The sequence below is a fragment of the Streptomyces sp. SAI-127 genome (genome assembly GCF_029894425.1).
Classification (GTDB): Bacteria; Actinomycetota; Actinomycetes; order Streptomycetales; family Streptomycetaceae; genus Streptomyces.
In genome coordinates this window covers 3,025,195-3,255,880 of the sequence record NZ_JARXYJ010000001.1, presented here as the reverse complement: position 1 = coordinate 3,255,880, position 230,686 = coordinate 3,025,195, and the positions used below count along the sequence as shown (strand labels likewise).

Annotated in this window: 186 protein-coding genes, 1 tRNA gene, 3 rRNA genes, 1 pseudogene and 1 riboswitch (2 of these 192 running past the window's edge); of the genes and pseudogenes, 134 read left to right on the top strand and 57 right to left on the bottom strand. The window is 69.5% G+C overall.

The features are described from left to right. The 4 genes from dxr to ispG all read left to right on the top strand — a co-directional run. Positions 1-488, top strand: the final stretch of a protein-coding gene (gene dxr, locus M2157_RS14715) for a 1-deoxy-D-xylulose-5-phosphate reductoisomerase (RefSeq protein ID WP_280865459.1). The gene continues 970 nt to the left of window position 1, outside the view; the window shows 488 of its 1,458 coding nt (coding positions 971-1,458); its start codon lies beyond the left edge, outside the window; the stop codon is at positions 486-488. Positions 489-496: 8 nt separating this feature from the next. After that, positions 497-1,789, top strand: a complete 1,293-nt coding sequence (locus M2157_RS14710) for a site-2 protease family protein (RefSeq protein WP_280868204.1) — start codon at positions 497-499, stop codon at positions 1,787-1,789. Between the two features lie 183 nt (positions 1,790-1,972). Further along, positions 1,973-3,928 carry a recombinase family protein gene (locus tag M2157_RS14705; protein ID WP_280865458.1) on the top strand — a complete coding sequence of 652 codons (1,956 nt, stop codon included), beginning with the start codon at positions 1,973-1,975 and terminating at the stop codon, positions 3,926-3,928. Positions 3,929-4,098: 170 nt separating this feature from the next. Next, complete coding sequence (gene ispG / locus M2157_RS14700) at positions 4,099-5,256, top strand: flavodoxin-dependent (E)-4-hydroxy-3-methylbut-2-enyl-diphosphate synthase (RefSeq protein ID WP_266527724.1); 1,158 nt, start codon at positions 4,099-4,101, stop codon at positions 5,254-5,256. A gap of 10 nt (positions 5,257-5,266) precedes the next feature. Here ispG and M2157_RS14695 read toward each other — a convergent pair whose 3' ends face one another. Further along, a complete protein-coding gene (locus tag M2157_RS14695) occupies positions 5,267-6,004 on the bottom strand; it encodes a GNAT family N-acetyltransferase (RefSeq protein WP_280865457.1) in 738 nt (245 codons plus the stop codon). A 125-nt stretch (positions 6,005-6,129) separates the two neighbouring features. On the opposite strand from M2157_RS14695, the gene M2157_RS14690 reads away from it, so the two are divergent. From M2157_RS14690 to M2157_RS14680, 3 genes are all read left to right on the top strand, one after another. Further along, complete coding sequence (locus M2157_RS14690; RefSeq protein ID WP_280862310.1) at positions 6,130-6,978, top strand: GNAT family N-acetyltransferase; 849 nt, start codon at positions 6,130-6,132, stop codon at positions 6,976-6,978. Between the two features lie 49 nt (positions 6,979-7,027). Beyond that, positions 7,028-7,558 carry a GNAT family N-acetyltransferase gene (locus M2157_RS14685; protein ID WP_280862309.1) on the top strand — a complete coding sequence of 177 codons (531 nt, stop codon included), beginning with the start codon at positions 7,028-7,030 and terminating at the stop codon, positions 7,556-7,558. Between the two features lie 73 nt (positions 7,559-7,631). Next, entirely contained in the window at positions 7,632-9,335 is a 1,704-nt protein-coding gene (locus tag M2157_RS14680; RefSeq protein WP_280862308.1) for a proline--tRNA ligase, read from the top strand. Between the two features lie 48 nt (positions 9,336-9,383). Here M2157_RS14680 and M2157_RS14675 read toward each other — a convergent pair whose 3' ends face one another. The 3 genes from M2157_RS14675 to M2157_RS14665 are packed head-to-tail and all read right to left on the bottom strand — an operon-like array spanning position 9,384 to position 11,306. Beyond that, complete coding sequence (locus tag M2157_RS14675) at positions 9,384-10,274, bottom strand: aminoglycoside phosphotransferase family protein (RefSeq protein WP_266558915.1); 891 nt, start codon at positions 10,272-10,274, stop codon at positions 9,384-9,386. Between the two features lie 28 nt (positions 10,275-10,302). Next, positions 10,303-10,788, bottom strand: a complete 486-nt coding sequence (locus tag M2157_RS14670; RefSeq protein WP_280862307.1) for a ferritin-like domain-containing protein — start codon at positions 10,786-10,788, stop codon at positions 10,303-10,305. Then, positions 10,785-11,306, bottom strand: a complete 522-nt coding sequence (locus tag M2157_RS14665; protein ID WP_280862306.1) for a hypothetical protein — start codon at positions 11,304-11,306, stop codon at positions 10,785-10,787. The genes M2157_RS14670 and M2157_RS14665 overlap by 4 nt, the downstream gene beginning before the upstream one ends. A gap of 174 nt (positions 11,307-11,480) precedes the next feature. On the opposite strand from M2157_RS14665, the gene rimP reads away from it, so the two are divergent. From rimP to M2157_RS14620, 9 genes are all read left to right on the top strand, one after another. After that, positions 11,481-11,993: a ribosome maturation factor RimP gene (gene rimP / locus M2157_RS14660; protein ID WP_280865456.1), complete on the top strand. Its 513-nt coding sequence runs from the start codon at positions 11,481-11,483 to the stop codon at positions 11,991-11,993. Positions 11,994-11,995: 2 nt separating this feature from the next. Then, on the top strand, positions 11,996-12,982 hold the full coding sequence (nusA, locus tag M2157_RS14655; protein WP_057616701.1) for a transcription termination factor NusA: 987 nt from the start codon (positions 11,996-11,998) through the stop codon (positions 12,980-12,982). 129 nt (positions 12,983-13,111) lie between these two features. Beyond that, positions 13,112-13,393, top strand: a complete 282-nt coding sequence (locus tag M2157_RS14650; protein WP_079072482.1) for a YlxR family protein — start codon at positions 13,112-13,114, stop codon at positions 13,391-13,393. Between the two features lie 162 nt (positions 13,394-13,555). Next, positions 13,556-16,702 carry a translation initiation factor IF-2 gene (infB, locus tag M2157_RS14645; protein WP_280865455.1) on the top strand — a complete coding sequence of 1,049 codons (3,147 nt, stop codon included), beginning with the start codon at positions 13,556-13,558 and terminating at the stop codon, positions 16,700-16,702. Positions 16,703-16,841: 139 nt separating this feature from the next. After that, the gene (locus M2157_RS14640; RefSeq protein ID WP_020122665.1) at positions 16,842-17,135 is read left to right on the top strand and encodes a DUF503 domain-containing protein; all 294 of its coding nucleotides are present in this window, start codon (positions 16,842-16,844) and stop codon (positions 17,133-17,135) included. 36 nt (positions 17,136-17,171) lie between these two features. Further along, positions 17,172-17,624 (top strand): 30S ribosome-binding factor RbfA, encoded by a 453-nt coding sequence (gene rbfA / locus M2157_RS14635; RefSeq protein ID WP_266558903.1) that lies wholly within the window; start codon positions 17,172-17,174, stop codon positions 17,622-17,624. Continuing rightward, positions 17,621-18,526 (top strand): tRNA pseudouridine(55) synthase TruB, encoded by a 906-nt coding sequence (truB, locus tag M2157_RS14630; RefSeq protein ID WP_280862304.1) that lies wholly within the window; start codon positions 17,621-17,623, stop codon positions 18,524-18,526. Before rbfA ends, truB begins: the two co-directional genes overlap by 4 nt. Before the next feature lie 243 nt (positions 18,527-18,769). Continuing rightward, positions 18,770-22,279: a trypsin-like peptidase domain-containing protein gene (locus tag M2157_RS14625; RefSeq protein ID WP_280865454.1), complete on the top strand. Its 3,510-nt coding sequence runs from the start codon at positions 18,770-18,772 to the stop codon at positions 22,277-22,279. Between the two features lie 124 nt (positions 22,280-22,403). Continuing rightward, positions 22,404-23,354, top strand: a complete 951-nt coding sequence (locus M2157_RS14620; protein ID WP_280862302.1) for a bifunctional riboflavin kinase/FAD synthetase — start codon at positions 22,404-22,406, stop codon at positions 23,352-23,354. A gap of 70 nt (positions 23,355-23,424) precedes the next feature. Here the strand turns inward: M2157_RS14620 and M2157_RS14615 are convergent, their stop codons facing one another. The 4 genes from M2157_RS14615 to eccE form a co-directional block, all read right to left on the bottom strand. After that, complete coding sequence (locus M2157_RS14615; RefSeq protein ID WP_280865453.1) at positions 23,425-26,496, bottom strand: SCO5717 family growth-regulating ATPase; 3,072 nt, start codon at positions 26,494-26,496, stop codon at positions 23,425-23,427. A gap of 305 nt (positions 26,497-26,801) precedes the next feature. Beyond that, complete coding sequence (locus M2157_RS14610) at positions 26,802-27,128, bottom strand: DUF397 domain-containing protein (protein ID WP_266568565.1); 327 nt, start codon at positions 27,126-27,128, stop codon at positions 26,802-26,804. Between the two features lie 137 nt (positions 27,129-27,265). After that, the gene (locus M2157_RS14605; protein WP_280865452.1) at positions 27,266-28,093 is read right to left on the bottom strand and encodes a hypothetical protein; all 828 of its coding nucleotides are present in this window, start codon (positions 28,091-28,093) and stop codon (positions 27,266-27,268) included. After that, positions 28,093-29,280, bottom strand: a complete 1,188-nt coding sequence (eccE, locus tag M2157_RS14600) for a type VII secretion protein EccE (RefSeq protein ID WP_280868203.1) — start codon at positions 29,278-29,280, stop codon at positions 28,093-28,095. Before eccE ends, M2157_RS14605 begins: the two co-directional genes overlap by 1 nt. A gap of 334 nt (positions 29,281-29,614) precedes the next feature. Between eccE and eccB the strand changes: the two genes are divergently transcribed. The 21 genes and pseudogenes from eccB to M2157_RS14495 all read left to right on the top strand — a co-directional run bounded on the left by eccB (position 29,615) and on the right by M2157_RS14495 (position 50,664). Continuing rightward, on the top strand, positions 29,615-31,180 hold the full coding sequence (gene eccB / locus M2157_RS14595; protein WP_280865451.1) for a type VII secretion protein EccB: 1,566 nt from the start codon (positions 29,615-29,617) through the stop codon (positions 31,178-31,180). 326 nt (positions 31,181-31,506) lie between these two features. Then, positions 31,507-31,827: a WXG100 family type VII secretion target gene (locus M2157_RS14590; protein ID WP_007385064.1), complete on the top strand. Its 321-nt coding sequence runs from the start codon at positions 31,507-31,509 to the stop codon at positions 31,825-31,827. Between the two features lie 67 nt (positions 31,828-31,894). Then, entirely contained in the window at positions 31,895-32,188 is a 294-nt protein-coding gene (locus M2157_RS14585) for a WXG100 family type VII secretion target (protein WP_007385065.1), read from the top strand. A gap of 250 nt (positions 32,189-32,438) precedes the next feature. After that, positions 32,439-33,617, top strand: a complete 1,179-nt coding sequence (mycP, locus tag M2157_RS14580) for a type VII secretion-associated serine protease mycosin (protein WP_280865450.1) — start codon at positions 32,439-32,441, stop codon at positions 33,615-33,617. A gap of 2 nt (positions 33,618-33,619) precedes the next feature. After that, entirely contained in the window at positions 33,620-33,943 is a 324-nt protein-coding gene (locus tag M2157_RS14575) for a hypothetical protein (protein ID WP_280865449.1), read from the top strand. Between the two features lie 52 nt (positions 33,944-33,995). Next, positions 33,996-35,402 (top strand): hypothetical protein, encoded by a 1,407-nt coding sequence (locus tag M2157_RS14570; RefSeq protein ID WP_280865448.1) that lies wholly within the window; start codon positions 33,996-33,998, stop codon positions 35,400-35,402. An 89-nt stretch (positions 35,403-35,491) separates the two neighbouring features. Further along, entirely contained in the window at positions 35,492-36,805 is a 1,314-nt protein-coding gene (locus M2157_RS14565; protein ID WP_280862295.1) for a S8 family serine peptidase, read from the top strand. Between the two features lie 139 nt (positions 36,806-36,944). Beyond that, positions 36,945-37,802, top strand: a complete 858-nt coding sequence (locus tag M2157_RS14560; RefSeq protein ID WP_280865447.1) for a hypothetical protein — start codon at positions 36,945-36,947, stop codon at positions 37,800-37,802. Next, positions 37,799-39,058 carry a S8 family serine peptidase gene (locus tag M2157_RS14555; RefSeq protein WP_280865446.1) on the top strand — a complete coding sequence of 420 codons (1,260 nt, stop codon included), beginning with the start codon at positions 37,799-37,801 and terminating at the stop codon, positions 39,056-39,058. The genes M2157_RS14560 and M2157_RS14555 overlap by 4 nt, the downstream gene beginning before the upstream one ends. A gap of 103 nt (positions 39,059-39,161) precedes the next feature. After that, positions 39,162-39,487, top strand: a pseudogene (locus M2157_RS14550) (hypothetical protein); the annotation flags it as partial. Between the two features lie 326 nt (positions 39,488-39,813). Beyond that, positions 39,814-40,122 carry a hypothetical protein gene (locus tag M2157_RS14545; RefSeq protein WP_280862293.1) on the top strand — a complete coding sequence of 103 codons (309 nt, stop codon included), beginning with the start codon at positions 39,814-39,816 and terminating at the stop codon, positions 40,120-40,122. Next, entirely contained in the window at positions 40,119-40,856 is a 738-nt protein-coding gene (locus M2157_RS14540; protein WP_280862292.1) for a hypothetical protein, read from the top strand. Before M2157_RS14545 ends, M2157_RS14540 begins: the two co-directional genes overlap by 4 nt. Before the next feature lie 24 nt (positions 40,857-40,880). Next, on the top strand, positions 40,881-42,320 hold the full coding sequence (locus M2157_RS14535; protein WP_280865445.1) for a putative T7SS-secreted protein: 1,440 nt from the start codon (positions 40,881-40,883) through the stop codon (positions 42,318-42,320). After that, positions 42,317-42,826, top strand: a complete 510-nt coding sequence (locus tag M2157_RS14530; RefSeq protein WP_280862290.1) for a hypothetical protein — start codon at positions 42,317-42,319, stop codon at positions 42,824-42,826. Before M2157_RS14535 ends, M2157_RS14530 begins: the two co-directional genes overlap by 4 nt. Positions 42,827-43,131: 305 nt before the next feature. Beyond that, positions 43,132-43,371, top strand: a complete 240-nt coding sequence (locus tag M2157_RS14525) for a hypothetical protein (protein WP_280862289.1) — start codon at positions 43,132-43,134, stop codon at positions 43,369-43,371. 303 nt (positions 43,372-43,674) lie between these two features. Further along, positions 43,675-43,986, top strand: coding sequence for a hypothetical protein (locus M2157_RS14520; protein WP_280862288.1), 312 nt, complete (start codon positions 43,675-43,677; stop codon positions 43,984-43,986). A gap of 381 nt (positions 43,987-44,367) precedes the next feature. Beyond that, the gene (locus tag M2157_RS14515; RefSeq protein WP_280862287.1) at positions 44,368-44,802 is read left to right on the top strand and encodes a hypothetical protein; all 435 of its coding nucleotides are present in this window, start codon (positions 44,368-44,370) and stop codon (positions 44,800-44,802) included. Between the two features lie 86 nt (positions 44,803-44,888). Beyond that, complete coding sequence (locus M2157_RS14510) at positions 44,889-47,126, top strand: hypothetical protein (protein ID WP_280865444.1); 2,238 nt, start codon at positions 44,889-44,891, stop codon at positions 47,124-47,126. Between the two features lie 83 nt (positions 47,127-47,209). Further along, positions 47,210-48,268, top strand: coding sequence for a hypothetical protein (locus M2157_RS14505; protein WP_280865443.1), 1,059 nt, complete (start codon positions 47,210-47,212; stop codon positions 48,266-48,268). A gap of 174 nt (positions 48,269-48,442) precedes the next feature. Then, positions 48,443-49,561, top strand: coding sequence for a hypothetical protein (locus M2157_RS14500; RefSeq protein WP_280865442.1), 1,119 nt, complete (start codon positions 48,443-48,445; stop codon positions 49,559-49,561). Further along, positions 49,552-50,664: a hypothetical protein gene (locus M2157_RS14495; RefSeq protein WP_280862282.1), complete on the top strand. Its 1,113-nt coding sequence runs from the start codon at positions 49,552-49,554 to the stop codon at positions 50,662-50,664. Before M2157_RS14500 ends, M2157_RS14495 begins: the two co-directional genes overlap by 10 nt. 25 nt (positions 50,665-50,689) lie before the next feature. Here the strand turns inward: M2157_RS14495 and M2157_RS14490 are convergent, their stop codons facing one another. Beyond that, the gene (locus tag M2157_RS14490) at positions 50,690-50,938 is read right to left on the bottom strand and encodes a hypothetical protein (RefSeq protein WP_280862281.1); all 249 of its coding nucleotides are present in this window, start codon (positions 50,936-50,938) and stop codon (positions 50,690-50,692) included. Positions 50,939-51,182: 244 nt separating this feature from the next. Here M2157_RS14490 and M2157_RS14485 point away from each other — a divergent pair, with 244 nt between their 5' ends. From M2157_RS14485 to M2157_RS14475, 3 genes are all read left to right on the top strand, one after another. Beyond that, on the top strand, positions 51,183-51,506 hold the full coding sequence (locus tag M2157_RS14485; protein WP_280862280.1) for a hypothetical protein: 324 nt from the start codon (positions 51,183-51,185) through the stop codon (positions 51,504-51,506). After that, entirely contained in the window at positions 51,503-52,633 is a 1,131-nt protein-coding gene (locus M2157_RS14480) for a WXG100 family type VII secretion target (RefSeq protein WP_280865441.1), read from the top strand. The genes M2157_RS14485 and M2157_RS14480 overlap by 4 nt, the downstream gene beginning before the upstream one ends. Positions 52,634-52,944: 311 nt before the next feature. Next, positions 52,945-54,081 (top strand): hypothetical protein, encoded by a 1,137-nt coding sequence (locus tag M2157_RS14475; protein ID WP_280865440.1) that lies wholly within the window; start codon positions 52,945-52,947, stop codon positions 54,079-54,081. A 157-nt stretch (positions 54,082-54,238) separates the two neighbouring features. On the opposite strand, the gene M2157_RS14470 is transcribed toward M2157_RS14475, so the two are convergent. Beyond that, positions 54,239-54,910 carry a hypothetical protein gene (locus tag M2157_RS14470; RefSeq protein WP_280865439.1) on the bottom strand — a complete coding sequence of 224 codons (672 nt, stop codon included), beginning with the start codon at positions 54,908-54,910 and terminating at the stop codon, positions 54,239-54,241. A 160-nt stretch (positions 54,911-55,070) separates the two neighbouring features. Here M2157_RS14470 and M2157_RS14465 point away from each other — a divergent pair, with 160 nt between their 5' ends. The 3 genes from M2157_RS14465 to M2157_RS14455 are packed head-to-tail and all read left to right on the top strand — an operon-like array spanning position 55,071 to position 57,057. Next, entirely contained in the window at positions 55,071-55,433 is a 363-nt protein-coding gene (locus M2157_RS14465) for a type VII secretion target (RefSeq protein ID WP_280865438.1), read from the top strand. Between the two features lie 2 nt (positions 55,434-55,435). Further along, complete coding sequence (locus M2157_RS14460; protein WP_280865437.1) at positions 55,436-56,695, top strand: amidase domain-containing protein; 1,260 nt, start codon at positions 55,436-55,438, stop codon at positions 56,693-56,695. Then, positions 56,695-57,057, top strand: a complete 363-nt coding sequence (locus tag M2157_RS14455; RefSeq protein ID WP_280862275.1) for a hypothetical protein — start codon at positions 56,695-56,697, stop codon at positions 57,055-57,057. The genes M2157_RS14460 and M2157_RS14455 overlap by 1 nt, the downstream gene beginning before the upstream one ends. Positions 57,058-57,123: 66 nt before the next feature. On the opposite strand, the gene M2157_RS14450 is transcribed toward M2157_RS14455, so the two are convergent. Both M2157_RS14450 and M2157_RS14445 read right to left on the bottom strand, forming a co-directional pair. After that, entirely contained in the window at positions 57,124-58,839 is a 1,716-nt protein-coding gene (locus M2157_RS14450) for a PQQ-binding-like beta-propeller repeat protein (protein ID WP_280865436.1), read from the bottom strand. Next, positions 58,839-60,266 carry a hypothetical protein gene (locus tag M2157_RS14445; RefSeq protein ID WP_280865435.1) on the bottom strand — a complete coding sequence of 476 codons (1,428 nt, stop codon included), beginning with the start codon at positions 60,264-60,266 and terminating at the stop codon, positions 58,839-58,841. Before M2157_RS14445 ends, M2157_RS14450 begins: the two co-directional genes overlap by 1 nt. A gap of 588 nt (positions 60,267-60,854) precedes the next feature. Between M2157_RS14445 and M2157_RS14440 the strand changes: the two genes are divergently transcribed. From M2157_RS14440 to M2157_RS14425, 4 genes are read left to right on the top strand one after another with little or no spacing between them, the layout of a single operon-like run. Next, a complete protein-coding gene (locus tag M2157_RS14440; RefSeq protein ID WP_266530446.1) occupies positions 60,855-61,199 on the top strand; it encodes a hypothetical protein in 345 nt (114 codons plus the stop codon). 30 nt (positions 61,200-61,229) lie between these two features. Then, a complete protein-coding gene (locus M2157_RS14435) occupies positions 61,230-61,544 on the top strand; it encodes a hypothetical protein (protein WP_280862272.1) in 315 nt (104 codons plus the stop codon). Beyond that, entirely contained in the window at positions 61,541-62,842 is a 1,302-nt protein-coding gene (locus M2157_RS14430; protein WP_280865434.1) for a hypothetical protein, read from the top strand. The genes M2157_RS14435 and M2157_RS14430 overlap by 4 nt, the downstream gene beginning before the upstream one ends. Next, positions 62,839-63,513 (top strand): hypothetical protein, encoded by a 675-nt coding sequence (locus M2157_RS14425; RefSeq protein ID WP_280865433.1) that lies wholly within the window; start codon positions 62,839-62,841, stop codon positions 63,511-63,513. The genes M2157_RS14430 and M2157_RS14425 overlap by 4 nt, the downstream gene beginning before the upstream one ends. A 13-nt stretch (positions 63,514-63,526) precedes the next feature. On the opposite strand, the gene M2157_RS14420 is transcribed toward M2157_RS14425, so the two are convergent. Genes M2157_RS14420 through M2157_RS14400 form a run of 5 tightly spaced genes read right to left on the bottom strand, consistent with a single transcriptional unit; the run spans position 63,527 to position 69,075 of the window. Further along, a complete protein-coding gene (locus M2157_RS14420) occupies positions 63,527-65,332 on the bottom strand; it encodes a hypothetical protein (protein ID WP_280862269.1) in 1,806 nt (601 codons plus the stop codon). Positions 65,333-65,356: 24 nt separating this feature from the next. Then, entirely contained in the window at positions 65,357-66,133 is a 777-nt protein-coding gene (locus M2157_RS14415; RefSeq protein ID WP_280862268.1) for a nucleic acid/nucleotide deaminase domain-containing protein, read from the bottom strand. A 5-nt stretch (positions 66,134-66,138) separates the two neighbouring features. After that, positions 66,139-66,702, bottom strand: coding sequence for an SUKH-4 family immunity protein (locus M2157_RS14410; RefSeq protein ID WP_280865432.1), 564 nt, complete (start codon positions 66,700-66,702; stop codon positions 66,139-66,141). Positions 66,703-66,714: 12 nt separating this feature from the next. Next, positions 66,715-67,347: an SUKH-4 family immunity protein gene (locus M2157_RS14405; RefSeq protein WP_280865431.1), complete on the bottom strand. Its 633-nt coding sequence runs from the start codon at positions 67,345-67,347 to the stop codon at positions 66,715-66,717. Positions 67,348-67,356: 9 nt separating this feature from the next. After that, positions 67,357-69,075, bottom strand: a complete 1,719-nt coding sequence (locus M2157_RS14400; RefSeq protein ID WP_280865430.1) for a nucleic acid/nucleotide deaminase domain-containing protein — start codon at positions 69,073-69,075, stop codon at positions 67,357-67,359. Positions 69,076-69,280: 205 nt separating this feature from the next. On the opposite strand from M2157_RS14400, the gene M2157_RS14395 reads away from it, so the two are divergent. From M2157_RS14395 to M2157_RS14370, 6 genes are all read left to right on the top strand, one after another. After that, the gene (locus M2157_RS14395) at positions 69,281-70,000 is read left to right on the top strand and encodes a DinB family protein (protein WP_280865428.1); all 720 of its coding nucleotides are present in this window, start codon (positions 69,281-69,283) and stop codon (positions 69,998-70,000) included. 503 nt (positions 70,001-70,503) lie between these two features. Beyond that, a complete protein-coding gene (locus M2157_RS14390; protein ID WP_280865427.1) occupies positions 70,504-71,280 on the top strand; it encodes a hypothetical protein in 777 nt (258 codons plus the stop codon). A gap of 110 nt (positions 71,281-71,390) precedes the next feature. After that, positions 71,391-71,678, top strand: coding sequence for a hypothetical protein (locus M2157_RS14385; RefSeq protein WP_280862262.1), 288 nt, complete (start codon positions 71,391-71,393; stop codon positions 71,676-71,678). Positions 71,679-71,732: 54 nt separating this feature from the next. Beyond that, on the top strand, positions 71,733-72,986 hold the full coding sequence (locus tag M2157_RS14380) for a putative T7SS-secreted protein (RefSeq protein ID WP_280865426.1): 1,254 nt from the start codon (positions 71,733-71,735) through the stop codon (positions 72,984-72,986). Between the two features lie 5 nt (positions 72,987-72,991). Continuing rightward, positions 72,992-74,113 carry a hypothetical protein gene (locus M2157_RS14375; RefSeq protein ID WP_280865425.1) on the top strand — a complete coding sequence of 374 codons (1,122 nt, stop codon included), beginning with the start codon at positions 72,992-72,994 and terminating at the stop codon, positions 74,111-74,113. A gap of 27 nt (positions 74,114-74,140) precedes the next feature. Continuing rightward, a complete protein-coding gene (locus M2157_RS14370) occupies positions 74,141-75,010 on the top strand; it encodes a hypothetical protein (RefSeq protein ID WP_280865424.1) in 870 nt (289 codons plus the stop codon). A 75-nt stretch (positions 75,011-75,085) separates the two neighbouring features. Here M2157_RS14370 and M2157_RS14365 read toward each other — a convergent pair whose 3' ends face one another. Then, positions 75,086-75,682, bottom strand: a complete 597-nt coding sequence (locus M2157_RS14365; protein WP_280865423.1) for a hypothetical protein — start codon at positions 75,680-75,682, stop codon at positions 75,086-75,088. Between the two features lie 54 nt (positions 75,683-75,736). Next, the gene (gene eccCa, locus M2157_RS14360) at positions 75,737-79,675 is read right to left on the bottom strand and encodes a type VII secretion protein EccCa (RefSeq protein ID WP_280862257.1); all 3,939 of its coding nucleotides are present in this window, start codon (positions 79,673-79,675) and stop codon (positions 75,737-75,739) included. 260 nt (positions 79,676-79,935) lie between these two features. Between eccCa and eccD the strand changes: the two genes are divergently transcribed. The 6 genes from eccD to M2157_RS14330 all read left to right on the top strand — a co-directional run bounded on the left by eccD (position 79,936) and on the right by M2157_RS14330 (position 87,089). Continuing rightward, positions 79,936-81,399: a type VII secretion integral membrane protein EccD gene (gene eccD, locus M2157_RS14355; RefSeq protein ID WP_280865422.1), complete on the top strand. Its 1,464-nt coding sequence runs from the start codon at positions 79,936-79,938 to the stop codon at positions 81,397-81,399. 253 nt (positions 81,400-81,652) lie between these two features. After that, positions 81,653-81,940, top strand: a complete 288-nt coding sequence (gene rpsO, locus M2157_RS14350; protein ID WP_005479656.1) for a 30S ribosomal protein S15 — start codon at positions 81,653-81,655, stop codon at positions 81,938-81,940. A 314-nt stretch (positions 81,941-82,254) separates the two neighbouring features. Next, positions 82,255-84,471 (top strand): polyribonucleotide nucleotidyltransferase, encoded by a 2,217-nt coding sequence (locus M2157_RS14345; protein WP_280862255.1) that lies wholly within the window; start codon positions 82,255-82,257, stop codon positions 84,469-84,471. Further along, positions 84,468-85,847 (top strand): pitrilysin family protein, encoded by a 1,380-nt coding sequence (locus tag M2157_RS14340; RefSeq protein WP_280862254.1) that lies wholly within the window; start codon positions 84,468-84,470, stop codon positions 85,845-85,847. Before M2157_RS14345 ends, M2157_RS14340 begins: the two co-directional genes overlap by 4 nt. A gap of 34 nt (positions 85,848-85,881) precedes the next feature. Then, positions 85,882-86,634, top strand: coding sequence for a 4-hydroxy-tetrahydrodipicolinate reductase (gene dapB / locus M2157_RS14335; protein WP_280862253.1), 753 nt, complete (start codon positions 85,882-85,884; stop codon positions 86,632-86,634). After that, positions 86,634-87,089 (top strand): hypothetical protein, encoded by a 456-nt coding sequence (locus tag M2157_RS14330; protein WP_280862252.1) that lies wholly within the window; start codon positions 86,634-86,636, stop codon positions 87,087-87,089. The genes dapB and M2157_RS14330 overlap by 1 nt, the downstream gene beginning before the upstream one ends. 72 nt (positions 87,090-87,161) lie before the next feature. Here M2157_RS14330 and M2157_RS14325 read toward each other — a convergent pair whose 3' ends face one another. Beyond that, on the bottom strand, positions 87,162-87,716 hold the full coding sequence (locus tag M2157_RS14325) for a hypothetical protein (protein ID WP_280862251.1): 555 nt from the start codon (positions 87,714-87,716) through the stop codon (positions 87,162-87,164). A 122-nt stretch (positions 87,717-87,838) separates the two neighbouring features. Next, complete coding sequence (locus tag M2157_RS14320) at positions 87,839-88,078, bottom strand: hypothetical protein (RefSeq protein ID WP_280868202.1); 240 nt, start codon at positions 88,076-88,078, stop codon at positions 87,839-87,841. 178 nt (positions 88,079-88,256) lie between these two features. Between M2157_RS14320 and thyX the strand changes: the two genes are divergently transcribed. The 8 genes from thyX to M2157_RS14280 all read left to right on the top strand — a co-directional run bounded on the left by thyX (position 88,257) and on the right by M2157_RS14280 (position 98,514). Beyond that, the gene (gene thyX, locus M2157_RS14315) at positions 88,257-88,997 is read left to right on the top strand and encodes an FAD-dependent thymidylate synthase (RefSeq protein WP_280862250.1); all 741 of its coding nucleotides are present in this window, start codon (positions 88,257-88,259) and stop codon (positions 88,995-88,997) included. Positions 88,998-89,208: 211 nt separating this feature from the next. Further along, positions 89,209-90,108: a 4-hydroxy-tetrahydrodipicolinate synthase gene (dapA, locus tag M2157_RS14310; RefSeq protein WP_280862249.1), complete on the top strand. Its 900-nt coding sequence runs from the start codon at positions 89,209-89,211 to the stop codon at positions 90,106-90,108. A gap of 153 nt (positions 90,109-90,261) precedes the next feature. Further along, positions 90,262-91,947, top strand: a complete 1,686-nt coding sequence (locus M2157_RS14305) for a ribonuclease J (RefSeq protein ID WP_280862248.1) — start codon at positions 90,262-90,264, stop codon at positions 91,945-91,947. A 497-nt stretch (positions 91,948-92,444) separates the two neighbouring features. Continuing rightward, positions 92,445-93,970 (top strand): 16S ribosomal RNA (locus M2157_RS14300). A 305-nt stretch (positions 93,971-94,275) separates the two neighbouring features. Beyond that, positions 94,276-97,398 (top strand): 23S ribosomal RNA (locus tag M2157_RS14295). A 71-nt stretch (positions 97,399-97,469) separates the two neighbouring features. Next, positions 97,470-97,586: ribosomal RNA gene (gene rrf / locus M2157_RS14290) — 5S ribosomal RNA — on the top strand. The 16S, 23S and 5S rRNA genes sit together here, the layout of an rRNA operon. 116 nt (positions 97,587-97,702) lie before the next feature. Continuing rightward, positions 97,703-98,365, top strand: a complete 663-nt coding sequence (locus tag M2157_RS14285) for a DegT/DnrJ/EryC1/StrS family aminotransferase (RefSeq protein WP_280868201.1) — start codon at positions 97,703-97,705, stop codon at positions 98,363-98,365. A 73-nt stretch (positions 98,366-98,438) separates the two neighbouring features. Further along, positions 98,439-98,514 (top strand) — tRNA-Thr (locus M2157_RS14280). 46 nt (positions 98,515-98,560) lie between these two features. Here M2157_RS14280 and M2157_RS14275 read toward each other — a convergent pair. Further along, positions 98,561-101,314, bottom strand: a complete 2,754-nt coding sequence (locus tag M2157_RS14275) for a SpoIIE family protein phosphatase (protein ID WP_280862247.1) — start codon at positions 101,312-101,314, stop codon at positions 98,561-98,563. A 396-nt stretch (positions 101,315-101,710) separates the two neighbouring features. Between M2157_RS14275 and M2157_RS14270 the strand changes: the two genes are divergently transcribed. From M2157_RS14270 to M2157_RS14235, 8 genes are all read left to right on the top strand, one after another. Then, positions 101,711-107,182, top strand: a complete 5,472-nt coding sequence (locus tag M2157_RS14270; protein ID WP_280862246.1) for a HAMP domain-containing protein — start codon at positions 101,711-101,713, stop codon at positions 107,180-107,182. A 244-nt stretch (positions 107,183-107,426) separates the two neighbouring features. Continuing rightward, complete coding sequence (locus M2157_RS14265) at positions 107,427-108,110, top strand: response regulator (RefSeq protein ID WP_030326935.1); 684 nt, start codon at positions 107,427-107,429, stop codon at positions 108,108-108,110. A 118-nt stretch (positions 108,111-108,228) separates the two neighbouring features. Further along, entirely contained in the window at positions 108,229-110,952 is a 2,724-nt protein-coding gene (locus M2157_RS14260; RefSeq protein WP_280862245.1) for a DNA translocase FtsK, read from the top strand. Positions 110,953-111,198: 246 nt separating this feature from the next. Next, the gene (locus tag M2157_RS14255) at positions 111,199-112,041 is read left to right on the top strand and encodes a helix-turn-helix domain-containing protein (RefSeq protein WP_280862244.1); all 843 of its coding nucleotides are present in this window, start codon (positions 111,199-111,201) and stop codon (positions 112,039-112,041) included. Between the two features lie 90 nt (positions 112,042-112,131). Then, complete coding sequence (gene rimO, locus M2157_RS14250) at positions 112,132-113,628, top strand: 30S ribosomal protein S12 methylthiotransferase RimO (RefSeq protein WP_280862243.1); 1,497 nt, start codon at positions 112,132-112,134, stop codon at positions 113,626-113,628. Then, positions 113,625-114,464, top strand: a complete 840-nt coding sequence (gene pgsA, locus M2157_RS14245) for a CDP-diacylglycerol--glycerol-3-phosphate 3-phosphatidyltransferase (RefSeq protein ID WP_280862242.1) — start codon at positions 113,625-113,627, stop codon at positions 114,462-114,464. Before rimO ends, pgsA begins: the two co-directional genes overlap by 4 nt. Then, positions 114,461-115,006 carry a CinA family protein gene (locus M2157_RS14240; RefSeq protein WP_280862241.1) on the top strand — a complete coding sequence of 182 codons (546 nt, stop codon included), beginning with the start codon at positions 114,461-114,463 and terminating at the stop codon, positions 115,004-115,006. Before pgsA ends, M2157_RS14240 begins: the two co-directional genes overlap by 4 nt. Positions 115,007-115,115: 109 nt before the next feature. Further along, the gene (locus tag M2157_RS14235) at positions 115,116-115,496 is read left to right on the top strand and encodes a helix-turn-helix transcriptional regulator (protein WP_280862240.1); all 381 of its coding nucleotides are present in this window, start codon (positions 115,116-115,118) and stop codon (positions 115,494-115,496) included. Between the two features lie 447 nt (positions 115,497-115,943). On the opposite strand, the gene M2157_RS14230 is transcribed toward M2157_RS14235, so the two are convergent. The 3 genes from M2157_RS14230 to M2157_RS14220 form a co-directional block, all read right to left on the bottom strand. Next, a complete protein-coding gene (locus M2157_RS14230; RefSeq protein ID WP_280865421.1) occupies positions 115,944-116,708 on the bottom strand; it encodes an SDR family NAD(P)-dependent oxidoreductase in 765 nt (254 codons plus the stop codon). 32 nt (positions 116,709-116,740) lie between these two features. Next, positions 116,741-117,595, bottom strand: coding sequence for a DNA-formamidopyrimidine glycosylase family protein (locus tag M2157_RS14225; RefSeq protein ID WP_280862239.1), 855 nt, complete (start codon positions 117,593-117,595; stop codon positions 116,741-116,743). Positions 117,596-117,959: 364 nt separating this feature from the next. Continuing rightward, complete coding sequence (locus M2157_RS14220) at positions 117,960-122,900, bottom strand: ATP-dependent helicase (protein ID WP_280865420.1); 4,941 nt, start codon at positions 122,898-122,900, stop codon at positions 117,960-117,962. A 175-nt stretch (positions 122,901-123,075) separates the two neighbouring features. Between M2157_RS14220 and M2157_RS14215 the strand changes: the two genes are divergently transcribed. Genes M2157_RS14215 through M2157_RS14205 form a run of 3 tightly spaced genes read left to right on the top strand, consistent with a single transcriptional unit; the run spans position 123,076 to position 124,978 of the window. Continuing rightward, positions 123,076-123,963 carry an AraC family transcriptional regulator gene (locus tag M2157_RS14215; protein WP_280862237.1) on the top strand — a complete coding sequence of 296 codons (888 nt, stop codon included), beginning with the start codon at positions 123,076-123,078 and terminating at the stop codon, positions 123,961-123,963. Then, entirely contained in the window at positions 123,939-124,673 is a 735-nt protein-coding gene (locus M2157_RS14210; protein ID WP_280862236.1) for an AzlC family ABC transporter permease, read from the top strand. Before M2157_RS14215 ends, M2157_RS14210 begins: the two co-directional genes overlap by 25 nt. Continuing rightward, positions 124,670-124,978, top strand: a complete 309-nt coding sequence (locus tag M2157_RS14205; RefSeq protein WP_280862235.1) for an AzlD domain-containing protein — start codon at positions 124,670-124,672, stop codon at positions 124,976-124,978. The genes M2157_RS14210 and M2157_RS14205 overlap by 4 nt, the downstream gene beginning before the upstream one ends. A 310-nt stretch (positions 124,979-125,288) precedes the next feature. On the opposite strand, the gene M2157_RS14200 is transcribed toward M2157_RS14205, so the two are convergent. Continuing rightward, a complete protein-coding gene (locus tag M2157_RS14200) occupies positions 125,289-126,233 on the bottom strand; it encodes a hypothetical protein (RefSeq protein WP_280862234.1) in 945 nt (314 codons plus the stop codon). 80 nt (positions 126,234-126,313) lie between these two features. Here M2157_RS14200 and M2157_RS14195 point away from each other — a divergent pair, with 80 nt between their 5' ends. Further along, positions 126,314-126,508 (top strand): DUF3046 domain-containing protein, encoded by a 195-nt coding sequence (locus M2157_RS14195; protein ID WP_059207275.1) that lies wholly within the window; start codon positions 126,314-126,316, stop codon positions 126,506-126,508. A 125-nt stretch (positions 126,509-126,633) separates the two neighbouring features. Beyond that, on the top strand, positions 126,634-127,893 hold the full coding sequence (locus M2157_RS14190) for an AI-2E family transporter (protein WP_280865419.1): 1,260 nt from the start codon (positions 126,634-126,636) through the stop codon (positions 127,891-127,893). Positions 127,894-127,904: 11 nt separating this feature from the next. Here M2157_RS14190 and M2157_RS14185 read toward each other — a convergent pair whose 3' ends face one another. Both M2157_RS14185 and M2157_RS14180 read right to left on the bottom strand, forming a co-directional pair. Then, complete coding sequence (locus tag M2157_RS14185) at positions 127,905-128,705, bottom strand: hypothetical protein (RefSeq protein ID WP_280865418.1); 801 nt, start codon at positions 128,703-128,705, stop codon at positions 127,905-127,907. Next, the gene (locus M2157_RS14180) at positions 128,705-129,109 is read right to left on the bottom strand and encodes a hypothetical protein (RefSeq protein WP_266529229.1); all 405 of its coding nucleotides are present in this window, start codon (positions 129,107-129,109) and stop codon (positions 128,705-128,707) included. Before M2157_RS14180 ends, M2157_RS14185 begins: the two co-directional genes overlap by 1 nt. Positions 129,110-129,441: 332 nt before the next feature. Between M2157_RS14180 and recA the strand changes: the two genes are divergently transcribed. After that, complete coding sequence (recA, locus tag M2157_RS14175) at positions 129,442-130,566, top strand: recombinase RecA (protein WP_280865417.1); 1,125 nt, start codon at positions 129,442-129,444, stop codon at positions 130,564-130,566. A 4-nt stretch (positions 130,567-130,570) separates the two neighbouring features. Next, positions 130,571-131,530, top strand: coding sequence for a recombination regulator RecX (gene recX / locus M2157_RS14170; protein WP_280865416.1), 960 nt, complete (start codon positions 130,571-130,573; stop codon positions 131,528-131,530). A gap of 123 nt (positions 131,531-131,653) precedes the next feature. On the opposite strand, the gene M2157_RS14165 is transcribed toward recX, so the two are convergent. The 7 genes from M2157_RS14165 to M2157_RS14135 all read right to left on the bottom strand — a co-directional run bounded on the left by M2157_RS14165 (position 131,654) and on the right by M2157_RS14135 (position 138,053). Then, positions 131,654-132,130, bottom strand: coding sequence for a rhodanese-like domain-containing protein (locus tag M2157_RS14165; RefSeq protein WP_280865415.1), 477 nt, complete (start codon positions 132,128-132,130; stop codon positions 131,654-131,656). Further along, entirely contained in the window at positions 132,127-132,660 is a 534-nt protein-coding gene (locus M2157_RS14160; RefSeq protein ID WP_280865414.1) for a cysteine dioxygenase, read from the bottom strand. The genes M2157_RS14165 and M2157_RS14160 overlap by 4 nt, the downstream gene beginning before the upstream one ends. Positions 132,661-132,900: 240 nt before the next feature. After that, positions 132,901-134,505, bottom strand: a complete 1,605-nt coding sequence (locus M2157_RS14155) for an FAD-dependent monooxygenase (protein WP_280865413.1) — start codon at positions 134,503-134,505, stop codon at positions 132,901-132,903. A gap of 188 nt (positions 134,506-134,693) precedes the next feature. Beyond that, positions 134,694-135,605 carry an amino acid ABC transporter permease gene (locus tag M2157_RS14150; protein ID WP_280862227.1) on the bottom strand — a complete coding sequence of 304 codons (912 nt, stop codon included), beginning with the start codon at positions 135,603-135,605 and terminating at the stop codon, positions 134,694-134,696. After that, positions 135,602-136,270 carry an amino acid ABC transporter permease gene (locus tag M2157_RS14145; RefSeq protein ID WP_280862226.1) on the bottom strand — a complete coding sequence of 223 codons (669 nt, stop codon included), beginning with the start codon at positions 136,268-136,270 and terminating at the stop codon, positions 135,602-135,604. Before M2157_RS14145 ends, M2157_RS14150 begins: the two co-directional genes overlap by 4 nt. A 96-nt stretch (positions 136,271-136,366) precedes the next feature. Beyond that, positions 136,367-137,215, bottom strand: coding sequence for a glutamate ABC transporter substrate-binding protein (locus tag M2157_RS14140; protein WP_280862225.1), 849 nt, complete (start codon positions 137,213-137,215; stop codon positions 136,367-136,369). A 61-nt stretch (positions 137,216-137,276) separates the two neighbouring features. Further along, positions 137,277-138,053 (bottom strand): amino acid ABC transporter ATP-binding protein, encoded by a 777-nt coding sequence (locus M2157_RS14135; protein ID WP_057613299.1) that lies wholly within the window; start codon positions 138,051-138,053, stop codon positions 137,277-137,279. A gap of 301 nt (positions 138,054-138,354) precedes the next feature. On the opposite strand from M2157_RS14135, the gene M2157_RS14130 reads away from it, so the two are divergent. Continuing rightward, positions 138,355-139,041, top strand: a complete 687-nt coding sequence (locus tag M2157_RS14130) for a response regulator transcription factor (protein WP_069761570.1) — start codon at positions 138,355-138,357, stop codon at positions 139,039-139,041. Positions 139,042-140,058: 1,017 nt separating this feature from the next. Then, positions 140,059-141,441 carry a HAMP domain-containing sensor histidine kinase gene (locus tag M2157_RS14125; RefSeq protein WP_280865412.1) on the top strand — a complete coding sequence of 461 codons (1,383 nt, stop codon included), beginning with the start codon at positions 140,059-140,061 and terminating at the stop codon, positions 141,439-141,441. Here M2157_RS14125 and M2157_RS14120 read toward each other — a convergent pair. The 3 genes from M2157_RS14120 to M2157_RS14110 form a co-directional block, all read right to left on the bottom strand. Further along, positions 141,431-142,426: a TAXI family TRAP transporter solute-binding subunit gene (locus tag M2157_RS14120; RefSeq protein ID WP_280862224.1), complete on the bottom strand. Its 996-nt coding sequence runs from the start codon at positions 142,424-142,426 to the stop codon at positions 141,431-141,433. The genes M2157_RS14125 and M2157_RS14120 overlap by 11 nt on opposite strands. Before the next feature lie 644 nt (positions 142,427-143,070). Beyond that, positions 143,071-144,297 (bottom strand): cation:proton antiporter, encoded by a 1,227-nt coding sequence (locus M2157_RS14115; protein ID WP_280862223.1) that lies wholly within the window; start codon positions 144,295-144,297, stop codon positions 143,071-143,073. A 4-nt stretch (positions 144,298-144,301) separates the two neighbouring features. Further along, positions 144,302-144,787, bottom strand: a complete 486-nt coding sequence (locus M2157_RS14110) for a TrkA C-terminal domain-containing protein (protein WP_280862222.1) — start codon at positions 144,785-144,787, stop codon at positions 144,302-144,304. 161 nt (positions 144,788-144,948) lie between these two features. Between M2157_RS14110 and M2157_RS14105 the strand changes: the two genes are divergently transcribed. Together M2157_RS14105 and M2157_RS14100 are read left to right on the top strand one after the other, a co-directional pair. Continuing rightward, positions 144,949-145,896 carry a HAMP domain-containing sensor histidine kinase gene (locus M2157_RS14105; protein WP_280862221.1) on the top strand — a complete coding sequence of 316 codons (948 nt, stop codon included), beginning with the start codon at positions 144,949-144,951 and terminating at the stop codon, positions 145,894-145,896. Continuing rightward, the gene (locus M2157_RS14100) at positions 145,896-146,549 is read left to right on the top strand and encodes a response regulator transcription factor (RefSeq protein ID WP_280862220.1); all 654 of its coding nucleotides are present in this window, start codon (positions 145,896-145,898) and stop codon (positions 146,547-146,549) included. Before M2157_RS14105 ends, M2157_RS14100 begins: the two co-directional genes overlap by 1 nt. Here M2157_RS14100 and M2157_RS14095 read toward each other — a convergent pair. Together M2157_RS14095 and M2157_RS14090 are read right to left on the bottom strand one after the other, a co-directional pair. Beyond that, positions 146,536-146,988, bottom strand: coding sequence for a hypothetical protein (locus M2157_RS14095; RefSeq protein ID WP_280862219.1), 453 nt, complete (start codon positions 146,986-146,988; stop codon positions 146,536-146,538). The two genes, M2157_RS14100 and M2157_RS14095, sit on opposite strands and share 14 nt — an antisense overlap. A gap of 101 nt (positions 146,989-147,089) precedes the next feature. After that, positions 147,090-149,978: a SpoIIE family protein phosphatase gene (locus M2157_RS14090; protein WP_280862218.1), complete on the bottom strand. Its 2,889-nt coding sequence runs from the start codon at positions 149,976-149,978 to the stop codon at positions 147,090-147,092. 169 nt (positions 149,979-150,147) lie between these two features. On the opposite strand from M2157_RS14090, the gene rutA reads away from it, so the two are divergent. After that, positions 150,148-151,221: a pyrimidine utilization protein A gene (gene rutA, locus M2157_RS14085; RefSeq protein ID WP_280862217.1), complete on the top strand. Its 1,074-nt coding sequence runs from the start codon at positions 150,148-150,150 to the stop codon at positions 151,219-151,221. A gap of 74 nt (positions 151,222-151,295) precedes the next feature. Here rutA and argG read toward each other — a convergent pair whose 3' ends face one another. After that, complete coding sequence (gene argG / locus M2157_RS14080) at positions 151,296-152,750, bottom strand: argininosuccinate synthase (protein WP_062035887.1); 1,455 nt, start codon at positions 152,748-152,750, stop codon at positions 151,296-151,298. Positions 152,751-153,254: 504 nt separating this feature from the next. On the opposite strand from argG, the gene M2157_RS14075 reads away from it, so the two are divergent. The 5 genes from M2157_RS14075 (at position 153,255) to M2157_RS14055 (ending at position 156,565) form a co-directional block, all read left to right on the top strand. Further along, on the top strand, positions 153,255-153,404 hold the full coding sequence (locus M2157_RS14075) for a hypothetical protein (protein ID WP_280862216.1): 150 nt from the start codon (positions 153,255-153,257) through the stop codon (positions 153,402-153,404). A 149-nt stretch (positions 153,405-153,553) separates the two neighbouring features. Further along, positions 153,554-153,922 carry a hypothetical protein gene (locus tag M2157_RS14070; RefSeq protein WP_280865411.1) on the top strand — a complete coding sequence of 123 codons (369 nt, stop codon included), beginning with the start codon at positions 153,554-153,556 and terminating at the stop codon, positions 153,920-153,922. 56 nt (positions 153,923-153,978) lie between these two features. Further along, positions 153,979-155,505 carry a tRNA (N6-isopentenyl adenosine(37)-C2)-methylthiotransferase MiaB gene (miaB, locus tag M2157_RS14065; protein WP_280862214.1) on the top strand — a complete coding sequence of 509 codons (1,527 nt, stop codon included), beginning with the start codon at positions 153,979-153,981 and terminating at the stop codon, positions 155,503-155,505. A gap of 39 nt (positions 155,506-155,544) precedes the next feature. Further along, positions 155,545-155,841, top strand: a complete 297-nt coding sequence (locus tag M2157_RS14060) for a hypothetical protein (protein ID WP_266529324.1) — start codon at positions 155,545-155,547, stop codon at positions 155,839-155,841. A gap of 10 nt (positions 155,842-155,851) precedes the next feature. Then, positions 155,852-156,565 (top strand): class III extradiol dioxygenase subunit B-like domain-containing protein, encoded by a 714-nt coding sequence (locus M2157_RS14055; protein ID WP_280862213.1) that lies wholly within the window; start codon positions 155,852-155,854, stop codon positions 156,563-156,565. A 105-nt stretch (positions 156,566-156,670) separates the two neighbouring features. On the opposite strand, the gene M2157_RS14050 is transcribed toward M2157_RS14055, so the two are convergent. Together M2157_RS14050 and M2157_RS14045 are read right to left on the bottom strand one after the other, a co-directional pair. After that, positions 156,671-156,943: an antitoxin gene (locus M2157_RS14050; RefSeq protein ID WP_280862212.1), complete on the bottom strand. Its 273-nt coding sequence runs from the start codon at positions 156,941-156,943 to the stop codon at positions 156,671-156,673. A gap of 24 nt (positions 156,944-156,967) precedes the next feature. After that, complete coding sequence (locus tag M2157_RS14045) at positions 156,968-157,309, bottom strand: hypothetical protein (protein WP_280862211.1); 342 nt, start codon at positions 157,307-157,309, stop codon at positions 156,968-156,970. 183 nt (positions 157,310-157,492) lie between these two features. Between M2157_RS14045 and miaA the strand changes: the two genes are divergently transcribed. The 6 genes from miaA to hflX all read left to right on the top strand — a co-directional run bounded on the left by miaA (position 157,493) and on the right by hflX (position 166,174). Further along, a complete protein-coding gene (miaA, locus tag M2157_RS14040; RefSeq protein WP_280865410.1) occupies positions 157,493-158,431 on the top strand; it encodes a tRNA (adenosine(37)-N6)-dimethylallyltransferase MiaA in 939 nt (312 codons plus the stop codon). Between the two features lie 108 nt (positions 158,432-158,539). After that, positions 158,540-159,043 (top strand): hypothetical protein, encoded by a 504-nt coding sequence (locus M2157_RS14035; RefSeq protein ID WP_280863769.1) that lies wholly within the window; start codon positions 158,540-158,542, stop codon positions 159,041-159,043. Between the two features lie 90 nt (positions 159,044-159,133). Further along, a complete protein-coding gene (gene dapF, locus M2157_RS14030) occupies positions 159,134-160,003 on the top strand; it encodes a diaminopimelate epimerase (protein WP_280865409.1) in 870 nt (289 codons plus the stop codon). A gap of 285 nt (positions 160,004-160,288) precedes the next feature. Continuing rightward, positions 160,289-162,541 (top strand): HD domain-containing protein, encoded by a 2,253-nt coding sequence (locus tag M2157_RS14025; RefSeq protein WP_280865408.1) that lies wholly within the window; start codon positions 160,289-160,291, stop codon positions 162,539-162,541. 475 nt (positions 162,542-163,016) lie between these two features. Then, on the top strand, positions 163,017-164,543 hold the full coding sequence (locus M2157_RS14020) for a M1 family metallopeptidase (protein ID WP_280865407.1): 1,527 nt from the start codon (positions 163,017-163,019) through the stop codon (positions 164,541-164,543). 134 nt (positions 164,544-164,677) lie between these two features. Further along, positions 164,678-166,174, top strand: coding sequence for a GTPase HflX (hflX, locus tag M2157_RS14015; RefSeq protein ID WP_280862206.1), 1,497 nt, complete (start codon positions 164,678-164,680; stop codon positions 166,172-166,174). 89 nt (positions 166,175-166,263) lie between these two features. On the opposite strand, the gene M2157_RS14010 is transcribed toward hflX, so the two are convergent. Continuing rightward, on the bottom strand, positions 166,264-167,493 hold the full coding sequence (locus tag M2157_RS14010) for a hypothetical protein (protein ID WP_280865406.1): 1,230 nt from the start codon (positions 167,491-167,493) through the stop codon (positions 166,264-166,266). 434 nt (positions 167,494-167,927) lie between these two features. Here M2157_RS14010 and M2157_RS14005 point away from each other — a divergent pair, with 434 nt between their 5' ends. The 4 genes from M2157_RS14005 to M2157_RS13990 all read left to right on the top strand — a co-directional run bounded on the left by M2157_RS14005 (position 167,928) and on the right by M2157_RS13990 (position 175,378). Beyond that, positions 167,928-169,514 carry a diaminobutyrate--2-oxoglutarate transaminase family protein gene (locus M2157_RS14005; protein WP_280868200.1) on the top strand — a complete coding sequence of 529 codons (1,587 nt, stop codon included), beginning with the start codon at positions 167,928-167,930 and terminating at the stop codon, positions 169,512-169,514. 696 nt (positions 169,515-170,210) lie between these two features. Continuing rightward, positions 170,211-172,040 carry an IucA/IucC family protein gene (locus M2157_RS14000; protein ID WP_280868199.1) on the top strand — a complete coding sequence of 610 codons (1,830 nt, stop codon included), beginning with the start codon at positions 170,211-170,213 and terminating at the stop codon, positions 172,038-172,040. 37 nt (positions 172,041-172,077) lie between these two features. Continuing rightward, positions 172,078-172,962: a GNAT family N-acetyltransferase gene (locus M2157_RS13995; protein ID WP_280862204.1), complete on the top strand. Its 885-nt coding sequence runs from the start codon at positions 172,078-172,080 to the stop codon at positions 172,960-172,962. A gap of 397 nt (positions 172,963-173,359) precedes the next feature. After that, positions 173,360-175,378, top strand: a complete 2,019-nt coding sequence (locus M2157_RS13990; protein WP_280862203.1) for an ATP-dependent DNA helicase — start codon at positions 173,360-173,362, stop codon at positions 175,376-175,378. Between the two features lie 142 nt (positions 175,379-175,520). Here M2157_RS13990 and lexA read toward each other — a convergent pair whose 3' ends face one another. Continuing rightward, positions 175,521-176,300, bottom strand: a complete 780-nt coding sequence (gene lexA, locus M2157_RS13985; RefSeq protein WP_057613273.1) for a transcriptional repressor LexA — start codon at positions 176,298-176,300, stop codon at positions 175,521-175,523. Between the two features lie 561 nt (positions 176,301-176,861). On the opposite strand from lexA, the gene nrdR reads away from it, so the two are divergent. From nrdR to M2157_RS13970, 3 genes are all read left to right on the top strand, one after another. After that, positions 176,862-177,437 (top strand): transcriptional regulator NrdR, encoded by a 576-nt coding sequence (gene nrdR, locus M2157_RS13980; RefSeq protein WP_280862202.1) that lies wholly within the window; start codon positions 176,862-176,864, stop codon positions 177,435-177,437. 162 nt (positions 177,438-177,599) lie between these two features. After that, positions 177,600-180,500 carry a vitamin B12-dependent ribonucleotide reductase gene (locus M2157_RS13975; protein ID WP_280862201.1) on the top strand — a complete coding sequence of 967 codons (2,901 nt, stop codon included), beginning with the start codon at positions 177,600-177,602 and terminating at the stop codon, positions 180,498-180,500. A 138-nt stretch (positions 180,501-180,638) separates the two neighbouring features. Continuing rightward, on the top strand, positions 180,639-181,346 hold the full coding sequence (locus M2157_RS13970; protein WP_280865405.1) for a DUF6215 domain-containing protein: 708 nt from the start codon (positions 180,639-180,641) through the stop codon (positions 181,344-181,346). Positions 181,347-181,350: 4 nt separating this feature from the next. Here M2157_RS13970 and M2157_RS13965 read toward each other — a convergent pair whose 3' ends face one another. Further along, positions 181,351-181,875, bottom strand: coding sequence for a TerD family protein (locus M2157_RS13965; protein ID WP_348541791.1), 525 nt, complete (start codon positions 181,873-181,875; stop codon positions 181,351-181,353). A 148-nt stretch (positions 181,876-182,023) separates the two neighbouring features. Between M2157_RS13965 and M2157_RS13960 the strand changes: the two genes are divergently transcribed. From M2157_RS13960 to M2157_RS13950, 3 genes are all read left to right on the top strand, one after another. Next, entirely contained in the window at positions 182,024-182,629 is a 606-nt protein-coding gene (locus M2157_RS13960; RefSeq protein WP_266529371.1) for a YdbC family protein, read from the top strand. Positions 182,630-182,748: 119 nt separating this feature from the next. After that, positions 182,749-183,408, top strand: coding sequence for a histidine phosphatase family protein (locus tag M2157_RS13955; RefSeq protein ID WP_280862198.1), 660 nt, complete (start codon positions 182,749-182,751; stop codon positions 183,406-183,408). 12 nt (positions 183,409-183,420) lie between these two features. Next, the gene (locus tag M2157_RS13950) at positions 183,421-184,326 is read left to right on the top strand and encodes an ADP-ribosylglycohydrolase family protein (RefSeq protein WP_280862197.1); all 906 of its coding nucleotides are present in this window, start codon (positions 183,421-183,423) and stop codon (positions 184,324-184,326) included. A 276-nt stretch (positions 184,327-184,602) separates the two neighbouring features. Here M2157_RS13950 and M2157_RS13945 read toward each other — a convergent pair whose 3' ends face one another. Then, complete coding sequence (locus M2157_RS13945) at positions 184,603-186,150, bottom strand: MFS transporter (protein ID WP_280862196.1); 1,548 nt, start codon at positions 186,148-186,150, stop codon at positions 184,603-184,605. A gap of 187 nt (positions 186,151-186,337) precedes the next feature. On the opposite strand from M2157_RS13945, the gene M2157_RS13940 reads away from it, so the two are divergent. The 3 genes from M2157_RS13940 to M2157_RS13930 all read left to right on the top strand — a co-directional run bounded on the left by M2157_RS13940 (position 186,338) and on the right by M2157_RS13930 (position 188,466). Next, the gene (locus M2157_RS13940) at positions 186,338-186,961 is read left to right on the top strand and encodes a TetR/AcrR family transcriptional regulator (protein WP_280862195.1); all 624 of its coding nucleotides are present in this window, start codon (positions 186,338-186,340) and stop codon (positions 186,959-186,961) included. 81 nt (positions 186,962-187,042) lie between these two features. Then, the gene (locus M2157_RS13935; RefSeq protein WP_280865403.1) at positions 187,043-187,744 is read left to right on the top strand and encodes a ribonuclease HII; all 702 of its coding nucleotides are present in this window, start codon (positions 187,043-187,045) and stop codon (positions 187,742-187,744) included. Positions 187,745-187,812: 68 nt separating this feature from the next. Continuing rightward, on the top strand, positions 187,813-188,466 hold the full coding sequence (locus tag M2157_RS13930) for a hypothetical protein (protein ID WP_280862193.1): 654 nt from the start codon (positions 187,813-187,815) through the stop codon (positions 188,464-188,466). Between the two features lie 229 nt (positions 188,467-188,695). Here M2157_RS13930 and M2157_RS13925 read toward each other — a convergent pair whose 3' ends face one another. Then, positions 188,696-189,328 carry a hypothetical protein gene (locus tag M2157_RS13925; RefSeq protein WP_069761604.1) on the bottom strand — a complete coding sequence of 211 codons (633 nt, stop codon included), beginning with the start codon at positions 189,326-189,328 and terminating at the stop codon, positions 188,696-188,698. A gap of 293 nt (positions 189,329-189,621) precedes the next feature. After that, positions 189,622-191,793, bottom strand: coding sequence for a RecQ family ATP-dependent DNA helicase (locus M2157_RS13920; RefSeq protein ID WP_280862192.1), 2,172 nt, complete (start codon positions 191,791-191,793; stop codon positions 189,622-189,624). Positions 191,794-191,932: 139 nt separating this feature from the next. On the opposite strand from M2157_RS13920, the gene M2157_RS13915 reads away from it, so the two are divergent. The 7 genes from M2157_RS13915 (at position 191,933) to M2157_RS13885 (ending at position 203,129) form a co-directional block, all read left to right on the top strand. Continuing rightward, positions 191,933-193,636 (top strand): DUF4192 domain-containing protein, encoded by a 1,704-nt coding sequence (locus tag M2157_RS13915; RefSeq protein ID WP_280865402.1) that lies wholly within the window; start codon positions 191,933-191,935, stop codon positions 193,634-193,636. 662 nt (positions 193,637-194,298) lie between these two features. Then, positions 194,299-196,209, top strand: a complete 1,911-nt coding sequence (locus M2157_RS13910) for a glycogen debranching N-terminal domain-containing protein (RefSeq protein ID WP_280865401.1) — start codon at positions 194,299-194,301, stop codon at positions 196,207-196,209. Between the two features lie 131 nt (positions 196,210-196,340). After that, positions 196,341-197,099, top strand: coding sequence for an NUDIX hydrolase (locus M2157_RS13905; RefSeq protein ID WP_280862189.1), 759 nt, complete (start codon positions 196,341-196,343; stop codon positions 197,097-197,099). 40 nt (positions 197,100-197,139) lie between these two features. Then, entirely contained in the window at positions 197,140-199,134 is a 1,995-nt protein-coding gene (locus M2157_RS13900; RefSeq protein ID WP_280865400.1) for an ABC transporter ATP-binding protein, read from the top strand. Positions 199,135-199,296: 162 nt separating this feature from the next. Beyond that, positions 199,297-200,184 (top strand): FadR/GntR family transcriptional regulator, encoded by an 888-nt coding sequence (locus M2157_RS13895; RefSeq protein ID WP_280862187.1) that lies wholly within the window; start codon positions 199,297-199,299, stop codon positions 200,182-200,184. 427 nt (positions 200,185-200,611) lie between these two features. Beyond that, a complete protein-coding gene (locus M2157_RS13890) occupies positions 200,612-202,147 on the top strand; it encodes an RNA polymerase sigma factor (protein WP_280865399.1) in 1,536 nt (511 codons plus the stop codon). Between the two features lie 121 nt (positions 202,148-202,268). Next, on the top strand, positions 202,269-203,129 hold the full coding sequence (locus M2157_RS13885) for a serine protease (RefSeq protein ID WP_280862185.1): 861 nt from the start codon (positions 202,269-202,271) through the stop codon (positions 203,127-203,129). Between the two features lie 125 nt (positions 203,130-203,254). On the opposite strand, the gene M2157_RS13880 is transcribed toward M2157_RS13885, so the two are convergent. Further along, a complete protein-coding gene (locus M2157_RS13880; RefSeq protein WP_057611313.1) occupies positions 203,255-203,485 on the bottom strand; it encodes a hypothetical protein in 231 nt (76 codons plus the stop codon). 442 nt (positions 203,486-203,927) lie between these two features. Between M2157_RS13880 and M2157_RS13875 the strand changes: the two genes are divergently transcribed. From M2157_RS13875 to M2157_RS13850, 6 genes are all read left to right on the top strand, one after another. Next, complete coding sequence (locus M2157_RS13875) at positions 203,928-206,051, top strand: DNA topoisomerase IV subunit B (RefSeq protein WP_280862184.1); 2,124 nt, start codon at positions 203,928-203,930, stop codon at positions 206,049-206,051. A gap of 314 nt (positions 206,052-206,365) precedes the next feature. Further along, positions 206,366-206,890, top strand: coding sequence for a DUF1453 domain-containing protein (locus tag M2157_RS13870; protein WP_280865398.1), 525 nt, complete (start codon positions 206,366-206,368; stop codon positions 206,888-206,890). After that, positions 206,887-208,038 carry a histidine kinase gene (locus tag M2157_RS13865; RefSeq protein WP_280862182.1) on the top strand — a complete coding sequence of 384 codons (1,152 nt, stop codon included), beginning with the start codon at positions 206,887-206,889 and terminating at the stop codon, positions 208,036-208,038. Before M2157_RS13870 ends, M2157_RS13865 begins: the two co-directional genes overlap by 4 nt. After that, a complete protein-coding gene (locus tag M2157_RS13860) occupies positions 208,035-208,727 on the top strand; it encodes a response regulator transcription factor (protein WP_280862181.1) in 693 nt (230 codons plus the stop codon). Before M2157_RS13865 ends, M2157_RS13860 begins: the two co-directional genes overlap by 4 nt. Before the next feature lie 60 nt (positions 208,728-208,787). Beyond that, positions 208,788-209,351: a DUF485 domain-containing protein gene (locus tag M2157_RS13855; protein ID WP_280865397.1), complete on the top strand. Its 564-nt coding sequence runs from the start codon at positions 208,788-208,790 to the stop codon at positions 209,349-209,351. Further along, a complete protein-coding gene (locus M2157_RS13850) occupies positions 209,348-210,940 on the top strand; it encodes a cation acetate symporter (protein WP_280865396.1) in 1,593 nt (530 codons plus the stop codon). Before M2157_RS13855 ends, M2157_RS13850 begins: the two co-directional genes overlap by 4 nt. A gap of 94 nt (positions 210,941-211,034) precedes the next feature. On the opposite strand, the gene M2157_RS13845 is transcribed toward M2157_RS13850, so the two are convergent. Then, complete coding sequence (locus tag M2157_RS13845; RefSeq protein ID WP_280865395.1) at positions 211,035-211,727, bottom strand: response regulator; 693 nt, start codon at positions 211,725-211,727, stop codon at positions 211,035-211,037. Between the two features lie 161 nt (positions 211,728-211,888). On the opposite strand from M2157_RS13845, the gene M2157_RS13840 reads away from it, so the two are divergent. The 3 genes from M2157_RS13840 (at position 211,889) to M2157_RS13830 (ending at position 214,734) form a co-directional block, all read left to right on the top strand. Then, positions 211,889-212,704, top strand: a complete 816-nt coding sequence (locus tag M2157_RS13840) for an ABC transporter ATP-binding protein (protein WP_280865394.1) — start codon at positions 211,889-211,891, stop codon at positions 212,702-212,704. Then, positions 212,694-213,572, top strand: coding sequence for an ABC transporter permease (locus M2157_RS13835; protein ID WP_280865393.1), 879 nt, complete (start codon positions 212,694-212,696; stop codon positions 213,570-213,572). Before M2157_RS13840 ends, M2157_RS13835 begins: the two co-directional genes overlap by 11 nt. Before the next feature lie 91 nt (positions 213,573-213,663). Beyond that, positions 213,664-214,734 (top strand): ABC transporter substrate-binding protein, encoded by a 1,071-nt coding sequence (locus M2157_RS13830; RefSeq protein WP_280862175.1) that lies wholly within the window; start codon positions 213,664-213,666, stop codon positions 214,732-214,734. 6 nt (positions 214,735-214,740) lie between these two features. Here the strand turns inward: M2157_RS13830 and M2157_RS13825 are convergent, their stop codons facing one another. From M2157_RS13825 to M2157_RS13810, 4 genes are all read right to left on the bottom strand, one after another. Beyond that, positions 214,741-215,421, bottom strand: a complete 681-nt coding sequence (locus M2157_RS13825; RefSeq protein ID WP_280862174.1) for a response regulator — start codon at positions 215,419-215,421, stop codon at positions 214,741-214,743. Continuing rightward, the gene (locus tag M2157_RS13820) at positions 215,421-217,088 is read right to left on the bottom strand and encodes a sensor histidine kinase (RefSeq protein ID WP_280862173.1); all 1,668 of its coding nucleotides are present in this window, start codon (positions 217,086-217,088) and stop codon (positions 215,421-215,423) included. Before M2157_RS13820 ends, M2157_RS13825 begins: the two co-directional genes overlap by 1 nt. A 90-nt stretch (positions 217,089-217,178) precedes the next feature. Further along, positions 217,179-218,123 (bottom strand): sucrase ferredoxin, encoded by a 945-nt coding sequence (locus M2157_RS13815; protein WP_280862172.1) that lies wholly within the window; start codon positions 218,121-218,123, stop codon positions 217,179-217,181. 53 nt (positions 218,124-218,176) lie between these two features. After that, positions 218,177-219,442, bottom strand: a complete 1,266-nt coding sequence (locus M2157_RS13810) for a citrate synthase (protein ID WP_280862171.1) — start codon at positions 219,440-219,442, stop codon at positions 218,177-218,179. Positions 219,443-219,554: 112 nt separating this feature from the next. Here M2157_RS13810 and M2157_RS13805 point away from each other — a divergent pair, with 112 nt between their 5' ends. Both M2157_RS13805 and M2157_RS13800 read left to right on the top strand, forming a co-directional pair. Continuing rightward, positions 219,555-220,721 (top strand): citrate synthase/methylcitrate synthase, encoded by a 1,167-nt coding sequence (locus M2157_RS13805; RefSeq protein WP_280862170.1) that lies wholly within the window; start codon positions 219,555-219,557, stop codon positions 220,719-220,721. 350 nt (positions 220,722-221,071) lie between these two features. Beyond that, a complete protein-coding gene (locus M2157_RS13800) occupies positions 221,072-221,308 on the top strand; it encodes a hypothetical protein (RefSeq protein ID WP_266529456.1) in 237 nt (78 codons plus the stop codon). Positions 221,309-221,338: 30 nt separating this feature from the next. On the opposite strand, the gene M2157_RS13795 is transcribed toward M2157_RS13800, so the two are convergent. Next, a complete protein-coding gene (locus M2157_RS13795) occupies positions 221,339-221,791 on the bottom strand; it encodes a DUF6082 family protein (protein WP_348541790.1) in 453 nt (150 codons plus the stop codon). Between the two features lie 376 nt (positions 221,792-222,167). On the opposite strand from M2157_RS13795, the gene M2157_RS13790 reads away from it, so the two are divergent. Then, positions 222,168-223,280, top strand: a complete 1,113-nt coding sequence (locus tag M2157_RS13790; RefSeq protein WP_280865392.1) for a GTP-binding protein — start codon at positions 222,168-222,170, stop codon at positions 223,278-223,280. Here M2157_RS13790 and M2157_RS13785 read toward each other — a convergent pair. Then, positions 223,277-225,736 carry a DNA topoisomerase IV subunit A gene (locus M2157_RS13785; protein ID WP_280862167.1) on the bottom strand — a complete coding sequence of 820 codons (2,460 nt, stop codon included), beginning with the start codon at positions 225,734-225,736 and terminating at the stop codon, positions 223,277-223,279. The genes M2157_RS13790 and M2157_RS13785 overlap by 4 nt on opposite strands. Positions 225,737-226,060: 324 nt before the next feature. Between M2157_RS13785 and M2157_RS13780 the strand changes: the two genes are divergently transcribed. The 4 genes from M2157_RS13780 to M2157_RS13765 form a co-directional block, all read left to right on the top strand. Beyond that, positions 226,061-227,461 carry a pitrilysin family protein gene (locus tag M2157_RS13780; protein ID WP_280863766.1) on the top strand — a complete coding sequence of 467 codons (1,401 nt, stop codon included), beginning with the start codon at positions 226,061-226,063 and terminating at the stop codon, positions 227,459-227,461. Further along, complete coding sequence (locus tag M2157_RS13775) at positions 227,458-228,846, top strand: pitrilysin family protein (protein ID WP_266558605.1); 1,389 nt, start codon at positions 227,458-227,460, stop codon at positions 228,844-228,846. Before M2157_RS13780 ends, M2157_RS13775 begins: the two co-directional genes overlap by 4 nt. Positions 228,847-229,037: 191 nt before the next feature. Next, positions 229,038-229,204: riboswitch (cyclic di-AMP (ydaO/yuaA leader) on the top strand. Between the two features lie 13 nt (positions 229,205-229,217). Beyond that, positions 229,218-229,970 carry a M23 family metallopeptidase gene (locus tag M2157_RS13770; RefSeq protein WP_280862166.1) on the top strand — a complete coding sequence of 251 codons (753 nt, stop codon included), beginning with the start codon at positions 229,218-229,220 and terminating at the stop codon, positions 229,968-229,970. Between the two features lie 188 nt (positions 229,971-230,158). Beyond that, positions 230,159-230,686: the 5' portion of a GntR family transcriptional regulator gene (locus M2157_RS13765; protein WP_280862165.1), read on the top strand. 168 nt of this gene lie beyond the right edge of the window; 528 of the gene's 696 nt are visible here — the first part of the coding sequence; its start codon is at positions 230,159-230,161; its stop codon lies off the right edge, out of view.

Here is a 230,686-nt window from a genome sequence, read left to right as displayed (position 1 = left end):
TCGACCGCATTGAGGTGGTCGTGCATCCCCAGTCGTATGTCCACTCGATGGTTGAGTTCACGGACGGATCCACGATCGCGCAGGCGACGCCCCCCGACATGCGCGGGCCGATCGCCATCGGCCTGGGCTGGCCCGAGCGCGTCCCCGACGCGGCGCCCGCCTTCGACTGGAGCAAGGCGTCGACCTGGGAGTTCTTCCCTCTCGACAACGACGCGTTTCCTTCGGTCAACCTTGCGAGACACGTGGGACAGCTCGCGGGCACGGCCCCGGCGGTGTTCAATGCCGCCAACGAGGAGTGCGTGGAGGCCTTCCGGGCCGGCGCGCTGCCGTTCAACGGGATCATGGAGACCGTGACCCGGGTGGTGGACGAGCACGGCACCCCGCGCGGGGGAACCTCGCTCACCGTCGCGGACGTCCTCGAAGCGGAGACCTGGGCGCGGACCCGGGCCCGGGAACTGACGGCACAGACGGCGGAGGCCCGTGCATGACGACCCTGATGTTCATCCTCGGCATAGGGCTCTTCGCCTTCGGCCTTCTGGTGTCGATCGCGTGGCACGAGCTGGGGCACCTGTCCTTCGCCAAGCTCTTCGGCATCCGCGTGCCGCAGTACATGGTCGGCTTCGGGCCGACCGTGTTCTCGCGCAAGAAGGGCGAGACGGAGTACGGCATCAAGGCCATCCCCTTCGGCGGCTACATCCGCATGATCGGCATGTTCCCGCCCGGCGACGACGGCCGTATCAGCGCCCGCTCCACCTCCCCCTGGCGCGGCATGATCGAGGACGCCCGCTCGGCCGCCTTCGAGGAGCTCCAGCCCGGCGACGAGAAACGCCTCTTCTACACCCGTAAGCCCTGGAAACGCGTCATCGTGATGTTCGCGGGCCCCTTCGCGAACCTCATCCTCGCGGTGGCGCTGTTCCTCACGGTCCTCATGGGCTTCGGCATCTCCCAGCAGACCAACACGGTCAGCTCCGTCTCCAAGTGCGTGATCTCGCAGAGCCAGAACCGCCAGACCTGCAAGGCCTCCGACCCCGCGTCCCCGGCCGCGGCGGCCGGCCTCAAGGCGGGCGACAAGATCCTGGCGTTCAACGGGGTACGGACGGACGACTGGAACAAGCTCTCCGACCTCATCCGCGCCAACCCCGACAAGACGGTCCCGATCGTCGTCGAGCGCGACGGCAAGGACGTCACCCTCACCGCGAAGATCGCCTCCAACCAGGTCGCCAAGAAGGACTCCAGCGGCCAGTACGTCCCCGGCGAGTACGTCACCGCCGGCTTCCTCGGCTTCAGCGCCGCCACCGGCATCGTCAAGCAGGACTTCGGCGACTCCGTGGTCTGGATGGGCGAGCGCGTCGGCGACGCCGTCGACTCCCTCGCCGCCCTGCCCGGCAAGATCCCGGCCCTGTGGAACGCGGCCTTCGACGACGCCCCGCGCGAGCCGGACTCCCCGATGGGCGTGGTCGGCGCGGCGAGGGTGGGCGGCGAGATCTTCACGCTCGACATTCCCCCGACCCAGCAGCTCGCCATGGCGCTGATGCTGGTCGCGGGCTTCAACCTCTCCCTGTTCCTCTTCAACATGCTGCCGCTGCTGCCCCTGGACGGCGGCCACATCGCGGGCGCCCTGTGGGAGTCCCTGCGCCGCAACCTGGCGAAGGTCCTCAAGCGTCCGGACCCGGGCCCGTTCGACGTGGCGAAGCTGATGCCGGTGGCTTATGTGGTGGCGGGAATCTTCATCTGCTTTACGGTCCTCGTTTTGATCGCGGATGTAGTTAATCCGGTCAAAATCAGCTGAGAATCGGTCATTTTCTATCGCGATGGTGATAGCGCCTCGCCTTTCGCTCGTGTAGCTCACACGGGTGAAAGGCGAGGCTTATTCGTACGGAGCAGGTGCGGACTTCGTACGTTCTTGCTGTTCATGGGTGACCCCAGCGGTGCGCCAACACCCTGGGGTCTGGCCAGTCTCGAAGGGACTGACATGCAGCAAGGTACTGCGCCGTGCGCAGAAGACAAGGGCAAAGGTTCCGAGGCGCTCGCCGTCGCCGCGTACATGCGGGTCTCGACAGCGGAGCAGAAGAGAAGGTACGGAATTCCGGCTCAGGCCGACGCCACTCGAACGTTCGTGGAGAAGCGCTCGCCGTGGCGAATCGCGGGATATTGGGAAGAGCTCGGCGAATCAGGCTCGACGACTTCGAGGCCTGCACTGAATGAGCTGCTCGCGGAAATCGCCAGGGGCCGGTTCGACGTCGTACTCGTGTCAAGCCTTGATCGTTTGGGGCGGACCGAAGCAGCCATCTGGTGCTGTCTCTGGCAGATCGAGGATGCCGGGGCTGTACTTGAGTGCTGCGACCAGACATTGGGGAAACCGGGACTCGACAGGTGGCTAACCATCGACCGGCTGGCACAGGCAGTAGAGGCGGACTACTGCCGTATCCTCACCCGAACCCAGTCAGGTCGGCAGCTCAAGGCAGTCGGCGGCGGTTGGCCGGGCGGCCCGGCTCCCTACGGTTACAGGATCAGTGGGAAAGGCGTCTTCGGATCGACTCTTGAGATCGATCCGACTGAGGCCGCGGTGGTGAGGCTTCTGGCAGACCTTGTGATCGAAGGTGGCCGGACCCTCACGGATCTTGCCGAGGAACTGAACAGGCGGGGCATTCTCACGCGCAGCGGCAGGCGTTGGACAAGGGCCAACCTCCACCGACGGCTGAAGAGCGCGGCGTTTCTCGGAGAAGCCGTCTTTCGCCGCTCTGATCAGCAATGGGGTGGCCATTGCACCAAGCTTGATGGCTCCGGACGACCCCTGTACGGCGAGAGCGTGGTGATCCCTCTGCCTCCGATCCTCGCCGCGGACCGGAGCCGTGCCTTTCAGCAAGCGCTGGCGGAACTGGCCCGGCCGCGCAGGATTCCCTTGGGGGAGTATCCGCTCACCGGGCGAATTCATGGTCCGTGCAAACGGCCCTACGTCGGGTGCTTCCGCAGCAACGACGGGGTGCGGACGTACCGCTGCTCCGGATGGCAGGAAAAGGTCCCCTGCGGTTGCTTCTTCCTGCGTGCTGATCACGTCGAGGAAAAGGTGGCGCGACACGTCAATGCCCTGCTGGCATCCATGCCACCCCATGCTCGGCCGATGCTGTCGGCCTCCTCCGAATCGCAGACGCGGCTGATCCTGCATGCTGAGCGAGTGAGGTCTCTGGAGCGGCTGGTCGCGCAGTGTGCGGAGGAGCTGGACGGATTGCGGTGCCAGGCCCAGCACAGTCGTGTCGTTGCAGCTGCGCTGCGGCAGCTTGAAGCTGACAAGGGGGCGTTGGAGCGCGTCCTCGCTCATGCACGGGACTGGCTGGCGGAGCTTGAGGCCCGAGTTCGCAAGGATGCCCGGCTCACAGCTGTCCTAGGGTCAGCCGTACCTGACAGCGAGGCTCTGTTGCCTTCGGAACAGCGATGCCTGATCGAGCAGCTCAAGGTGCGAGTCGACATCGTGGACGCGGAGTTTCGGTACCGCGAGGGGACGAAGTGCTTGACGATCCAGTGGCACGAGCGCACGGGGACGCCTGTTCCTCCCGATCCCACGGACAGCCTGTGGGTCCGCATCGACGAGTTGCTCCGCACCAGGTACCGGCCGCACCATTTCCGTTCGCCGCTCGATCTACGGGCTGCCCTCACGGGGATGCTTCATCGTCTGCGCACGGGCATCCTGTGGCGTGATCTTCCCGAGCGTTTCGGCGACCCTGGGAAAGTCCGGCTCCGACAGCGAACCTGGTTGGCCGACGGCGTGTGGGCGGAGATCGTGGAAATCCTCAGCGAGGAGGGAGAGGGCACTCCTGTGCAGAGCCACGGAACCGCTCCGGCACTGTCCATCAGTTCGGGGTGCGTCGCTGAGTCACAGCCCGGTATCTCGCTCGGTGCCCGCGTGGTTAACCCGGTGAGAATCTCCTAGTCATACGGCGTTCGAGGCGGCCCGGCACGGTGTGTGCCGGGCCGCTCTCCATTGAGTGGGTTTGAGGGCCGGGATGTGCTCGTGCCCGGGCTCTTGCCGTAATCTCGAAGTCCGGAGCCCGGCGCTGACGGGACCTGGACCTTGATCCACGACTTGGGGTTGCACAGCAGATGACTGCGATTTCTCTCGGCATGCCGTCCGTTCCGACCAGGCTCGCCGAGCGCCGGAAGAGCCGGCAGATCCAGGTCGGCACGGTCGCGGTGGGCGGCGACGCCCCGGTGTCGGTCCAGTCCATGACGACGACCCGTACGTCCGACATCGGCGCCACCCTGCAGCAGATCGCCGAGCTCACGGCGTCCGGCTGCCAGATCGTGCGCGTGGCCTGCCCGACCCAGGACGACGCCGACGCCCTCGCGACCATCGCGCGCAAGTCGCAGATCCCGGTGATCGCGGACATCCACTTCCAGCCCAAGTACGTGTTCGCCGCGATCGAGGCCGGCTGCGCGGCCGTACGCGTCAATCCCGGCAACATCAAGCAGTTCGACGACAAGGTGAAGGAGATCGCGCGGGCCGCGAAGGACCACGGCACGCCGATCCGGATCGGCGTCAACGCGGGTTCGCTGGACCGCCGGCTGCTCCAGAAGTACGGCAAGGCGACCCCCGAGGCGCTGGCAGAGTCCGCCCTGTGGGAGGCCTCGCTCTTCGAGGAGCACGACTTCCGGGACATCAAGATCTCGGTCAAGCACAACGACCCGGTCGTGATGGTCGAGGCGTACCGCCAGCTCGCCGCCCAGTGCGACTACCCGCTGCACCTCGGCGTGACCGAGGCGGGCCCCGCCTTCCAGGGCACGATCAAGTCGGCCGTGGCCTTCGGCGCGCTGCTCTCCCAGGGCATCGGCGACACCATCCGGGTGTCGCTGAGCGCCCCGCCGGTCGAGGAGGTCAAGGTCGGCAACCAGATCCTGGAGTCCCTGAACCTCAAGCAGCGGGGCCTGGAGATCGTCTCCTGCCCGTCCTGCGGCCGCGCCCAGGTCGACGTCTACAAGCTGGCCGAAGAGGTCACCGCGGGCCTGACCGGCATGGAGGTCCCGCTCCGCGTCGCGGTCATGGGCTGCGTGGTGAACGGCCCCGGCGAGGCCCGCGAGGCGGACCTCGGCGTCGCCTCCGGCAACGGCAAGGGCCAGATCTTCGTCAAGGGCGAGGTCATCAAGACCGTCCCCGAGTCGAAGATCGTGGAGACCCTCATCGAAGAGGCGATGAAGATCGCCGAACAGATGGAGGCGGACGGCATCGCCTCCGGCGAGCCGTCGGTGTCGGTCGCGGGCTGACGTCCGTGGCTCACCGGTGCCGCATCCAGACGTTCGGCTCCCGATAGAGGCCGACGTCGGCGTCCCGGTCGACCCGCAGCACACTCAGCCCGTCCGGGATGACGTAGTCGCCGGACTCGGGGAGGGCGAGGTTCGTCCAGCCCTCCCACTCGGCGACCGTGCCGGTCATCGTCTGTGAGACGGGGGCCGGGGCGAGGATCCGGGCGCCGAGCCGTTCGTGGGTCCGGATCCAGGGATCGAGGGCGGTCCCGTCCTGTCGCCGCCAGTGCATGAACGACTCGATGGGCGTCAGCGGATAGCGGGCCTTGGTCGTGGGCCGCACGGGCGCGACGACCCGAGCCAGCCCCGCGTCCTGTCCGGCCTCCCGCAAGGCGGTGAGCATGCGCCCGGCGAGCCCCTGCCCCTTGAGCGACGGGGTGACGATCGCCCCGCAGATCACCAGGGTGTCGGGTTCGACGCCCTGCTCATGAACCTCGACGGCCCGCACCAGCGCGTCCGTGTATCCCGAGGGCAGCGCGTCGGCCCGGCCGTCCCACCGCAGCGGCACGCCCCACCCGGCGGCGACGGGGACCCCGTCCGCGTCCACCAGCATCAGATCCAGCCCCGCGAAGAACTCCCGTACCCGGCCGATGCACTCTTTCACCAGCCGATCGGCGGTGACGAACGGGGGGAAGCCCTCGCCGAACAACTCCGCGAGCTGCTCGTCGGGCCATTTCCGGGCGTCGGATCGCACAGGCGTCGAGATCATCCGACGTTCCTATCAGCGCGGGTCGGCTGTGTCAGCAACGAACGGCCCCTGAACTGGGGGCGGCACGGCTCAGCTTCCGCAGGTACAGTGCGGAGATCAGCAGACCCCAGTGTGAGGCCCCGCCCGTGTTGACCCAGACGACCTCCCGGGTCCTCGAACCGAGCGACCTGGACGCCGCGCTCGCCGTGCTCGACCGCGATCCGGTCGCGAACGCCTTCGTGACGTCGAGGGTCCAGGTCGCCGGCCTCGACCCGTGGCGGCTCGGCGGCGAGATGTGGGGCTGGTACGAGGACGGCATGCTCACGTCCCTCTGCTACGCCGGCGCCAACCTGGTCCCGATCTGCGCGACCCCCCGGGCCGTCCGCGCCTTCGCCGACCGCGCCCGGCGTTCCGGCCGCCGCTGCTCCTCCATCGTCGGCCCCGCCGAACCCACCGCCCAGCTCTGGCGCCTGCTGGAACCCAGCTGGGGCCCGGCGCGGGAGGTCCGTGCCCAGCAGCCCCTCATGGTCACCGACCGCATGCCCACCGACATCGCCCCGGATCCGTACGTCCGCCGCATCCGCAAGGACGAGATGGAAACGATCATGCCGGCGTGCGTGGCGATGTTCACGGAAGAGGTCGGCGTCTCCCCGCTGGCCGGCGACGGTGGCCTCCTCTACCAGGCCCGCGTCGCCGAACTGGTCGGTTCCGGCCGCTCGTTCGCCCGCCTCGACGAACACGGCAAGGTCGTCTTCAAGGCGGAGATCGGCGCCGCGACGGACCGGGCCTGCCAGATCCAGGGCGTGTGGGTGGCCCCCGAGTACCGGGGCAGGGGAGTGGCGGCCCCGGGGATGGCGGCGGTACTGCGGTACGCCCTGGAGGACGTGGCCCCGGTGGTGAGCCTGTACGTCAACGACTTCAACACCCCGGCGAGGCGGACGTACGCAAGGGTGGGCTTCCGGGAGATCGGCGCCTTCATGAGCATCCTCTTCTGAGCCGACCCGCGCCCGGCACACCACGGAAACCCCCCTGTACCCTGCCCGCATGGACCTCGTCATCGGCCCCCTGGACCTGTCCGCCCACGTGGACGAGGCCCTGGCAGTACAGGCCATCGCATTCGGCCTCGGCGCCGACGAGGTAGCGGTCCGCCGCCAGATCGTGCTCCGCCACATGACCTATCCCGGTGCGAGAGCCCTCGGCGCGACCGTCGGAGGGCACCTCGTCGGATTCGTGTACGGCATGCCCAACAACCGCACCCACTGGTGGTCCACCGTCGTGGAGCCCTACCTCCGCGCGCAGCACAACGACAACTGGCTCGACAACTCGTTCGTGATCACCGAGCTCCATGTCCACCCCCACCACCAGAACCGCGGCATCGGCCGCACCCTGATCACCACGATCACCGACAGCGCCGCCGAGCCCCGCTCGATCCTCTCCGCGATCGACACCGACAGCCCGGCCCGCGGCCTGTACCACTCCCTCGGCTACCAGGACCTCGCCCGCCAGGTCCTCTTCCCGAGCGCCCCGAAGCCGTACGCCGTGATGGGCGCACCGCTGCCCCTGCGCCGCCGCTGAACCAATTTCCACCGGCACAGCCCGCCCGGCTACCCTCCTGGCATCACCTAGACGCAGCAGGAGTACGAGAACCATGGCGAACGCACCGGTCCAGCGCATGTCCCAGTTGATGGCGAAGACGCTGCGCGACGACCCGGCGGACGCCGAGGTCCTCAGTCACAAGCTGCTCGTCCGCGCCGGGTACGTCCGCCGGACCGCGGCCGGCATCTGGAGCTGGCTGCCGCTCGGCAAGAAGGTGCTGGCCAACGTCGAGCGGATCGTCCGCGAGGAGATGGACGCGATCGGCGCCCAGGAGGTGCTGCTCCCCGCCATCCTGCCGCGCGAGCCGTACGAGGCGACCGGCCGCTGGCAGGAGTACGGCCCCGAGCTGTTCCGCCTCCAGGACCGCAAGGGCGGCGACTACCTTCTCGGCCCGACCCACGAGGAGATCTTCACCCTGCTGGTGAAGGATCAGGCGTCCTCCTACAAGGACCTGCCGGTCATCCTCTACCAGATCCAGAACAAGTACCGGGACGAGGCCCGCCCGCGGGCCGGCGTCCTGCGCGGCCGTGAGTTCCTGATGAAGGACTCGTACTCCTTCGACACCGAGGACGAGGGACTGGCGCAGTCCTACGCCCTGCACCGCCAGGCCTACCAGAAGGTCTTCGAGCGCCTGGGCCTCGACTACCGCATCTGCGCCGCCACCGCCGGCGCGATGGGCGGCTCCAAGTCGGAGGAGTTCCTCGCCCCCGCCGAGGCCGGCGAGGACACCTTCGCGGACTGCCCGAACTGCGATTTCGCGGCCAACACCGAGGCGATCAGCTACGAGTTGAAGCCGGTGGACGCGGACGGCGTCGCCGCCCTCGAGGAGATCCCCACCCCCGACACCCCGACCATCGAGACCCTCGCCGCCCACCTCGGCGTCGAGGCCTCCGACACCCTCAAGAACCTCCTCGTGAAGGTCGACGGCGAGATCGTGGCCGTCGGCGTTCCCGGCGACCGCGAGGTCGACATGGGCAAGGTCGAGGCGCACTTCGCGCCCGCCGCCGTGGAGCTGGTGGGCGCCGAGGACTTCGTCGGCCGTCCCGACCTCGTCCGCGGTTACGTCGGTCCGCAGGGCCTGGGCGAGAAGGTGAAGTACATCGCCGACCCGCGGGTGGCCCCCGGCACCGCCTGGATCACCGGCGCCAACAAGGAGCACACGCACGCGAAGAACGTCGTCGCGGGCCGTGACTTCGAGGTCGACGAGTACGTCGACGTCGTGGTCGTCCAGGAGGGCGACCCGTGCCCGAAGTGCGGCACCGGCCTCAAGCTGGACCGCGCCATCGAGATCGGCCACATCTTCCAGCTCGGCCGCAAGTACGCCGACGCCCTCAAGCTCGATGTCCTCGGCCAGAACGGCAAGCCGGTCCGCGTGACCATGGGCTCCTACGGCATCGGCGTCTCCCGCGCGGTCGCCGCCCTCGCCGAGCAGTCCGCCGACGACAAGGGCCTGTGCTGGCCCGCCGAGGTCGCCCCGGCCGACGTGCATGTCGTCGCCGCCGGCAAGGCCCTCCAGATCGAACTGGCCCTCGACGTCTCCGAGAAGCTGCGGGAGGCGGGCCTCAGGGTCCTCGTCGACGACCGCGCCGGGGTCTCCCCGGGTGTGAAGTTCACCGACTCCGAGCTCATCGGCGTACCGAAGATCCTGGTCGCGGGCCGCCGCTCCGCCGAGGGTGTCCTGGAGCTCAAGGACCGCCGCAGCGGTGAGCGCGAGGAGCTGACGGTGGACGAGGCGATCGCCCGCCTGACCGCCTGAGAAAGCGCGTACGGCGGCGGTCGCACCGGCGGCCGCCGCCGTACGGTCTCAAAGCCACCCGGCGAACTCCAGCAGCAACTCGGCATCCTTCGGCCGCCCCACCCGCAGCGCCCGGACCCCGGACTCCACGGCCCGGAACAGCGTCCATCCCCGCAACCGCTCCTGATCCACCTCCAGCGACTCCGCGAGCCGCTTGATCCGCCGGCGGGTCGTCGCCGCCCCCGACGGCGAGGCGATCAGGTCCTCCACCCGGTCCCGCACCAGCCGGGCGAGATCGAACGCGCACTCCCCGACGACAGGATCAGGCCCGACAGCGAGCCAGGGTGACCGGACACCGGAAAGCACCTTGCTCTGCCGGAACGTCCCGTGCAGCAACCGCTCCTCCGGCGGCGCGGCCAGCAACGACTCCCGCGCATCGAGAGCCGCGCTCACCAGCCCCGCCACCTCCGCGGAAGCACCCCGCATGACCGCGGCCTGCCGCCCGGTCCGCTCGGCCACCGTCTCGAAGACATGGTCACCGGGCGGCTCCACCCACAGCCGCCGCAGCGCCCCGGCAGCCTCGAGCAGCGCTTTCGCCTCCGGCAGGGACCGCACGGACACATCCGGATGCAGCCGCTCCAGCAGTAGCACTCCCTCGGCGACAAAGGGCTCCAGCAGCTGTACGGCCCCCCGCCCGTCCCAGTGCGCGAGCGCCGCCCGCTCGCTCTCCGGCCGGGCCCGGGCCGGGGCCAGCTTGAGCACGGCCGGCGTCCCGTCAGCACGCCGCACGAGCACCACGAGGCTGCTGCGTCCCCCGGGCACCTGAACCCGCTCCACGGTCAACTCGCGCAGCGCGACGGCCTGTTCGGCGGTCTCGGGCAGCCTCTCCACCCAGTCGTCGCCGTCCGGCGCGCTCTCGCCGAGCGCCCGCACCAGCCGCTGCGGTGGTTCGAAAGCCATGCGCGAGTCGTTTCCTTCCTGTACCGCGTTACGCCGTGGGAGCCGACGAGGAAGCCGGACCATGGGCCGAGGACGTCACCGTGACCGCCCGCTCGGCGAGCCCAGGGAAGGCTACGCTCCCGCCGCGCCAGCGCACCGCCCGCACCGCGGCCTCCCGCAGCGCCTCGGCGGCCGTGCTCCGCCGCCCGCCCTCTGTTGCCCGCACCAGATCGGAGTACACCCCGGCCACCCGCTCCTCCAGGTCGGCGGCGAGCCGTACCGCCGCGGCCGAGTCCGGCACCGGGAAGGGCAGCGCGTACGCCGCGGCCGCGGCCACCGGCTTTCCGCCCATGTGCCGCACCTGGCGCACCAGCCCGTCCCGCCGGGCCCGGTGGGCGTCATAGGCGGCCCGGGCCTCGGCTCGCCGGACCTCACCGATCCGGCCGCCGACGACGCCGTAGCCGTACACGGCCGCGTGCTCGGCGGCCAGCGCCTTCTGAAAGGCCTCCAGCTCCTTGTCGTTGTCGTCGCTCACCGGATCCCCTCCATCAGCAGATAGGCGTGCCCCGCACCGGCCGCCGCCACGGAGGCCAGCAGCCGGGCCAGCTCGCCCGGTACGTCCAGCAGCGCCTTGGCCCGCCGGTCCGCGAGTGCCCGTTCGGCGGCGGCGAGCTGGGCGAGGGCGTCCTTCTCGGTCGTGGGCGCCGTGACCGACGGTGAGGGCGAGGCCTGCGACGCGACGGGCGAGGACTTGGCGACCCTCTCCCCGAACGCCTCCACATGCCGCACCGCTTCCGCCCGCAACGGCCCCAGCCGCTCCGCCAGCGCCGGATGGGCGGCGAGGACGGCGTCGTACCGCTCGACGATCCCCCGGCTGTCCTGAGCCGCACGCACGCGTGCCCGCTCGACGACGGACGGACTTCCGGCGGTGCCCTCCTCGGTGCTCCCGGTCCCGTCGGAGCAGCCGGCCAGCAGGGCGCCCCCGGCGACCGAGGCGAGCAGGGATCTTCTGCGCGGCCCCGAGGGGACGTGCGGCGGAGGGGGGTACGGCACGACAGACGTCCTCAGGAAGCTCGTACGAACACATGGGCGGAGGTCAGCCCGCTGGCGATCACGGTACCCGCGCATCCGAGGTCACCTGGACGGCAACACCCCCCGCGACCGGATACCCTTTGACCAGACACGCGACCTACCCACAACAGCACACGCGGCCGAGGAGTCACCCGGATGAGCACGACCCAGAGCGAGAGGCTGCGAGAGCTCCTGGAACCGCTCGTCACCTCCCAGGGCCTGGATCTCGAAGAGATCGCAGTGGACTCCGTAGGACGAAAGCGAGTGCTGCGCGTCGTCGTCGACTCGGACACCGGTGCCGACCTGGACCAGATCGCCGATGTGAGCCGCGCGCTCTCGGCGAAGCTCGACGAGAGCGACGCGATGGGCGCGGGGGAGTACACCCTCGAGGTCGGTACCCCGGGCGCGGAGCGCCTCCTCAAGGAGCACCGTCACTATCTGCGGGCCGTGGACCGGCTGGTGAAGTTCCAGTTGACCGAGGGCGGCGAACTGGTCGCCAGGATCCTGCAGGTCGACGACGAAGGCCTCGACGTCGAAGTGCCCGGCGTGAAGGGCCGCAAGGCCACCGCCCGCAGACTCGCCTTCTCCGACTTCGACAAGGCGCGCGTGCAGGTCGAGTTCAGCCGCAAGGACAGCAAGAACGAAAACGAGCAGGAAGAGGAGGCGTAGCCGTGGACATCGACATGAGTGCCCTGCGGGGCTTGGTACGGGAGAAGGAGATCTCCTTCGACCTGTTGGTCGAGGCGATCGAGTCGGCCCTCCTCATCGCCTACCACCGCACCGAGGGAAGCCGCCGTCACGCGCGCGTGGAGCTCAACCGCGAGAGCGGCCATGTGACCGTGTGGGCGAAGGAGGACCCCGAGGACCTGGAGGAGGGGCAGGAGGCCCGCGAGTTCGACGACACCCCGTCCGGCTTCGGCCGTATCGCCGCCACCACCGCCAAGCAGGTCATCCTGCAGCGGCTGCGCGACGCCGAGGACGACGCGACGCTCGGTGAGTACGCGGGGCGCGAGGGCGACATCGTCATGGGCGTGGTCCAGCAGGGCCGCGACCCGAAGAACGTGCTCGTCGACATCGGCAAGCTGGAGGCCATCCTGCCGGTGCAGGAGCAGGTCCCCGGCGAGACGTATCCGCACGGGATGCGGCTGCGGTCGTACGTCGTACGCGTGGCGAGGGGTGTGCGTGGTCCGTCCGTCACCCTGTCCCGCACGCACCCCAATCTGGTGAAGAAGCTCTTCGCCCTGGAGGTGCCGGAGATCGCCGACGGGTCCGTCGAGATCGCCGCGATCGCCCGCGAGGCCGGTCACCGCACCAAGATCGCCGTCCGGTCCACCCGTTCGGGCCTGAACGCCAAGGGCGCCTGCATCGGCCCCATGGGCGGACGTGTGCGCAATGTCATGGGTGAGCTGAACGGTGAGAAGATCGACATCGTCGACTGGTCGGACGACCCGGCCGAGATGGTCGCCAACGCGCTGTCGCCGGCCCGGGTGTCCAAGGTCGAGGTCGTGGACATGGCCGCCCGCTCCGCGCGGGTGACGGTCCCCGACTACCAGCTCTCCCTCGCCATCGGCAAGGAGGGGCAGAACGCCCGGCTCGCGGCCCGGCTCACCGGCTGGCGGATCGACATCCGGCCGGACACCGAGCAGGCCGGCGAGTAGCGCCGGCGGATGGCGCCGGTGACGGGCGCCGGGGAATAGATCCAAGCCGCAGGTGGCTTAGATCACGACAACAACCGTTCGATCGCTGCCCCCAAGGGGTGAGGTCGGTACGGGGAGGTAGACTTAAGAGTGTCTGGCCGGACGCCCGCCCGAGCATGCCCTGAACGCACCTGTGTGGGTTGCAGGCAGCGAGCGGCCAAGACCGATCTGCTGCGCATCGTGGCGATCGAGGACGCATGCGTTCCCGATCCTCGCGGTACGCTGCCCGGCCGGGGTGCGTATGTACACCCCGCCCTGGTCTGTCTCGACCAGGCGGTACGCCGCCGGGCGTTCACGAGGGCGTTGCGCGCCCCGGGAGCGCTCGACATAAAGGCGTTGCGCCAGTACGTCGAGCAGACAGACAGTTGCTGAGCAGGCAACACCGTAAGAAGCGTCGCGCGGAACCCCCGTGCGGCCCTGGTACCCCGCGAGTTGGAAGTAGGTCGAGATTGCGATGAGCACTCGATGAGCACGCGATGAGTACGCCCATGAAGTAGCGACGGTCCGGACGCACCCGGACCTAAAAGGAGCGAAGTGGCTAAGGTCCGGGTATACGAACTCGCCAAGGAGTTCGGGGTGGAGAGCAAGGTCGTCATGGCCAAGCTCCAAGAACTCGGTGAATTCGTCCGTTCGGCGTCTTCGACCATCGAAGCGCCCGTTGTCCGTAAGTTGACGGACGCCCTCCAGCAGGGCAACGGAGGCGGCAAGCCCGCCCCCGCACGCAAGGCTGCCCCGGCCAGGCCGGCAGCCCCCTCTCCCGCGCAGGCCGCCCGTCCGGCCGCCCCGCGCCCGCCGGCTCCCAAGCCGGCCGCCGCCGAGAGGCCCGCGGCTCCCGCCGCCCCGGCCGCTCCCGGCTCCCGTCCCACTCCGGGCCCGAAGCCCGCACCGGCGCCGCGGCCCGCCCCGGCGTCCCCGGCTCCGACCACGCCCGAGTTCACGGCACCGCCGGCGGCTCCCGCCGCACCGGCCTCCCAGGGCCAGGGCCAGGGTTCCGGCCCGCGTCCGGGTGCTCCGCGTCCGGCCTCCCAGGCCCCTCGTCCGGGCGCCCCGCGTCCGGCCGGCGGTCCCGGCCAGGGCGGCCAGGGCCGTGGTGAGCGCGGCGACCGTCCCGGCGCTCCGCGTCCGGGCGGCCAAGGTGCCCGTCCCGGCGCTCGTCCGGCCGGTCCCCGTCCGGGCAACAACCCCTTCACCTCTGGTGGCTCCACCGGCATGGCGCGCCCGCAGGCGCCCCGTCCGGGCGGTGCCCCGCGCCCCGGCGGCCCTGGTGGTCCCGGTGAGCGTCCCGGCGGCGCCCCGCGTCCGCAGGGCCAGGGCCAGGGCGGTCCCCGTCCCCAGGGCGCGGCGGGCGGTCCCCGTCCGCAGGCTCCGGGCGGCTCGCGTCCGACCCCGGGCGGCATGCCCCGTCCGCAGGGCGGTCCCCGTCCCGGTGGCGGTGGCCCCGGCGGCCCGCGTCCCAACCCCGGCATGATGCCGCAGCGTCCGGCTGCCGGCCCGCGTCCCGGCGGCGGTGGCCCCGGTGGCCGCGGTCCCGGTGGCGGTGGCGGTCGTCCCGGTGGCGGTGGCGGCGGTCGTCCCGGTGGCGGCGGCGGTTTCGCCGGTCGTCCCGGTGGCGGTGGCGGCGGCTTCGCCGGTCGTCCCGCGGGTCCCGGTGGCGGTGGCGGCGGTTTCGCCGGCCGTCCGGGTGGTCCCGGCGGTGGCGGCGGCGGTCGTCCCGGCTTCGGTGGTCGTCCCGGCGGTCCCGGTGGCCGTGGTGGCACGCAGGGCGCCTTCGGTCGTCCCGGCGGGCCCGCGCGTCGCGGTCGCAAGTCGAAGCGGCAGAGGCGCCAGGAGTACGAGGCCATGCAGGCCCCGTCGGTCGGCGGCGTGATGCTGCCTCGCGGCAACGGCGAAGCCATTCGCCTGTCGCGCGGTGCGTCGCTCACCGACTTCGCGGAGAAGATCAACGCCAACCCGGCGTCCCTCGTCGCGGTCATGATGAACCTCGGCGAGATGGTCACCGCCACCCAGTCCGTCTCCGACGAGACGCTGCAGCTCCTCGCGGGCGAGATGAACTACACGGTTCAGATCGTCAGCCCCGAGGAGGAGGACCGCGAGCTGCTCGAGTCCTTCGACATCGAGTTCGGCGAGGACGAGGGCGACGACGAGGACCTGGTCGTCCGTCCGCCGGTCGTGACCGTCATGGGTCACGTCGACCACGGTAAGACCCGGCTCCTCGACGCCATCCGCAAGACGAACGTCATCGCGGGCGAGGCCGGCGGCATCACCCAGCACATCGGTGCCTACCAGGTCTCCACCCAGGTCAACGAGGAAGACCGCGCGATCACCTTCATCGACACCCCGGGTCACGAGGCGTTCACCGCCATGCGTGCCCGTGGTGCCCGGTCGACGGACATCGCGATCCTGGTCGTCGCGGCCAACGACGGCGTCATGCCGCAGACGGTCGAGGCGCTCAACCACGCCAAGGCGGCCGACGTCCCGATCGTCGTCGCGGTCAACAAGATCGACGTCGAGGGTGCCGACCCGACCAAGGTGCGCGGTCAGCTGACCGAGTACGGCCTGGTGGCCGAGGAGTACGGCGGCGACACCATGTTCGTCGACATCTCCGCCAAGCAGGGTCTGAACATCGACTCCCTGCTGGAAGCGGTCGTCCTGACCGCCGACGCCTCGCTCGACCTGCGGGCCAACCCGAACCAGGACGCGCAGGGCATCTCGATCGAGTCCCGTCTCGACCGCGGCCGTGGTGCCGTGGCGACGGTCCTCGTCCAGCGAGGCACCCTGCGGGTCGGCGACACGATGGTCGTGGGCGACGCCTACGGCCGAGTCCGCGCCATGCTCGACGACAACGGCAACAACGTCGCCGAGGCGGGTCCGTCCACGCCGGTCCAGGTGCTGGGTCTGACCAACGTCCCGGGTGCCGGCGACAACTTCCTCGTCGTCGAGGAGGACCGTACGGCCCGTCAGATCGCGGAGAAGCGTGCGGCGCGCGAGCGCAACGCGGCCTTCGCGAAGCGCACGCGCCGTGTGTCGCTCGAGGACCTGGACAAGGTGCTCAAGGCCGGCGAGGTCCAGCAGCTCAACCTCATCATCAAGGGTGACGCTTCTGGTTCCGTCGAGGCCCTCGAGTCCTCCCTGCTCCAGCTGGACGTCGGCGAAGAGGTCGACATCCGCGTCCTGCACCGCGGTGTCGGTGCGGTCACGGAGTCGGACATCGACCTGGCGATGGGCTCCGACGCCATCGTGATCGGCTTCAACGTCCGCGCGGCAGGCCGCGCGGCGCAGATGGCCGAGCGCGAGGGTGTGGACGTCCGGTACTACTCGGTCATCTACCAGGCGATCGAGGAGATCGAGGCGGCCCTCAAGGGCATGCTCAAGCCGGAGTACGAAGAGGTCGAGCTCGGTACAGCGGAGATCCGCGAGGTCTTCCGCTCGTCCAAGCTGGGCAACATCGCCGGTGTGCTGGTCCGCTCCGGCGAGGTCAAGCGCAACACCAAGGCGCGGTTGCTGCGCGATGGCAAGGTCATCGCGGAGAGCCTCACCATCTCCGGTCTGCGCCGCTTCAAGGACGACGTCACCGAGATCCGCGAAGGCTTCGAGGGTGGTATCAACCTCGGAAACTTCAACGACATCAAGGTCGACGACGTCATCGCGACGTACGAGATGCGCGAGAAGCCGCGCGGCTGACCGTCGTAGCACGCGATCGGGGCCGGTCGGCGGACGTAATATCCGTCGATCGGCCCCGGCCGTTGCGTGTACGGTTCCCCGTACCGGCGTCCAAGCGCGGCGCCCGTACCCCGAACCGGCGGGACATCCGGATACACACATGTATGTGGGGACTCTGTCCTTCGACCTGCTCCTCGGTGACGTCCACTCGCTGAAGGAGAAACGCTCTCTCGTCCGTCCGATCGTGGCCGAGCTCCAGCGCAAGTACGCGGTGAGCGCGGCGGAGACGGGCAATCAGAACCTCCACCGCAGGGCCGAGATCGGGCTCGCGGTGGTCTCCGGGGACACGGGACACCTCACCGACGTGCTGGACCGCTGCGAGCGGCTGGTCGCCGGGCGGCCCGAGGTGGAACTGCTCTCGGTTCGACGCAGACTCCACAGCGACGAAGACTGAAGCAAGCAGCAAGACAGTTACTAAGGAGACGGACCAGTGGCCGACAACGCGCGCGCCAAGAGGCTGGCGGACCTCATCCGAGAGGTGGTGGCCCAGAAGCTGCTGCGCGGGATCAAGGACCCGCGGCTCGGCTCACACGTCACCATCACGGACACCCGGGTCACGGGTGACCTGCGGGAGGCGACCGTCTTCTACACGGTGTACGGCGGCGACGAGGAGCGGGCGGCCGCGGCCGCCGGACTGGAGAGCGCCAAGGGCGTGCTCCGCTCCGCGGTCGGCGCGGCGGCGGGCGTGAAGTTCACCCCGACGCTGACCTTCGTGGCCGATGCGCTGCCCGACACCGCCAAGACCATCGACGACCTCCTCGACAAGGCACGCCAGTCCGACGAGAAGGTGCGTGAGGTCTCGGCCGGCGCCAAGTACGCCGGCGACGCCGACCCGTACCGGAAGCCGGGCGACGAGGACGAGACGGACGACGCCGCCGAATGACCCAGAAGAACCCGCCGCCCGACGGCCTTGTCATCGTCGACAAGCCGTCGGGCTTCACTTCGCACGACGTGGTCGCCAAGATGCGCGGGATCGCCAGGACCCGCCGCGTCGGACACGCCGGCACCCTCGACCCCATGGCGACGGGCGTGCTGGTCCTCGGTGTCGAGAAGGCCACCAAGCTCCTCGGGCACCTCGCGCTGACCGAGAAGGAGTACCTGGGCACGATCCGGCTCGGCCAGACGACGCTGACCGACGACGCGGAGGGCGAGATCACGGGGTCGGCGGACGCCTCGAAGGTCACCCGAGAGGCCGTCGACGCCGGGATCGCCAAGCTGAGCGGCGACATCATGCAGGTGCCGTCCAAGGTCAGCGCCATCAAGATCGACGGCGTGCGCTCCTACAAACGGGCGCGTGAGGGCGAGGAGTTCGAGATTCCCGCCCGCCCGGTCACCATCTCTTCGTTCGCGGTCCACGACGTCCGGGACGCGGTCGCCGAGGACGGCACGGCCGTTTTGGATCTGGTCGTGTCGGTGGTCTGCTCGTCCGGCACCTACATCCGGGCCCTCGCCCGCGACCTGGGCGCGGACCTGGGCGTCGGAGGCCATCTGACGGCTCTGCGCCGCACGCGCGTGGGCCCGTACAAGCTGGACTCGGCCAGGACCCTCGACCAGCTCCAGCAGGAGCTGACGGTGATGCCGATCGCCGAGGCCGCGACAGCCGCGTTCCCCCGCTGGGACGTCGACGACCGCCGGGCCAAGCTGCTCACCAACGGCGTACGGCTCGACATGCCCGACGAGTACACGGGCGCCGGTACGGTGGCCGTCTTCGACCCCGAGGGCCGCTTCCTGGCGCTGGTCGAGGAACAGAAGGGCAAGGCGAAGAGCCTGGCCGTCTTCGGCTAGGTACCGAGGCTGTTTGCCCGTGGAGCGGCGATCACGGGGTTGTGCCGCCGCTCCACGGTCCCCCCTCGGTTCCCCCACCCCTAGGGTGTATCCGCCCGTCCCCATCCATTCACCCGCGTGGGCAGGCGCTCGGAGTGAACCGGGGGAGTGGAAGGGGGCGCGTTCACCACACGATCTGTGCCGCCGATCACCGCACGCCTACCGTCGAAAACAGGAACGTGCGTACGGCGGGGAGGTACGGCCATGGCGGCAGAAGGTGACTCCGCCGACGAAACGGTGCCTCTCGCCTCCGGCGCCGGTGCGGAGGTGCCGGGGCGGCGGGAAGGAGTCGTGGGGGAGACGGGTCGGTCTGCGGGGGCCGGGGGGCAGGTTCCCCGTGCCGGGCGGGACGCGGATCTCGTGCGGATTCTTGATCTGGCCGGTCGGCCCCGCGGGATCGGGTTCGTGGCCGATCACCGTGGCACCGTCGTCACCAGCCATGAGGCCGTCGACGGACTGGCCCGGCTCGTGCTGCACGCCGGTGGTGACCGCAGTTGCGTGGTGTCCGCCGATGCCGTGACCGCGCTGCCCGAGCTGGACCTGGCGCTCGTCCGTGCCGAAGGACTCGGCGTGGACCCGTTGCCGGTGTCCGTGCGCGACACCGTCGAGACCGGCACCTACGTCCGGCTCCCCGCCGGCTGCTGGCGCGAGGCCCGTGTGCTCGGCGCGGCCTCCGTGACGTACACCGCCACCGCCCGCTTCCATCTCCTCGAAGACGTCCTGGAGTTGGCGATCGGCACCGCGGGACGGGACGCCCTGCGGCTGGGCGGCGGGGCCGCCGGGGGCCCCGTGCTCGACGCCGGGACCGGCGCGGTGGTCGCCGTCCTCGGCACCGCCCTGCAGTGCGGCCACCGCGACAGCGGATACGCGGTCCCGCTCCGCTCCGCCCGGACCGGCCCCCTCGCCGACCTGCTCGCGGAGAACGCGGCGACGGTCCCGGCGTACGGCGCCGACCTCAACCTCGCCGGCGTGCTGGAACTGACGGCCACCTCGGTGGGCCAGGACGGCCCGCCGGGCGCGCTCGCCGGACACGTCGGCCGGGGAGACCCGACCGAGCCGGTCGAACGGGCCGCGGTGACAAGGGAGTTCGCCGCTTTCACCGAGGGCCCGGCCGGCATCCTCGGCCTCGTCGGACCGCCCGGCAGCGGCCGTACGACACAACTCGCGGCCCTCGCCGCCCGCCGCCACCGCGGGCCCGCCCCGGCCCCCACTCTCTGGCTGCGCGGCGCCGACCTCGAGGACACCGACGCCTCGGTGGCCGACGCGGCGAGCCGAGCGCTCACCAGGGCCGCCCGGATCGTGGCCACCTCCACGGACACCGTCCCCGTCGACCTGGGCGACACCACCCCCGAGCGGCTGGCCCGGCTGTCCCGCACCGCAGGCCGCCCCCTGTTCCTTCTCCTCGACAGTCCCGAGGAGATGCCCCCGGTCCTGGCCCACCGCCTCGCCGAATGGACGGAGGGCACGGCGAAGTGGCTCGCGGAGACGGGGGCGCGGCTGGTGGTGGCGTGCCGGGAGGAGTACTGGGAGGGCGCGGGCTTCCCGGAGGAGCTGCTGTACGGCAAGCCGGAGGGGCACCTTCCGCCCTGCGTACGCCTCGCCGACCTCACCGACGAGGAGGCCCGCCGCGCCCGGGCCCGCCACACCCTCCCCGAAGGCATCCTCACCGCCCCCGACGACCGGCACCCCCTCACCCTCCGGCTCCTCTCCGAGGTTCGCGCGGCTCTCCCGGACGCCCCGCACGCCCCCGTGGACCGGGACGAGGTCTTCTCGGCGTACCTCGACCTGATGTGCCTGCGCGTCGCGGTACGGCTGGCCACGGCGAGCGGCCTGCGCGGCGCCGCCGTCCGCCGGCTCGCCGCGAAGGTCTCCGGCCAGGTGCACGAGGCCGCCCGCCGCAGCCTCGGTCCCGGGCAGGGGGAGCTGGACCGGGAGTCGTTCGAGGCGGTGTTCCCCTGGGGCCAGGCGCCGAAGCGGCTCGGCGGCACCGGCTGGGCCTCCGCCGTCCTCACCGAGGGCCTCCTCGTCCCCGCCGGCAGCGGCTACCGCTTCGCCCACGAAGAACTCGCCGACTGGCTCCAGGGCACCCACCTCGACCTGGACGAGGCCCTGCGCGCCCTGGTCCACCGCCGCCGCACCGGCCGAGAGCACCCCCTCCCCGTGCCGCACCACCGCATCGGCCCCGTCGTCCAGGCCCTGCTCCTCGTCGCCCGCCAGCACGGCGCACCGCAACTGGCGTACCGGCTGGAGGAGTTGCTCCACGCCCTCGACGCCGACCCGCACTCCTGGTGGGCTGCCCGCCTACTCACCGAGACCCTGCTCCGCGTGCCCGACGCGACGCCGTACACCGATGTCCTGCGGCGGCTCACCGACCGCCTGGTGGCCCGGCGCCGCCAGGAGGAACCAGTCCCACCCGCGTTCGGGCCCGCCTTCTGGACCGCCCTTGCGCTCCCGCCCGCCGCCCGCTTCGACCTGCTGCGCCGCCTCGTCCTCGCCGACGGGCCCCCGCACGAGCCCGGCCCCCGGTTCCTGGACGCCGTGGCAGAACTGCTGGCCACGAACCCCACCGCCGTACAGCCGCATCTCGCCCGGTGGTTCGACGACGAGCGGCCGCTGCCCGCGACCCCGCACGCGACCGTGGCGAAGGCCGCTCAGGCGCTGCTGCACACGCACCGGACCCGGGCCCTGGACGACCTCACCGAGATCCTCGTCGGCTGTGCGCACCGGCGGGCCGACGAACTGCTCGCCGTGCTGGCCGAGGACGAGCCGTCGGCGGTGTGCCGGGCCGTGGACCGGTGGGCGCACGACGAGCGGCCGGCGAGGCGGGTGGCGGCGGTGGCGTACGGACTGCGGACCGCCCCGCACGTACGCACCGGGGCCGACCGCGAACTCCTGCGCTACGCCGCCCTCGCGCTGCTCGCCCGCCCCGAGGACTGCACCCTGCACGGCGGTGCGCTCGCCCTGCTCGTGCGCGACCCGCGCACGCGTGCCCGTCATCTCCCGCAGGCGCTCGGGCACTTCGCGGCCGGCGATCCGCAGTTCCCGCCCGGCGCGCTGATCCCCGCGCTCGCCACCGACCCCGATCCGGTCCTGGAGGCCTTCCGGGCGCGGCTGCGCGGACCGGGCGCCGGGGAGGCGCTGCGCACGCTCGCCGACGTCACCACGCCCTCCCTGGCCCGCCGGGTGGCCGTGCTGGTGCGGGAGACGGTCCAGCGGCGCCCGGAGACCGCCGGGGACGTCGCCGCGTACGTCGACCGGCGCCTCGACCAGGGCCCCGCCGCCCGGGCCGTGCTCCTCCCGCTGGTCACCGGGCTGCTCGACGGCGCCTCGGAACGGGTGCGGGCCGCGCTGGCGGCCGTGCTCGTCGGCCCGGGCACCCCCGCCTCCGGCCCGCTGCGCCGGGAACTCCTCGCATTCCTCCTGGACCACGAACGGGAGCCGGCGGTCCTGGTCGCCCTGCTGCCCGCGGCCGCCGCACACGGCGGGGACGGCATCCGCGACCTCGTCCGGCGCACGGGCCTCCTCCTCGTCCGCACCCCGCTGGGCGCGACCCGCTTCGACCGCGCTCTCGTCGACCTCGGGCGGCACGTACCCGGGTTCGCCGTGCTGGTGGCCGGCTGGCTCGCCGACGCCCCGCAGGAGTGGGCGGGAGTGGTCGGCCCCAGCGCCCGGCGGATGATCGAGAACCTGGCGGGGGTACGGGTTCCGGCCTGACTCCGCGTGCGTCGAGTCACAGCCCCCATGCCGATGCGAGCGACGGGCACGCGGCATGGCACCCTTAGACCTGCGTAAGTCGCAAGAGTCAATACGGACACGGGTTCGACGAGGAGCGGTCACAGTGCAGCGCTGGCGTGGCTTGGAGGACATCCCCGAGGACTGGGGGCGCAGCGTCGTCACCATCGGTTCCTACGACGGGGTCCACCGCGGGCACCAGCTGATCATCCGGCATGCCGTGGACCGGGCACGCGAGCTGGGCGTCCCCTCGGTCGTCGTCACCTTCGACCCGCACCCCAGCGAGGTCGTCCGCCCCGGCAGTCACCCGCCGCTGCTGGCCCCGCACCACCGCCGCGCCGAGCTCATGGCCGAGCTGGGCGTGGACGCGCTCCTGATCCTCCCCTTCACCACGGAGTTCTCGAAGCTCTCGCCCGCCGACTTCGTCGTCAAGGTCCTGGTCGACAAGCTGCACGCCAAGGCGGCCGTCGAGGGCCCCAACTTCCGTTTCGGCCACAAGGCCGCGGGCAACGTCGACTTCCTCGTCGAGCAGGGCAAGACGTACGACTTCGAGGTCGAGATCGTCGACCTGTACGTGTCGGGCACGGCAGGCGGCGGCGAGCCCTTCTCCTCCACCCTGACCCGGCGCCTGGTCGCCGCAGGTGACGTGGAGGGCGCCCTGGAGATCCTGGGCCGCCCGCACCGGGTGGAGGGTGTGGTCGTCCGCGGAGCCCAGCGAGGGCGCGAGCTCGGTTTCCCGACCGCCAACGTCGAGACCCTCCCGCACACCGCCATCCCCGCCGACGGCGTCTACGCCGGCTGGCTGCACGCCCAGGGCGAGGCGATGCCGGCGGCGATCTCCGTCGGCACCAACCCGCAGTTCGACGGCACCGAGCGCACGGTGGAGGCGTACGCGATCGACCGCGTCGGGCTCGACCTGTACGGGCTGCACGTGGCGGTGGACTTCCTCGCCTATGTGCGCGGACAGCAGAAGTTCGAGTCGCTGGACGCGCTGCTGAAGGCGATGGCCGAGGACGTGAAGCGGTGCAGTGAGCTGATCGAGGCCGCGGAGGCCTGAAGCGCGTAGAGACGAAGAACGAGGGCCGGCACCTTTGTGGTGCCGGCCCTCTTTCGTCTACCGCTTTCGTTTACTGCTGCGGCGGCTGTCCCGCGTTCGGGTCGTACGGCGGCTGCGGGAACCCGGGCTGCTGCTGGCCCGGCTGACCCGGCTGGCCGGTCTGCCAGGGCTGGCCGGGCTGTGCGCCGGGGAAGCCCTGGAACGGCGGCTGGGGCTGCTGCGGCTGCGCGGCCGGGGCCTGTTGGTGACCCGGCATCGGAGGAGCCATGGTCGGCGGCTGGTGGCCGCCCTGCCCCGTCCACAGGCCCTGCTCCTGCTGGGCCCGCACGAAGTCCTCGGCCACCATCGCGGCGAGGTCGAAGTACGCCTCCCGGACCTTCGGCCGCATCATGTCGAGGTCGACCTCGGCACCGGCCGCCAGGTGCTCGTCGAACGGTACGACGATCACGCCCCGGCAGCGCTGCTCGAAGTGGGTGACGATGTCCTCCACCTTGATCATCTTGCCGGTCTCGCGGACACCCGAGATCACGGTGATGGACCGCGAGACCAGGGACGCGTACCCGTGCGCCGACAGCCAGTCCAGCGTCGTACTGGCGCTGCTCGCGCCGTCCACCGACGGGGTCGAGATGATGATCAGCTGGTCGGCGAGGTCGAGGACCCCGCGCATGGCGCTGTAGAGCAGACCCGTGCCCGAGTCCGTGAGGATGATCGGGTACTGGCGGCCCAGCACGTCGATCGCGCGCCGGTAGTCCTCGTCGTTGAACGTCGTGGACACGGCAGGGTCGACGTCGTTGGCGATGATCTCGAGGCCCGAGGCCGCCTGGGACGTGAACCGGCGGATGTCCATGTACGAGTTGAGGTACGGGATCGCCTGGACCAGGTCACGGATGGTGGCGCCGGTCTCGCGCCGCACCCGGCGGCCGAGGGTGCCGGCGTCCGGGTTGGCGTCGATGGCGAGGATCTTGTCCTGCCGTTCGGTGGCGAGGGTGGAGCCGAGGGCGGTGGTCGTGGTCGTCTTGCCCACGCCGCCCTTGAGGCTGATCACCGCGATCCGGTAGCAGGACAGCACCGGGGTGCGGATGAGGTCGAGCTTGCGTTGCCTCTCCTGCTCCTCCTTCTTGCCGCCGAGCTTGAACTTCGAGCCACCGGGAGTGGGGCGGCTGCTCTTGGCCTTCTGCTTCTTGCTGTTGACCAGCCGGTCCGAGGTCAGCTCGACCGCGGCGTTGTAGCCGAGCGGCGCGCCCGCGCCGGCGACCTGCTGCCGCTGGTCGTGCTGGACGGCCGCGGGCCAGGCTCCACCGGTACGGGGGTCCACGCCGGGCTGGCCCGGAGCGCCCGCGTAGGGGCCGGGCTGGGGTGCCTGCGGCGGCTGCTGTCCCGGGAACTGCGGCTGCCCCGGCTGGGGCTGCGGCTGCGCCGGGGGCGGCGGCACGGGTTGACCCGGCTGGCCCGGCTGACCCGGCTGGCCCGGCTGGCCGGGCTGTGCGGGGGCCTGCTGCTGGGGGTAGCCGTAGCCGCTCTGGTCGGGCTGGGGGGCGGGCGGTTGCGGGAAGCCGTAACCGCTCTGAGGGTTCGGGGGAGCGGGGGGCTGCGGGAAGCCGTAACCGCTCTGAGGGTTGGGGGGCGCGGGCTGCTGGGGGTAGCCGTAGCCGCCCTGGCCGGGCTGGGGCGCAGGGGGCTGGGGGAAGCCGTAGCCGCTCTGCGGGTTCTGCGGGGCGGGGGGCTGCGGGTAGCCGTAACCGCCCTGTGCCGGCTGGCCCTCGGGCTGCGGCGGGGTGGCCGGCCAGCCCCCGGGCGCCGGTTGCGGGGCCTGGGGCTGGGGCGCGGCCGTCGGCTGCGCGGGCGGGAGCGGGGCACCGGGCTGTCCGCCCGTCGTCCACTCCGGGGCCGACGTCGGTGCCGTACCGGGGGCCGCCGACGCGAACTGAGGCGGGAGGGGCGGGACGGCGCCCTGGGGAGCCGGCGGCGGGCGCCAGCCTTCCTGCTGGGCTTCGGGCTGTTCGGGCGTGGGGCTCTGGGCGGGCCGGGGCTGCTCGGGTGCGGCGGCGGCCTGCGGTGCCTGGGCCTGGTCCGGTGCGGCGGTCTGCGTGGTCGGGGCGTCGGGCGCGGCTGCCTGCGGTTCGGCGTCAGCGCTCGGGGCGGAGGCCGGGGGTGTGTTGGCTTCCGGTGCTTCCGGTGCCTCGGGTGCTTCCGGTGCCGTGGCGACCGTGCCCTCGTCGGTTCCGGGCTCGTCGGCGGATGCGGATGCGGATGCGGAGGCGGCTCCGGCCTCGCTCGGGGACGGGGCCGCCGGTGCCTCGGCGTCCGCCTCCGCGGACCCCTGCGGGGCTTCGGCGGGGGCCGGAGGCTCGGGGGCGGTGGGGGCGGTGGGGGCGGTGGGCGCCTCCGGCGACGGGGCGGCGGGGGGCTGGGGGGCGCTCGTCGCCGTGGCGGAGGCGGAGGGCGCGTCGATACGGCCTTCCGCTTCACCTCCGGCGGAAGCCGCGCCGCCGTCTGCGGTGGGGGAGCCGGGAGCCACTGGGGGCGCGGGAGGTGCGGGCGCTACAGGGGAGACGGGAGTCGCGGCAGCAGCCACCGGGGCCACGGGGGGTGCGGGAGCGACCGGCGCCGCGGGCGGTGCCACTGGAGCGGGCGACTGCGGATAGCCGTAGCCGCTCTGGGGGTTCGGGGGCGCGGGGGGCTGCGGGTAGCCGTAGCCGGTCTGCGGGTTCGGGGGCGCGGGCGGCTGGGGGTAGCCGTAGCCGCTCTGGGGGTTCGGGGGCGCGGGCGGCTGGGGGTAGCCGTAGCCGTAGCCGCTCTGCGGGGGCTGGGGGGTCGCGCCGGGATTCCCCGCCCACGGCGGGGGCGGTGGCGCAGCGCCGGCCGGACCCGCGGACGGGTCGAACTGCGGGCCGGGGATGGGAGCCGACGGTGCGGAACCGGACGTATCGGGGTAACCGGGGTGCGGTGCAGGCGCGGTGGGGGCAGCGGCGGGCGCGGGAGGTTCCGCCTCGGCCTCGGGCGCCGCGCTCTGCGTGTACCAGGCAGGCGCGGCGTAGTCGATGGTGAACTCGCCCGTCATCTCGGTGGCGGACTCCGCGTCGGACTGGTCGTCGCTGGGCGTGGTCCAGCCCGCGCGCAGCCCGTCCCGATCGCTCTGCACAATTCCTCCTGGTGTGGGGTCGAGCACCCTCGTGCCGTGTGGGCACTCACGTGCCGGGCTGGGGGCGACCGTTCCTGGTGTTCGATCCGTCTGAAGTCCCCTGGACGCGAACAACCCAGCCGTGGGTTCTTACGTCGCACCCGCATCAAGCGTAAACGCCACCGGCGTCGGCGGGGCAGGCCCGTCCGCTGTGGGCTCGCACCCAACGGGCCGGTGCCTGCCTCGATGTCGGCCTTGTGACGGTTGTCCGTCTCTTGAAGCCCGGGGCGGTCGGCTCTGTCCCGGCCGAGGCCGGGCCGTCCTGCCTACTCCGCCTGCTCCGCGGTGAGCCCGCCCTGGTGCTGTGCGGCCTCCAGGTCGAACTCGCCGTCGCGTGCGCCGAGTACGAAGGCCCGCCACTCCGCCTCCGTGTACCGCAGCACGGTGTCCGGGTCCAGGGAGGACCGCATGGCCACCGCGCCCTCGGGGAGGTAGGCGATCTCGACGCGCTCCTCGTGCTCCTCGGTGCCGGGCGCGCTGTGCCACTCGACGCCGGAGATGTCCAGGCCGTACAGCTCGTCCCGTTCCCGCGCCTTTCGCGCCTTGACGTCCTCGTCCGGTGTCTTTGCGGCGATGTCGTCCGCGTCAGTCATGGTCGGCGGGCCCTTTCTCATGAGCGAACCTCGTGCACGAGCACCCTACTTGGCCTGGGCCCTCTCACACGGCGCAACGGTTCGGTTACGAACTCGCGTGAGGGGCCGACACCTTGGCCGTGTCACGAGCCCGCCCGTCAGTCCATCCGGCGGGGCGCCCCGAGGAGACCGGTCTCCGCGTCGGTGGGCTGGGTCATCACGTACTGCCGGTGCTTCTGTGTGCACCACAGGGCGACGTTGTCGGAGAGGGACGGCAGGGACGCGGCATCACCCTGGGGCAACCGCATGGACTTGCCGACCACTTCGGACTCCTGCGGCGAGATCCGCTGTACGCCGACGACGTCCGCGTTGGCCAGCAGCCGCGGGGCGGTCGGGCCGAGGTAGGGGAGCAGGGTCAGCACCGACTGCCAGGGCGCCGTGGTGAGACGGCTGCGCGGCGGACGGATGCCCAGGTCGCGGATGATGAGCACCGGGCTGGCCGGGGACGGGCCCTGCGGGGCGATCCGCCCCACCTGGTGCACCGTCACGCACTGCTGGCCGCCGCCGGCCGCCTGCGCCATCGGCGCCCACAGCTGCGGACGTGCCGTCTCCACGGCCACCCGCGCGCCGATCGCCGCCGCGCGCAGGGCGATGACCTGGGCCAGCCAGGTACCGCCGACCAGCACCATGTCCAGGCGGGTGGGGCGGCACAGTCCCAGCACCGCGGGCTGGTTGTCGGGGTCGATGCCGAGGATCAGACCGTCGTCGCCGACGGGCAGCGTCAGCTGCGCCAGTACGTCGGCGTCGACGAGGTGCCGCTCACGCCGGGGGCCGAGCAGACCGAAGGCCTCGCGCAGCCGCCGCTCGGGACCGACCCGGGCGGGCTCGGGGGAGCGGGGCAGATGCCCGGGACGCTGTCCGGGGAAGCCCGGGGTCGACGATCCGAAGCCGGAGCGGCCGGAGGGACGGACGGTGGGAGCGGACATCAGCGGGTACCTCCCAGCGGCAGGGTGGCCAGGACTCCGGGCAGCTGCTCACGGTCGAGCCGGACGAGACCGACCTTGAACGCGGACGCGGCTCGCTCCAAGTGCTGGGCCGCCTCGCCCAGTTCGTTCTCACCGCGGCCGGTCAGGCGCACGTGCCCGGACAGGGCGAGGACCTTGCCCCGGCGCCTGCTGATGGTGAGCGAGAAGGTGCTGGCCAGCGTGGGCGCGGAGGTCAGCGCACCGACCAGCCGGGGGAACGCCGGACCGCCGCCGCCGAACTGCGGCCACCGGGAGATCCAGTACGTGGTGTGCAGCCGGTCGTCGCAGCGCCAGGTCCGGGTGCTCTCGGCCGTACGGCGGCCCGAGCGGCTCCCGTCGAGCGCGGCACCGCCGGTCGTGGCCATCGGGTTGACACAGCTGGAGGTCGCGATGGCGCCGCAGATGTCCGCCTCGCTCAGCACCTTGGCCTGCATGCCGACTCCCATGAGGCGGCTGGCCAGCTGGTCGGCGACGCGCAGCAGCGCCCGACGGGACCCCTGCATACCGCCACCGCGGGCTTCCACGGCCTCGGGGCACAGCTCCGGGTCGAACTTGAGCGCGACCCAGGTGATGCGCAGCCCCGGTGTCATGCTCTGGGCCTGCAGCGGCCCGTAGGAGCGGACCGCCATGGCCTGCGGAGGCAGATGCGGGGCGGGCGCGGGCTGGGTGTGCTGGACGACCTGGACCGAGGCGAGCCGGATGTCGTCCACCTCCAGCAGGCCCTGCAGCAGATCCAGGGGGATGTCCCCGGTGCCGTAGGAAGGACGCAGCGGGGTGTCCGCGGCCTGCACCTGCACCAGCGCGGTGAGGAAGGTGCCGTCGCCGAGCATGCCGATCTCACGCTGCTCGCGGTCCTGGAAGCTGTAGGTGCGCAGCGCCGGGTCGCACTCGACGGCCGGGGCGAAGCCGGGGTCGGTGCCGGGGGGCACGGGTTCGGCGTTGCGCTTGCGGCGGTCGCCGAGCGCGCGGGCGGTGCTGAACCACTCGGGCAGCGGACGCCCACGCCGGCGCAGCAGTCCGGCCAGGACCAGCGGTACGGCCAGCACGATGCCGACGGTGAGACCGATGGGGCGCAGCAGCCAGCCGATCAGCAGGACCGCGGCGGCCAGTTCGAAGCCGACCAGGTGCTGGACGCGGATGGGGCCGATGCTGCCGGGGCGCCTGGCGAGCGACGGCGAGGCCGCACTCGGGCGCGTGGACGGCTGTGCCGGCTCCGGCCCCGGCCCCTGGTTCTCCTGGGTACGACGGCTGCCGTTACGGCGCCGGGGACCTGGTCGCAGTGCTCATCCCCCGGTACAACCCCTTTGCATTGTCTGGCCGCGACTTGAGCTGGCGGCGGATCACCGTACCCCGTACCGTACGGTGCGATCGTCACACGGCATAGTAGAGGCCCCTGCAGGAGCAAACGCCACGGACTACCGGGCGGCCCTGGGGAGTTCCGCATTCGGCAACAAAGCGAAAAAACGGGGAGTTGACCCATCGATGGCGACACGTCGGGATGAGCTGAACGCTTACTCCTTCGCGCGCAGGCGCACGGTGGCGGCGTTTCTTCAGCCGTCACCGCACGGTTCGGAAGAGGCGGCACCGCGGCCCCTCAAGACCGTCCTGCCGAGTCTCGGTGTGGCGGCGCTGGTGCTCATCGGATTCGGCGCCTGGGGCATGCTCAGCCCGACCGCTCCGAAGGGCTGGGACGCACAGGGCAAGAACATCCTCGTCGGCAGCGAGTCGACGACGCGCTATGTACTGGTGAAGACCAAGGGCGAGAACAAGCTCAGCCTGCACCCGGTTCTCAACCTGGCGTCCGCCAAGCTGCTGCTGAACGGCGAGAACCCCCAGGTCATGAAGATCAAGGAGTCGGTGCTCGACAACAGCAAGTACCCGATGGGCGCCACCGTCGGCATTCCCTTCGCCCCGGACCGGCTGCCGTCGGCGTCGGACGCGGAGACGGTCAAGACCTGGGCGCTGTGCCAGTCGCCGGGGCAGGACGGGCAGCCCGTCAGCGCGACGTACGTGCTGGACAAGAGCGACTACAACAAGCTGCTGCACACGAAGGGCGAGTTGAACCAGCGCCAGGTCCTGTACATCGAGGGCCCGAAGGACCCCACCTCGGTCAGCGGGAACGGTCCGCGGTACATGGTCACCGCGGACGGGAGCGCCTACCTGATCGGCGGCAAGGCCTGGCGGTTCGCCAGCAAGAACTCGCTGCAGGACATCGAGCGCGCCGTGTTCGGAGACGGCAAGCAGCCGCAGAGCGTCAGTCCGGACTTCCTCAAGACGCTGAACCCCGCGGGAGACCTCGTGTTCCCCAACATGGCGGAGGAGGCGGGGACGGACGCCAATGTCGAGGGGCTCGCTCCCAACCTCTCCAAGGTGGGCATGATCCTCGAGGCCGGTTCCGGAGCCGGGCAGCAGAAGTACGTCGTGCTGAAGGACAAGGTCCAGCCGGTGTCCGACTTCGCGGCGCAGATGTGGATGCGCAGTCCTTTCATCAACTCCGTGTACGCGGGCAAGACCCCCGCGCCGGTGGAGGTCGGCTTCAACGACATCCACCCGGATACCGGCGAGTGGATGGACGAGATGCGGTGGCCCGACGAGCCGGTGGTCCAGGCCAACACGCACTGGGAGCGGGGCGGCAACAAGATCTCGTGCAGTGTCTGGCACGGCGGTGCGGAGAACCAGAGGACCGGCTCGCAGCTGATGACGGTGTGGACCGGCTCGGACTACCCCAAGGACCTCTCCCAGAGCGGTTCCCGGACCTACGTCTCGCCCGGCAGCGGCCTTCTGTTCAAGCGCCTCACGGGTGCCGACGCCGGTGGCGGCAGCACCTTCCTCGTCACCGACACCGGCCTGCGCTACTCGGTCCCCGCACGCAACGACAGTTCGGTCACCGGCGGCGAGAAGGCCGACACCCAGGAGACCAACACCGCCCAGGTCAGGCTCGGTTACGGCAAGATCAAGCCGGTCGCGGTGCCGGCCGCGTGGGCCGATCTGCTGGCGGCGGGGCCGGAGCTCAGCAGCGGGAACGCGGAGCAGGCGCAGGGGTCGTAGAGCAGGCGTCCGTACCGCGTCCGCACCGGAACGAGGGCTCTCCTCCAGGCTGTTGGGGCTGGGGGAGAGCCTTTGTGGTGTCTTCCTCCGTCGCCTCCGGTGGCCGCTTTGTTGGCCGCGCGCGTCGCGCGCGCATAGCAAACAACTTGTGAAAAAGGTGAGTTGAGTTCATCGCGATCTTGCTACAGAACCCTTCGGATGTTCGTTCTGTCGGCGGATGCGTCTAGAGTGGTGCCAGACCAGACTGGCTACGCCTGCCGCCCTTCGGCGGCGGTGTGTCTGGTGTGGGTCTACTCAGAACTCCTACGTCTCATGGGGGACACAACATGGCTGGACAGCAGTTCACCATGACCGAGGAGGAGATGGTCGCGTTCAGCGGCAAGATCTCCTCGGTCAACTCCTCGATCCAGGGCGAAATCTCCCGCCTGCAGACCGTGATCGACACGATCACGGGCGGCTGGAAGGGCTCGGCGGCCACCGCGTACAACAACCTGCAGTCGCAGGTGAACCAGGATGCCAACAAGATCAACCAGATCTTGAACGACATCAAGGAAGCGATCGACCAGAGCACCAAGGCCTACGCGGCTTCGGAAGAGGAGCAGCGCGCGTCCATCCAGAACATCGCGGCCTCGTCCCCCTTCGGATGATCGGATCCGTGCGCCGCGGCGCACGTCCGAGACCGACCATCCACACATCTGAGGAGACATAGAAGAGATGTCCGGGCAGATTCTTGTAAATTTCGCGACGATCTCCCAGGCCGCGCAGGACGTCCGCAGCACCGCGGGCAAGATCCGTACGCAGCTTGACGAGCTGGAGAGCGGCGTCAAGCGCATCTCCGCCAGCTGGGAAGGCTCGGCGCAGGAGTCCTACCGCGCCAAGCAGGCCGAGTGGGACCAGCGCGCCGCCTCCATGCAGCAGACGCTGGAGGCCATCGCCAAGGCTCTCGACAGCGCCGCCCAGAACTACCAGGCGACCGAGTCGAAGAACGCCCAGATCTGGGGCGGCTGACGTGATCGCCTGATGGGGGCGGGTGCGCTGTCGCGCACTCGCCCCCATCGGCGGTTCACGGGGCGTATGGACTTTTCCGCTCATAGCTGGTTCATGCGTCCCGTTCAGGAACAAAACGGGAGGACGTAACACAGTGGGATCCGGGGCATCGCGCACCGCGCGTCGAAGCGCCGCAGGCACCGCCGCCGTGGCGGTACTGGCCTGTGGGCTGCCCTTGGCGGGGGCCACACCGATTGCCGCCGCGGAGCGCGTGCGGACCACCTTGGCCGACGACGACGTGCGCTTCCAGGTCGACGACACCAGCTGCTCGTTCCCGTCCGACATCATCAAGGGAACGCCCTGGTCGCTGCAGCGTGTCGTCCTGGACCAGCTGTGGCAGGACACCAAGGGCAAGAACGTCAAGGTCGCCGTCATCGACACCGGTGTCGACACCGTCAACGCACAGCTCAAGGGCGGCGCCGTCGCCAACGGCAAGGACTTCCTGCACCCGGGCGGCAACGGCAAGACCGACAAGGTGGGCCACGGCACCAAGGTGGCGGGCATCATCGCGGCCCGGAAGCTCGACGGCACCGGGTTCATCGGCCTCGCCCCGGAAGCGACGATCATCCCGATCCGGCAGAACGACGACCAGGGCAGCGGCAACGTCGGCACGATGATCCAGGCGATAAAGTACGCGGCCGACGCCGGCGCCAAGGTCATCAACATCTCGCAGGACACCGCTTCGAAGATGGACCCGACGGTCGACGAGACATTCCGGGCGGTCATCAAGTACGCCCAGGAGAAGGACGCCCTGATCGTCGCGGCGGCCGGCAACGACGGTGCGGACGGCAAGATCAAGGAGACGTACCCGGCGGCGTACCCGGGCGTGCTGGCGGTCGCGGCTTCCGACCGCAACAACGCCCGTGCCCCCTTCTCCCAGTCGGGCCCGTTCGTGGGCGTCGCGGCACCGGGCATCGACATGGTCTCGACCGTCCCGGTGGGCGGCAACTGCGTCGACCAGGGCACGAGTTTCGCGGCCCCGTACGTCTCGGGTGTCGCGGCACTGATCCGCGCCAAGCACCCGGAGTGGACCTACAAGCAGGTCATCACCCAGATCGAGCAGACGGCGGACCGGACCAAGGCGGGCCGCGACGACTTCGTGGGCTGGGGCGTCATCGACCCGGCCGCCGCGGTCAACGACGACACGACGGCGCCCTCGGCCGACGGCCCGAAGCCGGACACGGCCGGCCCCGCGGGCGACTCCGCCAACGTCCAGGCCGCGACACTGGTCCTCGGCGAGTCCGAACAACAACGGACGGAACGCTACGCGCTGTACGTCCTGGCGGCCGGGTTCGCGTTGGTGCTGCTTCTGTTCGGGGGCGGGCGGGTTCTGAGCGACTGGCGACGTAAGCAGGGTGTGGGTAACAACGTGGAGTCAACGGGGAGCTGAACATGGCTGAAGAAGTAAGCGTCGATCTCGACGAACTCGAGAAGACTGTCACCGCGCTGAACCGAGTACTCGGTGATCTAGGCAAGGCGGACACGGACTCGAAGACCAACACCTACCTTCCGGCAGGTGCCCTCGGAACCGGGTTCGACGAGGCGGAAAAGCTCGCCAACGCTCATAACGAGATCAAGACGTACATCGAGGATGCTGTGAGGTACCTCAACTCCGTCATGGACGAGTTCGGGCAGAAGACGAAGTACGCGCATGGGGCGTACCAGGATTCTGACTACGCTGCCCAGGCGAGTTTCCCCAACGCGGGAAAGCAGTGATCCATGAACATGGTGAAGGCTGAGGTGCGAATCAACGAGGGGGCACAGGGGCATGGCTGACAGCGACGGTCAGATCGACTACGACTACACCGAGATGAATATGTGCTTCAACGAGAAGCACACGACGGCCTTTGCCGGCGGCAAGAACATGGACGAGATGAAGGCCATGCTTCAGCATGCCAAGCCTCAACTCGTCTCGGGCGTTGCGGAGGGCTGGCGGGGGCTGTCGGCACAGCTGACCAGCATCCAGGCGGAGTTCGAGAAAGAAGTGGCCCGCATCCAGGAGCACTGGAAGGGGGTGGCTGCTGAAAGGTTCGCTGCCAAGGCCAAGCAGGTCAGCAAGAGCATCGGTGACACCGCCAAGTACGCCAGCCACACCTCGACCGCGATGGCGAATGCCGGCTCCATGCTGAGCCGCATCCAGCCCGAAGTCATGTCGATGGAGAAGCCGGGCAAGGTTTCCAGCGCGCTCAACAGTCTGGGAGATGGCTTCACCCGCAGCGACGACGGTCTGAACAAGGATCTGGCCGCTGGAAAGGGTGCGCAGGACGCCCTCGACGCGAACCACGACGACCTTTCGGCCGGTCGGGAAGCTCAGCTGAAGATGGCTGCCAAGATGGAAACTCTGGGGGCTTCCTATAACTCTCAGACCAAGGCTATGGGGTCGTGGAACAAGCTTCCCCGGCGTGACGATGAGCAAGACTATCCGGGGGATCCCGGCGGAATTGCTCCGACACCCGTGCCTGTGCCGACGGCCCGTTCGCCTCGAAGCCCGCAGAGTGTTACCTCGGGTACAGCCCGAACGGCCCAGACGAGCGGCATCAGCTCGTCCAAGTCTGTGACTCCGCCCTCAGGTGTCACGGGCGGAGCACACAAGCCGACTGCACCCACGGGAAATGTCGGCACAGCGATTGACGGCATCTCAGGCGGCCGCACCGGAGGGCCCACGCTTGGCGGCACAGGCACGGTTGGCGGCGGAACTGCTGGCGGCGGTGGCTTGGGCGGTGGCGCTGGCTTTGTTGGTGGCGCCGTAGGTGGTGCGGCTGGAGCCGGTGCCGCTGGTGCCGCTCGCGGAGGCATGGTCGGTCGTGCTGGTGCTGGTGCCGCAGGCATGGCGGGTCGCGCTGGTGCTGGCGGCGTGGGCGCAGGTGCGGCCAAGGGCGCGGCAGGGCGGGTCGGCGGCACGGCTCGTGGTGGCGTAGTCGGTGGCACGCCCAAGTCGGGTGCAGGTGCGGGTCGGGGAACTGCCGGTGGTTCGGGCCTGCACAGCAGCCGCGGTGCGGCAGGAAAGGGAGCCAGCGCGGTCCGCAAGGGCGGCATCGCAGGCGCCCCCGGGTCACGGACTGGTCGCCGCAAAGAAGAAGAGCAGCGCGAGGGCGAGCGTCCCGACTACTTGGTAGAGGACGAGGAGACCTGGACGCCGCAGCGTAACGTGGCACCTCGGGTCATCGAGGAATAAACCGCGCGGCATGCCGCAGTTGGAAGGTCTGTGCGGGGATGCACCGAAGGGAGCATCCCCGCACAGACCTAGGAGAGGAACACACACGGATGGGCTTCACCCGGGTACTTCGCGCAGGGGTCTGCGGCACATTGACCGCTGCGCTGTTGCTCACTTCTGCTTCACTTGCAGCGGCAGACCAGGTCAGAGATGACCAGTGGGCCCTAGATGCTCTTAATGCCGGATCCGTGTGGAAGATTTCTAAAGGTAGCGGCGTCACAGTTGCCGTTATTGATGACGGCGTGAACGCTAGCCATGTCGACCTTCAAGGGAATGTCCTCCCGGGTAAGGACTTCATGGATGGGGGCTCTGCAACCCCAAATCCGGGTGATAATCACGGCACAGGAATGGCATCAATCATTGCTGCTCATGGGCATGGTGCGGACGCTGGCGTGGTCGGATTGGCGCCAGAGGCAAAAATCTTGCCGATCCGAGCGTTTGGTACTGATGGGCCGGGACTTCCTGAACCGATTCGCTATGCAGTTGACCACGGCGCGTCCGTAATCAACGTCTCTTTGTGTTTCGATTCCAGTGACCCTCAAAAGATTGACGAGGTGTCAGACGCTGTCGCTTATGCTTTGAGTCACGATGTGCTGGTGGTTGGCGCGTCGGGAAATGAAGATGACAAGGGCGGCAAGTGCTATCCGGCGGCTTCGCCGGGGGCGCTGGGGGTCGGTGCCGTAAAGAACGATGGGTTGATCTGGAATGGATCGAACCCGGGAGATTTTGTCGCATTGACGGCGCCTGGCGCTAACATTGTTTCCGCAAAGGGTGCCGGAAACGAGTATCGCGCAGCATCTGGCACTTCGGATGCTGCTGCCTACACATCAGCAGCAGCTGCGCTGCTCCGATCTAAGTTTCCTGATTTGACAGCGGGCCAGATTGCAAATCGCCTGGTCAAGACTGCGGTGATGCCTGACTCTGAGAAGAGTCTCTCCCTGCCGGATCAGAGTTACGGCTACGGGATTATCCAGCCGCTCGCAGCCTTGAAAGATAATATCCCAGCCGGCTCAAAGTACGGTCCGCTCACCGTTCCGGAGTCCCTGAAGGGGAAGCCGGCCGCTTCCGGCGCCAGCGCTCCCGGCGAAGAAGAAGAAAAGGCTGATCAGAAGGCAATGCTTATCTGGGTTGTCATCGGTGTCGTGGGTCTGGCCGTTATCGGCCTGATCGTTTTCTTGATCGTCAAGGCGTCCAGGCGGAACAAGAACAATAGCGGCGGTCCCGGCGGCACTTCGACCTACCCCCAGTATGGCCAGCAGCCCGCCCCACCGCACCAGAACCCGTATCAGCAGCAGGCTGCGCCTCAGCAAAACCCGTACCAGCAGCCGACCCCGCCTCAAGGCCAGTGGCCGCCGCAGCAGTAGCTGTCGGACAGGATCGGGAGATCACCGGGCGTGGGGTGTGCGACCGAGCTGCACGTCGGCTCGGCGTGACCCGACGATCTGATCAAGATCGCGCGGCGACAAATGGTTCGAACTACCTGTCATAGAGGGATTAATTTCGGTGCACCCCGACCAGTCGCCTGGATACATGCCTACTGGTTCAGGCCAGAATGGCGGAAATCCTCAGAGCGTGCCACCTTCTGCGCTAGGGACGAACCCGGGCTATCAGCCGATATTGCAGGCGAAACCGAAAGGTGGCACCCGCAAGGTCTTCGGTGTCTTGCTGCTCCTGTTCGCAGTATTGCCACTTCTCGGCACGGCCTTGACTGCCTACAAGACTTATGAAAGCGCCACGGAACAGAACTCGAACGATGCGTTCATTCCCAAGGCCTGGCACAATCTCTCGAGTGACGATATTTTCCCTGCTCGTCTCGCAAGTAGCACTGTCGGCAACGACGCCAATATCTGGGCGCGTCAGGGAATCGCCAAGGGTACTTCATGCAAGGAAGCATTCTCTACTGATTTCGCGAGCAATGTGTTGGCGGATCGGTGCAAGAATGTACTCCGAGCGACTTACACCGACGTGAGCGGCGAGATGGTTGCGACCATCGGTCTTGTTGTAGCCCAATCACCTGCCGACGCGGACGCCATCAGCTCCAAGGTCGAGACGATCCAGAGCAACGCGGTGGGCGCCGATCGGGCACCGACGGTCAGGCCGTTTGCCGTTCCCGGCACCCAGGCTGCCGATTGGAGCGAGAAGATGGCTATCGGCGGCGCTTCGAGTCAAGTTTTCATGCCGGACTCACCGTATGCCGTGACCATCACGACCGGGCCTGCGGACCCTGCCCGTCCGGTCGGCATACTGCCCCAGCCCTGGACCTTCATTGGATATGAAGAGAGGTCTCCCTACAGAAAAACGGCGCAGACCCTTGCGGAAATCTATGCCGGTGATCTGCGGAGGACGGTGCTGGGCAAGTGATCAAACGAATTACGACCAGTACTCTCCTGGCGGCTGTTCTGACGCTGGCCGGTACCTCTGTGGCGTCCGCCGATCCCTCACAGGGCTGGGAACTGCCCGCCATGTCCGTCCCCGCAGCCCACGCCATCAGCCAAGGCGAAGGTGTCACCGTCGCGGTCATCGACACCGGCATCCGTACTGACCACCCTGTGTTGAAGGGCCGGGCAATGGAGGGGCCGGACTTTCTTCAGGCGAATGACAAGTCCCAGTCCTGGTATGGCGAACACGGCACCGCGATGGCCTCCAGCATCCTTGATGTTGCCCCTGAAGCAAAGGTCCTGGGCTTGCGGGTGGTCCGAGACGAGGACGACCCCAACTATCGGGGTGGCAGCATGAGTAATCCCGACGCGCTGTCGCAGGCGATCACCTACGCGGCGGATCACGGAGCCGACGTCATCTCGATGTCCATCGGTTCCAGGGTTCTCTGGGGTGGTTTCAATGAGAGGGATCTGAAAGCGATCGATTACGCCCTGTCCAAGGGCGTCGTGCTAGTCGGCGCTGTCGGCAACCTGGGGGATAAGACGGACGGGGGCGACAACGCCATTTCGTATCCGTCGGCCTATCCGGGTGTCATCACGGTGGCAGCCTCGACCCCGGACGGGTCGCGCGCGTCGTTCTCGTCTGTCCACTCCTACATCGACGTCGCTGCCCCGGGAGTTTCCGTCTACGAAGCTGACTACCGTTCCAGCGGGCGTACGTCGGGCGAGGGAACATCGGCGGCTTGCGCTCTGGCCGCAGGCGTAAGCGCACTGATCGTTTCCAAGTATCCGGATCTCACTCCGCGTCAGGTGGAGCGAGTCCTCGAAAGGACTGCTTCACATGCCTCCCGTGGGTACAGCGCGGAGACCGGCTATGGAGTGATCAACGCCGAAGCGGCACTACAGGCCGCGGCAAAACTTACTCCGGAAAAGAAGGTAGCGATCGGCGAGGCCGGGACCGGTTTGCACTTTGGCCCCGGAGACGACGGCACGCCCAAGACCTACTCTCAGGGCGTGGACTCCTTCAAGGTTGGGGTCGCGGCCGTCGGAGCTCTCATGACTCTCCTCACCATGCTCGGAGGCTTTTGGCTCTTCAAGAGTGGTCGTCGAGTGCAACGGCAAGGCTCCGGGAGTGGCGAGCCTCGTGGTCCTGTCGCCTATCCGCAGTACGTCCAGCCACAGCAGAACCCATATCAGCAGCCCGCTCCGCCGCATGACCAGTGGCCGCCTCAGCAGTAGCCGAAGTTCGTTCCGGTGCGGCACTCACGCAGTTGCGTTCGGGTAACCGCCCGATTAGTTGGCCAAGAGCTCGTAAAACGATCTTGTTGAAGCGCCCTGAGGGGTCTACCGCGAAGCGGACGTGGATACCGTGCGCCGCATCCGCAGCCGGCCTGAACACCGCCACCATCGCGACAATTCTGCCTGCGTGACGACGGCGAGCAACTGGTGTCGACCTGCTCGGACCTCCTGGCCGACCTGACCAAGGAACGCGAGCGGATCACCAGAGCCATCATCGATTTGCCGACCTCCCGCGCCGCGCTCGACGAAGTCATCGCTGCAGCTCCCGCCGATGTCACAGAACGCACGAGAAGCGGCGAACAGCCAGCGTCTCACCGGCATGACCGCCACCAATCCGGAATAGCGCTACCACGTCAGCAAACGTCGTGACCCGCACAAACTACGTCGGTGTCTTCCGGGGGCGCCCTCGCGGAAGACATAGGGGTTGGGCCAGTCGAGGCCGAGCCGGGCCACCCATACACCCTCGGCCGGGATCGGCGGGCAACGGGTGCGGAACAGACTGGTTGGCTGTACAAAATCCGCTGACCCCGTGGGACCCTCGCTCAGGCTGCGGCGCTCGGGCGATGGCTCGGGTGGAGGGTCTGTGCGAATCCAAGGGGCGAGTGCGGTTGTGCAAAATCGGACGCATAGGATGCCGTGCTGTTACTGCAGTCCAGAGGACCGACGCGCGACATCATCGGGGGAGTAGGGCAACGGTGGCTGGTTATTACAAGGTTGAACTTGGCGCGCTCGCTCAGCTGATCACCCAGCTCGATGAGTGCGCGAACGACATGCGTGCCGCGATGAAGCAACTGAAGGACATCGGTCCGAAGGGCTCGGGTTACGCCGAGTTGGAAGCGGCATGTGATGCGTTCCAGGACAAGTGGGGTTATGGGATCGGTCTGATCGCCGATGCCACGGGCGGTGTCACGAAAGGTCTCTCGGAGTCCCGAAAGATCTATGAGGCTCTGGAGGACCAGATCGCCGAGGCGTTCAAGGCGTCCGGGAAGGCTGACGGCGAATGACGTCGGCACCAGGCCCCACAGTTGAGGCGCAGGCCGAGGCCGAAACTGCCCCGCCGGCGTTCCGCTTCCAGGTTCAACCGGAGTTTCACGTCATCCCTCTGGGCTTGGGCGCGGACGAGAGCGCTTTCGACGCGCAGATGGCCGCATTCGCGCGCGACTACTGGGGTGGCCAGGAGGAGCGGGAGCCGCTTCGTGCGCTCACCGCCGCTCTGTACGGGGCAAATTCGCAGCACTTGGCTTCCGAAGGCGCCGTCTACAGTGCGATGGGCGTCTTCCCTGTCGGAGGCAGCGCGGATGAGTCGGAGCCACCGGAGCGGGTGAGTCGCTGCACCCTGCTGGTCAGTGTTCAGGACCTCGACAACCCGGATCCCATGCTTGCGGCAGCCGGTATCGCCGAGACCCTGGCGCGAGGCGAGGGCGGCGGAGACGTACTCCCGGTCGGCCTTCCGGCCGGACCAGCTGTCGTGCATGTCTCAGGCACCCGCATGGTCTGGGAGCTCCCTGACGGTAGGCGGGAACGGTTCGCCATCCGTATAGAGATCTGGCTGCCCTTTCCCGACGAGGACCGGGTTCTCCTCATGTCGCTCAGCACAGCTGACGTCCAGGATCTGTACATGTACCAGGCGGTTCTGGCGGACATCGCCGACTCCATCACCTTTGATGAGGGCGACGGAGCCCGTGGGGAAAAGCAGCTCCCCGTTCCCTCGACGCCCACTCCCAACCCGTTCGGATGACCGCGTCGAGGAGGACGTAGACGTATGACCACGCAGACCTACGACGCCCTCGGGTTCGACCCGGCACCTGGAGTGCCGGCATCGGTGGAGCAGCTCGTCAGCACTTTGGGCAAGGTGGGAAACCGGCTCAGCGATGCTCACGGCACGCTCACCAAGGTGGGGAAGGCCGATGGCGTGTGGGAGGGTGACGCCGCTTCCGCTTTCGCCAAGACGGTCGGAGAGTTGCCGAAGTACCTCGCTGACGGCCACAGTTCCCTGATCGATGCCGCGCAGGCTCTGAACCAATGGCACTCCCGGCTCACCGAGTTCCAGACACTCGCCGCCCGCTACGAGCGGGAAGCGGAGGAGGCCCGCCGCGTACTCAAGGACGCCCAGGCCAATCCCGATCTTCACCTTGCGGGAAGGACCTTCGACACGCAGGCGGCACTGGACGGCGCGCAGAAGCGTCTCGACTACGCCGTCAAGCGGGTCAACGAGGCCACCGGTGACCTGAACGCCGTCATCAAAAAGGCCCAAGACCTGCTCGGTGACCACGAGGAAGCTGCGAAGGATGCGGCCGAGGCCATTCGCAGAGCCGCCGAAGGCGCCCCGGACAAGCCCGGCCTCTTTGACCGTTTCATGGATGCGCTCAATGGCCTCGGCGACAGGATCAAGGATCTGGCCGGGGATATCTGGGAGTGGATTCAGAAGCACGCCGACACGATCTACAAGATCGGCGACTGGCTGGGCATGGCGGCGGCCGCGTGCGATGTACTCGCCATCGTCTTCTCCGAGACGGTCATCGGAGCCGTCGTTTTCGAGATCGCGGGCAGGATCCTCAACGCTGGAGCTCTCGGCTTCCACGCCGTGGGCTGGGCAGCCGGCGCCAAAAAGGGTTCCTGGTTGGACATCGGCCTCGACATCGCGGGCTTCGTCCCGTTCGGTGACCTCCTCAAGGGCGGCAAGGTCGCCATGGGTGCCTGGAAGGGTGTGGAAATCGCGGCGGACTCGTTCAAGGCGACCGACCGCATAGCCGAGATCGCCGGGAAGGCCAAGAACGCTGAGGTGTTCTTGGAGTCCAAGAAACTCCTGGGAATGTTCGGCGAAGGCAAGGCGGTCTACCGCGTCACAGCGGATTCGGTGAAGGACCGGCTGGCGATGGCCACCGAACGGGTTCTCAACGACGCCACGCGGTACGAGAGGCCACTGACAAGTCCGGTCAAATGGGCGGACGAACACCTCTTTCCGAAGATCATCGACCACACTCCACTGAGTAAGATCCCGGCTCTGGCGGAAGCCGTGAAGCTGGGTGAGAACGGCAAGACGTTCATTGATCCGACCTCGTGGGTCTCGCGTGGTTCCGAGGCCGCCTACCGCGGATACAAGTTCGTGGAGTCGGCGGAAAACGCGCTGTCCGACGAGGTGCAGGGGAAATACGAGAAGTACAAGGATCTGGCTCGTCAAGGTCTCGGAGCATTTGGATGAGCACAATGACCAGTGGATTCGGCCGGGAGTGGGATCCGAGACCGCCCAAGTCCGCGTCGCGTATCTGGGCACGATATTGCGTGCAGTGGCTCTGGGGCCCCTCTATCTGGTTGCTTGCCCGGATTCCGCTGCTGCTGCTGACCGTTCTCGAGGTCGAGGTTCAGGGCTCGGGAACGGGGCGGACCCGCAAACCGCGTTGGCGGCGCCGGATCTGGGTGGACCGGGAGCGACTGCGTCTCGACCGGATCCGTGATCCGCTGGAGCAGGAGCGCGAGTTGCGGCAGTTTCTCGAGGACCACCGCCTGAACTGCGTCCCACCACGACCCGGGGCGCCTGTGCCGCTTCCCTGCTCCGGAGGCAGGCACCGGTTGGGCATCGACGACTGCTACTACCGCCTTTTGGGCGCGAGGCGCGCCTTGGACATCGCCCACAACGAGTTCGGGTGGGTGCTGGCCGACGCCGGTGAGAAGAAGCTGCCGGTGTGGCTGCAGTTGCGATGCCCGTGAACCAGACCGATCCGGCGTGGGGGCCCCGTCCCCCCAAGTCCGCGGTCTGGCTGTGAAGTCGGTACTTTTTTCAGTGGTTCTGGGGTGTTCTGTACCTCGTCGTGATGGTCTGGGCCCCGGTCGTACTGAGTGTCATTGACGCCTTCAGCAACCTGCTCGGGCATCCCCGGGCACGTCCGCCTCGGCGGGTCTGGCTGAGTCGTGACCGGCTGCGGCGCGAGCGGAGTACGGGCAGGGGCCGGGCGGAGGCTCGACTGCGCCGGCGTCTCGCAGGCGGTTCGGCTGCCGGTGGACGTGAGGGGAGCGTGGCCCGGACCATCCTGGTGGACGACAGCTATTTCCGGCAGATCGGCGTGACGAGGGCGTTGCAGATCGCGGGGGAGCACGGTTGGCGCCTGCCCGAGGACAGCGTGCGCTGCGCGCCGAAATGGCTGGTCCTGCATCGCTCGACGGACCTGTACGAGGACCCGCACCGGCACGCTCAGTTGACGCAGCCGCACTGGCTGGCGCCTTCCTGGCAACAGCCGACGGGCTCTGCTCCTTAGGCCCCGATCCCAGACGGCAGGCACTCCATCGCGGGTGACATCGGCGAGCGGATTTGCCTCCTCTGGGGCACAGGGCGGCAAGAGGCCGGCCGCCTCGATCGTCTTCGCGCCCGAGTTGACCGAGAAGACGGGCCAGCCGTCCCGTCAGGCGTTCACGATCTACGGCGGCCCTGACAGCAGCCTGCTGTGCTCCGTTCGTCCTGCGAGCAATGAAACCTACGAGGTGTTCGCCGCCGACGGCACATTGCTGGCGCGCATCACGCGTCGCCCGGGCCGTCTCCTCTTGGGCCCTCGTCGCGCTCGTTGGACGGTGCAGCCGACCGGTACCCGCAGCCGATCACCGGCAAGGTCGGCACCTGGTATTCCTGGCTTTCGTACTATCTGTTCGCCCCGCTGCGGGCGCCCCTCTGGCTCTGCCTGGCGGTATACGCACTGCTCAACGGCGACGGCGATGACATGCGCGTCACGGGTCCGAGCCGCACTCTGTGGCGCAGCCGGGGCTCGGGAACCGTCATGGAGTACCGCGGCGTCAACAAGGTCTACCACCTTGAGCCGCAGCACGTGGACGTCCGTGTCGCCTACACCCAGGCGGTCCTGTATTTCAAGGACCGCTGACCTGACGGACCGACGCCACCATCTGGTCGTGTTGGTGCATGGACAGAACCTCTACAGGAAATCCACCCCCCCACGACCTCCGAGGGGCGCCCCTTCCATGCCGTCGGTGATGGCATGGAGGGCCTCGTGTACTCCTGCTTCGCCCCGACGGAGCCCGCGCAGGCGCCCTTTCGCTTTCGCGTCCCACAGTGCGGCCAACAGTGGGCCGGGCAAAGGAAGATCCGGTATCTTTCGGCCTGCTGATTGGCATGTCCTTGCCTAGGTCGCCGAGCGCGAGGCTCGGCCGGAGTGGGCACCTCACGTCGTACGGATGCAACGAAATCCTGGGCGAGTGAGTGGACGGGCATGTCCACCACTTTGACAACGGGGATGGGACAAGGGATGAGTACTCCCTTCGATGCACCGCAGCACAGCGGATCCACTCAGACGCGGCTGAACTCCGTGCCCGCAGAGGGCGGTGGAGGGGGCGGCGGTGGCGGTACCAACGTCGACACACAGCGCCTCGACGAGGCTGCCAACGCCCTCGTCGAACTGCGCGGTGACACCGAGAACGTCGACAACGGCGCCGACGACGACTGCCTGAGCGCCTCCAGGGGGCTGAACAAGCACAGTGCGGGGGGTATGGCCGAGGCGGGCTCCTGGGCCACTGCCGGCTCCCTGGTGACCATGGACGTCCGCTGGGGCTCCCAGGTCCTCAACCTCAAGAGCCTGCTCCAGGACATCAGCGACAAGCTCCACACCACCTCCGGCCACTACACCAGCACCGAGCAGGAGGAACAGGCCCGGCAGCGCTCGATCAGCACGCCCTTCGGGTGAATGGGGCCGCCCGGGCCGTCGTCGTAGCGCCGCCCGGGTGAGTCCATCGAGTCGGACCGGGACCCCCTCACAAGGAGCTGTCGCACATGGTGTCCATCCCCTACCTCGACAAGGCCGACCTCGGCTCGCTGGCCGACGCCGCCGCGTCCTGGAAAGCGTTGCCGGCCAAGTACGACGCGTTGCAGCGGGAGTTCGAGCAGCGGGTCGTCAACCACCTCAAGGGCCACTGGGAGGGCGACGCGGCCGAGGCCGCCTTCGTCACCATGGGCAAGGCCCGGACGGAGTACGAGAACGCCGCCACCGAGGCGGAGCGCATCGCCAAGCTGCTGCTGGACGCGCACGGTGAATTCGCCGCGTCACAGAAGCAGTTGCACGCCCTGCTCGACGAAGCCCGCAACGACCACTACAAGGTCTACGACGACGGGCGCGTCGAGGACGTCGACCCGCGGCAGGACAGCCCGACCGCTTCCGCCTCGCCGGGTCTCGCCGAGGAACGCAAGAAGAAGCTGGACTCGCTCGTCTCCCGGCTGACGCGGGTGCTGGAAGTGGCCACCGCCGCTGATGAGGCCGCCAGTTCGGCTCTGGAACGCGACGCCAACGGCGACAGCCAGTCCTTCAACACCAGCGTCTACACCACCCTCGACTCCGTCGAAGCCGAGCAGGCAGCCGCCCTGATGAACAAGAAGGGCCGGCTCTCCGACGCCGAGATCACCAAGCTCAACCTGCTCCTCTCCGCCAACAAGAACGACCCGGAGTTCTCAAGGGACTTCGCGGTCAAGACCGGTGGCGAGAACGTGCTGAGCAAGTACAACGAGCTCATGAGCCCGCCGGCCGGCACCACGCTCTCCAAGGCGCAGCTGGCCCAACTCAAGGAGCTCAAGGCGAACTTGGGCACCACCATCGGAACGGCGACCACGTCCGACGACCACCGCAAGGGCGGTCCCGACCCGGAGATCACCAAGTTCCAGAACGACCTGCTCAAGGCAGGCCAGCGCGACTTCAACGCCAACCCCACCGAGTCGCCGTACGGCCTCAGCGGCTACCAGCTCACCAGCAGCCTGATGAGCGAGGGCAAGTGGGACAAGGACTTCCTCCAGGACTACGGCGACGCGCTGATCACCGCGGAGAAGAACGGCGCCAACGCCGGGCAGAACCCGGACGCCTACTGGGGCTACCCGCGGACGCTGGGTACGACCAACATCGGGGCGCTCGACCCGATGGCCGGGTACATGGACGCCCTGGGCCACAACCCGGCGGCCTCCACGGAGTTCTTCGGCTCCGAGACCTCGGTCAACGGTGAAAAGGTCGACCACTACGACTACTTGATGAAGGACCGGCACTGGCCCGACGGGGGCGCCTACACCGGTGACGACAAGAACCCCAGCGGCTACAACAACCTGGGTCACGCCCTGGAATCCGCTGTGACGGGACACTCGTACGACAGCAGTCCCTCGGCGGACACCCCCGCCCACAACGAGCAGCAGGCCGCCCTCATGGAGAAGGTCGTGCACGACGTCTCCAAGGACGACGGACTGGCCCACGACGGGATGCAGGACAGTCTGGGGCGCATGGCCGGTGAATACATGCCGGACATCCACCAGTCCCTGACGAACGACCAGTCCGACAACAAGGGCGAGTTCTATCCGCTCTCGGGCACCCGGGCCGTTTTCGACGAGCGGGACACCTCCCGCTTCCTGATGACCGTCGGGAAGGACCCGGACGGCTACGCGGCGGTCAATCTCGGCGAGAGCGCTTACACGTCGAACCTCGTCGACTACCACCTCCAGCACCCGGACGCTTTCAAGGGGTCCACGGACACCGCGCTCAGGGAGATCGCCAGGTCCTCCGGCGAGGTCCAGGGCAGCATCGCGATCGGCCGACGGGAGTCGGACATCGGCTCCGGTGTGGAGGCCGACAAGGCGTACAACGACGCCATGGGGCGCGCGGGCAGCTACGCGGCGGGCATCGTGGGCACCGGCATCGGCGTCGGCACCTCCTTCATCGCCACGCCCGCGGTCGGCGCCGGAGTGGGCGGCATCGCGACCACGGTCACCGGAGACCTCATCAACCAGATCGTCCAGGGTTCCGAGCGGGACACCCTGGGTGACACGGTGTACTCCAGTGGCGCGGACTGGGAGAACTCGAAGCACTCGACCACGGCGGTGCTCCAGGATGCCTACCAGAACTCGGCCGAGGCCCAGGGCAAGGGTGACGTCGCCGACTACAACAACATCCTGGCCAACGAGGTCGAGCAGGGCTTCCAGTCGGCTGAGAGCAACCTGGATGGTTACGGCCAGGACAAGAGGGGCACGGGCCAGGGCTGACCCGGGAAGCGAGAGGCGGCCCGGCGGTCGCACGCGGTGCATGCAGGTTCGGTCGTTCGTCACGCAGACAGGGATCACGTCGGATGAAGTGGGACTCTCGGGCTCTGTTCCGAGGAAAAGGGAGACGTCGGCTGATCGGCTCCGTGGTGACGCTGGCCGTCCTGGGGGCCGGGTACTACGGATTCCAACTCCAGTACCCGGCCGCCAAGACCGCACGGGCCTGCAGTGGGATGCTCGCGGTCGACTCGGTACTGGACCTCTCGGGGAAGTCGAAGCTCTCTCTGCTCGGCCTGGGATTCGACGTCTCCAGTCGGCAGTTCGACGTGTCGGGCGATGTGACGGAGCCCGCCGGTCTGGCGACGCGATGCATGGTCGACGGCGTCGAGATCGCCATCGAGACCACGGCCGGCGCCCAGAACACGTACGGCGCATACCAAGATGATGAGAAGGCCTCTCCCGTACCCCTGAGCGGCGGGTGGCAGGGGCTCATGGTCACCAAGCACGAGGAGGCCACCGCGTCGGTGCTCCTCAGCTGCACGAACTGGTCGTCCAAAGAGGGCAGCGGAATCCTCGTCACGGCCGATTCGCCGTACGACGTCGAGGCCACCGAGTCGATACGTCTCAAGCTCGCTCGGGCCGCCACGGGCACGGCACAGCGCGCGGCGGAAAAGACGGGTTGCCAGACGGAACCGGGTGAGACCGGCAAGCTCGCCGCCCCCGAGGCCACCGCCCGCACGGTGTCGGCCGGCTCCGCCACCGGGACCTGCAAGGGCATGACCTCCACGCGGACGGTGCGGGAGACCGCCGCGGGGAAGTCGCCGGTGGAGGATTGCGTCCTCGTCGGCAGCCTGCGACTCGTCTCCGCGTACGGCCCCTTCAGCGACGCGTCCGAAGCGGTCGTCAACGGCAAGTACGGCGGCCACGACACCCCCTCGGGGGTCGACAGGTCCACGGCCTGGACGGCAGCCACCTGCCAGGGCGCCCTGGGCATCGGCTACTACCACGCTTCGCCGATCGAGGGCAGCGACCGGAAGTTCACCTCGGACCCGCTCACGAAAGAGGAGCGCGCGGATCTGGAGGACTTCGCGGAGCAGTCTGCGGCCCGCCACGGGTGTGGCGCACCGGCGGTCCTGCCCTCGTGAAGCATGGACGTCGAATCACAGGCGCTGCGGGGGAATTCAGTGGTCCAGAGGTCTTGGAGGCCGGGCAAGCGGCTGCTCATCGGGTTGCCGATCGTGTTGTTCGTCGGAGGGATGGTCGGTCTTTTCCTCGCCGCAGGGCCCGGCGGCGGACATACGGCTGCCAATAGGGCGCAGTTGAAGAGTGCTTGTGGCGGACTGCTGCCGTACGGCGATCTGAGGAGTCTCGTACCCGACGCGGTCGTGGGCGAGGTGAGCCAGTACGGCACCGTGCTGGAGCCCGGCGAGGAGAGCCGTTCGCTCGTGAACTGCGCCGTGACGTGGCCGGGGCACGGGTCGGTGCGGGTGCGGGCTGCCGCGCTCGTGTCGCCGATGCCGATGTCGGTGAAGGTCGAGGACATCATGGCGGGCGCCGAGGAGGAGTCGTACGAGGTGCCCGGCGTCACGGGCAGAGCGGGTGAGGACGGGCAGGCGTGGATCGTCGCCGAGTGTGCCGGCGGGCTCGAGAGTCAGGTGCGCAAGGTGTCCCAGATGTATGTCACCGCCGATGTCGACCTGTCCGTATCCGGCAAGGGGAAGCAGGGCCGGGACCTCATGGGCTTCCGTACCGCCGTTCATGTCGCGAACGGAATCACCGGCAGACAGAAGTGTGGGGGTTCCCCGCTCGCGGAGCCCACGCGGATCATCGACACCTACGAGGCCGACGTCACCGCGGATCCTGACGGCAGCAACATCAGGACCGTACGGGTCGACGAGCCGGGACTGGATGCGAAGAAGTGCCGTGGGCTCGGCAGGCGCACCGGCTTCCCGGGGAACTGGACCGCCGTCGGCGACCTTCAGAACTCCCGGCTGCTGAACGTCTGCACGGCCACCATCCTGGACCGTAAGGACTGGACGGAGACCGACCCGATGCCGCGGGACGCGGTCACCGATGTCTCGGCCGCGAGTTGGGCCGGAGGAGTGGGCCGGTCAGCCGTCGAGCAGTATGACTACACGGGCGACAGCTACGGCTTCCAGGAAGGGCGCCGTACGAAGGCCATCAGTGAGGGCGAGCCGACCGAACTCGCCCTGTGGGCCAGGTCGACATGCGCCGCGGGCAGCACCTACCACCGTGTCACGGTGACCATGAAAACCGGCACTCTCGACGAGCGCACGCTCAGCGAAGCGCAGCGGACCGCCTACTCGCACAACGCCCGCAAGCTCATGGACGCCTATCTCACCGATCCCGACGGCTGGCCCCGGCAACAGCGGTGCCACGACAGCGAGATGCTGGGAGAGGTGGAGGGATGGCAGTGAGGCGGATCGTCCTCCGGGTGGTGGCCACGCTGGCCGCCGCGGCCGTCGCCGTCGCCGGATTCCTGTTCGTTCACGGGGATTTCCAGCGCTGGGAGGACGAGTCGGCGCTCGACGGCGCCTGCAACGGTCTTCTCGACCGGGACGTGGTGCGTGACGTCCTCGGGCCGGGAGCGGTCGATGTCGAGAACACGGAACGGACCGACATGGGCCTGGTGCGGTGCGAGGTGCAGATCGACGGTGGCGGCAGCGCCGACATCCGAGTCCTCGACGCCGCCTACGTGGGTCGGGACCGCCTGGACTCCCTCTACACGGGGCCACCCGGAGAGGCGGCACTCTCCGTGCCGGTCGGACAGGGCTGGACAGGACTCTTCGGGGCGCGGCCGAAGCATGTCGGGGACCCCTTCGACACGGACGAGGCCGAGGACGTCACCGTGAGCCTGGTCCTCGGGTGCGCCGGAGCCGGCCGTACCAAAGGCCTGTCCGTCACCGTCGAAACCACGCTCGACAAGACCCTGGACGACCCGGCTAACCGACCGGAGTTCGCCAGGATCGCTACGTCCACTGCGGCCAAGGCGTCGACGGCACGCCGCTGCGGTGCCCGACTCGGACAACCCGTACGCAGTCTCGGCCTGCCGGTGAACGAGACCGAATACCGGCCGCTCGGCACGGCGGACGGGACCTGCTCCGGCATCAACGCCGACCAGGGCGTGTCGGTTGCCATCGAGACCGAGCGCGGGGGAGCCCCGTACGAAATGTGCCGACTGGCGGACACGGACCTCGGCATGCGCTACGTCCTGGTGGCCAGATTCGGCCCTTACGTCCGGGAGGAATTCGCCGACAACCAGGAGTACGACGGGGAGGACGTGCCGTCCCCCGACACTCCCGCGCACGATCGCCGACCGGGCGACAGGACCGGCTGGACTACGGCCAAGTGTTCTGACGGACAGGCCCTGTTCACCCTTCAGGCCGCTGGCGGGCGTAACGGCGACGAACCTGGCGAGACCGTGAGTTCGTCGGAACTCGCCTACGAGCGGGTCGCGTTGCGTGCCTTCGCCGAGCGCTCGGCGAAAGCCCACGGCTGCTCCGCTCCGGTCAGGTCCTGACGACGTTTTCTCCGGGTGGGCCGGGTCAGCGGCTGCCCATCTGCCGCAGCGCCTCGGCAGGGATCGTCAGACTGATGCGCTGCCCCGGATTGAGGCGGACGGGGAGCCCCGCCGCCGCGAGCTGTCGGCCGGTGGTGTGCTGCCACTGGTGCCAGGTGTCGGGGGCGTGGTCGGGATGGGTGAAGGCGGGGACATAGCCGGGTGCCGTCGTCTTCGGTGACGGTGTACGGGCCTTGCTGTCCCTCCTGGGCGAAGAGCATGAGCGTGGCGTCACGGTAGGCGGCGAGCAGGTCCGCCTCGGCGGCGTAGCCGCCCTTGAATCGTCGGGGAGATCTCCCAGGCTCCCTTGATGTGCCTGCGGTCCACGGTCCACGTCGCGGGTCCGAAAGAAGTAGTGCCAGCTGACAGGGAGTTGACGCCGTCCCTCCATCGTGTGCTGGTACGTGACTCTTCGGTCGGCGCGCGGTTGCGGAAGTGCAAGTCCAAGGTCGTCGAGGGATGAGTGCACGGAGCGGCGCATGTCTGGTGACTTCTACTTAGATCCGCAGGAACTGGCGAAGCTGGCCGGCGCGTTCGGTACGCGGGCGTATGACCTGGCTAGTGCGGTCAGGGCATTTCAGGGTACGACGGGGGCGGAGCAGATTCATGACGGTTTCGGGTTTCTGACGGAGTCCGAAGAGGCCACCTCGGCCTATGTGGAGTTGGCCGCGGGGATGGTCCAATCGTTGGGGAATCTGGCTCGGCATTTCGATGAGGTGAGTCAGGCCCTCAAGGACAACGCGAAGAATTCCGAAGCGTCGGACGAGGCTCTCGCCGGTCTGTTCAAGGGTGGAAAGACGTGAGCGAGGAGAGTGTCGCCGAGAAGGTGTACGAGGCCGGGATCGAGGTGGTGAATCCCGGTGGCCGTCCGGATGTGCTGCGGGCCGCGGCCAATGGGTGGCGGACGATGGGGGAGGAGCTTGGGGAGGCGTACGGCGGGCTCGACAGGAGGGTGCGGGGCGTACTCGGTGAGCATTGGCGGGGGGAGTCCGCCGAGGCCTTCCGTGAGTATTGGGAGAAGGTCGGGAGAGCGGTCGAGGAGACTCTGCCGCTTTTCGAGCAGGCGGCCAAGGGGCTTGAGGAGGCGGCCGACAACATCGAGGAGATCAATGATGACATTCATCGGATCTACCTTGAGATCGGCGTGTCCATCGCCGCCTCCGCCGCGCTTTCCTTTGTCACGCTGGGCTTTTCGGCTGCTGCCGGAGCTGCCAACGCACTGCGTCTGGCCGCGCAGGCCGCCGATGCCGCGTCGAAGTTGGGTCGGCTGCTCAGCGCTGCCGCGCGTGTGTTTCGGTACGTTCGCGGGCTGGTGAGGGACAGCAAGGGGTTGCGGCTGGCTGTCGAGCTCGGCGTGCAGTGGGGTGCGGGGACCGGGACGGGGATCGCGACGAGCCTGGCCACCGACAGTGGCCCCGAGTATCGGAGCAACGCCATCAATGGTGCCGTGGGTGTAGTTGGCGGGAGGTATTTGGCGGGTCATCTGGCCTCGAAGCTAAGCGGAGGCGTGATGGCGAATGCTGTGGACGGCGCGACGGTAGGCGTTCTCTCCTCGGTCGCCGGTGACACCATCAACAACCTTCGTAGCAAGCAACATTTCGACGGGTCACAGCTGGCGCTCGGTGCCGTCGCCGGAGGCCTTACCGGAGGAGCCGGCGGCGCAGCCGTTCACAGGGCCACGGACGGACGAACAGTCTCCACGGCGCACGGCCTGGTCGGCGATGTGGCGACCAACGCCCCCATCGGCTTCGGCCTCGGCGCGGGCGGCAACATCTCCAAGCAACTCGACGGGGCCGTCAACGGTGATCCCAATGCGGAGGAGGAAGATGAAAGGCCTGGTGCGGCCGCTAACGCACGGAAAGACGCGAGTGAGGATGGCAAGGCCTTGCGGGAGCGGCCCGACACGCGACGCTACGGAGCGTTCGGGTGAGCACTGAGTGGACTATGGACAAGGGTGCGAACGGTGCAGCCGAATTCGCCGTGTTTCACCTCTTCCCGCATTGTGGAAGGTTCGTTGCCTCAGCCGCCCCGCTCGCCCTTGTGGCGCTGACCGCCGCATGGCTCTTCCTGGGAGCCACGCCGGTCCGGACAGCTGTCCTGTGGTGCTCGCTGGCCCTGCTGGTGGCCTGCTTGATGATCTTGGGTGTGGCCGCGGCGTGCGGGGGCGGCCGGTGCCGCCGCGACACCTACCGATGCGGCGTGCAAACGGCGTCGGCGACCCCAGGCCGCGGGGAAGGCGCGGTGCCGTCGCGGCTGAGCAGCGCGTTCTGGCTGTCTGCCCGCTTCGCAGGTGCGATGGTCGCCGTTCCCGCGCTGTTGGCTCTCTGGGTGACGCTGGCGGCGGCCGACGCCCGGGGAACGGGCACGAGTTCCGTACTCGCCGAGGCGGATGCAGTGATCGAGCAGCGTCCCGTCATGAAGATCGAGAATGAGGTCGCGGAGGGCAGCAGCCGTTTCGCTGCCGCCACGGCCGACCTCACCGTCCTGCTCCCGTCACCGACCGGGGGGCGCGCTGTGCCAGCCAAGTTCGAGGCGTCCACGAATCGGCGACAGGAAGTCGGCAGCGATCTCTACGTCGCCTACGTCCCCGCACACCCCGAACTGGGCGCCATCGGTGACGACCAGCGTGAGGACGTGGAGCGTCAACTCGCCGGGCGGGCCGTGCAGTTCGGTGACTCGTGGACGATCGGGGGCTTTTGGGCCCTGGCCACTCTCGCCCCGCTCGGCTACTGGTGGAAGAACGAGAGCCCGCGGCGCCCCAAGCGCACGGTCGGCCCCGACTGGAAGGCGCTGCGCGTCACCGTCACCGGAGCCGGCAAGCACACCGACGTGCCTCCGCCCGGCAGCCCGGAGGCGGCCGACGAGAAGAAGCGTCGGGAGAACACCCGCACGTTGCGGTGTCTGGTGCTGGAGGGAGGTGGACGGCAGGTTCCCTTCCACTCCCAGATGGACGGCGAAGCCGCAGGCACCGCTCTGACCGGCGCGCAAGGCTGGCTGCTCTGGCATCCGCACCAACGTCGTGGCAGGGACGTCCTTGCCGAACTCGTGGGCGACGACGGCTGGCAACTGCCGGGTGCCGTCCCGGTCCGGGTTGCCGAGCAGACCGAGGAAGCGGGCGTCATGGCACCCGCGCAGCCGGATCCCGAGCGGCGAGTGCAGACTCTGGACCTCGGCGCCGGCTGGCTCGTGACCGCGTCCGCACCGGTCGTCGTGGGACTCGCGGTGGCGCTCGGTTGCCTGACCGCCCTGCTGCTCGTCCCGGACAGCGGTGCCTGGCGGCTGTGGACGGCCGCGGCGGGCGTGTTGACTCCCCTCGTCGGTTTCATCGCGCAGGTGGTGGCGAGGATGGACCACGGCGATGGTGACGCGGCGAGTTGAGAGACGCCGGTGAACAGGCCTCTCACCGGCACACCGGGGGAGAGGCCCTGACCGGATGACCCCAGAAGTTGCCGGGCACTGCCTTCACCACAAGAAAGCCATCGTGCTCCACCGGGACGCGGGAGTCCGGCCAGTAGTCAACGGCCTCGACGTCACGTCACGTCTCGCGACGCTTACTGCCGATCGCGTAGGCGAGCCCCCACGCGGCCGCTGCCGCAACCACAAGTCCCAGCGGAGAGAACCAGTCGACTCCGCCGGACGCCTCGTCGTTCCACCAGGCCTTGGCCGGGAAGAAGGGTTCGGACTGGAGGAAGTGCCAGGCTGCGAGGGGGGTTTCCTCCACGGCGAAGATCAACGGAAGCGCGTTGACGTAGCCGAAGAACGCGCCGAGCGCGCCGATGACGGCCGCACCGATGACCGCGCCGGTGTTGCGGCCGGCCATCCGGCCGATCAATGCCCCCACGAGCGCGCCGTTGATGAGCGCGTGGGCCAGGTACAGGGTGTTGGCCACGGTGACCGACTGTTCCTTGTACGTGGCCGCGATGAGCCCGGTGTAGAGCAGCGCGACGAAGACCGAGGCCGCGAGGCCGAGAACGATCGCGCCGACCGGGTTGCCGCCGGTGGCCGGGCGCTGAGCGAGGGGCTGCGGCGGCGGGAACGCAGGTGCCGGGTGCATCGGGGGCTGCCCGGGGACGGGCGACGGGCCGAACCCCGGCTGCTGCTGCGGTGGCGCGGGCTGCAGGTACGGGTTGTAGCCGCCCTGCGGCTGCGGCTGCTGCGGCTGCTGCGGAGGCTGTGGTGGCGGTGGGTACGGCGGCGGCTGGCTCATGGAATCCCCCGAGGAAAGAAAAGAACTGGCGGCGGGAGCAAGTTATCAGCGAGATCCGGAGAGGGCCGTGGGGGCCGGAGCAGGCACTGTGAAGAGCGCTGTCCGCGACGCGTGAGACGCGTGTGAAGGTTCCGCGGACGCCCCCCATACCCCCCGTACGATGATCACCAACAGCCAGTTCACATCGGGGGAGTCGTCCATGGCCGACATCGACATCAACGCCGCGCGCGTACGCGCCGCGGCTGATGACACCGAATCCTTGTCCCAGCAGACGATGAAGCGTCTCAGTCATTCGCTCGACACCAGCGATGAGGTGTACGGCTCCCACTACGGCAACGGCTGGGAGAGCCCGGTGCAGCTCAAGGTGTGTGCCGAGAAGTGGGAGGAGCACATGGTCTCCCTGGCCAAGCGGATGGGCGAACTCAGCCAGAAGCTGCGGGAGTCCGCCGACGGTTACGACAGTGCGGACACCGAGGCCGAGTCGCGGCTGCGCGCCGGGCTGCACGATCTCGGGAGGGGCTGACCATGGTGTCGTACGAGGGGATCAACAACGCCCGCCCCAAGACCTGGGCGACGGCCGCCGACGAGTGGCACGCCCTGGCCAAGTACTCCCTGGACGCGGCGAAGGACCTGCGCGAGTACGGCGCGAAGCCGCTGAAGGACAACTGGACCGACGAGGTCGGGGCCACCGCTGCCGCCGAGTTCGCCAAGCTGGCCGACCAGTTGGAGGCTGCCTACGACATTCTCCTGTCGGTCAACATGGTCGCCGACGGGATGACGACGACCATCGAGACCGCGCACAGCACCATGCGTGCCGCGGTGGACCTCGCCACGCGGTACGGCCTCGAGATCGGCGTCGACGGGACGGTCACCGGTCCGCCTCCGCGCAGCCGCACCGAGGCCGAGGAGATGGGGCCGTACCGCACGCAGGTGCAGGATCTTGTCGACCAGGCCGTCCAACAGGTCACGGCCGCCGACCGGTTGGCGGCGGCCGAGTTCACCAAGCTCGCCGGCCAGACCGGGCTCACCGATCCCGGCACGGCCCTCAACGACCTCCAGACGCACGCCTCACACGTCCAGATGCAGATGCTCGCGAACGACATCCCGGTCGGCGAGGACCCGACCACCGTCCGTCAGTGGTGGAACGGTCTGACCGACCGGCAGCGCAAGGACATGATGCTGGCCCAGCCGGTCGCCCTCGCCAACCTCGACGGCATACCGGCCGGCGTACGGCAGGAACTGCGCGGCAACGGCAAGTACGACCGCGTGAAACTCGTCGAGTACGCCCTCGCCAACTGGGACAAGGGCGACCCGACCGACTTCGGCAACAACTGCACCAACTTCGTCTCCAACGCCCTGCTGCACGCGGGGATGAAGGAGAAGACCAGCATCTGGGGGACGTCCGACGACGACTCCTGGATGATCGGCAACCGCACGGGCGTCGACGGCGTCGACAAACGGCTTGCCTACTCCGACAGTTGGGCCGCCGCCGAGAACAACCAGAACTTCATGCTGGAGCACGGCGGCAGCGAGGTCCCGCGCTCCGACGTGAAGCCCGGCGACATCATCTACTACGAGCAGTCCGGGCCGAACGACTCCATCGAGAAGGGCAACACGCACCACGCGGCGATCGTCACCGCGGTGATGCCGGACGGCGAGATCAAGTACACGCAGCACAGCGACTCGTACCAGAACGTCAGTCTGGAGGGCCGGCTCCCCGCGACCGAGCAGCACGAGGGGCAGCAGAACATCCGGATCGTCCGACCCAATCCGGACTGGTACTGATGGCCGGCCCCACGCCGCGCCGGTCGCTGCTGGTCCCGGCCCTCGTCGTCGCCTCGGCGGGCCTTCTCGCGGCCCACTTCTCCTTCGACGGCGACACCTTCCAGAACTGCCGTTACCTGGGCCCGTCCACCCGCATGTACGTCACCGCCTGGGCCGCGCCCGCGTGCGCCCTGGCGGCCCTGTTCCTCCTGCTGTCCCTGCGGCGCCGGAGGCAGCGGCCGGGGGCCCTCGCCATGGCCGCCGGGTGCGTCGTCCCCGTCCTGCTGCTGGCCCAACTCGCCGCCCTGTACTGGGTGTACGAGCCGGACCCCGCCGGCGGGCAGGACTGTTCCGGGCTGACGAGGGCCGCCGCGCGGTACTGACCCGGACAGAAGGATCCCGTCGCCGGTACGCGGGCGACGGGAGCCTTCTGGACAACGGCCCCTCGGTCAGTCGGTGGTGGGGAGGGCCACCAGGGTGTACGGCGTCTCCCCGTAGATGACGGAAGGGTTCGGCTCCGACACGTAGAGCCGGTCTTCGTGCCAGTAGGGCCTGGCGGATATCGACATGCCCTTGCGGACGTCCGTCGGGTACTCGACGACGGTCTTCGTCGCACCGTCCTTCGCGTTGAACTCCACCAGCTCGGGGCCCTTGTCGGTGTCGTTGCTGGTCTTGTAGGCGAGGATCCGGTCACCTCCGGCCGCGGGCAGCGGATAGAACGACCTGAACTCGACCGCGTCGGTCTTCCACAGCTGCTTGCCGCTGTCCAGGTCGTAGGCGGCCAGCAGTTCCTTGCTCTTCTCACTGGTCGCACCGATGACGAAGGTGTCGCCGAAGACGCCCGCCTCCGACCAGGGACCGCCCAGCGAGTCGTCGGTCCTGACGTACTCGGACGGTGTGGCGGGGGAGAACTGGCTGCGCACCTTGCCCGTCTCGTCGTCGAGGGAGAAGAGCGCCTCCCCGTCGTCGCCGTGCCGGATCAGGACGACGGGAGAGGTCGAGACGACGTCGCGGCCCTCGATCTCGCCGAAGCTGTCCTTGGGCACCTTGTGGTGGTAGGTCCAACGCGCCTGTCCCGTGGCCGGGTCGATCAGTGAGACCTCGTCCCAGTTCTGGCCCCAGTCGGGGTCGTCGAAGTCGTTGACCTGGCAGCCGCGGACCCGGATCAGCGCCTTGCCGCCGGTGAACTCGCCGCTGCCGCAGTCCTGTGTCGCGAACTTCTTCGGGTCCCAGGCCGCCGTGCCGTCGGCCGCCTTCAGCGCCAGCGTCACCTTCGCGGCGTTGACGACGACCACATCGCCGGCCCGGGCGACCGACACCTCGTCCTTCGACGTGGTGCCACCCGGCCTGAGGTCCCTGTCCCAGAGCTGATTGCCGGTGCCGAGGTCGTAGGCCACGAGGTGGTCGCAGGCCTTCCCCTCGCCGTAGGCGACGATGCCGATGTCGCCGGAGGAGTTCTCGGGCGCGACGCACGCCTCGCTACTGTCGCCGGGGAGCGCACTCGCCCACAGCTGCTTGCCGCTGTCGAGGTCGTACGCCTTCACACCGTTGGGCAGGGTCTGGACCACCGCCTTGTCGGTGAACCAGGTGCCGCGCGTCTTCGCCCCGAGGACCGCGTCGACGTCCGCGCCCTCCCGCTTGGAGGCCACGCTCCACAGCACGTTGTTGCTCGCCGAGCCGACGAGCATGTACCAGGCCCCGAAACCGGCCCCGCTCAGCAGGAGCACGGCCATGACGAGCAGCACGATCATCCCGACCGGCTTCTTGCGCTGGGCCCCGGGCTGGGCCGGGCCGACGGGGCCGCCAGGGCCGCCCGGCCCTGGGTACCCGTACGGCTGCGGGGGCTGCGGCGGGAACCCGTAGCCCTGCTGCCCGGGTTGCTGGGGATAGCCGTAGCCCGGTTGCCGGGGTTGCTGTGGATGGCCGTAGCCCTGCGGGACCCCGTACCCCGGCGGCGGCACCTGCGACGGCACCTGCGGGGGCGCCTGCGGCGGCGTGTTCGGCGGGGCCTGCTGCGGTCCGCCGTACCCATGGCCGTACGGCTGCGGCGGCGGGCCCTGCGGCGGTGCCGGGGGCTGCTGTGGGTACCCGTACCCCGGCGGGGGGCCGGGCGGAGGCTGCTGCCCGTACGGGCCGGCGGAGCCTTGACTGCCGTCTGTACTCATCAGCTGTTGCTCCTCACGTAACGCGCCCAGGCGGCCTGGAACTCGCTCTCCCCCATGCCCGTGGCCTCGCGCAACTGCTGGTCGAGCTGCCCGGGGTGGCGGTACTGGTCGGTGACGAACCGAAGAGCCGCGGCCTCGCCGTTCTTCTCGGCCATGAACCGGATGGCCAGGTAACTGACCGTGTAGTTCGTGGAGACCTCGTCCCCGGCCCCGGGATCCTCGGGCAGCGTGCCGCTGAACTCCTTGCCGGTGACGTCGTTGCGGATGTTCCACGCACCGAGCTCACTGTCGAAGCGGAACGCCACGTAGTCGGCGAAACCCTCGACGACCCACCAGCGGGTGTTGGACTCGGTGGCGAACCCGCCGGAAGCGGCCTCCAGCGGCTGCACGACGGCGTGCGCGAACTCGTGGTGGGAGATCTCCTGGACGAGCTTCGGCCAGTACGTCGCGTTGGTGAAGCGGCTCCCGGACGTGTCCATCTTGACCCGGGCACCGCCGTACTCCAGGTCCTTCTCGTCACCGCCGAACCCGGCGTCGAAGGTGGGCATCGCCACGCTCTGGCCGGCCTCCCAGTCGACGGACTGCGAGCCGTACAGGGAGGAGTAGGTCTTGCGGTCGGGCTCGAGAACCGTCACGAAGCCCGTGGGGGTCTCGGTGTCCTCGGGACCGTTCGCCTTCCACAGCTCGATGTCGTCCTTCGCCGCCTTCTCGATGTACGGCGCGTAGCGGTCCGTGTCGGCGGCGTGCTTCTTGTCCGAGATCGTCAGCGTGTGGGCCTTCTTGACGACGTGCATGTCCTCGTAGAGGTCCCAGGGAGCCGGGTAGAACACATAGCTCTTGGCACCGAAGGCACCCGGTGCGGGACCCACCTTGGTGATCCGCGGCTCGGCGTCCTTCGACTCCCGCTTGATGATCCACCGGTACCACTCGGACACCGGCCGGACGTCCACGTCCTGGATCTTGTGGACGAAGGCGACGTCGAGGGCGACCGAGGCCCCGTCGCCGTACTCGTCGGTGCTCGTGCCCGTCGTGTTGAGGACGGAGTACTCGGCCTGCGCGAAGGGGATCTTGCGCAGATTCTCGAAGAGGCTCTTCTGCGTGTCCCTGGCCTCGCCGGTGAAGGGGGCGAGATACGTGTCCTCCTCGCCGCTCCCCAACGCCTGACTACGGCCGTCGAGCAACTCCTGGATGTCCTTGGCGCTCAGCAGTTGCTCGCCCTGCGCGTCCCCCGCCGCGGTGGGCATCGCGCCGCCGCCGAAGGCCTGGTACGCGGCGAGCCCGCCGATGCCGAGAACGGCGAGTACGGCCAGGACGACCACACCGATGACGGCCTTCTTCAGGCCGCTCCCGCCCCGGTCACCGCCGGGTCCACCCGGTCCACCCGGCCCACCCGTTCCACCGGGAGGCTGCGGTTGCGGGTACGGCATGTGGGGCGGCGCGGGCCAACCCGGAGCCGTGGCGGGCGGTTGCGGCGGATAGCCGTAGTGACCTGGCGCGGTCTGGGGCGGGTAGGGCACGCCACCCGGCTGCGACTGCGGTTGCTGCGGCTGTGGGGCCCACCCTCCCTGCCCCTGTGGATACGCGCCGCCCGGCCCTCCGGGCGGCGGAGGGTACGACATGAACCCGGTCCCCCATGAGTCTCGACGATGTGTGGGAGCCCGCAGAGAAATGGAGCACGACGCTCAAGTGATCAACAGCTCCCCCGTAATGCACATGTCACCCTACAAGTACGCCGGTTCCGGTCGATGCCGCCCCCATGCCTTGCTCATCCGGGCGGAAAAAGATGGTGATCCACTCGGAAAGGGCCAGTGGTGGTGAGGTGGGGCTCCCGGGGTGGCCATGTGAACGCGTGTGATGAATGGGTGAAGTCGAGGCGTGGACCAGCGCTGATGCGGCGGCACGGCGGGCGATGTGGTGTGCCGGGTCGTCACTCCATGGACGGACGTGCGAACAACAGGAGTCGCTAGGGTGCGGGCCCTCTGCTGTTGCCACCCGGAGGTTCCCCCTCGATGCACATGGCCGGTGTTCTGCTCGCGGCCCCGCCCGGCGGCGCCGTCAGCCCGGTTGCCCTCGGGGGTATCGGTGCCGGCATCGCCGCGCTGGTGCTCGTGAACCTCCTGATCGCATGGTCGTCGCGCCGCAAGCGCAGGAAGGTCCCGGCCGAGCGACTGCGCGAGGAACTGCGCGGGGAGATCCGCAACGGCGCCCCGAACGTCCGTGGGCACATCCGCGTCAATCCGGCCCGCTATCCCGGGATTTCCGTCGGACAGGCCGAAGCCCTCGCCGCCGAAGAGGGATTCACCCGGCAGACCCACGGCACCAAGGGAATGTGGCTTTTCCTGCGCCGTGTCTCCGACTGACGCAGGAACTGCAGAACTGGGGGAAGGAACATGGCCGATTTCAAGGTCAGTCTCGATGAACTGCGCAGGCTGAAGAAGAAGCTCGAGGACAGCGAGTCACAACTCGACGAGGCGCTGCGCCGGATGAAGGACACCGGGCCGAAGGACCTGGGCAAGCGCGTGCTCGACAAGGCCTGCGAGGACTTCGAGGAGAGCTGGGAGTACGGGCTCGGCAAGACGCAGGAACGGATCAAGGTCCTCAACGAGGCGCTGCCCGCCATCATCAAGGCGTACGAGCAGACCGAGCAGGAGATCCAGGGCGCGTTCGCGCACACCGGAGCCCACTCCCCAGGGGTGGCGCAGTGAGCGACGACTGGACCGGCCTCGGCTGGAACCCCACCCCCGGTCACCCTCACCTGGCGACCAACCTCTCCGACAATCTGCTGCGCACAGCCGAAACCCTGCACACCACTTACCAGTTGCTGGACTCCCTCTCCAAGGAGAGCGCCTGGTGGTCGGGGGAGGCGGCCAAGGCGTTCACCCAGAAGGTGACGGACCTCCCCGACTACCTCCAGCGCGCCCATGACTCCCTCGAAGCCGCGGGCGGCGAGATGGCCAGATGGAGCGACACCCTGCACGACCTCAAAGTCAGGGCCGGCCACTACGAGGTGGACGCCGAGGAGGCGCGCAGGAAGGCCGACCAGGCCGAGCGGGACTACGAGACCGCCCGGTCCGACCCGGATCTGCGACTGGCCGGACGGATGTTCACCGACAAGGCGCAACTGGACGACGCCCAGGCCCGGTTGAACAGTGCCGACGAACGGCTCGACAGCGCGGGCAGGACGCTGAACAGCGCCCGCAACCGGCTCCAGGACCTGATCGACGACGCCAGGAAGCTGGAGACCCAGCACGGCGACCGGGCCCAGGAGTACGCCGACGCGATCCGCAGGCACGCGAGCGACTACGCCCCCGAGGGCGGGACCTGGGAGAAGTTCAAGGACTGGTGGAACGAGCACGGCGGCGACCTGCTGACCGTAGCGGCAACGGTCGTCGGCATCGCCGCGATCTTCTGCCCCGTCCTCGCCCCCATCGCCATCGGCCTCAGCCTGGCCGCGGCGGCCCAGCACACCTACCAGTACGTCCAGAGCGGCAAGGACATGTGGCCGCCGACGTCGAAGAACCTGAGCGAGTGGGCCACGCTCGGCGGCGACCTGCTCGGTGCCGTCCCGGGCGTGGGCCCCGCCATCGACGGTACGAAGGCCGCCATCGAGGGAGGCAGGACCGCCTTCGAGGCGGCACGGGGAGCCGAGACGCTCGCCCGCACCGGTGCGACCGTCTCGCAGGCCGTGAAGAGCGGCGGCGAGGCCTTCAACTGGGCGGCGAAGGCGGCGGACCCCTCCAACCCGCTCATCGCCAGGCCCGTCGAGTGGGCCGCCGCCAAGCTCGGCTCCTCGTCGGCCGCCGGCGCGATGGCCGCGGACGTGACACAAGCGGTGACGACGGGAGCCCTCGCCCTGCCCACGGCCATCACCCTCGACCCCCACTACACCGACGCGTGGGCGACCCCGGCCACGAACGCCACCGTCGCGGGCGACGGCGTCATGGCGGGCGGGCTCGCCGTCGAACCCCTCCAGAAGATCTTCGCCGTGGCCAGGGCCCTGTGACGGCCACCGTCGACACCGGCCGCCCGCTGCCCCTTTGGTACACCCTGCCGGAGGGCTTCCGGCAGGTGGATCTGGCGGCCGATCCCGAAGAGCGCATGGAGGCCAACTACACCGCGCTGGCCGAGCTGTGCCCCGACGCGGCGACCGGCCAACTGGTCGCGAGCGCCCTCGCTTTCGAGGCCGCCCTGGGCAGACTGGTCGAGGACGGACTGGTCCACTTCAGTTCCTTCGTCCTGCGCACGGACGACGACCTGCTCCTCACGGGGATCTGCCAGATCTCCGTGACCGACCGTCCCGCCGGGGACCCCCACCTCTATCCGCACAGCGCGCTGCGTGCCCACCCGGACCAGCCGGACACCCACAAGGCGGTCGTCGAACTGCCGTCGGGGCTCGCCGCCGTCGTGGTGGCGGATCAGGCCGTCACGGTCCCCGGAACGCTGTTCGGCGTCGAGGGCGAGAGCACCTCGGCCGTCCGCACCGCCACGTTCCACCTCGCCTTCCCACGGATCCCGCAGGCAGTGGTGGTGTCCCTGTCCACCGAGGTCTTCGAGGCGCAGGAGGAGTTCCTGGAACTGGCCACGCTGGTGGCCGCCGGGGTCTCCTTCACGGCTCCGACGCCGGCCCGCGAACCGAAGACGGCCGTGGCCGCGGCCCACAGCCCCTTCGGCTAGTCGGCAGGGAGCCTCACCGTTCCCAGAGCACGTCCAGCCGCAGTCGTACGGCATTCAGTCCCTCGGGGTCCCCGATGACCAGCAGGCCCTCGGAGGTCAGCGCGAGGGCGTCGCAGCCGTGCAGCCAGGGCAGCACACGCACCCTGCCGGTGAACACGTGCCACAGATGCAGTTCGCCGTCGCTCCAGGCCACGGCGAGGACAGGACCGGCGGAGGTGTCCGCGGCGGCGAGCGCGGTGGTCCGGTACCGGCGCTGCTGCACCGGCACCGGCATCGGCTCTGCCGAGGTCTCCCACAGCCGCACCGTGCCGTCCGCCCCGGCACTGAAGGTGAGCGTCAGCCCGTCGGCGGTGTCGACGCAGGTGACGGCCGTGACCGGCTGTTCGTGCACACGGCAGGAGCGCGGAACGTCCTGGTACTCGCCCAGGGACCACACATGCACCGTGCCGCCCCGGTCGCCGACGACCGCGTACGGACTCCGGGTGCCGCCGCTGCCGAGCGCGGTGACCAGCGACTCCTCCCCGGCGAGCGCGGCCGAACCGTGGTGCTCGGCGATGCGCTCGAGCGCGAACGCGGCGGTCGGGTCGTCCTCGGTCACGAGCGGCAGCAGCGCGTCGGACCGGTCGAGCAGCAGCGCCGAGCGGGCGTCACGAGGGGCGACCGAGCGCGGTTGTACGAAGGTGGGGTGGACGAAGGGCGCTGCGGCTCCGTCGGACGCGCCGACGGACGACGATGCGGTCCCGCCGAGTGCCGCACCACTCCCCACGTCGTACGTCCGCAGCCGCCCCGTCGGGTCCGAGGCCAGCAGCCCTCGCTCCACGCCCGGCACCAGAGCCAGCGCGCTCACGGGGAGGGCCCGCCGGGCCCACACCGCGGACCACCAGTGCTGTTGGGCGAGCGGCCGAAGGTACTCGGCGAGGTCCGGATCCGTGTCGACCGCGGCGGCGTGCAGCAGGGCGGCTCGCTCGGCGCTGTCGGTGTGATACGCCGTCAGTTCCGGTGCGGCACGCCTCCACACCTCGCGCAGCCGGCCGGGCACCGGGATGCGCTCGTCGGTGAGGACGGCGGTGAGTGCGGTGGCCGAGCCATGCACCAGGAACCCGGGGTCGGCCAACAGGCCGCGTACGGCGGCTCCTTGGTCGTTGGTGCACAGTGCTACGTCGAGGACGTGCCGGAGCACCATGTCGGGCGCCTGGGACCAGTCGGGGCGGCCGTAGGCCGTGCGCGGGACCGCGGCGACGAGCTCGGCGTAGGAGGCCTGTCCGGTGCCTTGGCCGTCGGCTTCACCCAGGTCGACGACCTCGACTCCGTCCGCGGCCAGCAATCCCGACGTCCCGACCTCAACGGCCGCGCGCAGATGGGGAAGGGCCAGCAACGGCTCCAGCAGCTCGGCAACCAGGGTCTCCGGTGCCGCCGACGGCAGATCCGCGGGGCCCGCCCCGGCCCGGTGCAGATCGGGTACGAGGATCAGCAGCGGTCGCTCGTCCTGGCTCACCCGGTCCAGCAGACGCGCCGGGGAGAGGGGGCCATAGCCGAGCTGCCGCCCCAGGCTCCAGGCGAAGGTCTCGGCCGTCAGCCCTGCGGCCAGGACAGTGGCGTGGACGGTTGTTCGCGGGTGCCCGGCCGCCCCGGCCAGGAACCAAGCGAGCAGATGGCTCTTGCCGCTGCCCTCGGCGCCCCGCACCAGGAACAGCTGGGGGCGGGCTCCGGTGTCGTCCGCCGCCCAGTCGAGCAACCGCTGCCCGAAGGCCCGCTTGTCGTTGTCGAGCGGCGGCCAGGAGGCGATGCCCGGTCCCGGTGTGGCGGTCCCGACGGTCATGGTGTGCTGAGTCCCCTCGTCGCTCTACTGCGCCTGCTCGGCGGCGGCCTCGCGCAGCAGCCGGATGCCCTCGGTGCGGGACTCGGCCGTCTCCCCGTAGGGGAAGTTGTGTGTCAGCTGCGCCTCGGGGAAGACCTGCCCGAGCCACAGCGAGCAGTAGTGCCCCGGCATGAAGCAGGCCTCCAACTCGGTGTGGATCCGCAGCACTTGCTCCGGCTGCACACCTGCGGCTCGCAACCGGGCCCACAGCCGCTCCTCCGGGTGGACGCCGACGTCGCCGGCCTGCGTGACGATCTGCTTCTCACCCCGGTCGTTCACGATCTCGAAGGCGGTGAACCACTCCGCGCTCGCGGTGTCCCGGATGTCGTCGAGGACGAGGGGCCACCAGTGCTCCCGCCCCTCGAACGCCCGCGGGTCGAGGGTCCGCAACCGCTGCTCCAACTCCGCGTACGCGGCTGCGGCCTCCTGCGGCACCTCGGTGCCGAGGATCACGGCGAGGGCCTGGTCGAGTGCGGCGAGCGACTGGGCGAAGGCCTCCGGAGTCGCGTTCACGAACCGCGACTCCTCGGTCCAGTCGAGAAGCACGGCGCGTACGACGCCCTCCTGATCGGCGCAGATCTCGAACCCGCGGTCCGACCCGAACCGCGCCCAGTCCCGGCACTCCTCCAGCACGACCGTACGCTCGACGGACAGGGCGAACTCCTGCAGCGGAACGGGGTCGGACGCGGCCGTCGTGAAATACGGGCCGACGGCCAGAGGGAGGGTGATCCCCCCGAGGTGTCGAATATTGCTGTCATTCATCGCCATTACCTCGCCTCGGGTTTGGCGACATACTCCAGGATGTCGTGCCAGCGGGAATTGGTCACGTCAAGAGCGGCCGGGTCGATTTTCCGCATCTGCTCGGTGAGGCGGGCCGCCGCACGCTCCGGGTCGATATTCTCGAGTTCCGACTCGAAGTCGTAATTCGGGCGCTCCCTCTCCAACAGACAGAGAAAGTGGGCGAAGGAGGGGAGATCCTTGTTCAGCGGATAGGCCTCGGATTCGTCGCCCGGAAGGCAGTACACGACTCCGGAGGCCCCGTCCAGGGCGATGTCGTCATAGGGCACCATGCCCAGCAGAAGCCAGCCCTCGGCGCCTTGGGGCAGGTTCGTCCACCGCTGGCGGACGTCGCCGTAGGCGTCGCCGAGCGTCCTGACCTGTTCCGGAGAGCCGTCCACGAGGTCGAACCAGGGATTCGGGCGGGTCGGAATGCCGACATTGCGAAGAAAGTCCGCACTCGGCTCGTGCCGGATGCTCGCCACCGCCGCTGCGGAAAAGGTGGTGAGCTCCTCCGGATCGAAACGCCGGACGTCGCCTGTGAGGGCAGTCATGGATGGTTCCGCCTAGTCGATGGACTCGTACACGTTCGAGAGCACAGCATCCCACGGGGGGAGACGCGGAGCGTCGTCGTCATCCCAGTCGAATTCTTCCGACCAAGCAGGCTCTACGCCTTCGAACGGAAGCGGATCGGCCTGGATCATCCGTTCCCGCAGAGAAATGGCCACGGCCTCCGAATCGTCGACGTCCTCGGACACCGAGAAGTCATAGTTCGGGCGCTCGACCTGGAGCAGATAGGTGAAATAGGCGAAGGAAACGAGGTCGCGGTTGAGCGGGAGGGCCCGGTACTCGCCGTCCGGCAGGCAATACACCGTTCCGGACTCGGGATCGAGGACGACGACGTCGTAGAAGATCTCACCGATGACGAGCCAGTTCTCCCAGCCCTTGGGCATGTCCTCGTACGCGGAGAAGTGGTCCAGCTCTGCGCAACGGCGGAACGCGGCCGGGGTGTCTTCGCCCTCGAAGAGCGCGCCGTCCAGGAGGAAGAAGGAGCTGCGGTCGTGCGGAAGTCCGACGTCGGTCAGGACCGAACGGGCCGAGGCGTGCAGCCCGGCGGGGAGTTTCTCCTCCTCCCACGTCTCGATCTCCTCGGCGGGAAAGACCGACTCCATCATCGTGTGGTCGACGAGCGGGGGCATGTGCTGTTACTACCTCTTCTTCGGGTTCATGCCGTTCAGGTACTTCTCCATCGCGTCGTTGCCCTTCTGCTTCGAATCCGGCGTGTCACCGTATTCGACGGTATGGGAGACGCGTACGTCCTTCGGGAGGTACTCCGACATCCAGGCGCTACAGTTCTGAGCGCCCTTTCCGGTCGTGCACGGTTCTCGTTCGGTGTAGAGCTCGGTCAGCCCGTCCTTGGTCCCGGCGTTGAGGAACGGTATGCCCACCTGGCGCTCCGAATGCGAGGCAGGCCATTTGCTGCGGCCGACGATGATGAACTCGTCATCGGCGCCCGGCTTTCCGTACCGGCCCGCGGCGTAGTTCCGGCTGGAGAACTTCCCCTTCGACGTCCTTCCGTAGTCACCGTTGGCCTGCCGGGCCGTCTTGGTGGCCTGCGAGAGATCAGTGCTACCGAAGGCTACCTGCTGCGAGGGTTTGCTCTCCCGCTTGCCCTTGGGCAGCGGGTACTTGCCCGCCTTGCGCTCGGGGACGCTGTCGCCCTGGAGGTTCAACGAGGTCAGACGGGTGCGGTCGTCGTCGGTGAGGTCGTGGTGCCCCGCCGAGGTGATGCGGGTGACCTTGCCCTTGTCGTCGAGGTGGTAGACGGGGACGTCGCGTCCCGGGGACTTGGTGATGCCCTGGAGCTGGGTCGCGATGTCGTCGTCGTTGGCCTTGTGACGCTTGGCCATCTTGCTCAGGCCGCTGGTCATGCTCTCGTCGAGGTGGGCCGCGGAGCGTTTGACGCCCTTTCCGATCCCCTCCATGAGCTCGTCGACCATGGGGTCGAGGAGATTGGTGAGCGGATCCTTGCCCCGGGCGCGGCCGTGCGAGGACTTCGCGCGGGTCAGCTTGCTGCCGGCCCCGTCGCGGATCTTGCCGCCCGCGCTCTTGAGCCCGTTGCCCGCGCGGTCGTAGGACTCCAGGTCCATGCTGAACTGACTGCCACCGCCACCGCCGCCGCTGCTCGACCCGCCGTCCCCACCCGCACCGGCCAGCTGCATCGAACCGCCCGCGCCCCCGCCCGCGCTGGCCAGCTGCATGCCCCCACCCGACTTGAGGCTGTCGACGCCCTCGTCCAGGCCCTCCCGGCCCGCTTTCGCGGTCTGGCCGAGGTCGACGCCGTTCTGCGTCCCCAGGGCGTTGCCGCCCAGTTGCAGGACCAGGTCACCCGCCATCGCGCCGAGAGCCTGGAATATCGGACCCGTGGCGACCTCGATGATCCGCGAGGCGATCTCCTCGCACACCTCCTGGAAGATGCGTTTCACCGCGATCCGGGTGGCCTGCGTACCCGCGATACCGCCCAGCGTCGACAGGCCCAGGGTGACCGGGGCGGCCGCGATGGCAGCCACGATCTCCGCGGCGAGGATGCCGAGTTGGGCGATCGCCGCGATCTTCGCGCCCTCGATCAGCACCGCGACCGCGTCCAGCGCGGTCGCCGCCACTCGGCCCGCTTCGGAGAGGTTGGTCAGATGCTTGCCCTTGACGAGGTCCCAGTGCTTCTCCAGCGCCTGGATCGCGAGGCCCTCGTTGCCGCCGATCAGATCGGTGATCGCCTGGTGCGCGTCCGCGGCGCCGTCCTCGATGTCGTCGGCGAACTCCCGCATGGCCTGGGCCATGTCGCGGTAGTCGTCCTCGTCGACGTTGGGCCAGCTGATGCCTATCAGGTCCAGGGCCGCATCCAGCTCGCTCGGCAGGACTACACCCACAAGGACCCCCGTTCGAAAGTTAGTTGGTAAAACGTAACTTTGATCGGATCATGGGAACAAGTTCACCCGGCGTCACATGACTGGATCCGAGGCCCAGTTGGCGCATACCTTTCCGAACGGAACCCGGGGGCACGTAAATCCGTTCGCGGCTCCCGCGGGCATGCCGTTAGCCTCCGCCTGGACGGGACCGTGAGGGGAGCCGGGCATGGAGACGGGACGCGTACGCACCGACCGACTGGGCGTACTGCTGGACCAGTTCGACTGCGTCAGGGAGCGGGCCCAGGTACGGCTCGAGGGGCTCGGAGACGAGGAGTACCTGTGGGAGCCGGTCCCCGACTGCTGGTCGATCCGGCGCCGGAGCGAGGCGGTGACGCCCCGGGCGTACGGTCCCGGCGAGTGGGTCCTCGACAAGGGCGCCCCGGACATCCCCTCGGGCGAGTACGCCGAGGTCGCCCGCCAGGCCGCCGACGGCATGAGCGTCGCCAAGATCGCCGAGGACTGGAGCGTGAGCGTCGAACGGGTCGAGGAGGTCCTGGCCCACACCGGGCCGGTGGAACCCGACATCACGCCGGTCACGACCATCGCCTGGCGACTCGGACACCTCCATTCCTGCTTCGCCGGCGAGTGGGAGTGGACCTTCGGCGAACGCCGCACGGATCCCCACCAGTTGGTCGACTTCACCCCCTCCGCGGCCCTGGCCCAGGAACGCTTCTGGTCCCTGCTCGACCGCTGGCGCGAAGCCGTCGGCCGGGTCACCGAGGATCAGCTGGACACGATCGGCTTCTCCCAGTACCCGTACGGCTCCGCGCCCGACGAGCCGTACATCTCCGTGCTGTGGGGGTCCAACCTCGAACTCATTCACCACATGGCGGAGATCGCGCTGCTCCGCGACTTGTGGCAGGCCCGCTTCAACACTGCTGGGTAGTTGGACCGGCCGAGGGCTGAGCGCCATGAAACGGGCGCGAGCCGCGTGACCGGTTCGGGGCGGATGGGGCCTTCGTCGCGCAGCTCTTCTCGTCACAGTCTCGAGACCATGGCCAGACAGCCCATGCGGGTGGTCGGCGGTCTCAATGCGTCCGCGCCCGGCCGGTTCCATGGACCCGTTGCTCGGCTGGAGGCGGGTGCGGCCGGGCTGCTCGCTTTGGAACGAGTTGCGTGGGTGACCCTGAAGGTCAAGGAGACGGACGTCTTTCGCGGACTCCGGCGACATCTCACGGACTAGAAACTGGAACTTGCGCGGGGTCCGGCCGTGGCTCGACAGCCGCTGGCGACCCCTCCACGGGGAAACCTTCCGGGGGGAATCCTGTGAAGCTCGCGTGAACAAGTCGTCGTTGAATCGGCTGACGCCGACCACCCCGCGACGCGGCCGACCGACCTTTGAGATTCTGACGCTCGTCATCGTCAACCGCATCGACAGTTTGGGCGGCCATGGACCACAGCAGCCAGGAATGGGCCTCGCAGGGGCAGCAGCCGGGGCGGCCGCAGGCCCCGGGACCGTACGGCCAGCCCCCCGTTCCGGCGTCTTATGCGCATCCCGCGGCCGAGACCAGGATCGAGATCGAGAGCAAGAGACTGCGGGCGTACGCCCGGGTCAGGGCCGGGGAACAGACCGTCGCCATCCGGTCGGCCTACGAGGGGACGAAGGGCAATCCCGTCGCTCACGTCAGCGTGCCCCAGGATGCCCTGAACGGCGGGCGCCATGCGCGGCCGCCGTTCACCGTGAGCGGCCCGGACGCCGAACCCTTGTGCTCGGTCCGGTCCGTCGGCTCGGGTGCGTACGAGGTGTACGGCGGGGACGGCGCGCCGATCGGCCGGATCACGCGTCTGGACGGACGGGTCCTGCCATGGCCGCGCCGCCCGCGCTGGACCGTGCAGGCGGTTGCCGGCGGCGAGCCGCTCACCGCCAGGCGCGGAACCCCGGTCGGGTGGGCGCTGTTCACCGTCTTCTCCCCGGTCTACCTCGTCATCTGGGCGCTTGGGGCGCTCCAGGGGCTGGTGCCGCTGTTGTTCGGCGACAAGGACGAGGCGAAGAAGGAGTCGGCCTGGGACCTCGGCCTTCCGAGCCGCGCGTTGTGGCGCGCCTCGGGTGATTCCGAGGTCGTCGTCGACTATCGGGGCGGCGGTATCTTCCACATCGTGTCGGCCCGGCTGGACAGGCGATTGGCGTACGCGCAGGCCGTGCTGCACGTGTGGGACGGCGTCTGAGCGCGACCGTCACATGTTGGCGACCGCGAACATCCTCAGGTACCCCGGAGGTTGCCCCTCCGATAATCTGTGCGCCGGTGACTGGATCACGACTACGGGGAGACACGGGGATGGCTGACTTCCAGATCGATGTCGATCGCATGAAGACCCTGATCAACCGGCTGGACCAGGTGGACGACCGTATGCGCGGCGCCCAGGAGCGGCTCAACAAGGTGGGTCCCAAGGGACTTGGCACGGATGGTCTCGACAATGCCTGCGACGACTTCCAGGACGACTGGGGCGACGGCATCAAGCGGATAGCCGACGGCGCCAAGCAGCTGCACGAGGGGCTCAAGAAGACGCTCGAGTCGTACGAGTCGACCGACAAGGAGCTGCAGAAGGGCTTCAGCCAGAAGTAGTGCCGGCTACCGCCGGCCCGACAACTCGCACACGCACACAACGGGGAGAAGACGATGGGAATGTTCGACGACCCCAACTGGCCCGGACTGACGTTCAACCCGGCCAAGGGCGACCTGCACACGATCGAGTCACTGGCGTACGACGTGAAGACGGTCGGCGACGAGCTCGACGAGATGCGCGAGATGCTGGTGGGCATCGGCAAGACGGACGGCGTCTGGGACGGCGAGGCCGCCAAGAAGTTCCAGGAGAAGGTCGGCGAACTGCCCAAGTACCTTCAGCAGGGCCACGAGTCGATGAACGCCTGCTCCCGGGCGCTCAAGGGCTGGCACGACGAACTCGAGACCATGCAGCGCCAGGCCAAGAACCTCGAGGAGCGCGCGGTCGAGGCCCGCAAGCGGCTCGACCAGAAGAACGCCGACGTCGACAAGGTCAACGTCAAGATCGAGGGCGCGCAGTTCCAGCAGCTCACCGAGCAGCAGGCCAAGGCCCTGTCGGAGGAGGCGGACTCCGCCTCGCGAGCCGCCCAGGACGCCGCGACCGACCTCAAGCTCCTCATCGAGAACGGCGAGGCGCTGCGCAAGTACTGGGAAGAACAGGCCGCGAAGGCCGAGAAGGCCATCCGCGAGGCCGCGAACAACCGGCCGCCGGACATCAGCATCTGGGACAAGATCACGGATGGCCTGAAGGGTGCCTGGGACGGGTTCAAGAACTTCCTGATCGACAACGCGGACCTGTTCTCCACCATCTCCAGCGCGCTGGCAGCAGCCGCGATCGTCGTCAACGTCATTCCGGTCGGTGGCCAGGTCGCTTCCGCGATCCTGGGCGCGGGCGCCATCGCCTTCTCCGGGGCTGCCATGGCCGGCCACTGGATGGGCGGCGCCTCGCCCTTCAAGATCGGCATGGACGCGTTCGGCATGCTTCCCGGCATCGGCGCGGCCAAGGGCCTGTTCACCGGCATCAAGGCAGGAGCGAAGGGCGCCAAGCTCGCCGCCGGCCTCACCCAGGGCGGCAAGGGCCTGATGCAGGGCATCAAGAACGGTGTCATGTCGACGCAGATCAACAAGCGGATCCTGGGTCCGCTCGGCAAGGCCCTGCCCGAGTCGGAGGTCTGGAAGATCTCGCTTCCCACGAAGGCGGGCAGCGCCCTCTTCGGCACCGGAAAGCTCATCTTCGGCGGCGACGACGGTGGCAGCCAGCCCGCGGTGTCGACTCACCCGACTCCGGCGAACCCGGGCCAGCCCTCTCCGGTCCGGACGATGCCGTACCCCGCCACGGGTGACAAGTTCCTCCAGACCCTGGCGGCCTGAGCGAGATGACCGAAGTCACCACCGTCACGGCAGACCCCGAGGGCCGGCGCGGCGACCTCCACGTCGGCTGGATCATGCCGCCGTTCTTCCACGAGCTTCCCGTGGACGCTGAGGACGCCGACGAGGTCGGCGAACGGCTCGGCGAACTGGTCAGGACGATCCTCGCGGAGGGCAGCGAGGACGACCAGATCACGATGTTCGCCCTCTACTTCCAGATCACCGCCCAACTGGCGGAAGCGGGCGCCGAGTACGCCGGCTTCTGCCTCATGGACATGGACGGGCGCCAGAGCACCGCCACCGTCGCGGTCTACCGCATGTCGCTGGAGAAGATCACGGCCGGCGAGGCCCTGTCGGAGGCCTACTCCGCGCTTCGCCGGGCCTACCCCGACGACGACGTCCAGATCAGCACCCTGCCGTCGGGCAAGGGGGACAGCCAGGCCGTCGTGAGGATCGGCGGTGCGCCGTTCACGATCACCGCCGAGGCGTCCCCGACCGGCGAGCCGCTGGAAGTGCCCCGTGGCCAGATCCAGGTCTACATCCCCCTGCCCAACGACGCCGACATGCTGGTGTTCGAGCTCTCGACGCCTTCCATGGAGGACTGGGACCTCTACTCCGAGCTCTTCGCGACGATCGTCCGGACGCTGGACTGGGCCACGGAGGAGGAGGCCGAGATGGCCGCCGCGCTCTCGCACGCTCAGCCGGTCCCGGACGTGGCTCCCGATCCGGCCGTCGTCCAAGAGCTCTATGCCCACTCCAGCCGGGTCCTGGACGCCCTCGGCGTGCGCGGCCGGATGGACGAGGGCAACGCGGTGTCCGCGGTCACGTGTGTCGACTGCTGGTCCAAGGGGCTGAGGTCGGTGTGCACGGCACGCCACCACTGGCAGATCGACGGTGTCGAAGACGCGGAGCTCGCGGTCGCCATCGGACGGCTCGAAGGGACCTTCCAGGGGCAGGGCTGGTTCAAGTTGTCGGGCACACCGGGCCAGAGCGTGTCCCTGGCCGCCGACGGCGACTCGGGACACCGTGTCAACATCACGCTGATCTCCGGTCGGCAACGACTCGTCATCGAGGTGATCGCTCCCTGCACACGTATCGTGCGGGGCCCGGTCGACTCCGCCTTCGGATAGGGGCCGGCCCGAGGAGGCGGCCGCATCATGGACGACAACCCCAGTGATCTCCTGCCGGTCGGCGCGCACTCACTGTCCGCGGACCCGCGACTCGCCGATGCCGTACGGCAGATCGGCAGCACGCACGGCTACGACTACTTCGACGACGTGGCGGTCAGGAAGACCCTCTCCGAACACGAGGCCGCCCTACGACGGCTCGGGCGCGGAGGACTGGTCTGGTCCGGATCCCTGGCCACCGCCGTCGGAATCGTCTGGCTGGTATGGGCCGCGGCCGGCAAGCCGGACAACATGGCGGTGGCAGCCGCACCTCCGGCGGCTCTCCTGGTCCTGGCGCTCGCCGCCTTCGTCCAGGTCAACCTCCAGGGCAGGCGCAAGCTCCGCCACCCCTTCCTGGAGGGATACCGGCACGTCCTCGCGGCGGCGCAGGCGCACGGCGCCCCCGTGACCTTCGTGCCCGTGTGGCTGACGGGCCGCGGCGGTGGTCAACTCGAGGTGACCCCGCTGCCGTCGTACGCCACTCCGGCCGGGGCGCCGACCACCGGCGTACGAGCCACCCCGGTGGCGCCGCCGCCCAAGCCGGCCGAGGTCGAGGAGTACGAGCGGATCGCCGACCAGGGCGGCTGGCACGACGAGGCGGGCTGGATCCTCGTCGTCGCCGGAGCCGTCGGGGTGGGCTACGCCGTGGTCAAGGACCTGCCCGCGGCGTACGCGGCCGTACTGCTCATCCCCCTCGGTATCTGGACCTGGCTGGCCGGGCACCGCCTCGGCAGACGCCAGAGGGAACTGTCCGGCGAGGCCCTCCGTTACCTCGACGAGCTGACCAGGTCCCAGGCCGCGGGAGCACCCGTGCACGAGCTCTCGCCACCCTTGCGCAAGCTCCTGGACACACGGCTCTGACAGGCAGTACGCATACGGCGGTGGCGGCACCCTCCCCGGGCGCCGCCACCGCCGTACCCGCAACCGCTCAGCCCCTCAACCGACCCGCGCCCCCGCCGCCTTGGCCCGCTCCCGCGCCTCGGCGCTGACGCCGCGTTTGCGGGCCGACATCCGGTCGTCCACCGCCGTACGCTGAGCGACTCCGAACAGCCGTCGCGGTCCTGGTACGGCGACGACGCCCAGAAAGCGCGGGTCGCCCGCGAACCAGACCTCGCCGATCTCGCCCGACCGGACCCTGCGGACCCAGAAGGTGTATCCGCTGCCCAGGAAGCTGCCGTGGCCCTCCGCGGTCCCGATCTTCCCCTTCGCGTCGCTGTCGAGGGCCCGCGCCCGCTGCTGGTAGCCGTCCAGCGCCTTCTGCCAGTCGGCCAGCGCGGTTGCTGCCCTCGTGATGGACGAGTGGGCGTTCTTCAGGTTCGTCGGCAGTGCGCCGTCGAGCTGCTCGCGGAAGGCGACCGCCGCGTCCCCCTCCCAGTCGCCGCCCGAGCGCAGGTTCTCGATCATCTTGTGGGCGTCGGAGCACTTCGCGCCTTCCCGTGCCGCCGCCTTGCGGAAGCCCTCTTCGAGGGCGTGGTCGACCTCGTCGTAGTTGGCCTTGCTCTGGCCCACGCTGTCCGCGAACTTCTTCCGCATCCACAACAAAGAGGGGCGGCCCGCAGACACGGCCGCCCCTCCACCGGAACAGGATCAGCTCTCCGGCAGGTATCCCGTCTGGACGAGCTGGCCGCTCGTCCGGCGCGAGATGAACTGACCGCGGCCCGGAGGCATCGGCGCGGCCTTGATGTTGTTGAACACCGGGCCCTCCGACGGGTCACCGGACAGCACGATGCCCTGTGCGCCGAGCTCCTTGATCCGGGTGAGGACCGGCTCGAAGGAGGAGCGCGAGGCGCCGGAGGTGGTGCGGGCCAGGATGATGCGCAGACCCAGGTCGCGCGCGAACGGCAGGTACTCCAGAAGGACCGACATCGGGTTGCCCATCGACGTGGCGACGAGGTCGTAGTCGTCGATGAAGATGAACGCGTCCGGCTCGTTGTACCAGGAGCGGTTGCGCAGCTGGTCCGGCGTCACGTCCGGGCCCGGCATACGGCGGCTCATCGAGCCGGCCAGTGACTCCATGACCTCCTGGAGCTGCGGACCCGAGGCGCAGTACTTGTACATGTGGCTCTCGGGCACCTGGCCGAGCAGCGCGCGCCGGAAGTCCGAGACCACGAACAGCGCCTTGTTGGTCGCGTACCGCTCCGAGACCTGCTTGGCGATGAACCGCAGCAGCGAGGACTTGCCGGACTCGCTCTCGCCGTAGATGACGAACAGCGGGTCGGTCTCGAAGTCCACGAAGACCGGCGAGAGGGTGAGCTCGTCGACGCCGACCGCGATACCGCGGCTGCCGAAGTCGCCGCCGCCGGGCAGCTCGGACGCGTGCAGCATCGTCGGCAGCATCCGCACCTTCGGTGCCGCCGGGCCCTGCCAGGCGTTGTTGACGCTCTGGACGAGGTGCGCCATGCCGTCGGCGAGGTCCTCCACCGCGGTCGACCCGTCGATCCGGGGCGTGGCGGCGAGGTAGTCCAGCTTGTCCGGGGACAGACCGCGGCCGGGCTTGCCCATCGGCACGTTCTCGGCCCGCTTGCGGTCGAACTCCGACTCCATCGCGTCACCGAGCCGCAGTTCGAGGCGGCTGAGGATCTGGTCGCGCAGCGCGGGCCGCATCTCGGTGTACCGGGTCGCGGTGATGATCAGGTGGATACCGAAGCCGAGACCACGGGTGGCGATGTCCGCGATGACCGGGTCGAGCATCTCGTAGTCGTTCTTGAACGTCGCCCAGCCGTCGATGATCAGGAAGACGTCACCCCACTGCTGGTCGGGGTAGTGACCCTGCGCCCGGCGGTTTCGGAAGGTGCCCATGGAGTCGATGCTCTTGGAGCGGAAGAACTCCTCACGGGCGTTGAGGATGCCGTGCACCTCCGCGACCGTACGGCGGACCTTCTCCTGGTCCAGACGGGAGGCCGCGCCGCCCATGTGGGCCAGGTTCTCCAGCGCGAGCATGCCGCCGCCGCCGAAGTCGAGGGCGTAGAACTGCACTTCGGCGGGGGTGTGGGTGAGCGCGAACGAGGTGACCATCGTGCGCACGAGCGTCGACTTGCCGGACTGCGGGCCACCCACGATCAGCGCGTGACCGGCGGACCCCGACAGGTCCGCGTACATCACGTCACGGCGCTGCTCGAAGGGCTTGTCGACCAGGCCGACCGGGACGATCAGCTTGCTCTGGGCGTGGTAGCCCTCGGCGTGCAGACCGCGCTCCGCGCTGATGTTGAGGGCCGGCAGCACCTGGTCGAGGCTGAACGGCTCGTCCAGCGGCGGCAGCCACACCTGGTGGGCGGGCGGGCCCTGACCGTCCAGGCGGCTGACGATGACGTCGAGGACGGTGTCGGCGAGCGCGTCGTCGACCTGGTTGCTCCGGGTCTCCGGCTCCGGCTCGGTGAGGATCCGCACCGGTACCGGCGCGGCGGTGAACAGCACGGGGGAGCGGTCGATCCGGCCGCCGCCCTGGGCCATCGGCCCGTTCGGCCGGTAGGTACCCGACACGTAGGCGGCCTTGAACTGCACCATCGTCTCGGTGTCGTACTTGAGGATGCCCGCACCGGGGACGTTCGGCAGGTGGTAGGCGTCGGGCACACCGATCGCCGTACGGGACTCCGCCGCGGAGAAGGTGCGCAGACCGATGCGGTACGACAGGAAGGTGTCCAGGCCGCGCAGCTTGCCCTCTTCGAGGCGCTGCGAGGCGAGCAGCATGTGCACACCCAGCGAACGGCCGATACGGCCGATCTGGATGAACATCTCGATGAAGTCGGGCTTGGCGGCGAGCAGTTCGCTGAACTCGTCGATGATCAGGACGAGCGAGGGCAGCGGGTCGAGCGCGGCACCGGCGGCGCGCGCCTTCTCGTAGTCGGTGATGTTGGCGTAGTTGCCGGCCTGCCGCAGGAGTTCCTGGCGGCGGGTCAGCTCACCGGTGATGGAGTCACGCATCCGGTCCACGAGCGTGAGCTCGTCGGCCAGGTTGGTGATGACCGCGGAGACGTGCGGCATGTTGCCCATGCCGGTGAAGGTGGCACCACCCTTGAAGTCCGCGAGCACGAAGTTGAGCGTCTCGGACGAGTGCGTCACCGCGAGGCCGAGGACCAGGGTGCGCAGCAGCTCCGACTTGCCGGAACCGGTGGCGCCGACGCACAGGCCGTGCGGGCCCATGCCCTCCTGCGAGGCCTCCTTGAGGTCCAGCATGACCGGTTCGCCGCTCTCGCCGAGACCGATCGGCACGCGCAGCCGCTCGTGCAGGGTGCGCGGCCGCCAGGTGCGCGAGACGTCCACGCTCGCCGCGTCACCGATCTGCATCAGGTCGGTGAAGTCCAGGTTCGCCAGCAGCGGTTCGTCCGCGTCGGCGGCACCGAGCCGCAGCGGCGCCAACTGACGGCCCAGCGACTCCGCCTGCGCCTGCGACAGCACGTCGGGGACACCGGTGAAGACACCCGTGCCCGCCTCCAGCTCCATGGCGTCGGGCCACACCCGCACCGACAGCGAGCCACGCGCCTCGTCGAGTTCGCCGGGCACCACCTCGACGATGGTCACGCCCTGCAGCCCCTCCGCCGAGGCGAGGACCGAGTCGGCGGGAACACCGCCGCCGTCGAGTACGACGACCACGTGCGGCTGGTCGAGCACCGGGGAGCCGTCCCGGCTCCAGCGGGGGCGGCCCTCCAGCTGGTGGGCGATCATCTCCTCCAGCTCGCCGAGGTCGTAGCAGAGCAGACGGCGGCTGCCGGCGCCGTCGGACTCCTTGTGCTGCATGTGCGGAAGCCACTTGGTCCACTCCCAGTCCACTGCCGCACCCGGCGAGGCCACGACCGCGATCACCACGTCCTCGGGCGAGTGCAGCGAGGCCAGTTGACCGACGACCGACCGGGTCTGGCCGTAGACCGTCTCCGCGTCCCCGGAGATCGTCACGTGGTAGAAGGAGCGCAGCCCGATGGCCAGCGGGAGTTCACCGAGCGTGCCGTAACTCGCGATGAACTGCTGCATCGCGTGCGCGGTCAGCGGCTCCAGTTCGTCCACCGGGGCGGTGTCGGGCGCGACCAGCGGCGTCGCCAACTGCTGCGGGCCCAGGCCGATCCGGACCTGGACGAAGTCCGGGTCCATGGCCCGCCGCTCCCACAGCCGCGATCCCTCGGCGACCAGCGCCCACAGCTGCTCCGGCGCCGGGTGCAGGTAGTACTGGGCGTCGCGCTGCTTGTGCACCGTGCGGCGGACCTCACGGCGCTTCTGCGCCAGGTACTTGAGGTAGTCGCGCCGGGCCTCGGCCATCTGACCGGACGGTCCCTTCCGGGCCCGCACGATCTGGGCGACCAGCATGGCGACCGTGGACACCAGCATGAGGCCGCCCATGATCTTCATGAAGCCCTGGGCGCCGGGCATGAAGAAGAACGCCGCCGACGAACCCATGCCCAGCATGGGCAGCAGGTTCATCAGGAGGCTGTCGTCCTCGGTGCGAGGGAGTTCGGGAGGTGACTCGAGCTTGACCTCCTCATTCGGCACCTCCGGCGGGAGTACCCGCGGCGGGCGCTTGACGATGACGACGCTCACCGATCCACCAGTCCTTCACGCAATCGCAATGTCGAACCGCCCCCGTCGTGACGGCCCCCGTATGTTCGTCAACTCATGGGGCTTTGCCAACACATGAGCCGGGCGTTGATCCTACTGTTCTGCGGGCCCCTTGAGCCGGGAGGGGATGGGGAGAAGCCGCAAGAGGACGGTAGGGTGACGCTCCAAACGAAGCGCGGAGCGGGAATCGCCCTGGCAAACCGCGACGAATCACCGAGTACTGGACTAGGGGGAACCGTCAGGTGAGTACGGTTTCAGCAACCGGATTCTGCCGGGTCACGGTGGCGGCACCGAACAGCCGGATCGATGTGGCACTTCCCGAGGACGTGCCGCTCTCTGACGTATACCCGGAGATCCTGCGGCTGTCGGGACAGACGCCCGAAGAGGCCGCGCCCACCGGGTACAACCTCGTACGCAGGGACGGCTCCGTCCTCGACGACGGCCGCTCGCTCTCCGAACAGCAGATACGCGATGGCGAATTGCTGCTCCTGCGGCCGTTCGCGGACTCCCTGCCGCCCGCCGTCTTCGACGACGTCGTCGACGCCGTGGCCGCCGTCGTCGAGGCCGACCGGCGCAGCTGGAACGACGGCATGATGCGCGTCGTCGGCCTGACCGCCGGTGCGCTGCTGCTGACGATGATGGCGCTGGCCCTGTGGTTCTCGGAGCCGCTGCGCCACGACATGCACGGACTGCCGGGCGTCATCGTCGGAGTCACCGGTGTCGTCCTCGTCGCGCTCGCCTCCGTCCGCGCCCGGGTCTACGACGACCACCACGCGGCCGTGGCCCTCGGCCTCGCCTCGCTGCCGCACCTGATGGTCGGCGGTTCCGGCATCATGGCCCTCGACGCGGGTGAGGGCCCCGGACGGCTGAACCTCCTCGTCGGCTTCGCCGTCGTCCTCGTCGCCGCGGTGCTGCTCGTCCTGATGCTGCCCCAGAAGGACGCGCCCTTCATCGCCGCCGCGTTCGGCGCCGGTGTCGGCGTCCTCGCCACCTTCGCCGCGATCGTCTCCGAGGCCGAGCCGCGTGAGACCGCCGCCGTCACCGCCGTCGTCATGGTCGCCGTCATCGGCTTCCTGCCCGGCTGGTCCGCCCGCTTCTCCCGGCTGCCCATCGGCTTCCGCTCGCCCGACCAGATCGCCAAGCGCGGCCGCGCCGAGGACCAGCAGGAGCAGGAGCCGGTCGACTACCAGCTCATCACCGACCAGGCCCGCCGCGGCCACGAGCTGTTGCTCGGCCTCGTCGGCGGCTCCGCGGTCACCGGTGTCGCCTCCGCTGGTGTGGTGCTCGGCTTCTCCAGCAGCGGCTGGGCCCAGCTGCTGTCGCTGGCGGCCGGCCTCGCCATGCTGATGCGGGCCCGGCTCTTCCTGTACACGTCCCAGGTCGTGACCCTGATGATCTCGGGCATCATCACCGTCAGCCTGCTGGTCCTCGGCCTCGCCCTGAACCCGCCGGCCGACATCATCAAGGACCTCATCTACGACCACAACAGCGCCCCGCTGGACATCCGCACCGTCTGGCTGTCCGCCGCGGTGGCCCTGGGTGCCACGCTCCTGGTGGCCATCGCCCTGATCGTGCCGCGCAAGGGCGTGACCCCCTTCTGGGGCCGGATGCTCGACCTGAGCGAGGGCGCGGTGCTCCTCTCCCTCATCCCGCTGTGCCTCGCGGTCCTCGACCTGTACGCGGCGGCCCGCGGCATGACCAGCTGACCGTCCGCACACCTCGCGGCGGCTGTCACCCACACGGTGGCAGCCGCCGCGTCATGTGTACGACGCGGGCGGGGGTCCGGGGCACTGCCGCAGGGCTGATACGCTGGCTGACGGCCGTTTGTGTACGCACCCCCGGAGCTCACCGCTCTGGAGGCCGCGCCCAGCGGATCCCCGCCTCCCGAGTTACGGAAGCTCCCCTGAGAAGTGGACCAGGGGCACTCGGTGGCTACCCAAGAGACTACGAGGAGTACGCGTGTCGCTCGACGCCGCTACGAAGAAGCAGATCATCACTGAGTTCGGTACCAAGGAGGGCGACACCGGCTCCCCCGAGGTCCAGGTCGCGATGCTCTCGCGCCGTATCTCGGACCTGACCGAGCACCTCAAGACCCACAAGCACGACCACCACTCCCGTCGTGGTCTGCTGATCCTGGTCGGTCAGCGCCGTCGCCTTCTCCAGTACCTGGCGAAGAAGGACATCCAGCGCTTCCGTGCGCTGGTCGACCGCCTCGGCATCCGCCGCGGTGCGGCGGGCGCCAAGTAGGACGCCGTGAAGGGAGCGGTTCCCGAAACGATCGGGGACCGCTCCCTTTGCCGTACGTGCTCGACGTACGTGCGGAAACGTGCGCAGTGTCACACCCACTTTGTAGTGTGGTAGCACAACGCAGTAACACGAGGAGAAGTGCACCTCGCCGCCGCCGGTCCTCGGTAGTGGCCCCCGGGACTTGCGAACCCGGGTGCTTCGATCGAAGACCGGCCCGCACCAGATGGAGCGCTTCTCCGCTCACGTCCCCCCGCCACACGGGCGGATCGGGACAAAAGACGCAACGCAGACGATAAGTAACGGAGAAAACGCTAGTGGAGAACGAGACCCACTACGCCGAGGCCGTCATCGACAACGGCTCCTTCGGCACCCGCACCATCCGCTTCGAGACGGGCCGCCTGGCCAAGCAGGCCGCCGGCTCCGCCGTGGCGTACCTGGACGACGACACCATGGTGCTGTCGGCCACCACCGCCTCCAAGAACCCCAAGGACCAGCTCGACTTCTTCCCCCTGACGGTGGACGTCGAGGAGCGGATGTACGCCGCCGGCAAGATCCCCGGCAGCTTCTTCCGCCGTGAGGGCCGCCCCTCCGAGGACGCCATCCTCACCTGCCGCCTGATCGACCGCCCGCTGCGCCCCTCCTTCAAGAAGGGCCTGCGCAACGAGATCCAGGTCGTCGCCACGATCATGGCGCTCAACCCCGACCACCTGTACGACGTGGTGGCGATCAACGCCGCCTCCGCGTCCACGCAGCTGGCCGGTCTGCCCTTCTCCGGCCCGATCGGCGGCGTCCGCGTCGCGCTGATCAACGGCCAGTGGGTGGCCTTCCCGACGCACTCCGAGCTCGAGGACGCCGTCTTCGACATGGTCGTCGCGGGCCGCACCCTGGAGGACGGCGACGTCGCGATCATGATGGTCGAGGCCGAGGCCACCGAGAAGACCATCCAGCTGGTCAAGGGCGGCGCCGAGGCTCCGACCGAGGAGGTCGTCGCCGCCGGTCTGGAAGCCGCGAAGCCCTTCATCAAGGTGCTCTGCAAGGCCCAGGCCGACCTCGCGTCGAAGGCCGCCAAGCCCACCGGCGAGTTCCCGATCTTCCACGACTACCAGGACGACATCCTGGAGGCGCTGTCCGCCGCCGTCCGCCCGGAGCTCGCCTCCGCGCTGACCATCGCGGGCAAGCAGGAGCGCGAGGCCGAGCTGGACCGCGTCAAGGCGCTCGCCGCCGAGAAGCTCCTGCCGGAGTTCGAGGGTCGCGAGAAGGAGATCTCCGCCGCGTACCGCTCCCTGACCAAGCAGCTCGTCCGCGAGCGCGTGATCAAGGAGAAGAAGCGCATCGACGGCCGTGGCGTGACGGACATCCGTACGCTCGCCGCCGAGGTCGAGGCCATCCCGCGCGTGCACGGCTCCGCGGTGTTCGAGCGTGGCGAGACCCAGATCCTGGGCGTCACCACCCTCAACATGCTCCGCATGGAGCAGCAGCTGGACACCCTCTCCCCGGTGACCCGCAAGCGCTACATGCACAACTACAACTTCCCGCCGTACTCCACCGGCGAGACCGGCCGCGTCGGCTCCCCGAAGCGTCGCGAGATCGGCCACGGCGCCCTCGCCGAGCGCGCCCTGGTCCCGGTCCTGCCGACCCGCGAGGAGTTCCCCTACGCGATCCGCCAGGTCTCCGAGGCGCTGAGCTCCAACGGCTCGACGTCCATGGGCTCGGTCTGCGCCTCCACCATGTCGCTGCTGAACGCCGGTGTGCCGCTGAAGGCCCCCGTCGCCGGTATCGCCATGGGTCTGATCTCGCAGGACATCGAAGGCGAGACGCACTACGTCACCCTCACCGACATCCTCGGTGCGGAGGACGCCTTCGGTGACATGGACTTCAAGGTCGCCGGCACCAAGGAGTTCGTCACCGCCCTCCAGCTCGACACCAAGCTGGACGGCATCCCCGCCTCCGTCCTGGCCGCCGCTCTCAAGCAGGCCCGTGACGCCCGCCTCCACATCCTCGACGTGATGATGGAAGCGATCGACACGCCGGACGAGATGTCCCCCAACGCCCCGCGGATCATCACCGTCAAGATCCCCGTGGACAAGATCGGCGAGGTCATCGGCCCCAAGGGCAAGATGATCAACCAGATCCAGGAGGACACCGGCGCCGACATCACGATCGAGGACGACGGCACGATCTACATCGGCGCGGTCGACGGTCCCTCCGCCGAGGCCGCCCGCACCACGATCAACTCGATCGCCAACCCGACCATGCCGGAGGTCGGCGAGCGCTACCTGGGCACGGTCGTCAAGACGACCACCTTCGGTGCGTTCGTCTCGCTGCTCCCGGGCAAGGACGGTCTGCTGCACATCTCGCAGATCCGCAAGCTCGCCGGCGGCAAGCGCGTGGAGAACGTCGAGGACGTGCTCGGTGTGGGCGCCAAGGTCCAGGTCGAGATCGCCGAGATCGACTCCCGCGGCAAGCTCTCCCTGATCCCCGTGATCGAGGGCGAAGGCGACGATGAGAAGAAGGACGACACCGACCAGTGACGTCGAGTAGCTCCACGGCGACGGCCCGCACCTCCTCGGAGGCGCGGGCCGTCGCCCGTACCCAAACCCTGATCAAGGGCACCAACGGCATCGGCACCGTACGCAAGACCACCCTCCCCGGCGGCCTGCGCATCGTCACCGAAACCCTGCCGTCGGTCCGCTCCGCGACCTTCGGCATCTGGGCGCACGTCGGCTCCCGCGACGAGACGCCGTCCCTGAACGGCGCCACGCACTACCTGGAGCACCTCCTCTTCAAGGGCACCACCCGTCGTAGTGCGCTGGACATCTCCTCCGCCATCGACGCGGTCGGCGGCGAGATGAACGCCTTCACGGCGAAGGAGTACACGTGCTACTACGCGCGCGTGCTCGACGCCGACCTGCCGCTGGCCATAGACGTCGTCTGCGACATGCTGACGGGCTCGCTCATCCTCGAAGAGGACGTCAACGTCGAGCGCGGCGCGATCCTCGAAGAGATCGCCATGACCGAGGACGACCCGGGCGACTGCGTGCACGACCTGTTCGCGCGCACCATGTTCGGCGACAACCCCCTCGGCCGTCCGGTCCTCGGCACGGTGGACACCGTCAACGCCCTCACCGCCGACCGCATCCGCCGCTTCTACAAGAAGCACTACGACCCGACGCATCTCGTGGTCGCGGCCGCCGGCAACGTCGACCACAACAAGGTCGTACGACAGGTCCGTGCCGCCTTCGAGAAGGCCGGCGCCCTGAAGGGCCCCGACGCCATGCCCATCGCCCCGCGCGACGGCCGGCGCGCCCTGCGCACCGCGGGCCGCGTCGAGCTGATCGGCCGCAAGACCGAGCAGGCCCACGTCGTCCTCGGCATGCCCGGCCTGCCCCGCACGGACGAGCGCCGCTGGGCCCTCGGCGTGCTCAACACCGCCCTCGGCGGCGGCATGTCCTCGCGCCTCTTCCAGGAGGTCAGGGAGAAGCGCGGACTGGCGTACAGCGTCTACTCGTACACCTCCGGCTTCGCCGACTGCGGCCTGTTCGGCGTGTATGCCGGCTGCCGGCCCTCGCAGGTGCACGACGTGCTGAAGATCTGCCGCGACGAACTCGACCAGGTCGCCGAACACGGCCTGTCGGACGACGAGATCGGCCGCGCCATCGGGCAGCTCAGGGGCTCCACGGTCCTGGGCCTGGAGGACACCGGCGCGCTGATGAACCGCATCGGCAAGAGCGAGCTGTGCTGGGGCGAGCAGATGTCCGTCGACGACATGCTGGCCCGGATAGCGTCGGTCACCCCGGACGACGTGCGTACGGTCGCTCGCGAGATCCTGGGACAGCGTCCGTCCCTGTCGGTCATCGGCCCGCTGAAGGACAAGCAGGCGGCCCGACTGCACGAGGCCGTCGCCTAATCCACCCCGGTTGCATCGGTTAGGAAGCAAGAAGATGAGCAAGCTGCGCGTGGCGGTCCTCGGGGCCAAGGGCCGGATCGGCGCCGAGGCGGTCAAGGCCGTCGAGGCCGCCGAGGACATGGAGCTGGTGGCCGCCCTCGGCCGGGGCGACAAACTGGAGACACTGGCCGAGACCGGCGCGCAGGTCGCCGTCGAACTGACCACGCCGGCCTCGGTGATGGACAACCTCGAGTACTGCGTCGGCCACGGCATCCACGCCGTGGTCGGTACGACGGGCTGGACCGACGAGCGCCTCGCGCAGCTGAAGGGCTGGCTGGACGCCTCCCCGCAGACGGGCGTCCTCATTGCGCCCAACTTCTCCATCGGGGCCGTCCTGACGATGAAGTTCGCGCAGATCGCCGCGCCCTACTTCGAGTCCGTCGAGGTCGTCGAGCTCCACCACCCCAAGAAGGTCGACGCCCCGTCCGGCACCGCCACCCGCACGGCCCAGCTCATCGCCGAGGCCCGGCGCGCGGCGGGCACGGCCCCGGCGCCGGACGCCACGGAGACGGCCCTGGACGGGGCGCGCGGCGCGGACGTCGACGGGGTCCCCGTGCACGCCGTCCGTCTGCGCGGGCTGCTCGCCCACCAGGAGGTCCTGCTCGGCGGGGAGGGCGAAACCCTGACGGTCCGCCACGACTCCCTCCACCACAGCAGCTTCATGCCGGGCATCCTGCTCGGCGCCCGCCGAGTGGTCACGACCCCGGGCCTGACCTTCGGCCTGGAGCACTTCCTGGACCTGGGCTGATGCGCGCCAAGCTGTCCTACGCCCTCACGGCCGCCGTCCTGGTCTTCTACTTCGTCCTGGTCGGCAGCCGCGGCGTCATGCTGATCCAGTCCGGCACCCTCGTCACCGTCACCTTCGGCGTAGCGGTGCTGATCCTGCCGGTGATCGGCGTGTGGTTCCTGTGGAAGAACACCCAGTTCGTCCGCAGGGCCAACGCTCTCGCCGCGGAGCTCGACGCAGAGGGCGGCCTGCCCGTCGACGAGCTTCAGCGCACGCCCGGCGGCCGGATCGACCGTGACTCGGCCGACGAGGTCTTCGCCAAGCGCAGGGCCGAGACGGAGGCGGCTCCCGACGACTGGCGCAGCTGGTTCCGTCTCGCCGTCGCCTACCACGACGCCCGCGACACGCCCCGGGCGCGCAAGGCGATGCAGCGCGCGATAGCACTGCACGACGGCAGGCCCGTCCAGCAGCTCTGAAGCCCCGGCATGGCGAAGGGGGCCGGTCCTGGCGCGGACCGGCCCCCTTCGCCATGCATATCCCTGTCGGGCTCAGGCCCGCCCGTACTCCGCGGCCCAGGCCTCCACCGCGTCCGCGGCCCGCTCGAACGCCTGGCCGCGCGCGAGGAAGTCCGCGTTGTGCGTGGTCAGCAGCGGCGACACGTCCTGCGGCGCCTGGCCCTGTCGTACGAGGGTCAGGGCCTGCCCCTGGACCGTGCGCGGCAGTCCGAGCCAGCGCACCGGCTGCTGTGCCGTCCGCACGGCGACGACCTGCTCCCAGGACACCGTACGAGTGAGGAGGAAGCCCACCCGGCGCACCCCGCGAGCGCTGACCCACACACCCATGCGCAGCAGCCGCAGCGCGCCGACGATGACGAGCGCCGCGATGCCGAACACCACACCGGCCTCGGACGGCGAGTCCGTCAGCGCGATGATCACCGCCGCGAACAGCACGTACGAGGCGAGCAGCAGCAGGATCGCGGCCACGCCCACCCGCCACGGACCCGGCCGGTAGGGCCGGCGCCAGTGGTCACGGTTGTCGAACGGCAGCGCGACGTCGTCCGTCGTCTCGAATGCGCGGTCGGCCGTCAGGAAGGGCAGGGGCACGGCGGGTCCTCACTCGATCCATGCGGTGGGCTGTGCCCGGTGAGGCTATCCGCCGGTATCCCTGTCGGCCACCTCAGGGGGTCCATGGGGGTAGCTCCCACGCCATTCCGGCGAGGGGAGAGTCAGTGCCCCTGAGAGGCCTGCGACTGCTGGTTCTGTGCGGGCGCCTGATCCTGTGACAGCGCCGGCATCCCGAGGACCAGGGATCCCACGAGTCCGGCGACGATGGTGAGTCCCGTCAACCAGCGTCCGGCCATCTCACCGGCGGACACCTTCTGGCAGGGTGGAGGGGTGACATTGCTGCGGAACCTGTCGGCTTCGGCGAGAAATGCGAACGGTACGGGCTCGCGCCGACGCAACAGCATGGGGGTACTTCTCCCTTCGGGGATCGAACGAATCGCTGCTGTCTGTACAGACGAGCGGTTGCCGCAAAAGGTGCCCGGTTTCGCCGACTTAACTCGGTCACGATAGTGAAAGTCCCGTTTGGCGGGTCGTAGAGTGGCGTCGCCATACGACGAGCTGGGAAGGACCCCCCGAACCGTGAGCCCCACCCCCGACGACGATTTCAAGATCGAGCTGCGCAACGACGTCACTGTCGAACTGGTCAAGCACAGCGCGGCCGACTCCGACGTGCTGTTCGCCGCCAGGGTGTCGACCGTCGGAGAGCAGTCCCTGGAAGAGCTGAGCAAGGACCCGGAGCGCTCCAAGGGCCTGATCAACTACCTCATGCGGGACCGGCACGGCAGCCCGTTCGAGCACAACTCCATGACCTTCTTCATCAACGCCCCGATCCTCGTCTTCCGCGAGTTCATGCGGCACCGCGTGGGGTGGTCCTACAACGAGGAGTCCGGCCGCTACCGGGAGCTCCAGCCCGTCTTCTACGTCCCCGGCCCCGACCGCAAGCTCGTCCAGCAGGGCCGCCCGGGCAAGTACGTCTTCGTCGAGGGCACACCCGAGCAGCACGAGTCCGTCGGCAGCGCCATGGAGGAGTCGTACCGCCAGGCGTACCGCGCCTACCAGGAGATGCTCGCGCAGGGCGTCGCCCGCGAGGTCGCCCGCTCGGTCCTCCCCGTCGGCCTGTTCTCCTCGATGTACGCCACCTGCAACGCCCGCTCGCTCATGCACTTCCTCGGTCTGCGCACCCAGCACGAGCAGGCGACGGTGCCGTCCTTCCCGCAGCGGGAGATCGAGATGGTCGGCGAGAAGATGGAGGCGGAGTGGGCGAAGCTCATGCCCCTCACCTACGCCGCCTTCAATGCGAACGGCCGTGTGGCACCGTAACGGACGCCTGTTTCCCCGCGAAGCACAGATGTGCGGGCCCTCCCGGCGAAGTGTCCGTATTGCGGCATTTGGAGAAGTTCACTTAGCCTGATCAAACGGACCCGGCACTGCTTGAACCCCCGAGCAGGCAGTGCCGGGCTCCGCATTTGTCACCACTTGTCGCGTCCCCCTAGGGCAGACCCCACCTTGAGCAACGAGTAGCGTGTTACCCATGGCTCCGACCTCCACTCCGCAGACCCCCTTCGGGCGGGTCCTCACCGCCATGGTCACGCCGTTCACGGCGGACGGCGCACTCGACCTCGACGGCGCACAGCGGCTCGCCACCCACCTGGTGGACGCAGGCAACGACGGCCTGATCATCAACGGCACCACCGGCGAGTCCCCCACCACCAGTGACGCGGAGAAATCGGACCTGGTACGAGCCGTACTGGAGGCGGTCGGCGACCGCGCCCACGTCGTCGCCGGCGTCGGCACCAACGACACCCACCACAGCATCGAGCTGGCACGGGCCGCCGAGAACGTGGGCGCGCACGGCCTCCTGATCGTGACGCCGTACTACAACAAGCCTCCGCAGGAGGGCCTGTACCGGCACTTCAAGGCCGTCGCCGACGCCGCAGAGCTGCCCGTGATGCTCTACGACATCCCGGGCCGCAGCGGTGTCCCGATCAGCACGGAGACGCTGGTCCGGCTCGCCGAGCACCCACGGATCGTCGCCAACAAGGACGCCAAGGGCGACCTCGGCCGCGCCAGCTGGGCCATCGCCCGCTCCGGCCTCGCCTGGTACTCCGGCGACGACATGCTGAACCTCCCGCTGCTCTCCGTCGGCGCGGTCGGCTTCGTCTCGGTCGTCGGCCATGTGGTCACCCCGGACCTGCGCGCCCTGGTCGAGGCGTTCGTCTCCGGCGACGTCCAGAAGGCCACCGAGATCCACCAGAAGCTGCTCCCCGTGTACACCGGCATGTTCCGCACCCAGGGCGTGATGACGACCAAGGCAGCGCTCGCCCTCCAGGGCCTGCCCGCCGGGCCGCTGCGCGCCCCCATGGTGGAGCTTTCCGCCGACGAGATCGGGCAGCTCAAGATCGATCTTGCCGCCGGCGGGGTACAGCTCTAGCACCAGACTTCGCGCGCCCGGCGCGCAACCGGACTCAACAACTGAATACGCGGGCCACCGGTGCCCGCACCACAACGACAACTGCTACACGCACCAACGTCACGCACGCCATGTGCCCCACCGGTACGTGGCGTGTGTGGTGAGGAGAGTCTTTTGAGTCATCCGCATCCTGAACTGGCCCCGCCCCCGCCGCTTCTCGAAGGCGCCCTGCGGGTCACCCCACTCGGTGGTCTCGGCGAAATCGGCCGAAACATGACGGTCTTCGAATACGGCGGCCGTCTGCTGATCGTCGACTGCGGGGTGCTCTTCCCGGAGGAGGAACAACCCGGAATCGACCTGATCCTGCCGGACTTCTCGTCCATCAGGGACCGCCTCGACGACATCGAGGGCATCGTCCTCACACATGGCCACGAGGACCACATCGGTGGCGTCCCGTTCCTCCTCCGCGAGAAGCCGGACATCCCACTGATCGGCTCCAAGCTGACCCTCGCGCTCATCGAGGCCAAGCTCCAGGAGCACCGCATCCGCCCCTACACCCTCGAGGTTGCGGAGGGTCACCGCGAGCGCATCGGTCCCTTCGACTGCGAGTTCGTCGCGGTCAACCACTCCATCCCCGACGCCCTGGCGGTCGCCATCCGTACGCCCGCCGGCATGGTGGTCCACACGGGCGACTTCAAGATGGACCAGCTCCCGCTGGACGGCCGTCTCACGGACCTGCACGCGTTCGCGCGGTTGAGCGAGGAAGGCATCGACCTCCTTCTCTCCGACTCCACGAACGCCGAGGTCCCGGGCTTCGTCCCGCCGGAGAAGGACATCTCGAACGTCCTGCGGCAGGTCTTCGGCAACGCCCGCAAGCGCATCATCGTGGCGAGCTTCGCCAGCCACATCCACCGCATCCAGCAGATCCTGGACGCGGCCCACGAGTACGGCCGCCGGGTCGCCTTCGTCGGCCGCTCGATGGTCCGCAACATGGGCATCGCGCGCGACCTCGGCTATCTGAAGGTCCCCCCGGGCCTGGTGGTCGACGTCAAGACGCTCGACGACCTGCCGGACCACGAGGTGGTCCTGGTCTGCACGGGCTCCCAGGGCGAACCGATGGCCGCCCTGTCCCGCATGGCCAACCGTGACCACCAGATCCGGATCGTCAACGGCGACACGGTGATCCTCGCGTCCTCGCTGATCCCCGGGAACGAGAACGCGGTCTACCGCGTGATCAACGGCCTGACCCGATGGGGCGCCAACGTCGTCCACAAGGGCAACGCCAAGGTGCATGTCTCGGGCCACGCGTCCGCTGGCGAGCTCCTGTACTTCTACAACATCTGCCGGCCGAAGAACCTGATGCCGGTCCACGGCGAATGGCGGCACCTGCGCGCCAACGCCGAGTTGGGCGCCCTGACCGGCGTCCCGCACGACCGGATCGTCATCGCCGAGGACGGTGTGGTCGTCGACCTCGTGGAGGGCAAGGCGAAGATCTCGGGCAAGGTCCAGGCGGGATACGTCTACGTCGACGGCCTCTCGGTCGGCGATGTCGGCGAGCCGGCCCTCAAGGACCGCAAGATCCTCGGCGACGAGGGCATCATCTCGGTCTTCCTGGTGGTGGACTCGTCCACCGGCAAGATCACGGGGGGCCCGCACATCCAGGCCCGCGGCTCCGGCATCGACGACTCGGCGTTCAGCGACGTGATCCCGAGGATCACGGAGGTCCTGGAGCGCTCGGCACAGGACGGCGTGGTCGAACCCCACCAGCTGCAACAGCTGGTGCGGCGGACCCTGGGCAAGTGGGTCTCCGACACCTATCGCCGCAGGCCGATGATCCTCCCTGTGGTGGTGGAGGTCTGACGGACCGTCGGACACTCGCCTGAGTGAACCAGGAGCGGGGCGCCTCGATTTGCATCGAGGCGCCCCGCTCCAGTACGTTTACGGCTCCGCCCGAGGGGGAACCCGGCAGCTTCGTGCTCCGGAGCCAACCTCCGGGGGCGGGAATTCCGACTCAGAACTTCTGATAAAGTCGGAGCCGCCGGAAAGGGAAACGCGAGAGCGGGAACCTGGAAAGCACCGAGGAAATCGGAACCGGAAACGGTCTGATAGAGTCGGAAACGCAAGACCGAAGGGAAAAGCCCGGAGGAAAGCCCGAGAGGGTGAGTACAAAGGAAGCGTCCGTTCCTTGAGAACTCAACAGCGTGCCAAAAATCAACGCCAGATATGTTGATACCCCGTCTCCAGCATCTGCTGGGGCGAGGTTCCTTTGAAAAAACACAGCGAGGACGCTGTGAGCGACCGCCTTATTCCGGTGGTCGCTCCGCTCTCGTGTGTGTCGACCGGATTACCGGTAAACATTCACGGAGAGTTTGATCCTGGCTCAGGACGAACGCTGGCGGCGTGCTTAACACATGCAAGTCGAACGATGAACCACTTCGGTGGGGATTAGTGGCGAACGGGTGAGTAACACGTGGGCAATCTGCCCTTCACTCTGGGACAAGCCCTGGAAACGGGGTCTAATACCGGATACCACTACCGCAGGCATCTGTGGTGGTTGAAAGCTCCGGCGGTGAAGGATGAGCCCGCGGCCTATCAGCTTGTTGGTGAGGTAATGGCTCACCAAGGCGACGACGGGTAGCCGGCCTGAGAGGGCGACCGGCCACACTGGGACTGAGACACGGCCCAGACTCCTACGGGAGGCAGCAGTGGGGAATATTGCACAATGGGCGAAAGCCTGATGCAGCGACGCCGCGTGAGGGATGACGGCCTTCGGGTTGTAAACCTCTTTCAGCAGGGAAGAAGCGAAAGTGACGGTACCTGCAGAAGAAGCGCCGGCTAACTACGTGCCAGCAGCCGCGGTAATACGTAGGGCGCAAGCGTTGTCCGGAATTATTGGGCGTAAAGAGCTCGTAGGCGGCTTGTCACGTCGGGTGTGAAAGCCCGGGGCTTAACCCCGGGTCTGCATTCGATACGGGCTAGCTAGAGTGTGGTAGGGGAGATCGGAATTCCTGGTGTAGCGGTGAAATGCGCAGATATCAGGAGGAACACCGGTGGCGAAGGCGGATCTCTGGGCCATTACTGACGCTGAGGAGCGAAAGCGTGGGGAGCGAACAGGATTAGATACCCTGGTAGTCCACGCCGTAAACGGTGGGAACTAGGTGTTGGCGACATTCCACGTCGTCGGTGCCGCAGCTAACGCATTAAGTTCCCCGCCTGGGGAGTACGGCCGCAAGGCTAAAACTCAAAGGAATTGACGGGGGCCCGCACAAGCAGCGGAGCATGTGGCTTAATTCGACGCAACGCGAAGAACCTTACCAAGGCTTGACATACGCCGGAAAGCATCAGAGATGGTGCCCCCCTTGTGGTCGGTGTACAGGTGGTGCATGGCTGTCGTCAGCTCGTGTCGTGAGATGTTGGGTTAAGTCCCGCAACGAGCGCAACCCTTGTCCTGTGTTGCCAGCATGCCCTTCGGGGTGATGGGGACTCACAGGAGACCGCCGGGGTCAACTCGGAGGAAGGTGGGGACGACGTCAAGTCATCATGCCCCTTATGTCTTGGGCTGCACACGTGCTACAATGGCAGGTACAATGAGCTGCGATACCGTGAGGTGGAGCGAATCTCAAAAAGCCTGTCTCAGTTCGGATTGGGGTCTGCAACTCGACCCCATGAAGTCGGAGTTGCTAGTAATCGCAGATCAGCATTGCTGCGGTGAATACGTTCCCGGGCCTTGTACACACCGCCCGTCACGTCACGAAAGTCGGTAACACCCGAAGCCGGTGGCCCAACCCCTTGTGGGAGGGAGCTGTCGAAGGTGGGACTGGCGATTGGGACGAAGTCGTAACAAGGTAGCCGTACCGGAAGGTGCGGCTGGATCACCTCCTTTCTAAGGAGCACTTCTCACCGATCCCCTCGGGGTGAGGTCAGAGGCCACTACGCAGGCACACGTTCTGCGGTGGTTGCTCATGGGTGGAACGTTGATTATTCGGCACTTTCAGTCATCTCGGGCTGCCAGTACTGCTCTTCGGGGCGTGGAAAGCTGATCACGAGTGGCGAGGGTGTCGGGCACGCTGTTGGGTGTCTGAGGGAATGATTTCCCTCGATGCCGGCCCCAGTGAACTCGCCTGTGAGGGCGGGGTGATGGGTGGCTGGTCGTTGTTTGAGAACTGCACAGTGGACGCGAGCATCTGTGGCCAAGTTTTTAAGGGCGCACGGTGGATGCCTTGGCACCAGGAACCGATGAAGGACGTGGGAGGCCACGATAGTCCCCGGGGAGTCGTCAACCAGGCTTTGATCCGGGGGTTTCCGAATGGGGAAACCCGGCAGTCGTCATGGGCTGTCACCCATACCTGAACACATAGGGTATGTGGAGGGAACGCGGGGAAGTGAAACATCTCAGTACCCGCAGGAAGAGAAAACAACCGTGATTCCGGGAGTAGTGGCGAGCGAAACCGGATGAGGCCAAACCGTATGCGTGTGAGACCCGGCAGGGGTTGCGCATTCGGGGTTGTGGGATCTCTCTTTCACAGTCTGCCGGCTGTGAGACGAGTCAGAAACCGTTGATGTAGGCGAAGGACATGCGAAAGGTCCGGCGTAGAGGGTAAGACCCCCGTAGTCGAAACATCAGCGGCTCGTTTGAGAGACACCCAAGTAGCACGGGGCCCGAGAAATCCCGTGTGAATCTGGCGGGACCACCCGCTAAGCCTAAATATTCCCTGGTGACCGATAGCGGATAGTACCGTGAGGGAATGGTGAAAAGTACCGCGGGAGCGGAGTGAAATAGTACCTGAAACCGTGTGCCTACAAGCCGTGGGAGCGTCGGACATCAAGCTTGCTTGGTGTCTCGTGACTGCGTGCCTTTTGAAGAATGAGCCTGCGAGTTTGCGGTGTGTTGCGAGGTTAACCCGGGTGGGGTAGCCGTAGCGAAAGCGAGTCCTAATAGGGCGTTTGAGTAGCACGCTCAAGACCCGAAGCGGAGTGATCTAGCCATGGGCAGGTTGAAGCGGAGGTAAGACTTCGTGGAGGACCGAACCCACCAGGGTTGAAAACCTGGGGGATGACCTGTGGTTAGGGGTGAAAGGCCAATCAAACTCCGTGATAGCTGGTTCTCCCCGAAATGCATTTAGGTGCAGCGTCGTGTGTTTCTTGCCGGAGGTAGAGCACTGGATAGGCGATGGGCCCTACCGGGTTACTGACCTTAGCCAAACTCCGAATGCCGGTAAGTGAGAGCGCGGCAGTGAGACTGTGGGGGATAAGCTCCATGGTCGAGAGGGAAACAGCCCAGAGCATCGACTAAGGCCCCTAAGCGTACGCTAAGTGGGAAAGGATGTGGAGTCGCAGAGACAACCAGGAGGTTGGCTTAGAAGCAGCCACCCTTGAAAGAGTGCGTAATAGCTCACTGGTCTAGTGATTCCGCGCCGACAATGTAGCGGGGCTCAAGCGTACCGCCGAAGTCGTGTCATTCATGCAATAGGGCCAACGCCCGTATGGATGGGTAGGGGAGCGTCGTGTGCCGGGTGAAGTCGCGCCGGAAGGCAGTGGTGGACGGTTCACGAGTGAGAATGCAGGCATGAGTAGCGATACACACGTGGGAAACGTGTGCGCCGATTGACTAAGGGTTCCTGGGTCAAGCTGATCTGCCCAGGGTAAGTCGGGACCTAAGGCGAGGCCGACAGGCGTAGTCGATGGATAACCGGTTGATATTCCGGTACCCGCTGTGAAGCGTCAAACATCGAACCAGGCGATGCTAAGTCCGTGAAGCCGTTCCGGACCCTTCGGGGAATGGAAAGTGGTGGAGCCGGCGAACCAGACTTGTAGTAGGTGAGTGATGGGGTGACGCAGGAAGGTAGTCCAGCCCGGGCGGTGGTTGTCCCGGGGTAAGGGTGTAGGACGTCAGGTAGGTAAATCCGCCTGGCAATAGTCTGAGACCTGATGCCGAGCCGATTGTGGTGAAGTGGATGATCCTATGCTGTCGAGAAAAGCCTCTAGCGAGTTTCATGGCGGCCCGTACCCTAAACCGACTCAGGTGGTCAGGTAGAGAATACCGAGGCGTTCGGGTGAACTATGGTTAAGGAACTCGGCAAAATGCCCCCGTAACTTCGGGAGAAGGGGGGCCATCACTGGTGAGAGGACTTGCTCCTCGAGCTGGGGGTGGCCGCAGAGACCAGCGAGAAGCGACTGTTTACTAAAAACACAGGTCCGTGCGAAGCCGTAAGGCGATGTATACGGACTGACGCCTGCCCGGTGCTGGAACGTTAAGGGGACCGGTTAGTCACATTTCGGTGTGGCGAAGCTGAGAACTTAAGCGCCAGTAAACGGCGGTGGTAACTATAACCATCCTAAGGTAGCGAAATTCCTTGTCGGGTAAGTTCCGACCTGCACGAATGGCGTAACGACTTCTCGACTGTCTCAACCATAGGCCCGGTGAAATTGCACTACGAGTAAAGATGCTCGTTTCGCGCAGCAGGACGGAAAGACCCCGGGACCTTTACTACAGTTTGATATTGGTGTTCGGTTCGGCTTGTGTAGGATAGCTGGGAGACTTTGAAGCGGCCACGCCAGTGGTTGTGGAGTCGTCGTTGAAATACCAGTCTGGTCGTGCTGGATGTCTAACCTGGGTCCGTGATCCGGATCAGGGACAGTGTCTGATGGGTAGTTTAACTGGGGCGGTTGCCTCCTAAAGAGTAACGGAGGCGCCCAAAGGTTCCCTCAGCCTGGTTGGTAATCAGGTGTTGAGTGTAAGTGCACAAGGGAGCTTGACTGTGAGACCGACGGGTCGAGCAGGGACGAAAGTCGGGACTAGTGATCCGGCGGTGGCTTGTGGAAGCGCCGTCGCTCAACGGATAAAAGGTACCCCGGGGATAACAGGCTGATCTTCCCCAAGAGTCCATATCGACGGGATGGTTTGGCACCTCGATGTCGGCTCGTCGCATCCTGGGGCTGGAGTCGGTCCCAAGGGTTGGGCTGTTCGCCCATTAAAGCGGTACGCGAGCTGGGTTTAGAACGTCGTGAGACAGTTCGGTCCCTATCCGCTGCGCGCGCAGGAATATTGAGAAGGGCTGTCCCTAGTACGAGAGGACCGGGACGGACGAACCTCTGGTGTGCCAGTTGTTCTGCCAAGGGCATGGCTGGTTGGCTACGTTCGGGAGGGATAACCGCTGAAAGCATCTAAGCGGGAAGCCTGCTTCGAGATGAGTATTCCCACCCCCTTTGAGGGGTTAAGGCTCCCAGTAGACGACTGGGTTGATAGGCCGGATCTGGAAGCCCAGTAATGGGTGGAGGTGACCGGTACTAATAGGCCGAGGGCTTGTCCATATTTGCTCGCGTCCACTGTGTTAGTTCTGAGGCAACGACCGTGTTGTGTTTCCGGTCTAACTTCATAGTGTTTCGGTGGTCATAGCGTGAGGGAAACGCCCGGTTACATTCCGAACCCGGAAGCTAAGCCTTACAGCGCCGATGGTACTGCAGGGGGGACCCTGTGGGAGAGTAGGACACCGCCGAACAATTATTCAAAAAGGGTTGGATCCTGAACTTCGGTTCGGGGTCCAACCCTTTTTTGTTGTGCGTCACTTGAAGTTCACGTTGCGCAACCACCATCCGAGGCATGGGTACTGCTGCAATGCTCAGGGCCGCCGGCGTCGGAGTCGGTGACGAGGTCGTCGTACCGGCCTTCGGGAACGTCGAAGTCGCCGAGGCGGTGACACTCGCGGGTGCGCTTCCGGTGTTCGCGGACATACATCCGGTCAGCTACTGCCTTGACGCCTCCGCTGTCGAAGCGGCGGTAACTCCGCGGACGGCGGCCGTCGTTGTCGTACACCGATTCGGGCGACCGGCCGACATGGCGCGACTGCTCGCGCTCGGGCAGCGGCACGGGCTGCTGGTCCTGCAGGAGGGCGAGTCAGAGGCGCCGTACGACGAGGTCGCTCAGCGTCGGGAGCGGGCCTGCTACCTCGATGGGAAGTTGCGCGGGGTGCGCACGCCCGACGGTGGGGACGGACACACGTATCAGCAGTATGTGGTGCGGGTGCCGGGTAACGGGCGGCCGGACCGGGACGCGTTCGCTCGGGCCCTGCGGGGCAAGGGAGTTGACTGCCGGGTGCCGGTGAAGACGCCCGTGCACCGGTTGCCCGAATTCCGGCGTTGTGTGTCGCTGCCGGAGACCGAGCGGGCCGCCGACGAGACGCTTGCGCTGCCGGTGGACGCTTCGCTGACCAAGCGGGACATGCAGCGGGTCGTGGCCGCGTGCAATGCACTTGGGGGACTGCTTCAGCCCGCTTTCTGAGCGAGTTGGGAGCACGGGCCTGCTCGGGGTATGATCTATTCCGTTGCCGCGAGGGAAACCTCGAAAGCGACAGGCCCCCTTAGCTCAGTCGGCAGAGCGTCTCCATGGTAAGGAGAAGGTCAACGGTTCGATTCCGTTAGGGGGCTCCAGCCAAAAGGCCCCGCCCATTCGGGCGGGGCCTTTTTCGTGTCTTTCTCAGTCCGTGTGCAGGCCCGGGACGCGCATCGCCAGGATCGCCATGTCGTCGGACGGGGCGTCGGAGGCGAAGCGCTCGACCGCGCGCATGATGCGGGCCGCGACCGCGCCGGCCGTCAGGCCCGTGCAGGTGGTCAGGACGTCGGCGAGACCGTCGTCGCCCAGCATGCGGGTGCCTTCGCGGCGCTCGGTGACGCCGTCCGTGACGCAGAGGAGGACGTCGCCCGGGTCGAGGGTGACCGTCTGCTCGTAGAGCTCCAGGTCCTCCATGACGCCCAGGAGCGGCTGGGGTTCGGCGGCCGGTTCGACGGTGCCGTCCTGGCGCAGGCGGAGCGGGAGGGGGTGGCCGGCGCAGACGACCTTCAGGCGGGCGCTGCCGTCCGGTTGCGGCCACAGCTCGCCGTAGAGGAGGGTCAGGAAGCGGCTGCGGGCGCCCTCGTCGAGGATCGCGGAGTTCAGGCGTTCCAGGACCGCCGGGCCGCTGAGGCCCTCGCGCGCGAGCAGCCTGAGGGCGTGCCGGGCGAGGCCGGTGACCGCCGCCGCGTTCGGGCCCGTACCGCAGACATCGCCGATGGCGAACCCGTAGGCGCCGTCGCTGATGGGGAAGACGTCGTAGAAGTCGCCACCGACCTCGTTGCCCTCGCCCGCCGCGCGGTAGATGACCTCGACCTCCACGCCGTCGATCTCGGGGAGCTCGGGCGGCAGCAGGCTGCGCTGGAGGGACTGACTGATGGCCGTGCGCTCGGAGTAGAGGCGGGCGTTGTCCAGGGCGAGGGCGGCCCGGCGGGACAAGTCCTCGGCCAGTTCCAGGATTTCCTGGCGGAAGTGTTCGTCCGCGGGCTTGCCGAGGGTCAGCATGCCGATGACGCGGTTGCGGGCGACCAGCGGGAGGACGACGGTCTCGCCGCCCACCGCGGAGGCTGTGGCGAGCGTGGGACCGATTCCGGAGGCGATCTGGTGGGTGGGCCCGCCGCTGAGTCCGAGGCTGCGCATGGAGCTGCGCAGAGCCGCTTGGTGCGCTGCCTCGCCGGGGGCCGACCAGACGCGGGCACCGGGGGTGGGAACCGGGTCCGGGGGCTGGATCTTCGACAGCAACGACTTGATGCCGTCGATGAGTTCCTCGTCCTCGTGGAGGACGTACGACAGATAGGGATCCGAGGCCTGGTCGGCGATCGTGTAGACGGCGCACCAGGTGGCCAGGGTAGGGACGGTCATCTGTGCCATGAGGGCCAGGGTCTGGTCGCGGTCCAGGGTGCCGGCGAGGAGGTCGGAGGCCTCGACGAGGAAGCTCAGGGAGCCGCGGCGCAAGCGTTCGAGTTCGCCCAGGCGGGCCGACTCGACCGCCAACGCGATGCGGTCGGCGGCGAATTGGAGGCGAAGGGCCTCTTCGTTCGAATATCTGCCAGGGCCTTCGGCGGCCACGCCGAGGGAGCCGGTGAGGCGGCCCTCGACCTTCAGCGGGACCGTGACCACCGAGCGCATGCCGGTGCCGTTCAGGAGCGGTACGGCGCCGGGTACGGCCGAGAGGTCGTCGTGGACGGCCGGCATGCGGGCGGAGCCGTAGCGGCCGGGGCCTGCCTCGACGGGTACGCGCGCGAAGCGCTGGCGGGCGGAGGGCAGGCCGGTGGAGGCGCGGACCTCCAGCTCGGTCTCGTCGTCGGTCGCGAGGAGCAGGAAGGCGGAGTCGCCGTCGAGCATGTCGCGCGCGCGTTCGACAGTGCGCTGAAGGAGGCCGTCGAGGTCGTCCGGGGCCGGGGAGCCGATGAACACCTCGAAGGGGTCGGTGCTCTGGCCGTCGACGGAGGTGTTCGTGTCGGAGGCGGGCACGCGCAACGGGGTCTGCAGGACGGCGCGCTCGTGGTCGCGCACCAGGAGGCAGACCGTGGACGGCTCGCCGCCGGTGTCGCGGACGCGCAGGTGGGAGGCGTAGACAGAAGTGACGCGACCGTTGGCCGCCCTGATGCCGTAACTGCCCTCCCAGCGCGAGAGTTGGAGGGCCTCGGCGATTCCGGTGCCGGTGCCGGGGGTGTGCGGCCAGGCCGCGAGGTCGGTCAGGGGCTTGCCGATGACCTGTTCGGCGGCATAACCGAAGAGTTCCTCGGCGTCTTCGTTCCACGAGCTGATGGCGCACGCGCGGTCGATCTGGACGACGGCCACGCGGACGCGGCCGTCCGCCAGCGGGAGGAGGTCCGCGGGCAGGGACGGGCCCGCCGTGCGGGTGCCCACCGTGCGTTCGGGCAGATCGAGCCGGAACCAGACCTGCTTGTGAGTGGGGGTGTACTCGACGCCCCACCGGCTGGCCAGCGCGGCGCAGAGCTGGAGGCCGCGGCCGCCCTCGCGGTCGAGGTTGCCCATGTTGACGGCCTGACCCTGGAGGGGGATCTCGCGCTCGGGGTAGCGGTCACCCACCTCGATCCGGACACCGTCGTCACTGCGCAGGCACAGAACATCCGCGGAGGTGCCCGCGTGCACCACGGCATTGGTGACGAGTTCGCTGGTGAGGACCACCGCGTCGTCGACGATGTCGGCGAAGCCCCATCCCTGGAGGGTGTCGCGTACGAAGGAGCGGGCGGTCGCTACCGATCGACCGACAGGCTCGAAGCTGGCGGCCGCGCGCGCGGTGATCACAGAACTCCTCGGCCGGTTGTCGACGTGCAGGGCTGCCTGGCCGACCGGCTCGTGCCGCTGCTGCGGCAGCCCGTCCGTCGGCCGGGGGTCCGGGGTCTGTCCCCCGGGGACCAGTCCGGTGGTCATGTGTGCGGCCGCCCTCCGATGCCCGCTCGTGCTCGTGCCACCGTCCAGGCCGGACGGACCGGCTTGGCTGGACAGCCGCATGCAAGGTTACTTACCTTCGACGGCCATGCGGATGCCGGTCTGCAGTGTTTCCGTCCGGAGGGTGTGCGGACGATGTGCGAAGCTGCCGAACTGTTATGGCCGGGTTCAACCAGGGTGAAACACTGGGCAGGCTCCTGAAGAAGGTTCGGGCAGGCCGAGTGGCGTGCGTGTACGGCGGGCAGCAGCCCGTGGTGCGGCTTTGTATGCCCGACGGAAATAACGCTGTAGTAAGCAGAAGGACGCGGCAGCCACCGGTGCGCCGCGCAGCAGCACCTGAGCACAGCAGTAACGGTCGACCCCTGCGGGAGGGACACAGTGGAGTCTGGCGCAGCGACGCGGGGCACTAAGACGCGCGCGAAAGGCGGACAGTCCCCGAGCAACCAGCGCAAACCGCGCAATGGGACCACCGCGGTGGACACGGCTGCCCTGAACCGGCTGCTGGCGGCACTGGTCTCGATGCGGGACGGAAACTTCCGCAAGCGGCTCACGGTGTCCGGCGACGGTGTGATGTCGGAGATCGCGGCGGTCTTCAACGAGGTGGCCGACCGCAATCTCCATCTGACAGGTGAGCTGTCACGGGTGCGGCGCATGGTGGGCCGTGAGGGCAAGCTCACGGAAAGGCTGGAAACAGGCGCTTGTGAGGGCTCCTGGGCGTCAGCCATCGATGCCTCCAACGCGCTCGTGGACGATCTCGTACGGCCCGTCTCCGAGGTCGGCCGGGTGCTCTCCGCGGTGGCGGAGGGTGATCTTTCACCCCGTATGGAACTCAGGACACAGGCGCCGGACGGCACGGGGCATCCGCTGCGCGGGGAGTTCCTGAAGGTCGGGCGGACTGTAAACAACCTTGTCGATCAGTTGTCGACGTTCACCGACGAGGTCACGCGGGTGGCCAGCGAGGTCGGTACCGAGGGCAAGCTCGGCGGGCAGGCACGCGTGCGGGGCATGTCGGGTTCGTGGAAGGACCTGACCGAGTCCGTCAACACGATGGCGTACCGGCTGACGGCCCAGGTGCGGGACATCGCGCTGGTGACCACGGCGGTCGCCAAGGGTGACCTGTCCCGGAAGGTCACCGTTCACGTGGCCGGCGAGATGCTGGAGCTGAAGAACACCGTCAACACGATGGTGGACCAGCTCTCCTCCTTCTCCTCCGAGGTGACCCGCGTCGCACGCGAGGTGGGCGTCGAGGGCGAGCTCGGCGGCCAGGCGCAGGTGCCGGGTGTGGCCGGGGTGTGGAAGGACCTCACCGATTCGGTGAACCTCATGGCCGGCAATCTGACGGCCCAGGTGCGCGGGATCGCCCAGGTGACGACGGCGGTCGCCAGCGGTGATCTGTCGCAGAAGGTGACGGTCTCCGCACGCGGTGAGGTCGCGCAGCTGGCCGACACGATCAACCAGATGACCGAGACGCTGCGGATCTTCGCGGACGAGGTCACCCGCGTGGCCAACGAGGTCGGTGCCGAGGGACAACTCGGCGGGCAGGCGAACGTGCCGGGTGCGGCGGGAACGTGGAAGGACCTCACCGATTCGGTGAACACGGTCTTCCGGAACCTCACCACGCAGGTGCGGGACATCGCCGCGGTGACGACGGCGGTGGCCAACGGTGACCTGTCGCAGAAGGTCACCGTCGACGTGGCCGGCGAGATGCTGGAGCTCAAGAACACCGTCAACGGGATGGTGGACCAGCTGTCGGCGTTCGGTGCCGAGGTCACGCGCGTGGCGCGCGAGATCGGTGTCGAGGGTGAGCTGGGCGGCCAGGCGCAGGTGCCCGGAGCCGCCGGTACCTGGAAGGACCTCACCGACTCCGTCAACACGGCGTTCAGGAACCTCACCGGACAGGTGAGGAACATTGCCCAGGTGACGACGGCCGTGGCCAATGGTGACCTGTCGCAGAAGGTCACCGTGGACGTCTCCGGCGAGATGCTCCAGCTGAAGAACACCGTGAACACGATGGTGGACCAGCTGTCGGCCTTCGCCGACCAGGTGACGCGGATGGCCCGGGACGTGGGCACCGAGGGCCGGCTGGGTGGCCAGGCCGTCGTGCCGGGTGTGTCCGGTACGTGGAAGGAGCTCACCGACTCCGTCAACTTCATGGGCGGCAACCTCACCTCTCAGGTGCGGCAGATCGCCCAGGTGACGACCGCGGTGGCCCGGGGTGACCTGTCGCAGAAGATCGACGTGGATGCGCGCGGCGAGATCCTGGAGCTGAAGAACACCATCAACACGATGGTCGACCAGCTCTCCGCCTTCGCCGACCAGGTGACCCGCGTGGCCCGTGAGGTGGGCACCGAAGGACGCCTCGGCGGCCAGGCGCAGGTACCCGGCGTCGCCGGTGTGTGGCGCGACCTCACCGACTCCGTGAACGGAATGGCAGGAAACCTTACTGCCCAGGTGCGCAACATCGCCCAGGTGGCCACCGCGGTGGCCCGGGGTGACCTGTCGCAGAAGATCGACGTGGATGCGCGCGGCGAGATCCTGGAGCTGAAGAACACCCTCAACACGATGGTGGACCAGCTCTCCAGCTTCGCCGACCAGGTGACGCGGGTGGCCCGTGAGGTCGGCACCGAGGGCATCCTCGGCGGCCAGGCCGAGGTACAGGGTGTCTCCGGCACCTGGAAGGACCTCACGCAGTCCGTGAACTTCATGGCGAACAACCTGACGATCCAGGTGCGCAACATCGCCGAGGTCACCACCGCGGTCGCCAAGGGCGACCTCTCGAAGAAGATCACCGTCGACGCCAAGGGCGAGATCCTCGAGCTCGTCACCACCGTCAACACGATGGTCGACCAGCTGTCGTCCTTCGCCGAGCAGGTGACCCGGGTGGCCCGTGAGGTGGGCACCGAGGGCCAGCTGGGCGGTCAGGCGCGGGTTCCGGGTGTCACGGGCATCTGGAAGGACCTCAGCGACAACGTGAACCTGATGGCCAACAACCTGACCATGCAGGTGCGCAACATCTCCCAGGTCGCGAACGCGGTCGCCAACGGTGACCTCACGCGGACGGTGACGATCGAGGCGCGCGGCGAGGTCGCGCAGCTCGCCGACACCTTCAACACCATGGTGAAGACGCTGAGTTCGTTCGCCGACCAGGTCACCAAGGTGGCTCGCGAGGTGGGCACGGACGGCATCCTGGGCGGCCAGGCGCGGGTGCCCGGTGTGGCCGGCACCTGGAAGGACCTCACCGAGTCCGTGAACCAGATGGCGTCCAACCTGACCGGTCAGGTGCGGAACATCGCCATGGTGACCACGGCCATCGCCAAGGGCGACCTGACGAAGAAGATCGACATCGACGCCCGCGGTGAGATCCTCGAACTCAAGACGACGATCAACACGATGGTCGACCAGCTGTCCTCCTTCGCCGAGGAGGTCACCCGAGTCGCCCGCGAGGTGGGTACCGAGGGGCAGCTCGGCGGGCAGGCGCGCGTGCGTGACGTCGACGGCACCTGGCGCGACCTGACCGAGTCCGTGAATGAAATGGCAGGAAACCTTACTCGGCAGGTGCGAGCCATCGCGCGCGTGGCGACCGCGGTGACCCGGGGCGACCTGAACCTGAAGATCGACGTGGACGCGTCCGGCGAGATCCAGGAGCTCCAGGACTACATCAACAAGATGATCGCCAACCTGCGCGACACCACGATCGCCAACAAGGAGCAGGACTGGCTCAAGGGCAACCTGGCCCGGATCTCGGCGCTCATGCAGGGCCGCCGGGACCTGGAGGACGTGGCCTCGCTGATCATGAGCGAGCTGACGCCGGTGGTGACGGCGCAGCACGGCGCGTTCTTCGTCGCGATGCCGCTCCTGGACGGCAAGGACATGAGCGCCGAGGCCGAGGACCAGTACGAGCTGCGGATGCTCGGGTCGTACGGCTACTCGATGGGCTCGATGCCGACGTCGTTCCGGCCGGGTGAGGCGCTCATCGGGACGGCCGCCGAGGAGAAGCGCACGATCCTGGTGGAGAACGCGCCCAGCGGCTACCTGAAGATCTCCTCCGGTCTCGGAGAGGCGCCGCCCGCGCAAGTGATCGTCCTCCCGGTGCTGTTCGAGGGCAAGGTGCTCGGTGTCATCGAGCTGGCCTCCTTCACACCCTTTACGCAGATCCAGAAGGACTTCCTCAACCAGATCGCCGAGATGATCGCGACCAGCGTCAACACCATCTCCGTCAACACCAAGACGGAGGTACTGCTGAAGCAGTCGCAGGAGCTGACCGAACAACTCAGGGAGCGGTCGGCCGAGTTGGAGAACCGGCAGAAGGCCCTCCAGGCGTCCAACGCCGAACTGGAGGAGAAGGCCGAGCTGCTGGCCCAGCAGAACCGCGACATCGAGGTCAAGAACACCGAGATCGAGGAGGCGCGCCAGGTCCTGGAGGAGCGTGCCGAGCAGCTCGCCGTATCCATGCGGTACAAGAGCGAGTTCCTGGCCAACATGTCGCACGAGCTGCGTACACCGCTCAACTCGCTGCTGATCCTCGCCAAACTGCTCGCCGACAACGCGGACTCCAACCTCACCCCGAAGCAGGTCGAGTTCGCCGAGACCATTCATGGGGCCGGCTCGGACCTGCTGCAGCTGATCAACGACATCCTCGACCTGTCGAAGGTCGAGGCGGGCAAGATGGACGTCTCCCCGACGCGCATCGCGCTCGTGCAGCTCGTGGACTACGTGGAGGCCACCTTCCGGCCGCTGACCGCGGAGAAGGGCCTGGACCTGTCCGTACGGGTCTCGCCCGAGCTGCCCGCCACGCTGCACACCGATGAACAGAGGCTGCTCCAGGTATTGCGCAACCTGCTGTCCAACGCGGTGAAGTTCACCGACTCCGGGGCCGTCGAGCTGGTCATCCGGCCCGCCGGGCGGGACGTACCGGTGGCGATCCGGGAGCAACTGCTCGAGGCCGGTTCGCTGCGCGATCCGGGCGCCGACCTGATCGCGTTCTCGGTGACCGACACCGGGATCGGCATCGCGGCCAGCAAGATGCGGGTGATTTTCGAGGCCTTCAAGCAGGCCGACGGCACGACCAGCCGCAAGTACGGCGGCACCGGCCTCGGGCTGTCGATCTCGCGGGAGATCGCGCAATTGCTCGGCGGAGAGATTTACGCGCAGAGCGAGCCAGGTCGCGGATCGACGTTCACGCTGTATTTGCCGCTGCACCCCAGCGAACTGCCGCCGCAGGGCTACCAGCAGTCCATGCCCGCCCTGGAGGCCGGTGATCTGGTGGCGTCCACGTCGGAGCACGGGCGGACCGGGGTCGAGGTCGAGATGCCGGCCGAGGTGAAGTCGTACCAGGAGACACAGAACGGTGCCGCGGCGCTCTTCCGGCGCCGTCGCAGGACCGCGCCCGCACTCGAACAGCGGATCGGACAGCCGGACCAGTGGTCGGCGGTGGAGCACCAGGCCGCGCCGCAGCCACGCCGGGGCATCCGGTTCGGCGGGGAGAAGGTGCTGATCGTCGACGACGACATCCGCAACGTCTTCGCGCTCACCAGCGTCCTCGAGCAGCACGGACTGTCCGTGCTCTACGCGGAGAACGGCCGTGAGGGCATCGAGGTGCTGGAGCAGCACGAGGACGTGGCGGTCGTCCTGATGGACATCATGATGCCCGAGATGGACGGGTATGCGACGACGAATGCGATCCGCAGGATGCCGCAGTTCGCCGGGCTCCCGATCATCGCGCTGACCGCCAAGGCGATGAAGGGCGATCGCGAGAAGGCGATCGAGTCGGGCGCCTCCGACTACGTGACCAAGCCGGTCGATCCCGATCATCTGCTGTCGGTGATGGACCAGTGGATGCGGGGGGAGTGATGAGAATCAGCGAAGTTCACGCGGAGTTGCTGACTCAGTGTGCCCGACGCCGTGTAGAAGTACGGGATTCGGGGAACCTTCTGGTCTCCCGCTACGTTTCTGCTACGTGCACAGTGACATCACGGTGACAGGGTGTGGCGACAGACAGGGTGCGGCTACGATGACCGGCACAAGGACGGGCGGCGAAAGGGAGTCGTCCCCAGCGGCGGCGCCCGGTGCACATCCGGGGCGAGGAGGGCGGGCCATGGTGCAGAAGGCCAAGATCCTCCTGGTCGATGACCGGCCGGAGAATCTGCTCGCGCTGGAGGCCATCCTCTCCGCGCTCGATCAGACACTGGTGCGGGCATCGTCCGGGGAGGAAGCACTCAAGGCACTGCTCACGGACGACTTCGCGGTGATTCTGCTGGACGTCCAGATGCCTGGGATGGACGGTTTCGAGACCGCGGCGCACATCAAACGGCGGGAGCGGACCCGGGACATCCCGATCATCTTCCTCACCGCGATCAACCACGGTCCGCACCACACCTTCCGGGGATACGCGGCCGGGGCGGTGGACTACATCTCCAAGCCGTTCGACCCGTGGGTGCTGCGTGCGAAGGTCTCGGTCTTCGTCGAGCTCTACATGAAGAACTGCCAGCTGCGGGAGCAGGCGGCGCTGCTGCGGCTCCAGTTGGAGGGCGGCGGAGGCAAGGCGGCGGCAGGGGACGCGAAGGAGCCGGCGGGTCTGCTCGCCGAGCTGTCCGCGCGTCTGGCCGCCGTCGAGGAGCAGGCCGAGGCGCTCTCCAAGCAGCTGGACGACGAGTCCGCGGACGCGGCCGCGGTGGCCACCGCGGCCCATCTCGAACGCAAACTCACGGGGTTGCGGCGGGCGCTGGACGCGCTGGAGCCGGGCACCGGAACTTCGCCTTCGGTGTCTTCGCAGAACTGACGCTCGCCGACGGACCCCTTGAGCCCGCGTCAGTTCGACACCTCCTCAGAAGCGACACGAACGGGTGAAGCAGTGGGCACACGTGTCCGCGGTCGTCTCCACCGGTAACCTCGCACCTATGGCCTCACGTCCCTCCGCAGCCAAGAAGCAGCCGTCCAAGAAGGCTGCCGCTCCCGCGAAGGGTCCTGCGAGGAAGGCCCCGGCGAAGAAAGCACCGGCCAAGAAGGCGCCCGCCAAGAAGGCCGCGGCGAAGAAGGCCGCGCCGCCGAAGCCGGCGCCCAGCCCGACCGGGGGCGTCTACCGTCTCGTCCGGGCCGTCTGGCTCGGCCTGGCCCATGCCGTGGGCGCCGTGTTCCGCGGCATAGGGCAAGGCGCCAAGAACCTCGACCCGGCGCATCGGAAGGACGGCGTGGCGCTCCTGCTGCTCGGCCTCGGCCTGATCGTCGCCGCCGGTACCTGGTCGAACCTGCGCGGCCCGGTGGGCGACCTCGTCGAGATCATCGTGACCGGCGCCTTCGGCCGGCTCGACCTGCTCGTGCCGATACTGCTCGCGGTCATCGCCGTGCGGTTCATCCGGCACCCCGAGAAGCCCGAGGCCAACGGCCGCATCGTGATCGGCCTGTCGGCGCTCCTCATCGGCGTGCTCGGGCAGGTCCACATCGCGTGCGGCGCACCCGCCCGCAGCGACGGCATGCAGGCGATAAGGGATGCCGGAGGCCTCATCGGCTGGGGAGCGGCGACCCCGCTGACGTACACGATGGGCGAGGTTCTCGCCGTACCGCTGCTCGTGCTGCTGACGGTCTTCGGGCTGCTCGTCGTCACGGCCACCCCGGTCAACGCCATCCCGCGGCGGCTGCGGGAGCTCGGTGTGCGGCTCGGGATCCTCCCCGACCCGGAGGAGGACGAGCTCGGCGAGGACGACGAGCGCTACGACGAGCAGTGGCGCGAGGCACTGCCCGCGCGCGGTCGCAGGCGTGGTCCCGCGCCCGAGTCGTACGATCCCGACGGAGCGGAGCAGGAGGCCCTCTCACAGCGTCGTGGGCGTCCCAGGCGCTCCGCGGTACCGCAGCCCGCGATGGACCGGCGGATGGACGCCGTGGACATCGCCGCGGCCGCCGCCGCGGATCTGGACGGCGTCGTCATGCACGGCCTGCCGCCCTCGGCGCTGGTCGCCGACCTCACCCAGGGCGTCAGCGTGGGCGACCGGGTGGAGACGACCCCGGTGCCCACCCCCGTCCCGGCCGCGCGGCCCAAGCAGGACGCGCGACCGAAGCAGGAGAAGCTCAAGGTCGAGGTCGCCGACCTCACCAAGCCCGCTCCCGAGGCCCCCGGCGAACTGCCCCCGCGCGCGGAGCAGCTCCAGCTGTCCGGGGACATCACCTATGCGCTGCCCTCGCTCGACCTCCTGGAGCGCGGCGGCCCCGGAAAGGCGCGCAGCGCCGCCAACGACGCCATAGTCGCCTCGCTGACGACCGTCTTCACGGAGTTCAAGGTCGACGCCGCCGTCACCGGCTTCACGCGCGGGCCGACGGTCACGCGCTACGAGGTCGAGCTCGGCCCCGCGGTGAAGGTCGAGCGGATCACTGCGCTGGCCAAGAACATCGCGTACGCCGTCGCCAGCCCGGATGTGCGGATCATCAGTCCGATTCCCGGCAAGTCGGCGGTCGGCATCGAGATCCCGAACACCGACCGCGAGATGGTCAACCTCGGTGACGTGCTGCGGCTCGCGGCGGCGGCCGAGGACGAGCACCCCATGCTGGTCGCGCTCGGCAAGGACGTCGAGGGCGGCTATGTGATGGCCAACCTGGCGAAGATGCCGCACGTGCTGGTCGCCGGAGCCACCGGTTCCGGTAAGTCCTCGTGCATTAACTGCTTGATCACTTCCATCATGGTCCGCGCGACCCCCGAGGACGTGCGCATGGTCCTCGTCGACCCCAAGCGCGTGGAGCTGACGGCCTACGAGGGCATCCCGCACCTGATCACGCCGATCATCACCAACCCGAAGCGGGCAGCCGAGGCGCTGCAGTGGGTCGTACGGGAGATGGACCTCCGCTACGACGACCTTGCGGCGTACGGCTTCCGGCACATCGACGACTTCAACGAGGCCATCAGGAACGGCAAGGTCAAGCTGCCCGAGGGCAGTGAGCGCGAGCTCCAGCCCTATCCGTATCTGCTGGTGATCGTCGACGAGCTCGCCGACCTGATGATGGTCGCCCCGCGGGACGTCGAGGACGCGATCGTGCGGATCACGCAGCTCGCGCGCGCGGCCGGCATCCACCTGGTGCTCGCCACGCAGCGGCCGTCGGTGGACGTCGTCACCGGTCTGATCAAGGCGAACGTGCCCTCACGGCTTGCGTTCGCCACCTCATCGCTCGCCGACTCGCGGGTCATCCTCGACCAGCCCGGCGCCGAGAAGCTGATCGGCAAGGGTGACGGGCTCTTCCTGCCGATGGGGGCCAACAAACCCACCCGTATGCAGGGCGCCTTCGTGACCGAGGACGAGGTCGCGGCGATCGTCCAGCACTGCAAGGACCAGATGGCGCCGGTCTTCCGGGACGACGTCGTCGTGGGCACCAAGCAGAAGAAGGAGATCGACGAGGAGATCGGCGACGACCTCGACCTGCTGTGCCAGGCGGCCGAGCTGGTCGTCTCCACGCAGTTCGGGTCGACCTCCATGCTCCAGCGCAAGCTGCGGGTCGGGTTCGCGAAAGCGGGGCGTCTGATGGACCTCATGGAGTCCCGGGGCATCGTCGGGCCGAGCGAGGGATCCAAGGCTCGTGACGTTCTTGTGAAGGCTGACGAGCTGGACGGAGTGCTCGCGGTGATCCGCGGGGAGGCTTAAGGGGAGCCCCGGAGCGGGTGCGGCCACCGATGTTCGATCGTGACTCACCCGTAAGGGATCATTGAGCAACCGTTTCCCTTCGGCGTACGTCAAGTTGAGGGAAGCGAAAAGCTGCTGCTCCACCATCGGCGTGTCCGGCCATTCCGATGGCGTACAAAGTCCCACCGCCCGGTTGCCCCACCCTTTCGCACCCCCCCTAGACTGAACCTCCAGCACAGGTGGCTTAAACGCTCGAAAGGCGCCCCCGTGTCCATCGGCAACTCCCCTGAAGACGAGCGTCCGTTCGAAGACGACCGACAGGAAGACCGCCTCTCCGTCGGCCACGCCCTGAAACAGGCGCGGATCGCGGCTGGGTTGACCGTCGACGACGTCAGCAACGCCACCAGGGTCCGCATCGCCATCGTGCATGCCATCGAGGCGGACGATTTCGCCCCCTGCGGGGGCGATGTGTACGCCCGGGGCCACATCCGGACCCTGGCCAAGGCCGTCCACCTGGATCCGGCCCCCCTGCTGGACCAGTTCGCCGCCGATCACGGCGGTGGGCGTCCGGCCCCGACCCCGGCCGCTCCGCTGTTCGAGGCGGAACGCATCCGTCCCGAGCGCCGCGGGCCCAACTGGACCGCGGCCATGGTCGCCGCGATCGTCGCCGTGGTCGGCTTCGTCGGGTTCACCGCCTTCACGGGCGGCGACGACGGCGGGACGACACAGGTCGCCGACGGCACCACGCCCGCCACCAGCAAGTCTCCGACGCCCAAGTCCGACAAGACCACCAAGGACCCGAAGCCGACGCCCACGCCGACCGACAGCGCCATCGCGGCGGCACCTCAGGACAAGGTGACCGTGCAGGTCAGCGCTGCCGACGGAAAGAGCTGGATCCTCGCCAAGGACCACAACGGCCGGACCCTCTTCGACGGCCTGCTCACGCAGGGCGACACCAAGACCTTCCAGGACAGCGACAAGATCAACCTCGTCCTCGGTGACGCCGGGGCGATCCAGCTGTACGTGAACGGCAAGAAGATCGACGACGACTGGCAGCCCGGGGCCGTGGAGCGCCTGACGTACACGAAGGGCGACCCGCAGGTCGGATAGGGATCCGTTCGCTTTGCCGTCACGGGGTTGGCCAAGATCGGCCAACCCCGTCGACGTGGGGTGTCAGTGGGACGAAGTAGTCTTGAGCCCATGCCTGAACGCCGTACCGTCGCACTCGTCACTCTTGGCTGCGCCCGCAACGAGGTGGACTCGGAGGAGCTCGCAGGCCGTTTGGAGGCGGACGGCTGGGATCTCGTGAAGGACGCCGCCGACGCGGACGTCGCCGTCGTCAACACCTGTGGCTTCGTCGAAGCCGCCAAGAAGGACTCCGTCGACGCCCTCCTCGAGGCCAATGATCTCAAGGGGCACGGCAGAACCCAGGCCGTCGTGGCGGTGGGCTGCATGGCCGAGCGGTACGGCAAGGACCTCGCCGAGGCGCTGCCCGAGGCGGACGGGGTGCTCGGCTTCGACGACTACGCCGACATCTCCGACCGGCTGCAGACGATCCTCAGCGGCGGCATCCACGCCGCGCACACCCCCCGCGACCGGCGCAAGCTGCTGCCGATCAGCCCGGCCCAGCGGCAGGAGTCGGCGTCCTCCGTCGCGCTGCCCGGGCACGGGCCGGCCGCCGAAGCGCCCGAGGTGGCTCCCGCCGACCTTCCGGAGGGGCTCGCTCCGGCTTCCGGCCCGCGTGCGCCCCTGCGCCGCCGTCTGGACGGCTCTCCGGTCGCCTCGGTGAAGCTCGCCTCCGGCTGCGACCGGCGCTGCTCCTTCTGCGCCATCCCGTCCTTCCGCGGCTCCTTCATCTCGCGTCGCCCCTCGGACGTCCTCAACGAGACGCGCTGGCTGGCCGAGCAGGGGGTCAAGGAGATCATGCTGGTCTCCGAGAACAACACGTCGTACGGCAAGGACCTGGGCGACATCCGTCTCCTCGAGTCCCTCCTGCCCGATCTCGCCGAGGTCGACGGCCTGGAACGCGTACGTGTCAGCTACCTCCAGCCCGCCGAGATGCGGCCGGGCCTGATCGACGTGCTGACGTCCACGCCCAAGGTGGTGCCCTACTTCGATCTGTCCTTCCAGCACTCCGCCCCCGACGTGCTGCGGGCGATGCGCCGCTTCGGCGACACCGACCGCTTCCTCGAGCTGCTCGACACCATCCGGGGCAAGGCCCCCGAGGCCGGTGTGCGCTCCAACTTCATCGTGGGCTTCCCCGGTGAGACCGAGGCCGACCTGGCCGAGCTGGAGCGGTTCCTGAACGGCGCGCGACTGGACGCCATCGGCGTCTTCGGGTACTCCGACGAGGAGGGCACCGAAGCGGCGACGTACGAGAACAAGCTGGACGAGGATGTCGTCGCCGAGCGGCTGGCACGTGTCTCCCGGCTCGCCGAGGAACTCGTCTCGCAGCGTGCCGAGGAGCGCGTCGGTGAGACCGTGCACGTGCTGGTCGAGTCCATCGACGACGAGGGCGTGTACGGCCGAGGCGCCCACCAGGCGCCGGAGACCGACGGCCAGGTGCTGCTCACGAGCGGCGAAGGTCTGAGCGTCGGTCGTATGGTCGAGGCGAAGGTGGTCGGTACGGAAGGTGTCGACCTGGTTGCCGAGCCGCTCGACGGCTCGCTCGCGTGTAGTGAGGAGGCGGGCAGATGACCGGAGTTCCCGCGTCCGCTGCGGGTGGCCCCTCCGCCGCGAAGGGCGGACCGGCGGCCGGCGTCTCGGGCGCCGCGTCCGGTGCGGCACCGAGCGCTCCCTCGGACGCGGTCTCCGGTACGGCCGCGGATGCGCGAGCCGGTGCCGTCCCTGAGGTGGCTGTCGTCCCCGGGGCGCTCGCGGATGCCGGCGTCGACTCCGGTGAGAGGCCGGCGCGCGGCAAGAAGATCGCTGCCGCTGCCGTCAACCAGGCCAGCGTCTGGAACATCGCCAATCTGCTGACCATGCTCCGGCTGGTCCTCGTGCCCGGCTTCGTCGCCCTGATGCTGGCCGACGGCGGGTACGACCCGGCGTGGCGCTCGTTCGCCTGGGCGGCCTTCGCGGTCGCCATGATCACCGACCTGTTCGATGGACACCTGGCGCGCGCCTACAACCTCGTCACGGACTTCGGGAAGATCGCCGACCCCATCGCCGACAAGGCGATCATGGGTGCGGCGCTGATCTGTCTCTCCGGGCTCGGCGACCTGCCGTGGTGGGTGACGCTCGTCATCCTGGGCAGGGAACTCGGGATCACCCTGCTGCGTTTCCTCGTCATCCGGTACGGCGTGATCCCGGCGAGCCGTGGCGGCAAGCTCAAGACCCTCAGCCAGGGCATCGCCGTAGGGATGTACATCCTGGCGTTGACGGGGTGGCTGGCCACCGCGAGGTTCTGGGTGATGGCTGTGGCGGTCGTACTGACCGTCGTGACCGGGCTCGACTATGTGAGACAGGCCATTGTGCTGCGCAGGCAGGGAATCGCCGAGCGCAAGGCGGCGTTGGAGGAGACGGAAGCGTGAATTCCCCGGCCGCCCAAGTGGTGCGACTACTCACCGTGAAGGGTCAGACGCTCGCGGTCGCCGAGTCGCTCACGGGCGGATTGGTTGCGGCGGAAATCACAGCGGCTCCCGGGGCGTCCCAGGCGTTCAGGGGGTCGGTGACCGCCTATGCCACCGAACTGAAGCATGAGCTGTTGGGTGTCGACGCCACCCTGCTGTCCCAGCGAGGCGCGGTGGATCCGCAGGTCGCGGCCCAGATGGCGGCCGGAGTGCGCAAGGCACTCGGAGCCGACTGGGGCATCGCGACCACTGGAGTCGCGGGCCCGGAACCACAGGACGGCAAGCCCGTCGGAACGGTTTTCGTGGCTGTCGACGGGCCCTTCGCGGGCGCTTCCGACGCAGCGGGTGGCGGGAAAGTGACCGCGCTGCGGTTGAACGGCGACCGCGCGGAAATTCGTATGGAGAGTGTACGGAGCGTACTCGCACTGCTCATGGAGGAGCTTGCGAGCGAACAGACCGGGAATGAGCGGGCACAGGATACGGAACGGAACGGGGGGTTTTGATGTTTGCAGCCCTGAGTGAACACGACATCGCTCCCCGCACGGCCGCGGCGCAAGGCGGTACGGTGGGGCGTGAAGGATGCGGCTACGCGGTCCGAGGAGGGAGCCACCGATGATTCTGCTCCGTCGCCTACTGGGTGACGTGCTGCGTCGGCAGCGCCAACGCCAGGGCCGTACTCTGCGCGAAGTCTCCTCGTCCGCCCGAGTCTCACTCGGCTATCTCTCCGAGGTGGAGCGGGGGCAGAAGGAGGCTTCCTCCGAGCTGCTGTCCGCGATCTGCGACGCGCTGGACGTACGGATGTCCGAACTCATGCGGGAAGTGAGCGACGAGCTCGCCCTCGCCGAGCTGGCCCAGTCCGCTGCGGCCACACCCAGCACGCCGGTACCGGCAGGGGTGCGCCCGATGCTGGGTTCCGTCTCGGTCAAGGGTGTGCCACCGGAACGGGTGACCATCAAGGCGCCCAGCGAAGCGGTGGACGTCGTAGCGGCGTGACGCTCACGCTTGGTGTGCCCGTGAGCTGACGGCACGCCGAGAGCAAGTCTGCGAGGCCCCGGACGGGCTTCTCCAGCTGGTCTGGAGAGGCGCCGGTCGGGGTTTTCGTGCATCTTGGAGCGACGGCCGCTTCGGTGCGTCCGTGTGCCCTTGGTGCGCCCTCCCCGTGGGTGCGGCGGCGGTCTAGCGTCCGGGCTGGAGGTGGCTGCATGGCGGGGCCGACAGTACGCCGGGGGGTGACTCTCGGGCTCGGGGCGCTGTGGTGGTGGGCCGTGGCGCGGTTGGTGCTGACGCCGGACGCCGGAGGGCTCGAAGGAGCGATCGCGGCGGGCGGATGGGGGCTGAGCCTGCTGCCGGTGCACTGTGTGCCGAAGGCGCGGGCCGCGGGAGCCGTGGGCGCCGGGCGATGGCGTCAGGCGTGGCGGGCGGGGAGGCCTGCGGGTGCGGCTACCACGGCATCGCCACCCCGCCGTTCGGGCGGATGATCTGGCCCGTCATGAAGGACGAGGCGTCGGAGGCCAGGTAGAGCACGGCGTGGGCGATGTCCTCCGGTTCGCCGACGCGCCTGAGCGGTGACATGCGGGACATGAGTGCCTCGGTGTGCGCCTGTGCCTCCTCGTCGTGGCGGTCGGTCATGGGAGTGCGGATCCAGCCGGGCGCGATGGCGTTGACCCGGATGCCGTACCGGCCGACCTCGGTGGCCAGGGTCTTCGTGAGCTGCACCACGGCTGCTTTGGCCGCGCCGTAGCAGAGCAGCCCGGGTCCGCCCGTGTCCACGGCGCCGGAGGCCATCGTGACGATGCTGCCTCTCGTCTCCCGGTCGAGCATCAGGCGGGCCGCCTCCTGGCAGGCGTGGAGTACGCCCTTGAAGTTGACGTTCAGGACGCGGTCGAGGTCTTCGTCCCTCGTCTCCAGGACCGGGCTGCTGTGCATGATTCCGGCGACCGCGGCCAGCACGTCGAGGCGCTCGCAGGAGGTGATGGCCTGGTGGAGCTGTTCGCGGTCGGTGACGTCGAGGGGATGGGTGTGGGTGGTGCCGCCCGCGTCCTTGATCAGGGTCGCCGTCTCGTGCAGTCCCGACGCGTCGAGGTCGGCGCAGTGCACGGTGGCACCCGCCTCGGCGAGCAGGACGGCGGTTGCGCGGCCGATGCCACTCGCGGCGCCGGTGACGAATGCGGTGCGTCCGGTGAGGTCGTACGCGCTGACGGCCATGGAGCGACGGTACGAGCGTTTCTGACGGGTCGTCAATTGGTCGTACGGCGTGAGGTTCTGGGGTGTGTTCCGCTCGGTGCCCTGCGGTGGGGGCTCGGGGCGGGGCCGGTTTGGCAGTTCGGGCACCAGTACGTGGGACGTTCGCGGGAGCCGTCGCCCTGGTCGGCGACGCGGATGGAGGTGTGGCAGCGGAGGCAGGGGCGGGGTGCGCGGCCGTAGACGAACAGGTCCTGGCCGCGGCGGCCGGTCGTGCTGCGGACCGGGCGGTCGCGATTGACCTCCAGGAGCTTCTTGGCGAGCGCGGGGAGCTGAGCGGCGCGGTCCGCGGGGAGGGCGCCGATGGGGAGCCAGGGGGTGGCGCCGAGCAGGAAGCAGAGTTCGCTCTTGTAGACGTTGCCGATGCCGGCGAGATTGCGCTGGTCGAGAAGGGCCTCGCCGAGGGGGCGGGCGGGGTCCTGGAGAAGGTTCGCCAGGGCCGACTCGGGGTTCCAGTCAGGGCCCAGGAGGTCGGGACCCAGGTGGCCGACGGCTTTGTGCTCGTCCGTGGTGCGCAGGAGTTCCAGGACGGGGAGGCGGTAGCCGACGGCTGTGCGATCGGCGTTGGCCAGGATCGCGCGGATCTGGTGGGTGGGGCCTCCGGTCCATCGCTGGTTTTCTGCGTACACCTTCCAGGAGCCGTCCATGCGGAGGTGGGAGTGGAGGGTCAGGCCGCCCTCGATGCGGGTGAGGAGGTGCTTGCCGCGTGGGGTGACGTCGAGGACCCGGCGGCCTGTGAGGTCGGCTGTGGCGTACTTCGGCACCCTCAGGTCGCTGCGGGTCAGCACCTTGTCCGCGAGGGCGCTGTGCAGGCGTCTCGCGGACTGCCAGACCGTGTCTCCTTCGGGCATGGGTCAAGGGTGGCATGGGGGGAGGGGCGGTGAAGGGGGCGCTGTCATGGGGAGGGTGCGGGCGGCTCCTGTGGGGCGTGCTTGCTGTCGGCGGCTGCGAGGGCGGGGCGGGTGGCCTGGGCTTGGCGGCCGGGGGCGGAGAGGGCGGTCATGCGCATAGGCGTAGGCCGCGCGTGGCAGGGGAGGGGCGAGCGGGCGTGGGGGGTGCGACGTGGTGGTCTTCGTCTTCGGCCGGTTCCACCCGCACCTTGTGTGCGGGGTTCGTCGTCGAGTGCGGGCGGCTCCTGTGGGCGTGCTTGCTGTCGGCGGCCGCGGGGGTCGGGGCGGGTGGCCTGGGCTTGGCGGCCGGGCGTGGAGAGGGCGGTCATGCGCGTAGGCGTAGGCCGCGAGGGGTGGCGATGAAGCCCGCTGTCTCCAGGAGGGCGCCCAGGGGGGAGGTCAGGGCCGAGGTGCCGTTGATGCGTTCCACCGTGACCGTGCCGAGGGAACCGGCCTTGGCTGCCGCGGCGAGGGACTCCGCCGCTGTGTGCAGGCGGGGATCGTCGGTGGCGGCGGTGTCGGGTGCGGAGGGCCAGGCCAGGAGGGTCTTGCCGCCGCGCTCCATGTAGAGCGTGAGCTCGCCGTCCACGAGAACCACGAGGGAGCCCGCCTTGCGGCCCGGCTTGTGGCCGGCCTCGGTCGGGGGGTCTGGCCAGGGCAGGGCGGCGCCGTAGGCGTTGGCGGGGTCTGCGGCGGCGAGGACCACGGCTCGGGAGGCATCGGAGGCGTTGTGCCTGCGACTGCCGAATCCGGACCCGTATCCGGGGGCGGCTTGCCAGTGCTGGGGGGTGGGCTGGGGTGGGTAGTCGCGCGGGGAGATGTACTCGTCGCGGGAAGCGGGGGACGGGGAACCGGAAGTGAAGTCGGGGTCTGCCTCAGGTCCGGGGCCGTCGGGGTTGTCGAAGGCGCGGGTCCAGTCCCAGTCCTCGGTCGTGGGGTCGCCTTGTGCGGGGCTGTGGGGTGCCTCGGGTGCCGAGCCGGAACCCCAGATGTCGGGAGTGCCGCTGTCCGGCACCGGCTCCCCGCGGTCGCGGGCGTTCGACACCGCGCGGAGACGGTCGACCGCGCCGTCCATGGCGAACTGGGCGGCGCCGAGGCCCTCCACGACGTAACCGCGGCGGGCCTGACCGCTGTCCTCGAAGGCGGAGAGGATGCGGTACGTCGCCGAGAAGCCGCCCTCCACGCCCTCCGCCGAGACGGCCCCCCGGGTGACCACTCCATGCCGGTCGAGGAGAGTGCGGGCCAGGGCGTGGGCGCGCACGGTCGGATCGGCCTCGCGTGGCGGGAGCAGGGACCAGCGGCCGGCGACGGTCGGCGGGCCGGTGCGGGAGGCGGTGCGGGCCGCGGCCGTGAGGGAGCCGTAGCGGCCGCGGGGGATCGTGCGTTTGGCCCGGTGGGCGGTGGAGCCGGCGGTGCGGCCGGAGCCCAGGAGGGAGCGCATGGGGGTGAGGGTGTCGTTGGTGAGCCGCCCGGACCAGGCCAGGTCCCATACGGCGTCGGCCAGTTGGGGATCGGTGGCGTCGGGGTGGGTGGTGGCGCGCACCTGGTCGGCGATCTGGCGGAAGAACAGGCCGTAGCCGCCGGTGAGGGCGTCCAGGACGGACTGGTGCAGGGCCGTCAGCTCCAGGGGGTGGGGCGGTGGCAACAGGAGGGGGGCCGCGTCCGCCAGGTACAGGGAGACCCAGCCGTCCTTGCCGGGCAGGGCGCCCGCTCCGGACCACACGATCTCTCCGGCGGCGGTGAGCTCGTCGAGCATGGCGGGGGTGTAGTTCGTGACGCGTGACGGCAGGACGAGCTTCTCCAGGGCGGACGCGGGCACGGACGCGCCCTGCAACTGCTCGACGGCACGCACCAGTCCGTCGATGCCGCGCAGGGAATGGCCCTTGCCGATGTGCTGCCACTGCGGCAGGAACTGGGCGAGGGCCGGTGGCGGCACCGGTTCGAGTTCGTGCCGCAGGGCCGCCAGGGAGCGGCGGCGCAGACGGCGGAGCACCGTGGCGTCGCACCATTCCTGGCCGATGCCCGCCGGGTGGAACTCGCCCTGTACGACCCGTCCGCTCGCGGCCAGGCGCTGCAACGCTCCCTCGGTGACCGCCGTGCCCAGCCCGAAGCGGGCGGCGACCGTCGCCGAGGTGAAGGGGCCGTGGGTGCGGGCGTAGCGCGCGAGGAGGTCACCGAGGGGGTCCTTGACCGGCTCGGTGAAGGCCTCCGGGACGCCGACCGGCAGCGCTGTGCCGAGGGCGTCGCGCAGGCGGCCCGCGTCCTCGATCGCCGCCCAGTGGTCGGCGCCTGCGACACGGACCTTGATCGCGCGGCGGGATCCGGCGAGGTCGTGCGCCCACTGCGGCTCGGCACCCCGCTCGGCCAGCTCGGCGTCCGTGAGCGGGCCGAGGACGCGGAGGATGTCCGCGACGCCCTCGGCGTCCTTCACCCGGCGGTCCTCGGCGAGCCACTGGAGCTCCCGCTCCAGCTCGGTCAGCACCTCGGCGTCGAGCAGCTCGCGCAGCTCCGCCTGGCCGAGCAGCTCGGCCAGCAGACGGGAGTCCAGCGACAGGGCCGCCGCGCGGCGCTCGGCGAGCGGCGAGTCCCCTTCGTAGAGGAACTGGGCGACGTAGCCGAAAAGGAGGGAGCGGGCGAAGGGGGAGGGCTCGGGAGTGGTGACCTCGACCAGGCGGACCCTGCGGGACTCCAGGTCGCCCATCAGCTCGACGAGTCCGGGGACGTCGAAGACGTCCTGGAGGCATTCTCGGACCGCCTCCAGGACGATGGGGAACGAACCGAACTCGCTCGCCACCTGGAGCAGTTGAGAGGCCCGCTGGCGTTGTTGCCACAAGGGGGTGCGCTTACCGGGGTTGCGGCGCGGCAGCAGGAGCGCGCGGGCGGCGCACTCGCGGAATCGGGAGGCGAACAGGGCCGAGCCACCGACCTGGTCGGTGACGACCTGGTCGACCTCGCCCTTGTCGAAGACGACGTCCGCGGCGCCCACCGGAGCCTGTTCGGCGTCGTACTCCGTGCCGATCCTGTTCGGCTCGCCGTCGAGGAGGTCCAGGCTCATCAGGTCGGCGTCGGGCAGCCGTAGGACGATGCCGTCGTCGGCGTGCATGACCTGGGCGTCCATGCCGTAGCGCTCGGAGAGCTTGGCGCCGAGGGCGAGTGCCCAGGGTGCGTGGACCTGGGCGCCGAAGGGGGAGTGGACGACGACCCGCCAGTCACCGAGTTCGTCGCGGAAGCGCTCCACGACGATGGTGCGGTCGTCCGGGACGTGGCCGCAGGCCTCGCGCTGCTCGTCCAGGTAGGACAGGACGTTGTCCGCCGCCCACGCGTCCAGGCCCGCGGCGAGGAGGCGCAGACGGGCGTCCTCCTTGGACAGGGAGCCGACCTCGCGGAGGAACGCGCCCACCGCGCGGCCCAGTTCGAGGGGGCGGCCCAGTTGGTCGCCCTTCCAGAACGGGAGCCTGCCGGGAACGCCGGGAGCCGGGGAGACCAGGACGCGGTCGCGGGTGATGTCCTCGATGCGCCAGGAGCTGGTGCCGAGCGTGAAGACGTCACCGACGCGCGACTCGTAGACCATCTCCTCGTCGAGTTCGCCGACCCTTCCGCCGCCCTTCTTGGGGTCGGAGCCGGCCAGGAAGACGCCGAAGAGGCCGCGGTCGGGAATGGTGCCGCCGGAGGTGACGGCGAGGCGCTGGGCGCCCGGACGGCCGGTGATGGTGCCGGCGATGCGGTCCCAGACCACGCGCGGACGCAGTTCGGCGAAGGCATCGGAGGGGTAGCGGCCGGCGAGCATGTCGAGGACCGCGGTGAAGGCGGACTCGGGGAGGGAGGCGAACGGAGCCGCCCTTCGGACCATGGCCAGGAGGTCGTCGAGCTGCCAGGTGTCCATCGCGGTCATCGCGACGAGTTGCTGGGCGAGGACGTCCAAGGGGTTGGCGGGGACCTTGAGGGACTCGATGGAGCCGGTGCGCATGCGTTCCGTGACGACCGCCGCCTGGACCAGGTCGCCTCGGTACTTCGGGAAGACCACGCCGGTGGAGACCGCGCCGACCTGGTGGCCGGCGCGGCCGACGCGTTGCAGGCCGGAGGCCACGGACGGGGGCGACTCGACCTGGATGACGAGGTCCACCGCGCCCATGTCGATGCCGAGTTCGAGGCTGGAGGTGGCCACCACGGCGGGGAGGCGGCCCGCTTTGAGGTCCTCCTCGACCAGGGCGCGCTGTTCCTTGGAGACCGAGCCGTGATGGGCGCGGGCGATGACCTGGGGGGCGCCCTGGGCCGCGCCTGAACCGCCCATGAGTTCGGCCGGGGCGTGGTGCTCGTCCAGGGGCTCGCCGGTGGCGCGTTCGTAGGCGATCTCGTTGAGGCGGTTGCAGAGGCGTTCCGCGAGGCGGCGGGAGTTCGCGAAGACGATCGTGGAACGGTGGGACTGGACGAGGTCGGCGATGCGCTCCTCCACGTGGGGCCAGATGGAGGGGCGTTCCGCGCCTTCGTTGCCCTCGGCCACCGGCGAGCCACCGAGTTCACCGAGGTCTTCCACCGGGACCACGACCGAGAGGTCGAACTCCTTGCCGGACTTCGGCTGAACGATCTCCGCCTTGCGCTGGGGGGAGAGATAGCGGGCGATCTCGTCCACCGGGCGGACCGTGGCGGAGAGGCCGATGCGGCGGGCCGGCTTCGGGAGGAGTTCGTCAAGGCGCTCCAGGGAGAGGGCCAGATGTGCCCCGCGCTTGGTGCCGGCCACGGCGTGGACCTCGTCGAGGATCACTGTCTCGATGCCGGTGAGCGCCTCGCGGGTCGCCGACGTCAGCATCAGGAACAGGGATTCCGGGGTGGTGATCAGGATGTCCGGAGGGCGGGTGGAGAGGGCTCGGCGCTCGGCCGCGGGGGTGTCGCCGGAGCGGATGCCCACCTTGACCTCGGGCTCGGGGAGGCCGAGGCGGACGGATTCCTGGCGGATGCCGGTGAGGGGGCTGCGGAGGTTGCGCTCCACGTCGACGGCGAGCGCCTTGAGGGGGGAGACGTACAGGACTCGGCAGCGCTTCTTGGGGTCTGCGGGCGGGGGCGTGGAGGCCAGCTGGTCCAGGGCGGCGAGGAATGCGGCCAGGGTCTTTCCGGAGCCGGTGGGGGCGACGACAAGTACGTCCGAGCCCTCTGCGATGGCCTGCCATGCTCCGGCCTGGGCGGTGGTGGGCGCGTCGAACGCACCCGTGAACCAGCCGTGGGTGGCGGGTGAGAAGCCGTTCAGGGCTCGGTGTGCTGGGCTGACCATGCGTCCATCCTGCACCCGGGGACTGACAATGCCCCTGACCTGCGGGTTGCCTCCGGCGGTTGAGCGGGAGATGTCTGCGGCTGTTGAGCAGGGATGCCTGCGGCGCCGTGGGGGTGTCCGTACTCGCTGACTTTGGCCCACTCAGGGGTGCGCGGAACCGCGTGACAATGGGTGCATGGCGGATTCCGGGGAGCGGGCGCGGCACTGGCGGTATGCCGAGTTGCCCGGGGTCGATCTGCTGCGGGCCAGGTATGTGCGGAAGACGTTCGTGCGGCATACGCATGAGCACTTTGTGATCGCCGCCATCGCGGACGGGGTGGAGGTCTTTCACCACCGGGGCGCCGATCGGTACGCGGGGGCCGGTGCGCTTGCGCTGGTCAATCCCGATACGGCTCATACGGGGCGCGCCGGGGTGCCCGAGGGATGGCGGTACGGGGCGGTGTATCCGTCACCCGAGGTGGTGGCCGGGATCGCGGCCGAGACCACTTCGCTGCGGGGTACGCCCGGCTTTGTGCGGCCGGTGCTCGACGATCCGTACGCGGTGGGATTGGTGCACCAGGTTCTGCGGGCCGCGGACGAGGGGAACGCGCTGGCCGCCGACACGTTGTTGCGGGTCGCCGTGACGCGGTTGCTGCGGGTGAACGGCGGGACGTTGCCGCAACGGGATGTGCGGAGCGCGGGTGCTCGGATCGCCGTACGTGCGCGTGCCGTGCTGGAGGAACGGATGGCCGCGCCGCCGACTCTGGAGCAGTTGGCCGCTGATCTCGGGGTCGGTCCCTTCGCGTTGCTGCGAGCTTTTCGGGGTGTCTATGGGATGCCGCCCCACACGTGGCTGACCGACGCTCGGGTGCGGCGGGCTCGGCGGTTGCTGGATGCGGGGGCCGGCCCGGCCTCGGCCGCCGTCGAAGTGGGGTTCACGGACCAGTCTCATCTGAACCGGCATTTCACGCGGATCGTCGGTGTGCCTCCCGGGGCCTATCAGCGGGAGCGCAAGAACGTACAAGACTCGCCCGGGCGGCTGCTCCTAGCGTCCGAGGCGTGGCAGAAGAACAGACAGCGCTAGCGGATACGCACGCCGACGGGGGAGACAGGCCGGACGCCGCCGTCGTACGGGACGCCCTCGGGGTCGGGGTGGCCGTCGGACTGTCCGGGTTCGCCTTCGGGGTGACCTCGGCCGGCAGCGGGCTCACACTGACGCAGACGTGTGCGCTCAGCCTCCTGGTGTTCACCGGTGCGTCCCAGTTCGCGCTCGTAGGAGCGCTCGCGGCCGGTGGAAGCGCTCTTGCAGCGGCCGCCGGGGCCTTCTTCCTGGGGGCGCGCAACGCCTTCTACGGGCTGCGGCTGTCGCAGTTGCTCGCCCTCCCGCGCGTGCTGCGTCCCTTGGCCGCCCAGTGGGTCATCGACGAGACGGCGGCCGTCTCGCTGGCTCAGCCCACGCGGCGCAGTGCGCGCATCGGGTTCGCCGTCACGGGGCTGAGTCTGTATGTGTTGTGGAATCTGACGACCTTGCTGGGAGCCCTGGGAGCCGACGCGATCGGGGACACGCGCGCGTGGGGGCTGGACGCGGCCGGGCCCGCCGTCTTCCTGGCACTTCTGGCGCCCATGGTGAAGAGCGGCACCGAGCGGGTTGTGGCCGGGCTCGCCGTGCTGCTGGGACTCGGGCTGCTTCCTGTGCTGCCCGCCGGGGTGCCGGTGCTTGCGGCCGCCCTCGCCGCGCCTCTTGTCCTGTGGGTGCGAGGACGTCGTGAGCGGGAGCGAGGGGAGGGACGGTGAACGTCTGGATCGCCATCGGTGCCACCGCCCTCGGTTGTTACGCCGTCAAGCTCCTCGGGCTTCTCGTGCCTGCCGGTGTTCTCGATCGGCCCCTGGTGAAGCGTCTTGCGGCGTTGCTGCCGGTGGCGCTTCTGGCCGCGCTCACCGCCCAGCAGACCTTCGCCGACGGGCGGGTGCCGGTGCTCGACGCACGGGCCGCGGGGCTCGCCGCGGCCGCCGTGGCGCTGCTCCTGCGGGCGCCGTTCCTGCTCGTGGTCGCGGCCGCGGTGGTCGTGACGGCGGGGGTGCGGGCTGTGGGGGCGTGATGGTGCGCCGAGCGTGCAGTCGCGCCCGGGCGTCACGTTCGCGCCACTCGGTGCCTGGGAGTTGGGCTCGGCGTACGTCCACCGCCGCTCGCCCTGTACGGCGGCCACGGCGTCCGGGGCTGGATGGCGGCCGTGCTCGGCGTGCTCGCACATCGAGCCCTCGGGCTCGCCGTGGAGCCGCCGGGCGGGGCAGCACCGGCTCGCTCTCCGGGACGACGGCGGTCGGGCCGTAGGCGTGTGACGGCAATGGTCGGGCCCCTGGTGGCACCCTCACACCCGGCCCGCACCCCCGTGTGGCCGTCGTACCGGCTCAGCCCACGTCGCGGCCGTATGCCCGCAGTGTGCGCAGGGCCTCGATCGTCACCATGGGGCGTGCTTCGAGGGCCGTGGACGGTGCCCACTGGCGCCGGCGGGTCGGCCAGCCGCCGTCCTCCTGCTGCTCGGCCGCGAGGTGGTCCAGTGAACGGGACATCTCGGCGTCCGTGAACCACGCGCGCGCGAGCGAGCCCGGCGTCTTCGCGTAGTCGTGCGGGAAGTGGTGCTCGCCCGGGGCGTAGCCGGGGGAGACGGGGAACGCGTCGAGGTTCGAGGGGTCCAGCGCGGCCAGTCGTTGCTCGCGCACCAGTCGGCCGAGCCGGTCGGCGGTCGCCTCCGCGCGCGGGCGGTCGGGGACGGAGTCCAGGAAGGTCACGGCGGCCTGGATCTCGTACGGGTGGGACACCTGAAGGGACTCCACCGCCTGCCAGCAGAAGTCCGTGGCCCGGAACAGCCAGGCGTGCCACACCTCGTTGTGGTGCAGCAGACCGACCACGGGACCGGTGGTGAGCAGATCGCTCGGCGGGCCGTCCACGACCGGTATGAAGGGGGCCGTCGGATAGCCGCGCTGGGCGGGAGTGACCGCCGGGAGGGCGCCGTCCGGGGTGGACACGGAGGTGAGATAGCGGCACACGCGCTCCACGCGCTGTCCGCCGCAGCGTCCGACGGCGTCCAGGACCCGCAGGGCGTGACCGGTGTGCAGGGGCTGGCTGACCGGGCCACGCAGATCGGGCTCCAGCGCGTGACCGTATCCGCCGTCCGCGTTGCGGTAGGCCTCCAGGGCCGTCTCCACCGGGTCTGGGCCGGCGTTCAGGAAGTGGTACGCGAACAGACGCTGTTCCAGCACACGCGCGGTGAGCCAGACGAGGTGCTCGGCGCGGAAGAGCGGGGAGTGCGCCGGTGGCGTCTGGGGGAGTGGGGAAGCTCCTGTTTCGGGCATGCGTCAGACCGTAGGGCGGAAAGCGGTCTCCGCAGGCGGTCCCGGCCGAGGCCCACCCTCAGGGGCGGGATACTGGAGTCATGCGGTTGACGGTCTTCTGGCAGCGGATGGCGGAACACTTCGGTCCGGGGTACGCCGACACCTTCGCGCGCGATCACGTGATGACGGAGCTCGGCGGGCGCACGGTGCACGAGGCGCTGGACGCCGGCTGGGACGCCAAGGAGGTGTGGCGCGTGGTCTGCACCGTCATGAACGTTCCGGCCGAGAGGCACTGAGACGGCGTGGACGTTCCGAGGAGAAGTGCCGACCGGGCGTGAACATCTCACGAAAGAGGCACTGACCGGTCACGAAGATCGCAGGACGGCAGCCGATTGTCAGTCGCGTGGGCGAGACTTGCTCCGTGGCACCCACTGACGAGTCCGGGCAGGCAGCCCAGCACGCATCTCCGCTCGGTACGACGCCGCCCACCCGGCCCCCGGCCGACGGCGCCGGGCCGAACGCCCGCATGCCGCGCTGGCTGCCGCGCGCCATGGTGCTCGCGCTCGCCCTCATCGCCGTGTTCCAGCTCGGCAGTTGGGCCTTCCACCAGCTGATCGGCCTGCTGACCAACATTCTCATCGCCTTCTTCCTGGCCCTGGCCATCGAGCCCGCGGTGAGCAAGATGGCGGCGCGCGGCATGCGCAGGGGGCTCGCGGCCTTCTTCGTCTTCTTCGCGGTGCTGATCGTGGCCGCCGGCTTCGTCACGCTGCTCGGTTCCATGCTCGCGGGCCAGATCATCAAGATCGTCGAGGACTTCCCGAACTACCTCGACTCCGTCATCGCCTGGATCAACGGGCACTTCCACACCGATCTGAAGCGGGTGGACGTCCAGGAGGGGCTGCTGCGCTCCGACTGGCTGCGCAACTACGTGCAGAACAGCGCCACCGGCGTCCTGGACGTTTCCGCCCAGGTCCTCGGCGGGCTCTTCCAGCTTCTGACGGTCGCGCTGTTCTCGTTCTACTTCGCCGCGGACGGCCCGCGGCTGCGCCGCGCGATCTGCTCCGTCCTGCCGCCCGCCCGCCAGACCGAGGTGCTGCGCGCGTGGGAGATCGCCGTGGACAAGACCGGCGGCTACATCTACTCGCGCGGTCTGATGGCCCTCGTCTCCGGAGTCGCGCACTTCGTCCTGCTCCAGGCCCTGGACGTGCCGTACGCGCCCGTGCTCGCCGTCTGGGTCGGCCTGGTCTCGCAGTTCATCCCGACCATCGGCACCTATCTCGCGGGCGCCCTGCCCATGCTGATCGCCTTCACGGTCAATCCCTGGTACGCGCTGTGGGTGCTGGTCTTCGTAGTGATCTACCAGCAGTTCGAGAACTACGTGCTGCAGCCCAAGCTGACCTCGAAGACCGTCGACATCCACCCCGCGGTCGCCTTCGGCTCGGTCATCGCGGGCACCGCCCTCCTCGGCGCGGTCGGCGCCCTGATCGCCATTCCGGCGGTCGCCACACTGCAGGCGTTCCTGGGGGCGTACGTGAAGCGGTACGCCGTCACCGACGACCCCCGCGTCCACGGGCACCGGAAGCGGGGTGAAGGTCCCTCGCCGGTCACGCGCGCGCGTGCGCTGTGGGAGCGGCGGCGGCCGGGAACGCAGGAATCCGGCGACGGTGACGACTCGTCCTGAGGGTGCCGGGTTCAGTACGCGAGGGCGGCCCAGACCCCGGCGCCGACGACGGCGGTGACGTAGGAGCCGATCGCCGCGTACAGGATCCGTCGCCGCAGCGGTTCGCTCCAGGGCGTGCGGGACAGCAGCCAGGCCAGTGCGGGCAGGACCAGGACCGCGTGCAGACTCACGCCGTGCAGCGGCTTGAGCGGGGCGGTCGAGTGGTAGGCCGCCTCCTGGTGGCCTGTGCGGGTGAGGACGACACCGCGCGCGATCATCGCGGCACCCGAAGCGAGCGCGACGAGCAGGATCGCGAATCCGGAACGCGCCGCGAAGTCCATCCCCGCCGGGCCCGAGGGCCGGTGGCGGAAGGAGGCGAGCGCGAACACCGTCAGCAGTACCACCAGGACGCCGCCGCCCACCGCGAGCGTCATGGACACCGCCGTGTCGAAGGGCGTCTCCATGTCGAGATGCGAGGGCACCCCGCGCCACACCTGGAGGGTGATGCCGCCGACCTCCACCACACAGTCGGCCGCGAAGACCGCGAGCAGCAGGGCGCGCAGCCGGAGGCCGACGCGCAGATACGACGTGACCCAGGCGACCGCGATCAGGGTCACCCCGAAGGACACCCCGAACGTCACCGGCTTGCGCCAGGAGACCGGCCCGTCCCAGGGGCCGCCGTCCACGGCGAACACCACCAGGTGCGCGAGCCCGGAGAGGACCAGGAGGACACCGGTGGCGTGGCAGAGACGCTCCACGCGGCGTGCGGCGCGGGCCCGCGGCGCCGACGTCCGTGTCGGCACCGCGGGCGCTTCCGTCGGGACCGGGTCCATCAGCGCCGTGTTCCCTTCCGGGGCAAGGTGGCCGCGGCCCCGGCGATCACCAGGGTGGCGAGCGCGACGAGTTCGGCCGCAGTCGAGGCGATGAGGGCGGTGTCCCCCGAGGAGAGGTGGTCGCCGGTGTTCGGGGTCAGGATCGCGCCCGTGCCGATGAACAGGCCGACTCCGAGGGCGAGTCCGGTCGTCCATCGGTTCGTGCGCCAGGCCACCAGTCCTGCCACCACGAGCGGGATGACGAGTCCGGGCGGGACAATGGGATAGTCCGCTCCGGCGGCGATCTGGCCGGCTATGGACGCGGCCAGCAGGAGCAGTGCGGACAGGGTCGCGACGACGGCGGGGGAACGTGCCGTGCCGGTGTCGTTCCGGGTGGTCTCTGAGGTGCTCGTCGTGGTCTCCATGGCACCAGACTCGCGAGAACGGCCCGCCCGGTCGTCGTACCGCCGAAGACACCTGAAGTACGCCGCGGGAAGTAGCCGGAGCGCGGCGGAGGAAGCCGTCGGAGGGTGCCGCAGGAAGTGTCCCGGGTGGCGTGTGGTGCGCTTGACACAAAAATCGAACATCCATTCTTATGGAAGTTCCGGCGAAGTCAACGGCGGGCGTTTCGGCATGGTTTGCATGGAGAAGCGCCCTAGTTATCCACAGGCTGGACGGGCGTCGGGACGCATTGTCAGTGGCAGGCGTTAGCGTCTTTGACGTGAAGCGATCGACTCAAGCAAATCGGGTGGAACCCATGGCAGGAACCGACCGCGAGAAGGCGCTCGACGCCGCGCTCGCACAGATTGAACGGCAGTTCGGCAAGGGTGCCGTGATGCGCCTGGGCGAGCGGCCGAACGAGCCCATCGAGGTCATCCCCACCGGGTCGACCGCACTCGACGTCGCCCTCGGCGTCGGCGGCCTGCCGCGTGGCCGGGTGGTGGAGGTGTACGGACCGGAGTCCTCCGGTAAGACGACCCTGACGCTGCACGCGGTGGCCAACGCCCAGAAGGCCGGCGGCCAGGTCGCCTTCGTGGACGCGGAGCACGCCCTCGACCCCGAGTACGCGAAGAAGCTCGGCGTCGACATCGACAACCTGATCCTCTCCCAGCCGGACAACGGCGAGCAGGCTCTGGAGATCGTGGACATGCTGGTCCGCTCCGGCGCCCTCGACCTCATCGTCATCGACTCCGTCGCCGCGCTCGTCCCGCGCGCGGAGATCGAGGGCGAGATGGGCGACAGCCACGTCGGTCTGCAGGCCCGTCTGATGAGCCAGGCCCTGCGGAAGATCACCAGCGCGCTCAACCAGTCCAAGACCACCGCGATCTTCATCAACCAGCTCCGCGAGAAGATCGGCGTGATGTTCGGCTCCCCGGAGACCACGACCGGTGGCCGGGCGCTGAAGTTCTACGCCTCGGTGCGGCTCGACATCCGTCGTATCGAGACCCTGAAGGACGGCACGGACGCGGTCGGCAACCGCACCCGCGTCAAGGTCGTCAAGAACAAGGTCGCGCCGCCCTTCAAGCAGGCCGAGTTCGACATCCTCTACGGGCAGGGCATCAGCCGCGAGGGCGGTCTGATCGACATGGGCGTGGAGAACGGCTTCGTCCGCAAGGCAGGCGCCTGGTACACGTACGAGGGCGACCAGCTCGGCCAGGGCAAGGAGAACGCGCGCAACTTCCTGAAGGACAACCCCGACCTGGCCAACGAGATCGAGAAGAAGATCAAGGAGAAGCTGGGCGTCGGCGTGCGGCCCCAGGAGCCGGCCGCCGAGCCCAGTGCGGACGCCGCGGTGTCCACTGCCGCGGACGATGCCGCGAAGGCGCCGGTTCCGGCGGCTGCGAAGGCGACCAAGGCCAAGGCTCCGGCCGCCAAGAGCTGATCCCGTGACACGGCGAACCGACTGGGCCGAGTACGAGGACGCTCCGCGAGGACGGGGCGGAAAGGGCGACGGGGGTTCTGCCGGGCCGGGCGGTGACGGGGACGGTGCGGACGGGGGACACGGCCGCTCGGTGTCGTACGGCATGGGGCGGATCGGCCATGAGCCGACGGGCGGCGCGGACGGGGGATTCGGCCGCGCGACGTCATACGCCGTCGAGGGGGCGGCCGGTGATGACCTGGCGTACGGCGCCGGTCGGTCCTATCGCGGCGGGACGTACGGCGATGGTGGGCCGGGCGGCGACGAGTCCGGGGACGGGGCGGCGTTCGGCCGGAGCTCGCGTCGAGGCGGCCAAGCCCCGGGCGGACCCCGTGGGCGCCGGGAGCGTCGCCGCGGCTTCGGGGAGTCGCCCGGCGAGGACGGAGGCGGCCCCTCCTTGTCGAGGGCCGAGAAGGGGGAGCCTCCGGCGGACCCGGTGGAGCGGGCGCGGGCGATCTGTCTGCGCCTGCTCACCGGGACCCCGCGTACCCGGAAGCAGCTCGCCGACGCCCTGCGCAAGCGGGAGATCCCGGACGACGCCGCCGAGGAGGTGCTGTCGCGGTTCGAGGAGGTCGGACTGATCAACGACAGCGCGTTCGCGGACGCCTGGGTGGAGTCCCGGCACCACGGCCGGGGGCTCGCCCGGCGCGCGCTCGCCCAGGAGCTGCGGACCAAGGGCGTCGACTCCACGCTGATCGACGCGGCGGTCTCGCAGCTCGACTCCGAGCAGGAGGAGGCCACGGCCCGCGAGCTCGTCGACCGCAAGCTGCGCGCGACTCGCGGCCTCGACCGCGACAAGCGACTGCGCCGCCTCGCCGGCATGCTCGCCCGCAAGGGCTACTCCGAGGGCATGGCCCTGCGGGTGGTCCGCCAGGCGCTGGAGGAGGAGGGCGAGGAGACGGAGTTCCTCGGCGACGAGGGGTTCTGACGCGGGGGAGTTTCCAGGAGGCATCACCGGCCGGCAGGACCGGGTCTCCCCGACGGGCAGGGAGAGCCGGCCGTCACCGGCACCGTCGTCCGGTCACCAAGCTGACCGCGGACAGGCCCCGCTCTACCGCCCGCCCGGCGTCGGCTGACGTTCCGGCACTCCAGGAGCCGCCGTCCCGACGGCCCGGGCGGTGACCGGCAGCCCCGCAGCCCGCCAGGCCTGGAAACCGCCGACCAGATCCGTGGCCCGGCGCAGCCCCAGCCGGTGCAGGGACTCCGCCGCCAGGCTGGAGGCGTACCCCTCGTCGCACACCACCACGACCCGCAGATCGTGGTCCGTGGCCTCGGGGAGACGGTGGCTGCCCCGCGGGTCGAGGCGCCACTCCAGTTCGTTGCGCTCGACGACCAGGGCACCCGGGATCAGCCCGTCGTGCTCGCGCAGGGCCGCGTAACGGATGTCCACCAGCAGGGCCTCACCGGCCTGGACGGCGTCGTACGCCTCCTGGGCTCCGACCCGCTGGTAACCCGCGCGGACCCGCTCCAGCAACTCGTCGACGCCGGGCGCCTGTTCGGCCGTACGACCGGCAGGCGGGGCGCTCACTGCCAGTCCTCCGGACGCTCCACGTGCTCCAGCCGGAGGATCTGGCCCGTGCGGCTGTAGCGGCGGATCTGGGGGAGGGGCGGGTAGTAGGCGTGCACCGAGACCGCGTGGACCTCGGTGGACTCGTTGAGGACCTCGTGGACGTGGTGCTGTCCGAACGAGCGGCCCTTTCCGGCCGGCAGTCGTCGCTCGCGGTCCACGTCCTCGGAGAGTTCGAGGGTCTTCCAGCCGTCGGCGGGCAGCCGGGCGGCGAGGGAGTTCTCCTTGAGCTCTCCGGCGGCGATGGTGAAGGCGCCGACCGACTCGGCGTGGTCGTGCCAGCCGGTGCCGGTGCCGGGCGGCCAGCCGATCAGCCACGCCTCGCTGCCGCCGGGCCCCTCCAGGCGCACCCAGGTGCGGCCCTCCGGGTCGAGGGGGAGCGAGTCGATCAGCTCGGAGTCGGCGGCGGTGCGCCGTACGAAGTCGAGGAGGTCGGCCTGGGTGGGCGGCGCGATGGAGGACACCGAGGGGAATGCGGGGGAGGCAGACACGGACACCGTCCTGAGAAGAGTTCGCGAAGGCGTGCCGTCGCACGGACACAGCACGCGGGAAAGTGAAGAGGCGAATTCAGCAGGACGGGCGACACACGCAGCCCGCATAGCGGACGAGGTCCATATGGACCCTCCGCCACAGGCGCACACAGGTGTCGGTCACGATGCGGAGTACACCATGAGGGCCCGGAGCGTTTCAACTCACCGTCACTATGTGGACACACAGTGACGGTGAGCACGTCAACGGGAGCCGGCCCCCGCGCCGGCCTCGGCCTTCGCCGGCGGTCCGCCGAGCGCCGTCTCGGCCGCCGAGTACAGGTCGGCCGGGCGGACTCCGCTCAGCGCCGTGACGAGGTGACCGTCGGGCCGTACGAGAAGGACCGTGTGGGGGGCCGCACCCGGGTACTCCTCGGCCACCAGGAGCTCGGCGTGGTGCGGCAGCGCGGTCACCGACGCGGCCAGACGGGGCATGATCCCGGCGGTCACCCAGTGCTTGCGCTCCCACACTCCGGTGCCCGGCGCGACCAGTACGACCAGCAGCGCGCCGCGGCCGAGGCGCTCGCGCAGCCGTACGAACGAGCCGTCCTCGGCGGTGACCCGCACATCCGCGACCGCGGACCCCGGCAGGGTGTCGACGGGCACCTCTCCTTCGAGATGCCGGGGCGCGAGGGGCGAGTCGGCGTACGTCCCCGGCGCGCCGAGCGGGCCGCGACCCAGGTGACCGTCGGTGAGCAGGGCGTCGTGGCCGCGGGCCGAGCCGGGGACGACCGAGCGCAGCCCCCCGCCGCCACGCAGCAGCGGCAGCGCCTGGTCGGCGGCGCGCAGCCGACCGGCGACGACCGTGCGCCGCTCGGTCTGGTAGCTGTCGAGAAGCGCCTCGTGCGACCCGTGGTGCCAGGCCAGGGCGAGCTTCCAGGCGAGGTTGTCGGCGTCCTTGAGGCCCTCGTCGAGGCCCTGCGTGCCGAGCGCCCCGAGGCAGTGCGCCGCGTCCCCGGCGACAAAGACCCGGCCGGCGCGCCAGCGGCGGGCCAGCCGGTGGTGCACGGTGTGGACCCCGGTGTCGAGGAGTTCGTACGGCGGTGTCGAGCCGCCCGTCCAGCCGGCCAGGGTCTCCCGGACGCGGGCCACCAGGAGCTCGGGGGTGACCAGGTCCTTGCCCGGCGGCAGCAGCCAGTCCAGGCGCCACACTCCGTCGGGGAGCGGGCGCGCGGTGATCTCCCCGGCCGACGGGCCGGACGTCCGCCACGGTGGCATCCGGTGGAGCAACGCCCGGTCCTCCCAGGGGAGTTCCGCGCGCAGGGCGGCGACCGCGTGGCGCTCGACCGCCGTACGGCCCGGGAAGCGGATGTCCTGGAGCTTGCGCACGGTGGAACGCGGGCCGTCGCAGCCGACCAGGTAACTGCCGCGCCACCAGGTGCCCTTGGGGCCGCGGGTATGGGCGGTGACGCCCGAGGGCTCCTGCTCGATCGTGTCGAGACGGCTTTCGGTGGTGAGCTTGACCAGTCGCTGCTCGGCCAGGGCGGCGCGCAGGGCGCCGGTCAGGACGTGCTGCGCGAGGTGCAGAGGGGCGTCTCCGGCCTCCTCGAAGTCGACCTCGCGCATCACCTGCTTGCGGCGCATCGACCGCCATCCGGCCCAGTGCACACCGAGCTCGTTGACCGGCACTCCGGTCAGCCGCGAGATGAGAGCGGCGGTGTCCTCGTGCAGTACGGCGGTCCGGGCCAGGCGGGGTTCGTCCTTGCCCGGGCCTTCGTCGAGGACCACGGAGGGCACCTCCTGACGCGCCAGCGCCAGGGCGAGCGTGAGCCCGACGGGCCCCGCTCCGACGATGATCACCGGGTCCACGGCGCGGCGCCCCCTGCCCGCAGCGGAATGCCGGGAGATGTATCTGAACAGGAGGTTGGGGCAGGGTGCACGATCACAGAACGTATGCAACCCATTGCCGGTGCTTGCGTCAAGTGACGGAGGCAGTGGCGATCATGCCACTGCCTCCGTGTCGTCCGGGCGGACGGTTCAACTCACTTGACTGACTGTCAGAATCCGCCGCCGGTGTTCTCGCCGGTTCCGTAGGCGCCACGCACCGCGGCGGGGTTGACCTCCACCGTGTCCTCGCCGAGGACCGCGCCCGTGCTCTTCTTGCTGCGCCGCAGCCTCTGCTCCAGCCAGCCCGCGAAGCTGGTGAGGAGGAAGTTCAGGATGATGTAGATGATGCCGACGACGATGAAGCTCGGGATGACGTTGGCGTAGTTGGCCGCCAGCGTGCTGCGCGAGTTGAGCAGCTCGGTGAAGCCCAGCATCACGCCGCCCAGCGCGGTGTCCTTCACGATGACGACCAGCTGGCTGACGATGGCCGGCAGCATCGCGGTGACCGCCTGCGGGAGCAGGACACTGGTCATCGTCTGGCCCTTGCGCAGGCCGACCGCGTAGGCCGCCTCCGTCTGTCCCTTGGGCAGGGAGAGGATGCCGGCGCGGACGATCTCGGCGAGCACCGAGGCGTTGTAGAGCACCAGGCCGGTGACGACGGCGTACAGGGGCCGCTGTTCGCTGGAGATGTCCGAGGAGCGGACGTAGAACTCGTTGGCGAACAGCATCAGGAGCAGCACCGGGATCGCCCGGAAGAACTCGACCACCGTGCCCGCCGCGCCCCGCACCCAGGCGTGGTCGGACATGCGGGCGATGCCGAAGACCGCACCCAGCGGGAGGGCGATCACCATGGCGATCGCCGCGGCCTTGAGGGTGTCACCGAGACCGGGCAGCAGATACGTCGTCCAGGCCTCGCTGGTGGTGAAGGGCTCCCAGAGGCTCCACTTCAGCTGGCCCTTGTCGTCCATCGTCTGCCACACCCACCACAGGAGGAGGGCGAGGAGAACGGTGAAGAGGATCGACAGGAGGACGTTGCGCCGCTTGGCGCGGGGGCCGGGAGTGTCGTAGAGGACCGAGCTCATCGCTTCACCGCCAGGCGCTTGCTGAGCCAGCCGAGGATCAGACCGGTCGGCAGGGTCAGGACCACGAAACCGAGGGCGAACACCGCGCCGATGAGCAGCGTCTGGGCCTCGTTCTCGATCATTTCCTTCATCAGATACGCGGCCTCGGCCACGCCGATCGCGGCCGCCACGGTGGTGTTCTTGGTGAGCGCGATCAGCACGTTGGCCAGCGGCCCGATGACCGAGCGGAACGCCTGCGGCAGCACGATGAGACGCAGGGTCTGGCTGAAGTTCAGCCCGATCGCGCGGGCCGCCTCTGCCTGGCCGAGCGGCACCGTGTTGATGCCGGAGCGGATCGCCTCGCAGACGAAGGACGCGGTGTAGGCGACGAATCCGAGCACCGCCAGCCGGAAGCCCTGGACCTTGAAGTCGTCGGACGCGCCCATCGTCACACCGAAGATGTCGGCGAGGCCGAGCGAGGTGAAGACGATGATGACGGTCAGGGGGATGTTCCGGACGATGTTGACGTAGGCGGTGCCGAATCCGCGCATCAGTGGGACCGGGCTGACCCGCATCGCGGCCAGCACGGTGCCCCAGATCAGGGAGCCGACGGCGGACAGGGCGGTGAGTTTCACCGTCATCCAGAACGCCCCGAGGACGTCATAACCTTCTAGAAAGTCGAACACGATCTCCCGCGCTTCCGGGTGTGTGGCGTACGTGGACGGGCGCGGCGCGCCGCCGCCCTGAGCGCGGCGGGCGGCGGCGCGCCGGTGGATCCCGCGTTACTTGACGATGACGCCGACCTTCGGGGCGGGCTCGTTCTTGTAGCCGGCCGGGCCGAAGTTGTCGTCGACCGCCTTCTGCCAGGAGCCGTCGCTGACCATCTTCTCCAGGGCGGCGTTGACCTTGTTCAGGGTCGCGGTGTCGCCCTTCTTCACACCGATGCCGTAGTTCTCGTTGCTCAGCTTGAGGCCGGCGAGCTTGAACTGGCCCTTGTACTTGTCCTGGGCCGCGAAGCCCGCGAGGATCGAGTCGTCCGTGGTCACCGCGTCGACGGCGCCGCTCTGCAGGCCGGCGATGCACTCCGAGTAGCCGGAGTACTCGCGCAGCTGGGCCTTCGGGGCGAAGTCGTCGTGGACGTTCTGCGCCGAGGTGGAGCCGGTCACGGAACACAGCTTCTCGCCGTTGAGGTCCGTGGCCTCGCTGATCTTGGAGTCCTTCTTGATCAGCAGGTCCTGGTGGGCCAGCAGGTACGGGCCGGCGAAGTCGACCTTCTTCTTGCGCTCGTCGTTGATCGAGTAGGTGGCCGCGATGATCTTCACGTCACCACGGGAGAGCGCGTTCTCACGGTCGGCGCTCTTGGTCTCGACGAACTCGATCTGGTTGGGCTCGTAGCCGAGCTGCTTGGCCACGTACGTCGCCACGTCCACGTCGAAGCCGGAGAAGGAACCGTCGGGCTCCTTGAGGCCGAGACCGGGCTGGTCGTACTTGATACCGATCTTGATCTTGCCGCCACCGCCGCTGGAACCCGAGCCGGAGCTGTCGTCCTTGCTGTCGCCGCCGCAGGCGGTCGCGGACAGGGCGAGAGCGAGAACGGCGGCCGAGGCGGCGGTGACCTTGCGGAGCTTCATGGTGAACATCCTTTGGGTGGTGAAGAGATGAGGGCCGTCGGTGGTCGATCCGGGTGGCACGTCAGTGGTGCAGGATCTTCGACAGGAAATCCTTGGCACGGTCGCTGCGCGGATTGCTGAAGAACTGGTCGGGCGCAGCCTCCTCGACGATCCGTCCGTCCGCCATGAACACCACGCGGTTTGCAGCCGATCGTGCGAAACCCATTTCGTGCGTGACGACGATCATTGTCATGCCGTCGCGGGCGAGCTGCTGCATGACCTCCAGCACCTCGTTGATCATCTCGGGGTCGAGCGCCGACGTGGGCTCGTCGAAGAGCATGACCTTGGGGTCCATCGCCAGGGCGCGGGCGATGGCGACACGCTGCTGCTGACCGCCGGACAGCTGGGCGGGGTACTTGTCCGCCTGTGTGGTGACGCCGACCCGGTCGAGCAGGGCGCGCGCCTTCTCCTCGGCCTTCTTCTTGTCGGCCTTGCGGACCTTGATCTGGCCCAGCATCACGTTCTCGAGCACGGTCTTGTGCGCGAAGAGGTTGAAGGACTGGAAGACCATTCCGACGTCGGCGCGCAGCCGGGCCAGTTCCTTGCCCTCCTGGGGCAGCGGCTTGCCGTCGATGGCGATCGAACCCGTGTCGATCGTCTCCAGGCGGTTGATGGTGCGGCACAGGGTGGACTTCCCGGACCCGGAGGGCCCGATGACCACGACGACCTCGCCGCGGGCGATCGTCAGGTCGATGTCCTGCAGTACGTGCAACGCACCGAAGTGCTTGTTGACGCTCCTCAGGACGACCAGCTCGCCGGTCGCGACCGCATCTTCCTTGGCCGCCGATACTTCGGTCATCGCTCTCTGGCTCCGTCCTCCTCGGTTTCGGAGGACAGTAGTAACCCCATGCGACCAGCGTCATTAGTCTTGAGGGGAATCTGAGCATCACGATCCGATAGCAATCGGACACGTGTCGTAGCACTTGCGACCAGTGCGCATACCGGCCGGGTAACGGAACCGCGGTGCAACCGGAACCCTCTTGACGCCGTCCTCATCCATCAGCATGACTGCACGGTGCGCACGCGCGTGTGCGTACGCACATTTGTACCTGTTCACTGCATATTCAGATAGTACGTCCGATGGACCAAAGGGGGCCGGGGTGAGACTTCTCCTCGTCGAGGACGACAACCACGTGGCTGCCGCGCTGTCCGCGGTGCTCGCCCGGCACGGTTTCGACGTCACGCACGCCCGCAGCGGCGAGGAGGCCCTCCAGGCGCTCGTGCCGGAGGTGGACGGCTTCGGCGTCGTGCTCCTGGACCTCGGACTGCCCGACCAGGACGGCTACGAGGTGTGCGGCAAGATCCGCAAGCGCACCAGCACTCCGGTGATCATGGTCACCGCCCGCTCCGACGTGCGCTCCCGCATCCACGGTCTGAACCTCGGCGCCGACGACTACGTGGTCAAGCCGTACGACACCGGGGAGTTGCTCGCCCGCATCCACGCCGTCAGCCGGCGCACCGTCCATGAGGACGCGCCGGGCGGCGGGGACACCGCGCTGGTCCTCGGTGCCGTGCGCATCGAACTGCCGACCCGTCAGGTCACCGTCGACGGCACGGTCGTCCAGCTCACCCGCAAGGAGTTCGACCTCTTGGCGCTGCTCGCCCAGCGGCCCGGTGTGGTCTTCCGGCGCGAGCAGATCATCAGCGAGGTCTGGCGCACCAGCTGGGAGGGGACCGGCCGCACGCTGGAGGTACATGTGGCGTCCCTGCGCGCGAAGCTGCGGATGCCGGCGCTGATCGAGACGGTGCGGGGTGTGGGGTACCGGTTGGTGGCGCCGGGGGTGTGAGGGGTTGGGCTCCGGGGGCTGGCGGCGGGGGTTGAGGGCGGTGACTCCGGGGCGCGGAGGCTTGGGGGTCGGGAGTGCGGTGCGAGGGCTTGGGTGGGGCGGCGGCTTGGGTGGGGCTGGGGCGAGGGTGCGTTGTGAGGGCCGGGCCGGACTGGGCCTGGGCTGGGGCGAGGGTGCGTTGTGAGGGCCGGGCTGGGCCTGGGCTGGGGCGTTGGGGTGAGGTGCGGAGGGACAGCTTCGGCTGACGGGGTGGGGTGAGGCCCGGGTCGAGGGTGCGTTGTGAGGGTCTGGGCTGGGGCGTCGGGGTGAAGGTGCGGGGTGCGAGGCCGGGCTGAGGGCTGGGTGGTGGGGGCCGGGTGAGGGCTTCGGCTGACGGTCTGGGGTGAAGGCCGGGTCGCGGGTCTGGGCATGCCCTGGGGAGAGGGGCGGTCGAAGGTGGGAGCGGCCTGGGGTGAGGGGCGGCGGTGAAGGTTCCGCGTGAAGGTGTGACTGAGTGGCCGCCGTGAAGGCTGGGGATGGACGTGCGGGGCGCGCAGCTGTGCGAGGCTCGGGGTGAGGTATCCGGGGCAGGAGAGGGACGGTGTCTGTGGGCGCGGGTGAGTGCGGCGGCGAGGGTGCCCGCGTGTTCGGTGGCGGCCTGGGACGGCTCGGCGCGGGGGCCTGGGGCGGTTCGAGCGAGGGTGTCAGGCGCTGCCGGGGGGCGGTACGACAGAGGCTGGGCGTGAGTGGGATCCGGACCCGGGGTGCCGGCCGAGTCCGCGTGTGCCGTCAGGGGCTGGATGTAGGTGGGATCCGGAATCAGGGCGCCGCGCCCGTCTGTGTATGCCGTGTGGTCGTGGTGCGGCAGCGGCGGGGCGTGAGTGGGATCCGGAACCGAGGTGCCGGCCCCGTCTGCGTGCGGCGTGTGGTCGTAGTGCGGCAGAGGCCCGGCGTGGATGGCAACCGGGACCGGGGTGCCGGCCGGCGGGACCCCGTGTCGGGGCGCTCGCGGCTTCGGTGCGGGGCGTAGGCGGGGTCGTGCGTACACGTCTGCTTCCGCTGCTCATCATCCTCATGGCCGCCGTGCTGATGGCCCTGGGCGTGCCGCTCGCCATCGGTGTCGCCTCCGCCCAGCAGCAGAAGGTCGTCGTCGACCGGATCGACGACACCGCGCACTTCGCCGCCCTCGCCCAGTTCGTCACCGATGCCTCCGACGAGCGCCTGGAGACGCTGGAGAGTGAACTCGCCAGCTACTACAAGGTCTACGGCATTCGTGTCGGTGTCTTCTACGACGGTGATGTGCCCATGGCCACCGCGCCACGCGGATGGTTCCTCCCCCGGGAGGGTGAGGTGCGCGACGCGTTCGGCGAGGCGCTGCTCAGCCGCCGAAGCCAGGACCCCAAGCAGGTCTGGCCCTGGCAGCGGGGCCGGCTGGTCGTCGCCTCGCCGGTGATCCGGGACGGTGACGTCATCGCGGTCGTCGTCACCGACTCGCCCACCGGGCCGATGCGTTCGCGGATCCTGCACGGCTGGCTCGTCATCTTCGCGGGCGAACTCGCCGCCATGCTGCTGGCCGTCGGCGCCGCGCTGCGGCTGACCGGCTGGGTGCTCAGGCCCGTGCGGGTCCTCGACGCCACCACCCACGACATCGCCACCGGGCGACTCAAATCGCGGGTCGCGGTGGCCGGGGGGCCGCCCGAACTCAGGCGGCTGGCACGGTCGTTCAATGAAATGGCGGACAACGTCGAGGACGTGTTGGAGCAGCAGCGGGCCTTCGTCGCCGACGCGTCCCACCAGTTGAGGAATCCGCTCGCCGCCCTGCTGCTGCGTATCGAGCTGCTCGCCTTCGAACTTCCCGAGGGGAACACCGAGATCGCCTCCGTGCAGACGGAGGGCAAGAGGCTGGCCCAGGTCCTCGACGACCTCCTCGACCTCGCGCTCGCCGAGCACACCGAGGCGGACCTCAGGATCACCGACATCGGGGAGCTGACCGCCGAACGGGTCGCCGCCTGGACACCCACCGCCGAGGCCAAGGGAGTGCGGCTGGTGGGCAGTTGTCCACCCACCACCGCCTGGGCCGACCCCGTCACGCTCTCCAGCGCCCTCGACGCGGTCATCGACAACGCGATCAAGTTCACGCCCAAGGAGGAGACCGTCGAGGTCACGGTCGCCGCGGACGGGGACACCTCGACGGTCGTGGTCGCCGATCGCGGCCCCGGACTCACCGATGAGGAACTCGTGCGTGTCGGCGACCGGTTCTGGCGCAGCGGGCGCCATCAGAACATCAAGGGGTCCGGTCTCGGGCTGTCCATCTCGCGGGCGCTGCTCGCTGCCGGGGGTGGATCGATCTCGTACGGTCACCATGAGCCGCACGGGCTGGTGGTGACCGTCTCCGTGCCCCGTACTCGCCCTACGGTTTGACCGAGCGGTAGTAGCGGCGGGCTCCGTCGTGGAGGGGGACCGGGTCGGTGTAGATCGCCGTGCGTACGTCGACCAGCTGGGCGGAGTGGACGTCGTGGCCGATGCCGTCCCTGCTCTTGATCACGGTCCGGGTGAGCCACTCGGTGAGCTCGGGGTCCATGTCCTTGCGGGTGATCAGCAGGTTGGAGACGGCCATCGTCGGGACGGTCCTGTTGTTCTGGACGGACGGGTACGCCGACGCCGGCATGTTGGTGGCGCGGTAGTAGCGGGTGGGCTCGCCCTCGGCGTGCAGCTTCGCCACGAGGGAGGGTTCGATCGGGACGAAGCGGAACGCGGAGCGTTCGGCCAGCTGCTTCAGGCCGTCGGTTGGCAGGCCGCCGGACCAGAAGAACGCGTCCAGGCCGTGGCCGAGAAGTTTGGGGCCGGTGTCGATGCCCTCTGCCCTCGGCTGGATGTCCTGGTCCGGGTCGATGCCGGCGGCGTTGAGCACGCGGTCCGCTATCAGTCGTACGCCGGAGTTGGGGACGCCGATGGAGACGCGCTTGCCCTTCAGGTCGGCCACGGTGCGGATGTCCGAGTCGGCCGGGACGACGAGCTGTACGTAGTCGTCGTAGAGGCGGGCCACGCCGCGGAGCTGGTCGGCGCCGGGGCCGTTGTTCTGCTGGTAGGTCTCCACCGCGTCGGCCGCGGCGATGGCGAAGTCGGACTGCCCGGTCGCCACGAGCCTGACGTTCTCCTGGGAGCCCGCGCTGGTCTCCAGTTTCACCTTCAGGTCCGGCATGTCCTTGTGGATCTCCTTCTGGAGGAGTCCGCCGTACTTCTGGTAGACGCCTTGCTTCGTGCCCGTGCTGAAGGTGATCGTGCCGGCCGGGGGGGCCTCGCCCAGCGGGAGCAGCCACCACAGGAGCAGGCCGAGGACCACGATCGTGGCGGCCGCGGTCTGGAGCGCCTGGCGGCGGCTGAGGCGGGGGAACGGCTTGGGCATGCCGGTGATCCTGCCAGGGGGACGGGGGGCTGACCAGTGCGTCCGGCGGTTGGGCGGGGTGCCTGCGGCGGCCTGCGCGGGTTCGGTGGGGGTGCGTCCGGCGGTTGAGCGGGTGCGGGTGGCTGCGGGTTCGGTGGGGGCGGGCGTTGTGCGCAGTTCCCCGCGCCCCTGAGTGCCTGCGGCGGCCCGTGCCGGTTCGGTGGGGGCGGAGGTAGCGCGAGCGGGTGCGTTGTGGGTCGGGGCCGGGGTGGGGGGTGTCCGTCCTCGGTCCGGCGGCTCGGTCCCTTGAGCAGGGCTCGGTGACGGACGCCGGCCGCTGCGGGCGGACACCCCCCACCCCGTCCCCTGCGCGCCGTACGCGGCCAACGGCCCGGCGGGGCGCGCGGTGCGGCGACCGGTCCGCCGCGGCGCGCGAGGTGACGAACGGTCCGCCGTGGCGTGGGGTGCGGTGATCGGTCGGTCGTGGTGCGCGAGGTGACGAACGGTCCGCCGTGGCGTGGGGTGCGGTGATCGGCCCGTCGTGGCGCGTGAGGTGGGGATCGGTCCGTCGTGGTGCGGGTGACTGCAACTCCCCAGGGGCGCGGGGAACTGCGCGACCAGCCCCCACCGGCCCGCACCCGCTGGCAACCTGGCCCGGCACCCCCTTAGGCGCCGTCCCGGCCCACCGACGCCTCGGCCACCTGGGAAGTGCTCCCCGCTGCCGTCGAGGCGTTGGCGCGGCGGGCCGTCAGTCGTGTCGCCACGGGCTCCGTGTAGCGGGCCGTGAGGGGGCCGAGGATGACCAGGATGAGGACGTAGGCCGTGGCCAGGGGGCCCAGGGAGGGCTCCATGCCGGCCGAGACCGCCAGGCCCGCGATGACGATCGAGAACTCGCCGCGGGCCACCAGGGCGCCGCCCGTGCGCCAGCGGCCCTTGGGGGAGATTCCGGCTCGGCGGGCCGCCCAGTAGCCGGTGGTGATCTTGGTTGCCGCGGTGACCAGGGCCAGGGCCAGGGCGGGGAGCAGGACCGGGGGGATGCTCGCCGGGTCCGTGTGGAGGCCGAAGAAGACGAAGAAGACCGCGGCGAAGAGGTCCCGCAGGGGGCTCAGGAGGGTGTGGGCGCCCTCGGCCACCTCGCCCGAGAGGGCGATGCCCACGAGGAACGCGCCCACCGCTGCCGATACCTGGAGTTGCTGTGCCACGCCCGCCACCAGGATCGTCAGGCCCAGGACCACCAGCAGCAGCTTCTCGGGGTCGTCGCTCGAGACGAAGCGGGAGATCAGGCGGCCGTAGCGGACCGCCACGAACAGGACCAGACCCGCGGCTCCGAGTGCGATGGCCAGGGTCAGGCTGCCGGCCAGCAGGCCCGCTCCGGCGACGAGGGCGGTGACGATGGGCAGGTACACCGCCATCGCCAGGTCCTCCAGGACCAGGACGCTCAGGATGACCGGGGTCTCCCTGTTGCCGACCCTGCCCAGGTCGCCCAGGACCTTCGCTATGACGCCGGAGGAGGAGATCCACGTGACGCCGGCCAGGACCACCGCCGCCACCGGGCCCCAGCCCAGCAGGAGAGCGGCCGCCGCTCCCGGGAGGGCGTTGAGGGCGCCGTCGACCAGGCCGGAGGGGTAGTGGGCCTTGAGGTTGGTGACCAGATCGCCGGCCGTGTACTCCAGGCCGAGCATCAGGAGCAGGAGGATGACGCCTATCTCGGCGCCTATCGACACGAACTCCTCGCTCGCGCCCAGCGGGAGCAGGCCGCCCTCACCGAAGGCCAGGCCGGCCAGGAGGTAGAGGGGGATGGGGGAGAGGCGGAAACGGGCGGCGAAACGGCCGAGGAGACCCAGGCCGAGGATGATCGAGCCGAACTCGATCAGCAGGACCGCGGAGTGCACGCGTTCACTCCCGCCCGAGGATCGCCGCGGCGGCGTCCACGCCCTCGCGGGTGCCCACCACGATGAGGATGTCCCCGCCCGCCAGGCGGAAGTCCGGCGCGGGGGACGGGATCGCCTCGGCCCGGCGCAGGGCCGCCACGACGGACGCGCCGGTGTCCGTGCGCATCTTCGTGTCGCCCAGGACCCGGCCGTTCCAGCGGGAGCCGGCCGCCACCTCGACGCGCTCCGCCACCAGACCCAGGTCCGAGGTGTAGAGGAGGCTCGCGCTGTGGTGGGAGGGCTTCAGCGCGTCGATCAGGGCGCCCGCCTCGGAGCCGGTCAGGCGCAGCGACTGGGCGCAGGAGTCGGGGTCGTCGGCCCGGTACACGCTCACGGTCCGGGCACCGTCGCGGTGCGCCACCACGGAGAGATGGCGGTCCTCGCGGGTCATGAGGTCGTACTGGACCCCGATCCCCGGCAGCGGCGTCGCCCTCAGGCGTGGTGCAGACACGTTTCTTCCCCTTGTGGTTGGTGTGATCACGGGTGCCGGGTTCGCATGCTGCCAGGTCCCCGTACGGTGGCGATATGGGTGACGTGACGGATATACGCGAGCGGCGGGGCCCGGCGAGAGTGGCTTCTCGGGCGTCGTACGAGAGGAGCGAGGGCAGGACCGTGTCGCTGTTCTGGCGGATCTTCTCGCTCAACGCCGTGGGCCTCGTCGTCGCCGCCGCGCTGCTGCTGGGGCCGGTCACCGTGTCGACGCCCGTCCGGCAGGGGGAGGCCGTGGTCGTCCTCGGGGGGCTCGCTCTGCTGCTGGCCGCCAACGCTGTCGTGCTGCGGGTCGGGCTCATCCCGCTCCAGCGGCTGGGGCGGGCCATGGCAGCCGCCGATCTGCTGCGTCCCGGGGTGCGTGCGCCCGTCTCCGGTCCTTCCGAGACGGCCGCGCTGATCACGACGTACAACACCATGCTCGACCGGCTGGAGGCCGAGCGGGCGACCGGCGCTGCCCACGCGCTCTCCGCGCAGGAGAGGGAGCGGCATCGCATCGCGCGGGAGCTTCACGACGAGGTCGGGCAGACGCTGACCGCCGTCCTGCTCCAGCTGAAGCGAGTCGCCGACCGGGCGCCGGAGGAGCTGCGGGAGGAAGTGGGACAGGCGCAGGAGGCCACTCGGGCCGGTCTGGACGAGATCCGCCGGATCGCGCGCCGACTGCGGCCCGGGGTGCTGGAGGAGCTGGGGCTGCCGAGTGCGCTGCGGTCCCTGGCGGCCGAGTTCACCACGCACGGGCTGACCGTGCGCCATCACGTCGGGGGCGATCTGCCCCGGCTGACCGAGGAGTCGGAACTGGTCGTCTACCGGGTGGCCCAGGAGGGCCTGACCAACACCGCGCGGCACTCCGCCGCCGACCGGGCCGAGGTGCGGCTCCAGCCGGTCGCCGGGGGTGTCGAACTCCTCGTGCGCGACAACGGCAGTGGGCTGGGCGGGGCGGTCGAGGGGGCCGGGATACAGGGCATGCGGGAGCGGGCGCTGCTGGTGGGGGCGGTGTTCTCGGTGGCGCCGGGGCCCGGGCGGGGAACGGATGTGCGCTTGCGGATACCGGTCGTGGCGGGGGTGCGCTGATGTCCCGGCCGACCCGGGTGCTGCTCGCCGACGACCACACCCTCGTACGGCGGGGGGTGCGGCTGATTCTCGAGGGGGAGCCGGACCTCACAGTCGTGGCCGAGGCGGGCGACGGCGCCGAGGCGGTGGAGCTGGCACGCGCGCGTGAGGTCGATCTCGCCGTACTGGACATCGCCATGCCACGGATGACCGGGCTCCAGGCGGCTCGCGAGCTGTCCCGGCGGCTGCCGGACCTGCGGATCCTGATCCTGACGATGTACGACAACGAGCAGTACTTCTTCGAGGCCCTCAAGGCCGGGGCCAGCGGCTACGTCCTCAAGTCCGTCGCCGACCGCGATCTCGTCGAGGCGTGCCGGGCCGCCGTACGCGACGAGTCCTTCGTCTACCCCGGGGCCGAGCGGGCCCTCGTCCGCTCCTACCTCGACCGGCTGCACCGCGGCGACGACCTGCCCGCGCGGGCCGTCACAGAGCGCGAGGAGGAGATCCTCAAGCTCGTCGCCGAGGGACACACCACGAAGGAGATCGGCGAGCTGCTGTTCATCAGCGCGAAGACGGTCGAGCGTCATCGGGCGAATCTGCTGCACAAGCTGGGCATGCGGGACCGGCTGGAGCTGACCCGGTATGCGATACGGGCGGGGCTCATCGACCCTTGAGGCGGGACTGCGGCTGGGTGGCCCGACGCCGCCGCACCACGTACGCACCCGCGAGCCCGACCCCGCCGAGTGCCAGTGCCACGCCGATCGCCTGCTCGAAGCCGGCCGGGCCCACGCTGCCCCCGGACCCGCCCTGGACACCGAGCGTCGGGAGAGGCGTGGCCACGGTCACGGTCGCCGTCGGAAGAGGCGTGGCCACGCTCACGGCCTCGGTGTCCCTTTGGGGCAGCACCTCACAGGCGATGCCGTCGTCCCGTCCCCGGTCCTCGTCGAGCCGGTCGGGGTCGGTGGGGTCGAGGTCGAACACCGCCTGCGCGTCCTCCTGGTAGACGAAGTCGGCGCAGTCCCGGTCGCCTTGAGCGTGTGCGACGCCGGACAGCGGTCCTGCGGTGGCCAGGACTGCCACCGCGGCGCCGGTGAGCGTGGTGCGTATTCCCATGGGTCGTGCCTTTCGGGTGGGGCCTGAACAGCCGTCACCGCGACCCTAGGGACGCGCCCCGGCGTCCGGCCCGTTGTGCTGGGCCGAACGGGCGCGCGTCGTCACAGGAGTGCGTCCCAGTCCTCGTCGAAGTCCGCGGGGTTCAGGAAGAGCACATCCGACGGCCGGTCAGGGCCCCGCAGGGACTGTTCCGTCCAGATGCACTTGCCCGTGGGGGTGTAGCGGGCGCCCCAGCGGGTCGAGAGAGCCGAGATGAGCTGCAGGCCCCGGCCGCCCTCGTCGGTCTCCGTGGCCCGGCGGATACGGGGCATGGTCTGACTGCCGTCGTACACCTCGCAGATCAGCTCGGTGGTGTGCAGAAGGCGCAGCCGGACGGGACCGCGGGCGTGCCGGACGACGTTGCCGACCAGTTCGCTGACCAGGAGCTCCGTGGTGGGGGACAGGTCGTCCAGGTCCCAGGCCGCGAGCTGTTCGCGGATGTGGCGACGGGCCTGGCTCGCCGCCTTCGGGTCCTCGGGCAGGGACCAGCCGGCCATCCGGTCGGCCGGCAGCGCGTGCAGGCGGGCCACCAGGAACGCCGCGTCGTCGGCCGCCTGCTGGCCCGTCGGCAGGAGACCGGCCGTCAACGTGTCGCACAGGCGCTCAAGGTCCACGGCGGTCCCGTCGGCGTGGGCGGCCCCGAGCAGCCGCGCCAGCTCCGCCATGCCCTCGTCGATCTCCCGCTTCGCCGATTCCACCAGCCCGTCGGTGTACAGCACGAGCAGACTGCCCTCGGGCACCTCCAGCTCGGCCGTCTCGAACGGCGGCTTGGCGGCTCCCAGCGGGGGATCGGCGTCCGGCTCGGGGAAGTGCACGGTTCCGTCGGGCCGTACGAGAGCCGGCGGTGGATGGCCGGCCCGGGTGATGGAGCAGACCCGGGTCGTCGGGTCGTACAGCGCGTACAGACAGGTGGCGTACGAGGCCTCGCCCATGCCGCCGACGATGTCGTTGAGGTGGCCGAGGATCTCGCCGGGCGGCAGTTCCAGGTCGGCCAGCGTGTGCACCGCGGTGCGCAGCCGGCCCATGGTGGCCGCCTCCGGCAGACCGTGGCCCATCACGTCGCCGACGACCAGCGCGACCTGGCCGCCGGACAGCGGGATGAGGTCGTACCAGTCGCCGCCCACGTCCGCGCCCGGTCCGGCCGGCAGATAGCGCGCGGCCGCCGTGCACGCGGGCAGGTCGGGCAGCGCCTGGGGGAGCAGACTGCGCTGGAGTTCCCGGGACCGGGTGTGCTCGGCGTCGTAGAGGCGGGCCCGCTCCAGGGACTGGGCGACCAGGGCGGTGATCGTGGTGAGCAGGGCGCGTTCCTCGTCGTCGAGCAGCCGCGGCCGGTCGAAGGAGACCACGCACACCCCGAAGGTGTGCCCGGACGCCGTCAGCGGCAGGAAGGCCCAGGACTCCTTCTCGCCCCGGGAGGGGAAGCCGGCCAGCTCGGGATAGCGGGCGGCGTACTCGTGGGCCGAGGACACGAACAGCGGGAGGCCGGACGCGATGGTGTCCCAGGCCGGGTCGCCGGTCGCCGCCCGGGAGCGGCTGTCGAGGAGGGCCATGAAGTCCTGGGGGTAGCCGACCGCACCGACGTGGTGGAGCCGGTCGCCCTCGCTGACCTGGACGATCAGCCCGGAGGCGGCGAACGGCGGCAGCACCCGCCGGGCGACCGCGTCGACCACGTCCCGTGACGTCGTCGCCTTGGCGAGCTCCGTGGTCAGCTCGGCGATCCGCACCGCCCGCTCGGCCGCGGCCCGTTCCGTCGCCTGCCGCTCCTCCGCCAGCCGGCGCTTCTCCGTGACGTCCTGGAAGTAGAGGGTGCGGCCGTCGGGCCCCGGCACCAGCCGTACGTGCACCCGCCGCCGGCACTCCGCGAGGTGCACGTCGAACCCGGCGGGCTTCTCCTGTGCCCCGGCCTCCAGACAGCCCTCCTTCAGGCCCGGGACCTGCCGCGTGGCCGGCAGGTCCCACAGCAGGCGCCCGAACAGTTCCTCCTCGGAGAAGCCGAGGAAGCGTTCCGCCTCCAGGTTGGCGAAGGTGATCCGCCACTCGTCGTCGACCGCGAGGAAGCCGTCGCTCATGTGTCTCAGGGCCCTGCTGAGGGCGTCGCGCGCGGTGCGGGACTCGTTGCTCTCCCAGCCCACCCCGATCATCCGGAGGGGCTCGCCCTGCTCGTCGTAGGTGGCCCGGCCGCGGGCCTGCGTCCAGCCCCAGGTGCCGTCCAGGCGCCGTACGCGGTACTCGGCCTCGTAGACGCTGTGGTCGAGGATGGCCCGCTGCGCCGCCGCCAGGGTGGGTGCCAGGTCGTCGGGGTGGACGATCCGCATCCAGTTGTCGATCCGGCCGGTGAAGTCGGTCGGGCGGGTGCCGTACAGCGCCAGGGCGGCCTCGTCCCAGATCAGGTCACCGTTGCGGATGTCCCAGTCCCACGAGCCGACCTGGACCTCCTTCAGGGCCTGCCGGAGCCGTTCGCCGCCCAGTTCCGCCTGGGAGGGTCCGGACGGCGGTGGTGCCTGGGCCATGCGGTCCTCGGTCCAGGCGACGACGTCCCGCAGGAAGTCCCAGTGCCGCGGGGTGGGTTCGCCCCCCTCGCCGGCCAGGACGGTCAGCGCGCCGACGCTGCGCCGGCCGCTGAACACCGGGAGGGCGGCGAGGCCGGTGCCGGGCCAGGGGACCTCGTCAGGCGCGTCCTGGGACAGCGGCACCCAGACGCCCTCGCCCTGCTGGAGCGCGCGGGCCGGGGCCAGGGGGCCCTCCTGGTCGACGATCTCCCAGGAGCGGGTGAGGGCGGGCGGCAGACCGACGGACGACACCAGGCGCAGCGCGGACATCGGGCCGCGCAGATGCATGGTCCCGCCGAGCGCGCTCAGCTCGCCGACCGCGTGGCCGAGCGCCAGCCGGAAGACCTCGCTCTCCGTCGCACCAGGGGTGACCGTGCCGAGTAGAGCGAGCCGCGCGTTCATGGAGGGAACTTATCGTTCCCGTTTCCGTTCGAAACCTGCTTCACCGTTTCCGACGAGCGGTCCCCCGCCTCTTCCTTACCTCAACTCCCCATACTTCACAGGAAGTTGCCGAAATCCCGGCCGTGTACCGTGCCGTCGGACCGGGCAGTCTCCGATCATGAGGAGCGGCATGGACATCGGTGTCTTCATCCCCATCGGCAACAACGGCTGGCTCATCTCCAAGAGTTCCCCGCAGTACATGCCGACCTTCGAGCTCAACAAGGCGGTCGTGCAGAAGGCCGAGGAGCACGGCTTCGACTTCGCCCTGTCCATGATCAAACTCAAGGGCTTCGGCGGCGAGACCGAGTTCTGGGACCACTGCCTGGAGTCGTTCACGCTGATGGCGGGCCTGGCCGCGGTCACCGAGCGGATCAAGCTGTACGCCTCCACGCCGATCCTCGCCCTGCCGCCGGCGATCGTCGCGCGCATGGCGGTCACGGTCGACTCCATCGCCCCCGGGCGGTTCGGCGTCAACATCGTCACCGGCTGGGCGCCCGGCGAGTACGCGCAGATGGGCGTGTGGCCCGGCGACGAACACTTCGGCAACCGGTACGCACGGGCCGTGGAGTACGTGACGGTGATGAAGGAGCTGTGGAGCGAGGGCGTCAGCAACTTCAAGGGCGAGTTCTACGAGATGGACGACTGCGTGCTCTCGCCGCGGCCCACGGACGGGCACATCGACATCGTGGCCGCCGGGCAGAGCGGCACGGGCATGCGGTTCGCCGCCGGGCACGCCGACTACAACTTCATCCTGGGCAGCGGGGTGAACACACCGCTGGCCTTCTCGGACAGCGCGGCCACGCTGGTTCAGGCGGCGCGGGAGACCGGCCGTGACGTCGGTGCCCTGTCCCTGTTCATGGTCATCGCCGACGAGACCGACGAGGCCGCGCGCGCGAAGTGGCAGGACTACCACGACGGCGCCGACCACGCGGCGCTCGCCTACATGGCGGGGGAGTCGGCCACGGACACCACCGCCGACGACTCCTCCACGGCCCGCACCATCGTGCTGCCGGAGGGCGCCGTGAACTTCAACATGGGGACGCTCGTCGGGTCGTACGAGAGTGTCGCGCGCATGCTCGACGAGATCGCCGGGGTCGAGGGGACCAAGGGGATCATGCTGGTCTTCGACGACTTCCTCGAGGGCATCGAGCGGTTCGGGACCCGGATCCAGCCGTTGATGCGGTCGCGGCACGGGCGGACATGAGAAGAGGCCGGTGCGCGGTCGCACCGGCCTCGCTCACGAGGTGAACCAGTCCTCCGGGTTCATCCAGAGGTGCCTCAGTCCGTGCCGAACTCCATCGCCGCCCGGTCCAGCAGGGCCTCGTCCTCCGAGACCTCGCCGCGCGACGCGATCGCCTCGGCGCCGCCTTCGGGGAGTTCCGGCATGGTGCCGATCAGGCCCGTGGCCGCCGCCTGGGAGGCGCCGATCGTGGGGCTGCCGGTGCCGATCAGGCCGAGGCCGGCGTACTGCTCCAGCTTGGCGCGCGAGTCGGCGATGTCGAGGTTGCGCATGGTGAGCTGGCCGATCCGGTCCACCGGTCCGAAGGCCGAGTCCTCGGTCCGCTCCATCGACAGCTTGTCCGGGTGGTACGAGAACGCCGGGCCCGTGGTGTCGAGGATCGAGTAGTCCTCGCCGCGCCGCAGACGCAGGGTGACCTCGCCGGTGATCGCCGCGCCGACCCAGCGCTGGAGCGACTCGCGGATCATCAGGGCCTGCGGGTCCAGCCAGCGGCCCTCGTACATGAGACGGCCCAGGCGACGGCCCTCGTTGTGGTACTGGGCGACGGTGTCCTCGTTGTGGATCGCGTTGACGAGCCGCTCGTAGGCCGCGTGCAGCAGGGCCATGCCGGGCGCCTCGTAGATGCCGCGGCTCTTCGCCTCGATGATCCGGTTCTCGATCTGGTCGGACATGCCGAGGCCGTGCCGGCCGCCGATCGCGTTGGCCTCCATGACCAGGTCGACGGCGGAGCCGAACTCCTTGCCGTTGATGGTCACCGGGCGGCCCTGGTCGAAGCCGACCGTGACGTCCTCGGGTGCGATCTCGACCGACGGGTCCCAGAACTTGACGCCCATGATCGGCTCGACGGTCTCGATGCCGGTGTTGAGGTGCTCCAGCGTCTTGGCCTCGTGCGTGGCGCCCCAGATGTTGGCGTCGGTGGAGTACGCCTTCTCGGTCGAGTCCCGGTACGGCAGTTGGTGCGCGACCAGCCACTCGGACATCTCCTTGCGGCCGCCGAGCTCGGTCACGAAGTCCGCGTCCAGCCAGGGCTTGTAGATCCGCAGGTTCGGGTTGGCGAGCAGGCCGTAGCGGTAGAACCGCTCGATGTCGTTGCCCTTGAAGGTCGAGCCGTCGCCCCAGATCTGGACGTTGTCCTCCAGCATCGCCCGGACCAGGAGCGTGCCGGTGACGGCGCGGCCCAGGGGCGTGGTGTTGAAGTACGCCCGCCCGCCCGAGCGGATGTGGAACGCCCCGCAGGTGAGCGCGGCCAGTCCCTCCTCGACCAGCGCGGCACGGCAGTCGACCAGGCGCGCGATCTCGGCACCGTAGGCCTGCGCGCGGCCGGGCACCGAGTCGATGTCGGGCTCGTCGTACTGGCCGATGTTCGCGGTGTAGGTGCAGGGGATGGCGCCCTTGTCGCGCATCCACGCGACCGCGACGGAGGTGTCGAGACCGCCGGAGAAGGCGATGCCGACGCGCTCGCCGGCGGGGAGGGACGTGAGGACCTTGGACATAGGAAGATTATGCATCACCGCGCATGGTCATGCAAAGCCCCCTGGTGCCGCCCCCTACGTGATTCACGTCATTCGTTCGGCGGCCGGTGGCTCGCCCATGGCGTCGGAATGTCCTGTCGGTGAACAAGAGGCACCCGCCCTGCGGCTTCTCTGCAGGCTTCGCAAAGGGATGCCTCAGGACTCCACAAGAGATCTTGCTCCCGCCTTCACGCAGCGCTTACAACGTGCCCGCAGCCTGTGCGTCCGCTGTCGCGCCGGCGTGTGTGGCTGGCCGTGATTCCGTTGGTGCTGTCCTTCTGGGCCCAGGAGGGGGCGGCGGCCTACGCGGCGACGAAACCGTCGCCCTCGCCGGGCACTTGTGGAAGTGGCTGTCGGGTTCGGACGGTCCGGGCCTGAGCTCGAAGACCGGCTCGGCGCACGACGTGCGGGTCGCGCAGGCCGGACCGGGACCAGTGGCGGGTGGTCTTCCGGCCCCGGAACCGCCGCCAGAACCACTCGTACGACATGGGAACGGCCGAGTTCCTGCTGCGTCTGGTGCGGGGAGAGATCCGTCCGCCGCTCGGTGCCGAGCTTGCCCTGCCGGCCACGTTCACGTCATGGCGTGAGGAAGAAGAGTTTCTGCTCGACGAGGACGGCGACCTTGAAGGCTTCTGAACCACCCAGGCTCGCCTCCTTCCCCGGACCTTCTCGCGGCGAGCCTTCTTTTCGCGTTCTTCGCGGCGCCGACGCAGTGTCCTGCTCGGCGCGGCCACCGTGGCCGGAATCGCCGTGCTCCTGCTGCGCCCCGACCAGGACGGCGCCGGGTGCCCCCGGTACCGGTCTCGCATGTCGACACCTCCGCCCGGGCGTGTGTGCTGACGTCGACGGACACCGACCCCGGCGGCACGTGGGCGGCGCTGCGGCAGACCGCCGACGCGCACCTGGTGGTCCGCTACCGGCTGCCCGCCGCCGCGGATCCCGTCGCCTACGTCGACACCCTCGTCCAGCTCCGCTGCTCCACCGTCGTCACCACCGGCAAAGAGGCCGGCTCCGCTGTGGCCTCCCGCCTGGCCAAGGGCAAGGTCGCCGGAGTCCGCTTCGTGGTCGTGGCCGACCGCCCGCTCGCCGGAGCGGTCCGTCTGAGCCCTGCCACGGTCAGCGCGAGCGCCCTGGAGCGACTGGTGCGCCGCTGAACGGCCACGGCTGGGCACCGGGACGACGATCTCCGCGGAACGCCTACCCTTGACCCATGACCAGCAGCAGCGACCGGAGCCCGGCAGTGGACGTTCGATCATCCAAGACATACGAAGTCCGTACCTACGGGTGCCAGATGAACGTCCACGACTCCGAGCGGTTGTCCGGCCTGCTGGAGGAGGCGGGATACGTGCCCGCCCCCGAGGGCTCCGACGGGGACGCGGACGTCGTCGTCTTCAACACCTGCGCGGTGCGGGAGAACGCCGACAACCGGCTCTACGGCAACCTCGGCCGGCTCGCGCCGCGCAAGGCCTCGCGGCCCGGCATGCAGATCGCGGTCGGCGGCTGCCTCGCGCAGAAGGACCGCGACACCATCGTGAAGAAGGCGCCCTGGGTGGACGTCGTCTTCGGCACCCACAACATCGGCAAGCTGCCGGTCCTGCTGGAACGCGCGCGCGTGCAGGAAGAGGCGCAGGTCGAGATCGCCGAGTCCCTCGAGGCGTTCCCGTCCACGCTGCCGACCCGGCGTGAGAGCGCCTACGCGGCCTGGGTGTCGATCTCCGTCGGCTGCAACAACACCTGCACCTTCTGCATCGTCCCGGCGCTGCGCGGCAAGGAGAAGGACCGCCGTACCGGCGACATCCTCGCCGAGATCGAGACCCTGGTCGGCGAGGGCGTCTCCGAGATCACGCTGCTCGGCCAGAACGTCAACGCGTACGGCTCCGACATCGGCGACCGCGAGGCGTTCAGCAAGCTGCTGCGCGCGTGTGGCGCGATCGAGGGCCTGGAGCGCGTCCGCTTCACCTCCCCGCATCCGCGCGACTTCACCGACGACGTGATCGCGGCGATGGCCGAGACGCCGAACGTCATGCCGCAGCTGCACATGCCCCTGCAGTCCGGTTCGGACACGGTCCTGAAGGCGATGCGCCGCTCGTACCGCCAGGAGCGCTACCTGGGCATCATCGAGAAGGTCCGCGCCGCCATCCCGCACGCGGCGATCACCACCGACATCATCGTGGGCTTCCCCGGCGAGACCGAGGAGGACTTCGAGCAGACCCTGCACGTGGTCCGCGAGGCCCGCTTCACACAGGCCTTCACCTTCCAGTACTCCAAGCGTCCCGGGACCCCCGCCGCGACCATGGACAACCAGATCCCCAAGGAGGTCGTCCAGGCACGCTACGAGCGTCTTGTCGCCCTCCAGGAGGAGATCTCCTGGGAGGAGAACAAGAAGCAGGTCGGCCGCACCCTGGAGCTGATGGTCGCCGAGGGGGAGGGCCGCAAGGACGGCGCCACCCACCGCCTCTCCGGCCGCGCCCCCGACAACCGCCTGGTCCACTTCACCAAGCCCGACCAGGAGGTCCGCCCCGGCGACGTGGTCACGGTCGAGATCACCTACGCCGCCCCCCACCACCTCCTCGCCGAGGGCGCCGTCCTCGATGTGCGCCGTACGCGCGCGGGGGACGCGTGGGAGAAGCGGAACGCGGTCGAGGCCGCCGAACCCGCGGGTGTCATGCTGGGCCTCCCGAAGATCGGGGTTCCCGAGCCGCTGCCGGCGGCCACGGGCGGCTGCGCGGCGCACTGAGCGCCCGCCGCCGGTCACCAAGGAGAGGCTGGGCGGGGCATGGGGCGCTGGGTGGTCTTGGTCGACCGCAGTTTCGGGGACCATCACGACCTCGACGAGGTGGCGCACTTCGAGGGCACCCGGGAAGAGGCCCGCGCCCGCCTGTACGAGATCGCCTGCACCCACCGTCCGGGCGTCGGTCTGCGCCAGAAGCGCCGGCAGGTCTACCGGATCGGTGAAGGGGACGCCTACTACGCGAACATCGAGGGCATGATGGCCACGTTTCGCGTGGTGTACCGGCTCGGTGAACTGGAGTGGAGCACCCATCCCGAGTCCTGGCCCTGGGCCTGGAAGTAGGCTGCCGATCATGCTTGTAGCAGCCGCTGTCTGTCCGTGTCCGCCCCTTCTCGTGCCGCCGGTCGCCGCTGGGGCGGCGCCCGAGCTCGACGGGGCACGCGCCGCCTGCACGGACGCGCTGGGCGTGCTCGCGGCGGCCCGGCCCGACCGCCTCGTCGTCGTGGGGCCCGCCGAGCAGAGCGGCCGCGGCCCGCACCCGCAGGGCGCCCACGGCTCGTTCCGCGGCTTCGGCGTGGATGTGGAGGTGCGGCTCGGACCGGAGCGGGAGCCGGTCCCGCAGCGTCCGCTGCCGACCTCCCTCGCCGTCGCCGCCTGGCTGCTGGACCGCATCGGCTGGTCCGACGCCCCGATCGAGGGACTCGGCGTGGGGGAACCTCTCGAGCCCGAGCGGTGTATTCAGACCGGGAGGGAAATCGCCGCCCGGGCCGAGCGGGTGGCGCTGCTGGTGATGGGCGACGCCAGCGCCTGCCGCACGCTCAAGGCACCCGGCTACCTCGACGAGCGCGCGGCACCGTTCGACGCGGAGGTCGCGCGTGCGCTGGGCGCGGTCGACGTGGCGGCCCTGCAAGCGCTGGACGCCGAGCTGGCGTACGAACTGAAGGCCTCCGGCCGGGCCTGCTGGCAGGTCCTCGCGGGCGCGGCGGAGAGCGCGGACCTCGGCGGCTCGCTGCTGTACGAGGACGCGCCGTACGGCGTGGGGTACATGGTCGCCACCTGGTCCTGACGGCTGGAGGAGCCGCAGCAGCCGTAGAGGAGTCCGGGGCGGGAAACGGCGGCCGGCCGGGGGCGTCCTGCCCCGCGGCCGTCCGTCGGTGTGCCGTGCTGCCGTTCAGGAAGCCGGCGGCGGTGAGGCCGGCGGAGGCGTGCTGCCGCCACCAGGTCCCTCCGTGCCGTCCTTGTGCGCGAGTCGGTCCATGGCGCCCTTGGCCTTGCCCGTGCCCGTCCGGATTCTGTCGCTGTACTTTCCCTTGGTCTTCTCGTCCACGACCTTCGCGGCCTTGTCGAGGCCGTGCTGGACCTTGTCCCCGTGCTTGTGCGCGAGGCCGGAGACCTTGTCCTTGGCCGGGCTGAGCTTGGCCTTCACATTGTCCAGGAAACCCATCGTTCACCTTCCCGCGCGGGGCAGTTACGTGCGGGCGCCCTCACCGGCCTCACGGTCGGCCGCCTCGTCGGCGGACTGCTGCTTGGGGATCTCGACGCCCTCGGCTGCGGCGTCCTCGACGGCCTCCGTCGCCGTCGCTCCGTCCGCGTCCTCGGCTCCGGCCGTCTCGGCGACCCCGGCCCCGGTCTTGCCCTCGGCCTGGCTCTCGGTCTCGGTCTCGACCTCGGCCTTGGCGTCGGTCGATCCCTTCGCCTCTCCCGCCTCCTCCGCCGCGGGCTCGGCCGTCCGGATGTCGGCCTGCGTCTCGGCGGTTGACGCCTCCTCCGTGGCCTTCGACCTCCGGAGAAGTCGTGCGAAAACGCCCATATCCACTCCATACGCTACTCGTGCGGGGGAAACCCCGCGTCGTCCGGAGCGCCCGATTGCGCCACCCGGATCGCCGCCTCCGCGGACAGGGCGGCGGAATCCACGCAACTGGCAACGACCCCGGACCCGCGTCGTCACGTAACTCGTTCGAGGTGGTGCTCCTGGGTTTGCGAGACTGGGGCGGTGAGCAGCGCACCCCCCTCCCCCCGCGTCATCGCCGTCGTCGGACCCACTGCGGCCGGAAAGTCCGATCTGGGCGTCTTCCTGGCCCAGCGACTGGGAGGCGAGGTCGTCAACGCCGACTCCATGCAGCTCTACCGAGGGATGGACATCGGCACCGCCAAGCTGACGCCCGAGGAACGCGACGGCGTCCCGCACCACCTCCTGGACATCTGGGACGTGACCGTCACGGCGTCCGTCGCCGAGTACCAGAGGCTGGCCCGCGCCCGGATCGACGCCCTGCTCACCGAGGGCCGCTGGCCGATCCTCGTAGGCGGTTCCGGGCTGTACGTCCGCGGGGCCGTCGACAACCTGGAGTTCCCCGGCACCGACCCCGAGGTCAGGGCCCGTCTGGAGGAGGAACTCGTGCTGCGCGGCTCCGGCGCGCTGCACGCCCGTCTCTCCGCCGCCGACCCCGGGGCCGCGCAGGCGATCCTGCCCAGCAACGGCCGCCGTATCGTCCGGGCCCTCGAAGTGATCGAGATCACCGGCAAGCCCTTCACCGCCAACCTCCCCGGCCACGACTCGGTCTACGACACCGTCCAGATCGGCGTCGACGTCGCGCGGCCCGAGCTCGACGAGCGCATCGCGCGCCGCGTCGACCGGATGTGGGAGGCGGGGCTCGTGGACGAGGTGCGGGAGCTGGAGGCGCGCGGGTTGCGCGAGGGGCGCACGGCCTCGCGTGCGCTCGGATACCAGCAGGTGCTCGCGGCGCTCTCGGGGGAGTGCGCGATGGAGGACGCGCGGACCGAGACCATCCGTGCCACGAAACGCTTCGCGCGCCGTCAGGATTCATGGTTCAGGCGCGATCCGCGGGTGCACTGGTTGAGTGGGGCTGCGGCGCATCTCACAGAACTTCCGCAGCTCGCACTGGCGTTGCTCGAACGACCGGTCACAGCCTGATCACGTCCTGGCATCGGGACGCTCCGGCCGCCATCCCGGCCTCCGGCGCCGTGCCATCATCGAGCTTCGATCGACCAAGTGGAGTCCGAGTTGGGAGGGCGCGTGGCGATGGAGGCCGGCCCTCGCGACACCGCACAAGGCACCGAGCCCCTCACCGCCGAGAGCGGTGAACCGGGGCAGGACGCAGACCGTCTGAGCCCCGACGGGCCCGATGACACCCAGGGCGGTGTGACCGCCGACGGTCCCGAGCCCGAGGAGATGTTCCCGGGCGGGGAAGAGGTCGAGGTCGAGCTGCGCCCGCAGCGCCGTCTGCGGATCTGGCAGCTCGCTCCCATCGTCTCGCTGGCCGCGGTCGGCTCCCTGATGTTCGCCTTCCCCCTGGCCTTCGACTTCGGCGACAGCGGAGCGGTGATCGCGATGCTGGGCCTGCTGATCTGCTCCTGTGCGGCGGGCTGGGGCATGATGGCCGCACGCCGGGTTGGTTACACGTGGCCGGGACTGCCCCAGCGGGGGTCCGGCCGCCGCGCGGACTGGCGGGTCGTGCTCGGGTACGTGTTGCTGGTAGCGGTCGTGGTCGTTCTCGCGGTGTGGCGCGTGGCGCGGCTCCGCTAGAGGCTTTCAGGGGCGCGGGGCCGTGTTGATCTGCGGCTATCGCCGTGCGGGCGCGACCAGCCCCCACCGGCCTGCACGTACGATCGAGACATGAGCACCCGGATCCCCTTTCTCAAGGGCCACGGCACCGAGAACGACTTCGTGATCGTCCCGGACCCCGAGAACACCCTCGACCTGCCCCCCGCCGCCGTCGCCGCCCTGTGCGACCGCCGGGCAGGCATCGGCGGTGACGGCCTGCTCCACGTCGTACGGTCCGCCGAGCACCCCGAGGCCACCCACATGGCCGGGGAGGCCGAGTGGTTCATGGACTACCGCAACGGTGACGGGTCCATCGCCGAGATGTGTGGCAACGGCGTCCGCGTCTTCGCCCGCTACCTCCAGCGCGCCGGTCACGTCACCGAGGGCGACCTCGCGGTGGCCACGCGCGGGGGCGTGAAGGCCGTGCACATCGCGAAAGGCGGTGACGTCACCGTCGGCATGGGCAAGGCGCTGCTCCCCGAGGGGGACGTCACGGTGAGTGTCGGCGACCGCAGCTGGCCCGCCCGCAACGTGGACATGGGCAATCCGCACGCCGTCGCCTTCGTGGACGACCTCGCGCACGCCGGCGACCTGTACTCCCCGCCGCCCTTCAGCCCGGCCGCCGCCTACCCGAGCGGGGTCAACGTCGAGTTCGTGGTCGACCGCGGCCCCCGCCATGTCGCCATGCGTGTGCACGAGCGCGGGGCGGGCGAGACCCGGTCCTGCGGCACGGGCGCGTGCGCCGTCGCCGTCGCCACGGCCCGCAGGGACGGCGCCGACCCGGTGGCCACCGGCACCCCGGCGACCTACACCGTCGACGTGCCCGGCGGCACCCTGCTGATCACCGAGCGGAGCGACGGTGAGATCGAGATGACCGGCCCCGCGGTGATCGTCGCCGAGGGCGAGATCGACGCCGACTGGCTGGAAAACGCGGTTGGTTGACCATATGAATCGCGGCACCCGAACGGCCCAAGGCGTGGAACCGCAGCCTCCGGCCCTCTGTGCGATTCAAAACCACGGTCGGCCGCAGGTCAGGCGGCGCGAAATCGTAAACCTGAAAGCCTTCGCTCGAATGGGTGATCCGTTTCACGCTCGCCGAGAGGCGGTCAGCCGGGCGTGATGGGCTCGGTAGCATCAAGCACCGGCCCGGACGGGGGACAGATGCCATCCCCTGAGCCGTGTCCGCCATGGGGCACCCCGTCCGCCGGTCCACAGCCGGAGGTGCCCATGAGTGCGGAGGCCACGAACCCCGCGACCCCAGGTCCGGTAACAGGTGCGGCCGCCCGTTGGCGGGCGCGGATCGACCTGCGCCGCCTGGGCCGCGCCGCGCTGCTCGGCCCCGCCGCCCGAGACCGGCTGCCCGACGCCATCGGCCATGTCGCGGAGGCCCACCGCGCCCACCACCCCGACGCCGACCTCGAACCCCTGCGCCGCGCCTGGGTCCTGGCCGAGTCCTCGCACCGCGGCCAGATGCGCAAGAGCGGTGAGCCGTACATCACACATCCGCTCGCCGTGACCCTGATCCTCGCCGAACTCGGCGCCGAGACCACCACCTTGACGGCCTCTCTGCTCCACGACACCGTCGAGGACACCGAGGTGACGCTGGATCAGGTCGGCAAGGAGTTCGGCGCGGAGGTCCGCTTCCTCGTCGACGGCGTCACCAAGCTGGAGAAGGTCGACTACGGCGCCGCCGCCGAGCCCGAGACCTTCCGCAAGATGCTCGTCGCCACCGGCAACGACGTCCGCGTGATGTCGATCAAACTCGCCGACCGGCTGCACAACATGCGCACCCTCGGCGTGATGCGCCCCGAGAAGCAGGCCCGCATCGCCAAGGTCACCCGGGACGTTCTCATCCCGCTCGCCGAACGCCTCGGCGTCCAGGCACTCAAGACCGAGCTGGAAGACCTGGTCTTCGCGATCCTCCACCCCGAGGAGTACGAGCACACGCGCGAGCTGATCGTCGACAACGCCTCCCGCGCGGACGACCCGCTCGCCGAGATCGCCGACGAAGTGCGCTCGGTGCTGCGCGAGGCCGGCATCCCGGCCGAAGTCGTCATCAGGCCACGGCACTTCGTCTCCGTGCACCGGGTGGCCCGCAAGCGCGGCAGGCTGCGCGGCGCGGACTTCGGCCGCCTGCTGGTCCTGGTCGGCGAGGACGCGGACTGCTACGGCGTCCTGGGCGAACTGCACACCTGTATGACGCCAGTCGTCTCGGAGTTCAAGGACTTCATCGCCGTACCGAAGTTCAACCTGTACCAGTCGCTGCACACCGCTGTGGCCCGCGGCGACGGCCAGGTCGTCGAAGTCCTCATCCGCACCCACCAGATGCACAAGGTCGCCGAGGCCGGCGTGGTCGCGCTCGGCAATCCGTACGCCTCGCCTACCGACCCCTCGGAGGCGCCGAGCGCGTCCACCGGCGCGGGCGCCGACGAGGAGCGGGTGGACCCCACCCGGCCCGGCTGGCTCTCCCGCCTCCTCGACTGGCAGGCGGCCGCGCCCGACGCCGACACCTTCTGGTCGACCCTCCGTGAGGACCTCGCCCAGGACCGCGAGATCACCGTCTTCCGGCCCGATGGCGGCACCCTGGGCCTGCCCGAGGGCGCGACCTGTGTGGACGCCGCGTACGCGCAGTACGGCGAGGACGCGCACGCGTGCCTCGGCGCCCGCGTCAACGGCCGTCTGGCGACGCTGAGCACCGTTCTGAAGGACGGCGACACCGTCCAGCTCCTCATGGGGCAGGACCCCGCCGCCGAGCCCTCCAAGGAGTGGCTGGAGCACGCGCACACGCCCGCGGCGCGGATCGCCATCCAGCGGTGGATCGCGACCCATCCGTCGCACGAGACGCCGGACGAGATCGTGGAGCGGGGCGGGACGGCCGATGCCACGGCTGAGGACGTGCAGGCCGGGCGGGGGGATTCGAACCCCTTCCGGGCCTCCGCCGCGGAGCCGCCGGTTGCCGACACTCCCGACAGCGTGGGCCGGATCATCGCCGAGTCGCAGACCTCCGACAACCCGGCCGTCGACCGCCCCGGCGCCGCCGTCGCCCTCGTCGACCAGCCCGGCGCGACCGTACGGCTCGCCGGCTGCTGCACGCCCGTACCGCCCGACGAGATCACCGGCTTCGCCGTGCGCGGGGGAGTGGTCACCGTGCACCGCGTGGAGTGCGCCGCGGTGGCGCGGATGAAGAGCGTGGGGCGCACGGAGGTCGGCGTGCGCTGGGGCGACACCGCCGGGTGCCGGGTCACGCTGTTCGCGGAATCGTTCGGCCGCCCGCACCTCCTCGCCGACCTCACCGAGGCCATGGCCGGCGAGGGCGCCGAGATCGTCTCCGCGACCGTCGAACCCCCCAGCCAGCAGCGGGTACGCCACACCTACACCGTCCAGCTGCCGGATGCGGCCCGGCTGCCGTCGCTGATGCGGGCGATGCGGAACGTGGCCGGGGTGTACGACGTGAGCAGGGCGCAGACGCCTGGGGCCTGAAGGACCGCCTCAGGGGGCGCGCACGACTGGGGCGGGGCCATAGGTCTGCATGGGCGTGGGTGGCCGGTCTGCGGGTCTGGATGGGCGTGGGTGGCCGGTCCGCTGGTCTGGATGGGCGTGGGGGACCGGCCCGCGGGTCTGCATGCGCGAAAGCGGCCGGCCGGTCCACGGGTCTGCACGTGCGTGAGGGGCCGGTCCGCAGGTCCTGGTGAGCGGGTGCAGTGTCGGTCGACAGGCCCTCACGCGCGCGTGGAAGGCCTCAGGAGCTCACGCGCGCGTGGAGGGCCTCAGGAGCTCACGCTTGCGTGGCGGGCCACAGGACGTCAGCGCTTGTGGCGGCGGGCCGCGGGACCTGACCGCATGTGGCCGGCCTCAGGACCTCACGCGTCTCCTCAACGGAGCCGGAGCACCCCGTTCGAGTGGGCTGGTCGCGCGTCGTCGCCGTGGCGCACGCGCGCGCTGGTAGCGGTGGTGCATGCCGCTCAACCCCCACACCCACGCCGGTCCCACCCACGCCGACCGGCTCGGCCCCGACGCCTCCCGTCGCCGTACCGGAAACGCCCGACGGCACAAGGCGGCCGCGCTGCTCGCCTCCGCCGTCTCCGTCTGCCTGCTGGCCGCGAGCGCCCCGGCCACACCGCTCGGGGTCGGTGACCGCCTCTTCCCGCACCTCGGCAACCCCGGTTACGACGTGGCGTCGTACGACCTCTCCTTCACCTATCCCGGAGACAACAGCAAGCCCCTCACGGCCGTCACCACGATCGACGCCTGGACGACGACCGAACTAGACCGCATCAACCTGGACTTCGCCCACGGCGAGGTCCAGTCGGTGGAGGTCGACGGTCTGTCCGCGGCTTTCACCAGCGCCGGCGAGGACCTCGTCGTCACGCCCGAAGGACCGCTGCCCGGTGGCAGCTGGATGCGGATCACCGTCCGGCACACCAGTGATCCCGTCTCCGCCGACGACCGGGACGGCGGCTGGGTGCGCACCGCGGACGGGCTCGCCATGGCCAACCAGGCCGACGCCGCGCACCTGGTGTTCCCCTGCAACGACCACCCCTCCGACAAGGCGATGTTCACCATCCGGGTCACCGCCCCCGACGGCTACACGGCCGTCGCCAACGGCCTGCCGACGGACGTGGACCGCGGCGGCCGGGCGACCACCTGGACGTACCGCACCCAGCACCCCATGGCCACCGAACTCGCTCAGGTGTCCATCGGCCGCTCCACCGTGCTGCGCCGCAGCGGACCGCACGGACTGCCCGTCCGGGACGTCGTGCGCACAAAGGACCGTGCCAAGCTCGAACCCTGGCTCAAGAAGACCCCCGGCCAGCTCGCCTGGATGGAGGGCAAGGTCGGGCCGTACCCCTTCGAGACGTACGGCATCCTCATGGCCGCCGCCGACACCGGCTTCGAGTTGGAAACACAAACCCTGTCCCTCTTTGAGAAAGATCTCTTCACCGAGCCCGCCTACCCCAAGTGGTACGTCGAGTCGATCATGGTGCATGAGCTCGCCCACCAGTGGTTCGGTGACAGCGTCAGCCCCCGCACCTGGTCGGACCTGTGGCTCAACGAAGGACATGCCACCTGGTACGAGGCCCTGTACGCGGAGGAGAAGGCGGGCCGCACCCTTGAGGCCCGCATGAAGGCCGCGTACGGCGCCTCCAACCGCTGGCGGGCCGAAGGCGGACCGCCGGCCGCACCCAAGCCGCCCGAGCCCGGCCAGAAGATCAGCATCTTCCGGCCGAACGTCTACGACGGCGCCGCCCTGGTCCTCTACGCCCTGCGCCAGGAGATCGGCCGCAAGTCCTTCGAGAAACTGGAACGCGCCTGGGTGCAGGAGCACCGGGACGGCACGGCGTCGACCGCCGACTTCGTGCACCTCGCCTCCGAGATCGCCGGGCGCGACCTCGGCGGCTTCCTCCAGGGCTGGCTCTACGGCGCGAAGACCCCGCGGATGCCCGGCCACCCGAGCTGGAAGGCCGTGGCACCGGTGAAATAAGGCGGTGACGAGACGCCCCGTACCGTGCGACCATCTTCAGGTCGGCGCGGCACGGGGCGCGGGAATCTCCCGTGGTACTCGTGCGTTGTGACATATGACCGGCGAATCGGAATCCCCATCGACGTAAGGATCAAATGACCTCCTCTTCATCCCCTTCCCAGGACACGCAGCGACTCGCGCACACATACGCCGAAGGTCTTCGGGCCGATGCCCTGATGGAAGAGGACGTCGCCTGGAGCCACGAGATCGACGGAGAGCGGGACGGTGAGCAGTTCGACCGCTCCGAGCGCGCGGCTCTGCGCCGCGTGGCGGGCCTCTCCACCGAACTCGAGGACGTCACCGAGGTCGAGTACCGCCAGCTCCGTCTGGAGCGGGTCGTCCTCGTCGGCGTCTGGACCACGGGGACCGCGCAGGACGCGGACAACTCCCTCGCGGAGCTCGCCGCCCTCGCGGAGACCGCCGGCGCACTCGTGCTCGACGGCGTGATCCAGCGCCGCGACAAGCCCGACGCGGCCACCTACATCGGTTCCGGCAAGGCCGACGAGCTGCGGGACATCGTCCTGGAGACCGGCGCGGACACCGTCATCTGCGACGGTGAGCTCAGCCCGGGCCAGCTCATCCACCTCGAGGACGTCGTCAAGGTCAAGGTCATCGACCGTACGGCCCTGATCCTCGACATCTTCGCCCAGCACGCCAAGTCCCGAGAGGGCAAGGCGCAGGTCGCGCTCGCGCAGATGCAGTACATGCTGCCGAGGCTGCGAGGCTGGGGTCAGTCGCTGTCCCGTCAGATGGGCGGCGGCAAGGGCGGCGGCCTCGCCACCCGTGGTCCCGGTGAGACCAAGATCGAGACGGACCGGCGTCGGATCCGCGAGAAGATGGCGAAGATGCGCCGGGAGATCGCGGACATGAAGACCGGCCGCGAGATCAAGCGGCAGGAGCGCAAGCGCCACAAGGTGCCTTCGGTCGCCATCGCGGGCTACACCAACGCCGGCAAGTCGTCCCTGCTCAACCGCCTCACGGGCGCGGGCGTCCTGGTCGAGAACGCCCTGTTCGCGACCCTCGACCCGACCGTCCGCCGCGCGGAGACCCCGAGCGGCCGCCTGTACACGCTGGCCGACACCGTCGGTTTTGTACGACACCTGCCGCACCACCTGGTCGAGGCGTTCCGTTCCACCATGGAGGAGGTCGGCGAGTCCGACCTGATCCTGCACGTGGTGGACGGCTCGCATCCGAACCCGGAGGAGCAGCTGGCCGCCGTGCGCGAGGTGATCAGGGACGTCGGTGCCATCGACGTGCCCGAGATCGTCGTGATCAACAAGGCCGACGCGGCCGACCCACTGACGCTCCAGCGGCTGATGCGGAACGAGAAGCGCTCCCTCGCGGTCTCCGCCCGTACCGGCCGGGGCATCGCCGAACTGCTCGCCCTGATCGACAACGAACTGCCCAGGCCGTCCGTCGAGATCGAGGCGCTCGTGCCGTACACCCACGGCAAGCTGGTCGCCCGTGCCCATGACGAGGGCGAGGTGATCTCCGAGGAGCACACGGCGGAGGGCACCCTGCTCAAGGTGAGGGTGCACGAGGAGCTGGCCGCGGAACTGGCGCCGTACGTGCCGGCACCGGTTGTGGCCTGAGCGCCGTAGCTCTGAGCCGTACCTCTCTGAGAGGCCCGCCCTTTTCCAGAAGGGCGGGCCTCTCAGCGTGTTCGGGGAGGCCGCGGGGCTCACTGGCCCGCGAACTTCTCGCTGACCGAGTCGTACACGCCCTTGGCCACCTCACCCAGCCGGGGCCCGGCCAGCCAGCCCGCATTCACTGGCCCGATCGAGGTGTTGGACACCAGGGCCGGCCGGCCATCCGCACCGGTCGCGACCCAGCCGCCGCCGGACGAACCACCGGTCATCGTGCAGCCGATGCGGTACATCGTCGGATCCGAGGCGTTGATCGACAGCCGTCCCGGCCTGTCCTGGCACTTGTACAACGTCTCCCCGTCGAACGGCGCCGCCGCCGGATACCCACCGGCCGTGATGCTCTCCACCCGCGGCACCGCCGGAGCGGCGAAGTTCACCGGCAGGGCCGAACCGACGCTCTCCTCCAGCGACTTGCCGGTGCCACCCTCCTCCGGCGTCACATGGAGGACGGCGAAGTCGTACGGGGCACCGTCCCCGCCGGTCGGACCCCCCTGGGCGATCCACTGGTCCGAGGTCTGCGCCCAGTCGGCCCACCACACGCCGTACGGAGCGACAGCCTTCTCGGTCGCGCTCTCCAACTCCGCGGCCGACAAGGCCTGGTCGTTGTACGACGGCACGAACGCGGTGTTGCGGTACCAGCCACCGCTCCTGCCCGCGTGCACACAATGCCCCGCCGTCCAGACCATGTTGGACTTGCCCGGGTGGGCCGGGTCCTCCACGACCGTCGCCGAGCAGACCATCGTGCCCTCGGGGGAGTCGAAGAACACCTTGCCCGCCTCGGGAACGTTGTCGTGGTACGTAGGTGATACGGGCTTCGCGTCCACCGGCGCCGGCTCCGGGTCGGTCACACCCTGGTCACCCGAGAGGTCGCTCTCCTGGACACCGCGGTCGGGATCCTCGGCCTCCCGCATCCGATCCGGGTCCCACAGGCCCTCGATGATCGGGTTGATGTAGTCCTGGGCCTCGCGCAGCCAGTCGTCCCTGTCCCAGTTCTTCCAGGCGCCGTTCTTCCACTTGTCGACATCGATCCCGTGCTCCTTGAGCCTGTCCCTGATGTCGTCCGGAATCGTGATCTTGCCGTCGCTCTCGGACGCGGCCGAGGCGGAGGCCTGCGCGTTCGCGTCCTTGTCGCCCGAACCACAGCCGGTGGCGGTCAGCGCCAGCACGGAGGCGAGGGCCACTGCGGCGAGCGCAGGAGAGGTTCTGCGGCGCGCGCCCTTTTCGCCTTCGCCGCGAGCGGTCAATGACAGCGGTGCGGATCGCATGCTCTGCCTCCCCCTGTGTGGACGAACCCAGGTGCGCAACCGGGGACTTTCCGCAGACGTCTCGCAGGCATCCCGCGAGTTCACCCTCCGGCATCGCGCCTTGGAACGGCATCACACACTATGCGCCCGTTATGGGGGACTTCCGATGGAACCGCAACAGTTCCGTCACGCCAAAGATCTTCCGGCAACCCGTAACCCGCTGGACGGTCCGAGGTTGTAGCGATGGGGGCTTGCTGCCGGCGGACGGTTCGCTCCCGGCGCCCCAATCCCCGGAGATTTCCCGACAGTCGGGGCATAGATGTGCCGAGATGTCGAGCAAAGGGTCCCGGGGTTTCGTATGTCGGGGCGGGTGAGTCCGCGAGGGAACGCTTGCCCCTGCACAGCGCGACGACGGGAGAACCATGGCCGTGACCGAGACCGCACCCGGGGAGGCCATGGCGGGCCACACCGCCCTCGAGGAACCGTCGGCAGCCCGCTCCGCGCACGAGGGAATCCTGCGTCGCCAGTCGGCCCGCGAGTCGGCGGCACGCACCTATGCCCGTGCCCTCCCGATCGTGCCGGTACGTGCACGCGGTCTGACCATCGAGGGCGCCGACGGCCGCCGCTACCTCGACTGCCTCTCGGGCGCCGGCACCCTTGCCCTCGGACACAACCACCCCGTCGTCCTGGAGGCCATCCGCAAGGTCCTCGACTCGGGCGCACCCCTCCACGTCCTCGACCTCGCGACGCCCGTCAAGGACGCCTTCATCACCGAACTGTTCCGCACCCTGCCCCCCGGTCTTGCCGACCACCCACGCGTGCAGTTCTGTGGCCCGGCCGGCACCGATGCGGTGGAGGCCGCCTTCAAGCTCGTGCGCGCTGCGACCGGCCGCAACGGCATGCTCGCCTTCGCCGGCGCCTATCACGGCATGACCTCCGGCGCTCTCGAAGCGTCCGGCGACGCCTTCGACGTACGGGTCGCCCGACTGCCCTACCCTCAGGACTACCGCTGTCCCTTCGGGGTCGGCGGCCCGCACGGTGCCGAACTCGCCGCCCGCTGGACGGAGTCCGTCCTCGACGACCCCAAGTCCGGGGTACCGCTGCCCGCAGGGTTGATCCTCGAACCCGTCCAGGGCGAGGGCGGCGTTCTTCCAGCCCCTGACGCGTGGATGCGACGCATGCGACAGATCACGGCCGACCGCTCGATCCCGCTCATCGCCGACGAGGTCCAGACGGGGGTCGGCCGTACCGGGGCTTTCTGGGCCGTTGAGCACAGCGGCATCACCCCCGACGTCATGGTCCTGTCCAAGGCCATCGGCGGAAGCCTGCCCCTCGCCGTGGTGGTCTACCGCGACGAGCTCGACGTCTGGGAACCCGGCGCCCACGCCGGCACCTTCCGCGGCAACCAACTCGCCATGGCCGCGGGCACGGCCACGATGGCCTACGTACGCGAGAACGGCCTCACAGAACGCGCCGCAACGCTCGGCGCGCGGATGCTGGATCAGCTCCGCGGGCTGAGCCGGGAGTTTTCTGCGATCGGTGATGTGCGCGGGCGGGGGTTGATGATCGGGGTGGAGATGGTGGAGGAGGAAGGTGAAGGGGAGGGGTGGGGTGTTGCTGGATCCGGGGGATCTGTGGGGCCTGATGAGGCTGGTGGATCCCGCAGGTCCGGTGGAGCCGGTGGATCCGGTGGGTCCGATGAGGGTCATGGGGCTGCTGGGCTGCTGGGCTCGGTCGGGCTGAGTAGCGCCGATGGTGCGGGGGCCGTGGTGACGCCGGGTTCCGTCCCCTCCCCTCGCCCTGCCTCTCCGGAGCTTGCCGTCGCCGTGCAGCGGGAGTGCCTCCGGCGTGGCCTGATCGTCGAACTCGGTGGTCGTCACTCGAGCGTCGTGCGCCTGCTCCCGCCTCTGACGATCACCGACGAACAGGCGACCGCCGTCCTCGACCGACTCGCCGACGCCGTGGCCGCTGTGGCCCGCGGTCAAGACCGTGGTGCCGGAAGGCCACAGCAGCGTCGTCGCCGGAGCGAGGGGGCGGGGTAGCTGCCGGGGTTGCGGCGGGAACCGAAGGAGCGGCAGGTACGGCAAGAACGGCAGGGACTGGCATGTCGGATGGAGCCACACCGGGAACTGGGGCCGCAGCCACGCCCTCAACCAGAGCGACAACTCCTCCCGAAGCCGGCGGGTCGGGTGCACTCGGAGCTGGAGCCAGAGCCAGAGCCAGAGCCAGAGTCGGGGCCGGGGTTGGTACTGGTACCGGGACCGGAGTCGGAGTCGGAGTCGGCACGGGAGTGGGAATCGGGACCAGGCCCGAAGCTGGAGTCCGGGCCGGGCCCCAAGCGGCCGCCACCCCTCGCGCCACAGGCCGAGCAGCGAGCCGCTAACCGACGCCTCCGAACAGCCGCCGTCATCACGCCGATTGCTCACCGCATCCCTCCCGAACACCACTCACCTCCACGCCATTCGACCGCCCATCTGCCACCAGATCCCCCAGATCCCCGGTCAACCAGTCGCCCTTGGTACAGGCACAACAAGCCCCACCCACCCCACCCCCACAAGACAGCAGCCCCTCCCACGCAGCACCACCCCCGAGGAACACCGAACTTGGAAACCACCCCCACCCCCCAAGACCGCACCCCCACGCACCCGCTCAACCATTCCGAGACATCCCCCTCTCCGCAGCGCCACTCCCGCCCCGACCACACCCCGCCCCAGGGCAGCCCGCCCGAACGGGAACGACTGCGCGGCGCCGCCGACGACCCGCTGAATCACCCAGACCCGCACGCCGCGGCCGAGGCCGCCACCGTGGAAAATCTGCTGCGCTGTTGGGCCCGCGAGACGGACCTGCCCGCCCCCACCGGCGGCACCCTCCGCATTCCCCTCCCCGCCAGCGGCACTTCCCTTCTCGTCCCCGTCCACTACTGGTCGGCGACGGGGTGGCACCGCTTCGGCCTCCCCCGTCTCGCCGACGCCCCCGTGCAGGCCCCGCCCGCCGATGCGGTCACCGTTGCGGCGCTACTCACCCGGGAGTCGCTGACGACAGAGTCCCCCGCCTCTGCAGCCGGTGCCGAAGTCGTGGCCCGTGTAGCCGACTCCGTGCACCGGACCGCCACCTTCGTCAGCGAGCGCCGCAAGCACCCCGATGACGGCCCCGACCTCTTCCTCACCGCCGAACAGGCACTCGTCCTCGGCCACCCTTTGCACCCGGCCCCGAAGAGCCGCGAAGGTCTCTCCGAAGCCGAAGCCGCCTCGTACTCACCAGAGCTGCGCGGCTCCTTCCTCCTGCACTGGCTGGCTGTCGACCCCTCTCTCCTCGCCACCGACTCGGCCTGGACCGAACGCGGCCGTCCCGTCACCGCCGCCCAGCTCACCCAACGCCTGGCCGGCCCAGACCTCCCGCTGCCCGACGGCCGCACGGCCCTGCCGCTGCACCCCTGGCAACTCCGCGAGGTACGGCATCGCACCGAGACCGCCCCGCTGTTCGATGCCGGACTGCTTCAGGACCTGGGCGCCCACGGCTCCCCCTGGCATCCCACCTCCTCCGTACGCACCGTTCATCGCTCCGGCGCCCCTGCCATGCTCAAGCTCTCGCTGGGCCTGCGCATCACCAACTCCCGCCGCGAGAACCTCCGCAAGGAACTCCACCGTGGTGTCGAGGTGCACCGGCTCCTGCGCAGCGGCCTCTCCAAGCAGTGGCAGGCGGTCCACCCGGCCTTCGACATCGTCCGGGACCCTGCCTGGCTCGCCGTCGACGGGCCCGACGGCAGTCCCGTCCCCGGAATCGACGTGATGATCCGGCACAACCCGTTCAGCCCCTCTCACGACGTCTCCTGCATCGCCGGACTCGTCTCACCCCGTCCCGCTCCCCGCGCCCGGGCCGCCGGCACCGATGACCGCCCGGGCAGTGACAGGTCGGACGGAGACCGACCGGAGACGGACCCCCCTGTCTGGCGGTCCCGTCTGGCCGAGGTCGTCACCCGTCTCACCGCCCGCACCGGCCGCCATCGAGGAGCCGTCGCCGCCGAGTGGTTCCTGCGCTACCTGGAACACGTCGTCCGCCCGGCGCTGTGGCTCGACGCAGAGGCGGGCATCGCTCTGGAGGCACATCAGCAGAACACCCTGGTCCTGTTGGACGCCGGCGGCTGGCCCGCCGGCGGCCGGTACCGCGACAACCAGGGCTATTACTTCCGCGAGTCCCGACGCGCGGAGCTCGACGCACGTCTGCCCGGCATCGGTGCACACAGCGACACTTTCGTCTCCGATGAGGTCACCGACGAGCGTTTCGCCTATTACCTGGCGATCAACAACGTCTTCGGTCTCATCGGTGCGTTCGGCTCGCAGCGACTGGCCGACGAACGGCTGCTGCTCGCCGCCTTCCGCCGCTTCCTCGACGACGTGGCCTGCGGACCCACCCGACTGCGCACCACCCTCCCCGGCCGTCTGCTCGACTCACCCGTCCTGCGCTGCAAGGCCAATCTGCTGACCCGCGTGCACGGTCTGGACGAACTCGTCGGCCCGGTCGACACCCAGTCCGTCTACGTCACCATCGCCAACCCCCTTCACTCCTGAGGAACATGACCCACCCACCTCCTGAGAGGAGCGCCCTGTGTCTCCCACCGACGCGAGTGCCGATGCCGTTTCCGCCGCCTCGACCGACATCGGCACCGGCGCCTGTCCCGACGCGGGTGAGGACAGCGCAGCCCGGGGGATCGGCCGGAGCACCGACAACGAGGACACGCTGGACCTGCGCCTGCCCGACGAACTCGTCGCGCTCTTCAAGGAGGGGCGGTCAGGCGCAGATGCAGCCACGGCCGATGCTGCAGTCGGGCACGGGCACGGGCACGGGCACGGGCAGGGGCAGGGGCGATGGAGCTGGAGCGACAGCACCGCCCAGCGCGCCTTACGCACCCCGGGCGGCGACGGCCTCCTCGACGGGCTCGCGGACTGGGGGCCGATCGCGACCGCGGCAGGCGTGTTCCAACTCGTGCCCGTACGCGTCGAGCGTGACCTTGCCCTCGTCTGCCGCTGGATGAACGACCCCGCCGTCGCCGCGTTCTGGGAGCTGGCCGGGCCTCAGAACGTGACGGAGGACCACCTGCGCCCCCAGCTGGCCGGTGACGGGCGCAGCGTTCCCTGCCTCGGCGTGCTGGAGGGCACTCCGATGAGCTACTGGGAGATCTACCGGGCAGACCTGGATCCGCTGGCTCGCCACTGTCCGGTCAGACCGCACGACACCGGTATCCATCTCCTCATCGGCGCCGTCACCGATCGAGGGCGCGGTCTAGGCAGCACTCTTCTCAGAGCCGTCGCTGATCTCGTACTCGACAAGCGACCCGCCTGTGCTCGTGTCATCGCGGAACCCGACCTTCGCAACATCCCGTCCGTCACCGCCTTTCTGAGCGCAGGTTTCCGCTTCTCAGCCGAGGTCGACCTGCCCGCCAAGCGGGCGGCCCTCATGATCCGAGACCGGTCCCTGCGCGATCTGCTGTAGCAACGCGTCATCACGCAATCACTTTTGGTACACCGCTCGCGCCGAACCGGTTCCCACCCATCGCGAGACTTTTTCGACGACCCCGGACACATGACCTCGGAAACCCGGCCTCGGACACACGGCCTCGGACAACGACCCCGGACACACGACCTCGGAAACACGGGTTCCGCCACACCCGTCCCGCCACACCCGTCCCGCCCACAAGGCCCCGGTCAATTCCGGCCGCCACCCGACCAAAGTCGCCTCCGACCGGATCAAGCTCGGCCGATGTCGAACCGAGCCGAGCACATCCGACCCCGCCCCGCTACCTCTCCGAGGAGTTCCCGGTCTTGATCCCACCCCTCGTCCCCGCCTTGATCACCCCTTTGTCAGTGCCGGGCCGTAGGGTGGTCGCGCTATGACGAAGCCCTCACTCCCCGAACTCCTGCATGCTGCCGTCACTGCCGTCGGCGGTACGGAGCGCCCCGGCCAGGTGACCATGGCCGAATCCGTCGCGGACGCGATCGACGACGGCTCCCACCTGCTGGTGCAGGCCGGCACCGGTACCGGAAAGTCGCTCGGCTATCTCGTGCCCGCGCTCGCGCACGGGGAGCGGGTCGTCGTCGCGACGGCCACCCTCGCACTGCAGAGACAGCTCGTCGAGCGCGACCTGCCGCGCACGGTCGAGGCGCTGCACCCGCTGCTGCGCCGCCGCCCGGAGTTCGCGATGCTCAAGGGCCGGTCGAACTACATGTGTCTGCACCGCCTCCACGAGGGTGTTCCGCAGGACGAGGAGGAGGGGCTCTTCGACCAGTTCGAGGCCGCCGCGCCCACCAGCAAGCTGGGCCAGGATCTACTGCGGCTGCGGGACTGGTCGCAGGACACCGAGACCGGTGACCGCGACGACCTCACGCCGGGTGTCTCCGACCGCGCCTGGGCGCAGATCTCCGTGTCCTCCCGTGAGTGCCTGGGAGCGACGAAGTGCGCCTATGGCGCCGAGTGCTTCGCCGAGATGGCCCGCGAGCGTGCCAAGCTGGCCGAGGTCGTCGTCACCAACCACGCTCTGCTCGCGATCGACGCCATCGAAGGCGCCCCCGTCCTTCCTCAGCACGAAGTGCTGATCGTCGACGAGGCGCACGAGCTGGTCTCCCGGGTCACCGGTGTCGCCACCGGCGAGCTCACCCCCGGCCAGGTCAACCGGGCGGTTCGCCGCGCCGCGAAGCTTGTCAACGAAAAGGCGGCCGATCAGCTCCAGACCGCGGCGGAGGGCTTCGAGCGGGTGATGGAGCTCGCTCTGCCCGGCAGGCTGGAGGAGATCCCGGAGGACCTCGGGTACGCGCTCATGGCTCTGCGCGACGCCGCCCGTACGGTCATCTCCGCGATCGGTGCGACCCGCGACAAGTCGGTGCAGGACGAGGACGCGGTCCGCAAACAGGCGCTGGCCTCCGTGGAGTCGGTTCACGATGTGGCGGAGCGGATCACGAACGGCTCGGAGTGGGACGTCGTCTGGTACGAGCGTCATGACCGCTTCGGCGCCTCCTTGCGCGTGGCCCCCATGTCGGTGTCCGGCCTGCTGCGGGAGAAGCTGTTCGCGGACCGTTCCGTGGTCCTGACCTCGGCGACGCTGAAGCTGGGTGGCGACTTCAACGGTGTAGGAGCGTCCCTGGGGCTCGCCCCGGAAGGAACCGAGGGCGAGGATCTGCCGAAGTGGAAGGGCCTCGACGTCGGTTCGCCCTTCGACTACCCCCGGCAGGGCATCCTCTACGTCGCCAAGCACCTCTCGCGGCCCGCGCGTGACGGTGACCGAGTGGACATGCTCGACGAGCTGACCGAGCTCATCCAGGCGGCAGGCGGCCGCACCCTGGGGCTCTTCTCCTCCATGAGGGCTGCCCAGCTGGCCGCAGAGGAGCTGCGCTCCCGCATCCCGGAGTTCCCGATCCTCCTCCAGGGGGAGGAAACCCTGGGCGAACTGATCAAGAACTTCGCGGCAGACCCGCAGACCTGCCTCTTCGGCACGCTGTCGCTCTGGCAGGGCGTCGACGTCCCCGGCCCCAGCTGCCAGCTGGTCGTCATGGACAAAATCCCGTTCCCGCGCCCCGACGACCCTCTGATGAGCGCCCGCCAGAAGGCGGTGGAGGACGCGGGGGGCAACGGGTTCATGGCGGTCGCCGCCACGCATGCCGCGCTGCTCATGGCCCAGGGCGCCGGCCGCCTCGTCCGGGCCTCGGGGGACCGTGGTGTGGTCGCGGTACTGGATCAGAGGCTGGCGACGGCGCGGTACGGCAGCTACCTGAAGGCGTCACTGCCCGGCTTCTGGTACACCACGGACCGTAACCAGGTGCGGAAATCGCTGACGGCGATCGACGCCGCGGCGAGGGCGACGGAAGCGGCGGCGCTTGCGGCAGAGGCCGAGAAGGCGCAGGCGGAAGTCGGATGATCGTGGGTTGGCCCGACACGGGGACGGGTCGGACCAACCCACGATGCGGAGCGACCCGTCCCCGGGGACGGACAGCGCAGGGCCCCGGAACCGGCGCAGGGGTTCCGGGGCCCGGTCGGATCGGCGAGGCCTGCGACGCTGCTCAGACGCGCCGCAGTACTGCCACTACCTTGCCGAGGATGGTCGCGTCGTCGCCGGGGATCGGCTCGTACGCGGAGTTGTGGGGGAGGAGCCAGACGTGGCCGTCCTCGCGCTTGAAGCGCTTGACGGTGGCCTCACCTTCCAGCATCGCGGCCACGATGTCGCCGTTCTCGGCGACGGGCTGCCGGCGGACGGTGACCCAGTCGCCGTCGCAGATCGCGGCCTCGATCATCGAGTCACCGACGACCTTCAGCACAAACAGCTCACCATCGCCGACGAGTTGGCGAGGGAGGGGGAACACGTCCTCGACCGACTCCTCGGCGAGGATCGGGCCACCGGCGGCGATCCGGCCGACGAGCGGGACGTACGACGCGGCGGGCTTGCCCGCGGTGTCGGTGGGCTGCACCGAGGCGCCCTGGTCGGAGCCGCGCACCTCGTACGCGCGCGGGCGGTGCGGGTCGCGGCGCAGGAAGCCCTTGCGCTCCAGCGCCATCAACTGATGCGCGACGGATGAGGTGCTGGACAGGCCGACTGCCTGGCCGATCTCCCGCATGGACGGCGGGTAGCCGCGCCGCTGGACGGAGTCCCTGATGACCTCGATCACCCGGCGCTGCCGGTCGGTGAGCCCCGAGCTGTCCGCCCGGATGCCTGGAGGTCGGCCCGGGAGGGACCGCTTGTGTCCCTCGGGATTCACGGCTTCGTTCATCGCATGCACCGGCTCGAGTCGGCCCTGGGAACGGTCCTGGGCAGTGATGGTGGCACTGTCTGCGGTCGTGGTCACGTCGGCCCCTCTCGATGGTCTCCCTGCTGGACAACGGTAGTTGCTTTCGAAAGGTTGCGCCAAACACACGTTCGAGTGAAAAATCGCGAATCACCTGACGCGATCATGTGTCTGGGTGTATGGCTAACGCGCCGCCTGCCGAACAAAAGGGCCCATTGCTGTACTCTTCACCGCCGGATGGCGACCTCGCGGGTTGTTGCCCCAGTCTGCCATCCAGTGCCCAGTCGGCCGGGTACCGGCTCCCATCTCTGCGGGAATCCCACGTCCCCTCCTTGTGGCGCCCACGGTATCTCCGCATGCGCCGCAGCGATACGGCTGTGCGTCGTGTTCGCCGGGGGGCGGGGCAGTCGTATGGCACATGCCCATACAGGCGCGACATGCGTGTACGGCGTGTATGCCGTGCCAATCCCTACATGTAGTGCTTGGATTGCTACAGCAGCCCAGAAGTTGTGGTCCCCCGGGTCTCCAGGCCCGCCGCGATCGCCTATGCTTGGGGCTGCTTCGAGGGGCCCATGGGGCTCAGCGAGGCTATTGAGTCTGCTGTGAGGAGGGTTGGAGTTCATGCACTGCCCCTTCTGCAGGCACCCCGACAGCCGCGTCGTCGACAGTCGTACGACCGACGACGGCACGTCGATCCGCAGGCGCCGCCAGTGTCCTGACTGCTCCCGTCGCTTCACGACCGTGGAGACGTGCTCGCTGATGGTGGTCAAGCGGTCCGGAGTCACCGAGCCTTTCAGTCGTACCAAGGTCATCAATGGTGTGCGCAAGGCATGCCAGGGGCGGCCTGTCACCGAGGACGCGCTCGCCCAGCTCGGCCAACGGGTCGAGGAGGCGGTGCGGGCCACCGGGAGCGCCGAACTGACCACCCATGACGTGGGGCTGGCCATACTCGGCCCGTTGCAAGAGCTCGATCTCGTCGCGTATCTGCGATTCGCCTCCGTCTACCGGGCGTTCGACTCGCTCGAGGACTTCGATGCGGCGATCGCGGAACTGAGGGAGACGGGACCCCCCGCCGCGGACGACGAGGACCGCGGAGGGGCTGTGGACGGCGAAGAGGCCGTCGCGGGGAGCCAGGAAGACGATCGCGGGCCCGGAGGGACTGCTCAACTCCCCGAGCCCGCCCGCGCCGCCGACTGATCGGCGGGCCGGACCGGGCCAGGACCCCGGACCGGCCGGACGGCGGCGACCGAAGACCTGTTGCGGGCGGTAGCGAGTGGGTGCCCGCAATACCAGACAGAACACCGTGCCACGGGAACATCGGGGCACTTCAGGGCGTTTTCGCCCGTACAGGGAGGCGGCATGACAGAGACGGCGAGCGGTCCGGCACGGAGTTCCCGCGCCAAGGGCACCAAGGCGGCAGCGAACAAGGGCCTGCGTATCGAGCGCATCCACACCACCCCCGGCGTGCACCCGTACGACGAGGTGGCCTGGGAGCGCCGTGACGTCGTCATGACCAACTGGCGCGACGGCTCGGTCAACTTCGAGCAGCGTGGCGTCGAGTTCCCCGACTTCTGGTCGGTGAACGCGGTCAACATCGTCACCAGCAAGTACTTCCGCGGTGCCGTCGGCACCCCCCAGCGCGAGGTGAGCCTCAGGCAGCTCATCGACCGCATCGTGAAGACGTATCGGAAGGCCGGCGAGGACTACAAGTACTTCGCCTCGCCCGCCGACGCGGAGATCTTCGAGCACGAGCTGGCGTACGCCCTCCTGCACCAGATCTTCAGCTTCAACAGCCCGGTGTGGTTCAACGTCGGTACGCCCCAGCCGCAGCAGGTCTCGGCCTGCTTCATCCTGGCCGTCGACGACTCCATGGAGTCGATCCTCGACTGGTACAAGGAAGAGGGCATGATCTTCAAGGGCGGCTCCGGTGCCGGCCTGAACCTCTCGCGTATCCGCTCCTCCAAGGAGCTGCTGTCCTCGGGCGGCAACGCCTCCGGTCCGGTCTCCTTCATGCGTGGCGCCGACGCCTCCGCAGGAACGATCAAGTCGGGTGGCGCCACGCGCCGCGCCGCCAAGATGGTCATCCTCGACGTCGACCACCCCGACATCGAGGACTTCATCGAGACCAAGGTGAAGGAGGAGGAGAAGATCCGCGCCCTTCGCGACGCGGGCTTCGACATGGACCTGGGCGGCGACGACATCACGTCGGTGCAGTACCAGAACGCCAACAACTCGGTCCGCGTGAACGACACGTTCATGAAGGCCGTCGAGACGGGTGGCAAGTTCGGCCTGACGTCCCGCATGACCGGCGAGGTCATCGAGGAGGTCGAGGCCAAGGCGCTGTTCCGCAAGATGGCCGAGGCCGCCTGGGCCTGCGCCGACCCGGGCATCCAGTACGACGACACCATCAACCACTGGCACACCTGCCCGGAGTCCGGCCGCATCAACGGCTCGAACCCCTGCAGCGAGTACATGCACCTGGACAACACGTCCTGCAACCTCGCCTCGCTGAACCTCATGAAGTTCCTCAAGGACGACAGCAAGGGCAACCAGTCCTTCGACGTGGAGCGCTTCGCCAAGGTCGTCGAACTCGTCATCACCGCGATGGACATCTCCATCTGCTTCGCGGACTTCCCGACGCAGAAGATCGGTGAGAACACGCGCGCGTTCCGCCAGCTCGGCATCGGCTACGCCAACCTCGGTGCCCTGCTGATGGCAACCGGCCACGCGTACGACTCCGACGGCGGCCGGGCTCTCGCCGGGTCCATCACCTCCCTGATGACCGGCACGTCGTACAAGCGTTCCGCCGAACTCGCCGCGGTCGTCGGCCCGTACGACGGCTACGCCCGCAACGCGCAGCCGCACCTGCGTGTCATGAAGCAGCACTCCGACGAGAACACCAAGGCCGTCCGCATGGACGACCTGGACACGCCGATCTGGGCCGCCGCCACGGAGGCCTGGCAGGACGTGCTGCGTCTCGGTGAGAAGAACGGTTTCCGTAACGCCCAGGCGTCCGTCATCGCTCCGACCGGCACCATCGGTCTCGCGATGTCCTGCGACACCACCGGTCTTGAGCCCGACCTCGCGCTGGTCAAGTTCAAGAAGCTGGTCGGCGGCGGCTCGATGCAGATCGTCAACGGCACCGTTCCGCAGGCCCTGCGTCGCCTGGGCTACCAGGAGGAGCAGATCGAGGCGATCGTCGCCCACATCGCCGAGAACGGCAATGTGATCGACGCTCCCGGCCTCAAGCACGAGCACTACGAGGTCTTCGACTGCGCCATGGGCGAGCGCTCCATCTCCGCGATGGGCCACGTCCGCATGATGGCCGCGATCCAGCCCTGGATCTCCGGCGCGCTCTCCAAGACGGTCAACCTGCCGGAGACGGCGACCGTCGAGGACGTCGAAGAGGTCTACTTCGAGGCCTGGAAGATGGGCGTCAAGGCGCTCGCCATCTACCGCGACAACTGCAAGGTCGGCCAGCCCCTCTCCGCCAAGACCAAGGAGAAGGAGAAGGCCGAGGTCACGGAGAAGGCCGAGGAGACCATCCGCGCGGCGGTCGAGAAGGTCATCGAGTACCGTCCGGTCCGCAAGCGCCTCCCGAAGGGCCGTCCCGGCATCACGACGTCCTTCACCGTCGGCGGCGCCGAGGGCTACATGACCGCCAACTCCTACCCGGACGACGGTCTCGGCGAGGTCTTCCTGAAGATGTCGAAGCAGGGCTCGACCCTCGCGGGCATGATGGACGCCTTCTCCATCGCTGTCTCGGTGGGCCTGCAGTACGGCGTGCCGCTGGAGACGTACGTCTCGAAGTTCACGAACATGCGCTTCGAGCCGGCCGGCATGACGGACGACCCGGACGTGCGGATGGCGCAGTCGATCGTCGACTACATCTTCCGTCGCCTGGCGCTCGACTTCCTGCCCTTCGAGACCCGTTCCGCGCTCGGCATCCACTCCGCCGAGGAGCGTCAGCGCCACCTCGAGACCGGCTCCTACGAGCCGACCGAGGAGGAGGTCGACGTCGAGGGTCTGGCCCAGTCGGCGCCGCGCGCCCAGGAGCTGAAGGCGGTCGTCACGCCGAAGGCCGAGGTCGAGGCGGCCAAGCCCGCGCCTCAGGAGGCGCACACCAGCGCCGAGCTGGTGGAGATGCAGCTGGGCATCCAGGCCGATGCCCCGCTGTGCTTCTCCTGCGGTACGAAGATGCAGCGGGCCGGTTCCTGCTACATCTGCGAGGGCTGCGGGTCGACCAGCGGCTGCAGCTGATGTGAGTCAACCCAGGGCGGTGCAGCCGGACTTCGGCTGCACCGCCTTCGGCTTTTCCGTTTCTCCACGAGACGATCACACGTTAGGCTCCCCCAGCGCACGACCGGCGCGAACGGCAGGGTGGGGGACACGGGGAACATGGCTGAGCAGCAGATTGCCGATGTCGCGGAGAGCGTGAGGCAGCCCGAGAACGGCCCGAGCGAGTGGGGCCAGGCTGTCGCGGCACTGGTGGTGGTCGGGGGCCTCGCGGCCGTCGTGTTGTCAGGGACCTTTCATCAAAAGGCCGGCGACCCCGAACCTGCCGAATGCCACACGTCGGATGGCGCACGGCCGTCGAAGCCGGTCTCCGGGGTGCGGTTGTGCACGGCGCTGAACCGTGCGGACCTGCCCACGCTGCTCGGCACGCCGGCGGAGTACGCGATGAACGCCAGCGGCAACGAGAGTGTGGGTACCTGGGCCGACGGCACCAAGACCGTCACACCCGAGGCGGAGGTGCAGCTGTCCACCTACTCCGTGAAGCTCTCGACGTCCGACGACGACATCCCGGTGTCCGAGATGGCCGGTTTCCTGGGGAGTTCGACGCAGAACAGGACGATAGGCGGGCACCCGGCGGTCCTCTACTCGGACCGGACCATCGCCCTCAACTTCAACCTCGGCGGCGGCAAGGTCGACACCGGCCCCGGCGGCATCGCCCGCAGCCTGCTGGTCGCCAAGGACACCAAGGACGGCGGCGGCTTCTACGAGATCTCCATATGGCGTCAGGGCGACGTCCTGCCCGATGACCTCGCGTTGCTCCGCGTCGCCGAGACGGTGCTGCCGACGGTCCCGGACTGGACCGCCGGCTGACACGTCACGCCCGGCCCATGCTCCGGGTGAACGTCGCGGGGTCTTCCTCGAAGCCGTTGATCCCGGGGTGGAAGTCCCAGGTGCCGGATTCCTGCCGTACGAACTCCGCGACCTTCGCGGCCGTGGCGCCGAGGACGCCGCCGAAGTCGTCCTCGGCCAGAACCGTGTAGCCCTCACGGATCCGCAGAGCCGGGTTGATCACGCCGACGAAGGTGCGGGGTGTGGAACGCTGCTGGATGACGGCGCCGACCACCACGCGCGTGTACCGGGCGTCCAGGCGGTCGAGTTCGAGGGTCATGACCTCGTCCCAGCCGAAGCCCTTGCCGTCCTTGCTGTCCCGGTTGAGATAGATGGTGCCGTCGGGGGAGCGGCTGTCGAAGTGCACCACATAGGCGGGATCGCCGTACGGATCGCCCGCCACGTAGGTCGCGGCGACGATGTCCAGGTCGGTGGCCGGCTGCCCCGCCGGACTCGGATCCCACTTGAGCGCGACCTCGACCTTGCGGATCCCCTTGTTGATGCCGCTCACCAAATTTCCCCTTCCCCCTGTGTCCACGGCCCGAACTGCCAGTCAGGTAAGACCGGTTGCCCATCCTGCCACGCGCGTGTGTCACTCGTGCGTCGCCTCTGCCGCCGAGCGTGACCGGCGCCACGCTCTGTGGCCTTACCATGGCGCCGTGCTGGTCAAGTGGATTCGCTGCACCGTGGTGGACCGCCGCGGATTCGAGCGGGGGCAGCGAAAGTGGGCGGGGCTTCTCGGAGAGCCGGGGTTTCGGGGACAGGGCGGAGGCTGGAGCAGGGGGCGACAGGGTGTGGCGCACATCTTCTCCTTCTGGGAGAGCCGTTCCTTCTACGACTCCTTCATGGCCCGTTCCCATGACCGGCTCGCGGCGGCCCAGTCAGGCACGTTCAAGGACGTCCAGGTCAAGCTGTTCGACTACCGCTTCGACGTGAAGACGGGCTTCGAGCCGCGCTTCACCGACGCCGACCTGGTGCGGTTCGCCCACTGCCGCGTCCACGAGGAGCGCGCGGAGCACTTCACGCTCATGCAGGAAAAGGTCTGGAACCCGGCGATGGCCGGCTCGCCGGGCATGATCCGGGGTCTGTTCGGAGAGGCCCCGGGGCACGAGTTCCTGGTGCTCTCGATGTGGCGGTCGGCCGCCGAGCACGGCAAGTACCGCACCGAACGCGTGGAACGGCTCGCTCTGCGCGCCCAGACCGACGCCGACGTCGCCGCCCTCACGGGCGACATCCTGGATCTGGAACCGGCCTGGACGGTTTGAAATTCGGACTCACCATACGTGCGCCTCTGCGTGGCCGATGGTGCGGGAAATGTGTGACCTACGCCGTATGGAGCCCGTACGAGTGCTCGATACGCCCTCACCCGATCTAGGGTCTTGGCATGGCACGACCACGGCGAATCGTCCTTGTCCGGCACGGGGAGTCAACGGGCAATGTTGATGACACCGTTTATGAACGCGAGCCCGACCACGCCCTGGCCCTGACGGAACGGGGCTGGCAGCAGGCGGAGGAGACCGGTAAACGGCTGCGAGAGGTGCTGGGCCGCGAACGCGTCAGCGTGTACGTCTCTCCGTACCGCCGTACGCACGAGACGCTCCGCGCCTTCCACCTGGACCCCGAGCTCATACGGGTGCGTGAGGAACCCCGGCTGCGGGAGCAGGACTGGGGAAACTGGCAGGACCGTGACGACGTACGCCTCCAGAAGACGTACAGGGACGCCTACGGGCACTTCTTCTACCGGTTCGCACAGGGTGAGTCCGGGGCCGACGTGTACGACCGGGTGGGCGGCTTCCTGGAGAGCCTGTTCCGCAGCTTCGAGGCGCCCGACCATCCGCCGAACGTCCTGATCGTGACGCACGGACTCGCCATGCGGCTGTTCTGCATGCGCTGGTTCCACTGGACGGTCGCGGAATTCGAGTCACTGTCGAACCCGGGGAACGCGGAGATGCGGATGCTCGTTCTCGGGGACGACGGCAAGTACGCCCTTGACCGGCCCTTCGGGCGCTGGCGAGAGCCGGAACCGTACGGGATCACCGATTAGAGTGGCAGACCGATGACCGCTGACTCCACACCCGATGGGCGCCTGAGCCGCGCCCTGGCCAGTCTGCGTGGCCTGGCGGTGGGAGACGCGCTGGGCTCGCAGTTCTTCGTGCCGGTGAACTACCCCCTGCTGAAGAACCGCGAGCTGCCGCCCGGCCACTGGCAGTGGACGGACGACACCGAGATGGCCTGCTCGGTGGTGGCCGTCCTGGCCGCCCACCACCGCATCGACCAGGACGCCCTGGCCCACTCCTTCGCCGAACACCACGATTTCGACCGGGGCTACGGCCCCGCCGTCAACCGTCTGCTGCGGCTGGTCCGCGAGGGCGGCGACTGGCGCGAGCTCGCCGCGGCTCTCTTCAACGGGCAGGGTTCCTGGGGCAACGGCGCCGCGATGCGCATCCCGCCCCTCGGGGCCTTCTACGCCGACGACCCGGAGCAGGCGACCCACCAGGCCGAGATCTCGGCGTATCCCACGCACCAGCACCGTGAGGCCGTGGTCGGCGCCATGGCTGTCGCCGCGGCCGCCGCGCTGGCCGCCGCCCCCGGTGGCCCGCCCAGCCCCGGGGCGTTTCTCGACGGCGTCATTGCGCTCGTCCCGAAGAGTGCCGTCGGCGCGGGGCTGCGGCGGGCACGCGACATGCTCGACTACGGCGACGCCTCCACCGTTGCGGCCGTGCTGGGCTGCGGGCGCCGGACCACGGCACACGACACCGTGCCGTTCGCACTCTGGTCCGCCGCCCGGTCCCTGGGCGACTACGAGGAGGCATTCTGGACAACTGCCCAGGTGGGCGGTGACGTGGACACGACCTGCGCCATCGTGGGTGGTGTGATCGCCGGGGGGAAGGCCGGGACGCCGCCTGCCGAGTGGGTGCAACGGACCGAGGCGTTTCCGGAGTGGCTGCGGGTGCCGGGCTAGGAGACCCACGCCTGGCCCGGCCGCATCGCCGAAAACTCTCCGTGTGCGATGGGAACTCTGTGTAATCGCCTGCTCGTTGTTGTGACAGTTGGTGTGCGCCGGATGGGCCGGTGCACGCAGAAGACACGTGAGAGGCGCGGGGGTGTGGCCATGGGGTGGTTGGCGGTGTTCGCCCTGCTGTGGGCGGTGCTTGTCGTGCGGATGACCGGACTCTCGTCCTTGTCGATCCTCCGGACCCGGCCCGGCCATCCGCTGCTCATCGTGAGCCCGGCTCCATCAGCCGAGGCCCGGACCGGCCGTGCCGGCGAGTGCCTCCAGGTCGCTCTTGCGGACCTTGATCACCAACCAGGCGCTGACCAGGGCGAGTACGGCCATCGAGGCAGCCGCCACGAAGCCCGACGAGATGCCCTGGGCGAGCACTTCGTGCCCCCAGGGGGCGGGCAGCTGGTGCGTCTTGGCGAACTCCGCCTTCTGCTCCGCCGAACCGTCGGCCATGAATTGCGGCAACTGCTTCTCGGCCTCGTCCTTGCTGGCCGACCCGAACACGGTCGTCAGGATGGACAGACCGAGCGAACCGCCCACCTGCTGCGTGGCGTTGAGCAGCCCGGAGGCCGCGCCGGCCTCATGCTGGGCGACGCCGGAGACCGCGGTGATCGTCAGCGTCACGAAGTTCAGGCCCATGCCGAAGCCGAAGATCAGCATGGGTCCGAGAACTCCACCGACGTAAGAGCTGTCGGAGCTGATGAGGGCCTGCCAGGCAAGCCCGGTCACCGCGAGCGCCGACCCCGTGAGCATGAACGGCTTGGGGCCGAGCACCGGCAGGAATCGCTGCGACAGGCCTGCCCCCAGCGCGATCACGACCGTCACGGGCAGGAAGGCGAGACCGGCCTGGATCGGGCTGTAGTCCAGCACGTTCTGGACGAAGAGCACGATGTAGAAGAACATGCCGAACATCGCGGCGGCGAGACTCAGCATGATCACGTACGTGCCCGAGCGGTTGCGATCGGCGAACATCCGCAGGGGGGTGATCGGCTCCTTGGCGCGCGACTCGATGAACGCGAAGGCGAGCAGAAGCACCACGGCGATGCCGAAGGACCCGATGGTCAGGCTGTCCCGCCAGCCTTCGTCGGCGGAGCGGATGAAACCGTAGACGAGCAGGGCCATGCCCCCCGTGGAGGTCAGGGCGCCCGCGATGTCGAAGCGGCCGCTGTGGCGCTCGGACTCGCTGATGTACAGCGGGGTGAGTACCGCGATCAGCACGCCGATCGGCACGTTGACGAAGAGCACCCATCGCCAGTCGAGCCACTCGGTGAGCATGCCTCCGGCCAGCAGGCCTATGGCGCCGCCGCCCGCGGAGACGGCGGCGAAGACGCCGAAGGCCCGGTTGCGCTCGGGCCCTTCGGGGAACGTGGTGGTGATCAGCGCCAGCGAGGTGGGCGACGCGATCGCGCCACCCACGCCCTGCAGGACGCGGGCGGCCAGCAGCTGCCAGGGTTCCTGGGCGAGTCCGCCGAGCAACGAGGCGAAGGTGAACAGCAGGATGCCGGTCATGAAGACCCGGCGGCGCCCGAGGATGTCACCCGCGCGGCCGCCCAGAAGGAGCAGCCCACCGAAGGTGAGCGTGTAGGCGCTGACGACCCATGTGAGGTCGGTGGTGCTGAACTTGAGAGCGTCTTGAATGTGCGGCAGCGCGATGTTCACAATCGTCGCGTCGAGTACCACCATGAGTTGGCAGGCCGCGATGACGGCGAGCGCGATGCCGGGTCGCCCTTCCCGGCGGGCCGCACCTGGTTTCTGATCTTTGATCAACTGAGAGGTCGTCACTATGGGTCCCCCACAAGCGCGTTAGTGAACGGTGGCGTTCACTGTTGCGTCAACGGTAGTGAGTCCCTAGTAGTGAACGCAAGCGTTCACTTAAGTTTGTTGGCGCGTGGCGTGTCCCCCCGTGTCGCCACGCGGTGCCCCGCCCCTCCCCGAAATCCCCGCTTCCCTGTTCGCTGGAGTCACTCAGATGGTTACCTCGCGCTGGACGGCCGCCCCCGCTCAGGCGGCCTCCCTCCGTCGGCGCGGCGCCGTGCTGGAGCGTGCGATCCTCGACGCCGCGCTGGAGCAGCTCAGTACGGTCGGCTGGAACGGCCTCACGATGGAAGGTGTCGCCGCCGGAGCCCAGACCGGCAAGGCCGCGGTATATCGCCGCTGGCCCTCCAAGGAGGACCTGGTCGCAGACGCCCTTCGGGCCGGACTGCCGCGTTTCGAGGAGGCGCCCGACCTCGGTGGTGTGCGCGAGGACTTGCTCGAACTGTGCCGCCAGGCGCGTGAAGCGATGTTCTCACGGCCCGGCTTCGCGCTGCGCTCCGTCATTCACGAATGCGACCAGGCTCAGGCTGAACGCTTCCATGCCGTGATCTTCAACGGGGTCGTGGAGCCGAGTGTGAGGCTGCTTCGCGAGATCATCACCCGAGGAATTGAGCGGGGTGAGGTGCGTCCTGACGCGGCGAACGACTATGTCTTCGATGCCATCCCCGCCATGATGATGTATCGCTCCAAGATGCGCGGTAGCGAATGGAGTGACCGGGATGTCGAAGAGATGATCGACCAATTCCTGCTGCCGCTGCTGCGGTCGACCAAACTGTGAGCGCTGATCGTGGACGTCGGGACGCCGTCAGGGGAAACCGGGTGTCGCAGGGTGATCCCGGCGGCGTAGGCTAAGGGCGCCATGCCGTACGAACCACCTACTCACACCGTCGAGCGCTCCCTTCGCGCCACGACCGGAGCGAAGATCATTGCCGGTGTCGACGAGGTGGGGCGAGGAGCCTGGGCCGGCCCCGTCACCGTCTGCGCGGCCGTCACCGGACTGCGTCGACCGCCCCAAGGCCTCACCGACTCCAAGCTGCTCAGCGTCAAACGCCGTACCGAACTCGCAGAGGTACTGCGGACGTGGGTGACGTCGTACGCCCTCGGACACGCGAGCCACGAAGAGATCGACGACCTGGGGATGACGGCGGCCCTGCGGATCGCCGCCGTGCGCGCCCTGGAGGCACTCCCGGTCCGGCCGGACGCGGTGATCCTCGACGGGAAGCACGACTATCTCGGAACGCCCTGGAAAGTCCGGACCGTGATCAAGGGCGACCAATCCTGTGTGGCGGTCGCGGCGGCCTCGGTGATCGCCAAGGTTCAGCGCGACAAAATGATGGCCGAACTGGGTATCGACCATGCAGACTTCGGTTTCGCGGCCAACGCCGGGTATCCGTCGCCCGTGCACAAGGCCGCGCTGGAGGTTCGGGGCCCCACCCCGTACCACCGGTTGTCGTGGGCGTATCTTGATGCGCTGCCACAGTGGCGGCACCTCAAGAAGGCACGCAGCTGGGCGGATGGAAGCGTTCCGGAAATCGAGGGCCAGCTCGGCTTCGACTTCTGACGATTCCGCTCGCACTGATGTGCCACCCGCTGACGCGAGCCGCACCAACGTTTGATAAACATCAGCCCATGCCTCTCATTCCCGAGGAGCCTCAGATTCACGAGAGTGCCCAGGGTCCCCGCGCCACTCCGGCCAGCGGCCGCACCGCGCCGACCCCTCGTCCCGTACCAGGTCCACGCCCCGCGGCTCCGCCGCGCCCCGGGCGTCCCGGCCCGCTGCGGCCCGCGCCGCCGGTGCAGCGGACGCCGCACGACGTCGCCGTGGCCAAGCCCGGAGCGCCGGGCCCCGCTGTCCCTGCCACCGCCGCCGCGACTCCGGCCCCGGCTTCGGCGGCTCCGCAGATCCAGCTCATCCCGGCCTCGGCCGCCGGTGCGCTCGACGCTGCGGAGGAGGCCGTGGACCTCCTGCTGGAGTCGGGCCGTGCCCCCGGTGAAGTGCTGGTGATCACCACTGGCGAACACCATCCGTGGGCCGCCCATGAGCTGTCCTTCGGTGAAGCCGCCTACTGGGCGCAGCACGACGCCGGTGACGACGTGTTCTACGCGGACGCCACGGCGGTCTCGCGGGCCGCGTCCCGTCCGGTGGTCGTGGTCGCCGTCAACGGCGGTTCCGCCGCCGCTGTCGCCGAGGCCCTGCCTCTGGCCCACGCCCGGGCCGGCGCCCTGCTGATCGTCTGCGGCGATCCGCAGCAGATCAACTCGGTACTGGGCGCCGGCGTCTGAGCCGTTTCCGGTACGTCCGGAGGGGCGCCGGGGTGACGAAAGGTGCCGCCCGCGCGGCACCTGCACAGTGAGTCCTTCGGCATGCACGCGTCCGAGCGGGTGTCCCCTCAGGAAGCGCGCCATGCCGGTGCCAGGAACGCGTGCGCGCGGTGCGCCATGACGTCGTGGGCCGTACGTCCGAGACGTACGGCCGAAGAACGGCGACCGGGCCGGTCTCGGCGCTCGGCTCTCAGCGAGCCGCCACGCGGCGCAGGACCTCCGAGGCGGCGCCGCCGGTGCGTGGCAGCAGGGGCGGAGATTCGGACGTGGCGAACGGCTCCGGCGCGGAGTCCGCGTTCGGTCGGCGTCCGCCGCGTCCCTCGCCGAGCACCTGCCAGCCGTCGCGCGTCAGCGTGATGTACGCCCCGCAGCGCAGCCCGTGCAAAGTGCAGGCGTCACGCAGGCCCCACATCCACGCGCCGTCCTCCTCCGTCCAACGCGCGTCGCCCTCACGGCAGTAGAGCAGCACAGCGGTGCGCACGGGTGTGCGGCGCCGCAGGTCGTGCGGGATCACCCGGCGCAGCTGGGCAAGCAGCGTGTTCCGGAACATCCAGCCGTCGGCCGGTGCCGGACGGCGCGTGAACGAGGCGCTCGCCCGCAGTCGTTCGTCCGGGTCGAGGACGGCCACGATCGCGGTCGCCGGTTTGGGACGGTGCCGGGAGTGCAGCCCGCTGACGACCTCGCGCGGATTGCGCAGCAGCGGGATGCCGGCCTCGGCCCACTCGGCGGGTTCGAGCAGACGGGCCAGAGGGTTGGCGGATGCGGCGGACAGGTCGGCTGACGACGTGGACGCCGCGGAGGACGGAGCGAATCCGAAGGTCACGGTCCTCCCTTCGGCTACGCGCCCATACGGCGGGCGGGGTCGGATTCGGGGGAGCGCGCACCGCAGCAGAGCCCTACCGGTCAACGGACGGGCCGTGCGGGGAGCGGACCTCAATTCTTCCTGTCGAACTTGGTTGCGGCAACGAGCAATTGGGTCCACCGACACGAATCTGACGGTTCGTGGCTTATATCCCTACCCAGTGTTTGACCGGCGATGCCCGGGACCTCCGAGCCCGGCCGTTCACGACCCGCATCGGTAGGCGCGCGTGGCGCGCTGTCGCTTCCGGTGTCTGCTCAGCCACGTACGGCCAGAACCAGAGGCAACACCCCCTGGGCACCTGACCGCAACAGCAGCCGGGCGGCGACCGCGAGGGTCCAGCCGGTCTCGGTCATGTCGTCGACAAGCAGGACAGGGCCCCCGGCTGCCTGCAGTGCCTCTCGCAGGGACGGAGGGATGGTGAGCGCTCCGTGCAGGGCGCGCAGGCGCTGAGCGCTGTTGGAGCGGGGCAGCGAAAGATCGTCGGAGTGGTCCGTGTATGCGAGGGACCCCAGGAACGGGATGCGGCCGACGGTGGAGATCCGGCTTCCGAGGGATGTGACCAACTGGGGCCGACTGTGCGAGGGAACGGTGACCACCCCCACCGGCCGGGCCGGTGCGTCCGGGGCGCCGGACGCCCAACCGTCGGGCGACTTGGCCCAGTCGGCCAGCACGGTCACGACTGCGTTCGCCACATCGTCGGGGGCGGGAGCGTCCGGAGTCTGGGGTGCGAGCAGCGGGCGAAGGCGGTTGCCCCAGCCGATGTCCGACATCCGCCCGAGCGCCCGGCCCGGCAAGGCCTGTTCGCCGGGTGGGATACGGCCCTTGAGGTCGACGCCGATGGAGGGGAGCCCGGTGGGCCACATTCGGCGGGGCTCCACCACGACACCGGCGCGGGCGAGCGAGCCGCCCGCCGTGTCCAGGGCGGCCGAGGAGATGTCGGCGGTGAAGCGGGGTCCGGCGCAGTTGTCGCAGCGGCCGCAGGAGGCCGCCTGCTCGTCGTCCAGCTGCAGCCTCAGGAACTCCATACGGCAGCCCGTGGTGGTGACGTAGTCGCGCATGGCCTGCTGCTCGGTGGCGCGCTGCTTGGCGACCCAGGCGTAGCGCTCGGAGTCGTACGACCAGGGTGCTCCGGTGGCGATCCAGCCGCCCTTGACCCGATGGACCGCACCGTCCACGTCCAGCACCTTCAGCATGATCTCCAAGCGGGTGCGGTTGAGCTCCACCAGCGGTTCGAGCGCGGGCAGTGACAGCGGCCGGTCCGCTCGGGCGAGGGCGTCCAGGGTGCGCCGTACGGATTCTTCGGGCGGGAACGCGACGGAGGCGAAGTACGACCAGATCGCCTCGTCCTCGCGGCCGGGCAGGAGCAGCACCTCGGCGTGCTCGACGCCGCGTCCGGCGCGGCCGACCTGCTGGTAGTAGGCGATGGGGGAGGACGGCGAACCGACGTGGACGACGAAGCCGAGGTCGGGTTTGTCGAACCCCATGCCGAGCGCGGAGGTGGCCACCAGCGCCTTGACCTTGTTCGCGAGGAGGGCTTCCTCGGCCTGCTGGCGTTCGGCGTTCTCCGTCTTTCCCGTGTACGAGGCGACGGTGTGCCCGCACTGCCGCAGGAAGGCGGTGATCTCCTCGGCGGCGGCGACTGTCAGCGTGTAGATGATCCCGGAGCCCGGCAGGTCGTCCAGGTGATCGGCGAGCCAGGCCAGCCGGTGGGCGGCGTCGGGGAGCTGGAGAACACCGAGGCTGAGGCTCTCGCGGTCGAGCGGGCCGCGCAGGACCAGCGCGTCCGAGCCGGTGCCGGTGCCCAACTGCTCCGCCACGTCGGCGGTGACCCGGGCATTGGCCGTGGCGGTGGTGGCCAGCACAGGCACCCCGGGAGGGAGATCAGTGAGCATGGTGCGCAGACGGCGGTAGTCGGGGCGGAAGTCATGGCCCCAGTCGGAGATGCAGTGCGCCTCGTCGACGACGAGAAGGCCGGTGGCGGCAGACAGCTCCGGCAGGACGTTGTCGCGGAAGTCCGGGTTGTTGAGCCGCTCGGGGCTCACGAGCAGCACGTCCACGGTGCCCGCGGCGATCTCGGCGCGGATGGTCTCCCACTCCTCGGGGTTGGAGGAGTTGATGGTCCGGGCGTGGATGCCGGCGCGGGCGGCGGCCTCGACCTGGTTGCGCATGAGCGCGAGCAGCGGAGAGACGATCACGGTCGGCCCGGCACCGCGCTCGCGCAGCAGGGCCGTCGCCACGAAATACACCGCGGACTTGCCCCATCCCGTGCGCTGAACGACCAGGGCCCGGCGCTTGTCGGCGACCAGCGCCTCGATCGCCCGCCACTGGTCCTCGCGCAGTCGCGCCGATCCGGTGCTGTCCCCGACGAGCCGGACGAGGATCCCGTCGGCAGCCTCGCGCAGCTCCGTCTTGCTCGTGTGCGTCATGCCTCCATACAACAGGACGCCTCCGACAGCGGCGCCTCTCGGCGGCCGAGCTGTGGATGACGGGATGCCTTGTCGTGGCCCTGATCGGACTTATCCACAGGCTCAAACGGAACGTCACGATCCGCGAGATCGTCTGCGCATGACGAATCACAGCGAAACGACCGGACCTGCTGCAAACGGCGATAACGGCGGACGGAACAACGACGGACGCAACAACGACGGCTCGGGGATCAGCGACCGCGTCGGATTCGACGCGCATGGCGCCGAACATCAGGTCACCCTGCGGACTCCGGGCGAGCTGGCCGACGCCCTGCCCTACCTGCTCGGGTACCGGCCCGAGGACAGCATCGTTCTGGTCGCCCTGCACGACCGGGGCGGCCGCGGCCGGTTCGGTGGGCGAGCCCGGCTCGGCATCCCCGCCAACAAGGACGACTGGGCGGCCGTGGCCCGGCAGCTGGCCCACGGACTGATCACCGGTAGCGAGCGCCGCGGTGCCCGCCCCGAGCAGATGGTCGCCTACCTCTGCCAGGAACCCGCGGCCGGTGAAACCGGCAGGCAGATCACGGAGCGGCTGGCCCCGCTCGCCGCCCTGCTGCGCACGGAGTGCGGCAGGCTCGACGTTCCTGTGATCGAGGCATTGTGCATCTCCGGCGGCCGCTACTGGTCGTACTGTTGCCCGAGCCAGGAATGCTGTCCCGTGGAGGGACTTCCGATGGGTCTGCCCGGCACCTCGGTGCTCGCCGCGGCGGCCACGTACGCCGGACTGCAGGTGCGCGGCACACTGCGCGAGTTGCGGGCCCGGCTGCAGCCCTGGGAGACCGCGGCCGCGCTGGAACAGGAAGTCGCTCTGGACACCGCAGGCATGGCCCTGGTCCCCAGGATGCTCGAACTGACGAGCCGGGCGGAGGTGGCCGAGGAGACGGTGCGCCTGGCCAGGCGCACCATGGCACGCTTCGCCGAGGCAGCGCCCGTGTCGGGGGCGCTCCAGGCCGACCTGCGAGACGACGAACTGCTGGGGCACCAAGACGCGGCGGAACTCATCCTCGGCCTGCAGGACCGCACGACCCGGGACCGCGCGGCCGAGTGGATGGAGGCCGAGGAGGCCGGACCGGCACTGCGCCTGTGGCGTGCATTGGCCCGCCGGTGCGTCGGACCCTACGGCGAGCATGCGGCGGCGCCGCTCACCCTCGCCGGATGGGTGGCGTGGGCCACGGGCGACGAGATCGAGGCCAGGGAAGCGCTGGCCATGGCCCTGGGTGCGGATCCCGGCTACCTCTTCGCCCGGCTCCTGCACCAAGCCTGCAACGAAGGACTGGACCCGGAATCCATTCGCCGCTGCCTGCGCGCGGAACGCGAGGGGCGCGAGGCACGCGCGCGGGCGGAGATCGCTCAGTCCGCCGATGTGGACGATGTGGAGACGACCGACGAGCTGGTGCGGCCGAACACGCCCGTTCCTGGGCGGGTGGCAACCCCGCCCGGTTACGACGGGTTCATGGGTGCCAAGCCTGTGCCCGGCAAGCGCAACGACACGCAGTCGGAGTGTCCGTCCCGTGCCGCAGACGCGCTGCCGCCATGCCCGCCCGGTTCGGACCGCTCTCTGCCGGGGCCACCGCCCGCCACGACCGCCCGCCGACGTAAGCGTGTGCGTCCCGGCACTCGCCCCGACGCCCGTCCGAACACCGCTGAAGCCGAAAGCAGGCAGCCCTGCGCGGAGGAATCCCGCCCGCGCTCTCGACCGGCCCGCGGTACGCGCCCCGGTGCCGCCCGCCGCACCACGGGCAAGGACGACGTGCGCCGGCCCCAGGGCACACGGCCCGGGGGTGCCACCGAGGAGGAGGGATGAGCGACCGCTGGAAGTGTGTCGCACGCGGGTGGTCCCGCCTGCGCCGCCGGGTGGCGGCTCCGGGCCGCCCCCATTCGGTCGGCTTACGTGCTCGGGGGCGTGACCCTGAACAGGCCCGCCCCGTTCACCTGAGTGGCGGAACGCCCGATCGGGCCGTACCGCCGCAGCACCCATGTCCTGCAGGAGCCCCGCACCGGGCGCCGAACACGCCCGAGCCGCGCAGAGTGCAGAGGAAGCGCCCCTTGCATCAGCCGACTCCGCCCTCCAACGACGACGTCCGTTCCCCCCTTGTCACGCCGACGACGGTAGGGAAAGCAAGCGCCGGTCCGCCGCCGTCGGCCGCAGCCACCGGCATGGCTGAGCCGAGGTTCCCGAGCGGCACCCAGCCCACCTCGGTGCCGGTTGAGCACCGCTGGAACACGGCTCCGGACCACGGCCAGGAGGACACCGGTTCCTCGCTGTCACGGGACCGGGAGCGGTCTCCGTCGGTGGCGGCTGCGCGGCGCTCGTCGACGCCGGCGGGGCAGGACTGGGCTCCGCCTCCGAACCCGAGCCGTCGCCCTCGCCCGCCCTCACTCGCCCCGTCCGGACCGCCGCAGAACCACCCTTCGGGGCCCCGAGGCCCAGCTGAACTTCCCCCGGCGCACTCGGTCATCATCTGCGTGGCGCTTCCGGGCCTGGCCATCTCCACGGACCAAGGGCAGTTGAACGGGCACGGGCTGGAAGGCTTCTACCGCGCGGGCCGACGCGTGCTCTCCCGGTGCCAGATCCGTATCGCCGGCCGGGAGCCTCTCGCGGTCCAGGCACGGACGACCGCGGCGGATCGCGCACGTTTCATGGCCACCGCTCGTGTCTCCCAGGGCGGAGGCCCGGACCCGGACGTCGTCGTCGAACGCACACGCCACGCGGACGGCACGGAGCGCATCACGCTGCACAGCGCTGCCGTCCGCCCACTGCGACTGCCGGTGGAGGTGGCACTCGGTACGGATCTGGCGGACCTGGGCGCGATCGCGTCCGGCCGAGCGGGACCCGAACTGCCCGCGAGCGTCCACGACTCCGGCCTGCGCTGGTCCTGCGCCGCCGGCGGGGCGTCGGTCACGGCCGACCCACCGCCCTCCGACGCACTGGCGTCGGCGGGCCTTTTGCGCTGGGAGTTCGAGCTGCCCCCCGGCGGCACGGCCGGCCTTGAGTTGCGCGTACGCCTGGACGGGGCGAGCCCTGTCCGGGCCGTGGGGCGCGCGGCGACCAGCCCCCTGGCTTCCGCCCGCGCGACGGGAGACCACCCAGCGATCCAGCCGCTTTTGGACACGAGCATCGACGATCTGCAGTCCTTGCTCCTACGCGACCCGGCACACCCCACCGACATCCACCTCGCGGCCGGAGCCCCCTGGCGCTGCGGCCTGGCCCCGGCCGACGCGCTCGTCGCAGCCCGTATGACACTGCCGCTCGGCACCCGGCTCGCCGCCGGGACCCTGCGCACCCTCGCGCGCACCCAACTCCGGGGGCACACAGCGCAGTCCGGCATGATTCCCGGGCCGCGCCGGGACGCGGGCGCACATATTCCAGCGGGTTGCACGGGCACCGAGGCCACCCTGCTCTTTCCCGCCCTTCTCGCGGAGGCCTCCCGGTGGGGGCTCTCCCGACAGGAGACAGAAGAACTGCTCCCGACAGCCGAGCGTTGTCTGGGCTGGCTGCGGGCGGCCGTGGGGGAGGGGACGTATCTGTGTGATCCACAGCCCGGCGGCCCCGTCCGCTGCGAGACTCAAGCGCACGCGCATCGCGCGGCCGTCCTCGGTGCCGATCTGCTCGACGCGTTCGACAGACCCGGCGGGTCGGCGCTGCGGGATTGGGCCCGCGAGTTGCGCTCGGCCTTCCGCGAGGAGTTCTGGGTCGAGGACCGCGGCGGTGGCCGGCCGGCCACCGCGCGTGCCCCCGACGGACGTCTCGTGCCGCAGCTCGGTGCCGCGGCCGTCCATCTCCTGGACACCGGCCTGCTGGGCGGTGGTGAACAGGCACCCGGCCTGCTCGACAGGGCGCAGATCGAGCAGCTCGCCAGGCTGCTCGGAAGCCCGGTCATGGACTCGGGCTGGGGGTTGCGCGGACTGGGCACGAAAGAGGCGGGATACAACCCGTTCGGCCATCGCACCGGTGCGGTACGCGTCCACGAGACGGCCATCGCCGTCGCGGGCCTGGCCGCCGCCGGGTACGAAAAGGAGGCCGGCTCGCTCCTGCACGGTCTGCTGGCGGCGGCTGAGACCTTCGGCCACCGGCTCCCCGAGATGTACGCGGGTGAGCAGCGCACCGACGGGAGCGCTCCCCTTCCCCACCCGGCGGCCTGCCGGCCGGCGGCCACGGCAGCGGCCGCGGGAGTCCTGCTGCTGAGCGCCCTCGCGGGAATCCGTCCCGACGCCCCGGCGGGGACGGTCACACTGCGCCCCGTGCGCAGTGCGCCGCTCGGCGAGATCAGTCTGACCGGACTGAGGCTCGCGGGGGCCCCGTTCTCGGTACGGGTCAGCAGACTCGGGCTCGCCATGGTCGAGGAGGCCGCGGGGAGGCTGCAACTGAGGTCGTGACCTCGGACGACACGCGCGCCGGCAAGGGCCGGGCGCAGGGGGGCGGACCAGTTCGGAGCATGAGTGGATCAGCCACTGATGCGGTCGGCGAAGGGAGTGTTTATCGTCAGGCAGACGACTATGATCGCCGCATGCCCTACGACCCGTCAGCCTTTCCGCCCTTCGCCGTCACCGTGGACCTGGTCGTGCTCACCGTGCGCCGCCACGCCCTGTGCGCGCTCGCGGTGCGCAGGGGTGAGCCGCCGTTCCAGGGGCGCTGGGCGCTTCCCGGCGGTTTCGTACGGGCCGACGAGGATCTGGCGCAGGCCGCGGCCCGTGAGCTCGCCGAGGAGACCGGGCTGCGCGCCCATGACCCGGACGTCCCCGTCCAGGACAACGGAGCACACCTGGAACAGCTCGCGACCTACGGCGATCCCAAGCGCGATCCCCGGATGCGCGTGGTGAGCGTGGCCCACCTCGCCCTCGCCCCCGACCTGCCCGCCCCACGGGCCGGCGGTGACGCCAGCAACGCGCGGTGGGCGCCTGTCGAGGAGCTGTTGCAGCGAGGCGGTTACGGTCGGGACGGCGAACCGGTCGCACCGCTCGCCTTCGACCATGCGCAGATCCTGTCGGACGGAGTGGAGCGCGCCCGCTCGAAGATCGAGTACTCGTCGCTGGCCACCGCCTTCTGCCCGCCCGAATTCACCGTGGGCGAGCTACGCCGCGTCTACGAGGCGGTGTGGGGCGTGGCTCTGGACCCGCGCAACTTCCACCGCAAGGTGACGGGCACACCGGGCTTCCTGGTCCCCACCGGTGGCACCACCACGCGACAGGGCGGCCGCCCTGCCCAGCTCTTCCGGGCCGGCGGTGCCACGCTTCTCAACCCTCCGATGCTGCGCCCCGAAGTGTGACGGCACCGAAAACGGGACATAACGCGCTATCTTGCTACGGGTGATCCAGGCCTTCGGACTGACCAGCAACTCCCGCAAGGACCTCCCGCCCGCGGTCGACGATGTGTCCTTCGAAGCCCGTGCGGGCCGCGTCACCGCGCTTCTCGGAGCGACGGGTGCGGGCAAGACGACGGTACTCAGACTGATGCTCGAACTCCAACAAGGCCGTGGCCTCACCTACTTCAGGGGCCGCCCGCTGCATCGCATCGCGCATCCCTCGCGCGAGGTCGGCGTCCTCATGGGCGATGTGCCCGGCCATCCCGCGCGCACGGTCCGCGGCCATCTGCGCATGCTGTGCGCCGCGGCCGGCGTCCCGGTCCGGCGCGCCGACGAAGTGCTCGAAGCCGTGGGCCTCGTCAGCCTGCGCGACGAGCGGCTCGGCGCCCTCTCACGCGGCATGGACCGCCGCCTGGGCCTGGCCTGCGCCCTGTTGCCGGACCCCCACACGCTCGTCCTGGACGACCCCGCCGACGGGCTCTCCACGCGCGAGAGTCACTGGCTGCACGGCATGCTGCGAGCGCACGCCGCCCAGGGAGGCTCGGTCCTGTTCACCACGTCCGAGCCCAAAGAGGCCGCGCGCGCCGCAGATCACGTCATCACCCTCGAACAAGGCCGACTCGTCGCGGACCAGGAGGCCACGGAGTTCGCCCGCACCAGACTCCGCCCCCGTGTCGCCGTCCGTACCCCTCACGCCGCCCGCCTCGCCGCCCTGGTCGCCAAGGAGGCACGCACGGCGCACCGCTCCGTCGAAGTCGTCCGGGAAGGCGGCAACCGTCTGTCCGTGTACGGCAGTACATGTGCCGACGTCGGCGAGACGGCTTTCCGTCACGGCGTTCTGGTCCACCAACTCGCAAACGAGATCGGGGACATGGGCCCCGGTGCGGGTCCGCTTCCCGGCGAGGCCCCGCAAGAGGACCAGGACCCGCGGGCGGGGGCCACGGGGCCGGAGACCGGCGAGCTCCTCGGTGACGGGGCTGTCGGATTGGCCGGGCCGGAAATGCGAGGCGGCCCAGCTGTGCGCGACGACTTCGCATCACAGGGCGGCTCACCCATGCGCGGTGCCCGGGTGGTGCCCGCAGGCCAGAAAGGCCACGGCGACCAGGCCCCCCGCAGCAGTCGGGACACCCCTGGCGTCCCGACTGAGGGAAGCGGTCACGCCGCTCCGAGTCCCGCCACAGCCTCCGCCCCCCTGTCCCCCCTCCCGCCGCCGATCTCCGTCAGGTCCGCCCCCAGCCCCTTGCGCCCCCTGCGCTACGAACTGCGCCGCGCGGCTGGGATCGGCACCGGGTTCCTCACCGGCGCCGCGGTACTCGTCACGTCCGCGCTCACCGCCGTACTCCTGGCACGGGTCGGTCACACTCCACAGGCGCGCCTGCTGGCCGCATGGCCGAGGGAGCTGCCGCTGCCCCCGGCGGCGCTCGGGGCCGGGCTGCTCGGCGCGCTCGCGTTCGGTGACGAGTTCCGCCACCCCGCCCTCGCCGCGGACCGCGGCACCGTCCCCCGCCGACTGGGGCTGCTCACCGCGAAACTCGTCGTCGCCGCCGTCACCGCGCTGGCTCTTGCCTTTCTTGCGGTGGGCTGCGACGCGGAAGTGCTCTATCTCGTCTACGGACGGGAGCTCACGGACGTTCCCGCCGACTGGTTGTCGCTGAGCGCTAGTTGGTTCGGGCTCGTGGTCGGGTGCGCCTGGGCAGGTGTTCTGGCGGCCGGCATCTTCCGGTCCACCACGGCCGGGCTCGCCGCGGTGGTCGCCGTGCCCATTCTCGTTGTGCCTCTTATGCGGAAAGCGCTGGACGGTGGGTCCGTGCGGGCGGCGGCCGGACTTCCCGCGCGGCTGCGCGAGGTCCTCCTGCTGCAGTGGCCCTTCGGTGGAGAGCGCTATCTGGCCGGAGTGGTGCGTGTGGTCGCCCAACCCGTCGGCGGCGCACTGGCGTTGTCGCTGACCGCCCTGCTGTGCGCATACCTGCTCACGGCCCTGCGGAGCAGGGTCCGATGACCACCGTCCGGGCGCTTCCGATCCCGACCTGCGCACAATTTCCCGGCGAAAGCGCATTTCTTTCCGATAAGGCGTCAATTGCGACGGCGTGAGCGATCACCCTTTCGTGTGCTTTTCACCAAAGACCTCAAGGGAGTTGGAGGCGGCGCCGACAAAGGATCCGTGAGTACCCTTGCGCACACCATGATGACCGCCGCCCGCTCCGCCGATTCCGGTCTGGCCGGCCCGGGCGAACTTGACCGCTACCCCTACGCCGAGGCCCCGGCCGCAGGCCGCGTCGGAGCCTCCGTCTGGGACGGCTCGGACCCGGAACTGGGCCGCGTGGGCCGACGGGCCGCAGGCAGCCGCGGGCGCGGACTGCACGGCCAACTCGTCCAACAGCTGGGCCAGATGATCGTCTCCGGTGACCTGGGGGCCGACCGGCCGCTGGTCCCCGAGGAGATCGGCCAGCGTTTCGAGGTCTCCCGTACCGTCGTCCGTGAGTCGCTCCGCGTCCTCGAGGCCAAGGGCCTGGTCAGCGCCCGCCCGAACGTCGGCACGCGCGTGCGTCCCGTCAGCGACTGGAACCTCCTGGACCCGGACATCATCGAGTGGCGGGCCTTCGGGCCGCAGCGCGACGACCAGCGCCGTGAGCTGAGCGAACTGCGCTGGACGATCGAGCCGCTCGCCGCGCGCCTGGCCGCGGGACACGGCCGTGCGGACGTCCAGCAGCGCCTCGGCGACATGGTCGAGATCATGGGGCACGCCATGAGCCAGGGTGATGTGCTCACCTTCTCCCGTGCCGACGCCGAGTTCCACTCCCTGCTCATCCAGCTCGCGGGCAACCGCATGCTGGAGCATCTTTCCGGGATCGTCTCCGCTGCCCTTCAGGTCTCCGGCGGCCCGGTCACGGGCTGTGACCGACCGAACGAGCCGTCGCTCGCCCACCACGGCCGGATCGCCGACGCCCTCGCCGCCGGCGACGGTACGGCGGCCGAAACAGCCATGCGGCAACTGCTCGCCGTCCACCCCGAGGTGGAGCGCGTGGTGCCCGCACCGCGCGAGCACTGACCGCACACTGCGGGCAGTGCGGCCGAGGATGTCCTCCCCTCAGCGGCGTCGTTCGGCCGCCGAACCGTCTCCGTCGGACCCCGCAGGTCCCCCAGTGGACCCTGCGGGGTCCGACCGGCGCGGCGCGGTGACGGCACCCCGGGCGCTGCTGGTCGGGACGAGCCGGTGACCTCGTCTGTCCATGTCTGACCGTTTTTGGTTGCTTACGGGGTGTGACTCGGGCCACGCAGATTGGGCGTAACGCTCGCGGGAGCAGCGCGATGACCTAAGAGGTGACAGCCGCGGAGGGAATACGGACGCCGTTTCAGGCGCTGTGCATCCTCCCGGCCCCACGCCCGCGCCGTCGGCCACTCCCAGGCCGGTGGTCGGCTCCTGTCCGCCGTGGACGGGGCCGGAAGCCGTTTTCCAACGTTCCGAGAGGTTGTTCGTGTCGGCCAGCACATCCCGTACGCTCCCGCCGGAGATCGCCGAGTCCGTCTCTGTCATGGCTCTCATTGAGCGGGGAAAGGCTGAGGGGCAGATCGCCGGCGACGACGTGCGTCGGGCCTTCGAAGCTGACCAGATTCCGGCCACTCAGTGGAAGAACGTACTGCGCAGCCTCAACCAGATCCTCGAGGAAGAGGGTGTGACGCTGATGGTCAGTGCCGCGGAGCCCAAGCGCACCCGAAAGAGCGTCGCAGCGAAGAGTCCGGCCAAGCGCACCGCCACCAAGACGGTCGCGGCGAAGACGGTGACCACGAAGAAGGCCACCGCCACCGCCACCCCGGCGGCTCCTGCCGCCGAAGCCTCCGTCGAGGACGAGGCGTCCGTGAAGAAGGCCGTAGCCAAGAAGACGACGACCGCGAAGAAGGCGGTCGCGAAGAAGACGGTCGCCAAGAAGACGGCGACCAAGAAGACGACCGCCGGCAAGGACGACGCCGAGGTCGCCGAGGACGAGGTCCTCGAAGAGATCAAGCCCGGTGAAGAGGAAGAGGAGGGGGCCGAGAACAAGGGCTTCGTCCTCTCCGACGACGACGAGGACGACGCGCCGGCCCAGCAGGTCGCCGTGGCCGGTGCCACCGCAGACCCGGTCAAGGACTACCTCAAGCAGATCGGCAAGGTCCCGCTGCTCAACGCCGAGCAGGAGGTCGAACTCGCCAAGCGCATCGAGGCCGGTCTGTTCGCCGAGGACAAGCTGGCCAACGCCGACAAGCTCGCCCCGAAGCTCAAGCGCGAGCTGGAGATCATCGCCGAGGACGGTCGCCGCGCCAAGAACCACCTCCTGGAGGCCAACCTCCGCCTGGTGGTCTCGCTGGCCAAGCGCTACACCGGCCGCGGCATGCTGTTCCTGGACCTCATCCAGGAGGGCAACCTCGGTCTGATCCGCGCGGTCGAGAAGTTCGACTACACCAAGGGCTACAAGTTCTCCACGTACGCCACCTGGTGGATCCGTCAGGCGATCACCCGCGCGATGGCCGACCAGGCCCGCACCATCCGTATTCCGGTGCACATGGTCGAGGTCATCAACAAGCTCGCGCGCGTGCAGCGCCAGATGCTCCAGGACCTGGGCCGCGAGCCCACCCCGGAGGAGCTGGCCAAGGAACTCGACATGACCCCCGAGAAGGTCATCGAGGTCCAGAAGTACGGCCGTGAGCCCATCTCGCTGCACACCCCGCTGGGCGAGGACGGAGACAGCGAGTTCGGTGACCTCATCGAGGACTCCGAGGCCGTCGTCCCGGCCGACGCGGTCAGCTTCACGCTCCTCCAGGAGCAGCTGCACTCGGTCCTCGACACCCTGTCCGAGCGCGAGGCGGGCGTCGTCTCGATGCGCTTCGGTCTCACCGACGGTCAGCCGAAGACCCTCGACGAGATCGGCAAGGTGTACGGCGTCACGCGCGAGCGCATCCGCCAGATCGAGTCGAAGACCATGTCGAAGCTGCGTCACCCGTCGCGTTCGCAGGTGCTGCGCGACTACCTCGACTAGGTCGCAGCCGTACGACACCGAAGGCCCGGTCCCTCGTCAGGGGCCGGGCCTTCGTGCTGCGCGCGCAGGCGCTCTGCATGACTCTGGGTTTCCGATCACCACCCCGGAGTGAGGAGCATGCATGCGTCACCCCATTGCCCGGGCGTTGGCCCGGCCGCTGATTCTGGCGGCCGTGGCGGCGGCCATACCGCTGGCGTCGGCCGCCCCCGTGGCCGCTGACAGCATCGTCGTCGGGGGATTCCCGATCGAGGTGTCCGAGGCGCCCTGGACGGTCGCCCTGTCCAGCCGTGACCGATTCGGAGGTACGCGCGCCGGGCAGTTCTGCGGCGGTGTCGCCGTCGGCCCGACCACGGTGCTCACAGCGGCCCACTGTATGGGCGAGGACGTCCTGGGGGCGCCGCCTGAGCAGGTGAGTGACCTCCGTGTCATCGCGGGCCGTACGGACCTGCTCTCGGACCAGGGGGTGGAGATCGCCGTGCGTGAGGCCTGGGTGAATCCGGGCTACGACCCCCAGAGCAACGCGGGGGACTTCGCCGTCCTCACACTCGCCGATCCCCTGCCGCAGGACACGGTCATCGCCATGTCGGCCGCCGGTGATCCCGCGTACGAGCCGGGAACCCGTGCCACGGTCTACGGCTGGGGGGACGTCACGGGCGGGGGTGACTATGCGCGCCGTCTGCGGGCGGCACACGTGCACGTGATGTCCGATGCGCGCTGTGGGGAGGCTTATCCGGGTGGTGGCGACGGCACCTACCTCGCCGACAGCATGCTGTGCGCCGGGGAGGAGCGGGGTGGTCGTGACTCCTGCCAGGGGGACAGCGGGGGACCGCTGGTCGCCGAGGGCAAGCTGGTCGGGCTGGTCTCCTGGGGCAGCGGCTGCGGGCGAGCGGGCCAGCCCGGTGTCTATACCCGTGTGTCCGAAGTCATGCGGACGCTGGACCGGGACGGTCGCAACGCGACCGACGGACGCGGCACCGCGTGACAATGCCGCGGGGGGCGCTGAGCGCCCCCCGCGAAACCATGAGCAAGGGCGGCTGTCCCTGAGAACAGGGGCAGCCGCCCTCATGCCGGCCTGTGCCGGAGCTGGCTCGTCGTGGACGCGAAGTGTCAGCGCTCTTCTTCTGAGACCGATGCCGGAACAGACGTGAGTCGCTCCGTCTCGTCCTGTATCTCAGCGGCGATCTTCTTGAGTTCCGGCTCGAACTTGCGACCGTGGTGGGCGCAGAAGAGCAGTTCTCCGCCGCTGAGCAGGACGACGCGCACGTACGCCTGGGCGCCGCAGCGGTCGCAGCGGTCAGCGGCCGTCAGCGGGCTCGCGGGGGTCAGAACAGTAGTCACGTCGCCTCTTCTCTAGCTCGACGAGCTGTCGTACCAGGGTCAACATCCAACCAGCCCCAAAACGTTCCCGCTCGGGGCTTCACCCAGAGAGAAATTTTCCGGGCGGCCGGCTGCTGCCGGTTTGGCGGCGAATGTGCCGTATTGCGTGTCTGTGTGTCTTACGGTTTCGCACTGGCGGTCAAGGTCGGTCCTCCCGGCTGGGTTGCCGGTTGTTCATGAGGACGTGCCCGGAGCCTAAATGGTTCATGCCTGTAAGGGAACGTGATATGTACTTCACCCCATCGAGGGATCGAACAGGTATGCGACCCTGGACTACTCTGTGTTTCCGCACGAGGGTGGCGTTACAACGGCTCTACCAGGCCTCGGTACCCTCATGGCGGCGACCGATGCCGCGCCCTTACCCAGAAGGGCCCCAACTGAAATTCAGCGAGGAGCGAACCGCGTGACCGCCGAAACGTCCGTGCCGTCCACAGCTCTGCTGGCAGGAGCAGACCGGGACGGTTCCAACTACACCGCGCGGCACCTGCTCGTCCTCGAGGGGCTCGAGGCCGTACGCAAGCGCCCGGGTATGTACATCGGCTCGACCGACAGCCGTGGCCTGATGCACTGTCTGTGGGAGATCATCGACAACTCCGTCGACGAAGCCCTGGGCGGGTACTGCGACCACATCGAGGTGATCCTCCACGACGACGCCTCCGTGGAGGTCCGGGACAACGGCCGGGGCATCCCGGTCGACGTCGAGCCCAAGACCGGCCTGTCCGGTGTAGAGGTCGTCATGACCAAGCTGCACGCCGGCGGCAAGTTCGGCGGCGGCTCGTACGCCGCCTCCGGCGGTCTGCACGGCGTGGGCGCCTCCGTGGTGAACGCCCTGTCCGCGCGGCTGGACGTCGAGGTGGACCGTAGCGGCCACACCCACGCGATCAGCTTCCGGCGCGGCGTGCCGGGTGCCTTCGCGGCGAACGGCGCCGAAGCCAAGTTCGAGGCCGCGAGCGGTCTGCGCAAGGCCAAGAGGATCCCCAAGACCCGGACCGGCACGCGCGTGCGGTACTGGGCCGACCGGCAGATCTTCCTCAAGGACGCCAAGCTCTCCCTGGAGAACCTCCACCAGCGCGCTCGTCAGACCGCGTTCCTGGTGCCGGGCCTGACCATCGTCGTCCGCGACGAGTACGGCCTGGGCGAGGGCGGCAGCAAGGGTGAGGAGTCCTTCCGCTTCGACGGCGGCATCAGCGAGTTCTGCGAGTACCTGGCCACCGACAAGCCGGTCAACGACGTCCTCCGCTTCTCCGGCCAGGGCACGTTCAAGGAGACCGTCCCGGTCCTCGACGACCACGGTCAGATGACGCCCACCGAGGTCACCCGAGAGCTCGGTGTGGATGTCGCGATGCGTTGGGGGACCGGCTACGACACGACTCTGAAGTCGTTCGTCAACATCATCGCCACCCCCAAGGGCGGCACCCATGTCGCCGGCTTCGAACAGGCCGTCGCCAAGACCATGAACGAGGTGCTGCGCGCCAAGAAGCTGCTGCGCGTCGCCGAGGACGACATCGTCAAGGACGACGCCCTCGAGGGCCTGACGGCGGTGGTCACCGTCCGACTCGCCGAGCCGCAGTTCGAGGGCCAGACCAAGGAGGTCCTCGGTACCTCGGCGGCCCGCCGCATCGTGAGCACCGTGATCTCCAAGGAGCTCAAGGCGTTCCTGACCTCCACGAAGCGGGACGCCGCGGCCCAGGCCCGGGTCGTCATGGAGAAGGCGGTCGCCGCAGCGCGCACGCGTATCGCGGCCCGGCAGCACAAGGACGCACAGCGCCGGAAGACGGCCCTGGAGTCCTCCTCACTGCCTGCCAAGCTCGCCGACTGCCGAAGCGACGACGTCGACCGCAGCGAACTGTTCATCGTCGAGGGTGACTCCGCGCTCGGCACGGCGAAGCTCGCCCGGAACTCCGAGTTCCAGGCGCTGCTGCCCATCCGCGGCAAGATCCTCAACGTCCAGAAGTCGTCCGTCACGGACATGCTCAAGAACGTCGAGTGCGGTGCGATCATCCAGGTCATAGGAGCGGGCTCCGGCAGGACCTTCGACATCGACGCCGCCCGCTACGGCAAGATCATCATGATGACCGACGCCGACGTCGACGGCTCTCACATCAGGTGCCTGCTGCTGACGCTGTTCCAGCGCTACATGCGGCCCATGGTCGAGGCGGGCCGGGTGTTCGCCGCGGTGCCGCCGCTGCACCGCATCGAGCTCGTCCAGCCGAAGAAGGGGCAGGACAAGTACGTCTACACGTACTCGGACCGTGAGCTGCGCGAGAAGCTGCTGGAGTACCAGAGCAAGGGGGTCCGGTACAAGGACTCCATCCAGCGGTACAAGGGTCTGGGCGAGATGGACGCCGACCAGCTGGCCGAGACGACGATGGATCCGCGGCACCGGACTCTGCGGCGGATCAACCTCGCCGACCTGGAGGCCGCTGAACAGGTCTTCGATCTGCTGATGGGCAATGACGTGGCGCCGCGGAAGGAGTTCATCTCCGGGTCGGCGGCGACCCTTGATCGGTCGCGTATCGACGCGTAGTCCCTGTATTGGACCAGGTGGCCGGGGCCGGGTTTGCAACCGGCCTCGGCTGCACCCTCGGGCAGGGTCCGCCGCTTGAGGTTGGCGGCTGCGCACGCTGCCGCCGGCGGCAGCCCGGGGCGAGTGGTGAGGCCGGGTGGTTGCGCTCAGGGCTGTGGGCCGGCCTCTCCACCCGTGGGTGGACGGTCACGGTGGCTGGGAATCCACCTGTGATCCACCCCTGCTCCGATCTCCCGGCCTGCGGATTTCCGTAGCTTCGAAGGTGTCGGCGGCGTCCGCTGCCGGCAGTCCCTTCCTCGCTCACGGAGGCTGTGATGTCCGGGCTCGTCGACGCGTTGCTGATCGTGGTCGCGGTGGTCGTGGTGATCGCCCGGCAGTTCCGGGCGAGCCGGATCGACACCGGGCGGCGCTGGTGGCTGTTGCCCGCCGTCCTCGCCGTCGTGGCACTTCGCGAGCCGGGGCTGGTGGACGCCCATCACCGCACGGCATCGGTGGCCCTGCTCACCGCCGAGCTGTTCACCGGCCTCGCCATCGGGGCCGGCTGGGCCTGGACGAGCCGGATATGGACGGAGCCGGACGGCGCGGTGTGGAGCAGGAGCACCAAGGCGAGCGGGGCCGTCTGGGCCCTCGGAATCGGGCTGCGCGTCGGCCTCTTCGCGCTCGGCGCGACGCTCGGTGTCCATCAGGACTCTTCCGCACTGCTGCTCGCCCTGGCGGCCACCCTGCTCGTGCGCTCCGGGATCCTCGTCGGGCGAGCGCATTCCCTGCGCCCGGCCGCCGCACCCGCCCCGGCGTACGGTGAGCCCATGTTCCGGTCCCCGGGGAAGGAAGGCGTGTGACGGACAACGCCTGGACCCGCTGGCCCTCCCGGGAGGCGCTCGGGCGTAAGGGGGCCACGCGTCCTCGGCGCCTGCTCGGCTGGGTCACGCGGTCGCTGGTACTCGCCTTGCTCCTCTGGGGCGCTTTCAACAGCAGTCCTGTACGGGGCTGGGGTGTGCTCGGCGCAGTGGCGGGAATCCTCCTGTCCGCAGTCGTCGCCTGGGCACTCTTCCGCACCACCCTGGAGCACCGGCTCTGGCCCTCACTGGCCCTCTACGGCCTTCTCCTGGCGATCGCGGCCGCCGCCCAGGCCGCCGACTTCAGAGTCGTCGCCCTCGTCCTGTGGTGCGGCTGCGCCATCACCGCTCTGGAACGGCTGCCCATCGCCGCCGCTCTGCCCGTGACCGTGATCGCCCTCGCTCTCTACGCCGCCGTCAACGACGACGCGTGGCTGACCACCCTGGCCACGACGGCGGGGCTGGCCCTCGCCGGCTACGTCCTGCGGTTGGACGCCGAGGCCCGCGGCAACGCGCAGCGGCTGCTCAACCAGGAGCGGGCCGCGCGAGCGGCCGAGGCGGAGTCGGCGGCACTCGCGGAGCGGGCCCGTATCGCCCGGGAGATCCACGACGTGCTGGCCCACAGCCTCTCGGCCCAGCTAGTGCACCTGGAGGCGGCCCGGTTGCTGATCGAGGGCGGCGCGGACCGGGACCAGATCCTCGAAAGGGTGGTGGCGGCCCGGGGCATGGCCCGCGACGGTCTCGCGGAGACCCGGCAGGCGCTGTCGGCTCTGCGGGGGGACATGACTCCGCTGGAGGAATTCCTGACCCAGCTCGTCGGGACGGCCGACGGAGCCGAGACCACCATTTCGGGTGAGCGCAGACCGTTGCCGGCCGAGGCGTCGCAGGCCGTGCGCAGGGTCGCGCAGGAGGCCCTGACCAACGTCCGCAAGCACGCGCCGGGGGCCAAGATCCGCGTGTGGCTGGAGTACGGCGAGGACCGGGTGACGCTGGTCGTGCGGGACTCGGGCGGTTCGCCGGGTGAACTCGGCGCCACCGGAGGCGGGTACGGTCTGCTGGGGATGCGGGAGCGCGCCGAACTGCTGGGCGGTTCGCTGGACGCCGGGCCGGACGACGAAGGGTTCGTGGTGACGTTGAAGGTGCCGGTATGACGGAGGGGGCGGAGCCGAAGCCCGCGCGGGTGGTGGTCGCGGACGACCAGACCGTGGTGCGCGAAGGCATCGTGATGCTGCTCGGCCTGCTGCCGGGGATTGAAGTGGTGGGCGCGGCGGGGGACGGTGAGGAGGCGGTGGAACTCGTCGCGGAACTCGCCCCGGACGTGGTGCTGATGGACCTGCGCATGCCTCGCTGTGACGGGGTGGAGGCGACCCGGAGGATCCGCGCCGAGCACCCCGGGACGCAGGTCGTGGTGCTGACGACCTTCGCGGACGACGAGTCGCTGTTTCCCGCGCTCAAGGCGGGGGCGCGCGGTTATCTCACCAAGGACGCGGGGGGTGACGAGATCGTGCGGGCCGTGCGGAGCGTGCTCTCCGGGGACGCCGGACTGTCGCCGAGCATCCAGCGTCGGCTGCTGGAGCGGCTGTCGGATCCCGAGCCGCCGCAGCCGGTGGCCGCGGAGGCGCCCGACGGGCTCACCGCCCGGGAGGTCGAAGTGCTGGCGCTGATCGCAGAGGGACTGAGCAACCAGGAGATCGCCCGAAAACTGCATGTCTCCACCGCCACGGTGAAGACCCACATCAACAACCTCTTCGCCAAGACGGGAATCAAGGACCGCGCGCAGGCGGTGCGTTACGCCTATGCGAAGGGGCTCGTACGGCCACCGATAGGAGGAATCACCTGATGGGGTGAAGAGCGCGGGGAAGAAGAGTCGGGGATCTTCCCGTTCTGTCCATCCTTGGGCATGCAGTCAAGCAACGCTCGTCCCCGCGGAAGCGGGGGTGATGCCGAGAGTTCGGCCGAGAACCACCACGGCCAGGATGTGACCCGCGCTGAGGCGTCCGCCGGTGTGCGGTACGACGATCCCTGGTATGACGCGCTCGCCTCCGGCTGGGGCGAGACGGGCGGTGACGGTACATCCGTGGGCCCGGTTGCGACGGCACGCGCGGAGCGCGAGGACCGGGCCGCAGCGGCGGCCGACGTCTACCTGGAGGTGCAGCGCAGCGCGGCCTTTCAGGAAGTGCGCAGCCGGTACCTAAGGTTCGTGGTGCCCGCTGGCATCGGGTTCTTCGCGTGGTACGTGGCCTATGTCGTGACAGCGACGAGCGCGCCGGGACTGATGGCGCGGCCGGTCGCCGGCGCGGTGAACGTGGCGATGCTCGCGGGACTCGGGCAGTTCCTCACCACCTTCCTGCTGACCTGGGCCTACGCCCGGCATGCGAGGCTGCGCCGGGACCGGGCCGCGCTCGAACTGCGGTGGGACACCCAGGAACTGACGCGCACGGCACGGGGCGGTGCGTCGTCGTGACGGGAGACCACCAGACCCTGGCGTTGCTGCTCTTCAGCGCGTTCGTCGCGGTCACGCTGGGGATCACGACATGGGTGAGCCGCCACCGGCATGGCTCGGCGGAGGAGTTCTACGCGGGCGGGCGGCTGTTCTCGCCGATGGAGAATGGTTTTGCCATCGCGGGCGACTACATGTCGGCCGCGTCCTTCCTCGGTATCTCCGGGCTCATCGCGCTCTTCGGGTATGACGGGATGCTCTACTCGGTGGGCTTCCTCGTGGCCTGGCTGGTGGTGCTGTTCCTCGTCGCCGAACTGGTGCGCAACTGCGGGCGGTTCACGCTCGCCGACGTGGTCGCCGCGCGGATGAGCGAGCGGCCGGTGCGGATCGCGGCGGGAACCTCCTCGGTCACCGTGTCCGTTCTGTATCTGGTGGCGCAGATGGTGGGCGCGGGCAGCCTTGTCGCCCTGCTGCTCGGAGGCACCAGCGAGGCGGCCCAGTCCTGGACCGTCATCGCCGTCGGGGCGCTCATGGTGATCTACGTGTCCCTGGGAGGGATGCGGGCGACCACCTGGATCCAGATCGTCAAGGCGGTCCTGTTGCTCTGCGGGACCATCGCGCTGACCGTGCTCGTGCTGGTGCGGTTCCACGGCGACTTCGACCAACTCCTGCTCACGGCGGCGGAGCGCAGCGGCCACGGTAAGTCGTTCCTGGCTCCAGGTCTGAAGTACGGCGGGGACTGGACCGCCCGCCTCGACTTCATCAGCCTGGGACTCGCCCTCGTGCTCGGTACGGCAGGTCTGCCGCACATCCTGTCCCGCTTCTACACCGTCCCCACGGCACGCGCCGCACGGCGCTCGGTGGTCTGGTCGATCGGCCTCATCGGCGGCTTCTACCTGATGACGATCGTCCTCGGGTTCGGTGCCGCGGCGATCGTGGGGCCCGAGGCGGTACGGGGATCGAACGCCGCGGGGAACACCGCGGTTCCCCTCCTGGCCCTCGACCTGGGGGGTGGCGCCGGTTCCACCGGAGGAACGGTTCTGTTCGCGATCGTCGCCGCCATCGCCTTCGCCACGATCCTCGCCGTCGTCGCCGGCATCACGCTCGCCTCCTCGGCCTCCGTCGCCCATGACCTGTACGCCTCATTGCGGCGCCGGCGGGCCAAGCCGCGCAGCGAGGTGGCCGTGGCCAGGACCGCCGCCGTCGGGATCGGCGTGATCGCGATCGCTCTAGGCCTGCTGGCCCGCGACCTCAACGTCGCCTTCCTGGTGGGCCTCGCCTTCGCCGTCGCGGCGTCCGCGAATCTGCCGGTGCTGCTCTACTCGCTGTTCTGGCGCGGGTTCACCACCCGGGGCGCCGTCTGGTCCGTCTACGGCGGACTCCTGCCGGCTGTGGCCCTGGTGCTGCTGTCGCCCGTGGTGTCCGGCAGCCCCGAATCGCTCTTCCCCGGCGTCGACTTCCAGTACTTCCCGCTGCAGAACCCCGGTCTGGTCTCCATCCCGCTGGGCTTCGTCGCGGGCTGGCTCGGCACGGTCACCTCGGCGGAGGTCGCCGACGAGGCCAGGCACGCGGAGACCGAGGTGCGGTCGCTCACGGGAGCGGGGGCCGTGTAGGGGCGGCGCCCGTGATCGGGCGGTGACCTCGTCGTCGTACGGCATCGGTCTTCGTCGTACGACTTCTCCTGGCGAGGCCTTTCGGGGCGTACGGCTATGGCGCCACCCATGCGTACCGGTGCTCCGGCCGCCCCGTGTCGCCGTATCTGAGGGACAGGCGGAGGCGGCCGGCCTGTTCGAGGTGGCGGAGGTAGCGCTGGGCGGTGGAGCGGCTCAGGCCCGTCTCGGCGGCGACCTCATGGGCCGACAACGGTTGGTCGGCGTGGTGCAGGACGCGGCAGATGAGGTCCGTCGTCGGCTCCGAGTGGCCGCTGGGCAGGCCGGGGGACGGCGGAGCCGGGGTGGTGCGCAGGGCGCTGAAGATCCTGTCGACCTGTTCCTGACCGGCGATGCCGCGGCCGCCCACCCGGTCGACGGTGCGGCGCAGGGCCGCGTAGGAGTCCAGCCGGGTGCGCAGGGCCGCGAAGGTGAAAGGCTTGACCAGGTAGTGGAGGGCGCCCAGGCGCATGGCGGCCTGGACGGTCGTCACGTCCCCGGCTGCTGTGATCATGATGACGTCGGTGCCGTGGCCCTGTTCCCGCATGCGGTGGACGAGTTCGAGGCCCGTCTGGTCGGGCAGGTAGTGGTCGAGCAGGATCAGATCGATGGTCCCGCGCTGCACGCTGGCCAGCGCCTGCGCAGCGCTGTGGGCCCGAGCGGCCACCCGGAAACCGGGCACCTTTCCCACGTACTTGGCGTTGATCTCGGCGACACGGAAGTCGTCGTCCACTACCAGGACGTCAATCATCGGGCCTCTTTCCCTCAAGGCCTGGCGGGCGGCACGCCCGTGTTTCGGCTTCGCTGTTGTAGCGCGCGCAAAACGAGCACAACAGGCCGTTGCAAGCAAAAGAACGGCATGTGCCCAGAAGACTGATGCCGTGGCGCAGGCCACATCTACCGTCCCCGGCCATGAGCGCAGACACCAGCCCCGCCATCGAGCTGCGGGGCGCGAGCAAGATATTCCGGACCCCGTCGGGGGGTCTGCACACGGCCGTCAGGGGACTCGATCTCACCGTGGGGCGTGGGGAGTTCGTGGCGGTCGTCGGGCCCACGGGTTGTGGCAAGTCGACCACGTTGACCCTGGTCAGCGGGTTGGAGGAGCCCTCCGAGGGCGAGGTACTGGTCGTCGGGGAGCCGGTCCGCGGAGTCGGGGACAAGGTCGGTTTCGTCTTCCAGCAGGACGCCACCTTCCCCTGGCGCACGGTCCTGGCCAATGTCATGGCAGGCCCCCGATTCCGCGGTGTGCCCAAGGCGGAGGCCAAGCGGAATGCCCGGGAGTGGCTGGCCCGGGTCGGGCTCGCGGCCTTCGAGGACCGCTACCCCCATCAGCTCTCCGGGGGCCAGCGCAAGCGAGTGGCGCTCGCCGCGACCTTCGTCAACGACCCCGAGATCCTGCTCATGGACGAGCCGTTCTCCGCGCTCGACGTGCAGACACGGGCCCTGATGTCCGACGAACTCCTCGAACTGTGGGAGGGCACGGGCGCCTCCGTCGTCTTCGTCACCCACGACCTGGAGGAGTCCATCGCACTGGCCGACAAGGTCGTCGTGATGACGGCCGGGCCCGCCACCGTCAAGCAGATCTTCGACATCGACCTGCCACGCCCGCGCAAGGTCGAGTCGGTGCGCCTGGAGCCGCGGTTCATCGAGATCTACCGCGAGATCTGGGAGTCCCTCGGCGAAGAGGTCCGCATCACCCGTGAGAGGGGCGCCGCCCATGTCGCCTGACGTCCTGCCAGAGGCCCAGGTCGCGCCGGCCATGGCCGAGCCCGGCAACAAGACGGACCGCGCACACTCACGCGCGCGTGCCGTCCGCAGACGCCGGATCGTCGTCGCCGTGTCCCGCGTGCTGCTCCTCGTGGCCGTTCTCGGTCTGTGGGAGCTGCTCTCCCGGGCCGAGGTCATCGATCCCTTCAACTTCTCCATGCCCTCGAAGATCTGGGACCAGATCTGGACCTGGGTGACGCACGGAACCGCGCTCGGTTCGTTGGGCGAACAGATCTGGTACACGCTGTACGAGGCGCTGCTGGGCTGGATCGTCGGCGTGGTGGCCGGTGTGGTGTTCGGTATTGCGTTGGGGCGTATCACCTTGCTCGCCGACGTGCTTGGTCCATACATCAAGGTGCTCAACTCGATACCGAGGATTGTCCTTGCACCCATCTTCGTGATCTGGTTCGGACTCGGACCGGCCTCCAAGGTGGCCTCGGCCGTCGTCCTGGTCTTCTTCCCGGTCTTCTTCAACGCCTTCCAGGGCGCCCGCGAGGTCGACCGCAACCTGGTCGCCAACGCGCGCATCCTCGGCGCGAGCGATCGCAGAGTGACGCTTCAGGTCGTCATCCCCTCCGCGACCTCGTGGATCTTCACCAGCCTGCACGTCAGCTTCGGCTTCGCCCTCATCGGCGCAATCGTCGGTGAGTACATCGGCGCGACCAAGGGCATCGGCCTGCTCGTCGCGCAGTCCCAGGGCACCTTCAACGCGGCCGGTGTGTACGCCGCGATGGTCATCCTCGCCGTCGTCGCACTTCTCGCCGAAGGGCTGCTCACCTTCGCCGAGCGCCGCATCTTCCGCTGGAAGCCGGCGAGTTCCGACAGCTGAGGCCTTCCACAGCAGTCTCCCCATCCCCCCAGCTCAGCCCATTCCCGGCTCAGCCCTTCCCCGCACCGCCCCTCACAAGGACGTGAACCCCATGCGCAAGACCGCCAGATACACCTCCCTGGCCGCCGCCGGCCTGCTCGCCCTCTCCTCGCTCACCGCCTGTGCCAACGACGCTGCCAGCACGGCGTCGGCCGACTCCGGCAGCAAGGGCGACGGCAAGGGGACCAAGGTCAAGATCATGGTCGGTGGCCTCGACAAGGTCATCTACCTGCCCGCGATGCTCACCCAGCGGCTCGGCTACTTCGACTCCGAGGGACTCGACGTGGAGCTCCTGAGCGAGCCCGCCGGCGTCCAGGCGGAGACCGCGCTCGTCTCCGGCCAGGTCCAGGGGGCCGTAGGCTTCTACGACCACACGCTCGACCTGCAGGTCAAGGGCAAGGACGTGGAGTCGGTCGTGCAGTTCTCGCACGCGCCCGGTGAGGTGGAGATCGTCTCCAACAAGGCGGCGGGCGACATCACCTCGGCCAAGGACTTCAAGGGCAAGAAGCTCGGCGTCACGGGCCTGGGGTCCTCGACCGACTTCCTCACCAAGTACCTCGCCGTCAAGAACGGCGTGAAGATCAGCGAGTTCACACCGGTCGCCGCGGGCGCGGGGCCGACCTTCATCTCGGCGCTCCAGCAGGGCTCGATCGACGGAGGCATGACGACCGACCCGACCGTCGCGACGATCCTGGACAAGAAGGCCGGAAAGATCCTTCTGGACATGCGCACGCCCCAGGGCTCGGACGAGGCACTCGGCGGACCGTATCCGTCGTCAAGCCTGTACATGCAGACGGACTGGGTCAACGGTCACAAGGAGACCGTCCAGAAGTTGGCCAATGCATTCGTCAAGACGCTCAAGTGGATGTCCACTCACAGCGCGACCCAGATCGCCGACAAGATGCCCGCCGACTACTCACAGGGCAACAAGCTGCTGTACGCGGTGGCCATCAAGAACACGCTGCCGATGTTCACCGACGACGGCGTGATGCCCCAGGGCGGTCCCGAGACCGTCGAGAAGGTCCTCAAGGCGTTCAACCCCAACATCCAGAACGCCGACGTCGACCTCGACAAGACGTACACGACGGAGTTTGTCGAGAAGGCCGCGCAGAACGCCGGCTGAGCCTCCTCACGCGCGGGTCGCCCACACGTAACGGTGTTCCGGGCGGCCCGCGTCACCGTACTTGAGGGTGAGCCTGGCCCGTCCCGTGCGCTCCAGGAGCTTCAGATAGCGCTGGGCGGTCTGCCGGCTCACGCCTGTCCGGTCGGCGATCTCCTGGGCGGACAGCGGCCCCTCGGCGTTCATCAGGGATCTGCGGACGAGTTCCACCGTGGTGGGGGAGTGCCCCTTGGGCAGCTCGGGCTCCCCGGGCGTGGACAGCGCGCCGAAGATGCGGTCGACCTCCGCCTGTTCCGCCTCGCCTCCGCCGTCGAGGGTGCGGCGCAGCTCGGCGTACGCCTCCAGCCTGGCCCTGAGGCCCGCGAAGGCGAACGGCTTGACCAGGTACTGCAGCGCGCCGTGGCGCATCGCCGCCTGTACGGTCGTCACGTCCCGCGCCGCCGTCACCATGATCACGTCGGTCTGGTGGCCGCGTCGGCGCATCTCCTGGACGACCGCCAGACCCGTCTCGTCGGGCAGGTAGTGGTCCATGAGGACCAGGTCGACGTGGGGCAGCGCCTCCAGCTGGCGCAGCGCGTCCGCCGCGTTGTGCGCCTCGCCGGCGACGTGGAAGCCGGGCACCTTCTCGACGTAGGCGGCGTTGACGCGTGCCACGCGGGTGTCGTCGTCCACGACCAGGACCTCGATCATCACGACTCCTCCTCGATGGCGGTCTGCTGGGCGGGCGGCGCGGTGAGCGCCGGTTGCGGCTCGGCCAGTGCCTCGGGCAGTACGACGGTGAACTCCGCGCCTCCGCCGTCGGCCTCCGCGACGGCCGCGCTGCCGCCCTGACGTTCGGCGAGCTTGCGTACGAGGGAGAGCCCGAGGCCGCGCCCCCGGTGCGCAGGGGGCTCCTTGGTCGACCATCCCTCGGTGAAGACCAGTTCCCGTTGTTCCACCGGGATTCCGGGTCCGGTGTCCCGCACTCTGAGGACGGCGGTACGGCCCTCTGCGCGCAGCTCGACCTCCACGCGCGCGTGCGGGGCGCCGGCGACGGCGTCCAGGGCGTTGTCCACGAGGTTGCCGACGATCGTGACCAGCCCGCTCGGATCGACCAGCCGGTCCGGCAGCCGGGTCCGGTCGGAGACCCACAGGGCGACACCGCGCTCCGCCGCGACGGTCGCCTTGCCCACCAGCAGTGCGGCGATCAGCGGATCCTCGATCTTCTCGGTGACCTGCTCCGCGGTGGCCCGGTGGTCGCCGACGACCTCTCCGACGAACTCCACGGCGTCGTCGTACATCTCCAGCTCCAGGAGCCCCAGGAGCGTGTGCATCCGGTTGGCGTGTTCGTGGTCCTGGGCGCGCAGGGCGTCGATCAGACCGTGGGTCGAGTCGAGCTCCCGGCCGAGCTGTTCCAGTTCGGTGCGGTCGCGCAGGGTGGCGACGGCACCGCCGTCGTCGGTGGGCATGCGGTTGGCGACCAGCACCCGCTGGCCGCGGACGGTGATGAGATCGGTTCCCGTCACCCGTCCGGCCAGGACGTCGGCGGTACGGCCGTCCCCCAGGGCCTCGTCGGGGGGCCGGCCGACGGCCTCGTCCCCGATGCCCAGCAGTCGGCGGGCCTCGTCGTTGAGCAGCCGGATGCGCCCGGTGCGATCCAGGGCGACGACGCCTTCCCGGATGCCGTGCAGCATGGCCTCGCGCTCGGAAAGGAGGGCGGAGATATCGGAGAAGGCCAGGTCACGAGTCTGTCGCTGGACTCTCCGGGAGATGAGCCAGGCTGCCAGCGCGCCGACGGCAAGGGCCCCGCCGGCGTAGGCGAACAGGCCCGGGATCGCGTGGATCAGCCGGGCACGCACGCTGTCGTAGGCGATGCCGACGGAGACCGCCCCGACGATCTTGTGTTCGCTGTCGTACAGGGGCACCTTGCCGCGGGCGGTGCGGCCCAGGGTGCCGCTGTCGATCTGCATGATCTCCTCGCCGGCCAGGGCCTGGCCCGGGTCGGTCGAGACGATCCTGCCGACCTCGCTGCGAGTGGGGTGCGACCAGCGGACGCCACGCCAGTCCATCACCACGACGTACTCGGCCCCGGTCGCCCTGCGGATCCTCTCGGCCTCCCGCTGGACGGGGCCGGTGGGCAGCGGGGGCGTGTCCGTGACCTGCTCGGCGATCTGCGACTCGGCGGCGGTGGTCTGGGCGATGGCCAGCGCCCGGCGCATCGCCTGGTCGTCGAGCTGGTTGCTCAGAGGGGCGAGGAACAGACCGGTCGCGAGCACCGCGACTCCCGCGGCGATCGCCAGCTGCATCAGGAGCACCTGCGAGAACACCCGGCGGGGCAGCCCGAGGCGCAGGCGGCGGGCGGGGGGAGTGCGGCTCATACCCAAGACGGTACGTGGAGGTGCCCGATCCGCCGCAGGGGGTGTGACATGGATTTCTTGATCAATGCATGGACGGGCCCGCTGGTCCGGTCAGCTCGCCAGTGCTGCCGATGTCCTCAGCTCGTGCACCGCCACGACGTCCATCCGCGCGGGTGAGCCGAGCACCGACGCACCGCAGCTCTCCGGACGGGGCGGCAGGGACGCGGTCTGGGCCACGAGGACACGCCAATGGCGGCCGTCGGCGTGTGCGACGGTCACCTCCCAGTGCGGGGCGGCGCCGTCCGTTCGTACGACTGTCAGCGCCTCCGCCGCGTACTCGCGCACCGCCGTGCGCACGGCCAGCTCGGCCGCCTGGCCGGGACGCTCCCAGGCGGAGCTGCCGCGGCACCCCTCGACCACGATGCGGCCCTCCTGGACGCTGTGGAGGACTTCCTTGACGGCATGGGCCTCGGCGCGGCCGTAGGCATAGCCGTACGGCAGAACGAGCAGTGTCGGGGAGAACCGGTGACCACCCAGATGGGTGACCTCCCAGGCGCCCTCGACGCCCGAGGCGGCCAGTTCCGCGGCGAGTGGGCGGCCGAGGAGCGCACAGCAGCGGTCCCGCTTGCCGTTGGTGCAGACGAGCGCGAGGGGATCGCCGGTGTGGGGACGCCCGCCGAGCACGGCGTCGAAGCCGGCGTGCTCGCCCCTGCCGAGCGCGGCGAAGTCCAGGTCGAGCAGGTCCCGCGGATCGCGGGTCGTCGCACTGCGCAGCCACACGTTGCCCGGCACGGTGTGGGCGGCATACACCTGCCGGGTGGTGGGTTTTCCGCTGTCGGCGTGCCGTCCGGGGCGGCGGATCAGCGCGATCCGCACGCGCGTGTCCTGCGCCGCGGCCTCCAGGGCGCGGCCCAGGGCCGGGTCCAGGTGGCTCGAAGTGAGAGCCTTGGCGCCCCAGGGACCGGGCTGTTCCAGCAGCAACCAGGTCCGCGCGGTGGCCGCGGTTCCGGAAACGGGCTCGTCGAGGTCGTGCGAGACCGTTGAGCAGGTACTCACAGAGGTGAGCCTAACCTGACTTGTGACGCGGCGAACTTCCGGCCGTGCCGGTGTCAGAGCTCCGGCAGTGGTTGCGGCGGCTTCGGGCCCACATAAGTGCCGCTCGGGCGCATGCGCAGAGGGCGTTCCCCGTACTCCTCCAGCGCGTGGGCGATCCAGCCCGCCGTGCGGGCGACGGCGAAGATCGTCTCGCCCGCCGTGGAGGGCATCCCGGAGGAGGCGGTGAGCGCGGCGAGGGCCAGGTCCACGTTGGCGTGCAGGGGGGCGTGGCGGGCGGTGGTGGCCACGATGTCGCGGGCCGCGAGGAGTGCGGGTTCCGCGCGCGGGATCTCCTCCAGGAGGGCGAACAGGGCTCGCGCGCGTGGGTCCTCGCCGGCGTAGAGCCGGTGACCCAGGCCCGGGATCCGGCGACCGGCCCGCAGTTCCTCCGCGATGACGGGGGCCGCGTCGCCCCGGTCGAGCACATCGAGCAGCAGTTTGTGGGCGAGCCCGCTGGCAGCGCCGTGCAAGGGGCCCTCCAGGACACCGAGTCCGGCGGAGACGGCCGCGTACGCGTGCGCGTGGGCCGATGCGGCGACGCGTACCGCGAGGGTCGAGGCGGCGAGGTCGTGGTCGACGAGCAGCCCCAGTGCGGTGTCCAGGACGCGCAGGGACGCCTCGTCGGGCTTGCGTCCGCTGAGGCGCGTCCACAGCCGGTGGGCCAGCGGGCCGTCGTCCCGGCGGCGGTCGTCGCGCAGCACGGGCGGGAGGGCGGCGACGAGGGTCGGGATGAGGGTCCGCGCGGTGCCGAGCACGGCTTCTTCGGACAGGTCGAAACGCAGTGGATCCGAGACCGCGGCGGCGATCGCCGCCACCCGCAACCGATCGGTGGGGCCTGCGTGTTCGGGCAGCGCGTCGACCGCGCGGCGGGCCACCTCGACGGCGGCGTCGGGCGCGGTGAAGGTGACTCCGGGGCGTAGACGGCCGGTCCACAGCCATTCCGCGATCTCTTCGTAGGAGTGGTGCGCGGCCAGTCCGGTGGCGTCGACGCCACGGAAGTAGTAGCGGTCCCGGTCGATGAACGTGATGCGGGTGCGCACGGACAGTTCGCCGCCGGAGCCCGGACTCCCGCCGCTCTCCCGGCGGTTGCGCCGGGAGAGGGTCTCCACCTCCTTGGCGTCGAAGGTGCTGCCCCGGCCGCCGGGAACGCGTCGGCTGCTGAGCTGGCCTCGGCTCACGTAGGCGTAGACGGTTTCGGGCTTCACGCCCAGCAGTTCGGCCGCTTCCTTGGTGCTGAGCCGTCGTTCGGCTTGGCCGGGGAGGGGGTCTTGATCGCGCATAAGAGGTCACCGTATCCGCAACCGGGTGGGTTGATTGGTGTGTATTGATTCAATCAACATTGACAGCCACTGAGTCAACCATGGACAGTCGAATCAAGTCCAGGGAGGAATCATGTCGGTCAACAGGTCCGCAACCACGCTCGTCGACGTACCGCGAGGACTCGCCGGTGTCGTCGTCACCGACACAGAGGTCGGAGATGTCCGGGGGCGCGAGGGGTTCTATCACTACCGCCAGTACTCGGCTGTTGAACTCGCACAGACCCGCGGCTTCGAGGACGTCTGGCATCTCCTGGTCCACGGCGAACTGCCGGACGCCGAACGGGCCGTGGCTTTCCGCGCCGAGACCGCGGCATTGCGGCGGCTGCCCGACGAGGTGCGGGCGGCGCTGCCGGCCATCGCGGCGGCGAGCGGGCGATCCGGGCCGCTGGCGGGCATGCGCACCGCGTTGTCGCTGCTCGGAGCGGCGAAAGGGTTCCGCCCGGTGTACGACATCGGCCCGGACGAGCGGCGACGGGACACGCTCGTGGCCGCTGCGGCCGTGCCGACGCTGCTCACTGCGTTGCACCGGCTGGGCAAGGGGCTGGCGCCGGTGGAGCCGCGTGAGGATCTCTCGTACGCGGCGAACTACCTCTACATGTTGACGGGTGCGGAGCCGGAGCCTCAACGGGCGCGGGCGGTCGAGCAGTACTTGATCTCAACCATTGATCACGGCTTCAATGCATCAACCTTCACGGCGCGGGTCATCGCGTCGACGGGAGCGGACGTCGCGGCGTGTCTCGTGGGGGCCGTAGGGGCGTTGTCCGGGCCGCTGCACGGGGGTGCGCCCAGTCGGGCGCTGGACACCCTGGACGCGATCGGCACGCCCGACCGCATCGACGCCTGGATCCGTGAGCGTGTGCTCTCCGGTGAGCGGATCATGGGCTTCGGTCATGCGATCTACCGCACGGAGGATCCGCGTTCCCGGATGCTCCGGGAGGTCGCCCAGCGATTCGGCGGTCCACGTGTGGACTTCGCTGTCGAGGTGGAACGCCATGTCGAGGCGATCCTGGCCGAGCTCAAGCCGGGGCGGGAGCTGCACACCAACGTCGAGTTCTACGCGGGCGTGGTCATGGAACTGTGCGGCCTGCCCCGCGAGATGTTCACGCCGACGTTCGCGGCGGCGCGGGCGGTGGGATGGAGTGCCAACATCCTGGAGCAGGCGGCGGACTCGAAGATCATCCGGCCGGTGGCGCGGTATGTGGGTCCGCAACCCCCCGTGGCGGTGCCCGTCATGGCATGAGCGATCGCCTGCGACGCCGAACGCCGGTCCGGCTCCCCGACGATGCTTCAGGGGTGCATGAAGATGGCCTGACCTGGGCGGGCGGCCTCTGTCGCAGCGCTGCTGGGTGGGGAGCACTCTTCGCCTGATCGTGCCCCGGTCAAGGCCCTCGTCGAATTTTCACTCACTCGCAGAGTGAGAACAGGCGCATCGTGTGCACCGGAGTCGATATCTTTGCCTGGCCCTGGCCAGGGCGGCTCCGGCGAACACCTCGCGCGCGGAGAGCGCACTCCGACGCACTGCCGACGAACCACCGCGGACGACTTCGGAGGGCACATTTATCCCTCTGAGTCACAAGGCGGTACACCTCCGTGAAGATCGTGCGACGTGTCGGGGCCTCTCCTCGAGAGCGCGGCAGTGCCACCGGGCAGACATGCCCCGACATTTTCGAGCTCAGCAGCGGTGACTTCGCTGTGATCGGGCGCGAAGCGACGGCGGAACTCGACCCCGAGCTCCCGTCGGACGCCGCACGAGCCGACTATGAGCGCATTGTGATCATCTCTCGGGAAACGCTCGTCCGTGCCAAACAGGACATTCCTGACGCTTGACGGTTGCGCGACGGCCGTGCCGTCCGAGAGTCAAGGGGACTCCTCGGGCGGCTGGCCCACGACCCACCACTCGTCCGTGTCGGAATCCGCGAGCTCCTGGATCAGATCGTCCAACATCAGGCCGAGGATGGCCTCCTCCGAGTTCTCGGGCAGGCTCTTCCGGTGATGACGGGTCGCCTCCCAGTACTCACGGAAGACCTCGTTCTGACACATCACCCGCAGGTGGCCGTACAGCTCCGCGCGGTTCATGGCTCCGATGCGGTGGAAGTACATGGCGTTGATGTAGAGCGCGTTGGCGAAGAGGAACTGGCGCTGTTTCTCGAGCGGGATCTGGGTCTCGTAGGTGTCGAGAACGGCGGCCAGAGCGGGATCCTCCATGGCCTTGCAGATCAGGTCGAAGTGGAGCCGGTGCTGTTGGGCGAGAACGGCCCTTTTGCGGTGGCGTGTACTCCGTGTGCCGATGGAGTCGGTGACGGCCGTCACAGTCGCCTTGGCAGCCGAAACGATCCTCCGTACACCTGCATTCAGTGTGGCCATGTCAACCCCCGATTCAGGCGGCCGTCCGCCGGTCGTCGGGGTGCGGGTCGACTGATGGGGACCGGCGAGCGGTGGGCGGCGCTTGCCGTCTCCCAGGGTGCCGAGCGGCTCTGATCGGCGGGGGAGGCGGAGAGGAGGCGCACGGAGGGAAGCGAGGGTCGCACGAACCGGCGCCTTCCCCAACGTCTGCCCCGCAAGTGCTGCTAACAATCGTTCACTTCGCGGTGATTATTCCGGCTCGTATCCTGGTCCGGCATTCAAACCTCGTACGTGCGCCGGGCCTGCGATCCGGTGCACGCGGCAGCGCGAAAGAGGTCGCACGTTGAGTCAGCCGAGCGGGAGCCACCGGCAGATCCCGGTCGTCGTCCTTGCCGGATTCCTGGGTTCCGGCAAGACCACCCTCCTCAATCATCTCCTCCACCGCAGCGGCGGCAGCCGTATCGGAGCCATCGTCAACGACTTCGGTGCCATCGAGATCGACGCCATGGCCGTCGCCGGCGCGCTCGGTGACTCCACCGTCTCCCTCGGGAACGGCTGCCTGTGCTGCGCCGTCGACGTCGGCGAACTCGACCAGTACCTGTCCCGGCTCGCCCATCCCGACACCGGTATCGATGTGATCGTGGTGGAGGCCAGCGGGCTCGCCGAGCCGCAGGAACTCGTCCGCATGGTGCTCGCCAGCGAACAACCCGGAATCGTCTACGGCGGCCTCGTCGAGGTCGTCGACGCCGCCGAGTTCGACGACACCCGCGCCCGGCATCCCGAGATCGACCGGCATCTCGCCCTCGCCGACCTCGTCGTCGTCAACAAGCTCGACCGGGCGGCCGACGCCGGACACGTCCTCGCTCTGGTGCATCGACTTGTCGACCGTGCGGCTGTCGTTCCCGCCACCTACGGTCGCATCGACCCCGAGTTCCTCTTCGACTGCCGGCCCGCCGAGGAGCGCATCGGCCAGCTCTCCTTCGACGACCTGCATGACGACCACGACCACGGTGACGATCACGCCGGACATCTGCACTCCGGCTACGACAGCCTCTCCTATGTCTGCGACGAACCCCTCGACCCTCGCCGGCTGATGGCGTTCCTCGACATCAGGCCCGAGGGCCTCTACCGGATCAAAGGGTACGTCGACTTCGGGCCCTACGACGTCCGCAATCGCTACGCCGTCCATGCCGTCGGGCGCTTCCTGCGCTTCTACCCGGAAGCCTGGGCGCCCGGTGACGCCCGCCTCACCCAGCTCGTCCTCATCGGTTCCGGCATCGACACTCCCGCCCTGCGCAAGGAGCTGGAGGCGTGCAGGGCGGACGCGGACGCCCCGCACGCCGACGAGGCCGGCATGTGGGGCGTCCTTCGCTACGTACAGGATCCCGACGAGCAGGATCCCGACGGGCGGGTCCTCGACGAGCAGGTCCTCGACGAGCAGGTCCTCGACTTCTAGACCGGTCCAGCCACCACCGACACCGTCTTCGCCAGCGACACGCCCGAGCCGTCGCGGCGCGGGTCGATCTCCGGGAGGTCGGCCGGTGTGCCGTTCTTCTGCGCGGCGCGGGCCGGGACGGCGCCCGCCCAGGCCAGGGACAGGCAGTCCTCGCCCTTCAGGAACCGCTGGCAGCGCACACCGCCCGTGGCGCGGCCCTTGCGCGGGTACTGGTCGAAGGGGGTCAGCTTGGCCGTCGTCTGGACCGAGTCGTCGAGCGTGCCGCGCGAGCCCGCGACCGTGAAGACGACCGCGTCCACCGCCGGATCCACCGCGGTGAAGGAGATGACCTTGGCGCCCTCGGTGAGCTTGATGCCCGTCATACCGCCCGCCGGGCGGCCCTGCGGACGGACCTGCGAGGCCTGATAGCGGAGGAGCTGGGCGTCGTCGGTGATGAACACGAGGTCCTCCTCGCCGGTGCGCAGTTCGATCGCGCCGACGATCCGGTCGCCCTCCTTGAGCGTGATGACCTCCAACTCGCCCTTGTTGGACGGGTAGTCGGGGACCACGCGCTTGACGACGCCCTGCTCGGTGCCGAGCGCCAGACCGGGGGAGGACTCGTCGAGCGTGGTCAGGCAGACCAGCGTCTCGTCGTCCTCCAGCGAGAGGAACTCCGACAGCGGGGCCCCGCCCGCGAGGTTGGGGGCCGCGGCGGTGTCCGGGAGCTGCGGAAGGTCGATGACGTTCAGCCGCAGCAGGCGGCCGGACGATGTGACCGCGCCGATCTCGCCGCGCGCGGTGGCCGGTACCGCCGAGACGATCACGTCGTGCTTGCTGCGCCTGGCGTCGGCGTCCTGCGGGAACGGCTCGCCGTTCGACGTACGGGCCAGCAGGCCCGTCGAGGACAGCAGAACCCGGCACGGGTCGTCCGCCACCTGGAGCGGTACGGCGGTCACGGGGGCCGTCGCTCCGGCCTCCAGCAGGACCGTACGCCGCTCGGTGCCGTACTTCTTGGCGACCGCGGCCAGTTCGGCGGAGACCAGCTTGCGCAGCTCGGCGTCCGACTCCAGGATCCGGGTCAGCTCCGCGATCTCGGCGTTGAGCCGGTCCTTCTCCGACTCCAGCTCGATGCGGTCGAACCTGGTCAGGCGCCGCAGGGGCGTGTCCAGGATGTACTGCGTCTGGATCTCGCTCAGCGAGAAGCGCTCGATCAGGCGCTCCTTCGCCTGCGCGGAGTTGTCGCTGGAGCGGATGATGCGGATGACCTCGTCGATGTCGACGAGTGCGGTGAGCAGGCCCTCGACCAGGTGCAGCCGGTCGCGCCGCTTGGTGCGCCGGAACTCGCTGCGGCGGCGCACCACTTCGAAGCGGTGGTCGAGATAGACCTCGAGGAGTTCCTTGAGGCCCAGGGTGAGGGGCTGACCGTCCACCAGCGCGACGTTGTTGACGCCGAAGGACTCCTCCATCGGCGTCAGCTTGTAGAGCTGCTCGAGGACCGCCTCCGGCACGAAGCCGTTCTTGATCTCGATGACCAGACGCAGGCCGTGCGCGCGGTCGGTGAGGTCCTTGACGTCGGCGATGCCCTGGAGCTTCTTCGAGCCGACCAGGTCCTTGATCTTGGCGATCACCTTCTCCGGGCCGACGGTGAAGGGCAGCTCGGTGACGACCAGGCCCTTGCGGCGGGCGGTGACCGTCTCCACCGACACCGTCGCGCGGATCTTGAAGGTGCCGCGACCCGTCTCGTAGGCGTCCCGGATGCCGGAGAGCCCGACGATCCGGCCGCCGGTGGGCAGGTCGGGGCCCGGGACGTGCCGCATCAGGGCGTCCAGGTCCGCGTTCGGGTAGCGGATCAGGTGGCGGGCGGCTGCGATGACCTCGGCGAGGTTGTGCGGCGCCATGTTGGTGGCCATGCCGACCGCGATGCCCGAGGAGCCGTTCACCAGCAGGTTCGGGAAGGCGGCGGGCAGCGCGCCCGGCTCCTGCTCCTGGCCGTCGTAGTTGGGCGCGAAGTCGACCGTGTCCTCGTCGATGGACTCCGTCATCAGGCTCGCGGCCTCGGCGGCGCGGCACTCGGTGTACCGCATGGCGGCCGGCGGGTCGTCATTGCCCAGCGAACCGAAGTTGCCGTGGCCGTCGACCAGCGGGACGCTCATCGAGAAGGGCTGGGCCATGCGCACGAGGGCGTCGTAGATCGACGCGTCGCCGTGCGGGTGCAACTTACCCATGACCTCGCCGACCACGCGGGCACACTTCACGTAGCCGCGGTCGGGGCGCAGGCCCATCTCGTTCATCTGGTAGACGATGCGGCGGTGCACCGGCTTGAGGCCGTCGCGGGCGTCGGGGAGCGCGCGGGAGTAGATGACCGAGTACGCGTACTCGAGGTACGAGCCCTTCATCTCGTCCACGACGTCGATGTCGAGGATCCGCTCCTCGTACGAGTCGTCGGGCGGCGGGGTCTTCGTGCTGCGGCGGGCCATCGCTGCCGGCTCCTCTTTTCTGGTCGCTCGCCTACGGGTCGCTCACGGCCCTTTGGCTCACTCTTGCTGAAGCGTGAACGGGATCTGACGCGGACCATTGTGGACCGCGGCACTGACAGTCCGGGCCAGGACCCGGTTGAGGCGCCCGGCCCGGCGCCGGCACAGCGCCTCCCTCACGATTGCCCGCAGGCTACGCGATCCGCTGTGGGCGTACGCGCTCCGGGAACTTCGCCGAGGGTCCGCACGCTTGCATACAGTGGCAGGACCGGCAGGACAACCGCGGTTTCCACGACCGCGACGGCGATCGAAGGGACGTACATGCCCATGGGTCACACGGCCACAGACCAGGCAGGCACCGGGGGCCTGACAGCGACCGAGCACCGCCTGGCCAACGGCCTGCGCGTGGTGCTCTCCGAGGACCACCTGACCCCGGTCGCGGCGGTGTGCCTCTGGTACGACGTCGGCTCACGCCATGAGGTCAAGGGACGTACCGGTCTGGCTCACCTTTTCGAGCACTTGATGTTCCAGGGCTCGAAGCAGGTGCAGGGCAACGGGCACTTCGAGCTCGTCCAGGGCGCGGGCGGCTCGCTCAACGGCACCACCAGCTTCGAGCGGACCAACTACTTCGAGACCATGCCCACCCACCAGCTGGAGCTCGCCCTCTGGCTGGAGGCCGACCGCATGGGCTCCCTGCTCGCCGCCCTCGACGACGAGTCCATGGAGAACCAGCGGGACGTCGTCAAGAACGAGCGACGGCAGCGCTACGACAACGTGCCGTACGGCACGGCCTTCGAGAAGCTCACCGCCCTCGCCTACCCGGAGGGCCACCCCTACCACCACACCCCGATCGGCTCGATGGCCGACCTGGACGCGGCCACGCTGGAGGACGCGCGCGCGTTCTTCCGCACGTACTACGCGCCGGGCAACGCGGTTCTGTCGGTCGTCGGCGACATCGACCCGGAGCAGACGCTCGCCTGGATCGAGAAGTACTTCGGCTCCATCCCGTCGCACGACGGCAAGCCCGCGCCCCGCGACGGCTCCCTGCCCGAGACGATCGGCGAGCAGCTGCGCGAGGTCGTCGAGGAAGAGGTCCCGGCCCGCGCGCTGATGGCGGCCTACCGGCTTCCGCACGACGGCACACGCGCGTGCGACGCGGCCGACCTCGCCCTCACCGTCCTGGGCGGCGGCGAGTCCTCCCGCCTCTACAACCGGCTCGTACGGCGCGACCGTACGGCCGTCGCGGCCGGCTTCGGCCTGCTGCGCCTGGCCGGTGCGCCCTCCCTGGGCTGGCTCGACGTGAAGACCTCCGGTGACGTCGAGGTACCGGTCATCGAGGCCGCCATCGACGAGGAGCTCGCCCGGTTCGCCGAGGAGGGCCCCACGGCCGAGGAAATGGAGCGCGCCCAGGCCCAGTTGGAGCGCGAGTGGCTGGACCGGCTCGGCACCGTCGCGGGCCGCGCCGACGAACTGTGCCGCTACGCCGTCCTGTTCGGCGACCCGCAGCTCGCCCTCACCGCCGTACAGCGCGTCCTGGAGGTGAGCGCCGAGGAGGTCCAGGCGGTCGCCAAGGCCAAGTTGCGCCCCGACAACCGCGCGGTGCTCGTCTACGAGCCCACCTCCCCGGCCGAGATCGCCCAGAGCGCCGAGGACGCAGAGGGCGCCGAAGACCCGGAGTCCGCGGCCACCGTGGAAGCCACCGACGAGAACGAGGAGGCGGCCAAGTGACCGAGCTCGCCGCGATGGAATTCCACCCGCAGCCGCAGGCGGGCGAGCCCAAGGTATGGGCCTTCCCTGCCCCCGAGCGCGGGACGCTCGACAACGGCCTCACCCTCCTGCGCTGCCACCGCCCCGGCCAGCAGGTCGTCGCCGTCGAGGTGCTCCTGGACGCACCCCTGGACGCCGAGCCGGCCGGCCTGGACGGCGTCGCCACGATCATGGCGCGCGCCTTCTCCGAGGGCACCGACAAGCACTCCGCCGAGGAGTTCGCCGCCGAGCTGGAGCGCTGCGGCGCCACCCTCGACGCGCACGCCGACCACCCGGGCGTCCGCCTCAGCCTCGAAGTGCCGGCCTCCCGCCTCGCCAAGGCGCTCGGTCTGCTCGCCGACGCCCTCAGGGCGCCCGCGTTCGCGGACAGCGAGGTCGAGCGGCTCGTCCGCAACCGCCTGGACGAGATCCCGCACGAGCTGGCCAACCCGTCCCGCCGCGCAGCCAAGGAGCTCTCCAGGGAGCTGTTCCCGGCCGACTCGCGCATGTCGCGCCCGCGCCAGGGCACCGAGGAGACGGTCGAGAACATCGACTCCGCTGCCGTGCGCGGCTTCTACGAGAAGCACGTGCGCCCCGCCACCGCGACCGCCGTGGTGGTCGGCGACCTCACCGGCATCGACCTGGACGCCCTGCTCGGCGACACCCTCGGTTCCTGGACCGGCTCCACGGGCCGGCCGCGGCCGGTGCCACCGGTGACCGCCGACGACACCGGCCGGGTCGTCATCGTGGACCGCCCCGGCGCCGTCCAGACGCAGTTGCTGATCGGCCGCATCGGCGCCGACCGGCACGCACGCGTGTGGCCCGCGCAGGTGCTCGGCACGTACTGCCTCGGCGGCACCCTCACCTCCCGCCTGGACCGTGTCCTGCGCGAGGAGAAGGGCTACACCTACGGTGTGCGCTCGTTCGGTCAGGTCCTCAGGTCCGCCCCGGACGGTTCGGGCGCCGCGATGCTCGCCATCAGCGGCTCCGTCGACACCCCGAACACCGGTCCCGCCCTGGACGACCTGTGGAAGGTGCTGCGCACGCTCGCCGAAGGCGGCCTCACCGACGCCGAGCGCGATGTCGCCGTCCAGAATCTCGTCGGGGTGGCGCCGCTCAAGTACGAGACCGCGGCGGCCGTGGCGAGCACGCTGGCCGACCAGGTCGAGCAGCACCTGCCGGACGACTACCAGGCGACCCTGTACCAGCAGCTCGCCGCGACGGGCACCGTCGAGGCCACCGCGGCCGTCGTGAACGCCTTCCCGGTGGACCGGCTGGTGACGGTCCTGGTCGGCGACGCGGCCGCCATCAAGGAGCCCGTCGAGGCCCTCGGCATCGGCGAAGTCAAGGTCGTGACGGCCGAGTAGAGGCACCCGACCTCAGGGGCCCTGGTGACGCAAGCGCCACCAGGGCCCTCGGATGTCCGAATTGGGCAGGAGGTTGCCTGTCTGCCCTGTGGGATGCGCTACAAAAGCCGTGATCCGTTTGGGGATTGAAAGTGGCCCCGCTTAGCGTCCTCTGGGCTGTCCGTCAGGCACTGCGCCGCGCCCGCGGCACCGGACAGTCATCGCCGAGTCCCCGCATGGCGCGAGCCAGGGGAGCCGGGGACCCACGCAACACGTCCCTGGGGTGAATCGGACGCCCGCGCGAGCCGCGAGGGAGTCCGTAGGAGACCTTCCTGCTCCGAACCCGTCAGCTAACCCGGTAGGCGAGAAGGAAGGAAAGGACCAGCCACCACATGGCGTTCACCTGCGCCACCGGGAAGCACCGTCGTCCCAGCCGCATGAAGCGCACCACCGCCCGCGCGGCAGGCGTCGCGGCCCTCGCCACCACCGGCGTCATCGGCACCATCGCCGCCCCCGCACTCGCCGCCGACAACTCCGTCGAGCAGACCGGCCTCATGCCCGTCGTCAGCGCCGGCGACTCCCTCGCCGATCAGCTCGACGCCCAGGCCGCCGCCCAGGCCCAGGCCGCCGCGCAGAAGAAGGCGGCGGCGGAGGCCAAGAGGAAGGCCGAGGCCCGGGCCAAGGAGGAGCGCGAGGCCAAGGAGCGCGCCGCCCGTGCGGCCGAGCGCAAGCGCCTCAACAGCTTCGTCGTCCCGATCTCCGGCTCCTACATCTCGACCGGCTACAAGTCCGGCGGCTCCCTGTGGTCGTCCGGCAGCCACACCGGTGTCGACTTCCACGCCGCGAGCGGCACTTCCGTGCACGCGGTCGGCCGCGGCACGGTCGTGGAGGCCGGCTGGGGCGGGTCGTACGGCAACGAGATCGTGATCAGGATGGCCGACGGCACGTACACCCAGTACGGCCACCTGTCGTCCATCGGCGTCTCGGTCGGCCAGTCGGTCACCCCGGGCCAGCAGATAGGAGTGTCCGGCGCGACCGGCAACGTCACCGGCCCGCACCTGCACTTCGAGGCGCGCACCACCGCCGAGTACGGCTCGGACATCGACCCCGTCGCCTACCTGCGCTCGCACGGCGTGAACGTCTGACGACCCACGGCGCGATCTCCGCGAGGCCCCGGCTCCCCGAGCCGGGGTTTCGTCGTTTCCGTCGCCCCGTTGTCCAAAAAATATCCTCGGATTCCGGTCTGCCGTCGGAAATTCCCGTCCATTGCAATAGAGTCACTGAACACACGTCAATCGGCGACGTTTCACGGGGATTAAGACGGAGGTCGGACATGCGTATTCCGGCGCACTCGGTATGCACGGCGATCCGGGACGACATCGTCGCTGGTGTCTACGAGCGCGGCAGCCGGCTCACCGAGGAACTGCTCGCCCGCCGCTACGGCGTTTCCCGTGTCCCGGTCCGGGAGGCCCTGCGCACCCTGGAGGCCGAGGGCTTCGTGGTGACGCGGCGGCACGCGGGCGCGTGCGTTGCCGAACCGTCCGAGCAGGAGGGTGCCGACCTGCTGGAGATGCGGATGCTCCTCGAGCCGCTCGGCGCCTCCCGGGCCGCCCAGCGCCGCACTGAGGCCCATCTGAAGGTGCTGCGCGGCCTGGTCCGGCTGGGCCAGGAGCGGGCCAGGAGGGGCAACAGCGAGGATCTGCGCTCTCTGGGGGGCTGGTTCCACGAGACGCTCGCCCAGGCCTCCGGCAGCCCCGCGCTGACCTCGATGCTGACCCAGCTGCGGCACAAGATCGCCTGGATGTACGTCGTGGACGCGCCGGCCAACCCCGCGGAGTCCTGGGCCGAGCACGGCGCGATC

Excerpts from the sequence above, each read along its gene's own strand:
- M2157_RS14710 (WP_280868204.1), top strand. The coding sequence starts at position 497 with ATGTTCATCCTCGGCATAGGGCTCTTCGCCTTCGGCCTTCTGGTGTCG.
- M2157_RS14705 (WP_280865458.1), top strand. The coding sequence starts at position 1,973 with ATGCAGCAAGGTACTGCGCCGTGCGCAGAAGACAAGGGCAAAGGTTCC.
- ispG (WP_266527724.1), top strand. The coding sequence starts at position 4,099 with ATGACTGCGATTTCTCTCGGCATGCCGTCCGTTCCGACCAGGCTCGCC.
- M2157_RS14695 (WP_280865457.1), bottom strand. The coding sequence starts at position 6,004 with ATGATCTCGACGCCTGTGCGATCCGACGCCCGGAAATGGCCCGACGAG.
- M2157_RS14685 (WP_280862309.1), top strand. The coding sequence starts at position 7,028 with ATGGACCTCGTCATCGGCCCCCTGGACCTGTCCGCCCACGTGGACGAG.
- M2157_RS14680 (WP_280862308.1), top strand. The coding sequence starts at position 7,632 with ATGGCGAACGCACCGGTCCAGCGCATGTCCCAGTTGATGGCGAAGACG.
- M2157_RS14675 (WP_266558915.1), bottom strand. The coding sequence starts at position 10,274 with ATGGCTTTCGAACCACCGCAGCGGCTGGTGCGGGCGCTCGGCGAGAGC.
- rimP (WP_280865456.1), top strand. The coding sequence starts at position 11,481 with ATGAGCACGACCCAGAGCGAGAGGCTGCGAGAGCTCCTGGAACCGCTC.
- M2157_RS14640 (WP_020122665.1), top strand. The coding sequence starts at position 16,842 with ATGTATGTGGGGACTCTGTCCTTCGACCTGCTCCTCGGTGACGTCCAC.
- truB (WP_280862304.1), top strand. The coding sequence starts at position 17,621 with ATGACCCAGAAGAACCCGCCGCCCGACGGCCTTGTCATCGTCGACAAG.
- M2157_RS14625 (WP_280865454.1), top strand. The coding sequence starts at position 18,770 with ATGGCGGCAGAAGGTGACTCCGCCGACGAAACGGTGCCTCTCGCCTCC.
- M2157_RS14610 (WP_266568565.1), bottom strand. The coding sequence starts at position 27,128 with ATGACTGACGCGGACGACATCGCCGCAAAGACACCGGACGAGGACGTC.
- M2157_RS14605 (WP_280865452.1), bottom strand. The coding sequence starts at position 28,093 with ATGTCCGCTCCCACCGTCCGTCCCTCCGGCCGCTCCGGCTTCGGATCG.
- eccB (WP_280865451.1), top strand. The coding sequence starts at position 29,615 with ATGGCGACACGTCGGGATGAGCTGAACGCTTACTCCTTCGCGCGCAGG.
- M2157_RS14590 (WP_007385064.1), top strand. The coding sequence starts at position 31,507 with ATGGCTGGACAGCAGTTCACCATGACCGAGGAGGAGATGGTCGCGTTC.
- M2157_RS14585 (WP_007385065.1), top strand. The coding sequence starts at position 31,895 with ATGTCCGGGCAGATTCTTGTAAATTTCGCGACGATCTCCCAGGCCGCG.
- M2157_RS14575 (WP_280865449.1), top strand. The coding sequence starts at position 33,620 with ATGGCTGAAGAAGTAAGCGTCGATCTCGACGAACTCGAGAAGACTGTC.
- M2157_RS14570 (WP_280865448.1), top strand. The coding sequence starts at position 33,996 with ATGGCTGACAGCGACGGTCAGATCGACTACGACTACACCGAGATGAAT.
- M2157_RS14565 (WP_280862295.1), top strand. The coding sequence starts at position 35,492 with ATGGGCTTCACCCGGGTACTTCGCGCAGGGGTCTGCGGCACATTGACC.
- M2157_RS14540 (WP_280862292.1), top strand. The coding sequence starts at position 40,119 with ATGACGTCGGCACCAGGCCCCACAGTTGAGGCGCAGGCCGAGGCCGAA.
- M2157_RS14535 (WP_280865445.1), top strand. The coding sequence starts at position 40,881 with ATGACCACGCAGACCTACGACGCCCTCGGGTTCGACCCGGCACCTGGA.
- M2157_RS14530 (WP_280862290.1), top strand. The coding sequence starts at position 42,317 with ATGAGCACAATGACCAGTGGATTCGGCCGGGAGTGGGATCCGAGACCG.
- M2157_RS14515 (WP_280862287.1), top strand. The coding sequence starts at position 44,368 with ATGAGTACTCCCTTCGATGCACCGCAGCACAGCGGATCCACTCAGACG.
- M2157_RS14510 (WP_280865444.1), top strand. The coding sequence starts at position 44,889 with ATGGTGTCCATCCCCTACCTCGACAAGGCCGACCTCGGCTCGCTGGCC.
- M2157_RS14505 (WP_280865443.1), top strand. The coding sequence starts at position 47,210 with ATGAAGTGGGACTCTCGGGCTCTGTTCCGAGGAAAAGGGAGACGTCGG.
- M2157_RS14495 (WP_280862282.1), top strand. The coding sequence starts at position 49,552 with ATGGCAGTGAGGCGGATCGTCCTCCGGGTGGTGGCCACGCTGGCCGCC.
- M2157_RS14485 (WP_280862280.1), top strand. The coding sequence starts at position 51,183 with ATGTCTGGTGACTTCTACTTAGATCCGCAGGAACTGGCGAAGCTGGCC.
- M2157_RS14470 (WP_280865439.1), bottom strand. The coding sequence starts at position 54,910 with ATGAGCCAGCCGCCGCCGTACCCACCGCCACCACAGCCTCCGCAGCAG.
- M2157_RS14465 (WP_280865438.1), top strand. The coding sequence starts at position 55,071 with ATGATCACCAACAGCCAGTTCACATCGGGGGAGTCGTCCATGGCCGAC.
- M2157_RS14460 (WP_280865437.1), top strand. The coding sequence starts at position 55,436 with ATGGTGTCGTACGAGGGGATCAACAACGCCCGCCCCAAGACCTGGGCG.
- M2157_RS14455 (WP_280862275.1), top strand. The coding sequence starts at position 56,695 with ATGGCCGGCCCCACGCCGCGCCGGTCGCTGCTGGTCCCGGCCCTCGTC.
- M2157_RS14450 (WP_280865436.1), bottom strand. The coding sequence starts at position 58,839 with ATGAGTACAGACGGCAGTCAAGGCTCCGCCGGCCCGTACGGGCAGCAG.
- M2157_RS14445 (WP_280865435.1), bottom strand. The coding sequence starts at position 60,266 with ATGCCGTACCCGCAACCGCAGCCTCCCGGTGGAACGGGTGGGCCGGGT.
- M2157_RS14440 (WP_266530446.1), top strand. The coding sequence starts at position 60,855 with ATGGCCGGTGTTCTGCTCGCGGCCCCGCCCGGCGGCGCCGTCAGCCCG.
- M2157_RS14435 (WP_280862272.1), top strand. The coding sequence starts at position 61,230 with ATGGCCGATTTCAAGGTCAGTCTCGATGAACTGCGCAGGCTGAAGAAG.
- M2157_RS14420 (WP_280862269.1), bottom strand. The coding sequence starts at position 65,332 with ATGACCGTCGGGACCGCCACACCGGGACCGGGCATCGCCTCCTGGCCG.
- M2157_RS14415 (WP_280862268.1), bottom strand. The coding sequence starts at position 66,133 with ATGAATGACAGCAATATTCGACACCTCGGGGGGATCACCCTCCCTCTG.
- M2157_RS14410 (WP_280865432.1), bottom strand. The coding sequence starts at position 66,702 with ATGACTGCCCTCACAGGCGACGTCCGGCGTTTCGATCCGGAGGAGCTC.
- M2157_RS14405 (WP_280865431.1), bottom strand. The coding sequence starts at position 67,347 with ATGCCCCCGCTCGTCGACCACACGATGATGGAGTCGGTCTTTCCCGCC.
- M2157_RS14395 (WP_280865428.1), top strand. The coding sequence starts at position 69,281 with ATGGAGACGGGACGCGTACGCACCGACCGACTGGGCGTACTGCTGGAC.
- M2157_RS14390 (WP_280865427.1), top strand. The coding sequence starts at position 70,504 with ATGGACCACAGCAGCCAGGAATGGGCCTCGCAGGGGCAGCAGCCGGGG.
- M2157_RS14385 (WP_280862262.1), top strand. The coding sequence starts at position 71,391 with ATGGCTGACTTCCAGATCGATGTCGATCGCATGAAGACCCTGATCAAC.
- M2157_RS14380 (WP_280865426.1), top strand. The coding sequence starts at position 71,733 with ATGGGAATGTTCGACGACCCCAACTGGCCCGGACTGACGTTCAACCCG.
- M2157_RS14375 (WP_280865425.1), top strand. The coding sequence starts at position 72,992 with ATGACCGAAGTCACCACCGTCACGGCAGACCCCGAGGGCCGGCGCGGC.
- M2157_RS14370 (WP_280865424.1), top strand. The coding sequence starts at position 74,141 with ATGGACGACAACCCCAGTGATCTCCTGCCGGTCGGCGCGCACTCACTG.
- M2157_RS14365 (WP_280865423.1), bottom strand. The coding sequence starts at position 75,682 with ATGCGGAAGAAGTTCGCGGACAGCGTGGGCCAGAGCAAGGCCAACTAC.
- dapB (WP_280862253.1), top strand. The coding sequence starts at position 85,882 with ATGAGCAAGCTGCGCGTGGCGGTCCTCGGGGCCAAGGGCCGGATCGGC.
- M2157_RS14330 (WP_280862252.1), top strand. The coding sequence starts at position 86,634 with ATGCGCGCCAAGCTGTCCTACGCCCTCACGGCCGCCGTCCTGGTCTTC.
- dapA (WP_280862249.1), top strand. The coding sequence starts at position 89,209 with ATGGCTCCGACCTCCACTCCGCAGACCCCCTTCGGGCGGGTCCTCACC.
- M2157_RS14285 (WP_280868201.1), top strand. The coding sequence starts at position 97,703 with ATGCTCAGGGCCGCCGGCGTCGGAGTCGGTGACGAGGTCGTCGTACCG.
- M2157_RS14275 (WP_280862247.1), bottom strand. The coding sequence starts at position 101,314 with ATGACCACCGGACTGGTCCCCGGGGGACAGACCCCGGACCCCCGGCCG.
- M2157_RS14265 (WP_030326935.1), top strand. The coding sequence starts at position 107,427 with ATGGTGCAGAAGGCCAAGATCCTCCTGGTCGATGACCGGCCGGAGAAT.
- M2157_RS14260 (WP_280862245.1), top strand. The coding sequence starts at position 108,229 with ATGGCCTCACGTCCCTCCGCAGCCAAGAAGCAGCCGTCCAAGAAGGCT.
- rimO (WP_280862243.1), top strand. The coding sequence starts at position 112,132 with ATGCCTGAACGCCGTACCGTCGCACTCGTCACTCTTGGCTGCGCCCGC.
- pgsA (WP_280862242.1), top strand. The coding sequence starts at position 113,625 with ATGACCGGAGTTCCCGCGTCCGCTGCGGGTGGCCCCTCCGCCGCGAAG.
- M2157_RS14235 (WP_280862240.1), top strand. The coding sequence starts at position 115,116 with ATGATTCTGCTCCGTCGCCTACTGGGTGACGTGCTGCGTCGGCAGCGC.
- M2157_RS14230 (WP_280865421.1), bottom strand. The coding sequence starts at position 116,708 with ATGGCCGTCAGCGCGTACGACCTCACCGGACGCACCGCATTCGTCACC.
- M2157_RS14225 (WP_280862239.1), bottom strand. The coding sequence starts at position 117,595 with ATGCCCGAAGGAGACACGGTCTGGCAGTCCGCGAGACGCCTGCACAGC.
- M2157_RS14220 (WP_280865420.1), bottom strand. The coding sequence starts at position 122,900 with ATGGTCAGCCCAGCACACCGAGCCCTGAACGGCTTCTCACCCGCCACC.
- M2157_RS14215 (WP_280862237.1), top strand. The coding sequence starts at position 123,076 with ATGGCGGATTCCGGGGAGCGGGCGCGGCACTGGCGGTATGCCGAGTTG.
- M2157_RS14200 (WP_280862234.1), bottom strand. The coding sequence starts at position 126,233 with ATGCCCGAAACAGGAGCTTCCCCACTCCCCCAGACGCCACCGGCGCAC.
- M2157_RS14195 (WP_059207275.1), top strand. The coding sequence starts at position 126,314 with ATGCGGTTGACGGTCTTCTGGCAGCGGATGGCGGAACACTTCGGTCCG.
- M2157_RS14185 (WP_280865418.1), bottom strand. The coding sequence starts at position 128,705 with ATGGACCCGGTCCCGACGGAAGCGCCCGCGGTGCCGACACGGACGTCG.
- M2157_RS14180 (WP_266529229.1), bottom strand. The coding sequence starts at position 129,109 with ATGGAGACCACGACGAGCACCTCAGAGACCACCCGGAACGACACCGGC.
- recA (WP_280865417.1), top strand. The coding sequence starts at position 129,442 with ATGGCAGGAACCGACCGCGAGAAGGCGCTCGACGCCGCGCTCGCACAG.
- M2157_RS14150 (WP_280862227.1), bottom strand. The coding sequence starts at position 135,605 with ATGAGCTCGGTCCTCTACGACACTCCCGGCCCCCGCGCCAAGCGGCGC.
- M2157_RS14140 (WP_280862225.1), bottom strand. The coding sequence starts at position 137,215 with ATGAAGCTCCGCAAGGTCACCGCCGCCTCGGCCGCCGTTCTCGCTCTC.
- M2157_RS14135 (WP_057613299.1), bottom strand. The coding sequence starts at position 138,053 with ATGACCGAAGTATCGGCGGCCAAGGAAGATGCGGTCGCGACCGGCGAG.
- M2157_RS14120 (WP_280862224.1), bottom strand. The coding sequence starts at position 142,426 with ATGCCCAAGCCGTTCCCCCGCCTCAGCCGCCGCCAGGCGCTCCAGACC.
- M2157_RS14100 (WP_280862220.1), top strand. The coding sequence starts at position 145,896 with ATGTCCCGGCCGACCCGGGTGCTGCTCGCCGACGACCACACCCTCGTA.
- M2157_RS14095 (WP_280862219.1), bottom strand. The coding sequence starts at position 146,988 with ATGGGAATACGCACCACGCTCACCGGCGCCGCGGTGGCAGTCCTGGCC.
- M2157_RS14090 (WP_280862218.1), bottom strand. The coding sequence starts at position 149,978 with ATGAACGCGCGGCTCGCTCTACTCGGCACGGTCACCCCTGGTGCGACG.
- rutA (WP_280862217.1), top strand. The coding sequence starts at position 150,148 with ATGGACATCGGTGTCTTCATCCCCATCGGCAACAACGGCTGGCTCATC.
- argG (WP_062035887.1), bottom strand. The coding sequence starts at position 152,750 with ATGTCCAAGGTCCTCACGTCCCTCCCCGCCGGCGAGCGCGTCGGCATC.
- M2157_RS14075 (WP_280862216.1), top strand. The coding sequence starts at position 153,255 with ATGGGAACGGCCGAGTTCCTGCTGCGTCTGGTGCGGGGAGAGATCCGT.
- miaB (WP_280862214.1), top strand. The coding sequence starts at position 153,979 with ATGACCAGCAGCAGCGACCGGAGCCCGGCAGTGGACGTTCGATCATCC.
- M2157_RS14060 (WP_266529324.1), top strand. The coding sequence starts at position 155,545 with ATGGGGCGCTGGGTGGTCTTGGTCGACCGCAGTTTCGGGGACCATCAC.
- M2157_RS14055 (WP_280862213.1), top strand. The coding sequence starts at position 155,852 with ATGCTTGTAGCAGCCGCTGTCTGTCCGTGTCCGCCCCTTCTCGTGCCG.
- M2157_RS14050 (WP_280862212.1), bottom strand. The coding sequence starts at position 156,943 with ATGGGTTTCCTGGACAATGTGAAGGCCAAGCTCAGCCCGGCCAAGGAC.
- M2157_RS14045 (WP_280862211.1), bottom strand. The coding sequence starts at position 157,309 with ATGGGCGTTTTCGCACGACTTCTCCGGAGGTCGAAGGCCACGGAGGAG.
- M2157_RS14035 (WP_280863769.1), top strand. The coding sequence starts at position 158,540 with ATGGAGGCCGGCCCTCGCGACACCGCACAAGGCACCGAGCCCCTCACC.
- dapF (WP_280865409.1), top strand. The coding sequence starts at position 159,134 with ATGAGCACCCGGATCCCCTTTCTCAAGGGCCACGGCACCGAGAACGAC.
- M2157_RS14025 (WP_280865408.1), top strand. The coding sequence starts at position 160,289 with ATGAGTGCGGAGGCCACGAACCCCGCGACCCCAGGTCCGGTAACAGGT.
- M2157_RS14020 (WP_280865407.1), top strand. The coding sequence starts at position 163,017 with ATGCCGCTCAACCCCCACACCCACGCCGGTCCCACCCACGCCGACCGG.
- hflX (WP_280862206.1), top strand. The coding sequence starts at position 164,678 with ATGACCTCCTCTTCATCCCCTTCCCAGGACACGCAGCGACTCGCGCAC.
- M2157_RS14010 (WP_280865406.1), bottom strand. The coding sequence starts at position 167,493 with ATGCGATCCGCACCGCTGTCATTGACCGCTCGCGGCGAAGGCGAAAAG.
- M2157_RS14005 (WP_280868200.1), top strand. The coding sequence starts at position 167,928 with ATGGCGGGCCACACCGCCCTCGAGGAACCGTCGGCAGCCCGCTCCGCG.
- M2157_RS13990 (WP_280862203.1), top strand. The coding sequence starts at position 173,360 with ATGACGAAGCCCTCACTCCCCGAACTCCTGCATGCTGCCGTCACTGCC.
- nrdR (WP_280862202.1), top strand. The coding sequence starts at position 176,862 with ATGCACTGCCCCTTCTGCAGGCACCCCGACAGCCGCGTCGTCGACAGT.
- M2157_RS13975 (WP_280862201.1), top strand. The coding sequence starts at position 177,600 with ATGACAGAGACGGCGAGCGGTCCGGCACGGAGTTCCCGCGCCAAGGGC.
- M2157_RS13970 (WP_280865405.1), top strand. The coding sequence starts at position 180,639 with ATGGCTGAGCAGCAGATTGCCGATGTCGCGGAGAGCGTGAGGCAGCCC.
- M2157_RS13955 (WP_280862198.1), top strand. The coding sequence starts at position 182,749 with ATGGCACGACCACGGCGAATCGTCCTTGTCCGGCACGGGGAGTCAACG.
- M2157_RS13950 (WP_280862197.1), top strand. The coding sequence starts at position 183,421 with ATGACCGCTGACTCCACACCCGATGGGCGCCTGAGCCGCGCCCTGGCC.
- M2157_RS13940 (WP_280862195.1), top strand. The coding sequence starts at position 186,338 with ATGGTTACCTCGCGCTGGACGGCCGCCCCCGCTCAGGCGGCCTCCCTC.
- M2157_RS13935 (WP_280865403.1), top strand. The coding sequence starts at position 187,043 with ATGCCGTACGAACCACCTACTCACACCGTCGAGCGCTCCCTTCGCGCC.
- M2157_RS13930 (WP_280862193.1), top strand. The coding sequence starts at position 187,813 with ATGCCTCTCATTCCCGAGGAGCCTCAGATTCACGAGAGTGCCCAGGGT.
- M2157_RS13920 (WP_280862192.1), bottom strand. The coding sequence starts at position 191,793 with ATGACGCACACGAGCAAGACGGAGCTGCGCGAGGCTGCCGACGGGATC.
- M2157_RS13915 (WP_280865402.1), top strand. The coding sequence starts at position 191,933 with ATGACGAATCACAGCGAAACGACCGGACCTGCTGCAAACGGCGATAAC.
- M2157_RS13905 (WP_280862189.1), top strand. The coding sequence starts at position 196,341 with ATGCCCTACGACCCGTCAGCCTTTCCGCCCTTCGCCGTCACCGTGGAC.
- M2157_RS13885 (WP_280862185.1), top strand. The coding sequence starts at position 202,269 with ATGCGTCACCCCATTGCCCGGGCGTTGGCCCGGCCGCTGATTCTGGCG.
- M2157_RS13870 (WP_280865398.1), top strand. The coding sequence starts at position 206,366 with ATGTCCGGGCTCGTCGACGCGTTGCTGATCGTGGTCGCGGTGGTCGTG.
- M2157_RS13860 (WP_280862181.1), top strand. The coding sequence starts at position 208,035 with ATGACGGAGGGGGCGGAGCCGAAGCCCGCGCGGGTGGTGGTCGCGGAC.
- M2157_RS13855 (WP_280865397.1), top strand. The coding sequence starts at position 208,788 with ATGCAGTCAAGCAACGCTCGTCCCCGCGGAAGCGGGGGTGATGCCGAG.
- M2157_RS13845 (WP_280865395.1), bottom strand. The coding sequence starts at position 211,727 with ATGATTGACGTCCTGGTAGTGGACGACGACTTCCGTGTCGCCGAGATC.
- M2157_RS13840 (WP_280865394.1), top strand. The coding sequence starts at position 211,889 with ATGAGCGCAGACACCAGCCCCGCCATCGAGCTGCGGGGCGCGAGCAAG.
- M2157_RS13835 (WP_280865393.1), top strand. The coding sequence starts at position 212,694 with ATGTCGCCTGACGTCCTGCCAGAGGCCCAGGTCGCGCCGGCCATGGCC.
- M2157_RS13830 (WP_280862175.1), top strand. The coding sequence starts at position 213,664 with ATGCGCAAGACCGCCAGATACACCTCCCTGGCCGCCGCCGGCCTGCTC.
- M2157_RS13825 (WP_280862174.1), bottom strand. The coding sequence starts at position 215,421 with ATGATCGAGGTCCTGGTCGTGGACGACGACACCCGCGTGGCACGCGTC.
- M2157_RS13820 (WP_280862173.1), bottom strand. The coding sequence starts at position 217,088 with ATGAGCCGCACTCCCCCCGCCCGCCGCCTGCGCCTCGGGCTGCCCCGC.
- M2157_RS13810 (WP_280862171.1), bottom strand. The coding sequence starts at position 219,442 with ATGCGCGATCAAGACCCCCTCCCCGGCCAAGCCGAACGACGGCTCAGC.
- M2157_RS13805 (WP_280862170.1), top strand. The coding sequence starts at position 219,555 with ATGTCGGTCAACAGGTCCGCAACCACGCTCGTCGACGTACCGCGAGGA.
- M2157_RS13785 (WP_280862167.1), bottom strand. The coding sequence starts at position 225,736 with ATGGCCCGCCGCAGCACGAAGACCCCGCCGCCCGACGACTCGTACGAG.
- M2157_RS13780 (WP_280863766.1), top strand. The coding sequence starts at position 226,061 with ATGGGTCACACGGCCACAGACCAGGCAGGCACCGGGGGCCTGACAGCG.
- M2157_RS13770 (WP_280862166.1), top strand. The coding sequence starts at position 229,218 with ATGGCGTTCACCTGCGCCACCGGGAAGCACCGTCGTCCCAGCCGCATG.